The 220,297-nt window shown below is 67.9% G+C and carries 219 protein-coding genes, 1 tRNA gene and 3 pseudogenes (1 of these 223 cut by a window edge); 115 read left to right on the forward strand and 108 right to left on the reverse strand.

What is annotated here, in order from left to right; genetic code table 11:
* Positions 1 to 168, forward strand: partial view of a PspA/IM30 family protein gene (locus ACQUQF_RS04280; RefSeq protein ID WP_435176058.1) — the 3' portion only. The gene continues 672 nt to the left of window position 1, outside the view; 168 of the gene's 840 nt are visible here — the last part of the coding sequence; the start codon falls outside the window, past its left edge; the stop codon is at positions 166 to 168.
* On the opposite strand, the gene ACQUQF_RS04285 is transcribed toward ACQUQF_RS04280, so the two are convergent.
* Complete coding sequence (locus ACQUQF_RS04285; RefSeq protein ID WP_435176060.1) at positions 146 to 1,663, reverse strand: hypothetical protein; 1,518 nt, start codon at positions 1,661 to 1,663, stop codon at positions 146 to 148. The two genes, ACQUQF_RS04280 and ACQUQF_RS04285, sit on opposite strands and share 23 nt — an antisense overlap.
* 100 nt (positions 1,664 to 1,763) lie before the next feature.
* Here ACQUQF_RS04285 and ACQUQF_RS04290 point away from each other — a divergent pair, with 100 nt between their 5' ends.
* Positions 1,764 to 2,246, forward strand: a complete 483-nt coding sequence (locus tag ACQUQF_RS04290; protein WP_435176062.1) for a desampylase — start codon at positions 1,764 to 1,766, stop codon at positions 2,244 to 2,246.
* A gap of 17 nt (positions 2,247 to 2,263) precedes the next feature.
* On the opposite strand, the gene ACQUQF_RS04295 is transcribed toward ACQUQF_RS04290, so the two are convergent.
* From ACQUQF_RS04295 to ACQUQF_RS04305, 3 genes are all read right to left on the reverse strand, one after another.
* Positions 2,264 to 2,812 carry a GNAT family N-acetyltransferase gene (locus tag ACQUQF_RS04295; protein ID WP_435176064.1) on the reverse strand — a complete coding sequence of 183 codons (549 nt, stop codon included), beginning with the start codon at positions 2,810 to 2,812 and terminating at the stop codon, positions 2,264 to 2,266.
* A gap of 61 nt (positions 2,813 to 2,873) precedes the next feature.
* Positions 2,874 to 3,197: a hypothetical protein gene (locus tag ACQUQF_RS04300; protein ID WP_435176067.1), complete on the reverse strand. Its 324-nt coding sequence runs from the start codon at positions 3,195 to 3,197 to the stop codon at positions 2,874 to 2,876.
* Positions 3,194 to 4,240: a zinc-binding dehydrogenase gene (locus ACQUQF_RS04305; protein WP_435176069.1), complete on the reverse strand. Its 1,047-nt coding sequence runs from the start codon at positions 4,238 to 4,240 to the stop codon at positions 3,194 to 3,196. The genes ACQUQF_RS04300 and ACQUQF_RS04305 overlap by 4 nt, the downstream gene beginning before the upstream one ends.
* Positions 4,241 to 4,432: 192 nt before the next feature.
* Here ACQUQF_RS04305 and ACQUQF_RS04310 point away from each other — a divergent pair, with 192 nt between their 5' ends.
* Positions 4,433 to 5,080 carry a MogA/MoaB family molybdenum cofactor biosynthesis protein gene (locus ACQUQF_RS04310; RefSeq protein WP_435176072.1) on the forward strand — a complete coding sequence of 216 codons (648 nt, stop codon included), beginning with the start codon at positions 4,433 to 4,435 and terminating at the stop codon, positions 5,078 to 5,080.
* A gap of 25 nt (positions 5,081 to 5,105) precedes the next feature.
* Here ACQUQF_RS04310 and ACQUQF_RS04315 read toward each other — a convergent pair whose 3' ends face one another.
* Positions 5,106 to 5,693 (reverse strand): NUDIX hydrolase, encoded by a 588-nt coding sequence (locus ACQUQF_RS04315; protein WP_435176074.1) that lies wholly within the window; start codon positions 5,691 to 5,693, stop codon positions 5,106 to 5,108.
* Positions 5,694 to 6,046: 353 nt separating this feature from the next.
* Between ACQUQF_RS04315 and carB the strand changes: the two genes are divergently transcribed.
* Entirely contained in the window at positions 6,047 to 9,334 is a 3,288-nt protein-coding gene (gene carB / locus ACQUQF_RS04320; protein WP_435176076.1) for a carbamoyl-phosphate synthase large subunit, read from the forward strand.
* A gap of 31 nt (positions 9,335 to 9,365) precedes the next feature.
* Here the strand turns inward: carB and ACQUQF_RS04325 are convergent, their stop codons facing one another.
* A complete protein-coding gene (locus ACQUQF_RS04325; protein ID WP_435176079.1) occupies positions 9,366 to 9,665 on the reverse strand; it encodes a hypothetical protein in 300 nt (99 codons plus the stop codon).
* 89 nt (positions 9,666 to 9,754) lie between these two features.
* Complete coding sequence (locus ACQUQF_RS04330; RefSeq protein WP_435176082.1) at positions 9,755 to 10,111, reverse strand: DUF5802 family protein; 357 nt, start codon at positions 10,109 to 10,111, stop codon at positions 9,755 to 9,757.
* A gap of 210 nt (positions 10,112 to 10,321) precedes the next feature.
* Here ACQUQF_RS04330 and ACQUQF_RS04335 point away from each other — a divergent pair, with 210 nt between their 5' ends.
* From ACQUQF_RS04335 to ACQUQF_RS04345, 3 genes are all read left to right on the forward strand, one after another.
* Complete coding sequence (locus ACQUQF_RS04335) at positions 10,322 to 10,969, forward strand: DUF1405 domain-containing protein (protein ID WP_435176084.1); 648 nt, start codon at positions 10,322 to 10,324, stop codon at positions 10,967 to 10,969.
* A gap of 115 nt (positions 10,970 to 11,084) precedes the next feature.
* Positions 11,085 to 12,161, forward strand: a complete 1,077-nt coding sequence (locus ACQUQF_RS04340) for a hypothetical protein (protein WP_435176086.1) — start codon at positions 11,085 to 11,087, stop codon at positions 12,159 to 12,161.
* A gap of 79 nt (positions 12,162 to 12,240) precedes the next feature.
* Complete coding sequence (locus ACQUQF_RS04345; RefSeq protein WP_435176088.1) at positions 12,241 to 13,059, forward strand: metalloregulator ArsR/SmtB family transcription factor; 819 nt, start codon at positions 12,241 to 12,243, stop codon at positions 13,057 to 13,059.
* Between the two features lie 6 nt (positions 13,060 to 13,065).
* On the opposite strand, the gene ACQUQF_RS04350 is transcribed toward ACQUQF_RS04345, so the two are convergent.
* On the reverse strand, positions 13,066 to 13,569 hold the full coding sequence (locus tag ACQUQF_RS04350) for a hypothetical protein (protein WP_435176091.1): 504 nt from the start codon (positions 13,567 to 13,569) through the stop codon (positions 13,066 to 13,068).
* Between the two features lie 441 nt (positions 13,570 to 14,010).
* Here ACQUQF_RS04350 and gatD point away from each other — a divergent pair, with 441 nt between their 5' ends.
* Both gatD and ACQUQF_RS04360 read left to right on the forward strand, forming a co-directional pair.
* Complete coding sequence (gatD, locus tag ACQUQF_RS04355) at positions 14,011 to 15,258, forward strand: Glu-tRNA(Gln) amidotransferase subunit GatD (RefSeq protein WP_435176094.1); 1,248 nt, start codon at positions 14,011 to 14,013, stop codon at positions 15,256 to 15,258.
* A gap of 5 nt (positions 15,259 to 15,263) precedes the next feature.
* Positions 15,264 to 16,199, forward strand: a complete 936-nt coding sequence (locus tag ACQUQF_RS04360) for a GNAT family N-acetyltransferase (protein WP_435176097.1) — start codon at positions 15,264 to 15,266, stop codon at positions 16,197 to 16,199.
* Between the two features lie 40 nt (positions 16,200 to 16,239).
* On the opposite strand, the gene ACQUQF_RS04365 is transcribed toward ACQUQF_RS04360, so the two are convergent.
* From ACQUQF_RS04365 to ACQUQF_RS04380, 4 genes are all read right to left on the reverse strand, one after another.
* A complete protein-coding gene (locus ACQUQF_RS04365) occupies positions 16,240 to 17,415 on the reverse strand; it encodes a hypothetical protein (protein WP_435176099.1) in 1,176 nt (391 codons plus the stop codon).
* Between the two features lie 113 nt (positions 17,416 to 17,528).
* Positions 17,529 to 17,804, reverse strand: a complete 276-nt coding sequence (locus ACQUQF_RS04370; RefSeq protein WP_435176102.1) for a ubiquitin-like small modifier protein 1 — start codon at positions 17,802 to 17,804, stop codon at positions 17,529 to 17,531.
* 167 nt (positions 17,805 to 17,971) lie between these two features.
* Positions 17,972 to 19,264, reverse strand: a complete 1,293-nt coding sequence (locus tag ACQUQF_RS04375) for a cation:proton antiporter regulatory subunit (protein ID WP_435176104.1) — start codon at positions 19,262 to 19,264, stop codon at positions 17,972 to 17,974.
* The gene (locus ACQUQF_RS04380; RefSeq protein ID WP_435176107.1) at positions 19,261 to 20,616 is read right to left on the reverse strand and encodes a potassium channel family protein; all 1,356 of its coding nucleotides are present in this window, start codon (positions 20,614 to 20,616) and stop codon (positions 19,261 to 19,263) included. Before ACQUQF_RS04380 ends, ACQUQF_RS04375 begins: the two co-directional genes overlap by 4 nt.
* Before the next feature lie 77 nt (positions 20,617 to 20,693).
* Between ACQUQF_RS04380 and ACQUQF_RS04385 the strand changes: the two genes are divergently transcribed.
* From ACQUQF_RS04385 to ACQUQF_RS04395, 3 genes are all read left to right on the forward strand, one after another.
* A complete protein-coding gene (locus ACQUQF_RS04385) occupies positions 20,694 to 21,863 on the forward strand; it encodes an NAD-binding protein (protein ID WP_435176110.1) in 1,170 nt (389 codons plus the stop codon).
* Positions 21,864 to 21,952: 89 nt separating this feature from the next.
* A complete protein-coding gene (locus ACQUQF_RS04390; protein WP_435176113.1) occupies positions 21,953 to 23,323 on the forward strand; it encodes a TIGR00341 family protein in 1,371 nt (456 codons plus the stop codon).
* Between the two features lie 76 nt (positions 23,324 to 23,399).
* Positions 23,400 to 24,440, forward strand: coding sequence for a ferredoxin--NADP reductase (locus tag ACQUQF_RS04395; RefSeq protein ID WP_435176115.1), 1,041 nt, complete (start codon positions 23,400 to 23,402; stop codon positions 24,438 to 24,440).
* Between the two features lie 28 nt (positions 24,441 to 24,468).
* On the opposite strand, the gene ACQUQF_RS04400 is transcribed toward ACQUQF_RS04395, so the two are convergent.
* From ACQUQF_RS04400 to ACQUQF_RS04415, 4 genes are all read right to left on the reverse strand, one after another.
* Positions 24,469 to 25,974 (reverse strand): universal stress protein, encoded by a 1,506-nt coding sequence (locus ACQUQF_RS04400; protein WP_435176117.1) that lies wholly within the window; start codon positions 25,972 to 25,974, stop codon positions 24,469 to 24,471.
* 149 nt (positions 25,975 to 26,123) lie between these two features.
* Positions 26,124 to 26,855: a nucleoside phosphorylase gene (locus ACQUQF_RS04405; RefSeq protein WP_435176119.1), complete on the reverse strand. Its 732-nt coding sequence runs from the start codon at positions 26,853 to 26,855 to the stop codon at positions 26,124 to 26,126.
* A 69-nt stretch (positions 26,856 to 26,924) separates the two neighbouring features.
* A complete protein-coding gene (locus tag ACQUQF_RS04410; protein ID WP_435176121.1) occupies positions 26,925 to 27,845 on the reverse strand; it encodes a carbohydrate kinase family protein in 921 nt (306 codons plus the stop codon).
* Between the two features lie 192 nt (positions 27,846 to 28,037).
* Positions 28,038 to 28,844, reverse strand: a complete 807-nt coding sequence (locus ACQUQF_RS04415) for a DUF63 family protein (protein ID WP_435176124.1) — start codon at positions 28,842 to 28,844, stop codon at positions 28,038 to 28,040.
* Positions 28,845 to 28,977: 133 nt separating this feature from the next.
* Between ACQUQF_RS04415 and ACQUQF_RS04420 the strand changes: the two genes are divergently transcribed.
* On the forward strand, positions 28,978 to 29,895 hold the full coding sequence (locus ACQUQF_RS04420) for a hypothetical protein (protein WP_435176126.1): 918 nt from the start codon (positions 28,978 to 28,980) through the stop codon (positions 29,893 to 29,895).
* On the opposite strand, the gene ACQUQF_RS04425 is transcribed toward ACQUQF_RS04420, so the two are convergent.
* Positions 29,862 to 30,428, reverse strand: coding sequence for a DUF7553 family protein (locus tag ACQUQF_RS04425; RefSeq protein WP_435176128.1), 567 nt, complete (start codon positions 30,426 to 30,428; stop codon positions 29,862 to 29,864). The genes ACQUQF_RS04420 and ACQUQF_RS04425 overlap by 34 nt on opposite strands.
* A gap of 132 nt (positions 30,429 to 30,560) precedes the next feature.
* Positions 30,561 to 30,965, reverse strand: a complete 405-nt coding sequence (locus ACQUQF_RS04430) for an SPW repeat domain-containing protein (protein ID WP_435176130.1) — start codon at positions 30,963 to 30,965, stop codon at positions 30,561 to 30,563.
* A gap of 111 nt (positions 30,966 to 31,076) precedes the next feature.
* On the opposite strand from ACQUQF_RS04430, the gene ACQUQF_RS04435 reads away from it, so the two are divergent.
* Together ACQUQF_RS04435 and ACQUQF_RS04440 are read left to right on the forward strand one after the other, a co-directional pair.
* On the forward strand, positions 31,077 to 31,685 hold the full coding sequence (locus ACQUQF_RS04435; RefSeq protein WP_435176132.1) for an NUDIX hydrolase: 609 nt from the start codon (positions 31,077 to 31,079) through the stop codon (positions 31,683 to 31,685).
* Between the two features lie 299 nt (positions 31,686 to 31,984).
* Complete coding sequence (locus ACQUQF_RS04440) at positions 31,985 to 33,307, forward strand: COG1470 family protein (protein WP_435176135.1); 1,323 nt, start codon at positions 31,985 to 31,987, stop codon at positions 33,305 to 33,307.
* Positions 33,308 to 33,486: 179 nt separating this feature from the next.
* On the opposite strand, the gene ACQUQF_RS04445 is transcribed toward ACQUQF_RS04440, so the two are convergent.
* Entirely contained in the window at positions 33,487 to 33,924 is a 438-nt protein-coding gene (locus ACQUQF_RS04445; protein WP_435176138.1) for an FxLYD domain-containing protein, read from the reverse strand.
* Between the two features lie 89 nt (positions 33,925 to 34,013).
* Here ACQUQF_RS04445 and tgtA point away from each other — a divergent pair, with 89 nt between their 5' ends.
* From tgtA to arcS, 3 genes are all read left to right on the forward strand, one after another.
* On the forward strand, positions 34,014 to 35,483 hold the full coding sequence (gene tgtA, locus ACQUQF_RS04450; protein ID WP_435176140.1) for a tRNA guanosine(15) transglycosylase TgtA: 1,470 nt from the start codon (positions 34,014 to 34,016) through the stop codon (positions 35,481 to 35,483).
* A gap of 154 nt (positions 35,484 to 35,637) precedes the next feature.
* Positions 35,638 to 36,330, forward strand: a complete 693-nt coding sequence (locus ACQUQF_RS04455; RefSeq protein ID WP_435176141.1) for a bacterio-opsin activator domain-containing protein — start codon at positions 35,638 to 35,640, stop codon at positions 36,328 to 36,330.
* Between the two features lie 48 nt (positions 36,331 to 36,378).
* Entirely contained in the window at positions 36,379 to 38,175 is a 1,797-nt protein-coding gene (arcS, locus tag ACQUQF_RS04460; RefSeq protein ID WP_435176144.1) for an archaeosine synthase subunit alpha, read from the forward strand.
* A gap of 35 nt (positions 38,176 to 38,210) precedes the next feature.
* On the opposite strand, the gene ACQUQF_RS04465 is transcribed toward arcS, so the two are convergent.
* On the reverse strand, positions 38,211 to 38,672 hold the full coding sequence (locus ACQUQF_RS04465; RefSeq protein ID WP_435176146.1) for an ester cyclase: 462 nt from the start codon (positions 38,670 to 38,672) through the stop codon (positions 38,211 to 38,213).
* A gap of 336 nt (positions 38,673 to 39,008) precedes the next feature.
* Between ACQUQF_RS04465 and ACQUQF_RS04470 the strand changes: the two genes are divergently transcribed.
* On the forward strand, positions 39,009 to 39,863 hold the full coding sequence (locus tag ACQUQF_RS04470; RefSeq protein WP_435176149.1) for a GNAT family N-acetyltransferase: 855 nt from the start codon (positions 39,009 to 39,011) through the stop codon (positions 39,861 to 39,863).
* Between the two features lie 35 nt (positions 39,864 to 39,898).
* Here the strand turns inward: ACQUQF_RS04470 and ACQUQF_RS04475 are convergent, their stop codons facing one another.
* A complete protein-coding gene (locus tag ACQUQF_RS04475; RefSeq protein ID WP_435176152.1) occupies positions 39,899 to 41,107 on the reverse strand; it encodes a hypothetical protein in 1,209 nt (402 codons plus the stop codon).
* A 1-nt stretch (position 41,108) separates the two neighbouring features.
* On the reverse strand, positions 41,109 to 41,513 hold the full coding sequence (locus tag ACQUQF_RS04480) for a MoaD/ThiS family protein (protein WP_435176154.1): 405 nt from the start codon (positions 41,511 to 41,513) through the stop codon (positions 41,109 to 41,111).
* Between the two features lie 137 nt (positions 41,514 to 41,650).
* Between ACQUQF_RS04480 and ACQUQF_RS04485 the strand changes: the two genes are divergently transcribed.
* From ACQUQF_RS04485 to ACQUQF_RS04505, 5 genes are read left to right on the forward strand one after another with little or no spacing between them, the layout of a single operon-like run.
* Positions 41,651 to 42,031 (forward strand): hypothetical protein, encoded by a 381-nt coding sequence (locus ACQUQF_RS04485; RefSeq protein ID WP_435176157.1) that lies wholly within the window; start codon positions 41,651 to 41,653, stop codon positions 42,029 to 42,031.
* A gap of 21 nt (positions 42,032 to 42,052) precedes the next feature.
* Entirely contained in the window at positions 42,053 to 42,514 is a 462-nt protein-coding gene (locus ACQUQF_RS04490) for a hypothetical protein (RefSeq protein ID WP_435176159.1), read from the forward strand.
* Positions 42,515 to 42,544: 30 nt separating this feature from the next.
* A complete protein-coding gene (locus ACQUQF_RS04495; RefSeq protein WP_435176162.1) occupies positions 42,545 to 42,856 on the forward strand; it encodes a ubiquitin-like small modifier protein 1 in 312 nt (103 codons plus the stop codon).
* Positions 42,853 to 43,125 (forward strand): hypothetical protein, encoded by a 273-nt coding sequence (locus tag ACQUQF_RS04500; protein ID WP_435176164.1) that lies wholly within the window; start codon positions 42,853 to 42,855, stop codon positions 43,123 to 43,125. Before ACQUQF_RS04495 ends, ACQUQF_RS04500 begins: the two co-directional genes overlap by 4 nt.
* Positions 43,126 to 43,165: 40 nt before the next feature.
* Positions 43,166 to 43,552, forward strand: coding sequence for a hypothetical protein (locus tag ACQUQF_RS04505; RefSeq protein ID WP_435176165.1), 387 nt, complete (start codon positions 43,166 to 43,168; stop codon positions 43,550 to 43,552).
* Positions 43,553 to 43,572: 20 nt separating this feature from the next.
* Here ACQUQF_RS04505 and ACQUQF_RS04510 read toward each other — a convergent pair whose 3' ends face one another.
* The 3 genes from ACQUQF_RS04510 to ACQUQF_RS04520 form a co-directional block, all read right to left on the reverse strand.
* Positions 43,573 to 44,844, reverse strand: a complete 1,272-nt coding sequence (locus ACQUQF_RS04510) for a trans-sulfuration enzyme family protein (protein WP_435176167.1) — start codon at positions 44,842 to 44,844, stop codon at positions 43,573 to 43,575.
* Between the two features lie 214 nt (positions 44,845 to 45,058).
* Positions 45,059 to 45,604 carry a GNAT family N-acetyltransferase gene (locus ACQUQF_RS04515; RefSeq protein WP_435176169.1) on the reverse strand — a complete coding sequence of 182 codons (546 nt, stop codon included), beginning with the start codon at positions 45,602 to 45,604 and terminating at the stop codon, positions 45,059 to 45,061.
* 213 nt (positions 45,605 to 45,817) lie between these two features.
* A complete protein-coding gene (locus ACQUQF_RS04520; protein ID WP_435176171.1) occupies positions 45,818 to 47,749 on the reverse strand; it encodes an aldehyde ferredoxin oxidoreductase family protein in 1,932 nt (643 codons plus the stop codon).
* Positions 47,750 to 47,896: 147 nt separating this feature from the next.
* Here ACQUQF_RS04520 and ACQUQF_RS04525 point away from each other — a divergent pair, with 147 nt between their 5' ends.
* Together ACQUQF_RS04525 and ACQUQF_RS04530 are read left to right on the forward strand one after the other, a co-directional pair.
* Entirely contained in the window at positions 47,897 to 48,328 is a 432-nt protein-coding gene (locus ACQUQF_RS04525; RefSeq protein WP_435176173.1) for a VanZ family protein, read from the forward strand.
* A 636-nt stretch (positions 48,329 to 48,964) separates the two neighbouring features.
* The gene (locus tag ACQUQF_RS04530; RefSeq protein WP_435176175.1) at positions 48,965 to 50,050 is read left to right on the forward strand and encodes an archaeosine biosynthesis radical SAM protein RaSEA; all 1,086 of its coding nucleotides are present in this window, start codon (positions 48,965 to 48,967) and stop codon (positions 50,048 to 50,050) included.
* A 163-nt stretch (positions 50,051 to 50,213) separates the two neighbouring features.
* Here ACQUQF_RS04530 and ACQUQF_RS04535 read toward each other — a convergent pair whose 3' ends face one another.
* Complete coding sequence (locus ACQUQF_RS04535) at positions 50,214 to 50,591, reverse strand: hypothetical protein (RefSeq protein ID WP_435176178.1); 378 nt, start codon at positions 50,589 to 50,591, stop codon at positions 50,214 to 50,216.
* Between the two features lie 555 nt (positions 50,592 to 51,146).
* On the opposite strand from ACQUQF_RS04535, the gene ACQUQF_RS04540 reads away from it, so the two are divergent.
* Both ACQUQF_RS04540 and ACQUQF_RS04545 read left to right on the forward strand, forming a co-directional pair.
* Entirely contained in the window at positions 51,147 to 51,272 is a 126-nt protein-coding gene (locus ACQUQF_RS04540; RefSeq protein WP_435176180.1) for a hypothetical protein, read from the forward strand.
* Entirely contained in the window at positions 51,269 to 51,400 is a 132-nt protein-coding gene (locus tag ACQUQF_RS04545; protein ID WP_435176183.1) for a hypothetical protein, read from the forward strand. The genes ACQUQF_RS04540 and ACQUQF_RS04545 overlap by 4 nt, the downstream gene beginning before the upstream one ends.
* A 36-nt stretch (positions 51,401 to 51,436) precedes the next feature.
* Here ACQUQF_RS04545 and purQ read toward each other — a convergent pair whose 3' ends face one another.
* Positions 51,437 to 52,114, reverse strand: coding sequence for a phosphoribosylformylglycinamidine synthase I (purQ, locus tag ACQUQF_RS04550; protein WP_435176186.1), 678 nt, complete (start codon positions 52,112 to 52,114; stop codon positions 51,437 to 51,439).
* The gene (gene purS, locus ACQUQF_RS04555) at positions 52,111 to 52,365 is read right to left on the reverse strand and encodes a phosphoribosylformylglycinamidine synthase subunit PurS (protein ID WP_435176188.1); all 255 of its coding nucleotides are present in this window, start codon (positions 52,363 to 52,365) and stop codon (positions 52,111 to 52,113) included. The genes purQ and purS overlap by 4 nt, the downstream gene beginning before the upstream one ends.
* Before the next feature lie 220 nt (positions 52,366 to 52,585).
* Here purS and ACQUQF_RS04560 point away from each other — a divergent pair, with 220 nt between their 5' ends.
* Complete coding sequence (locus ACQUQF_RS04560; RefSeq protein WP_435176189.1) at positions 52,586 to 53,566, forward strand: formyltetrahydrofolate deformylase; 981 nt, start codon at positions 52,586 to 52,588, stop codon at positions 53,564 to 53,566.
* A 122-nt stretch (positions 53,567 to 53,688) separates the two neighbouring features.
* Here ACQUQF_RS04560 and ACQUQF_RS04565 read toward each other — a convergent pair whose 3' ends face one another.
* Positions 53,689 to 54,762: a phosphoribosylaminoimidazolesuccinocarboxamide synthase gene (locus tag ACQUQF_RS04565; RefSeq protein WP_435176192.1), complete on the reverse strand. Its 1,074-nt coding sequence runs from the start codon at positions 54,760 to 54,762 to the stop codon at positions 53,689 to 53,691.
* A gap of 265 nt (positions 54,763 to 55,027) precedes the next feature.
* Here ACQUQF_RS04565 and cofH point away from each other — a divergent pair, with 265 nt between their 5' ends.
* Complete coding sequence (gene cofH, locus ACQUQF_RS04570) at positions 55,028 to 56,425, forward strand: 7,8-didemethyl-8-hydroxy-5-deazariboflavin synthase subunit CofH (RefSeq protein ID WP_435176194.1); 1,398 nt, start codon at positions 55,028 to 55,030, stop codon at positions 56,423 to 56,425.
* Between the two features lie 13 nt (positions 56,426 to 56,438).
* A complete protein-coding gene (locus ACQUQF_RS04575; protein ID WP_435176196.1) occupies positions 56,439 to 56,996 on the forward strand; it encodes a metal-dependent hydrolase in 558 nt (185 codons plus the stop codon).
* A 1-nt stretch (position 56,997) separates the two neighbouring features.
* On the opposite strand, the gene cofG is transcribed toward ACQUQF_RS04575, so the two are convergent.
* The 5 genes from cofG to ACQUQF_RS04600 form a co-directional block, all read right to left on the reverse strand.
* On the reverse strand, positions 56,998 to 58,113 hold the full coding sequence (gene cofG / locus ACQUQF_RS04580; protein ID WP_435176198.1) for a 7,8-didemethyl-8-hydroxy-5-deazariboflavin synthase subunit CofG: 1,116 nt from the start codon (positions 58,111 to 58,113) through the stop codon (positions 56,998 to 57,000).
* Between the two features lie 52 nt (positions 58,114 to 58,165).
* Positions 58,166 to 58,846, reverse strand: coding sequence for a 2-phospho-L-lactate guanylyltransferase (cofC, locus tag ACQUQF_RS04585; RefSeq protein WP_435176201.1), 681 nt, complete (start codon positions 58,844 to 58,846; stop codon positions 58,166 to 58,168).
* 295 nt (positions 58,847 to 59,141) lie between these two features.
* Positions 59,142 to 59,930: a hypothetical protein gene (locus tag ACQUQF_RS04590; protein WP_435176204.1), complete on the reverse strand. Its 789-nt coding sequence runs from the start codon at positions 59,928 to 59,930 to the stop codon at positions 59,142 to 59,144.
* Entirely contained in the window at positions 59,908 to 61,086 is a 1,179-nt protein-coding gene (locus ACQUQF_RS04595; RefSeq protein ID WP_435176207.1) for a tubulin/FtsZ family protein, read from the reverse strand. The genes ACQUQF_RS04590 and ACQUQF_RS04595 overlap by 23 nt, the downstream gene beginning before the upstream one ends.
* Positions 61,087 to 61,348: 262 nt before the next feature.
* Positions 61,349 to 62,233, reverse strand: coding sequence for a complex I NDUFA9 subunit family protein (locus ACQUQF_RS04600; protein ID WP_435176210.1), 885 nt, complete (start codon positions 62,231 to 62,233; stop codon positions 61,349 to 61,351).
* 100 nt (positions 62,234 to 62,333) lie between these two features.
* On the opposite strand from ACQUQF_RS04600, the gene tmk reads away from it, so the two are divergent.
* The 3 genes from tmk (at position 62,334) to deoC (ending at position 64,207) form a co-directional block, all read left to right on the forward strand.
* On the forward strand, positions 62,334 to 62,960 hold the full coding sequence (gene tmk, locus ACQUQF_RS04605; RefSeq protein WP_435176213.1) for a dTMP kinase: 627 nt from the start codon (positions 62,334 to 62,336) through the stop codon (positions 62,958 to 62,960).
* Between the two features lie 30 nt (positions 62,961 to 62,990).
* Positions 62,991 to 63,464 (forward strand): hypothetical protein, encoded by a 474-nt coding sequence (locus tag ACQUQF_RS04610; protein WP_435176216.1) that lies wholly within the window; start codon positions 62,991 to 62,993, stop codon positions 63,462 to 63,464.
* 101 nt (positions 63,465 to 63,565) lie between these two features.
* Positions 63,566 to 64,207, forward strand: a complete 642-nt coding sequence (deoC, locus tag ACQUQF_RS04615; RefSeq protein WP_435176219.1) for a deoxyribose-phosphate aldolase — start codon at positions 63,566 to 63,568, stop codon at positions 64,205 to 64,207.
* Positions 64,208 to 64,242: 35 nt separating this feature from the next.
* On the opposite strand, the gene ACQUQF_RS04620 is transcribed toward deoC, so the two are convergent.
* Positions 64,243 to 65,010: a mechanosensitive ion channel family protein gene (locus ACQUQF_RS04620; RefSeq protein WP_435176222.1), complete on the reverse strand. Its 768-nt coding sequence runs from the start codon at positions 65,008 to 65,010 to the stop codon at positions 64,243 to 64,245.
* A gap of 567 nt (positions 65,011 to 65,577) precedes the next feature.
* On the opposite strand from ACQUQF_RS04620, the gene ACQUQF_RS04625 reads away from it, so the two are divergent.
* Positions 65,578 to 65,799 (forward strand): hypothetical protein, encoded by a 222-nt coding sequence (locus tag ACQUQF_RS04625; protein WP_435176224.1) that lies wholly within the window; start codon positions 65,578 to 65,580, stop codon positions 65,797 to 65,799.
* A gap of 80 nt (positions 65,800 to 65,879) precedes the next feature.
* Positions 65,880 to 67,130 (forward strand): tRNA (N(6)-L-threonylcarbamoyladenosine(37)-C(2))-methylthiotransferase, encoded by a 1,251-nt coding sequence (locus ACQUQF_RS04630; RefSeq protein WP_435176227.1) that lies wholly within the window; start codon positions 65,880 to 65,882, stop codon positions 67,128 to 67,130.
* A gap of 30 nt (positions 67,131 to 67,160) precedes the next feature.
* Here the strand turns inward: ACQUQF_RS04630 and ACQUQF_RS04635 are convergent, their stop codons facing one another.
* The 3 genes from ACQUQF_RS04635 to ACQUQF_RS04645 all read right to left on the reverse strand — a co-directional run bounded on the left by ACQUQF_RS04635 (position 67,161) and on the right by ACQUQF_RS04645 (position 69,643).
* The gene (locus tag ACQUQF_RS04635; RefSeq protein ID WP_435176230.1) at positions 67,161 to 67,970 is read right to left on the reverse strand and encodes a plastocyanin/azurin family copper-binding protein; all 810 of its coding nucleotides are present in this window, start codon (positions 67,968 to 67,970) and stop codon (positions 67,161 to 67,163) included.
* Between the two features lie 155 nt (positions 67,971 to 68,125).
* Positions 68,126 to 69,052: a cation diffusion facilitator family transporter gene (locus ACQUQF_RS04640; RefSeq protein WP_435176232.1), complete on the reverse strand. Its 927-nt coding sequence runs from the start codon at positions 69,050 to 69,052 to the stop codon at positions 68,126 to 68,128.
* 48 nt (positions 69,053 to 69,100) lie between these two features.
* Positions 69,101 to 69,643, reverse strand: coding sequence for an HIT family protein (locus tag ACQUQF_RS04645; protein WP_435176235.1), 543 nt, complete (start codon positions 69,641 to 69,643; stop codon positions 69,101 to 69,103).
* A gap of 826 nt (positions 69,644 to 70,469) precedes the next feature.
* On the opposite strand from ACQUQF_RS04645, the gene ACQUQF_RS04650 reads away from it, so the two are divergent.
* Positions 70,470 to 70,670, forward strand: a complete 201-nt coding sequence (locus tag ACQUQF_RS04650) for a hypothetical protein (RefSeq protein WP_435176237.1) — start codon at positions 70,470 to 70,472, stop codon at positions 70,668 to 70,670.
* A 274-nt stretch (positions 70,671 to 70,944) separates the two neighbouring features.
* Here ACQUQF_RS04650 and map read toward each other — a convergent pair whose 3' ends face one another.
* Complete coding sequence (gene map / locus ACQUQF_RS04655; RefSeq protein ID WP_435176240.1) at positions 70,945 to 71,841, reverse strand: type II methionyl aminopeptidase; 897 nt, start codon at positions 71,839 to 71,841, stop codon at positions 70,945 to 70,947.
* A 235-nt stretch (positions 71,842 to 72,076) separates the two neighbouring features.
* Between map and ACQUQF_RS04660 the strand changes: the two genes are divergently transcribed.
* Positions 72,077 to 73,753 (forward strand): hypothetical protein, encoded by a 1,677-nt coding sequence (locus tag ACQUQF_RS04660; protein ID WP_435176243.1) that lies wholly within the window; start codon positions 72,077 to 72,079, stop codon positions 73,751 to 73,753.
* 142 nt (positions 73,754 to 73,895) lie between these two features.
* On the opposite strand, the gene ACQUQF_RS04665 is transcribed toward ACQUQF_RS04660, so the two are convergent.
* Positions 73,896 to 74,840 carry an isoaspartyl peptidase/L-asparaginase gene (locus tag ACQUQF_RS04665; RefSeq protein ID WP_435176245.1) on the reverse strand — a complete coding sequence of 315 codons (945 nt, stop codon included), beginning with the start codon at positions 74,838 to 74,840 and terminating at the stop codon, positions 73,896 to 73,898.
* Between the two features lie 250 nt (positions 74,841 to 75,090).
* On the opposite strand from ACQUQF_RS04665, the gene icd reads away from it, so the two are divergent.
* The gene (gene icd / locus ACQUQF_RS04670) at positions 75,091 to 76,365 is read left to right on the forward strand and encodes an isocitrate dehydrogenase (NADP(+)) (RefSeq protein ID WP_435176248.1); all 1,275 of its coding nucleotides are present in this window, start codon (positions 75,091 to 75,093) and stop codon (positions 76,363 to 76,365) included.
* A gap of 108 nt (positions 76,366 to 76,473) precedes the next feature.
* Here the strand turns inward: icd and ACQUQF_RS04675 are convergent, their stop codons facing one another.
* The gene (locus ACQUQF_RS04675; protein ID WP_435176251.1) at positions 76,474 to 76,812 is read right to left on the reverse strand and encodes a cupin domain-containing protein; all 339 of its coding nucleotides are present in this window, start codon (positions 76,810 to 76,812) and stop codon (positions 76,474 to 76,476) included.
* A 100-nt stretch (positions 76,813 to 76,912) separates the two neighbouring features.
* On the opposite strand from ACQUQF_RS04675, the gene ACQUQF_RS04680 reads away from it, so the two are divergent.
* From ACQUQF_RS04680 to ACQUQF_RS04690, 3 genes are all read left to right on the forward strand, one after another.
* Positions 76,913 to 77,131 carry a hypothetical protein gene (locus ACQUQF_RS04680; protein WP_435176254.1) on the forward strand — a complete coding sequence of 73 codons (219 nt, stop codon included), beginning with the start codon at positions 76,913 to 76,915 and terminating at the stop codon, positions 77,129 to 77,131.
* Complete coding sequence (locus tag ACQUQF_RS04685; protein WP_435176257.1) at positions 77,128 to 77,373, forward strand: VOC family protein; 246 nt, start codon at positions 77,128 to 77,130, stop codon at positions 77,371 to 77,373. Before ACQUQF_RS04680 ends, ACQUQF_RS04685 begins: the two co-directional genes overlap by 4 nt.
* Positions 77,374 to 77,697: 324 nt before the next feature.
* The gene (locus ACQUQF_RS04690; protein ID WP_435176260.1) at positions 77,698 to 78,228 is read left to right on the forward strand and encodes a DUF5817 domain-containing protein; all 531 of its coding nucleotides are present in this window, start codon (positions 77,698 to 77,700) and stop codon (positions 78,226 to 78,228) included.
* A gap of 27 nt (positions 78,229 to 78,255) precedes the next feature.
* Here the strand turns inward: ACQUQF_RS04690 and ACQUQF_RS04695 are convergent, their stop codons facing one another.
* Complete coding sequence (locus tag ACQUQF_RS04695) at positions 78,256 to 78,390, reverse strand: hypothetical protein (RefSeq protein ID WP_435176263.1); 135 nt, start codon at positions 78,388 to 78,390, stop codon at positions 78,256 to 78,258.
* 327 nt (positions 78,391 to 78,717) lie between these two features.
* Here ACQUQF_RS04695 and hmgA point away from each other — a divergent pair, with 327 nt between their 5' ends.
* The 4 genes from hmgA to ACQUQF_RS04715 all read left to right on the forward strand — a co-directional run bounded on the left by hmgA (position 78,718) and on the right by ACQUQF_RS04715 (position 82,136).
* The gene (gene hmgA, locus ACQUQF_RS04700; protein WP_435176266.1) at positions 78,718 to 79,950 is read left to right on the forward strand and encodes a hydroxymethylglutaryl-CoA reductase (NADPH); all 1,233 of its coding nucleotides are present in this window, start codon (positions 78,718 to 78,720) and stop codon (positions 79,948 to 79,950) included.
* Positions 79,951 to 80,409: 459 nt separating this feature from the next.
* Positions 80,410 to 80,733, forward strand: coding sequence for a hypothetical protein (locus ACQUQF_RS04705; protein ID WP_435176269.1), 324 nt, complete (start codon positions 80,410 to 80,412; stop codon positions 80,731 to 80,733).
* A gap of 141 nt (positions 80,734 to 80,874) precedes the next feature.
* Entirely contained in the window at positions 80,875 to 81,855 is a 981-nt protein-coding gene (locus ACQUQF_RS04710; protein ID WP_435176271.1) for a ribose 1,5-bisphosphate isomerase, read from the forward strand.
* A gap of 92 nt (positions 81,856 to 81,947) precedes the next feature.
* Positions 81,948 to 82,136 carry a hypothetical protein gene (locus tag ACQUQF_RS04715; RefSeq protein WP_435176274.1) on the forward strand — a complete coding sequence of 63 codons (189 nt, stop codon included), beginning with the start codon at positions 81,948 to 81,950 and terminating at the stop codon, positions 82,134 to 82,136.
* Positions 82,137 to 82,232: 96 nt separating this feature from the next.
* Here ACQUQF_RS04715 and ACQUQF_RS04720 read toward each other — a convergent pair whose 3' ends face one another.
* From ACQUQF_RS04720 to ACQUQF_RS04740, 5 genes are all read right to left on the reverse strand, one after another.
* On the reverse strand, positions 82,233 to 83,018 hold the full coding sequence (locus tag ACQUQF_RS04720; protein ID WP_435176277.1) for an ABC transporter permease: 786 nt from the start codon (positions 83,016 to 83,018) through the stop codon (positions 82,233 to 82,235).
* Positions 83,015 to 84,007, reverse strand: a complete 993-nt coding sequence (locus ACQUQF_RS04725) for an ATP-binding cassette domain-containing protein (protein WP_435176280.1) — start codon at positions 84,005 to 84,007, stop codon at positions 83,015 to 83,017. The genes ACQUQF_RS04720 and ACQUQF_RS04725 overlap by 4 nt, the downstream gene beginning before the upstream one ends.
* Before the next feature lie 114 nt (positions 84,008 to 84,121).
* The gene (locus ACQUQF_RS04730) at positions 84,122 to 84,949 is read right to left on the reverse strand and encodes a DUF2270 domain-containing protein (protein ID WP_435176283.1); all 828 of its coding nucleotides are present in this window, start codon (positions 84,947 to 84,949) and stop codon (positions 84,122 to 84,124) included.
* A gap of 261 nt (positions 84,950 to 85,210) precedes the next feature.
* Entirely contained in the window at positions 85,211 to 86,026 is an 816-nt protein-coding gene (locus ACQUQF_RS04735) for an IclR family transcriptional regulator (protein WP_435176285.1), read from the reverse strand.
* 320 nt (positions 86,027 to 86,346) lie between these two features.
* Positions 86,347 to 87,597: a Zn-dependent hydrolase gene (locus ACQUQF_RS04740; RefSeq protein ID WP_435176288.1), complete on the reverse strand. Its 1,251-nt coding sequence runs from the start codon at positions 87,595 to 87,597 to the stop codon at positions 86,347 to 86,349.
* Between the two features lie 293 nt (positions 87,598 to 87,890).
* On the opposite strand from ACQUQF_RS04740, the gene ACQUQF_RS04745 reads away from it, so the two are divergent.
* The 4 genes from ACQUQF_RS04745 to ACQUQF_RS04760 are packed head-to-tail and all read left to right on the forward strand — an operon-like array spanning position 87,891 to position 93,662.
* Positions 87,891 to 89,540: an ABC transporter substrate-binding protein gene (locus tag ACQUQF_RS04745; RefSeq protein ID WP_435176291.1), complete on the forward strand. Its 1,650-nt coding sequence runs from the start codon at positions 87,891 to 87,893 to the stop codon at positions 89,538 to 89,540.
* A gap of 24 nt (positions 89,541 to 89,564) precedes the next feature.
* Entirely contained in the window at positions 89,565 to 90,524 is a 960-nt protein-coding gene (locus ACQUQF_RS04750) for an ABC transporter permease (protein WP_435176294.1), read from the forward strand.
* Positions 90,524 to 91,429, forward strand: a complete 906-nt coding sequence (locus ACQUQF_RS04755) for an ABC transporter permease (protein WP_435176297.1) — start codon at positions 90,524 to 90,526, stop codon at positions 91,427 to 91,429. Before ACQUQF_RS04750 ends, ACQUQF_RS04755 begins: the two co-directional genes overlap by 1 nt.
* Positions 91,430 to 91,484: 55 nt before the next feature.
* Positions 91,485 to 93,662 carry a dipeptide ABC transporter ATP-binding protein gene (locus ACQUQF_RS04760; protein WP_435176299.1) on the forward strand — a complete coding sequence of 726 codons (2,178 nt, stop codon included), beginning with the start codon at positions 91,485 to 91,487 and terminating at the stop codon, positions 93,660 to 93,662.
* A 50-nt stretch (positions 93,663 to 93,712) separates the two neighbouring features.
* On the opposite strand, the gene nucS is transcribed toward ACQUQF_RS04760, so the two are convergent.
* From nucS to ACQUQF_RS04775, 3 genes are all read right to left on the reverse strand, one after another.
* Positions 93,713 to 94,501, reverse strand: coding sequence for an endonuclease NucS (nucS, locus tag ACQUQF_RS04765; protein ID WP_435176301.1), 789 nt, complete (start codon positions 94,499 to 94,501; stop codon positions 93,713 to 93,715).
* A 315-nt stretch (positions 94,502 to 94,816) separates the two neighbouring features.
* On the reverse strand, positions 94,817 to 95,827 hold the full coding sequence (locus ACQUQF_RS04770; RefSeq protein WP_435176303.1) for a hypothetical protein: 1,011 nt from the start codon (positions 95,825 to 95,827) through the stop codon (positions 94,817 to 94,819).
* 129 nt (positions 95,828 to 95,956) lie between these two features.
* Positions 95,957 to 96,487, reverse strand: coding sequence for an AAA family ATPase (locus tag ACQUQF_RS04775; protein ID WP_435176305.1), 531 nt, complete (start codon positions 96,485 to 96,487; stop codon positions 95,957 to 95,959).
* Between the two features lie 213 nt (positions 96,488 to 96,700).
* On the opposite strand from ACQUQF_RS04775, the gene ACQUQF_RS04780 reads away from it, so the two are divergent.
* Together ACQUQF_RS04780 and ACQUQF_RS04785 are read left to right on the forward strand one after the other, a co-directional pair.
* Entirely contained in the window at positions 96,701 to 97,624 is a 924-nt protein-coding gene (locus ACQUQF_RS04780) for a glycosyltransferase family 2 protein (RefSeq protein WP_435176307.1), read from the forward strand.
* Between the two features lie 84 nt (positions 97,625 to 97,708).
* The gene (locus ACQUQF_RS04785; RefSeq protein WP_435176309.1) at positions 97,709 to 98,941 is read left to right on the forward strand and encodes a M20 family metallopeptidase; all 1,233 of its coding nucleotides are present in this window, start codon (positions 97,709 to 97,711) and stop codon (positions 98,939 to 98,941) included.
* Here ACQUQF_RS04785 and ACQUQF_RS04790 read toward each other — a convergent pair.
* Together ACQUQF_RS04790 and ACQUQF_RS04795 are read right to left on the reverse strand one after the other, a co-directional pair.
* Positions 98,938 to 99,657, reverse strand: coding sequence for a hypothetical protein (locus ACQUQF_RS04790; RefSeq protein ID WP_435176311.1), 720 nt, complete (start codon positions 99,655 to 99,657; stop codon positions 98,938 to 98,940). The genes ACQUQF_RS04785 and ACQUQF_RS04790 overlap by 4 nt on opposite strands.
* 71 nt (positions 99,658 to 99,728) lie before the next feature.
* The gene (locus ACQUQF_RS04795; RefSeq protein ID WP_435176313.1) at positions 99,729 to 100,523 is read right to left on the reverse strand and encodes a hypothetical protein; all 795 of its coding nucleotides are present in this window, start codon (positions 100,521 to 100,523) and stop codon (positions 99,729 to 99,731) included.
* A gap of 579 nt (positions 100,524 to 101,102) precedes the next feature.
* On the opposite strand from ACQUQF_RS04795, the gene ACQUQF_RS04800 reads away from it, so the two are divergent.
* Positions 101,103 to 102,179: a hypothetical protein gene (locus ACQUQF_RS04800; RefSeq protein ID WP_435176315.1), complete on the forward strand. Its 1,077-nt coding sequence runs from the start codon at positions 101,103 to 101,105 to the stop codon at positions 102,177 to 102,179.
* Between the two features lie 5 nt (positions 102,180 to 102,184).
* Complete coding sequence (locus ACQUQF_RS04805; RefSeq protein WP_435176317.1) at positions 102,185 to 102,820, forward strand: PH domain-containing protein; 636 nt, start codon at positions 102,185 to 102,187, stop codon at positions 102,818 to 102,820.
* A 45-nt stretch (positions 102,821 to 102,865) separates the two neighbouring features.
* Here the strand turns inward: ACQUQF_RS04805 and ACQUQF_RS04810 are convergent, their stop codons facing one another.
* Positions 102,866 to 103,504: an SDR family oxidoreductase gene (locus ACQUQF_RS04810; protein WP_435176319.1), complete on the reverse strand. Its 639-nt coding sequence runs from the start codon at positions 103,502 to 103,504 to the stop codon at positions 102,866 to 102,868.
* A 125-nt stretch (positions 103,505 to 103,629) separates the two neighbouring features.
* Complete coding sequence (locus ACQUQF_RS04815) at positions 103,630 to 104,400, reverse strand: SIMPL domain-containing protein (protein WP_435176320.1); 771 nt, start codon at positions 104,398 to 104,400, stop codon at positions 103,630 to 103,632.
* 186 nt (positions 104,401 to 104,586) lie between these two features.
* On the opposite strand from ACQUQF_RS04815, the gene ACQUQF_RS04820 reads away from it, so the two are divergent.
* The 3 genes from ACQUQF_RS04820 to ACQUQF_RS04830 all read left to right on the forward strand — a co-directional run bounded on the left by ACQUQF_RS04820 (position 104,587) and on the right by ACQUQF_RS04830 (position 107,484).
* Positions 104,587 to 106,176: a bacterio-opsin activator domain-containing protein gene (locus ACQUQF_RS04820; protein WP_435176322.1), complete on the forward strand. Its 1,590-nt coding sequence runs from the start codon at positions 104,587 to 104,589 to the stop codon at positions 106,174 to 106,176.
* A 113-nt stretch (positions 106,177 to 106,289) separates the two neighbouring features.
* Positions 106,290 to 106,436, forward strand: coding sequence for a DUF7563 family protein (locus ACQUQF_RS04825; protein ID WP_435176324.1), 147 nt, complete (start codon positions 106,290 to 106,292; stop codon positions 106,434 to 106,436).
* Between the two features lie 37 nt (positions 106,437 to 106,473).
* Positions 106,474 to 107,484, forward strand: a complete 1,011-nt coding sequence (locus ACQUQF_RS04830) for a phytoene/squalene synthase family protein (RefSeq protein WP_435176326.1) — start codon at positions 106,474 to 106,476, stop codon at positions 107,482 to 107,484.
* An 86-nt stretch (positions 107,485 to 107,570) separates the two neighbouring features.
* On the opposite strand, the gene ACQUQF_RS04835 is transcribed toward ACQUQF_RS04830, so the two are convergent.
* The 3 genes from ACQUQF_RS04835 to ACQUQF_RS04845 form a co-directional block, all read right to left on the reverse strand.
* Positions 107,571 to 107,643, reverse strand: a tRNA-Pro gene (locus tag ACQUQF_RS04835).
* 61 nt (positions 107,644 to 107,704) lie between these two features.
* Positions 107,705 to 108,010: a hypothetical protein gene (locus ACQUQF_RS04840; protein WP_435176328.1), complete on the reverse strand. Its 306-nt coding sequence runs from the start codon at positions 108,008 to 108,010 to the stop codon at positions 107,705 to 107,707.
* Positions 108,011 to 108,111: 101 nt separating this feature from the next.
* Positions 108,112 to 108,555: a TIGR00725 family protein gene (locus tag ACQUQF_RS04845; RefSeq protein ID WP_435176330.1), complete on the reverse strand. Its 444-nt coding sequence runs from the start codon at positions 108,553 to 108,555 to the stop codon at positions 108,112 to 108,114.
* A 202-nt stretch (positions 108,556 to 108,757) separates the two neighbouring features.
* Between ACQUQF_RS04845 and ACQUQF_RS04850 the strand changes: the two genes are divergently transcribed.
* Positions 108,758 to 109,270 (forward strand): hypothetical protein, encoded by a 513-nt coding sequence (locus ACQUQF_RS04850; RefSeq protein ID WP_435176332.1) that lies wholly within the window; start codon positions 108,758 to 108,760, stop codon positions 109,268 to 109,270.
* Between the two features lie 44 nt (positions 109,271 to 109,314).
* Here ACQUQF_RS04850 and trmY read toward each other — a convergent pair whose 3' ends face one another.
* Positions 109,315 to 109,911 (reverse strand): tRNA (pseudouridine(54)-N(1))-methyltransferase TrmY, encoded by a 597-nt coding sequence (gene trmY, locus ACQUQF_RS04855; protein WP_435176334.1) that lies wholly within the window; start codon positions 109,909 to 109,911, stop codon positions 109,315 to 109,317.
* A gap of 510 nt (positions 109,912 to 110,421) precedes the next feature.
* Here trmY and ACQUQF_RS04860 point away from each other — a divergent pair.
* Entirely contained in the window at positions 110,422 to 111,585 is a 1,164-nt protein-coding gene (locus ACQUQF_RS04860) for a tubulin/FtsZ family protein (RefSeq protein ID WP_435176336.1), read from the forward strand.
* A gap of 286 nt (positions 111,586 to 111,871) precedes the next feature.
* Positions 111,872 to 113,146, forward strand: a complete 1,275-nt coding sequence (locus tag ACQUQF_RS04865) for a hypothetical protein (RefSeq protein ID WP_435176338.1) — start codon at positions 111,872 to 111,874, stop codon at positions 113,144 to 113,146.
* Between the two features lie 46 nt (positions 113,147 to 113,192).
* On the opposite strand, the gene ACQUQF_RS04870 is transcribed toward ACQUQF_RS04865, so the two are convergent.
* The 3 genes from ACQUQF_RS04870 to ACQUQF_RS04880 form a co-directional block, all read right to left on the reverse strand.
* Complete coding sequence (locus ACQUQF_RS04870; protein WP_435176340.1) at positions 113,193 to 113,351, reverse strand: HVO_A0556 family zinc finger protein; 159 nt, start codon at positions 113,349 to 113,351, stop codon at positions 113,193 to 113,195.
* 404 nt (positions 113,352 to 113,755) lie between these two features.
* Positions 113,756 to 113,986 (reverse strand): hypothetical protein, encoded by a 231-nt coding sequence (locus ACQUQF_RS04875; protein ID WP_435176342.1) that lies wholly within the window; start codon positions 113,984 to 113,986, stop codon positions 113,756 to 113,758.
* Positions 113,983 to 115,497, reverse strand: a complete 1,515-nt coding sequence (locus tag ACQUQF_RS04880; RefSeq protein WP_435176344.1) for a sodium:solute symporter family protein — start codon at positions 115,495 to 115,497, stop codon at positions 113,983 to 113,985. Before ACQUQF_RS04880 ends, ACQUQF_RS04875 begins: the two co-directional genes overlap by 4 nt.
* 160 nt (positions 115,498 to 115,657) lie before the next feature.
* On the opposite strand from ACQUQF_RS04880, the gene ACQUQF_RS04885 reads away from it, so the two are divergent.
* Positions 115,658 to 116,290 (forward strand): cyclase family protein, encoded by a 633-nt coding sequence (locus ACQUQF_RS04885; protein WP_435176346.1) that lies wholly within the window; start codon positions 115,658 to 115,660, stop codon positions 116,288 to 116,290.
* Between the two features lie 109 nt (positions 116,291 to 116,399).
* Here ACQUQF_RS04885 and ACQUQF_RS04890 read toward each other — a convergent pair whose 3' ends face one another.
* On the reverse strand, positions 116,400 to 117,413 hold the full coding sequence (locus tag ACQUQF_RS04890) for an agmatinase family protein (protein WP_435176348.1): 1,014 nt from the start codon (positions 117,411 to 117,413) through the stop codon (positions 116,400 to 116,402).
* Complete coding sequence (locus tag ACQUQF_RS04895; RefSeq protein WP_435176349.1) at positions 117,413 to 118,726, reverse strand: aspartate aminotransferase family protein; 1,314 nt, start codon at positions 118,724 to 118,726, stop codon at positions 117,413 to 117,415. The genes ACQUQF_RS04890 and ACQUQF_RS04895 overlap by 1 nt, the downstream gene beginning before the upstream one ends.
* A 222-nt stretch (positions 118,727 to 118,948) precedes the next feature.
* On the opposite strand from ACQUQF_RS04895, the gene ACQUQF_RS04900 reads away from it, so the two are divergent.
* From ACQUQF_RS04900 to ACQUQF_RS04930, 7 genes are all read left to right on the forward strand, one after another.
* Positions 118,949 to 120,109 carry an ABC transporter substrate-binding protein gene (locus ACQUQF_RS04900; protein ID WP_435176351.1) on the forward strand — a complete coding sequence of 387 codons (1,161 nt, stop codon included), beginning with the start codon at positions 118,949 to 118,951 and terminating at the stop codon, positions 120,107 to 120,109.
* Between the two features lie 11 nt (positions 120,110 to 120,120).
* Positions 120,121 to 121,284: an ABC transporter ATP-binding protein gene (locus ACQUQF_RS04905; protein ID WP_435176353.1), complete on the forward strand. Its 1,164-nt coding sequence runs from the start codon at positions 120,121 to 120,123 to the stop codon at positions 121,282 to 121,284.
* 1 nt (position 121,285) lies between these two features.
* Positions 121,286 to 122,230: an ABC transporter permease gene (locus tag ACQUQF_RS04910; protein WP_435176355.1), complete on the forward strand. Its 945-nt coding sequence runs from the start codon at positions 121,286 to 121,288 to the stop codon at positions 122,228 to 122,230.
* On the forward strand, positions 122,223 to 123,107 hold the full coding sequence (locus tag ACQUQF_RS04915) for an ABC transporter permease (RefSeq protein WP_435176357.1): 885 nt from the start codon (positions 122,223 to 122,225) through the stop codon (positions 123,105 to 123,107). Before ACQUQF_RS04910 ends, ACQUQF_RS04915 begins: the two co-directional genes overlap by 8 nt.
* A gap of 151 nt (positions 123,108 to 123,258) precedes the next feature.
* Entirely contained in the window at positions 123,259 to 124,683 is a 1,425-nt protein-coding gene (locus ACQUQF_RS04920) for an aspartate aminotransferase family protein (RefSeq protein WP_435176359.1), read from the forward strand.
* Positions 124,680 to 126,116, forward strand: a complete 1,437-nt coding sequence (locus ACQUQF_RS04925) for an amidase (RefSeq protein ID WP_435176361.1) — start codon at positions 124,680 to 124,682, stop codon at positions 126,114 to 126,116. Before ACQUQF_RS04920 ends, ACQUQF_RS04925 begins: the two co-directional genes overlap by 4 nt.
* Positions 126,113 to 126,739 (forward strand): urea carboxylase-associated family protein, encoded by a 627-nt coding sequence (locus ACQUQF_RS04930; RefSeq protein ID WP_435176363.1) that lies wholly within the window; start codon positions 126,113 to 126,115, stop codon positions 126,737 to 126,739. Before ACQUQF_RS04925 ends, ACQUQF_RS04930 begins: the two co-directional genes overlap by 4 nt.
* 34 nt (positions 126,740 to 126,773) lie before the next feature.
* Here the strand turns inward: ACQUQF_RS04930 and ACQUQF_RS04935 are convergent, their stop codons facing one another.
* Positions 126,774 to 127,634: an EamA family transporter gene (locus ACQUQF_RS04935; RefSeq protein WP_435176365.1), complete on the reverse strand. Its 861-nt coding sequence runs from the start codon at positions 127,632 to 127,634 to the stop codon at positions 126,774 to 126,776.
* Between the two features lie 151 nt (positions 127,635 to 127,785).
* Here ACQUQF_RS04935 and ACQUQF_RS04940 point away from each other — a divergent pair, with 151 nt between their 5' ends.
* The 3 genes from ACQUQF_RS04940 to ACQUQF_RS04950 all read left to right on the forward strand — a co-directional run bounded on the left by ACQUQF_RS04940 (position 127,786) and on the right by ACQUQF_RS04950 (position 130,841).
* Entirely contained in the window at positions 127,786 to 128,913 is a 1,128-nt protein-coding gene (locus ACQUQF_RS04940) for an NrpR regulatory domain-containing protein (protein WP_435176367.1), read from the forward strand.
* A 120-nt stretch (positions 128,914 to 129,033) separates the two neighbouring features.
* A complete protein-coding gene (locus ACQUQF_RS04945; RefSeq protein ID WP_435176369.1) occupies positions 129,034 to 130,212 on the forward strand; it encodes a nitrilase-related carbon-nitrogen hydrolase in 1,179 nt (392 codons plus the stop codon).
* Positions 130,209 to 130,841 (forward strand): MBL fold metallo-hydrolase, encoded by a 633-nt coding sequence (locus ACQUQF_RS04950; RefSeq protein WP_435176371.1) that lies wholly within the window; start codon positions 130,209 to 130,211, stop codon positions 130,839 to 130,841. The genes ACQUQF_RS04945 and ACQUQF_RS04950 overlap by 4 nt, the downstream gene beginning before the upstream one ends.
* Before the next feature lie 30 nt (positions 130,842 to 130,871).
* Here ACQUQF_RS04950 and ACQUQF_RS04955 read toward each other — a convergent pair whose 3' ends face one another.
* Entirely contained in the window at positions 130,872 to 131,243 is a 372-nt protein-coding gene (locus ACQUQF_RS04955; protein WP_435176373.1) for a cyclophilin-like family protein, read from the reverse strand.
* Positions 131,244 to 131,489: 246 nt separating this feature from the next.
* Between ACQUQF_RS04955 and ACQUQF_RS04960 the strand changes: the two genes are divergently transcribed.
* Together ACQUQF_RS04960 and ACQUQF_RS04965 are read left to right on the forward strand one after the other, a co-directional pair.
* Positions 131,490 to 132,857: an amidase gene (locus ACQUQF_RS04960; protein WP_435176375.1), complete on the forward strand. Its 1,368-nt coding sequence runs from the start codon at positions 131,490 to 131,492 to the stop codon at positions 132,855 to 132,857.
* A 101-nt stretch (positions 132,858 to 132,958) separates the two neighbouring features.
* Entirely contained in the window at positions 132,959 to 134,311 is a 1,353-nt protein-coding gene (locus ACQUQF_RS04965) for an MFS transporter (RefSeq protein ID WP_435176377.1), read from the forward strand.
* Positions 134,312 to 134,330: 19 nt separating this feature from the next.
* Here ACQUQF_RS04965 and ACQUQF_RS04970 read toward each other — a convergent pair whose 3' ends face one another.
* Positions 134,331 to 134,621 (reverse strand): DUF7526 family protein, encoded by a 291-nt coding sequence (locus ACQUQF_RS04970; RefSeq protein ID WP_435176379.1) that lies wholly within the window; start codon positions 134,619 to 134,621, stop codon positions 134,331 to 134,333.
* Positions 134,622 to 134,685: 64 nt separating this feature from the next.
* Complete coding sequence (locus ACQUQF_RS04975; RefSeq protein ID WP_435176381.1) at positions 134,686 to 135,906, reverse strand: MFS transporter; 1,221 nt, start codon at positions 135,904 to 135,906, stop codon at positions 134,686 to 134,688.
* A 181-nt stretch (positions 135,907 to 136,087) separates the two neighbouring features.
* Here ACQUQF_RS04975 and ACQUQF_RS04980 point away from each other — a divergent pair, with 181 nt between their 5' ends.
* Complete coding sequence (locus ACQUQF_RS04980; RefSeq protein WP_435176383.1) at positions 136,088 to 136,849, forward strand: LamB/YcsF family protein; 762 nt, start codon at positions 136,088 to 136,090, stop codon at positions 136,847 to 136,849.
* Positions 136,850 to 136,954: 105 nt separating this feature from the next.
* Here the strand turns inward: ACQUQF_RS04980 and ACQUQF_RS04985 are convergent, their stop codons facing one another.
* Together ACQUQF_RS04985 and ACQUQF_RS04990 are read right to left on the reverse strand one after the other, a co-directional pair.
* On the reverse strand, positions 136,955 to 138,298 hold the full coding sequence (locus ACQUQF_RS04985) for an acetyl-CoA carboxylase biotin carboxylase subunit (protein ID WP_435176385.1): 1,344 nt from the start codon (positions 138,296 to 138,298) through the stop codon (positions 136,955 to 136,957).
* Positions 138,299 to 138,380: 82 nt separating this feature from the next.
* Positions 138,381 to 139,892 carry an amidase gene (locus ACQUQF_RS04990; protein ID WP_435176387.1) on the reverse strand — a complete coding sequence of 504 codons (1,512 nt, stop codon included), beginning with the start codon at positions 139,890 to 139,892 and terminating at the stop codon, positions 138,381 to 138,383.
* Positions 139,893 to 140,181: 289 nt separating this feature from the next.
* Here ACQUQF_RS04990 and ACQUQF_RS04995 point away from each other — a divergent pair, with 289 nt between their 5' ends.
* From ACQUQF_RS04995 to ACQUQF_RS05010, 4 genes are all read left to right on the forward strand, one after another.
* Positions 140,182 to 141,084 (forward strand): 5-oxoprolinase subunit B family protein, encoded by a 903-nt coding sequence (locus tag ACQUQF_RS04995; protein ID WP_435176389.1) that lies wholly within the window; start codon positions 140,182 to 140,184, stop codon positions 141,082 to 141,084.
* Positions 141,084 to 142,058: a biotin-dependent carboxyltransferase family protein gene (locus tag ACQUQF_RS05000; RefSeq protein WP_435176391.1), complete on the forward strand. Its 975-nt coding sequence runs from the start codon at positions 141,084 to 141,086 to the stop codon at positions 142,056 to 142,058. Before ACQUQF_RS04995 ends, ACQUQF_RS05000 begins: the two co-directional genes overlap by 1 nt.
* Before the next feature lie 99 nt (positions 142,059 to 142,157).
* Positions 142,158 to 142,406 (forward strand): acetyl-CoA carboxylase, encoded by a 249-nt coding sequence (locus ACQUQF_RS05005; RefSeq protein WP_435176393.1) that lies wholly within the window; start codon positions 142,158 to 142,160, stop codon positions 142,404 to 142,406.
* 114 nt (positions 142,407 to 142,520) lie between these two features.
* Positions 142,521 to 143,465 (forward strand): 3-hydroxyacyl-CoA dehydrogenase family protein, encoded by a 945-nt coding sequence (locus ACQUQF_RS05010; RefSeq protein WP_435176395.1) that lies wholly within the window; start codon positions 142,521 to 142,523, stop codon positions 143,463 to 143,465.
* 63 nt (positions 143,466 to 143,528) lie between these two features.
* Here ACQUQF_RS05010 and ACQUQF_RS05015 read toward each other — a convergent pair whose 3' ends face one another.
* From ACQUQF_RS05015 to mntA, 3 genes are all read right to left on the reverse strand, one after another.
* A complete protein-coding gene (locus ACQUQF_RS05015) occupies positions 143,529 to 144,182 on the reverse strand; it encodes a ribonuclease HI family protein (RefSeq protein WP_435176397.1) in 654 nt (217 codons plus the stop codon).
* Between the two features lie 166 nt (positions 144,183 to 144,348).
* Positions 144,349 to 144,723 carry a VOC family protein gene (locus tag ACQUQF_RS05020; protein ID WP_435176399.1) on the reverse strand — a complete coding sequence of 125 codons (375 nt, stop codon included), beginning with the start codon at positions 144,721 to 144,723 and terminating at the stop codon, positions 144,349 to 144,351.
* Between the two features lie 99 nt (positions 144,724 to 144,822).
* Positions 144,823 to 145,254, reverse strand: a complete 432-nt coding sequence (mntA, locus tag ACQUQF_RS05025; protein ID WP_435176401.1) for a type VII toxin-antitoxin system MntA family adenylyltransferase antitoxin — start codon at positions 145,252 to 145,254, stop codon at positions 144,823 to 144,825.
* Between the two features lie 174 nt (positions 145,255 to 145,428).
* On the opposite strand from mntA, the gene ACQUQF_RS05030 reads away from it, so the two are divergent.
* Entirely contained in the window at positions 145,429 to 146,538 is a 1,110-nt protein-coding gene (locus tag ACQUQF_RS05030; protein ID WP_435176403.1) for a LeuA family protein, read from the forward strand.
* 127 nt (positions 146,539 to 146,665) lie between these two features.
* On the forward strand, positions 146,666 to 147,073 hold the full coding sequence (locus tag ACQUQF_RS05035) for a glutaredoxin family protein (protein WP_435177599.1): 408 nt from the start codon (positions 146,666 to 146,668) through the stop codon (positions 147,071 to 147,073).
* 12 nt (positions 147,074 to 147,085) lie between these two features.
* On the opposite strand, the gene ACQUQF_RS05040 is transcribed toward ACQUQF_RS05035, so the two are convergent.
* The 3 genes from ACQUQF_RS05040 to ACQUQF_RS05050 all read right to left on the reverse strand — a co-directional run bounded on the left by ACQUQF_RS05040 (position 147,086) and on the right by ACQUQF_RS05050 (position 150,094).
* A complete protein-coding gene (locus tag ACQUQF_RS05040; RefSeq protein ID WP_435176405.1) occupies positions 147,086 to 147,454 on the reverse strand; it encodes a VOC family protein in 369 nt (122 codons plus the stop codon).
* Positions 147,455 to 147,580: 126 nt separating this feature from the next.
* Positions 147,581 to 148,789, reverse strand: a complete 1,209-nt coding sequence (locus ACQUQF_RS05045; protein ID WP_435176407.1) for a CaiB/BaiF CoA transferase family protein — start codon at positions 148,787 to 148,789, stop codon at positions 147,581 to 147,583.
* Between the two features lie 93 nt (positions 148,790 to 148,882).
* A complete protein-coding gene (locus ACQUQF_RS05050) occupies positions 148,883 to 150,094 on the reverse strand; it encodes an MFS transporter (RefSeq protein ID WP_435176409.1) in 1,212 nt (403 codons plus the stop codon).
* Positions 150,095 to 150,244: 150 nt separating this feature from the next.
* Between ACQUQF_RS05050 and ACQUQF_RS05055 the strand changes: the two genes are divergently transcribed.
* From ACQUQF_RS05055 to ACQUQF_RS05070, 4 genes are all read left to right on the forward strand, one after another.
* Entirely contained in the window at positions 150,245 to 150,532 is a 288-nt protein-coding gene (locus tag ACQUQF_RS05055; protein WP_435176411.1) for a hypothetical protein, read from the forward strand.
* A 74-nt stretch (positions 150,533 to 150,606) separates the two neighbouring features.
* Positions 150,607 to 151,020 carry a cupin domain-containing protein gene (locus tag ACQUQF_RS05060; RefSeq protein WP_435176413.1) on the forward strand — a complete coding sequence of 138 codons (414 nt, stop codon included), beginning with the start codon at positions 150,607 to 150,609 and terminating at the stop codon, positions 151,018 to 151,020.
* A gap of 222 nt (positions 151,021 to 151,242) precedes the next feature.
* Positions 151,243 to 151,677 carry a VOC family protein gene (locus tag ACQUQF_RS05065; protein ID WP_435176415.1) on the forward strand — a complete coding sequence of 145 codons (435 nt, stop codon included), beginning with the start codon at positions 151,243 to 151,245 and terminating at the stop codon, positions 151,675 to 151,677.
* A gap of 47 nt (positions 151,678 to 151,724) precedes the next feature.
* A complete protein-coding gene (locus ACQUQF_RS05070; protein WP_435176417.1) occupies positions 151,725 to 152,018 on the forward strand; it encodes a ubiquitin-like small modifier protein 1 in 294 nt (97 codons plus the stop codon).
* Here ACQUQF_RS05070 and ACQUQF_RS05075 read toward each other — a convergent pair.
* From ACQUQF_RS05075 to ACQUQF_RS05125, 11 genes are all read right to left on the reverse strand, one after another.
* On the reverse strand, positions 152,015 to 153,322 hold the full coding sequence (locus ACQUQF_RS05075; RefSeq protein WP_435176419.1) for an acetamidase/formamidase family protein: 1,308 nt from the start codon (positions 153,320 to 153,322) through the stop codon (positions 152,015 to 152,017). The two genes, ACQUQF_RS05070 and ACQUQF_RS05075, sit on opposite strands and share 4 nt — an antisense overlap.
* A gap of 98 nt (positions 153,323 to 153,420) precedes the next feature.
* Positions 153,421 to 154,179: a 2-oxo acid dehydrogenase subunit E2 gene (locus ACQUQF_RS05080; RefSeq protein ID WP_435176421.1), complete on the reverse strand. Its 759-nt coding sequence runs from the start codon at positions 154,177 to 154,179 to the stop codon at positions 153,421 to 153,423.
* Positions 154,180 to 154,227: 48 nt separating this feature from the next.
* Positions 154,228 to 154,491, reverse strand: coding sequence for a lipoyl domain-containing protein (locus tag ACQUQF_RS05085; RefSeq protein ID WP_435176423.1), 264 nt, complete (start codon positions 154,489 to 154,491; stop codon positions 154,228 to 154,230).
* Between the two features lie 36 nt (positions 154,492 to 154,527).
* Positions 154,528 to 155,571 (reverse strand): alpha-ketoacid dehydrogenase subunit beta, encoded by a 1,044-nt coding sequence (locus tag ACQUQF_RS05090; RefSeq protein WP_435176425.1) that lies wholly within the window; start codon positions 155,569 to 155,571, stop codon positions 154,528 to 154,530.
* A complete protein-coding gene (locus ACQUQF_RS05095; protein ID WP_435177601.1) occupies positions 155,571 to 156,584 on the reverse strand; it encodes a thiamine pyrophosphate-dependent dehydrogenase E1 component subunit alpha in 1,014 nt (337 codons plus the stop codon). Before ACQUQF_RS05095 ends, ACQUQF_RS05090 begins: the two co-directional genes overlap by 1 nt.
* Before the next feature lie 116 nt (positions 156,585 to 156,700).
* Positions 156,701 to 157,420, reverse strand: a complete 720-nt coding sequence (locus tag ACQUQF_RS05100; RefSeq protein ID WP_435176427.1) for an ABC transporter ATP-binding protein — start codon at positions 157,418 to 157,420, stop codon at positions 156,701 to 156,703.
* The gene (locus tag ACQUQF_RS05105) at positions 157,417 to 158,148 is read right to left on the reverse strand and encodes an ABC transporter ATP-binding protein (protein ID WP_435176429.1); all 732 of its coding nucleotides are present in this window, start codon (positions 158,146 to 158,148) and stop codon (positions 157,417 to 157,419) included. Before ACQUQF_RS05105 ends, ACQUQF_RS05100 begins: the two co-directional genes overlap by 4 nt.
* Before the next feature lie 16 nt (positions 158,149 to 158,164).
* Entirely contained in the window at positions 158,165 to 159,247 is a 1,083-nt protein-coding gene (locus tag ACQUQF_RS05110) for a branched-chain amino acid ABC transporter permease (protein WP_435176431.1), read from the reverse strand.
* Positions 159,244 to 160,140 carry a branched-chain amino acid ABC transporter permease gene (locus ACQUQF_RS05115; RefSeq protein ID WP_435176433.1) on the reverse strand — a complete coding sequence of 299 codons (897 nt, stop codon included), beginning with the start codon at positions 160,138 to 160,140 and terminating at the stop codon, positions 159,244 to 159,246. The genes ACQUQF_RS05110 and ACQUQF_RS05115 overlap by 4 nt, the downstream gene beginning before the upstream one ends.
* Before the next feature lie 4 nt (positions 160,141 to 160,144).
* A complete protein-coding gene (locus ACQUQF_RS05120) occupies positions 160,145 to 161,443 on the reverse strand; it encodes an amino acid ABC transporter substrate-binding protein (protein ID WP_435176435.1) in 1,299 nt (432 codons plus the stop codon).
* 118 nt (positions 161,444 to 161,561) lie between these two features.
* Complete coding sequence (locus ACQUQF_RS05125) at positions 161,562 to 162,929, reverse strand: aspartate aminotransferase family protein (protein WP_435176437.1); 1,368 nt, start codon at positions 162,927 to 162,929, stop codon at positions 161,562 to 161,564.
* A 253-nt stretch (positions 162,930 to 163,182) separates the two neighbouring features.
* Between ACQUQF_RS05125 and ACQUQF_RS05130 the strand changes: the two genes are divergently transcribed.
* Positions 163,183 to 163,401: a hypothetical protein gene (locus tag ACQUQF_RS05130; RefSeq protein WP_435176439.1), complete on the forward strand. Its 219-nt coding sequence runs from the start codon at positions 163,183 to 163,185 to the stop codon at positions 163,399 to 163,401.
* A 22-nt stretch (positions 163,402 to 163,423) separates the two neighbouring features.
* Here the strand turns inward: ACQUQF_RS05130 and aglM are convergent, their stop codons facing one another.
* Positions 163,424 to 164,716 (reverse strand): UDP-glucose 6-dehydrogenase AglM, encoded by a 1,293-nt coding sequence (gene aglM / locus ACQUQF_RS05135; protein WP_435176441.1) that lies wholly within the window; start codon positions 164,714 to 164,716, stop codon positions 163,424 to 163,426.
* An 88-nt stretch (positions 164,717 to 164,804) separates the two neighbouring features.
* On the opposite strand from aglM, the gene aglF reads away from it, so the two are divergent.
* The 3 genes and pseudogenes from aglF to ACQUQF_RS05150 all read left to right on the forward strand — a co-directional run bounded on the left by aglF (position 164,805) and on the right by ACQUQF_RS05150 (position 166,447).
* Positions 164,805 to 165,551, forward strand: coding sequence for a UTP--glucose-1-phosphate uridylyltransferase AglF (gene aglF / locus ACQUQF_RS05140; protein WP_435176443.1), 747 nt, complete (start codon positions 164,805 to 164,807; stop codon positions 165,549 to 165,551).
* A 173-nt stretch (positions 165,552 to 165,724) separates the two neighbouring features.
* Positions 165,725 to 166,096 (forward strand): MarR family transcriptional regulator, encoded by a 372-nt coding sequence (locus tag ACQUQF_RS05145; RefSeq protein ID WP_435176445.1) that lies wholly within the window; start codon positions 165,725 to 165,727, stop codon positions 166,094 to 166,096.
* Positions 166,093 to 166,447: pseudogene (locus ACQUQF_RS05150) on the forward strand (type II toxin-antitoxin system PemK/MazF family toxin). Before ACQUQF_RS05145 ends, ACQUQF_RS05150 begins: the two are co-directional and overlap by 4 nt.
* A 14-nt stretch (positions 166,448 to 166,461) precedes the next feature.
* On the opposite strand, the gene ACQUQF_RS05155 reads toward ACQUQF_RS05150, so the two are convergent.
* Together ACQUQF_RS05155 and ACQUQF_RS05160 are read right to left on the reverse strand one after the other, a co-directional pair.
* Positions 166,462 to 167,001, reverse strand: coding sequence for a DUF7342 family protein (locus tag ACQUQF_RS05155; protein ID WP_435177603.1), 540 nt, complete (start codon positions 166,999 to 167,001; stop codon positions 166,462 to 166,464).
* 211 nt (positions 167,002 to 167,212) lie between these two features.
* Positions 167,213 to 167,632 carry a VOC family protein gene (locus tag ACQUQF_RS05160; RefSeq protein ID WP_435176447.1) on the reverse strand — a complete coding sequence of 140 codons (420 nt, stop codon included), beginning with the start codon at positions 167,630 to 167,632 and terminating at the stop codon, positions 167,213 to 167,215.
* Between the two features lie 213 nt (positions 167,633 to 167,845).
* Here ACQUQF_RS05160 and ACQUQF_RS05165 point away from each other — a divergent pair, with 213 nt between their 5' ends.
* Entirely contained in the window at positions 167,846 to 168,247 is a 402-nt protein-coding gene (locus ACQUQF_RS05165) for a hypothetical protein (protein ID WP_435176449.1), read from the forward strand.
* 161 nt (positions 168,248 to 168,408) lie between these two features.
* Here the strand turns inward: ACQUQF_RS05165 and ACQUQF_RS05170 are convergent, their stop codons facing one another.
* Positions 168,409 to 169,818, reverse strand: coding sequence for an ATP-binding protein (locus tag ACQUQF_RS05170; RefSeq protein ID WP_435176451.1), 1,410 nt, complete (start codon positions 169,816 to 169,818; stop codon positions 168,409 to 168,411).
* Positions 169,819 to 170,148: 330 nt separating this feature from the next.
* Here ACQUQF_RS05170 and ACQUQF_RS05175 point away from each other — a divergent pair, with 330 nt between their 5' ends.
* Entirely contained in the window at positions 170,149 to 170,451 is a 303-nt protein-coding gene (locus ACQUQF_RS05175) for a VanZ family protein (RefSeq protein WP_435177605.1), read from the forward strand.
* Positions 170,452 to 170,642: 191 nt separating this feature from the next.
* Here ACQUQF_RS05175 and ACQUQF_RS05180 read toward each other — a convergent pair whose 3' ends face one another.
* Positions 170,643 to 172,223: an aldehyde dehydrogenase family protein gene (locus ACQUQF_RS05180; protein ID WP_435176453.1), complete on the reverse strand. Its 1,581-nt coding sequence runs from the start codon at positions 172,221 to 172,223 to the stop codon at positions 170,643 to 170,645.
* A gap of 374 nt (positions 172,224 to 172,597) precedes the next feature.
* Between ACQUQF_RS05180 and ACQUQF_RS05185 the strand changes: the two genes are divergently transcribed.
* The 4 genes from ACQUQF_RS05185 (at position 172,598) to ACQUQF_RS05200 (ending at position 178,788) form a co-directional block, all read left to right on the forward strand.
* Positions 172,598 to 174,019 (forward strand): sugar transferase, encoded by a 1,422-nt coding sequence (locus ACQUQF_RS05185; protein ID WP_435176455.1) that lies wholly within the window; start codon positions 172,598 to 172,600, stop codon positions 174,017 to 174,019.
* Positions 174,020 to 174,084: 65 nt separating this feature from the next.
* Positions 174,085 to 176,454, forward strand: a complete 2,370-nt coding sequence (locus ACQUQF_RS05190; RefSeq protein WP_435176457.1) for an STT3 domain-containing protein — start codon at positions 174,085 to 174,087, stop codon at positions 176,452 to 176,454.
* Between the two features lie 130 nt (positions 176,455 to 176,584).
* Positions 176,585 to 177,571 carry an SDR family NAD(P)-dependent oxidoreductase gene (locus ACQUQF_RS05195; RefSeq protein ID WP_435176459.1) on the forward strand — a complete coding sequence of 329 codons (987 nt, stop codon included), beginning with the start codon at positions 176,585 to 176,587 and terminating at the stop codon, positions 177,569 to 177,571.
* Positions 177,572 to 177,675: 104 nt separating this feature from the next.
* On the forward strand, positions 177,676 to 178,788 hold the full coding sequence (locus ACQUQF_RS05200; RefSeq protein WP_435176461.1) for a glycosyltransferase family 4 protein: 1,113 nt from the start codon (positions 177,676 to 177,678) through the stop codon (positions 178,786 to 178,788).
* On the opposite strand, the gene asnB is transcribed toward ACQUQF_RS05200, so the two are convergent.
* Positions 178,785 to 180,674 (reverse strand): asparagine synthase (glutamine-hydrolyzing), encoded by a 1,890-nt coding sequence (asnB, locus tag ACQUQF_RS05205; protein ID WP_435176463.1) that lies wholly within the window; start codon positions 180,672 to 180,674, stop codon positions 178,785 to 178,787. The genes ACQUQF_RS05200 and asnB overlap by 4 nt on opposite strands.
* Before the next feature lie 144 nt (positions 180,675 to 180,818).
* On the opposite strand from asnB, the gene ACQUQF_RS05210 reads away from it, so the two are divergent.
* Genes ACQUQF_RS05210 through ACQUQF_RS05225 form a run of 4 tightly spaced genes read left to right on the forward strand, consistent with a single transcriptional unit; the run spans position 180,819 to position 185,358 of the window.
* On the forward strand, positions 180,819 to 182,042 hold the full coding sequence (locus tag ACQUQF_RS05210; RefSeq protein WP_435176465.1) for a glycosyltransferase: 1,224 nt from the start codon (positions 180,819 to 180,821) through the stop codon (positions 182,040 to 182,042).
* Positions 182,043 to 182,084: 42 nt separating this feature from the next.
* On the forward strand, positions 182,085 to 183,488 hold the full coding sequence (locus tag ACQUQF_RS05215; RefSeq protein ID WP_435176466.1) for a sulfatase-like hydrolase/transferase: 1,404 nt from the start codon (positions 182,085 to 182,087) through the stop codon (positions 183,486 to 183,488).
* A 44-nt stretch (positions 183,489 to 183,532) separates the two neighbouring features.
* Positions 183,533 to 184,603 carry a hypothetical protein gene (locus tag ACQUQF_RS05220; protein WP_435176468.1) on the forward strand — a complete coding sequence of 357 codons (1,071 nt, stop codon included), beginning with the start codon at positions 183,533 to 183,535 and terminating at the stop codon, positions 184,601 to 184,603.
* Positions 184,604 to 184,635: 32 nt separating this feature from the next.
* A complete protein-coding gene (locus ACQUQF_RS05225) occupies positions 184,636 to 185,358 on the forward strand; it encodes a CatB-related O-acetyltransferase (protein ID WP_435176470.1) in 723 nt (240 codons plus the stop codon).
* Between the two features lie 371 nt (positions 185,359 to 185,729).
* Here the strand turns inward: ACQUQF_RS05225 and ACQUQF_RS05230 are convergent, their stop codons facing one another.
* The 3 genes from ACQUQF_RS05230 to ACQUQF_RS05240 all read right to left on the reverse strand — a co-directional run bounded on the left by ACQUQF_RS05230 (position 185,730) and on the right by ACQUQF_RS05240 (position 190,116).
* Entirely contained in the window at positions 185,730 to 185,972 is a 243-nt protein-coding gene (locus ACQUQF_RS05230; RefSeq protein WP_435176472.1) for a hypothetical protein, read from the reverse strand.
* 1,570 nt (positions 185,973 to 187,542) lie between these two features.
* Positions 187,543 to 188,454: a sulfatase-like hydrolase/transferase gene (locus ACQUQF_RS05235; RefSeq protein WP_435176474.1), complete on the reverse strand. Its 912-nt coding sequence runs from the start codon at positions 188,452 to 188,454 to the stop codon at positions 187,543 to 187,545.
* Between the two features lie 297 nt (positions 188,455 to 188,751).
* On the reverse strand, positions 188,752 to 190,116 hold the full coding sequence (locus ACQUQF_RS05240; protein ID WP_435176476.1) for a flippase: 1,365 nt from the start codon (positions 190,114 to 190,116) through the stop codon (positions 188,752 to 188,754).
* 162 nt (positions 190,117 to 190,278) lie between these two features.
* Here ACQUQF_RS05240 and ACQUQF_RS05245 point away from each other — a divergent pair, with 162 nt between their 5' ends.
* From ACQUQF_RS05245 to ACQUQF_RS05260, 4 genes are all read left to right on the forward strand, one after another.
* Positions 190,279 to 191,670: a sulfatase gene (locus ACQUQF_RS05245; protein ID WP_435176478.1), complete on the forward strand. Its 1,392-nt coding sequence runs from the start codon at positions 190,279 to 190,281 to the stop codon at positions 191,668 to 191,670.
* A gap of 56 nt (positions 191,671 to 191,726) precedes the next feature.
* Complete coding sequence (locus ACQUQF_RS05250) at positions 191,727 to 192,899, forward strand: glycosyltransferase family 4 protein (protein WP_435176480.1); 1,173 nt, start codon at positions 191,727 to 191,729, stop codon at positions 192,897 to 192,899.
* A gap of 610 nt (positions 192,900 to 193,509) precedes the next feature.
* Positions 193,510 to 193,839: a hypothetical protein gene (locus ACQUQF_RS05255; protein ID WP_435176482.1), complete on the forward strand. Its 330-nt coding sequence runs from the start codon at positions 193,510 to 193,512 to the stop codon at positions 193,837 to 193,839.
* A gap of 31 nt (positions 193,840 to 193,870) precedes the next feature.
* Positions 193,871 to 195,379, forward strand: coding sequence for a hypothetical protein (locus ACQUQF_RS05260; protein ID WP_435176483.1), 1,509 nt, complete (start codon positions 193,871 to 193,873; stop codon positions 195,377 to 195,379).
* A gap of 93 nt (positions 195,380 to 195,472) precedes the next feature.
* On the opposite strand, the gene ACQUQF_RS05265 is transcribed toward ACQUQF_RS05260, so the two are convergent.
* From ACQUQF_RS05265 to ACQUQF_RS05295, 7 genes and pseudogenes are all read right to left on the reverse strand, one after another.
* Complete coding sequence (locus ACQUQF_RS05265; RefSeq protein ID WP_435176485.1) at positions 195,473 to 195,748, reverse strand: hypothetical protein; 276 nt, start codon at positions 195,746 to 195,748, stop codon at positions 195,473 to 195,475.
* Between the two features lie 214 nt (positions 195,749 to 195,962).
* Positions 195,963 to 196,367: a hypothetical protein gene (locus ACQUQF_RS05270; RefSeq protein WP_435176487.1), complete on the reverse strand. Its 405-nt coding sequence runs from the start codon at positions 196,365 to 196,367 to the stop codon at positions 195,963 to 195,965.
* Positions 196,360 to 196,715 (reverse strand): annotated as a pseudogene (locus ACQUQF_RS05275) (toxin-antitoxin system TumE family protein). Before ACQUQF_RS05275 ends, ACQUQF_RS05270 begins: the two are co-directional and overlap by 8 nt.
* Before the next feature lie 66 nt (positions 196,716 to 196,781).
* On the reverse strand, positions 196,782 to 197,744 hold the full coding sequence (locus ACQUQF_RS05280; protein ID WP_435176489.1) for an acetamidase/formamidase family protein: 963 nt from the start codon (positions 197,742 to 197,744) through the stop codon (positions 196,782 to 196,784).
* A gap of 100 nt (positions 197,745 to 197,844) precedes the next feature.
* Positions 197,845 to 199,614 carry a multicopper oxidase family protein gene (locus ACQUQF_RS05285; protein ID WP_435176491.1) on the reverse strand — a complete coding sequence of 590 codons (1,770 nt, stop codon included), beginning with the start codon at positions 199,612 to 199,614 and terminating at the stop codon, positions 197,845 to 197,847.
* Positions 199,615 to 199,620: 6 nt separating this feature from the next.
* Entirely contained in the window at positions 199,621 to 200,787 is a 1,167-nt protein-coding gene (locus ACQUQF_RS05290; RefSeq protein ID WP_435176492.1) for an LVIVD repeat-containing protein, read from the reverse strand.
* Between the two features lie 300 nt (positions 200,788 to 201,087).
* On the reverse strand, positions 201,088 to 202,350 hold the full coding sequence (locus ACQUQF_RS05295; RefSeq protein WP_435176493.1) for an LVIVD repeat-containing protein: 1,263 nt from the start codon (positions 202,348 to 202,350) through the stop codon (positions 201,088 to 201,090).
* A 346-nt stretch (positions 202,351 to 202,696) separates the two neighbouring features.
* On the opposite strand from ACQUQF_RS05295, the pseudogene ACQUQF_RS05300 reads away from it, so the two are divergent.
* The 3 genes and pseudogenes from ACQUQF_RS05300 to ACQUQF_RS05310 all read left to right on the forward strand — a co-directional run bounded on the left by ACQUQF_RS05300 (position 202,697) and on the right by ACQUQF_RS05310 (position 204,980).
* A pseudogene (locus tag ACQUQF_RS05300) lies at positions 202,697 to 204,139 on the forward strand (S8 family peptidase).
* Between the two features lie 96 nt (positions 204,140 to 204,235).
* A complete protein-coding gene (locus ACQUQF_RS05305; protein ID WP_435176494.1) occupies positions 204,236 to 204,520 on the forward strand; it encodes an AbrB/MazE/SpoVT family DNA-binding domain-containing protein in 285 nt (94 codons plus the stop codon).
* Positions 204,513 to 204,980 carry a type II toxin-antitoxin system VapC family toxin gene (locus tag ACQUQF_RS05310; RefSeq protein WP_435176496.1) on the forward strand — a complete coding sequence of 156 codons (468 nt, stop codon included), beginning with the start codon at positions 204,513 to 204,515 and terminating at the stop codon, positions 204,978 to 204,980. Before ACQUQF_RS05305 ends, ACQUQF_RS05310 begins: the two co-directional genes overlap by 8 nt.
* A gap of 70 nt (positions 204,981 to 205,050) precedes the next feature.
* On the opposite strand, the gene ACQUQF_RS05315 is transcribed toward ACQUQF_RS05310, so the two are convergent.
* Both ACQUQF_RS05315 and ACQUQF_RS05320 read right to left on the reverse strand, forming a co-directional pair.
* A complete protein-coding gene (locus ACQUQF_RS05315) occupies positions 205,051 to 205,431 on the reverse strand; it encodes an amidase family protein (protein ID WP_435176498.1) in 381 nt (126 codons plus the stop codon).
* Between the two features lie 260 nt (positions 205,432 to 205,691).
* Complete coding sequence (locus ACQUQF_RS05320; protein WP_435176499.1) at positions 205,692 to 207,221, reverse strand: amidase; 1,530 nt, start codon at positions 207,219 to 207,221, stop codon at positions 205,692 to 205,694.
* A gap of 235 nt (positions 207,222 to 207,456) precedes the next feature.
* Here ACQUQF_RS05320 and ACQUQF_RS05325 point away from each other — a divergent pair, with 235 nt between their 5' ends.
* The 4 genes from ACQUQF_RS05325 to ACQUQF_RS05340 all read left to right on the forward strand — a co-directional run bounded on the left by ACQUQF_RS05325 (position 207,457) and on the right by ACQUQF_RS05340 (position 209,092).
* Positions 207,457 to 207,936, forward strand: a complete 480-nt coding sequence (locus tag ACQUQF_RS05325) for a DUF4330 domain-containing protein (protein ID WP_435176501.1) — start codon at positions 207,457 to 207,459, stop codon at positions 207,934 to 207,936.
* Positions 207,936 to 208,403: a hypothetical protein gene (locus tag ACQUQF_RS05330; protein WP_435176503.1), complete on the forward strand. Its 468-nt coding sequence runs from the start codon at positions 207,936 to 207,938 to the stop codon at positions 208,401 to 208,403. The genes ACQUQF_RS05325 and ACQUQF_RS05330 overlap by 1 nt, the downstream gene beginning before the upstream one ends.
* A gap of 63 nt (positions 208,404 to 208,466) precedes the next feature.
* Positions 208,467 to 208,700, forward strand: a complete 234-nt coding sequence (locus tag ACQUQF_RS05335; protein ID WP_435176505.1) for an antitoxin VapB family protein — start codon at positions 208,467 to 208,469, stop codon at positions 208,698 to 208,700.
* Positions 208,697 to 209,092 (forward strand): PIN domain-containing protein, encoded by a 396-nt coding sequence (locus ACQUQF_RS05340; protein ID WP_435176507.1) that lies wholly within the window; start codon positions 208,697 to 208,699, stop codon positions 209,090 to 209,092. The genes ACQUQF_RS05335 and ACQUQF_RS05340 overlap by 4 nt, the downstream gene beginning before the upstream one ends.
* Positions 209,093 to 209,171: 79 nt before the next feature.
* Here ACQUQF_RS05340 and ACQUQF_RS05345 read toward each other — a convergent pair whose 3' ends face one another.
* Both ACQUQF_RS05345 and ACQUQF_RS05350 read right to left on the reverse strand, forming a co-directional pair.
* The gene (locus ACQUQF_RS05345; protein WP_435176509.1) at positions 209,172 to 209,753 is read right to left on the reverse strand and encodes a carboxymuconolactone decarboxylase family protein; all 582 of its coding nucleotides are present in this window, start codon (positions 209,751 to 209,753) and stop codon (positions 209,172 to 209,174) included.
* 62 nt (positions 209,754 to 209,815) lie between these two features.
* The gene (locus ACQUQF_RS05350) at positions 209,816 to 210,943 is read right to left on the reverse strand and encodes a mandelate racemase/muconate lactonizing enzyme family protein (protein WP_435176510.1); all 1,128 of its coding nucleotides are present in this window, start codon (positions 210,941 to 210,943) and stop codon (positions 209,816 to 209,818) included.
* A 188-nt stretch (positions 210,944 to 211,131) separates the two neighbouring features.
* Here ACQUQF_RS05350 and ACQUQF_RS05355 point away from each other — a divergent pair, with 188 nt between their 5' ends.
* From ACQUQF_RS05355 to ACQUQF_RS05370, 4 genes are all read left to right on the forward strand, one after another.
* Positions 211,132 to 212,643 (forward strand): amidase, encoded by a 1,512-nt coding sequence (locus ACQUQF_RS05355; RefSeq protein WP_435176512.1) that lies wholly within the window; start codon positions 211,132 to 211,134, stop codon positions 212,641 to 212,643.
* Positions 212,644 to 212,733: 90 nt separating this feature from the next.
* Positions 212,734 to 213,519: an enoyl-CoA hydratase/isomerase family protein gene (locus ACQUQF_RS05360; protein WP_435176514.1), complete on the forward strand. Its 786-nt coding sequence runs from the start codon at positions 212,734 to 212,736 to the stop codon at positions 213,517 to 213,519.
* Position 213,520: 1 nt separating this feature from the next.
* Positions 213,521 to 214,711 (forward strand): CaiB/BaiF CoA transferase family protein, encoded by a 1,191-nt coding sequence (locus ACQUQF_RS05365; protein WP_435176516.1) that lies wholly within the window; start codon positions 213,521 to 213,523, stop codon positions 214,709 to 214,711.
* Between the two features lie 291 nt (positions 214,712 to 215,002).
* Positions 215,003 to 216,373, forward strand: a complete 1,371-nt coding sequence (locus ACQUQF_RS05370; RefSeq protein ID WP_435176518.1) for an extracellular solute-binding protein — start codon at positions 215,003 to 215,005, stop codon at positions 216,371 to 216,373.
* Between the two features lie 86 nt (positions 216,374 to 216,459).
* Here the strand turns inward: ACQUQF_RS05370 and ACQUQF_RS05375 are convergent, their stop codons facing one another.
* Positions 216,460 to 217,257 carry an SDR family oxidoreductase gene (locus ACQUQF_RS05375; RefSeq protein WP_435176520.1) on the reverse strand — a complete coding sequence of 266 codons (798 nt, stop codon included), beginning with the start codon at positions 217,255 to 217,257 and terminating at the stop codon, positions 216,460 to 216,462.
* Positions 217,258 to 217,352: 95 nt separating this feature from the next.
* Here ACQUQF_RS05375 and ACQUQF_RS05380 point away from each other — a divergent pair, with 95 nt between their 5' ends.
* A complete protein-coding gene (locus ACQUQF_RS05380) occupies positions 217,353 to 218,621 on the forward strand; it encodes an amidohydrolase (protein WP_435176522.1) in 1,269 nt (422 codons plus the stop codon).
* Between the two features lie 30 nt (positions 218,622 to 218,651).
* Here ACQUQF_RS05380 and ACQUQF_RS05385 read toward each other — a convergent pair whose 3' ends face one another.
* On the reverse strand, positions 218,652 to 219,584 hold the full coding sequence (locus ACQUQF_RS05385) for a TatD family hydrolase (protein WP_435176524.1): 933 nt from the start codon (positions 219,582 to 219,584) through the stop codon (positions 218,652 to 218,654).
* A gap of 368 nt (positions 219,585 to 219,952) precedes the next feature.
* Between ACQUQF_RS05385 and ACQUQF_RS05390 the strand changes: the two genes are divergently transcribed.
* Positions 219,953 to 220,258, forward strand: a complete 306-nt coding sequence (locus ACQUQF_RS05390; RefSeq protein WP_435176526.1) for a hypothetical protein — start codon at positions 219,953 to 219,955, stop codon at positions 220,256 to 220,258.
* Positions 220,259 to 220,297: the final 39 nt, after the last annotated feature.

Raw genomic sequence — 220,297 nt, forward strand, 5'->3', positions numbered from 1 at the left:
ACGCTGAAGGCCGAGATGGGCAAGGGCTCGACCGAGACCGACGAGGCGGACGCCGAGGCCGACCTGGAGGACCTGGAGACCGAGTCCGAGACCGAGTCCGAGAGCGAGCCCGTCGACGAGGACGTCGAGGCCGAGCTCGAGGAGCTCAAGGACGAGGAGGACAGCTGAGCGTCGCGGTCGCGTTCGCTCCGCCGCCCGGGCGGACTTCACCGTCCGAATCGACCTCGTCGGCCGAACCAGCTTCCGACGCCGCGCCCTGCGCGACCGCCTCCGCGAGTCGCTCGACCGTGTCGGCCCGCTCGGCCGCCGTGATGCGGACCGTCGCCCCGTCGCGCTCTATCGCGTAGTGCATCCCCGGCGCCTGGTCGCTCGCCGGGACGGAGAGGGTCTCGACGCCGTTCTCACCGGTCCCGTCCGCGTCGTACTCACCGGTCCCGTCCGCGTCGTACTCACCGGTCCCGTCCGCGCCGTTCGCCGCCAGCATCGCCCGCCAGGCGGCGGCGAACTCCCGGGCCTCGCTCGGCGACGCCCAGACCGTCTCCCAGTGGGTCGCCGGCCCCGCCGCGCCCGGGCCGGCGTAGTAGGACATCCGGTCGGCGGCCCACCCGTCGGCGGCCGCCGCGGCGCGCCCGAACGACAGCCCGTTCAGCCGGAGCGCGTGGCGGACGACCAGTTCGCCCACGGTGTCGGTGTGGGTCCGCGGGAACTCGGCGGACTCGGGGAGTTCCGGAACCGGGGGCGTCGGCGCCGACGCGACCCGCTCGCCGGGGTGGAGGAGTTCGGCGGTCGAGCCCGGCGGGTCCCGGATCGCGCCCGTGCGCTCGGCCGGCGCGCCGCCGGTCCGCTCGTAGTACGCGTAGCCGTAGTAGTAGGGCGTGCCGGCGACGCTGTGGGTCCAGGCCGCCCGGGTCAGCGTCCGGTTGTACTCGGCGACCGAGTAGTCGCCCCGGCCGTACCGCCGGAGGTACTGCTCGGTGACCCACATGGCGTCGCCCTCGACCAGCGCGGTGGTGACCAGCCTGGCGTCGGTCGTCCAGCGCGGGAACTCCGACCGCAGCCCCGCCCGCGAGGGCGACAGCAGCCCGTGCTGGAACTGGAGCGCGTGGACGAACTCGTGGGCCAGCACCGCCTGCTGGGAGACGTCGTGCGCCGCGAGCGCGGAGTCGTTCAGCAGGTAGATGTGGACGGCGGCCTGGCGCTCGACCGTGTAGCCGAGCGGCGTCCGGCGCTCGGTCGAGGCGTTCGAGTACAGCTGGAGGGCCTTGGCCCCGGCCGGCCGGATCGCCCCGAACGAGTCGCGGGCGTCGTACGTCTCGTCGGCCGGCGGCTCGTACTCGTGGAGCGTGATGCCCTGGCGCGCCGAGAGGCCCCGGAGGCGCTCGACCCGGTCGAGCACCGCCGCGGGGTCGTAGTCGGGGTCGAACCCCTCGGTCTCGATCTCGACCGCGCCGTCGCTCGACTGGTCGGCGGTCCCGGTCGCCGTTTCCGCGGCGGTCGTCTCGCCCGGCGTCCCGGCCTCTCGGATCGTCTCGGTCACCGTGGGCCGACCGTCCGCCCCCGTCGGGTCGCCCGCCGCCGGGGCCGCGCCCGCGAGCGCGAGCACGACCGCCAGCACGAGGGCGAGCCGCGCGCCGCCTGCCGTTGCCCCGCGTCCCCCTGCCATGGCCCCACGCACGCCCCGGAGCGCCAAAAGGCCCGCGGGTGGTCCCGCCGCGGGCCAGCACTTATCCCGTCGCCCCGCGAAGGGGACGGCCAGAACGCCCGTGCCGACAGACACCCCTGATTCCCCGACCGTCGTCGTGCCCGAGTCGGTCCGCAACGACGTCGTGGCCCACGCCCGCGAAGGGTCACCCCGGGAGGTCTGCGGCGTCCTCGCGGGGGTCCGAGAGGGAGGAGACGGCACACCGGTCCACCGCGTCGAGCGCCGCTACCCGGCCGAGAACGCCGCCGACCGACCCCGGACGCGCTACGAGATCGACCCCCGCGAGCAGCTCGAGCTGATGGAGGAGATCGAGGACGCGGGCCGGGAGGTGGTCGGCTTCTACCACTCGCACCCGCGGGGGCCGCCGGGACCGAGCGCCACCGACGCCGCGCAGGCGACGTGGCCCGGTCGGTCGTACCTCGTCGTCTCGCTCGGCGGCGGGGGTGGAGAAGGAGGCGGCGAACCTTCGATCGGGTCGTGGCGCTGGACCGGCGCGGAGTTCGTCGCGGAGCAGTTGCGGTTCCCGGCCGACGGGCCGGGGTGACGGGCCACCGAACGACCTCAGTCGTGCCACTCCTCGCGGAGCAGGCCGTACACGATGGAATCGACGTGCTCGCCGTCGACGAACCGGCGCTTGCGCAGGCGACCCTCTTCCTCGAACCCCAGCGACTCCAGCAGGCCGCGCGAGGCGTCGTTGAACGCGTAGGCGCCCGCCTCGACGGCGGGGGCGTCGTACGTCCGGAACACGTAGTCGAGAACGAGCGCGACCGCCTCCCTGCCGTACCCCTCGCCGTGGACCTCCGGGACGAGCCAGTAGACGAGTTCGGGGCGCTTCCAGTCGACGTCCTGCACGGCGACGAACCCGATGCGCTCGACCGCGTCGTCGGCCGGGGTACCCGGTCCCGCGTCATCGCCGTCGAGGCAGACGAGGAACTGGTCCTCGCCGTCGTCGAGGACGACCTCTTCGACCTGCTCGCGGTTCAGCAGCCGCGAGCCCAGCGGGTAGCGGAGTTCGGCGTTGGCGCTGCCGCGCTGGAGGAACTCGACGTCCTCGGCCTCGGCGGTCCGGAGGGCGACTCGGTCGCCGCGGGCGATGCGTGCGCCGGGCATGAGTGAGAGCAGCACCAGGTCCGGTAAATGCTTTCCGTGGCTGCGGGACCCGCTCGCAGGGTCAGTCGCTGCGCTGGGCCGACCAGACCGCTGTCGCGCCGAGCAGGATCGCCGGGATCATCGGCAGGACGAGGTAGGCGAACCGGTAGGGCCGGACCGGCGGGAGGTAGAGGATGGTCGCCGGGATCACCAGGAAGCAGACGACGATGACGCCGACCAGCACCCAGCCGCGCCAGTCCCACTCCTCGCGGCCGCGCTCGACCGGCGCGGCGGGGTCGAACTCCTCGGCGGGGTCGACGTCGTCCTCGTCGGGGCCGCTTCCCCGACCGGCCGGGCTCCCGTCGCCGACCTCGCCCGGCCGGTGGGTGTAGGTGTCCTCGGTCATCCGTCGTACCTGCTGTCGGGCACGACGACGACCTTGCCGAAGCCCTCGCGTTCTTCGAGCAGCTCGTGGGCGCGGGCCGTCTCGCTCATCGGGAAGACCTCCCGGATGCGGGGCTCGAAGGTGCCGTCCCACACCAGTTCGAGCACGTCGTCGACCTCGCCGGGGTCGGCCATGGTCGAGCCGATGACGGAGAGCTGGTTCCAGAAGATGCGGTTGAGCCCGGCGCCGGGGTTCGGGCCGGTGGTCGCGCCGCAGGTGACGACCCGGCCGCCCTTCGCGAGGCTCTTGAGCGAGTCGGGGTAGGTCGCCTCGCCGACGTGGTCGACCACCACGTCGACGCCGCGCTTGTCCGTGAGGTCGCGGACGGCGTCGGCGAAGTCCTCGTCCTCGTAGTTGATGGTGTGGTCGGCGCCGATTTCGGCGGCGTACTCCAGCTTCTCGTCCGAGGAGGCGGTCGCGAACACCTCCGCGCCGGCGTAGTCGGCGATCTGGACCGCGGCGTGGCCCACGCCGCCGGAGGCGCCGAGCACCAGCACCGACTCGCCCGCGGTGAGGTCGCCGCGGTTGAGCAGCATCCGCCACGCGGTCTGGAACACGAGCGGCGCGGCGGCCGCCGTCTCCCACTCGACGCCGGAGGGGACCTCGACGAGGTTGTCCTCGGGCACCGCGGCGCGCTCGCTGTGGACGCCCCGGACGTGCTCGCCGATGATGTGGTAGTTGACGCACATCGAGTACTCGCCGTGGCGGCAGTACTCGCACTTCCCGCAGTAGACGCCCGCGGAGACCGCGACCCGGTCGCCCGGCTCGAACCGCGTGACGTCCTCGCCGACTTCGAGGACGACGCCCGCGGCGTCGCTGCCGGGGATGTGGGGCATGTCGAGGTCGATGCCCGGGAGCCCTCGCCGGGTCCAGACGTCGAGGTGGTTGAGCGCGCCCGCCTTCACGTCGACCAGCACCTCGTCGCGGTCCGGCGTCGGGTCCTGGAAGTCGCCGTACTCGATGACGCTCCGGTCCCCGTGCTCGCTGAACTGGACGGCTTTCATACTTGCCACGTGGTCCTCGCCCGGTAAAACTGTACCTCAAGCGACCGTGTTCGAAGAAGGACCGGTGTCGCGGTCGGCGGTCGGCGCCGACCGGCAGACGGCGGCGATGAGCCGCCGTCACACGGGTTGATCCGATGACAGAACCGCCGGGCGTGGCCTTGATTTAAGGTCCCGTCTGTCAAATACTCACGCATGGTCGATTTCCAATCGCGCGACACGCGCCGCGACGGCGACGACGGGGACGAGGAGTCGGAGCCGACGGCGGCGGCCGACGACGGCGCCGGATCGCCGGACAGCGACGCCGCCGACGGTCACGACCACGGGCAGGCTGACGACGCCCACGACCACCACGCCCACGACGTCGAGTCGCTCGGCGCGGCGGTCGTGACGGTCTCGTCCTCGCGGAGCCTCTCGGACGACCCCTCGGGCGACGCCGTGGTCGCGGGCCTGGAGGACGCGGGCCACAGGGTGGTGAGCCGCGACCTCATCGCCGACAGCTACGACGGCGTCCAGAGCTCCATCGACGGGCTGGTCTCCCGCGACGACGTGGACGTCGTGGTCACGACGGGCGGCACCGGCGTGACCCCCGACGACGTGACCATCGAGGCGATCCAACAGCTGTTCGACAAGGAGCTGCCCGGGTTCGGCGAGCTGTTCCGGCTGCTCTCCCACGACGAGATCGGCACCAGAGTCGTCGGCACCCGCGCGACCGCCGGCGTGGTCGACGGCGTGGTCGTCTTCTGCCTGCCGGGCAGCGAGAGCGCCGCGCGGCTCGGCGTCGAGGAGATCATCGTCGAGGAGGCCGGCCACCTCGCCGGGCTCGCCTCGCGCGGAGAGTAGCGAGAGGACTCGGAGTCGCGCAGTTCTACTCGAAGTCCCGGCGCATCGCGATCTCGAACCACGGGCAGAGCCGGAGCTGGCGGTACCACTCGGGGTGCTCGTGGAGCCGCTCGTAGGGCACCCACATCAGGCCCGCGACCTCCTCCTCGTTGGGGTCGACGCTGGTGTCGTCGAGGGTCAGCTTCAGGACGGCGCAGACCTCGTGCTCGACGCCCGCGTTCTCGAAGTAGCGCTTGTACTCGAACCGGTCGGTGACCCGGAGGTCGTCGTACTGGTCGGGCGTGACGCCCAGCTCCTCGTCGAGGCGCTGGCGGGTCGCCTCCTCCTGACTCTGGCCCTCGACCGGGTGGGAGGCGACGGTGCCGTCCCACCACGTGCCCCACAGGCGCTTGCCCGGGGCGCGCTGGGCCAGCAGGATGTTGCCCTCGCCGTCGAACACCAGCGACGTGAACGCCCGGTGGCGGATGCCGTCGCCGGTGTGGGCGTCGAGGCGGTTGACGATCTCCTGCTCCTCGTCGTCGGCGTCGACGGCGACGACGTGCTGGCGGGCGTTCTTGTGGCGGTCCTCTCCGGCGGGACTGGCCGCGTCGGCGGCCGTGTCGTCGGCGCTCATTGGCCTGTGCTTGTCGGTGATTGGTAAAACCGTCTTCGATAGTTCGCGGCGACGGAGACGAGCGGGACGGGACGGAAGTGGTTCTACTCCCTCGAACTCCGTCAGGTGGACTCGGACTCGAAAGCCCCGCCCGGTCGCGGGCGGCCCCGTTCGTCCACCGAACTGTCGGCTGCGTCACCGAGCGTCGTCCGGTGGTTCGCGCCACCGAGTGCACGTACACTGCCGTAGCCGAACTAGCACGGGCCGAACCGCGACTTCGCGAACCTCCGGAATACGAATTTCGAAATCACGTTCCGGAACTCGTAATCTATCGCCGGATTTATTACGATGAGCGAACTCCCTCCTACCAACAGATGACCGAGGAGACCACGGCCGGCGACGGACGCACAATCCTGCTCATCGGTAGCGGACCGATCCAGATCGGACAGGCCGCCGAGTTCGACTACTCGGGCGCGCAGGCCTGCCGGGCGCTGCAGGAGGAGGGCGCGCGAGTCGTGCTGGTCAACTCCAACCCGGCGACCATCATGACCGACCCGGAGATGGCCGACGAGGTGTACATCGAGCCCATCACCACCGAGGCCATCGCCGAGATCATCCGGAAGGAGAACCCCGACGGCGTCATCGCGGGCCTGGGCGGCCAGACCGGGCTGAACGTCACCGCCGAGCTCTCCGAGGAGGGCGTGCTCGAGGAGTACGACGTCGACATCATGGGCACGCCGCTGGACACCATCTACGCCACCGAGGACCGCGACCTGTTCCGCCAGCGGATGCGCGACCTGGGCCAGCCGGTCGCGCAGTCGACCACCATCACGCTGGACGACGACGAGGAGCTCTCGGGCATCACCGAGGACGACCTCCGGGACCGCGTCGAGGCCGCGGTCGAGGAGGTCGGCGGGCTGCCGGTCATCGCCCGCACCACCTACACACTCGGCGGGTCGGGGTCGGGCGTGGTCGAGGAGATGGACGAGCTCGTCGAGCGCGTCCGGAAGGGCCTGCGGCTCTCGCGCAACGGCGAGGTGCTCATCACCGAGTCCATCGCCGGCTGGGTCGAGCTCGAGTACGAGGTGATGCGGGACGCCGGCGACTCCTGTATCATCATCTGCAACATGGAGAACATCGACCCGATGGGCATCCACACCGGCGAGTCGACGGTCGTGACGCCCAGCCAGGTCATCCCCGACGACGGCCACCAGGAGATGCGCGACGCCGCGCTCGAAGTGATCCGGGACCTGGGCATCCAAGGCGGCTGTAACATCCAGTTCGCGTGGCGCGACGACGGCACCCCCGGCGGCGAGTACCGCGTCGTCGAGGTCAACCCCCGCGTCTCGCGCTCGTCGGCACTGGCGTCGAAGGCGACCGGCTACCCCATCGCCCGGGTGACCGCCAAGGTCGCGCTCGGCAAGCGCCTCCACGAGATCGAGAACGAGATCACCGGCCAGACCACCGCCGCCTTCGAGCCGGCCATCGACTACGTGGTCACGAAGGTGCCGCGCTGGCCCAAGGACAAGTTCCCGGACGTCGACTTCGAGCTGGGCACCGCGATGAAGTCGACGGGGGAGGCGATGGCCATCGGCCGGACGTTCGAGGAGAGCCTGCTGAAGGCGCTGCGCTCCTCGGAGTACGACCCCGCCGTCGACTGGGCGGAGGTCGACGACGACACCCTCGAGACCGACTACCTCGAGGCGCCGACGCCCGACCGCCCGTACGCCATGTTCGAGGCGTTCGACCGCGGCTACACCGTCGAGGAGGTCGTGGAGCTGACGGGCATCTACGAGTGGTACGTCGAGCGCTACAAGAACGTCGCCGACGCCGCGGTCGCGGCACAGGACGGCGAGTTCGGCGAGGCCGCCGAGATCGGCTTCACCGACCACGAGATCACCGCGATCGCCGGCGGCGAGTTCGACGACACCCACTCCTCGTGGATTCCGGCCGACACCGACGCGGCGAGCGGAGAGGACGAGAAGCTCGCCGACGGCGCGGGCGTCACGGTCGACGACGTCGAGGCGGGCTCGCCCGACCGCGACTTCAAGCAGGTCGACACCTGCGCCGGCGAGTTCGCGGCCTCGACGCCGTACTACTACTCCTCGCGCCAGCCCGGCGCGGGACTCGGCCGCGACGAGGTCCAGGTCGACCGCGACGTCGAGAGCGTGGTCGTGGTCGGCGGCGGCCCCATCCGCATCGGGCAGGGCGTCGAGTTCGACTACTGCTCGGTCCACGCGGTCCGCGCGCTGCGCGAGCAGGGCATCGACGCCCACGTCGTCAACAACAACCCCGAGACCGTCTCGACCGACTACGACACCTCCGACGGGCTGTTCTTCGAGCCCATCACCGCCGAGGAGGTCGCCGACGTGGTCGAGGCGACCAACGCCGACGGCGTGATGGTCCAGTTCGGCGGCCAGACCTCGGTCGACATCGGCGACCCCCTCGAGGCCGAGCTCGACCGCCGGGGCCTCGACTGCGACGTCCTCGGGACGTCGGTCGAGGCGATGGACCTCGCGGAGGACCGCGACCGGTTCAACCGCCTGATGGACGACCTCGGCATCGCCCAGCCCGAGGGCGGCTCCGCGACCAGCGAGGCGGAGGCGCTCGACCTCGCCCACGACATCGGCTACCCGGTGCTCGTCCGGCCCTCCTACGTGCTCGGCGGCCGCGCGATGGACGTCGTGCACGACGACGAGGAGCTCAAGGAGTACATCGAGGAGGCGGTCCGGGTCAGTCCCGACAAGCCGATCCTCGTCGACGAGTTCCTCGCCGACGCGGTGGAGCTCGACGTCGACGCCGTGGCGGACGGCGAGGACGTGCTCGTCGGCGGCATCATGGAGCACGTCGAGACCGCCGGCGTCCACTCGGGCGACTCGGCCTGCATGATCCCGCCGCGGGCGCTCGACGACGACACCCTCGCGCGGGTCCGGGAGGTCGTCGAGGACATCGCGGCCGCGCTCGACACCGTCGGGCTGCTGAACGTCCAGCTCGCCGTGCAGGACGGCGAGGTGTACGTGCTGGAGGCCAACCCCCGCTCCTCGCGGACGGTCCCGTTCGTCTCGAAGGCCACCGGCGTCCCCATCGCGAAGCTGGCGGCGAAGGTGATGGCCGGCGAGTCGCTGGCCGACCTCGACGTCGACGAGCAGGTGCCCGAGCAGGTCAGCGTCAAGGAGGTCGTGCTCCCGTTCGACCGCCTGCCGGGCAGCGACCCCCGGCTCGGCCCGGAGATGAAGTCGACCGGCGAGGTCATGGGCACCGCCGACACGTTCGGCAAGGCCTACGACAAGGCCCAGGACTCGACCGGCAAGCCCGTCCCGTCGGGCGGCACCGCGCTGGTCGACCTCACCGACGACTTCGGGGAGTACTTCAGCACCGAGGAGTTCGGCACGTACTTCGAGGTCGTCACGCCCGACGAGTTCGGCGACGACGAGGCGGAGTGGACCGAGCGCGCGAAGCGGGCGGTGCTCGACGGCGACATCGACCTCATCGTCTCGCGGAACCGCGACCTGCTGGAGACCGCGGTCGAGGAGGAGATTACCTACTTCTCGACCGAGGCCAGCGCCGCGGCCGCGCTGGAGGCGCTCGACGCCCGGGACGAACCCATCGACGTCCAGCCGGTCGGCGACCGCCCCAAGACGGTTCGCGAGTGGGGCAAGTAACGGCGCGGAACTGAGAGCTTCGACCGTTTTCTCACACCGCTACCGCGGTGCCGCCGCCCAGTAGGGCCACGACGGCGACGCCGCCGACCAGCAGGGCGACGAGCGCGTACCACGGCTCCCGGCGGATCGTCGTCCGGGCCTTCGACAGTCTGCCGGCGACTCCGAGGCCCAGCGCCGCGGCGACGAACGCCGCGGTGAGCCAGGTCGCCAGTTCGGTCCGACCGATGACGTGGCCGTAGCCCGCCAGGACGCCGACGACGGCGCCCAGAACGAGCGCGTGGATCTCCGTGTACGTGAGAGGGTTGTCCGAGCCGAGAACCGGTTTCGCCATGGTCGCCACTACGCACCACGGCTGTTAAATTTGTTTTCCACGGGGAGAAATTATTGCAGGTCCGGAGCCACGGGGCAGGTGCTGCGGGGTCAGGTGCCGACGCCCGGGGTCGCCTCCTGGTACCGGAGCAGCTGGCCGGCCCGGTCGGCCTTCGCCAGCAGCACCTCCTTGAGCGTCGGCGGGTTCCGGATGCGGGTGTCGTCGAGGAGCGCCTCGGGGAGCGCGAGCGTCCCCTCCGGGACGCTCTCGTCGCCGTGGACCGCGACGTGGCGCTGGTCTACCTTCATCACGAGCGGGTTGTCGAGTCGCTCGAGGCCCTCACCGGTGGCGTACAGCTGCTCGTTGATGCGCCGGTGGTCGTCGCGGCGCATGACCGCGTGTTCCCCGTCGGACGGTTCGACGTAGAGCCGCCCGAGGTAGTAGCCGCTCGAAAACTCCTCGAACATGGGTCGTGTTGTCGTATAACACTGGCCAGCAATAAACCTTACGTAAACCTTTATATAGTAGGGCAACCCCACTACTTAATGAGTTTCGACTTGTGTCTGTCGGCGCGCGGGGTCCGGTCCGGAGACGCCCCGACCCGGCGCTCCGCCGACCGGCCGGGACGCCGTCGCGTTCCGGGAAGACCTTTGTCGCTGGCGGCCCCGGTCACCCCCATGGCGACGCTGGAGCGGTACGCGCGGCGGTACCTCGAGGACGGGCCGAACCTCGCGTGGCTGGTGGCCGTGAACGCGCTGGCGATCCTGATCGGGGTCGAGTTCTACGTCGGGACGCTGCCCGAGGTGCCGATCTACCTCTGGCCGCTCTACGCCGACTCGCCCGCCGCGCTGTTCCTGGTGACGCTGTCGCTGGTCACGCTGCTGCCGAACCTGGGCCGGCCGCTCGCCGAGGCGCCCCGGAACCGCTACCTGGCGTACCTCCACACGTTCGCGTTCGCGTGGCTGGTCAAGTACGGCGTCTGGACGTTCGTCGCGCTCAACCTCGGCTTCGGGGCGTACTTCGGGCCGCCGTGGAACGCCGACGCGTTCTGGTCGTACTGGTTCATCGTGGTCACCCACCTCGCGTTCGTGGCCGAGGCCGGCCTGCTGCCGTACGTCGGCGCGACCACCCGCGGGGCGCTGGCGACCGCGCTCGGGGCCCTGCTGGTCAACGACGCGGTCGACTACCTGCTGGGCTACCACCCGCCGCTCCGGTACGACCCGGGGCTGGCGCTGCCCGCCGCGACCGTCGCGCTCTCGGTGGTGGCGGTCGCGGCGGCCGCGAGCGCGTTCGACCGGCTCCCGGCCGACGGCGGAAGCCCGTAGGACGCTTCTAATCCGATTTTAAACTCTAAAAACCGACGTGCGGCTGCGATCAGGACACGTGAACGGAACGAACGAATCTCGGCCTTTTTAAGCCGGGGAGGTTTAGGGAGTACCGATGAGCCTCTACCGAGCCCTCCTGCTGGCGCTGTTCGTCGTCGGCGGCGCGGTGACCGCCGGCGTCGCAGCGGGCGCGACGGTTCACGACGCGGAGCGCGTCGCGGGCGCCCTCGCCGACCGGGACGCCGAGCCCACCGGCGGCGCGACCGCTGCGACCGCCGCGAACGCCGATGGCACGGACGTCCAGTCCGCCGTCCAGAACTCGGGGAACAACTCCACCGGCGGCTCGGCGCTGGGCGCGGACATCTCGGCGTTCATGCAGTCGAGCGCCGCGGAGGTCGACGGCGCGGTCGAGACTGGCATGTGGAGCGCGGCGTTCAACGCCACCGAGAACCGCTCGGAGCGCGTCCGGCTCGTCGAGCGCCGGACCGAGGAGCTCCGCTCGACGCTGGTCGAGCTCCGGGAGCGGAAGGCCGAACTCGTCGCCGAGCGCGCGGCCGGCAACGTGAGCGGGGCCGCGTACAAGGCCAAGCTGAGCGGCCTGATCGGCCGGATAAACGCGCTCGAGTCGGCCGTCAACACCACCTCGGCCCGCGCCGAGTCGGTCGGCGCCGACGTCGAGGCGCTCGGCAGGCTCCGGGCGGCCACCGCGAACCTGACCGGTCCCCAGCTCGCCTCGGTCGCGCGCAACGTGACCGGCGTCGCCACCACCCCGGTCGCGCCCGGGAACGGCCGACCGGGTCGGCCCGGCGGCGAGCAGCGCGGCGCCAACGGGACCGACACCGGGAACGGGCTCGGCGTCGGCAACGGGACCGACGGCGACACCGGGGCGGTCGGCGCCGGAACCGGCGCGGGCAACGCCACCGGAGCGAACGGCGGCGGTGCCGGGAACGCCGGCGGCGACGGCGCGAACGCCGGGAACGGCAACTCGACCGCCGGCGGGAACGGCAACCCCGACGCGCCGACCGGCGGCGACGGCGACGCGAACGCCAGCAGCGGGGCGGCCGGCGGCTCGCTCGGCGTCGCGGTCGGCAGCGTCGAGAGCCCGGCCACCGTCCCGGTCGAGGGTCCGATCGCGACGGGGCTCGCGACTGCGCTCGACGTCTCCGCCGTCGAGTCGGTCGGTCTGCGGTAAGGCGCGCCGGCCGGCGACGACGCCGGGACGCGACCGAGAGACACGCTTTTGGGCGCGCGATTCCTACCCCCGGTAGCGAATGGACTCCGCCGAGCTACTCGACATCCTCGGGAACGAGAACCGGAGGCGCATCCTCCGGCTGCTCGCCCGGCGACCCTGTTACGTCACCGAGATCAGCGAGTACCTCGGCGTCAGCCCGAAGGCCGTCATCGACCACCTCCGGAAGCTCGAGGACGCCGGCCTGGTCGAGAGCCGGACCGACGACCAGCGCCGGAAGTACTTCTCCATCTCGCGCAACCTCCGGCTGGAGGTCAGCGTCTCGCCCTACGAGTTCGGGATGAAGAGCGCCTACCCCGCGAGCGCGAACCTCGACGCCAGCCGGTGGCGGTACGTCTCGCTCAACGTCCAGCTCGACGCCGCCGAGACCGACGAGGGCGCGGACGAGTCGGACGCGGACGCCGAAACCGAGTCGGCGGAGCCCGAGAGCCAACCGGACGACGCCGCCGAGCCGGTCGACGAGTCCGAACGCGAGCGCACCGCGGACGCCGGTGCCGAGAGCGACACCGGCGACGCCGGGGCGGTCGCGACGGCCACCGACCTCGCGTCGGAGCTCGACCAGCTCAAGCAGCTCCAGCGCGAGCTGTCGCTGGCCCAGCGGTGGGTCCACGGCCGCATCGCCGACGTGCAGGACCGCCTCGGCGACGCGGTCGACGGCGACGGGGAGGCCCGGCTCCGGGCCGACGCGCTGGCGGCGGTCGCGGGCGGCGCGACCACCGTCGAGGAGGTGAGCCGGGCGGTCGAGGCGCCCGAGCACGTCGTCGAGGCGTCGCTGGCCGAGCTCGCCGACCGGGGGTTCGTCGACCGGACCGACGACGGGGAGTGGACGCTCGCGGAGTGACCGACGCTAGATGTCTGCGGTCAGGCCCTTCCGGAGGTCGCCGCCGAAGTACGCGCCGAGCGCGCCCGCCAGCAGCCCGGTCCCCGCGCCGAACGCCGCGATGGGGACGCCCAGCCCGCCGGCGGCCGCGAGCGCGAGGTGGCCGAGCAGCGCGGTCACGCCGGCCGCGACCGCGCCCGCCGCGGCCGACTCGAGGACGGTCGAGCGCTCGACCGCGAGGCCGAGGACGAACGCGCCGGCGAACACGCCGACGAGCCCGGTGAGGTTCTCGAGGAACGGGATCGGGACGAACGCGGTGCCGGCGACCATGCCGGCGCCCGCCAGCAGCAGGGCGTAGAGGAACGCGCGGGGCGAGAAGATGCTGGCGGCGCGGTGCCGGAGGCGCCCGGCGAACGACGTGGAGGACGACGCGGAGGACTGGGGCTCGGCGTCCGCGGAGTCGTCACCGAGGACGTCGGTGAGGTCGTCCGCGACCGAGTCGCGGGTGCGCTGGTCTGAGCGCTGGGGCATGGGTGAGTGTGTGTCTGCCGACGTAATGGGTCTTTCCGTGGGGGACCTGTCTCGCTGCGTGTTCAGTCGACCTGTGTCGATTGGTAAATCGGTCCGAGTACTGCATCCCGACGCTCGCTCTACGAGGCAGGCGCAATAGTGGTCGTGACGACCGCCTCGAAAGCCCCCGCGCTCCGGACGAACCCCGGCGAAGTAAGCACTGCAGGGAGCGAACGAAGTGAGCAACTGAAGCGCGCAACGAGCCGCGGGAGTCCGGAGCGCGGCCCCTTTCAGTCCCGCCCCGTCGGTCGGTCCGCCGGGCGCTTCCCGGTTGTTTGTCTCACCGAGCGCGTCCGGCGGCTATCGCCTGACTTCGTCCTCGATTCTCCTGTCGCGTCGCCCCACACCACACGTTCCGCCCGAAAAGATGGTTTCAAGTCCGGCGCGCCGGTACCCCGTGGTATGAATCCCGGCGACCGCGTCCGCGTCGAGCGGGCCGACCAGACCTACGAGGGCGTACTGCTCCCCTCCACGACGGGCGAGAACCTCGTCGTCAAGCTGGAGGGCGGCTACAACGTCGGCATCGACCGCGACGACGCCGACGTCGACGTGCTCGAGACCGACGTCTACGACATCGACGCCGGCGAGACCGACGAGGAGTCGGCGGTGGAGTTCGACCCCGACCTCCCCACGATCTCGCTCATCTCGACCGGCGGCACCATCGCCTCGACGGTCGACTACCGGACCGGCGCCGTGACCGCCCAGTTCGACGCCGAGGACGTGCTCCGGGCGGTGCCGGACCTCGCGGGCCGGGCCAACTACCGGGGCCGCGTGGTGGCCAACATCCTCAGCGAGAACATGACCCCCGACGTGTGGCAGGAGCTCGCCCGGGCGGTCTACGAGGAGATCGAGGAGGGCGCCGACGGCGTGGTCGTGATGCACGGCACCGACACGATGCAGTTCACCGCGAGCGCCCTCTCGTTCATGCTCGAGACCCCCGTCCCGGTCGTGTTCACCGGGAGCCAGCGGTCGGCCGACCGGCCCTCCTCCGACAACGTGATGAACGCGGTCTGCGCGGTCGAGGCCGCCAAGGCCGACGCCGCCGAGGTGCTGGTCTGCATGCACGCCACCGAGAGCGACGACGTCTGCGCGCTCCACCGCGGGACCCGCGTCCGGAAGAACCACACCTCCCGTCGCGACGCCTTCGAGACCGTGGGTCGCAAGCCGCTCGGCGAGGCCGCGTACGGCGGCGGCGACGTCGAGATCAGCTTCCGGCGCGACCACGCCGAGCGCGGCGAGAGCGACCTCGACCTCTCGCCCGACCTCGACCCCGACGTGGAGCTGCTCAAGTTCACGCCCGGGACGGACGCGTCGGTGCTCGACCTGGCCGCCGGCGAGGACGGGCTCGTGCTGGAGGGCACCGGCCTGGGCCACGTCCACACCGACTGGATCCCCCGCATCGAGGAGCTGGTCGACGACGGGACGACCGTGGTCATGACCAGCCAGTGCATCTGGGGCCGGGTCTGCGACCGGGTGTACGACACCGGCCGGGACCTGCTCGACGCCGGCGTGGTGGAGGCCGGCGACACGCTGCCCGGCACCGCCAAGGTGAAGCTGATGTGGGCGCTGGAGAACAGCGCCGACCCCGCCGAGACGATGCGCGAGCCGCTCGCCGGCGAACTGACCGAGCGCTCGGTGCCCTGGGAGTGAGTCGCGTGAGCGGCACGCACGTCAGCGTCGACGTCAGAGCGGCGCGTCACGACGACTACGACGACATCGAGTCGTTCACCAGCAACACCTGGCCCGAGCGCGACGGCGGCGACTACATCCCGGACGTCTACCACGACTGGATCGAGGGCGACCGCCGGCGGACCGCGGTCGCCGAGGTCGGCGGCGAGGTGGCCGGCCTGGCCCAGGCCGTCATGCTCTCGGACTGGGAGGCGTGGTGCCAGGGGATGCGCGTGAACCCCGAGTTCCGGGGCCGGGGCGTCAGCGTCGCGGTCACCGAGGACCTGTTCGACTGGGCCCGCGAGCGAGGGGCGACCGTCGCCCGGAACATGGTGTTCTCGTGGAACGTCGCCGGCCTCGGCCAGTCGCGGGCCATGGGCTTCGAGCCCGCGACCGAGTTCCGGTGGGCCCACCCGGAGCCCCGCGCCGACGCCGGGCGGGGCGCGACCGCCGGGAGCGACGCCGAGATAACGGCGGACCCGGACGCTGCGTGGCGGTTCTGGACCGACAGCGACGCCCGGGACCGACTCGGCGGCCTCGCGCTCGACCCCGAGGAGACGTGGGCGGTCTCCCAGCTCACCCGCGAGCACCTCCGGGACGCGGCCGACGACGGCGGCCTGTTCGTCGTCCAGGACGGCGGGACCCGCGGGTTCGCCCACCGCGTCCGGGAGTACGAGCGTCCGGCCGATGACAGCGCCGACGGGACCGAACGATGGGTCGAGTACGGGGTCGGCGCGTGGGCCGACGCCAAGAGCGCACAGGTTGTCCTCGACGCGGTCGCCCGCGACGCCGCCGACCGCGGGGCCGACCGGACCCGGGTCCTGATCCCCGAGTCGGTCCGGCACGTCAGCGACGTCGCGTTCTGCCGGGTCGACGTCTCGGACGAGCCCGACTTCGTGCTCGGCGCCGACCTGACGCGGTAGGTCGCGCCGCCCGCGGTCGTCGGCCGAGGTCGCCGGGGCCCTAATCGTCGTCCGCGGCCGGCTTCTCGTCGGTCGGCTGGCCTCCGCCCTCGCCGTCGTCGGACGACGGTACCCTGTGGCCGATCACCTGGATGTCGTCGTCGTTCCAGTCGAACTCGTCGAGTTCGTCGCTCTGTCGCAGGACGAACGGCCCGGACGCCAGCGTCTGGAGGGTGACCGTCATCGCTCTGAGGACGTACGACGTGAGGACGACGTACGGCGCGAGCGCGATGGTGTACGAGAACGTGGTGAACAGCGCGAGCGGGCGGATCCGGAACGGGCTGAACAGCAGCCAGATCTCCGGGAAGAGGCTCGTGTCGAGGACGAGCATCACGTACGAGATGTACACGATGGTCGGCAGCGAGACGTACAGGAGCCGGGCCGATAGCCTGGAGAACTCCCGCTTGTAGTACAGCGACTTGAAGTACTCCCGGCCGGTCGCGAACACCTTCAGGGTCTCGACGAGGTTGTCGATGGTCTCCTGCTGGTCGTCGCTCAGGCAGTGGCCGTACTTGCGCTTGAACCGGCGGGCGACGTGGATCTGCCACGAGTAGTCGTAGTCGAGCCCGGCGAGCAGGACCTTGAACGAGCCGAACTTCGCCCCCGAGAGCGTGTCGCCGGCGCGTTCGGCCTCCTTGGTCACCTCCTCGGAGAACGTCTTCGCCTCCTCCGCGAACTCCTCGCTGTCGCCCTCGTGGGCGATCCGTTGGATGTCGTTGGCCTGCTTGTCGATGACCTTGAGGATGGTCCGGAGGAACTCCGCGGGGCGGGCCGGGCTCACGTCGGACTCGATGAACTCCTCGATCTGGCCGCGGTACCGGATGGAGGCGTCGATGCGCTCGCGCTGGCTCTCGATGTCGGTTATCTCCTCGGACAGCACGATGGAGTTGATCGAGACCACGATGGAGACCAGCAGGATGGAGCCGCTCAGCAGCGCGCTGAACAGCGTCTGGACCGTGTTGGTGTTCTGGAGGAGCTGCTGGAGGTCCAGGGGCCGGACGATGGAGGTGAGCAACAGCACGCCGAACACGCTGGCCAGCAGCGCCGCCGCGACCCACATCCGCCTGCCGCGGAGGAGGATCCACAGCCGCACTCGCGTGAACGGCGAACTCGGCGGCTCGCGATCCCCCGGTATCAGCGAGTCCAGCGACCGGCGCTCGGTGTCCCCGTCCCCCATTCTCAGAGGGTGTAACGTCGCCCGACGTTAAGCGCTTCCGGCTGGCTCGGGGCGCGACCGCTATCGCCGCGGCGGCGCCTCCGAACGGACGGTCGCTCGACGAACCCGGGCGCTCACCCGCCGCTGACCGGCGGGAACAGCGCGAGCTCGTCGCCGTCGTCGAGTTCGGTGTCGAGGCCGTCCTCGGCGTGGACGTTCGTCCCGTTCCGTAGCACGTTGATGTGGTCGCGCAGGTCGCCGTCCTCGTCGTAGATGCGGTCCTCCAGGCCGGGGTGATCGGCGACCAGCGCCGCGAGCGCGGCGCCGACCGTGTCGCCGGGGGCGGCGTCGACCTCGACCCGCTTCCCGCCGGCGATCTCGGCGAGGTCCGCGAACAGCTTCCACTCCATGTCCGGTGGTTGGTGGTCGTCGGCCTTTGTTCCATCGCTCGCAGAAAAACGCGACGTCCTCGTTCGACCGACATGCGACGTCCTCGACCGACCGACACGTGACGCCCTCGTTCGACCGACACGTGACGCCCTCGTTCGACCGATGCGAGGGCGGCGGTGCGCTCGCCTCAGTCCCGCCGGAAGGTCGGCGTCTCGTCGCCGGACGGCGTCTCGGTCGCCCCGACGGCCGAGGCCGCGCCGCCCGACGTCCCGCCGTCGCCGACCGCCCCGTCCCCCGCGGCCGCGGCCTCGACCTTCCGGAGCAGGTCGGGCCGGGCGACCACGTAGAGGGTGTCGCCGGCCCTGAGCGGGCGGTCGGCGGGCGGGATGGTCTCGACGCCGTCGGCGTCCCGGACCGCGACCACCGTCGCGTCGACGCTCCCGACCGGCGCGCCGACCAGCGGGCTGTCGGCCGAGAGCTCGACCGCGCCGACCGTCTCGTCGGCCGCCCGGAGCCGCGCGGAGAACTCCCGGTCGGCCCGGGGCTGGGTCGGCAGCGTCACCAGCCGGTACTCCGCCTCCGGGTCGAGCCGGGCGGCGTCGGCGGCGTCGAGCGCCAGCGTCGCCACGTCGCCGACCGTCGCCCGGAGCTCGGCCGTGGCGACCCGCTCGGGCTCCGCGCCCTCCGAGTCGGCGGGTTCCGGGTCGTCACCCGCGGACTCGTCGCTACCGGCCGCCGCACCGCCGTCGGTCGACGAGGGGTCGCGCCACACCTGCACCACGTCGCCCGCGCCGGCGCCGAACGGCGGGTCCGCCCGGACCGCGACCGCGACCGTCCCCGGCGCGAGCGTCGGGCCGATGCCGGCCGCGCGCCCGCCGGCCGCGAGGTACTCGACCGTCCCGTCGTCGGCGAGTTCGACGTCGACGTGGGCCGCGCCGTAGTCGTCGCGGAGCCGCGCGACAAGTCGCTCGCGCAGTTCCTCGACCGTCAGCCCGCGCGGGAACCGGAGCGTCTCGCCCGCGAGCGCATCGGCGGCCCCGGCGTCGAGCGGCTCGTACCCCTCCATCTCCTCGATCTCGTCCGGGAGCTCGACCGCGACGAACCGGCCGACCGCGCCGACGAACCGGCTCACGTCGGCGTCGACGCCGACCGCGCCCGCGAGGAGGCGGGCGCCCGACCGGGCGCCGACCGAGGCCGCGCCCGCGCCGAGGACGAACGCCGCGACGGTGACCGCAACGGTGCCGGTCGACGGGACGACCTGCCCGGCGCTGAGGAACTGCCGGAGCGCCGTGGTGGTGTTGAGCCACGCGCCGACGACCCCGAGGCCGACCAGCACGGCCAGCCCCTCCGGCATCTCCTCGCGGGCGTACGACCGGTAGACCAGGCTCGCCAGGGTGGCCGCGCCGCCGGCGAGCAGCGTGAGGCCGACCACGCGCACGACCGCCACCGCCGGGCGTTCGAGCGCCGCGAGGAGGTTCATCGGTCCGCCTCCCGGTCGTCGGTCTCCGGAGCGGCTCGCCGGTCGGACGCCGTCGCGGCTGGGTCGGCGTCCTCGGCCGCGTCGTCCCCGCCGGCCGACCGCCCGACCGCCTCCTCGAACCGGTCGAGCGCCGCGCGCGACCCCACGACGTAGAGCAGGTCGCCGGCCGCGAGGTCGGTCGCGCCGCGCGGTGCGACCGTCCACGACCCGTCGCGCCGGACCGCCAGCACCGCGACGCCGTACGCCTCGCGGGGCGCGGCCGCCCCGAGGCTCGCGCCGTCGAGCGGGCTCCCCGCGGGGAGTTCGATCCGGCGGACCCGCTTGCCGTCCCGCCGGAGCAGGGAGAGCAGCTCGAACTCCCGGCGGGTGCCCCTGGCGCGGACCCGGACCGCGGCCGACGCCGCCCGGAGCAGGGTCGCGGCGTCGCGGCGCGCCACCGCGACCGTCGCCCGGCCGTCCCCGCCGGTCGCGCCGGTCGCGGTCGAGGGCCGCCGCACCGGTGGCTCGGGGTCGGTCGCCGCGCCCTCGCCAGTTGCGTCCGCGTCGGCGGGCGCGGTCGGCGTCGCCGCGGGCGACTCGCCGGCCGGCCCCGACCGGGCGCTCAGGACGGTCCCCTCGACCTCGCCGGCGGGCGTCGCGACCGTCACCTCGTCGGCGCGGGCCAGCCCGGTCGGCACCAGCGCGTCGACCGAGACCGCCCGCCGGCCCTGGGGAACGCGCCGGGAGAGCGCGCCGGCCGGCGGGGCCGCGCTCACGGTCGCCCGGCCCTTCGGGTCGATGCTCGCGGTCACCTCCTCGAGGTCGTGCTCGGTCCGGAGCCGCTCCTCCAGCCGGCGCTCGAGCTCCGACAGCGGGAGGTCGGCCGGGAACGTCCACTCGCCCTCCCGGATCGTCGCCCGGAGCTCCGGCGAGAGCGACGGGTAGCCCTCGACGTCGCCGACCTCGCCGGTCACCCGGACCCGGACCCGGCCGAACCGGCCCACGCGCTCGACGGCGTCGGCCGACAGCCCGCGCTCGCGGAGCCCCCGGAACGTGAACCGGCGGGGGAGCTCGGCGCCCATCCGGTCGCCCTGGGCGTGGGCGTAGAGGGTCGCCATCATCACGACCAGCGCCGACACCAGCGCGGTGGGCGAGGTGACGAACTGGGGGTCGAGCAGGCCGAGCAGCCCGCCCTGGATGCCGGCGAGCGCGACGCCGAACACCAGGACACCGAAGCCGGGGATCGTGACGCCGGTGAAGTACTTGAACGTGAACCCGAGCGACCACGCGACCAGCGCGGGCACGACGGCGGTCAGCACCCCGAGGTAGAGGCCGAGCAGCAGATCGACGACGAGGTCGGGACCGAGAGGCATGCGTTACGTTCCGGACAGACAGACCACCCCCAAAGAACTACCGACCTTTTTTAATCGGGACCGAGAGAACCACCGGTATGGAGGCGGGAACTCGTCGCGGCTGGGTCGGCGTCCGGCTCGCCGTGACGCTGACGTTCGCGGTGGCGGTCCTCTCGATAGCCACCGGCGTCTCCAGCATCGGGTTCACCGCGGCGTCGACCCGGAACCTCTTCGGCGGCGGGATCCCCCAGTGGGCCCAGGAGACCGCCGGGTTCACCGGGACGCTGACCGGCTTCCTGATGCTGGCCAGCGCGCTCGGCATGCGCCGCGGTCTGCGGGTGGCGTGGTACTCGACCGCGCTGCTGCTCCCGCTGACCGCGGTCCAGGGGCTGGTCCAGTCGAGCCCGTACTCGCTGCCGCTCGTGGTGGTGTCGCTCGCGTCGCTGCCGGTGGTCGCGCTGGCGCGCCACCGGTTCGACCGCGAGCTCGACCTGTCGACGACCCAGCTCGCGGCGCTGGCCGCGCTCGCTGGCGTGCAGGTGTACGGCACCACGGGCACGTACGCCCTCGCCGACCACTTCCAGAACGTCGAGACGCCGCTGGACGCCTTCTACTACACGCTGGTCACCGCCAGCACCGTGGGGTACGGCGACCTCACGCCGACGACCCAGACCGGCCGGCTGTTCGGCATGACGGTCGTGGTCCTCGGCACCGCGAGCTTCGCCATCGCGCTGGCCTCGCTGCTGGGGCCCGCCATCGAGGCCCGCCTCGCCACTGCACTCGGAAGAATGACAGAATCACAGCTCGAACTCCTCGAAGACCACGTCATCGTCCTCGGCTACGGCGACCTGACCGAACCCATCCTGGCCGAACTCGACGGCCAGACCGAGTTCGTGGTCGTCACGCCGGAACCGCAGCGCGCGACCGAACTCGGCGACAGGGGGTTCAAGGTCCTCAGGGCCGACCCGAGCGACCAGGAGCCGCTGCGCCGGGTCGGCATCGACGAGGCCCGCGCCGTCGTCGCCGCCACCAACAACGACGCCGAGGACGCGCTGGCGGTGCTGACCGCCCGGCAGTTGAACCCCGACATCCGCATCGTGGCGGCCGCCACCGACCGCGAGAACGTCGACAAGCTCCGGCGCGCCGGGGCCGACTCGGTCATCAGCCCGACGACCATCGGCGGCCACCTGCTGGTGCGGTCGGCGCTCGGCAGCGACGGGATGGAGGGCGTCGCCGACCGGCTCTCCGGCGAGTCGGCGAAGCGGTGAGTCCGTCGAGGCCGCCGCTCGGCGAGGTCGAGCGGCGGTCCCGCGCCGCGTTCCCCAAGGTTATTTGAGCCGGCGCGGGACTCCCGGACATGCGGCTCCTCCAGATCGCCGTGCCGGTCGGCAAGCGCGACGGCGTCGAGCGAGTGCTGTCGGACAAGGAGGTCGACTACTTCCTCACCGACGAGACCTCGGGGCGCGACTACGCGGCGCTCGTGTTCGTCCCGGCGGGGCCCGAGGACGTGGAGGCCCTGGTGGACGAGCTTCGAGCGATAGGCATCGAGCGGGAGGGGTACGTGACCGTCGGCAGGCTCGAGACGGTCCTGTCCGACCGGTTCGAGCGCCAGCAGCACGACGGACCCACCGCCGAGAGCACCGTCGAGGAGACCGAGGGTCGGATCGCACGAGAGGAACTCCGCGCTCGGGCCGCGGCGGTCGCGCCGATAACGCCGAACTACGTCGTCTTCACTGTCGTGAGCACGATCATCGCCACGGCCGGGCTGCTGATGAACAGCGCCGCGGTGGTCGTCGGCTCCATGGTGATCGCCCCGCTCATCGGCCCGCCCATAGCCGCGAGCGTCGGGAGCATCCTCGACGACGACGCCCTCTTCCGCACGAGCGTGAAGGCGCAGTTCCTCGGCCTGCTCGTCGCGGTCGCGAGCGCCGCCGCGTTCGCCGGCCTCATCCGGGCGACGGTGATGCCCCACGCCGACCTGCTCCTCGTCGAGCAGGTCGCCGAACGCATCAATCCTGGCGCGCTCGCCCTCGTGGTCGCGCTCGGCGCCGGCGTGGCGGGTGCGATGTCGCTCACGTCCACGACGAGCGTCGCGCTGGTCGGGGTCGCCATCGCCGTCGCCCTCATCCCGCCGGCGGCGACCGTCGGTCTCGGGATCGCCTACGGCGACCCGACCGCCGCCGTGAGCGCCGGGGTCCTCGTCCTCATCAACGTCCTGTCGATCAACGTCGCGAGCCTCGGGACGCTCTGGGTCCAGGGCTACCGGCCGGAACACTGGTTCGCCGAGCGGGCCGCCCGGCGAGCGGTCGTCCGGCGCGCGGCCCTGCTCCTCGCGGCCGTCCTCGTGCTCTCGTCGGCGCTCGTCGTCACGACCATCAACGTCGCGGAGAACGCGGAGTTCGAACGGACGGTCTCCGAGGTAGCGTCCGAGACGGACGCCCGCGTCCTCTCGACCGACGTGTCGTATCGGACGGAGCTCTTCCTCCGCCACCCCACCGCGGTGACGATCCGGACCGTGGGCGGTCCGACGGGCACGGCGGCCGCCCTCCGGGAGCGGGTCCGGACCCGGACGCGGCAGGACGTGACGGTCGTCGTGATCCGGGAGAGCGGGGAGGTCTCGACGGCGCGACCGACCCGCCCGTCGTCGTCGGCCGAACGCGGGGGCGTCTCGCCGGCGTTGGCGACTCCCGGTCCCGACAACCGCGCCAGGGTTTCGGCGGTCGCGTAGCGCAGCGCGGCGCCGACGCGACTCGGGCGCCTCCGGCTATCGCCACGTATTTCCTGTCCCGGGGCCCGCTTTCGGTATGGTCGCACCGGTACGGGACCACGAGTCCCAGCACGACGCCATCGACGACCTCCCGCTGGTCACCAGGTCGGCCCGCGTCACGGACGTCACCCGGATGGACCGCGACCGGCGAGCGGAGGCCACCGCCGCGGTCGCGCGCTGGCTCGAGGACCGCGGGGTCGCCGACGAGTACGGTCCGGTCGAGGGGGCCGACGACTGCAGGCGGCTGTCGGCCCGGCTCGGTCGCGACGGCCGTCCGGCGCTCGCCCGCCGGGTCGCGACGCTCGCCGAGCGGTTCGAGCGGTCCGGACCCATGCTCGCGGCCGTCCGGTTCCGGACGGAGGCGGACGTCGACTTCCTCGCCGGGCAGTACGTCGGTGTCCGATACCGCGGCACGTCGCGGGCGTACTCGCTGGCGAGTTCGCCCACGGAGGAGGAGCTGGAGATCTGCGTCCGGCGGGTCCCGGACGGGCGGCTCTCGCCGCGGCTCTGCACCGACCTGGCCGTCGGCGACGAGCTGACGATACGCGGCCCGTACGGCGAACTGGTCCTCCAGGACCCCTCCCCGCGGGACGCGGTGTTCCTCGCCACCGGGACGGGGGTCGCGCCGTTCAAGAGCATGATAGACTACCTCTTCGAGACCGGCCTGGACGAACACGCGGGGACCAGACGGGACGTCTGGCTGTTCCTCGGGGCGGCCTGGGAGGACGACCTCCCGTACCGGGAGGCGTTCCGCGAACTCCACCGGACCCGCGAGAACTTCCACTTCGTCCCGTGTCTGACCCGCGAGCCCGTCCTCTCGGAGTGGGACGGCGAGACCGACTACGTCCAGCACGCGCTGCTCAAGCACACCGACCGGACGGCGGTGACCGCCGGCCTGGGCGAGCACTGCGAGCGCTGGCTCCGGGAGCCGCCGCGATCCGGCGTCGACGCCCGCATCGACCCGGCGAACGCCGAGGTGTACGCCTGCGGCATCAACGCGATGGTCCACGACCTCGTGAGGACCGCCGAGCGACTCGGTATCCCGGAGTCCCGGATCGAATCAGAAGGGTTCGGATAGCCGGTCCCGGAGGCGGCCGCCGACCGCGTCAGCCCCGGTGGACGACCGCCACGTCGCAGTCGAGGTCGTGGATGCGCTCGAACGTCGGCGGCGAGACGAACCGCGAGGCGGCCGACCGGTCGGTGCTCGCGCCCACGATGACCAGGTCGTAGTACTCGTCGTTGGCCGCGAGGAACGACTCGATGGACGCCCGCGACACCCGGGTCTCGAACGACCCCTCGAACGTCTCGACCAGGTTCGCCAGCGTGGCCTCGGCCGACCGGCGCTCGTTCTCCCGGTCGATGCACGTGCAGACGCTGATGGACCCCGCGAGGCCGGTGAGCCGCTGGGCGAAGTCGATCATGGCGTGGGCGGTGTCGCCGGGCCGCCGGATCGGGACCATCACCCGCTTCCAGCGCTCGCGCGACCCGCCGGCCGACCGGAACGCGATGGCGTCGATGTCGCTGCGGAACAGCCCCCGGACGAACCCCGACAGGCTGCCCCTCTCCTCCTCGTAGGGGGTGACCACGAGGTCGCAGTTGGTCTCGCGGGCGGTCTTGAGCACCGTCCGCGCGGGGTCCTCGCCGTCGCCGACCACGACCACCTGGCAGGGGACCCCGACCTTGGTCTCGATGCGGTTGGCCTCGGTCTCCAGGCGCTGGGCCGACTCCTCGGCGACCTGGACCTCCTCGGTCTCGGCGCCCTCGGCCTCGGCGGCCACCGGGTCCACGAGTTCTGTGTCGGCGTCGCCGGTCGGCACCTGCATGGTCCGGGCGGCCTCCTCGATGGCCTCCCGGTCGACCACGTCGAGCAGGACGACCTTCCCGGCGTCGTGGGCCGCCGCGAGCCGCGCGCCGAACATGGCGGCCTCGTGGCTCCGCTCGCCGCGCATCGGGACCAGGACGTGGTCGTCGCCCTTCGTCGACTGGTAGAGGAAGCGCGACCGGCGCTCGTAGAACTGCTCGCGCCAGACGTGGAACGCGCCGGCCACGATGGTGCTGGCGACGAACACCGACACGACGAACTGGAGGAAGAACTCGTCGAAGCCGACCGGGTCGCTGAACGCCGGCGCGATGAGCGCCAGCAGCGCGGTCGAGAACGCCGAGGGCTCCTCGAAGTCGAGCGCCCACGTCACTCCGCCGGTGAGGAAGATGGCCAGCGCGGCCTCGACCGGCGAGACGAGCAGGCCGCTCGCGCCCAGCGGGTCCCGCATCGACGTGTGGAGCCCGACCCAGATGGCGAGGGTGCCGCAGAGCGCCCCGGCCGTGAGGCCGCCGACGAACTTGGTCGGCGAGGCGTACCTGCCCTCCGGCTCGGCGAACAGGGTGAACGTGCCCGACGCCAGCGGCGGGAACAGCACGAACGGCAGCACGTCCACGGAGTTCGCGAGGGCGGTCACGGCCGCGATGAGCAGCGGGACCAGCAGCAGCACCGAGAGGTGGATGAGGTTGGAGGTGTGCTCGATCCACCGGCGGAACTCCCGCACCTCGCGCCGCTCGAACCGGCGCAGCCGCCGGCGAGCGGCGTGATACCGCGAGCGCAGACCGTCCGACATTACCGACACGTCGGCGGTCGCGCCTCAAGTATCTGTCCGCTCGCGGACCGGCGTCTCCGACCCGGAAGCCGGCGAACGCCGGCCGTCGCCGGTGCCGCCGGCGCACCGGGCCGGGAGGTCGGTCCGGCCGCTCGGCGCGGGCCGCGCGGCTACGCCGCGAGGTCGACCACGGCGTCGAGCGAGATGCGGATGGCGCGCTCGACGTTGTCCCTGGCCTTCTCGGGGAGCTCGTCGTCCTCGGTCTCGCCCTTCTGGGTGCCCTCGACCAGGTTGCCGTCGACGGTGCAGATGGCGCCGGCCCGCATGTCCCGCCGGCGCGTCAGCGAGAAGACGGCGGCGGCCTCCATCTCGACCGAGAGGATGTTGGCGGCCTCCCAGTCGGCGACGTACTCGTCGGTCTCGGCGTAGAAGGCGTCGTCGCTCGCGATGGGGCCGACGTGGACGTCCTCGTCGTTGGCCTCCGCGGAGTCGACCAGCGCGGTCAGGACGTCGTAGTCGGGCACTGCGGGGTACTCGACCGACTCGTAGCGCTTGCTGGTGCCCTCGTTCTTCGCCGCGCCGGTCGCGACGATCATGTCGCCGATCTCGATGCCCTCCTGGAGCGCGCCGGTCGTGCCGACCCGGATGACGGTCTCGACGCCGACCTCGCAGAGCTCCTCGACCGCGATCGCCGCGGAGGGACAGCCGATGCCGGTCGAGCAGATCGTGAGGTCGGTGCCCTCGTAGGTGGCGTTGACGACCTTGTACTCGCGGTTCTCCGCGACGACCTCGGAGCTGTCACAGAGGCCGGCGATGCGGTCGACCCGGCCGGGGTCGCCCGGGATGAGCGCGATGTCGTTCACGTCGCCCTCCTCGACGAGCAGATGGGGCTGTTTCGCCATGGGGGTGGGTTCTCGCGAGCGGGAGAAAAAGCGTGCGGGTTCCGACCGGGTGGGTCGTCGAGCGGCGTTTCAGGCCTGACCGGGGAACTGCTCGTCGAGGAACGCCTCGACCTCCTCGAAGGTCGGCGCGGTCCGGGCGCCCTCCTCGGTCGCGGCCAGCGCGCCGCAGGCGTTGGCGAACTCTAGCGCGCGCTCGTAGTCGGCGCCCTCGGCCAGGACCCCGCCGTCACGGAGCAGCACTGCGAGGAAGCCGGCGGCGAAGGCGTCGCCCGCACCCGTGGTGTCGACCGCCTCGGCGTCGAAGCCCGGGTGGTCGTAGGAGGCCGCGGGCGTGTCGACCCGGGCGCCGTCCTCGCCGTACTTGATGACGACGACCCGGCCGTGGAGCTCCGAGGAGGGGTGTTCGAGGTCGCTGTCCAGCAGCGCCCGGGCCTCGCGGTCGTTGAGGAAGACGACGTCGGAGTAGGCCAGCGCCTCGGTGTAGTCCCGCTCGGCGAGCCGCCGGCCGGGGTCGAAGCTCACGCTGACGCCCGCGTCGGTCGCGACCCCGGCGAGCTCGGCGGCGGTGTCGGGCCGCTGGCTGGTCAGGTGGAGGTGGTCGGCCCCGGCGACGTACTCGGGGTCGACGTCAGTGGGTGCGACCGCCTCGTTGGCGCCCTCGTTGCCCAGCACCATCACCTCGCCCTCCTCGTCGACGATGAGGTACTTGGTGGTCGTCTCGGCGTCGGGCACCTCCAGCAGGTGCGAGCAGTCGACGCCCGCGGCCTCGAGCCCCCGGCGGGCGAACTCGCCGGTCTCGTCGTCGCCGACGCTGCCGATCAGGCCGGCGTCGAAGGCCATGCCGGCCAGCGCGACCGAGACGTTGGCGGCGCTGCCCCCGCCGGACCGGATCTGGGAGTCGATGCGGGCCTCGCCGTCGGGCGTCGGGAGGGCGTCGACCCGGAGGGTCACGTCCCAGTTGACGTGGCCTGCGGTGACTACGTCGACCATGGCTGGCGACCGTGGCGGCGATTTGCGCGCGACATACCGCCACGGTACGCACCCGGCCGTCAAAACGCTGGCGGGAACGCGAATCGAGGCCCCAGCCGGCGTCGGAAACCGCAGTGCGAGTCGAGTAGAAACGGCGCAGGGTCGACTGCCGGAGTTCGGAGAGACCGGCAGTTGCCGCGATGGAGCGGGCGGCTACCCGGTCACGACGAAGAGTAGCAGGTTGTGCGCGCCCGGGCCGAGGCCGACCGCGGCCACCGCCCCGAGCAGCAGGAACCCCTGCCGGGGGTCCTCCCGGACGAAGTCGGCGAACAGCACCACCACGACTTCGGCGATGACGAGTTTCACGAGCACGAACAGCCACCCGACGCCGATGGCCTCGGCGGTCGGCAGCGACGCCGCCACCTCGAGCACCGCCCGCGAGATCGGGGTCCGCTCGCCGAACCCGAGCAGGTCGACGCCGACCGCGGTCGACACCGCGTCGAGCGCGTGGCCGAACAGCGCCAGCGCGCCGACCGCGCCGGTCGCGGCGGTCACGCCCGGGTAGGTCCGCCGGGTCGCGGCCCAGAGCGCCGCGGCCAGCAGCGTCGCCACGACCAGCCCGACCAGCGGCCAGAACAGCCGGAGGCCGTCCGGGGCGCCCCGGGCCAGCGCGTAGCCGACGACCCCGAGCGCGGTCAGCGTCCCGACCGCGGCCAGCGGCCGCTCGGGGGCCGCGTCCGACCGAATCGCCGCGAGCCAGACGACGCCGGCGACGGCGAACGTGGAGAGGTAGACCGCGGGCGTGCCGAGCAGCGGTTCGACCGCCGCGGGCGCCCAGCCGAGGACGAACAGCGCGTGGAGGCTCGACCCGACGACCACCCACGGCGCCAGCGCCAGGACGGTCCGGTCGGAGACGGCCGGGTCGGCCCGGACCAGCGCCCCGCCGACCAGCCCCACCGCCGCCAGCAGGACCACCAGGTACGGCAGCGGCGGGAGCGCGAACCCCTCTGGAAGCACCATGGCGGAGACAGCGGAGCGCGGGGCCGAAAGGTTTGCGATACGCGGGACCGGGCGCCGCGGTCGGGTACCAGACTCCGGTCGTGGGTCCGTGTCCGACAGAAAACATTTACCGGCACCCGCGGAACCCGCGGCCATGCGACGCCGCACCCTCCTCGCCCTGACTGGATCCTCCGTCGCGGGTCTCACGGGCTGCCTCGGCGGAACGCGGACCGGTGGGACGACCGACTCGACCACTGACGCGGCGACGGGAACCACGGCCGACTCGACCGGGACGACCGACCGACGCACCACAGACGAGACCACCGTGAACGCCGACGTTTCGATCGCGGTCGACGCCCTCCAGCCGGGACTGGTGACGAGGGGCACGCCCGACTCCATCGGAGTCCACCCGACCGACGGCCAGTACCTCCTGCTCGACGTGACCGCCGAGGGTCCCGCGCCGCCGTCGGCCGACGACTTCGCGTTCCAACTCGGCGAGACGGCGCGCATGCCGGTCACGATGGAGCAGTCGCGGCGCATCTGGCGGTTCCACGGCGAGAAGAACTGGCGCTACGACGGGGACTCGGGCGAGGGGCTGCTCCTGTTCGAGCTGCCGGAGTCGGTCGAGTCCGGGGAGCCGGACGAGGCCGCGCTCGCGTGGCCCGGCGGCGAGTGGCGGCCCGACGACGAACTCCGGCGGCGGCTCGTCAGTCCGGAGCCGTCGTTATCGGTCTCGGCCGACCTCCCGGACGAGGTCGTGGCCTCCGAGAACCCGACGATCAGCGTGAGCGTGACCAACGACAGCGACGTGCCGGGCCGGTTCGTCGCCGGGCTGAACCGCGCCGGTCCGATGGTCGCCCACACGCCCGTGTCGCGGATCTCGATGCTCGTTCCCGCCGGCGAGACGAAGACCTGGAAGCTGAACGACGACTCCCTCATGGGCGGCCCTTCGGACGAGAACGTCGGCGACGGCGACCCGGACATGACCTACTACCTCGACTGGGGCGACGAACGCGTCGAGCGCAACGTCCGGTACGTTCAGCCCGCGACCTCGACGACCGAGACCCCGTAGAGGCTGGCCTCGCTCGGCACGTCGACGTCGAAGTGGATGCGCTGCTCGACGCCCGCCGGGAGGTCGAACGCCGGCCCCTCGACCGTCCCGACCTCCTCGCCGTCCTCGTCGTAGAACGCCGCGACCGGCACCACCTCGGTGTCGTCGCCGGTGTTGGCCACCGTGGCGGTCAACGTCACCTCGCCGACGGGCGGCAGTCCGGCCGGGCCGACGTCCTCGGCCTCCTCGACCCCGGAGTCGACGACCGCGAGGTCCTCGTCGGTCTGCTCGCGGCTCTCCCGGTAGATGTGGATGCGGTTGCGCGCCGACCGGAGGGCGCGAGCGGCCTCCTCGTCGTCCAGCAGCTCCTCGACCCGGAGCAGTTCGTTGTCGATCACGTCGAGGTCGCCCTCGACGTCGCCCAGGTCTTGGTCGGCGAACGCGTCGAGCCGGTCGTACACCGTCTCGAGCTCGTCGTCCAGGTCGGCGTCGGTCTCCTCGCGGGCGCGGCGCAGGTCGTCTCGGATGTCGAGTATCGGTGGTATCGAAGCCACGGTCTCTCCCGTCAGAACTCCGGCCGCGACCCGGAAGTGTGCTCCGGCCGCGGCGGCTTCGCGCCGGACGCGGACGCAGCCGTCGCTCCGAACGCGCGACGAACGCCGCGAAAAACGACCGGCTGAACTCGGCTACCGGGTCTCCGCGTCGGCGGTCGGCGTGCGACGCTCGACGCCCCGGGACCGGTACGCGTTGTAGCCGGCCAGGACCGCGACCAGCGCGCCGCTTATCACGTCGCTCCAGAACGAGGCCGCGCCGGTCGTCTCGAAGAGGAACGGCGCGACGACCATCCAGAGGCCGAGCAGCGCGACCAGCGACGCGGCGCCGGTGTTGATGCCCTCCGGGTCGTCGGCCTGGAGCGCGTTGTAGCCGGCGATGATGCCGATGGCGGCGCCGACCACGACGTCGTTCCAGAAGTTGGCCGCGGGTATCGGTGCGAAGACGAACGCCCCGACCACGATCCAGCCGCCGATCAGGGCCGTCGCCGCCGAGACGTACCCCCCGATGTCGTCGTCTCTCCGTGTCGTTTCGCTCATGCTGGGACCCCCGTTCGGAGTTGGCGCGGGACGTCGATAAATCGAACGGGCACCGGGGAGCCGCCCGGCCGAATGACACCTTTTTTCGCGTTCGCCGCGAGACGAACGGGTATGACCGACGAGAACGCCCCGGGCGAGCGCGCGCCGGACGGCCGGTCGACCGGCGAGCGCCCGTCGGACGACCCGCTGGCGTGGGAGCTGCTCGACTCGGAGGTCGCCTACTCCTGTCCGGGCTTCGACGTCCGGCGCGAGCGGGTCCGGCTCCCCGACGGCACCGAGACCGACTTCGACTACCTCGCCGAACCCGAGAGCGTCGTCGTCCTCCCGTTCACGCCGGACGGCGACGTGGTCGTGATCGAGGAGTGGCGCCAGCCCGTCCGGCGGGTCAACCGGAGCCTCCCGGTCGGCGGGACCGAGCCCGACGACGGGGACCTCGCGGCCGCGGCCCGCCGGGAGCTCCGCGAGGAGACCGGCCACGAGGCCGACGGCGTCGAGCTGCTCACCAGCGTCGAACCCGCCAACGGCGTGGCGAACTCCGTCCTGCACTTCTTCGTGGCCCGGGGCTGTACGCCGACCGCCGAGCAGCAGCTCGACGCCGACGAGTCCATCCGGGTCGACACCACGACGTTCGAGGCGCTGCGCGACCACGTCGCGAGCCGGGAGATCCGCGACGCCCGGACGACCCTCGGCGTGCTCTACTACGAGGCGTTCGGCGACTGACTCGCGGACCGCTCGGCGACCGAACGGCGGAGTCTGGCGACTGAGAGGGACAGCGCTCAGCGAGCGACGGGCCAGCGTTCGGTGGGCGGCGGGCCAGCGTTCGGCGAGCGAGCGACCGGAGAACGTCGGCGAGCCGGAATTATAGACCGTCAGAACGGTATCAGGGAGGAATTAACCGGTCGAATCATAGCTCGTAAAACATTTAAGCCTTACCTGAGTTACATCAAACGAGCAACTCCGCCACCGCGACTGCCCTCCACACTCGGGAGCCGTCCGTGAGCGCGAGTTGCGTTAGAGACATGAAACTCCGAACGCTAGCCCTCATCGTACTGGTCGTCGGGTCGGTACCCGCCGCGACGGCGCTGACCCCGTCGGCCACCGACTCGACCGCCCTGACAGACTCGACAGTATCGGCAGCACAGGACGCGAACGAGACGACCGAGACCGCCTCGGACGCGGGGTCGGACGGCAGTTCGGCGTCCGACTCGGACGACTCCGACGAGCAGTCGACGGACTACACCAAGCTCTACGTCGAGAGCGACTACGACTATCCGGAGCTCAAGCCCGGGGAGTCGACGACGTTCAACGTCACCGTCGCCAACCGCGAGGACGCCGAGGTCGAGCTCGACCCGCACGTCTACGTGCCCCCGGTCGGCGAGAACCTCCTCGAGAAGTCGTGGGTCTCCATCGAGGGCGACTCGACCGTCGCCGCGGGCGGAGAGACCACCTTCACCGTCACCGTCTCGGTCCCGAAGGACGCCCAGATGGGCCACTACAGCGGCCAGATCGCGTTCACCAACGAGACGGTGACCTACCCCGGCCGCCCCGCCCGCCCGGTCCACGCCGCGGGCATCAGCGTCGAGGTCTGGAAGAAGCCGACCGTCGAGATCGTCTCGAACACCTACCTCCGCGGGCAGGTCGAGGCCGGCGACACCGCGACCAAGCAGATCGTCATCGAGAACAACGGCGACGAGACCGTCCCGCTCAGCCCGCAGTACAAGACCGAGCGCGACCGGTACCACGGCAGCAGCTCCTCGAAGATCGACCCCTCGTGGGTCGACATCGACGCCCCGTCGAGCATCGGCGCGGGCGAGACCGCGACCGTCACCGTCACGTTCTCCCCGCCGGAGGACGCCGAGAGTAACCGCTACCGCGGCGAGCTCGACCTCGGTCTGAAGGACCCCCACCGCGACGACGACAACAACTACTGGCAGCGCGTCAGCATGAACTTCGACGTCTGGAACCAGCCCGACGAGCCGTTCGAGACGTCGTTCGACGTGAGCGAGGACGCCCAGAACATCACGCTCACCCTCTCGCCGCGGTCGGGCTACGGCACCAGCAGCGACTCCGAGCCGGCGAGCTTCGACGTGACGTTCGTCAAGCCCGACGGCACCGCGGTCGACGCCGAGCGCGTCCGCGTCTCCGACAGCGGCTACGTCGACCTGAGCGAGTCGAACGACCCCAACGCCCAGCAGCAGGGCGAGTACTCGTTCCGCAGCGGCGGCCAGCAGTTCGTCTACCGCATCGACGACCCCGAGGCCGGCAGCTGGGACCTCCGGGTCATGCCCGAGAACGTCATCGGGTTCAGCTACGAGATCACCCGGAACGAGACCGCAGAGTAAGCGATTCGCGGACTCATTTTTTGGCGGCGTCGTACCGTCGGCCGTGACGGCGGGTGTACCGTCGACCAGAACGACGCGTAGTGTATCGCGCGAATCGTAGTTTATCGCGCAGCCCCGTCGGCTCTCGGCGAGAAATATCCGCGTTTAATGGGCGAACAGCGGGACGGCGGCCGACGGCCTCAGTCGCCGGTCTCGACCGCGAGCGAGTAGTCGGCGACCGCGCGGGCGTCCTCGCCGGTGCCGGGGTAGACCAGCTCGAACGACCACGTCCGGCCGGGCGAGAGGTCCGACGCGTTCGCGGTCGCGCTGTCGAGCGGTTCACCGTCGGCGTCCTCGAACGTCGCGGTCACCGTCGCCTCCGGGACCGTCTTCTCGGAAACGTTGCGGACCGTCCCGGTCACCCGGGCCAGTTCGCTCTCGGACCCCTCGTTCGACCGGACGAGCTCGCTGCTCGCCAGTTCGAGCCGGGGCGCGGGGTCCGTCGTGGCGGTCGGCGTCGCGTCGGTCGTCTGCGATTCGGTCGGGGACTCGCTGTCCGTCGGGTCGCCGCCGAGGCGACCGCCACAGCCGGCGAGGGCGGTCGCGCCGACGACGCCGAGGAGGGCGCGGCGTCGCATGGTCTCACGTCGGACAGCTCACAGATAAACGTTCTGAGTGGCGCCGGCGAACGGAACCCTTACCCGCCCACTCCGGCAACAGCGGGGCAATGAGAGACCACTTCGAGATCCGCGACCACGACGCTAACGGTCGCATCGGGGAGCTGACGGTGCCCCGGGCCGGCGTCACCGTCGAGACGCCCGCGCTGCTGCCCGTGGTCAACCCCCACGTCCGGACGGTCGAGCCCTCGCGGCTCGGATCGGAGTTCGGCGCCGAGATACTCATCACCAACTCCTACATCTTCTACGGCAGCGAGGACTACCGCGAGGCGGCGCTCGACCGCGGCCTCCACGACGTGCTCGGCTTCGACGGCGCCATCATGACCGACTCGGGGTCGTTCCAGCTCGCGGAGTACGGCGAGATCGACGTGACCACCCCGGAGATCCTCGAGTTCCAGCGCGACATCGGTTCGGACATCGGGACGCCAGTCGACATCCCGACGCCACCGGACGTGCCCCGCGAGCGGGCCGAGGAGGAGCTGGCGACCACGCAGGAGCGGCTGGAGGTCGCCGAGGGCGTCGACGTCGGCGAGATGTTGGTGAACGCGCCGGTCCAGGGGTCGACCTACCCCGACCTCCGGGAGGAGGCGAGTCGCCACGCCGAGGCCACCGACCTCGACGTGTTCCCGGTCGGCGCGGTGGTCCCGCTGATGAACGACTACCGGTACGCCGACATGGTCGACGCGGTGGCCGCGGCCAAGCGCGGGCTCGGGGTCGACGCGCCGGTCCACCTGTTCGGCGCGGGCCACCCGATGATGTTCGCGCTGGCGGTCGCGATGGGCTGTGACCTCTTCGACTCGGCGGCCTACGCGCTGTACGCCCGCGACGACCGCTACCTCACGGTCCGGGGCACCGAACTGCTCGACGACCTCGACTACTTCCCCTGCTCGTGTCCGGTCTGCACCGACTACACCCCCGCCGAACTCCGGGGCCTCGACGACCGCGAGCGCGAGGAGCTGCTGGCCGAGCACAACCTCCACGTCACCTTCCGGGAGATGCGGACGGTCAAGCAGGCGCTCCGCGCCGGGAACCTGCTCGAACTCGTCGAGACCCGGGCCCGGGCCCACCCGGCGATGCTCGACGGCTACCGCGCGCTGGGCGACCACGCCGCCCAGCTCGAGCGCGAGGACCGGACCTCGAAGGGCGCCTTCTTCTACCTCTCGGGCGAGAGCGCCCGCCGGCCCGAGGTCGCGCGCCACCACGACCGGCTGGCGCGGCTGGACCCCGAGGGCGACGTCCTGCTGACCGAGGGCGGCCCCAGCGACCGCTACGACGAGTCCTGGCGGGTGGTCGCGCCGTTCGGCCCGTTCCCGCGGGACCTCTCGGAGACCTACCCCCTGACCGCCGAGGTGCCCGAGCGCATGGACGCCGAGGGGTACCGGTCGGCCGCCGAGGGGGTCGCCCGGCTCGCCGAGGCGAACCCCGACGCGGCGTTCACGCTGGCCCATCACGGCTGGCCAGCCCACGCGCTGGAACTGGTACCCGAACGGGTCGAGACGGTGGACCTGAGCCGGTCGTAGAACGGCCGTCCCGTCGCGCTACCGTATCTCCTGTCGCAGCGCCACCGCCGCGAGGCCGCCCCCGCCGAGCACGGAGCTGTCGACCGCGTCCGCCGCCGACGTCGCCGGACGCTCGGCTACAACGCATTTCCGTCTGAGCGTGGTAGCGGGGTGCATGAGCACCATCGCGCAGCTCGGCGTCCCGGCCGAGGCGTTCGCGCTCCGGGAGACGCTCCCCGAGGTCCCGGACGTCGAGGTCGAGGCCGAGCGGGTCGTCGCCCACGACGACGGCCGCGTGATGCCGTTCGTCTGGGCCGCCGGCGACGACCTCGACGCGTTCGAGGACGCCCTCGCCGACGACCCCTCGGTCGAGAACGAGCGGCGGCTCACCGAGCTGGCCGACGGCCGGTTCTACCAGATGGAGTGGGTCGAGTCGGTCGAGGTGCTGCTCCACTCGATGACCGAGCACGGCGCCGCGGTGCTGAAGGCCCGCGGGCGCGACGACCGGTGGCACCTCCGCATCCTGTTCCCCGACCGCGAGGCCGTCTCCCAGACCAGGGACTTCTCGGCCGACCGCGAGCTCGGCATCGACGTCGAGCAGATCCACGAGCTCGACCGGCGGGACACCCAGGGACAGTTCGGGCTGACGACCCAGCAGTACGAGGCGGTCACGACCGCGCTGGAGTCGGGCTACTACGACGTGCCCCGGGGCACCTCGGCCCGCGACCTGGCCGACGAGCTCGGCATCTCCCACCAGGCGCTGTCCGAGCGGCTCCGGCGTGGCCACGGGACGCTGGTCGGGAACGCGCTGACCGTCGGGGCGGCGGACGACGAGGCGGAGGACGAGCCCGAGCGGGTCGTCGAGTAGCCGATCCGTCTCGCAAGATAGTTGCCCGTCGGCCCCCGACCCGGAGGTATGACCGACTACTTCGAGGTCCACGACCGGGACGGCCCGGCGCGGCTCGCCGAGCTGCGGCTCGCCGACCCGGTGACCACTCCGGCCGTCGCCGACGGGTTCGTCGCGGACGCCGGCAGCCTCTGGACCGCCGACCGCGAGCTCTCGGAGGGGAGCGACGACGAGCTCACTATCCTGCCCCACCGGGGCTTCCCGAGCGGGACCGACGAGGAGGTGATGGCGTCGTTCGCGGTCGAGTACCCCGACGTCGACTACCCGAGCGCCGCTGTCGTCGCGCCCGAGACCGCCGAGGACTTCGGGACCGACGCCTACGTCCTGTCGGGCGCCCAGGGGTTCGTCGGCCACGGCGCGGGGTTCAAGGACGCCGTCATCGAGACGCGCGAGGCGATCCCGGCCGACAGCGCGCTCTACCTGCCGGGCGTCGCCACGCCCGCGAACGTCGCCACGCTGGTCTACGCCGGCGTCGACCTCGTCGACACCGACCGCGCGGTGGTCGCCGGGACGCAGGGCGAGTACCTCACCACCGAGGGCACCCACTACCTGGAGGACCTCTCGGAGCTGCCCTGCGCCTGTCCGGCCTGCCAGCAGCCGGTCTCGGAGTTCACCCGCGAGGACTGCGCCGACCACAACGTCAACGCGCTCCGCGCGGAGCTGGGCATCGTCCGCGAGCGCGTCCGGAACGGCCGGCTCCGCGACTACATCGAGGGGCAGGCCCGCCACGACCAGTGGCTCACCGCCGCGTTCCGGGAGTTCGACCAGCAGTGGAGCTACCTCGAACAGCGCACGCCCGTGCTCCGGGACGCCGAGCTCTCGGCCGCGACCGAGGACACCATCCGGCGGGTCGAGATCCAGCGGTTCGCCGAGCGGGTCACCACCCGGTACCGCAACCGGTTCGACAACCCGCTGGTGCTGGTGCCCTGCTCGGCGACCAAGCCCTACAGCGAGTCCCAGAGCCACGGCCAGTTCCACGACGCGATCCAGTTCCGGGGCCACACCGTCTCGATGACCTCGCCCATCGGCGTGGTCCCCCAGGAGCTCGAACTGACGTACCCGGCCCAGCACTACGACTCGGTGGTGACCGGCCGGTGGTCCGAGGACGAGAAGGAGTTCGTCGCCGAGGTGCTCCGGCGCTACCTCGAGCGCAACGAGTATCCCAGGGTCATCGCTCACGTCCCCGAGGAGGGGTACCGGGACGTCTGCGAGCGCGTCGAGGACGCCCTGGGCCTGGAGTTCGAGTACACCGTCGAGGACCACCCCACGACCACCGAGTCGCTGGGCAACCTGATGCGGACCCTCGACGGCGAGCTCAAGTACGGCAAGCGCGAGCGCCAGCACAACACCGTGAAGGCCATCGCCGACTACCAGTTCGGCGGCGTCGACGAGCGGGGCTCGTCGGCTCGCGGGACGTCGTCCCGCGGTGGCGCCGGCGACGCCCTGTTCGAGGACATCCGGACCCAGGCCCGCTACCCCAAGCTCCGGGTCCACGACAGCGACGGCGAGCAGCTCGCGGCGATGGTGCCCCAGTACGGCGTGCTGTCGCTCACCCTCGAAGGCGCCCGCCGGTGGGTCGACTCCGACGCCCCGACCAAGCGCGTCGAGATCGACAGCTTCGCGCCCCACGGCAGCGTCCTCGCGCCGGGCGTGGTCGACGCCGACGACGACATCCGGGTCGGCGACGAGGTCGTCGTCGAGGGACCGAAGGCGTTCGCGGTCGGCCGGGCCGAGATGTCCGGGCCGGAGATGGCCGAGAGCACCCGCGGGATCGCGACATCGGTCCGCCACGTCGAGGAGAAGTAGTCGCGGACGCCGTCGACTGACGGGCGGCCGCTCGCTCAGTCGTCGGCCGGCAGCTCGGACGAGAAGAGGTCCTCCGGGACGGCGCCGACCTGCATCAGCATCGGCAGCATGCCGACCTCCTGCCACGTCTCGGCGAGCTTGCCGTCCTCGAACCGGTCGATCTCGATGCCGGTGATCGTCACCTCCTCGTTCGTGGGCTCGATGTTCCCCATCTCGCCGACGTGGGTGCCGGTCTGCTTCCAGCGGATCACGACGTGATCGCCCGTCGAGAGGAGCTGCTCGATCTCCAGGCGCCCGTCGACGATGCCGGCGCCCATCTCGGCCATCTGTCGGTAGCCCTCGCGGCCGCCGGGCCACTCGGCGTCCTCCGGCATCGACGGGTCGTGGAGGACGTAGTCCTCGGCGACGAGTTCGTCGACGGCGTCGTAGTCGTGGTTCTGCCAGACCTCCTCGAAGAGCCGCCTGGCGGCGGCTTCGTTGTCCTCGGCTGTGGTCATGCTGTCTCCCCCGCGCTCTGACGGGTTACAGCGGCGGACGCGCCGTGATCGCTTAGTTATGAACCGCGAGTCCGGTGGAACTCGATCTTACCGAAGAGCGGCCTCGCGTCCACAACCCGTTGGCGAGCTATCACGATGGGGCTTCCCGTCGGTATCGGGCGGCTGTCGACCCAGACCGCGAGCGGTCCCGGTTCGGCGCTCGGCACTCCCTCCGAACGTCGCGGTCGTTCCGTTCAGTTTTCACTCGTCAGTCAGTAAATGCTCGGACGTATCCGGCCCATACCCGCGCGTATCCGGTGAATAACCTTGGCGCCGCGCGGCGTACCCGGGGACGACATGGGCACACCGCAACTGGAGTTCGACAGCGACGTGGCCGACCGCATCTACCGGTACGTCGAGCGCCACGGGTCGGCGACCCGCGAGGAGGTCCGCGACGCGGTCCGGGTCGAGGAGACCGCCGGCGCCAAGCCCCCGCGCTCGGGCACCGAGCCCGAGGGCCGGCTCCCGGTCGCGGAGTTCGGCGAGCACGTCGACGAGCTCCTCGACGACGGACTGCTGACCGAGCGCGACGGCCGGCTCTACGTCTCGCCCGACGCCGAGGAGCGCATCCACGAGGCCGACGGGTTCGAGTACGTGACGCGGCCGGCGCGCGAGGACGACCGCGAGGCCATCGCCGAACGCATCCGCGAGACCGCCGAGGAGGGCGCCATCGTCGTCGACGAGCGCGCGGCCGACGCCATCGAGGAGGACGGCGCGCTCATCCGGCTCAACGAGCGGGAGTCGCGGATGTTCTTCGTGGCCGAGATCCGGCGCGGGGGCGACGACGAGGGGGACGCGAGAGGGGAAAGCGACGGGGAGGACGCGAGCGACGGCGACCGCGAGGTAATCGGATGGGTCCACCTCCAGGGGTTCGAGCTGCCGGCCCGGAGCCACACCGCCGAGCTGACCGTGGGCGTCGCCCCCGAGTACCGCGAGCGGGGGGTCGGCGGCACGCTGCTCGAGCGCGGCATCGAGTGGGCCGAGGAGGAGGACTGCATCAAGGTGTACCAGAGCCTGCCCGCGACCAACGAGGACGCGCTCGAACTGCTCGACGAGCACGGCTGGGAGCGCGAGGCGACCCGGGCCGACCACTACGAGATCGACGGCGACCTCGTCGACGAGGTCCAGCTGGCGACCCGGCTGGACGAGTGAGGGGGTAGCCCGGCCCCGGACCGCCCGACCGACCGTCACCGCTCGGCGAACACGCCGAGCACCAGCCACGCGAACAGGCCGGCGCCGACCAGCGCGCTCGCGCGACCGGCGACGACGGCCCCGTCCGCCGCGGCGAGCGCGCCGCCGAGTTCCCCGAGCAGGCCGACGCCGACCAGCGCGGCCGAGACCAGCGCGGTCCGGTCCGAGGCGCCGGGGAAGGTCCCGACCGTCGGCGGGTAGAACTGGTAGGTCGCGCCGACGACGGTGAGGCCGAGGAACCCGAGGACGTTGAGCCGGAAGTGGGCCTCGACCAGCTCGAACCCCGTCCCCGAGAACGCGAAGTGCAGTCCGACGAGCACGCCGAGCGCGCCGGCGGCGACGCCGACCAGCACGGCGTAGAACCCGACCCGGCGGCGCTCGGAACGGCCGAACAAAACGGCGTAGGCCGCCCCGAAGCCGAGGACCGCGAGGGCCTCGAGCGCCGCGCCGGCGCGGAACCACGCTCCGCCGTAGAGGTGGCTCGCGAGCAGCGCCGGCCCGACCGCCCCGGCCGGCAGGACGACCCCGACCAGCGCCCGCGGCGGCGAGGCCACCAGGAACCGGGGGAACAGCCGGAACCCCACCGCGAAGACCAGCAGCGCGGCCGTCCCCGCGGCCAGCAGGTGGGCCGTCCGCGCGAACCCGAGCGAGGCGAACCCCGGGAGCCCGAGGTGCGGGGCCGCCGTGGCGTAGGCCCCGGCGAGCAGGTACGCCAGCACGACCGGCACGAAGGCGTTGGCGACCCGGTCGACCGGCCGGCGCTCCGCGTTGGCGTCGCTCGTGCCGGTCTCCCGGCCGGTCGGGTTGTCCCGGACGGTCCAGGCCAGCGCGGCGACGAAGACGGCGGCGCCGGCGGCCCAGAGGACCGCGCCGGCCGGGCCCGCGAGGTCGGGAACCCCGGGGAGCGGCCCGGCCGCGAGCCCGACCGCCCCGACCGCGGTGAGCGGGAACTGGACCGCCGGCGCGCGCTCGACCGCCAGCGTCCGGTCGAAGTACGACGGCACCAGCGAGTAGGCCTTGCCGAACACCGCGTGGAGCACGAACCCGTGGACGGCCAGCGCGACCCGGGTCTGTCGGGGGACGCCGCCCGCGCTCCCGATGCCGGAGACGGTCGCGGCCAGCGCCGCGACCTGCCAGGCGACCAGGAACAGCGCGCTCGCGGCGACGAACCGCCGCGCCCACCGAGTCACCGCGCCGGCGCTCATCTCAGCAGCAGAAGATGAACGGGTACATCAGCGAGACGCGGTCGCCGTCCCGCAGCGTCGTGTCGAGGCCGTCTAAGTGCTCGTTGAACTGGCCGTTGACCGCGACCCGGGCGTACGTCCGGGTCTGCTCGCCCTCGGGGTTCTTGGCCCACTTGCCCGGCAGTTCCTCGGGCGGGTCGGCCCACCCGCGGGTGGTCGCCTCGTCCTCGGTCTCGGCGATGAGCAGGTCGGCCACGTCGTACTCGGCGAAGAACGCGTCGAGGAGCTCCCTGAGCGTGGTCCCCTCGAAGGTGAACGCCAGCTCCGGCTCGCCGACCGCGGTCCGGACGTGGCCGGTGCACCGGACCTCGACGGTGGTCTCGGGCTCGCGAGTCGACGCCTCGGAGGCTCTCGCTTCGGTTTCCATACCGGGACGTACGCGCTCCGTCGCCGAAAAGACCGCTTCGAACATGTTCGGCGTGTCGTGACGGCCGAAGCTGCGACGCGCCCTCGCCCCTCCGCCGCGACCGTAGCTATTTGGGCCGCGACGGCCAAGGCACGGGCATGGACGAGATCTCGCTGACGGTGCCCGACCCCATCGTCGAATCGCTGCCGGCCGACGGCGAGGACGCCGCCCGCGACATGGAGCGGGCGGTCGAGGGCTGGGAGCGCCGGCTCAACCGGGTCTTCGAGGAGGGCGACGACGACGAGGCCGCGAGCGCGGTGGTCGACGCCCTGGAGCGGTTCGAGGACCGGTGGGAGCAGTACGACGACTTCGTGGCCGAGCTCCGGGCCTGGGGCCAGTCGCCCATCTACGCGATGGCCTGGCGCGACCTGATGGCGGCGCTGATGCGCCAGCTCTACGACCACGAGGACCTCGGCGAGCGCATCGACCGCGAGCGCCACGCCCGCATCGTCAGCGACGGCATCCGTCCCGGGCGGTAGCGCGGGAGGCGCGACACCCCCATGACCGACGACAGATCGGACGCGCTCGACCGGGTCCGCCGGGCGAAGGCCGGCCAGCCACGCGACCGGTGGCTCGACGGCGGCGCGGTCGCGGCGGGGCTGGTCGCCGCGCTCGGCCCGCAGACGATCCCCGCGTTCGCGGTGGCCGTCAGCCTCCCCCGAGCGGTCGCGACCGGGCTCGCGCTCGCCACGCTGCTGACCGTCCCGGTCGGGGCGTACGTCGCGGGCTACCTCGGCGGGCCCGGCGGTCGCCGCGGAGCGCGCCACGGCGGCGTCGCGGTCGCGGCCGCGGTCGTCCTGGGGGCGGCCGCGAGCGTCTGGCTCACCGGCGGCGAGGTGGCGGGAGACCTCGGCAGCACATCGTTCCCGGCCGCCGCGGTACTGGCGACCGCAGCCGGTGGTCTCGTCGGCGGCCTCGCCGGCGCGCTCGGCGGGCGGCGCCGCGGCCCCGACGCACGATAATTTATGCTCGCGGCGTCCCAAGGTCGTGACGTGACGCTCGAACTGCGCTTCTTCGCCAACTTCCGGGAGGCGGTCGGTCAGAAGACCCTCGAACGCGACTACCCCGACGGCACCACCGTCGGCGAGGTGCTGACCGACCTGGTCGAGGAGTACGACCTCGACGTCTTCGAGGACGGCGACATCAGGCCCCAGCTATCGGTGATGAAGAACGGCAAGGACGTGGTCCACATCGACGGCCGCGATACGCCCCTCGACGACGGGGACACGCTCAGCGTCTTCCCGCCGGTCGCGGGCGGCGCGGGTCCGCAGCAGTCCTCGCCGTCGGTCGACATCGAGCGATGACCCGGGTCGAGAAGTCCTACCGGGGCATCTCCGAGCGCCTGGCGCGGCGGTACCTCTCGAACCTCGGCGGCGAGATCGCGGACGGCGACGAGACGGGCGACGGCGACGTGGTCGCCGACGACTGGCGGGCGAGCCTCTCCTCGGAGAAGGTGAGCGTCGGTCCGTCGGTCACGCTGACCGAGGTCACGGTCGTCTTCGAGGGCGACGAGGCGACCCTCGACGAACTGGTCGAGGAGTTCTCCCAGAAGGCGATGCGGGCCGGCGGATGAGCCCGGCCGAACCGACCGCGACCCCGCGGCCTCCCCGACGATGACCGAGGACAACCCCATCGAGGGCCAGATACTGGTGCTGACCGCGGCGAAGGCCAGCGTGGCCGGCGACCGCGTCCCGGACCTGGTGGCCGAGGGCCGGCGGGCCGCGGAGGTCCGGGCCGACGACCTCCGGCGGCGCTACGAGTCCGTCCACGAGGACGACGTCCGGACCGTGCTGCTCGCGCCCGAGGGGTTCTGGGCCGAGGTGGGCGAGGACCTCGGCTGGTCCGAGCGCGAGCGCGAGGCGGTCGCCCGGGCGAACGCCGAACAGCTCCTCCGGGTCGGCAGGCGCGAGGACCGCCGGGAGGAGTTCGAGACCGCGCTGGAGCTCCGCGAGGCGGTCGTCGTCGGCAGCGACCGGGAGCGCGAGACACGGGAGCAGTAACGGGGTCGGAGCGGCCGCGCTCAGTCGCTGACCGCGGTCCCGGCGTCGGTCGCCGACGCCTCGCCCGCCTCTTCCATCGCCGCGAAGCCGCGTTCGAGGTCGGCGACCAGGTCCTTCGGGTGCTCGATGCCGACGGAGACCCGGAGCAGCCCGTCGGTGATGCCGAGCTCGGCGCGCTCCTCGGCCGGGAGCGGCGAGTGGGTCATGCTCGCGGGGTGCTCGATGAGGCTCTCGACGCCGCCGAGGCTGACCGCGAGCGTGAACTCCTCCAGCGCCGCGACGAACCGCTCGACCGCCGGGAGGCCGCCCTCGAGCTCGAAGGAGAGGACGCCGCCGTGGCCGTCCATCTGCTCGTTCGCGAGGTCGTGCTGGGGGTGCGAGTCCAGGCCGGGGTAGTGGACCGCCGAGACCGCCTCGTGGGCCTCCAGGTACGCGGCGACCTCCGCGGCGTTCTTCTCGTGCTGGCGCATGCGCAGCGGCAGGGTCTTCAGCCCCCGGAGCACCATGTAGGCGTCGAACGGCGCCATCACGTTGCCCAGCCCGACCTGCTGGAGGAAGCCGATCTCGGCCGCGAACTCGTCGTCCGAGGTGACCGCGACGCCGCCGAGCGAGTCGCTGTGGCCGTTGATGTACTTCGTGGTGCTGTGGACGACGACGTCGGCGCCGAGTTCGAGCGGGCGCTGGAAGTACGGGCCCATGAAGGTGTTGTCGACGCCGAGCAGCGCGCCGTGCTCGCGGGCGATGTCGGCCATCGCCTCGACGTCGCAGAGCTTGAGCAGCGGGTTCGTCGGCGTCTCCATCCAGAGCAGCGCGGTGTCGTCGGTGGTGGCGGCCCGGACCGCCGCGGGGTCGGTGGCGTCGACGAAGTCGACCGCGACGTTCAGCCTGTCGCGGAACAGCTCCTTCAGCATCGTGTTGGTGCCGCCGTAGAGGTCGTCGAAGGCGACGATCCGGTCGCCGGGCTCGACCGCGGCCATCACGGTCGCGACCACGGCGCTGGTGCCCGAGGCGAACGCCATCGCGCGGTCGCCCCCTTCGAGCGCGGCGACGCGCTGCTCGACCGCGTGGCGGGTCGGGTTCGACAGCCGCGTGTAGAGGAACTCGTCGGCGCCGGGGTCGAGGTCCTCCAGCGCGGTGTCCGTGTCGATGCCGTCGACCGCGTAGGTCGAGGCCAGGTGGATCGGCGACGTCACGTCGCCCACCCCGTTATCGAGGTCGGGCTCCTCGCCGCGGGTCACCGCGAGGGTCTCGAAGCGCCTGCCGCCGGGGCCGGTCGAGTCGTCGGAGGACATACGGAATCATCTGAACTCCGGTGCTCCCCCACATCATTCCTTCGACTGCGCGATGCATCGAAAGAATATGTATCTGCGAAAGATTACCAAAGAGAATACCGGCAGAAATTGCCGAGGGCACGGCGGAAATTTCATCGCCGCGCGGCGCCGGACGGAACTCGCGCGCGGTCCGCGACCGACGACCGCGCGGGCGAGCCGGTGACTCCGAGGCCGGTCAGTACGCCTTGGCGTAGACGTGCTCGGTCCGGGTGGTCCCGTCGAGCTGGGTCTCGGCCTCGCCGGTCTTCTCGAAGCCGCGGTCCTCGTAGAAGGCGTTGCCCATCTCGTTGTCGGCCAGCACCATCGCCTGGATGCGCTCGGCGCCCATCGCGGTCAGGCGCTCCTCCACCGCCTCCAGCAGGGCCGAGCCGATGCCCTCGCCCCACCGGTCCGGGCGGACCGACAGCCTGAGGACGTCGCCCTCGTCCTCGTCCGTCGCGCCGTGCGCGAACCCGACGACCTCGCCGGCTCGCGGTTCGCTCCGCTCTCCGCTCGCGTCCTCCGAGGCGCGTCGCGCCTCGCCGTCCTCGTCCGTGGCGACCAGGCACACCTGCTCGTCGTCGCCCAGGAGGCGCGTCATCGTCTCCTCGGCGTACCACTGCGAGACGGCGTCCTCGATGACCGACTCGGGAACGGCGTCGCCGTAGGCCTCCGTCCACGCCTCGCGGGCGAGCGATCTGATGGTCGGGATGTCGTCGTCGGTTGCGTCTCGAATCTGCATGCGGCGCGCTACCACGGGGACCGGGTTAGCGATAGCGGTCGGATTCGCCGGACGGCGTGCCAGAAGGTGGAGACGTCGTGCGAGCGAGACGTCAGTCCCCTGTACCGCGATGGACACGGATGTCGGGCGGTCGCCTGGACCGCCTCGCCGGCGGTCGCCGGCCGGTGCTGTTCGAGCGAGCGCGAAAGAAAGCGAATCGGTCGCGGGTGCGGTTCAGTCGTCGCCGGAGGCGGCCGCGCCGCCGGAGCTGACGCCGGTGCCGGGGCCGACGTCGATGCCGAGATCCTCGAGCTTCTCGTCGGGGACGACGCCGTCCTCCCAGCCGCGGACCTCGTAGTACTCGTCCTTGAGCTGGTCGAGCTCGACGAGCTGGCCCTCCGAGCCGCCCTGCCCCGGGATGGCCTTCTCGTTGCCCTCGACGAACCGGGCCGGCAGGTCGTCGTCGCTGCCGTCGAAGCCGACCAGGTTGTTGTAGTAGCGCTCGAGGTTGTAGATGCGCTCGCCGGCCTCCAGCAGCTCGTCCTCCGAGAGGTCCCGACCCGTCATGCCGTTGTACTGCATGATGTACTCCTCGATGCCCTCCGCGAAGGCGTTGAACTTGCAGATGTCGAACGAGTCGCTGATGGCGTGGAGGTCCTGGAACGTCGCGCAGAGCTCGCCCTTCCCCTCGGGCTCGTGGGGGTCGACCTTCTCCGGGATGCCCAGGATCTCGGCCGCCGGGGTGTACCCCCGGAGGTGGCAGGCGCCGCGGTTCGAGGTGGCGTAGCCGATGGCCATCCCCTTCATCGACCGCGGGTCGTACGCGGCCATGGTCTGGCCCTTCACGTCGAGGCTCATGTCGGGGTCACCGAGCTCCTCGGCGGCCCGCATCGCGCCCTCCGCGAGCAGGTCGGCCAGGTCGTCCTCGCGGTTGGCGACCCGCTCGATCATCTCGATCATGGTGTCGGCGTCGCCCCAGTCGAGGCCCTCGTCGAGGTACCCCTGCTCGGTGGCCTCCATCGCCATGGCCATCGTGTTGCCCATGTCGATGGTGTCGACGCCCATGTCGTTGCACCGGTCGATCATCATCGCGACCTTGTCGCGGTCGTCGTTCATCGAGTTCGGGCCGAGCGCCCACGCCGACTCGTACTCGTAGGACTCCATCCGGACGTTGTGGTCCTCGCCCTTGTGGCGGACGTTGACCTCGACCTCCTTCTTGCACGCCACGGGGCAGGAGTGGCAGGTCGGCTCGTCGACCAGGATGTTCTCCCGGACGTTCTCGCCCGAGACGTTCTCGGCGTCGATGTTGGGTTCGCTGGGGTCCTCCTCGGCCTCGCTGTGGGTCGAGGTGTTCCTCGCGTTCCGGGTCGGCAGCCCGTCCATCTCCTCGGTCAGGTTCATCAGGACGTTGGTGCCGTACATCGAGAGGCCGCCCTCGTTCGGGGCGGTGACGTCCGACTCCTGGATGACCTGCATCGCCTGCTTGTGGCCCTCCTGGAACGTCTCCTGGTCGGCGGGCTTGGGCATCTTGGTCGCGGACTTGACGACCACGGCCTTGAGGTTCTTCGAGCCCATGACGGCGCCGGTGCCGCCCCGGCCGGAGGCCCGGTCGTCCTCGTTCATGATGCAGGCGTACCGGACCTGGTTCTCACCGCCCGGCCCGATGGCCATCACCGAGAGGTTCTTCCCCACTTCCCCGTCGACCTCGTCGCCGAGCTCGTCGATGGTGTCGTGGACGCCCCACCCCCAGACGTGGGAGGCGTCGCGGAGTTCGACTTCGCCGTCCTCCACGACGGCGTAGACGGGGTCCTCGGCCTTCCCCTCGAAGAGGAGGCCGTCGAAGCCGGCCCACTTGAGCCGCGCCCCCGACCAGCCGCCGTGGTGGGAGTCGGTGACGGTGTTGGTGAGCGGCGACTTGGTGCAGACCGCGATCCGGCCGCTCATCACGGTCTGGGTCCCCGTCAGCGGCCCGTTCATGAACGCCAGCAGGTTGTCGGGGCCGAGCGGGTCGACGTCCGGGCCCTGGTCGAACACGTACTTCACGCCGAGGCCGCGGGCGCCGATGTACTTCTTCGCGTCTTCGTCGTCGATGCTCTCGTAGTCCACCCGGTCGTCGCTCAGGTCGATCCGCGCGACGTTGTCTTGGAATCCGCCGAGGTCGGTCATGGTAACGTTCTGTAATTGTATTCGGCCGGTATCCTGTTAGTCGTTACCGTGGCGTTGTAACCGGAACCGGTTACGTCTCCGGCAAACTTGTCCGCACCTCGACACCGACCGGCGGTTTTTACACCCCCGGGCGAGAACCCCGACGGGATGGAACTCGCCGACGTCCGACCGCCGCGGTGGCTCCGCTGGGCGACCGTCGTCGCCGTCGCGGGCGGCATCCTCTACGCCTCGCTGCTCGACTCGCCGTCGTCGGGACTGCCCGCGCTCGGCCCCCTCGGCCTCTTCGGGACGGACAAGTGGCTCCACGCGCTGGCGTACGCCGCGCTCGCCGCGTCGCTCGCGAGCGTTCTCGCCCCCGGCGGGAGGCCGGCGGTGGTGGCCGGCGTCGCGGCCCTGCTCGCGGTCGGCTACGGCGTCGGCATCGAGTTCGTCCAGGCCCCGCTTGCCGCGCGCCACTTCTCGGTCGCGGACATGGTCGCCGACGCCGTCGGGGCGGGCGCGGCGGTGGTCGCCTGGCGGGTGCTGGCGGGACTGACGGGTGGGGGTCGGACGGGGTCGCGACCGGAATCGGAGATCTGACCGGTCTCACCGCGAGATGCTCGCTGGCTGTCCCCGTCTACCGGTGATAGTATCCGGGCCCATCTGCGGTCGTATGGTGTCCGGCGCGCGAGCAACGCGTGCGAGGTCGTCGGAGCGGAGCGAACGGACGTCTCCGAAAATCTCCGATTTTCGGGACGTGGCGAATCGCCGATCCGCGACAGCTCGGCAGACGCGGTTCGTCTGCCGGTGGACGACCGAGCGACCGGAGCGAAGGGGGAGGCTGGGGAGGACGAGGTGCGGTCCAGTTGCAGTGCGGAGATTCATAGGTGACGGCAGTAGCTAGCGCGTTCTCGGTTTCGAAGGACAACTGGAAGCTAGCTACTGCCGTCACCTCTGTACCGCACGGCCCCGCAACCGCCCGCACCAACCTCGGACCTCCCACCTCCTGCGTTACTCGGTCACACCGGGAGACATCGCTTCGCTCGTCTTCCGAGCCCTGTTTCGCTCCGCTCAACAGGACACGAGGATGGCGCCAGCGCACCCTGCGATCAGTTATCCCACCTACAAGCGCAGTCAGGGACTCACTTACAGCGCCAGCCATCGCGGCCTAGAGAGACGTATCGACAGCGTATCGACCCGAAGCCGATTTACGCGCCGGGCCGCTACCCGCCGGTAATGAGCAAGCCGACGCCCGACGTCTACGAGCAGGGCCGGGGCATGGACGCCCACAACAAGGTGATGCGCGAGATACGGGCCCAGAAGGACGAGACGTACGACCCCCACGAGCCCACTCGCGTCTGGATCGACGAGGACCGGACGCCCGGCGGGGTCTACCAGAGCCTCACCATCATCCTCAACACCGGCGGCTGTCGGTGGGCCCGGGCGGGCGGCTGCACCATGTGCGGCTACGTCGCCGAGTCGGTCGAGGGCGGCTCCGTGGCACACGAGGCGCTGATGGACCAGATAGAGGCGTGCCTCGACCACGAGCGCGAGCAGATGGAATCGGGGGAAGCCGACGGGGAGTCGGGCCTGATCAAGATCTACACCTCCGGGTCGTTCCTCGACGAGCGCGAGGTCGGCGCCGAGACCCGGCGGGCCATCGCCGAGACGTTCGCCGACCGCGAGCGCATCGTGGTCGAGAGTCTCCCGGACTTCGTCGACCGCGAGAAGCTCGAGGACTTCACCGAGCAGGGGCTCGACACCGACGTCGCCATCGGCCTCGAGACCGCGACCGACCGGGTGCGCCACGACTGCGTGAACAAGTACTTCGACTTCGACGATTTCATCGCGGCCAGCGAGCACGCCGACGAGGCCGGCGCCGGCGTGAAGGCCTACCTCCTGATGAAGCCGCCGTTCCTCTCGGAGTCGGAGGCCATCGAGGACATGAAGTCGTCAGTCCGGCGGTGCGCCGAGTACGCCCACACGGTCTCGATGAACCCGACCAACGTCCAGCGCTACACCATGGTCGACGAGCTCTACTTCCGGGACGGCTACCGCCCGCCGTGGCTCTGGTCGGTCGCCGAGGTGCTCGAATCGACCGCCGACGCCGACGCCATCGTGGTCTCGGACCCCGTGGGCCACGGCTCCGACCGCGGCCCGCACAACTGCGGGGAGTGCGACGACCGGGTCCAGACCGCCATCAAGGACTTCGACCTCCGGCAGGACCCCTCGGTGTTCTCGGAGGTGTCCTGCGAGTGCGAGGCGACCTGGGAGGCGGTCGTCGAGCGCGAGACGAGCTTCAGCCTGCCGCTGGCGCGGTAATCGGGCGAATCGTATTCGGCTGCTACCTGCTTCTGCTTCTACCAGTCGGCGCGTAGGTTCAGTCTGATTGCGGTGCGGTACACAGGTGACGGCAGTAGCTAGCTCTCCGTCCGTCTTGCTGGTCTTCGAGTAGTCACACTCCACCCCGTCCCCAACGAGAAACTCAGAACAGGCCACCACCCCCACACGCCATCGCCGTCGAGATCGACCGGCTCTCGAGTCCGTCCTCGCGAATCGCCACGTCGGTCGCCGAGGCGTTGCAGTCGAACCGCGACTCCGGGACCTCGACCGTCTCCGACCGCTCGCCGACCCGGACCGCGATCGCGTAGTTCCGGGGGTCCCGGAGGTCGACGACGAGATTCGTGTCGGTGTCGAGGGTGTATTCCTCGCGGAACCACGGCTTCTCGTCGCCCTCACCGCCGATTTCGAGCGCGACGTCGCGGCGACGGTCGGTCGCGTTCCGGACGGTGACCGGATGGTTCTCCCCGCCGCGGCCGACAGCGAGCGTCGTGAGCGTCGATTCCGCCGAGAGGTCGGGCATGGCCGACGGCGCGCTACTGCCGGGCAACGGGCCCGGCACCTCCCGGACCTCGGGCGGCCCGTCGTCGGTCGACAGCGCCGACGTACACCCGGCGAGCGACGCCGCGAGCGCCGACCCGCCGAGCGCGAGCAGGCGGCGTCTGGTGGTCGTCGGCTCCGTTTGGGGTGTCGTACTCCCGGTTACGCCGGCCGTCCCGCCCGGTGATACGCCGCCAGTGCCGAGACATCCGGCGGGACCGACAGGTACCGCCGTTTCGCAAATATGGAGGAGTCTGCGTCTGGAGGGCACGTCCGGGCGAAGGGCGGCGGCCGCCAAGTGCCTCCTGTCGCGCTCCGGACCGTTCGGCCGCGAGCTGTTGGTCAGCCAACAGGGTAAGCGGCCGCGAACGCCGTTCAATCGAGCGTTCGCGCGGCTAAGGCCGACCTACGTCCGGGCTACTCACCGGATAACAAAGGCCGCACCGACCCATCGACTCTACCGGGGGTGGCACATCGAGGGCGGCGCGAGGCGACCCGGGGAGTTCGCCCGCGTCGCCGACCCGGTGTGTCGGACACAATGTCCGAGGGTTGGGGCGACTACGAAACGATCTTCTGTTCGAACGGCTGGATCGAGATCCGGAACAGCGACGAGAGCGACGACCAGTGGATCGCCAGCGACACGCCCGTCTCGATAGAGCGATGACGGTGACCGCAGGGCCGCTCTCGGCGTGGTCGGTGGTGGCGGTCGTCGGCTGGCTGGTCGTCGTGGTGCTCGTCTGGGCGCTGTTCTACGCCTACGGCCGCGAGCAGAAGCGCGGGTCGCGGTACTGAGCGAGGGACGTCCGACCGGATTCTCTTGTCGGCCCGTCAGGCCTCGAAGCCCCGGAGGATGCCCTGGCCGTCGGTCCCGCCGACGTCGGGCAGCGAGATGCGCTCCGGGTGGGGCATCAGCACCGCCACGTTCTCGGACTCGCCGGCGACGCCCGCGACGTTGTCCTTCGAGCCGTTGGGGTTGGCCTCGTCGGTGACGTTGCCGTCGGCGTCGCAGTACCGGAAGAGGACCCGGTCCGCCGCTCTCAGTTCCGCGAGCCGGTCGTCGGTGATCTCGAACCGGCCCTCGCCGTGGGCGATGGGGAGCTCGACGACCTCGCCCTCGTCGTAGCGGGCAGTCCACGGGGTGTCGGCGTTCTCGACCCGGACGCGGACGCGCTCGCACTGGAACCGGGCGGAGGCGTTGGTGGTGAACGCGCCGGGGGTCAGCCGCGACTCCGAGCCGATCTGGGCGCCGTTGCAGACCCCGAGGACCGGGGTGCCGGCCTCGGCGGCCTCCCGGACCTCGGCCATGATCGGGCTGTTGGCCGCGATGGCGCCGGCCCGGAGGTAGTCGCCGTACGAGAACCCGCCGGGCAGCATCACGCCGGTGGCGTCCTCGGGCAGGCCGTCCTCGTGCCAGACGAGCTCGGCGTCGATGCCGAGGTGGTCGAGCGCCCGCCGGGCGTCGCGGTCGCAGTTGCTCCCGCCGAATTGTACTATCGCGACCGTCATTCTCGGGGCTCGACCTCGACGTCGTAGTCGTGGATGGTCGGGTTCGCCAGCAGGCGCTCGGCCATCTCGCCGGCGCGGTCGGCGGCCGACTCGGCCGACTCGGCGTCGAGGTCGAGTTCGAACCGGTCGGCGGACCGGAGGCCCCGGAGCTCGAAGCCGAGCCGCTCCAGCGCCCGCTTGGTCGTCGCTGCCTCGGGGTCGAGGACGCCCTCCTTCAGGCGGACCGTGACCGTGGCGGTGTAGGCGGTCATCGGGTGAAGGTGGTCGTCCATGCTCAAAAGCACTTTCGGAATCCGCGTTCGTTTCACGAACGTGCACATCCAGGCGTCGATGCACTCCGGACGAGCCGGCGATGCGTTCGGAACCTGTGCCACGAACCCCCATGCGTCCGGGAATCTTGCATGGAAGCAGTAGCTTTTATCTCCGAGCGTCGTCCAGACATACGACTATGTCCTCCGAGCAGGTGAGACGATGAGCCAGCGCGAACTGACCGAGATCACCGTGGTCGGCGACGACGACACCGGACTCGTCGCCAGGGTCACGAGCCTGCTGTTCGAGCGCGGAATCAACATCGAGGACCTCGACCAGGCGGTCCGCGACGACCTGTTCCGGATGACGATGCGGGTCGACACCGCCGAGATGGAGACGACACGGGAGGCGCTCCGGGACGACCTCGACGACCTGGGCGACGACCTCGGGGTCGACGTCCGGGTCCGGTTCCCGGCCGACCGCGAGACCCGGCGGGTCGCGGTGCTGGTGACCAAGGAGAGCCACTGCCTCCGGCGGCTCTGCGAGGCCGCGGCCGCGGGCGACCTCGACGCCGAGCTGTCGGTCGTCATCGGCAACCACCCCGACCTCCAGCCGGTCGCCACCGAGTACGGCATCCCCTTCCACGACGTGGGCGACCCCGACGGCAACCCCGACGAGGACGAGCTGCTCGACCTGCTGGAGCGGTACGACGTCGACCTCGTGGCGCTGGCCCGGTACATGCGCATCCTCGGCCCGAACGTGGTGTTCCGGTACGAGGGCCGCATCATCAACGTCCACCCGAGCCTGCTGCCCGCGTTCCCCGGCGCGAAGGCCTACCGGCAGGCCAAGGAGGCGGGCGTCCGCATCGCGGGCGTCACCGCCCACTACGTCACCACCGACCTCGACCAGGGACCCATCATCGCCCAGCGGGCGTTCAACGTCCCCGACGGCGCGTCGGTCGAGACGCTCAAGGAGCGGGGCCAGCCCCTCGAGGCCGAGGTGCTGCTGGAGGCGGTCCGGCTCCACCTCGCCGACGACATCGCGGTCCACCGCGGCCGGACCGAGCTCCGGGACGACGCGGCCGAGGAGCGCGACGACCCCGACGGCGGCTACCGGCTGGGGATGGGACCGGAGCTCGACCGGGCGACCCCCGACGAGCCGACGGACGGGCCGGTCGCGAGGCCGACGTCGGGCGACGACTGAGGCGGTCGACGCTACGCAGTTCGCTCTTCTCTGGTAGTGTCGGTCAGAACAGCAGCGCCAGCATCGTACTCGGAACCGGCGGACGACCGGCGAAGTAAGAGACGGGACGGCGACCCGGCGGCTCAGAGGTCCCGGACCGCGGCCACCGCGTCCTCCAGCGAGGGCGCGTCGAACAGCTCGCGGCCGACGTAGGCGTTGGTGCCGGCGGCGTAGAGGTCGCGGGCCGCCCGGACGACCTCGTCGGCGAGCGGTTCGGGCGCCTCCTCGCACAGCGACTTCCAGTCGGCGACGTCGCGGTCCTTGGCTTCGGCTTTTGCGGCCTCGACAGCCTCGACCCACTCGGGCTGGGTGCGCTTGTGGTACTGGCGGACGAACTCCTTGCTGACCTGCTGGCCGTGGAACGTGAACCGGTTCTCGTCGAAGGTGCCGACCACGTCGGCGACCCGGACCTCGCCGTCGACGTAGAGGCACTCGATCTTGCCGTCCTCGTGGACCAGGTCGGCCTCGGCCGCCCGCTCGGTCACGACCCGGTTGACCTCGCGGGCGACGCCCTCCAGCTCGTCGATGTCGGCCAGCCCGGCGATGCGGTCGGCCTCCTCGCGGTCGAGGTAGCGGTCGCTCTCCTCGAACTTGGTGGAGAACTCCACGATGGGCTCCTCGAGCTGGACGACGCCCTCGGGCCACTCCGCGAAGTCGAGCCCGTGGTCGGCCGGGTCGGTCCGCGACCGGAGGCTCGACCCGACGGGGACGCTGTTCCGGAAGACGATCTCCAGCGGAACCAGGTAGTTGTCGCCCGCCGCGGCGTGGAACGCCTCGTAGTCGTACGCCCGGCCCTCGTGGGGGAGCTCGGGCACCTGGGTCAGGTCGATGGCCATCTCGGTCGGCGGCTCGGCGGCCTCGGCGAGCGGGACGACCTCGCCGGATTCCGGGTCGTCTCGCGGTTCCACCGCTCGACCGTCCGAGGCGCTTCGCGCCTCGCTGACCACGCCCCGGTAGTGGGTCGGGACGCCCTCGTCGGCCAGCAGCTCGAAGTTGAACGCGCCCATCGAACAGAGGCTCGCGCCCTTGTCGGGGATCTCGTCGGGCATCTTGCCCCAGTCGAACACCGAGTAGTCGTCGGTGAACACGAACGCCCCGCGGCCCAGGGTGGTCGCGGTCGGTTCGCGCTCCACGCGGAACTCCTTGACGCTCGTCACCGCGACCACCTCGGAGTCGTCGCCGCCGCGGACGCCCCGTCGCTGTCGGACATGTGCGAGGGGTGGCCGCCGCCGGACTAAGGCGTTTCCATTCCCGTGAGCACTTCCGCGAACTACCGGAGAGAAATACCCACATTCGTGCATTAAAAGCTCCCCGAATCGGCGCAGTGATGCCCGATACTGCGCATCCGGCGCTCCCCGCCGCGGGACGGCCGCCCTGCCGTAACCCGTCGGTTTTTACCGCTGCCGGTCCACGTAGCGGGTGATGGAAGACGCGGCCCGGACGAACGTCCCGCGGGGGCGGTTCGACTTCGAGTGCGTGCCCGAGACCGACCAGTCGTTCGAGACGGCGTTAGCGAAGGCCAGGGACGGCGAGCGGCTCACCGTCGCCGACGGGGTCGAGCTCATGACCACCGGCACCGACCGCGAGGGCATCGACCTCGCCCGGAAGGAGCGGGTGCTGGAGGCCGCCGACCGCAGGCGCGAGGAGGTGGTCGGCGACGACGTCACCTTCGTCGCGAACCTCAACAACAACGTCACCACCGCGTGCAACACGGGCTGCCTGTTCTGCAACTTCAAGGACACCGCACAGCACTTCGAGGAGGAGAGCGACGAGGACCACGCCGGGTTCACCAAGACCCCCGAGGAGTCCCGCGAGATCGTCGCGGCGGCCCGCGAGACGGGCATCTACGAGGTCACGTCGGTCAGCGGGCTCCACCCCGCGCTGGCGCTCGACGACGAGCACGTCGAGATCCTGGAGGCCAGCGACCGCGGCGACCTCAACTACAAGCCGGCCGACGCCTACGAGACCGACCCCGGCACCTACGTCGACCAGATGGAGGCGATGGACGTCGACGGCGTCCACCTCCACTCGATGACCCCCGAGGAGGCGTACCACGCCCGCCGGGGCACCGACTGGTCCTACGAGGAGGTGTACGGCCGCCTGAAGGACGCCGGCCTCGACAGCGCGCCCGGCACCGCGGCCGAGATCCTGGTCGACGAGGTCCGGGCGGTCATCTGCCCGGGCAAGATCGGCACCGACGAGTGGATCGAGGCGATGGAGGCCGCGGCCGCGGTCGGCCTCGACACCACCGCGACCATCATGTACGGCCACGTCGAGAACGAGGCCCACCGCGTGCGGCACCTGAAGCGCGTCCGCGACCTCCAGGACCGCACGGGCAACATCACCGAGTTCGTCCCCCTCTCGTTCGTCCACCCCAACACCCCGCTGGCCGAGCGCGGGATGATCGACGCCGGCGCGACGACCCACGAGGACGAGCTGATGATCGCGGTCTCGCGCCTGTTCCTCGACAACATCGAGAACATCCAGTCGTCGTGGGTCAAGTACGGCGACGAGCAGGGGCTCAAGATGCTCTCCTGCGGCGCGAACGACTTCATGGGCACCATCCTGAGCGAGGAGATCACCAAGCGCGCCGGCGGCGAGTTCGGCGAGGCCCGGTCGTTCGCGGAGTACGTCGAGATGATCACCGCCATCGGCCGGACGCCGGTCGAGCGCTCGACCGACTACCGCGAGACCCGCGAGATCGACCCCGACGACCCGCCGTTCGGTCCGGAGCTCGGCCCCGCGGCCGACGGGACGCCGCTGGTCGACAGCGCCGCCGGGTCGACCGCCGCCGGGGACGCCTCGCCGGCCGACGACTGAGGACGTCCCGGCCATGATGAACACCACCCACGCCGCGATGGGGGTCGCCCTGGCGACGCCGCTGGCGTTCGCCGCGCCGGAACTCGCCCCCACTGCCGCGCTCGCCGGGTTCGCCGGCGGCGCATTCCCCGACCTCGACCTGCTCGGCGGCCAGCACCGACGGACGCTCCACTTCCCGGTGTACTACTCGGTCGCGGCGATCCCGGCGGGGGTCCTGGCGGCCCTGTTCCCGACGGCCGCGACCGTCGCCGCGGCGTTCTTCCTGCTGTCGGCCGGCCTCCACTGCGTCGCCGACGCGGCCGGCGGCGGCCTCGAACTCCGGCCCTGGGAGGCCACCGACGACCGCGGGGTGTACGTCCACCCGAAGGGCGCGTGGGTGCCGCCGCGGCGGTGGATCCGGTACGACGGCGCGCCCGAGGACCTCCTGCTCGCAGGGGTGCTGTCGCTGCCGGGCCTGCTGGTGTTCGACGGTGCGGTCCGGGCGCTGACGGTCGTCGGCCTCCTGGTGTCGGTGGTGTACGTCGCGGTCCGGAAGCGGCTCCCCGAGGTCGAGACGCGGTACCTGCGGTGAGTTACCGGGCGTCGAGGACCTGCCGGTAGCGCTCGCCGGGCTGCTCGTCGGGCCCGAGAGCACCTCGGATCGTCTCGGAGACCCACTCGTCGCCGTCCCCGGTGCCGCCCAGTTCCTCGGGGAGATACCGCCGGTACACCGGCAGGCGCTCGCGCAGCGGCACGCCCGCCTCGTCGGCGATGTCCTCCAGTTCCTGCAGCGCGGGCCACTTGTACTCTGGATTGATGTGATCGTCGGTGACCGGCGAGACCCCGCCGAGGTCGTCGACGCCGCAGTCCAGCAGCTCGCGGGTCGGCGAGAGGTTCGGCGGGACCTGCACCGACACCTCCTCCGGGAGGCAGTACCGGGCCATCGCGACGACCCGGCGCATGGTCTCGACCGAGGGGCGCTCGAACGACGACCGCTCGTTGGGGACGACGTTCTGGACGATGACCTCCTGGACGTGGCCGTACCGCTCGTGGAGTTCGCGGATGGCCAGCAGGCTCTCGGCCCGGTCGCGCCAGTCCTCGCCGATGCCGACCAGGATGCCCGTGGTGAACGGGACGCCGAGCTCGCCGGCGTTCCGGATGGTGTTGAGCCGCTGGCCGGGCGACTTCCGGCGAGGGCCGGCGTGGGCGTCGACGTCCGCCGTGGTCTCGAGCATCACGCCCATCGAGGCGTTGACGTCCGCGACCAGCTCCATCTGCTCGCGGGTCTGGTCGCCGGGGTTGCTGTGGGGCAGCAGCCCCTCGTCGAGCGCGAGCTCGCAGACCTCCCGGAGGTAGGAGTGAATCGAGTCGTGGCCCCACTCCTCTAACTGGTCGTGGATGCGGGTGTACCGGTCGTCGGGGTCGTCGCCGAAGGTGAACAGCGCCTCGGTGCAGCCGGCGTCGACGCCGGTCCGGACGATATCGCGGACCTCCTCGGGCGAGAGCAGCGACGCCTGTCCGGGCGCGTCGAAGTAGGTGCAGTAGGTGCAGGTGTACCGGCAGGCGGTCGTCAGCGGCACGAACACGTTCTTCGCGAAGGTGAGCTCGTCGGCCGGGTCGACGTCCGCGGGCTCGACCTCGAGCAGTCGCTCGACCTCGCCCTCGTCGACGGTGACGTCCACGCCGTACTCGTCGGCCCCCGGAATCATCGTCTCGTCCTTCCCGCGCGGGGCGGAAAACGGTTGCTACTCCGGAACCGGGTCACTCCGTCCGGACGACGCCGACCCGGCTGTCGTCACCCGCCAGCTCGAACCCCGCCTCCCGCAGCCATACGTAGGACGCCCCCACCGCCGGCGACTCCGCCGCTCGCTGGTCTGATCGCCCCGACTCCGCGGCGCGCTGCACCTCGCGGCCGCCGTGGATCAGCACCTCCGCCAGGTCCGCGCGCTCGTCGACGTCGGTCGCGAGGCGGTGGGAGTCGATCACCTCGACCGACGCGCCGATTTCGCGGGCGGCGGCGAGGTGGTCCAGGAACGACGTCCCGTGGTAGTCGACCCGGAACTCGGGGTGGCGGACCACCAGGGCGTTCGTGCCGCCGCCGCGTCCGGGCGCCACGACGACGTCGCCGCCGGCGTCGAACAGCCGGTCGAGCGCGTCGGGGGTCGCCAGCGCGAGATCGGCCATCACGACCGCGACCGGCCCGTCGGTCGACGCGAGCACCGCGTTCACCGCCTCGGTGAGCGGGCGGTCGTCGACCGTGACCGGGGCGTCCGCGTCGACCGGCGCGGTGGCGAGCACCTCCGGCTCGCGGCCGGTCGCCCGCACCGCCGCCAGCACGTCGCCCAGCATCGCCTCGGCGAACGCGGTCCGCTCGTCGGCCGACAGCGCGTCGGCCAGTCGCGTCTTGGGCTCGGTCGCGGCGTACGGGACGACGACTCGCATACCTGCGTACCCTCGCGCGGCGCGGCTAAAGGCCCTGTGGAATCAGGTCCGCCCGCCGCCCGCGAGAGTTTAAACCGGAGGAGGCGACGAACCCGGCCCGTGACCTGAGTCACGCCGCGAGGGCGTCGAGGCGGGAGCGCGGCGCGCCCCTCGCGGTCGGCGTCGGCGCCGCCTGCTCGCCGCGTTCGGAGCCGCAGCTCCGCGGCGTCAGAAAGCGATGCCCGGACCGATACTCGGTCCGGTAGAACGTCGGAGAAACCCCACCCGGAATCCGGTCCGGAAAGACGGGACTCCGTCAGCGGAGCTTGTCGTAGCTGTCCTGCCGGGAGCGGTACCAGAGCGCGCCCCCGACGACCGCGACCAGCGCGAGCAGGCCGGCGCCGCCGTAGAGCAGCATCCGGGTCTGCTGGCTCGACTGCTGGGACGAGTTGGCGCTCTCGGCGGCCTTGCCGGCGAGGTCGCTCGCCAGACCGAAGTTCTCGCCGTCGAACGCCGAGATCGCGTCGGCGAGCGTGCTCTTGGCCTCGGTGACCTTCGCGCCGCTGTCCTCGGCGTCCTGGATGGCCGCCTCGGCGTCCTCGATCGCCGCGCGGGCGTCGGCGCTCTCCTGGGTGTACGGCCGGAACGTCCACGGGTCGGCGATGGCCTCGCTGCTCCCGCCCTCACGGACCTGGTGGAGCTCGGCGAGCGTCAGCGTCTGGGCCGGGTCGTAGGTGAAGTTCTCGACCTCGGGGACCGTCCCCTCGATCTTCACCTCGACCTCGTAGGCGTCGGTCTTCTTCAGCGCGTGGTCGAACGACTGACCGTCGTAGGACTTCTGGCCGATCTTGTCGCCGGCCTGGTCGTAGAGCTTCACCGTCCACGTCACGTCGGTCAGCGCGGTCGTCCCGTTCAGCGTCCAGGAGTCGTACTCGCTGAACGGCTTCTCGATGGTGAACGTCGCCGTCACGTCCGAGCCGACCTTCGCCTCGTCGGGCGCGCCGCTCGCAGACGCCGAGATGGCCGCGGCGGGACCGACCGCCGAGACGACCAGCGCGGCAGCGAACAGCAGCGTCAGTAGCTTAGAACAGTGGTTCGAGTTCATCGTCCTCGTCCTCCACGAGTTCTTCCAGATTCTCCTCGCTCTCCTCCTGGATCTCGTCGATGTTGTCCTGGGCCTCGATGGCGACCTCCTGGAGCTCCTTGATGCGCGGGACGTTGTTCACGCCCGACAGCAGCACGACGCTGGCGACGTACTGGGAGTCGACCACGGGGTAGTCGCCGCCGCGGACCTCCATCGAGCCGGTCTGCTCTTCGAGCCACTTCCGGCCGCGCTCTATTCCCTTCCGGTTGAGGTGCTGGGGCGGACCGCTCAGCACCAGCAGCGCCCGCTCGGTACCCTCGATCTCGCAGGGCAGGGTGAGCCGGCCCAGCGCCGCCTTCCGGACCAGGCTGGTGATCCGGTTCGTGGTGTTGGCGGTGTCGGTCTGGCTCTCCTCGCCGCCGGTGAACCGCGAGAGCAGGCCGCTGGAGGAGGCGTTGTTCTCGACCTCCTCGGCGGCGTAGCCGATGGTCGACACGCCGCCCCCGGCGAGCGTGTTGATGATCTCGCTGGAGTCGACCACGCTCTCGGCGACCTCGTCGTCGCCGCCGACCTCGCCGGCGCCGAACAGGATGCCGAACCGCCGGACGATCTCCTCGTTGATCTCGGCGTAGCCGCCCTCGATGGACTCGCCGGACTGCCGCCAGGCGTCGTTGTCGAACACCATTAGGTTGTCGACCTCGCGGACGAACGTCTGGAACGACCGGGCGGCGTTCAGCGTGTAGATGCCGCCCTCGTCGCTACCGGGCAGGATGCCGAGCCCGTAGACGGGTTCGGTGTAGATGCGCTTGAGGTGCTTCGCGAGGACGGGGGCGCCACCGGAACCGGTACCACCGCCCATCCCGGCGACGATGAGGAACGCGTCGACCTCGTGCACCGGGATGTTGTCGATGGCCCCCTGGATCTCGTCGATGTCCTCCTCGGCGATTTCCGCGCCGAGTTCGTTGTCCGCGCCGACGCCGTGCCCCTTCACTCGGGACTGGCCGATGAGGACCCGATTGTCCTGCGGGACGTTGTCGAGTCCCATGAGGTCGGCCTTCGCGGAGTTCACCGCGACCGCCGACCGCACTATTGCGCTCCCAGTTCGCTGGTCGTACTCCAGGAACTGGTCCACGATCTTCCCACCGGCCTGCCCGAAACCAATCATTGCGAGCTTCATTTTCCGGACCGTACTCCGTTGGGAGAAATACATCCACGTAGGGGTGATAATCCTTTTGGTCCATTCCACGACCACCGGAAACGTCTCGTTACGGAAAACCGCAGGACGGTAAGCCGACGTTTATCGTGAGCTCGAAAACAACACCAGAAGACGAACATGTCCCTTTAAGTTTATCGGTCGGTAGAGGTGTCGGATATCGGACGGCGTGCGGGCGCGTCCGACGGCCGTCTGACGGACGTTTCCGTCGGTCCGGCGGTTGCGATTACTCGACGAGTCCGAGATACGATCGGAGCGTGGTGAGGTCGGTCTCGTCGACGCCGAACGCGTCGACGTCGTTGCGGGAGACGACGTTGTCGAGCCGGAGCGACCGGAACTGGTCGCTGCCGAAGGGGACGAACGGGACCGCGTCGGCCGCCGTCAGCCCGAGTTTCACCAGCGCCATCGGAATCGGGACCACGTTCACGGGGCGGCCCTCGGCGCGGTAGGCGAGTCGCGCGACGTCGGCCATCGTCAGCACCTCCGGACCGCCGATCTCGTAGGTCTCCCCGTCGTGGTCCGGTTCGACGGCGTCGGCCAGCATCGGCACGATGTCGCCGACCCAGATGGGCTGGAACCGGTTCCTCCCGCCGCCCGGCAGCGGGGTGAGGTAGGGCGTACTCAGCTTCTTCGTGAACGGGACGAACTCCCCGCCGTCGCCGAAAATGACCGAGGGCCGGAAGATGGTGAACGCCAGCCCCGAGTCGCGGACGACCTGCTCGGCCCGGCCCTTCGCGCGGAGGTACTCGGTCGGCGCGTCCGGGTCGGCGTCGAGCGCGCTCATCTGGACGAGTTTGCGCACGCCGTGGTCCTCGGCCGCCGCGACGACGTTCTCGGTGCCGCCGAGGTGGACGCTCGCGTGGGTCTTCCCCCGGGGCGGCTTGAAGAGCGGCGAGAGCGCGACGAGGTTTATCGCGACGTCCTGGCCCTCGAAGGCGGCGTCGATGGAGTCGCGGGCGGTCACGTCGCCCCGGACGCGCTCGACGCTCGCTGGGAGGTCTGCCTCGTCGGGGTCGCGGGCGACGACGGTGACGTCGTGACCGCGGTCGTCCAGTTCGCGCACCAGTGGCGTCCCGATGAAGCCGGTTCCGCCGGCGACGAGCACGTTCATGGCTCGGATTCAGGACGGACGGACAGTAAAGGTACGTGTTGCGCCGGGGGTCCGGCGCGGACTCGCAGGACTTTATACTGCGCCGAGACCACCTCCGAACATGCTCATCACCCTGGAGGGGCTCGACGGGAGCGGCAAGACGACCGTCTGGGAGGTGCTCCGCGAGGAGTTCCCGGAGTTCGTCTACACCCGCGAGCCGACCGAGACGTGGTACGGCGAGGCGGTCGAGCGCTCCATCTCGGACGACGACGCCGACCCGGTGGCCGAGCTGTTCCTCTACACCGCCGACCACGCCGCCCACCTCGCCGAGACGGTCCGGCCCGCGCTGGCCGACGGCGAGGTCGTCGTCTCGGACCGCTACTCCGACTCCCGGTACGCCTACCAGGCGGTGAGCATCGAGGACCGGGTCAAGCGACCGCTGGAGTACATCCGCGGCGTTCACGCCCCGTGGACCCGGCCGCCCGACGCCACGCTCTACTTCGACGTCGACCCCGAGACGGGCGCGGCCCGGAGCGGCGCGACCAACAAGTTCGAGCAGGCCGCGTTCCTGAGCCGGGTGCGGCAGAACTACGAGCGACTCGTCGAGGCCGAGCCCGAGCGCTTCGTCCGGATCGACGCCACCCGGTCGCCCGAGGCGGTCATCGAGTCGGCGGTCGGGGCGGTCGAGCGACTGCTCGACGACCGCGACGACGGGTCGGCCGCGGACGGTCAGGAGCGCGACGAATAGCCTTTGGCGGTCGCCGACCTACGGTGAGCCATGGCAGACGAGGACGCCGGTCGGCCCCGACGGCGGGACCGCAACGAGCCCCGTGACAGGACCGGGCCCCGCGAGCGCGACCCCGCCGACCGGGACGACGCCTCCGGGTTCAGCTTCGCGCTCCCGCCGATCTCGCTCCCGGAGATGCGGCTGCCCGAGCGCGTCCGCCTGGTGTTTCCGATTCCGGAGCCCCCGGAGAAGGTCTCCAGGCCGACCCGCGTGCGGGTCACGTGGGTCCTGCTGGTCGTGGTCCTCGTCGACGCGCTGGACGCGCTCGCGGTGCTCTGGGCCGGCCCCGAGACGCTGGCCTGGACCCGGGCGGCGGTGGGGACGCTCGTCGGGGTCGTCCTCGTCGGCGGGCCGGGACTGCTCTACGCCTGGGAACTGCTCGCGGCTCTCGGCGGATTCGGCGGGCTGTCGCTTGCCCCCACGCTGACGGCGCTGGTGCTCGCGAGACTCGTCCTGTCGGAGTAGCGCGACGCGGTCCCGCGGAACTGTCCCGCCCTACGCCCGGACACCCGCCGTGACGCCGCAGACAGCCGGTTTTTTACCCCCGCGACGTCTCAGGTCCGGGCATGGACGAGGCAACGCTCGCCGCGAAGATCGACCACACCGTCCTCGGCCCCGAGACGACGATGGCCGACGTCGAGCGCGTCCTCGACGAGGCCGCCGAGTACGGCATGAACGCCTGCATCCCGCCGTGCTACGTGGCGGAGGCCGACGAGTACGCGCCCGAGGTGACGCTGGCCACCGTCGTCGGCTTCCCCCACGGCCAGCACGCCACCGCGGCCAAGCGGGAGGAGGCGATCATCGCCGACGAGGACGGCGCCGACGAGCTCGACGTGGTCATCAACGTCGGCCGCCTGCAGGCCGGCGAGGACGAGGCCGTCCGGGAGGACATCGAGGAGGTCGTCGCCGCGGTGCCGATCCCGGTCAAGGTCATCATCGAGACCGCGCTGCTCACCGACGAGGAGAAGCGCCGCGCGTGCGAGGCCGCCGCGGACGCGGACGCCGCGTTCGTCAAGACGTCCACGGGGTTCGCCGACGGGGGCGCGACGGTCGCGGACGTCGAACTGATGAGCGAGTACCTGCCGGTGAAGGCCAGCGGCGGCGTCGGCGACTACGAGACGGCGAGGGCCATGCTCGAGGCCGGCGCCGAGCGCATCGGCGCGAGTTCGGGCGCGGCTATCGTCGAGGACTTCCGGCGGAACTACTGACGCGAAAAAGGTCTCTCGCGGACGGAACCGGGTCGTCAGTCGTCGCCGCCCGAGGGCGAGCCCTGTCCCTGCTGGGGCGACATGCTCGACGCGCTGCTGCGGGCGGTGCCTGCCCAGCGGTTCATGTTGTTGGCGATGTAGTCCTTGCTCCCCCAGCCGAAGCCGATGCCGATGGCCAGCGCGACGCCCGCCGCGAGGCCCCACGCCATCGCCCGCGCGAACAGGTAGAGGATCTGGACGTCGATCCCCATCGTGTCGAGGCCGATGACGACGGCGGTGAAGTACAGGAACATCCGGACGCCGGTGGCGAAGTACTGGGTGTACTGGGTCTGGCTCGCCGCCCGAGTGTTGGCGATGAGGTCGCCGATGATGTCGGCGACGATGAAGCCCCCGACCACGACGACCAGGCCCGCGATGAACGCCGGCAGGTACGCGACCGCCGTCGCGATCCACTCCGAGAGGACGGCGATGGCGAGCGCGTCCGCCGCGGCCAGGATGGCCAGCGCGTACACGAACCACGAGGTCACCTTCCCGAGGAACTTCGACATCGCGTTCTCCGAACCGCCCATCATCCGCCCGAGCGGCGTGTCGCGCACGCTCTGGTCGACGCCGATTCGGTCGACGATTCTGGTGACGGCGCCGCCGAGGACCGCGCCGACGGCCCAGCCGATCAGCAGGATGACGATAGCCCCCAGCAGCCGCGGGAGCGCGGCCACGATGTCCGAGAGCGCGCTGGTCAACCACTCTGCGCCGCCGAACAGTCCGCCGTCGTCCGCCTGAAGCAGGACGTCTGTTGCTGTCATGAGTCTCTCCGAGTCGGTCTCGGTGCTGCACGTAGTTTGTTGTTGGTCGCATACCGACTTGGACCGAACAGCCCCGTTTGCGCTGCTTTCAGGGCCTGTCGGCGGAGAACTCGGCTAACACATCATTCACGGCTCAGTTCGTGCAGTCGGTCCCCGGCCGCGGTGAAACCCTCCGAAACGGACGCGCGGGCGAGAGGTCGACGGAACAAACACGGGGAACCAGACACCGCCACGCCGAAACGCCGGCAGGACGGCGACCTCCGACTCGCTGTCGACCGGTGGTCGACGTCTCGGATATTGGAGACGTGTCGCAGTCATGTCGCACCGCGCCGGGGGGCGTCGCGAACCCGCGACGAACGTGTCCGTGCGGCGCGAGGCGAAACGCTCGCTTTCTCCACCCGAGCACCTCCGGAGGGAAACGTCCGGTGCGGCGTCACGGCCGCGGGTTGCTCGCTCCGACAGCCTCGGCCGGCAGTCGGCGGACCGAGCGCAGACCGGCAGAGCGGTGGCGAAGTCGCTGCCGACGTCACGGAAAACACTAAGTACGCTGCACGTCAGAAATCCGGTATGTCCGACACGTCTCTCACCGCGGTCGTCGAGTCGGTCCGGGGCGCGGACGAGGTCCGGGGCGTGCTGGTGGTCGCCGGCGCGCTCGCGGCCCTCGCCGTCGGGTACGCCGGCGGGAGTGTGCTCGCCGGCGAACCGGTCGAATCCCAGGCGTGGCTGGTCCCGGCCGTCGGGACGGGCGTGATGGTAGTGCTGCTGTCCGAGTACGGCGGCGAGGCGTAGCCGGCGGGCGGTGAGTCCGTCTCCGACGCGGTGAATCCGTCGCGCTTTTGGCCGCGTGCCCGAAAGGAACACCACAGCGAATGGCCCGCTACCACATCGAGACCTACGGTTGCACGTCGAACCGGGGCGAGAGCCGCGAGATCGAGCGGCGGCTCCGCGACGCCGGCCACCGCCGGGTCGAGGGGCCCGAGGAGGCCGACGTGGCCATCCTCAACACCTGCACCGTGGTCGAGAAGACCGAACGCAACATGCTCCGGCGGGCCGAGGAGCTCGAGGGCGAGACGGCCGACCTCATCGTGACCGGCTGCATGGCGCTCGCGCAGGGCGAGGAGTTCCGCGACGCCGGCGTCGACGCCGACGTGCTCCACTGGGACGAGGTGCCCGAGGCGGTCACCAACGGCGAGTGCCCGACGACCACGCCCGACGCCGAGCCGGTGCTCGACGGCGTCATCGGCATCCTCCCCATCGCGCGGGGCTGCATGTCCGACTGCTCGTACTGCATCACCAAGCGCGCGACCGGCAAGATCGACTCCCCGTCGGTCGAGGAGAACGTCGAGAAGGCCCGCGCGCTGGTCCACGCCGGCGCGAAGGAGATCCGCATCACGGGCCAGGACACCGGCGTCTACGGCTGGGACACCGGCGAGCGCAAGCTCCACGAACTGCTCGACCGCATCTGCGACATCGAGGGCGACTTCCGGGTCCGGGTCGGGATGGCCAACCCGAAGGGCGTCCACGGCATCCGCGAAGAGCTCGCGCGGGTGTTCGCCGAGAACGACGAGCTCTACAACTTCATCCACGCGCCGGTCCAGTCCGGCAGCGACGACGTACTGGGCGACATGCGCCGCCAGCACCAGGTCGAAGAGTACGTTGAGATCGTCGAGACGTTCGACGAGTACCTCGACTACTGGACGCTCTCGACCGACTTCATCGTCGGCTTCCCCACCGAGACCGAGGCGGACCACGAGCAGAGCCTCGCGCTGCTCCGGGAGACCCGCCCGGAGAAGATCAACGTCACCCGGTTCTCGAAGCGGCCCGGCACCGACGCCGCCGAGATGAAGGGGCTGGGCGGCACGCTCAAGAAGGAGCGCTCGAAGGAGATGACCGACCTCAAGATGGACGTGGTGGCCGAGGCCTACGACGCGATGGTCGGCGAGACCCACGAGGTGCTGGTCGTCGAGGAGGGCACCGGCGACTCCGTGAAGTGCTACGACGAGGCCTACCGACAGGTCATCGTCCAGAACGCCTCGGAGCGCGGCGTCGAGCCCGGCGACTTCCTCGAGGTCGAGATCACCGGCCACAGCACGGTGTACGCGTTCGGCGAGCCGGTCTGAAGCGACGGGGTCGGCCGGAGAACTGCTTCGCTACTCCGCTTCGACCACTATCGTCCCCGTCATGCCGACCGTCTCGTGGGGGTGGCAGTGGAACCGGTAGACGCCGGGCACGTCGAACGTGTGGTTGTACTCGTACCCCTCGTCGTAGACCGCCGAGGAGCGACCGGGCGTGCCCCTCCAGTTCGCACCCTGCGGTCGGTCGTCCACGACGACGTTGTGGGAGTCCGACTCCCAGACGAACCGGACCTCCGTGCCCGCCGATACCTTCAGCGGCCGGTCGGTGCCCGGAGAGAACCGCAGTTCGCCGTCCGGTCCGACCCTCACCGGGAGGTCGTCCTCGGAGGCGAACTCGGGACTCGGGACCTCCTCGCGGACCTCGACGGTGCCTTTCATCCCGGCCGCCGCGTGGGCCTCGCAGTGGAACTCGTACGTGCCCCGCTTCTCGAACGTGTGGCTGTACTCGTAGCCCTCGTCGTAGAACGTCTCGGCGTCGCCGGGCGTCCCCGCCCAGTCGGCGTCGTCGGGCTGGTCGTCGACCACGACGTTGTGGTTGTCGGATCGCCAGACGAACGGGACTTCGGTGTCCGGTTCGATGACGAGCGGCCTGTCGCCGGACGGCTCGAACGCGAGTCGACCGTCGGGGCCCACCTCTATCGGGAGGTAGAGGGCGGTCGCGATATCGGTCTCCCGCCCGGTCGTCGTCCGCTCGGTGCCGGTCGTCGCGGCTCCGCCGGGGCCGTCGCGTCCGTCCGCAGTACAGCCCGCGAGCGCGCCGGTGACGAGGGCGGCACCGCCGGCTTTCAGCATCGCGCGTCGGTCGGAGCGGAAGTCGCGTGACATGGGGACCACGGTCGAACCTGTTCGCCGAGACGTATAAAGGCACCAACCGGTTCCCGGCGACTGAAAACCGTGCCGAGCACCCAAACTCCCGGGGAAGGCCGGCAGTGCGTCGGCGGCGGTCGCCGTAGTGGAGAACCGCGACCACCGTCGTCGGATCACTGCGCGGGCGGGTCCTCGCCGACCAGTTCGTCGACCGACTCGTCGACCTTCCACTCGCCGAGCTCCTTCGGGTCGACGTGGACGAACACGTCGTCGACCTCGTCGAGCTCCCGGATGGACTGCACGACGTCGGTCTCGATGTCGTGGGCCTCGAACAGGGTGCGGTCGCCCTCGACCTCGATGTGGAGGCTCACGTCGATCTCCGGGCCGACGTAGTGGGCGATGACGTCGTGGGCGCCCTCGACGTCGGGGTGGTCGAGCGCGCGCCGGACGATCTCGGCCCGGAGGTCGTCCGGCGGGGCGCTCCCGACGAGGTAGTCGACGTTGTCCTCGACGATCTCGTAGCCCGTGTAGAGGATGCCGACCGAGACCACGCCCGCGGCGATCGGGTCGAGCACCGGCAGGCCCACGCCCGACCCGAGGACGCCGACCAGCGCCGCGGCCGCGGTCAGGATGTCGTTGCGGTTGTCGAGCGCGGTCGCGGTCAGCGCCGGCGAGAGCGTTCGGTCGGCCGCCCGCATGCAGTACCGGTAGAGCCCGTACTTCGCGCCCGCGGTCCCGACCAGCACCGCGACCGCTGTCGGCGAGACGCCGGCGGCCGCGACCTCGCCCGAGAGCACCGAGGTGGTCGCCCGCCAGAGCACCGCCGCGCCCGCCGCGAACACGCCCACGGCGATGAACAGCGAGACGAACGGCTCGATGCGCTCGTGGCCGTGCGGGTGGCCGAAGTCGGGCGGCTGGGTCGTCAGGTAGAGGCCCGCGAGGATGACGACGCTGTAGCCGACGTCGGCGAGGCTGTTGACCGCCTCGGAGCCGACCGCGAGGCTCCCGGTCGACCACCAGACCAGGCCCTTGGCGACCACCAGCAGCACGTTGACCGCCAGGACGACCGCGCCGACCCGGCGGACCGCGCGCTTGCTCATCGGAGCACCGTTGGGCCTGCGGGGTGAAGGCAGTGTCGCTTGCGCCGCTCAGAACCGGAAGCGGATCGCGCCGTCCTCGTCGTCCGGGACCTCCGCGTCCTCCTGCTCGGCCAACGCGTCGCGCACCCGGTCGTACGTCTCCGCCACGGCCTCGACGATGACCTTCGTGTCCGAGATGACCGGCATGAAGTTGGTGTCGCCCTGCCACCGCGGGACGACGTGGGTGTGGAGGTGGTCGTCGATGGAGCCGCCGGCGCCCCGGCCGAGGTTGAGGCCGGCGTTGAAGCCGTCGGGCGAGAGCGCGGCCTCCAGCGCGTCGAAGGTCCGCTGCTTGAGCAGCGCGTGGTCGAGCAGCGTCTCCTCGGGGAGGTCGCGGTAGTCGCCGGTGTGCTCGCGGGGGATGACCATCGCGTGGCCGGGGTTGTAGGGGTAGTTGTTGAACATGACGAAGGCCCGGTCGCTGCGCGCGACCACGAGGTTCTCCCGGTCGTCGTCGCGCTCCGGCAGTTCGCAGAAGACGCATCCGTCGACGTCGTCGTCCCCGTCGCGTTCGACCCACTCGATGCGCCACGGTGCGAAGACCTGGTCCATGTGTCGTCGTTGGGAGAGCGCGGGTTTATACTGTCGGCTGGGGCCGGCGGTTCGCGTCCGCCGCGGCGCGGGGGCCGACCGGGAGTGCGGACCGGAACCTGCGGTGTCCGACTTCCGACCGTTCCTCGACCCGGCGAAACGGCACACGGCCGGAGTAACTCGCAGAACCGGGTCGTTACCGTCGGCCGGCGGCGGGAAACGAACCGTTGACGGGCTGACGCCGCGGTCACCGGCGACCCGACGGCACTCGTCGACCGACTCCACCGCGGACCGAATCGCCGCGTCGCAGTCCGTCTTGCAGTGAATCCGCCGGCTCCGACCGAACGAGCGACCGCTTCCGACTGCGAGCGGAGGATTCAGCCGTTCGTTTCGCGACTAGTGTTGGATGGGGTACAGTACACCATCGTGTGACACCACCGGCAGGGCCGCGACGCGAGGGCACGGCGCCGTCGCCGAGAACCGTCGATGGAGCGGGCGCCGATGCCGGGACGGCGGCGGGTCACATCGGTTGCGCGGGCGGTACGACCGCGATAGGCGCAGCGCGGTCGAGTCGGCGCGCCGCTGGGCATGCAGTCCCGTCCGGTGCCGGACCGTCGGCGCTCGCGGTTTCGGACCGGCGGAAGTATTATTTAAACGTTCCGGCCGTTGCGACCAGTTTTCGTTTCATTACTCCCGCAAACGAGTCTATGAACTGTTTCGGGGAATTTCCGTCTCGTATTCGGTAGAATCGCAGGACGGCAGTGGAATGAACGGTTCGAACGCCCCCCAACGGATTGGGGTTTTTATGCTCCTATCAGCGCAAGGAGAAAGCGAGAGGAAGGTCACGATGGCTACACAAAACCAGAGCTTCCAGGCGATCACGGAATCGTGCGAGGAATGCGGACGCGAGACGCCACACGACGTCTCCGTCCAGATCCGGACCGAGAGCCAGAAGCGGGAGAACGCCGAGTTCTCGCGGGAGCCGTACCGCGTCACCGAGTGCCAGATCTGCGGCACTGAGTCCAGCCAGCGGATGAACAACGCGTAACGCCGCCGCCTCCCCGCGACGAACGGGGGTGGGATCGGCGACCGACGCGACTCGTCTGCAGTACCGTCTCGTCTTGCGTTCGGGACGGGGGTGGGACGCCCGGCTCGATTTCGGGGCGAAGCAGCGTTCGGGTGCGAGCCGGGCCGAGACACAGTTCTTGCTCGTCGTTCGGCGTCGCGTCTCACTCGTCAGAGGCGTTCGGCGTCGCGCAGAGAAGTAGTGTCCGTTCGTCGACGACCCTGCGGTCGGCGAGACTACCGGGTCGTTCGCGGCGTCACTCGGTCGTGACTTCGCACCCGTCCTCGGTGACGATGACGGTGTGCTCCTTCTGGCTGACGAGGTTGCCGTCGTCCTCCTTGAGCACCGGGTAGCCGTGGACGAGGTTGTTCATCTTCAGGCGGCGCAGCGCCATCTCGGCCCGGGAGGCGTCGAGCCACCGGGTGGCGAACGGGAGCGTCCTGAACTCCTCGGTGATCTGGTCGAGCACCTGGCGGGCCTGCCGGTCGCGGACCGACCCCTCCCGCTCCAGGGCGAAGATCTCCTCGTCGTTGCCCTCGTGGACCTTGCCGGTGCCGTCGGTGGCGAACGGCTCGATTGCGACCACGTCGCCGACCTCGAGTTCGACGCCCTGGGAGACCTCGCGGTTCGGGATGTTCGGTTCGACGTGCTGCTGGTACTGGTCGAGGCCGTGGCCGGTGAGGTTGACCACGGGGTTGAAGCCGTAGCCGTCGATGACCGACTCGATCTCGGCGCCGATGTCGCCGGTCTCGACGCCGGGCTCGATCACGTCGATCGCCGCGTCGAGCGCCTCCGCGCTGGCCTCCTGAAGCTCGGGGTTGCCCGAGAGGTCCACCGTGATGGCGGTGTCGGCGATCCAGCCGTCGACGTGGACGCCGATGTCGAGGTTGACCATCTCCTCGCCGAACTCGGTGTCGTCGTCGGCCGCGGGCGTGGCGTGGGCGGCCTCCTCGTCGACGCTGATGTTGACCGGGAAGGCGGGCTCGCCGCCGAGCTCCCGGATGCGGTCCTCGGCGTACTCGGCGACCTCGAGCTGGGACGCGCCGACCTCGACCCGGTCGGCCGCCTCCTCGCGGACCTGGGCGAGGATCTCGCCGGCCTCGCGGTGCTTCTCGTACTTCTCGGCGTCGAGGTCGACATCGGTACTGCTCATGCCCCCACGTTGGCCTGAGCACCGGAAAGAGTTTGCGTCTCAGTGGCCGGCCCGCGGCCGCTCGCGATCGGGGGTCGAACGCGTCTCTATTTCGTCACGTAACCCACCTCGATTAGGGGTGTCGTACTCGCGAGACAACTCCGCGGTAACGGCGGTAATAGCCCGTCAAAACCCCAAACGATGCGAAACGGTTGGTCCCGTTTATTGGCGGCTCCGGCGATATGATGGGCTGCCTATGCAACGAGAAACCGGCGCAGTGCTGATCATGACAGCCCTCGTCCTCGCCAGCGTCCCGCTGGCGACGCTCGGGGGGACGTCGGCATCCGCGCCCGACGCAAAGACGACCGACGGCGTAACGCTACAGGACGTGCAGGTCGACCAGCTGGAGGTGGGTAACGTCACGGTCCGGAACGCCGTGATCAAGTCGGTGCACGCCAGCAGCATCCGGGTCGTAGCTCAGAACCGGACGCTGGAGAACGTGACGCTCCAGGACGTCAGGTTCGAGCGCCTCGCGCTCGAGAACCTCTCGGTCGCGGGGCTGGAGACCGACGACCAGGCGCTCGCCCAGGCGCTGAGCGGGAACGCGTCGGTCGGGAACGTCACGCTCCAGGACCTGACCATCCAGCAGATGAACGTCTCGCAGCTGGTCGTCCAGAACTACCGCGTCCAGACCGCCGGCGGTCAGCAGACGACGACCGCAGCGGCCGCGGAGACCACGACGACCGAAGAGACCACTACCACCACCGCCGCCGAGGAGACGACGGTGGCGGCCGAGGAGGAAGAGACGACCGTCGCGGCCGAGGAGACCACCGTCGCAGCTGAGGAGACCACCACGCAGGAGGCCGCACTGAAGCAGGAGACCACCACCGTCGCCGCCGGCGGGGAGGAGACCACTGCTGCGGCCGAGCAGGAGACCACGACCACCGTCGCCGAGCAGACCCAGGTCGGCGACGTCAGCGTCGACAGCGCGACCATCCAGCGGGTCAACGTCCAGGAGCTCGAGATCGGGACGCTCGTCGTGCTCGGCGTGAACGCCGGCGATATCTCGACGCCGACTCCGACGACCACTGCTGCCGCCGAGGAGACCACCACTCCGGCCGCCGAGGAGACGACGGTGGCGGCCGAGGAGGAAACGACGACAGTCGCGGCCGAGGAGACCACCGTGGCCGCTGAGGAGACCACCGTCGCGGCTGAGCAGACCACCACGCAGGAGGCCGCACTGAAGCAGGAGACCACCACCGTCGCCGCCGGCGGGGAGGAGACGACCGTTGCGGCCGAGGAGGGTGCCCAGGAGACCACGACTACCGCGGAAGCGGCTCAGGAGACCACGACCGCCGCCGCGCAGGCCGGCGGACAGACGACCATCAGCAGCGTCTCCGTCGAGAGCGCGACCGTCGGGCGCGCCACCGTCGGCAGCCCGGCCATCGGCTCCATCCAGGTCGGCGAGGGCCAGCTCTCCATCGTGGCCATCCAGAACCTGGAGGCGCCCTCGCAGGTCCAGCAGGGCCAGCAGTACAACGTGAGCGCGACGCTCGTCAACCTCGGGAACGCGGGCGCCACCAAGCAGGTGTCGTACCGCATCGCCGGGAACGTCATCGAGGCCGACCTCGTGGAGGTGCCCGCGCGGGGCGCGACCACCGTGACCTTCGAGGTCAGCTTCGGGCAGTTCCCCGAGGGGACCTACACCCACGGCGTCTACACCGACGGCGCGCGGGCCACGGGGAACCTGACCATCGCCGCGGGCGGACAGAACGAGACCGGTCAGATGAACATCGAGGAGACGACGACCGCGGCCGGCCAGCAGAACACGACCGCCGCCGCTGAGGAGACCACGACCGAGCAGGAGGAAGTCGGCGCCCAGGAGACCACGACCGTCGCGGGCGAAGAGACGACCACGACGTCGGAAGCGTAACGCTGTCCCCGGTTCCGACGCTTTTTTCGAGCGCGACCGCAGGCCGCCGTCGTCCCGGCCCGGTAGCCGCGGGACCCGTCGCTGCCGGGACAGCGCTCGTCCGGGGTCCGACGCCGTCCACTCGCCCGGCGGTCGACGCCGCTCACTCGCCGGGAACCTGTCCGTCGACCGCGGTCTGCATCGCGTCGCTGTTGAACGCGCTCCCGGCGGTCCCGTCGCGGTCGAGCACGATGACCCCCGCCGACGAGCCCGTGAGCTCGGCGAACTCCTCGATGGCCAGGTCGGCGGCGGTCTGGGCGTCCCGGCCCGATTCGAGGTGGCGGACCGCCCGCCGGGTCAGCGTCGTCTTCGCGATGTCCTCGCCCGCGCCGGTCGCGCTGGCGGCGCCGGCCGGGGCGGCGTAGAAGCCGCTGCCGATCTGGGGGACGTCGCCGACCCGGCCCGCCAGCGCGAGCCACCGGCCGCCGGTCGAGGTGGCGGTCGCGAACGACTCGCCGTCCGACGCGACCGCGCCGACCGTGTCGTGGTCCTTCGGGTCGCGGTCGGTGGCGGCCGTCCCGGGTGCGTCCTCGCCCCCTGACGCTTCTTCGGCGCTGTCGGGGTCGCCGCCGAACCGGTCCCGGAGCCAGTCGAGGTGCTCGCGGGGCGACCCCTCCGGAACGGCGTCGAGGTCGGCCCACTTCTCGCGGGTCTGCTCCGACCAGAGGTCGACGCCGGTCTCGACCCCGAAGTCGGCCGCGAGGTCGACGGCGTGGCGGCCCGAGACCAGGACGTGGGGCGTCTCCTCCAGCACGACCCTGGCGGCGCTCACGGCGTGCTCGACGCCCGGCATCGAACACGCCGCGCCCGCCTCGCGGTCGCCGGTCATGATTCCGGCGTCGGTCCGGATCTCGCCGTCGCTCTGGACCGCGCCGCCGACCCCGGCGTTGAACCGGGGCGAGGACTCCAGCACGCGGACCGCCGCCTCGACCGCGTCGAGCACCGTCGACTCCGCCGCGCCGGTCGCGGCCGCCTCGTCGAGCACCGCCTGCCTGGGTTCGGGTTCGTCGGGGGCGCCGCCGGCCCCGCCGTGGACGATGACCTTCATGCCAGGGCGTGGTCCGCGCGGGTTCTTAACTTCCGGCCACTCGGCGCGGGCCCGTCGGCGGCACCTGGCGCGGGGCTCGGCGGCATGTGGCGCGACGGCCCGTCGGCGTCGCGACGCTCCGGCCGAACCCGGCGCCGGCATCAGCGTTCACCGTGGGACTCACCCGCAAATGAGGGATATTAGGGGATTTATAGCATGCCGCGGGGAAACGGCAGGCCTTTTATCCCTCTCGCTCGCAAGTTCGGGTGTTATGAGCTACGACAAGGTGGAAGTTCCCGAAGGCGGGGAGAAGGTCACCGTGGCCGACTCCGAGGACGGACTCGACGTGCCCGACAACCCGATCATCCCCATCATCCACGGGGACGGCATCGGTCAGGACGTCGGTCCGGCCGCCCAGAAGGTGCTGGAGACGGCCGCCGAGGCCACCGGCCGCGACGTCCACTGGATGCGGGTCTACGCCGGCGAGAGCGCCCGCCAGAAGTACGGCGAGGACGTCAACCTCCCCGACGAGACGGTCGAGGCCATCCGCGAGCACCGCGTCGCCATCAAGGGCCCGCTCACGACGCCCGTCGGCGCCGGCTACCGGTCGCTCAACGTCGCGCTCCGCCAGACGCTCGACCTCTACGCGAACGTCCGGCCCACCTACTACCTCGACGGCGTCCCGTCCCCGATGAAGGCGCCCGAGGAGATGGACATGGTCACGTTCCGGGAGAACACCGAGGACGTGTACGCCGGCATCGAGTGGGAGGCCGGCACCGAGGAGGTCGAGAAGGTCCGGAACTTCGTCGAGGACGAGATGGGCTTCGACGAGACGATGCACGAGGGCCCCATCGGCCTCGGTCTCAAGCCCATCTCCGAGAAGGGCAGCAAGCGCCTGGTCCGGGAGGCCATCGACTACGCGCTCGAGAACGACCGCGACAAGGTCACGCTGGTCCACAAGGGCAACATCATGAAGTTCACCGAGGGCCAGTTCGGCGAGTGGGGCATGGAGGTCGCCGACGAGGAGTACCCCGACGACGAGGTCTTCGCCGCGCCCGACTCGCTCTGGGAGGAGCAGGACGAGGTCGACATCCCGGAGGACGCCGTCATGGTCGAGGAGCGACTCGCCGACGCGATGCTCCAGTGGATGCAACTCCGCACCGACGAGTTCGACGTGCTCGCGATGCCGAACCTCAACGGCGACTACCTCTCGGACGCCGCGGGCGCCCAGATCGGCGGCCTCGGCATCGCACCCGGCGCCAACTTCGGTGACAACCGCTGTCTCGCAGAGCCGGTCCACGGCTCCGCCCCGAAGCGCGCGGGCCAGGACAAGGCCAACCCGACCGCGCTCATCCTCTCGGGCCGCCTGCTCTTCGAGTACCTCGGCTGGGACGACACCGGCGCGCTCATCCGCGACGCCGTCGAGGAGACCATCTCCTCGGGCACGGTCACCTACGACCTCGCCCGCCAGCGCGAGGACGCCGAGAAGGTCGGCACGACCGAGTACGCCGAGGCCATCTGCGAGAACATCGAGGACCTCGCGTAGCGCCGCTCGACTCCGCCGTATTTCTTTCGCGGACTCTCCCGACAGCCGAATCTGCAAAACCCGATCTCCCGTTCTCTCCGCCGTCTGCTCTCCGGCGAGAACGCCCCGTCAGTCCTGCCAGTCGGGGTTCGTCCGGGGCGGACTGAAGATGTCGACGCCCTCGACGGGCACGTCGCCGCGGTTCTCGGCGGCGTGGGGCTCGTCGCCGGGGATGGCGTACGAGTCGCCCGCGCTGGCCTCGATCTCCTCGCCGTCGACGACGAACGTCAGGGTTCCCTGGGTGATGTAGCCGGTCTGCTCGTGCTCGTGGCTGTGCTCGGGCACCTCCGCGCCGGGTTCGATGAAGAAGTGCTGGACGTTCATCTTCTCCTCGCCGGCCAGTATCGAGAGGTGGACGCCCTCGACCGCCTCGGTGGATTCCTCCGCGTCTTTGGGTACGACTTCCATGACCGGTCGTACCGATGCGGCCGGGGCACCTAAAGGTTCGACCGGCGGACGTTCTTACCGGCGCGGACGGGCGGACGTTTTACACCTGCGAGTCGACGGTATGGACGGGGACGCCCAAAGGGTGGGTGGCGAGGAGTCGTCCGCGAATCTGCGCGACGACGACGCCTCCGCCGGACTGCTCCACCACGTCGAACTGTACGCCGCCGACTTCGAGGCGGCCGCGCGTTCTGGAAGTGGTTCCTCGGCGAACTCGGTTACGAGCGCCACCAGGACTGGGCTGACGGCCGGTCGTGGAAGCTGGGCCCGACGTACCTCGTGATTGTGCGCGCTCCGGACGAGTACGCCGACGAGGAGTTCCACCGCCGCCACCCGGGACTGAACCACCTCGCGTTCCACGCCGAATCGCGGTCGCACGTCGACGGGATGACCGAGCAGTTGCGAGAGCGCGGAGTTGCGATTCTCTCCGAGGACGACCACCCCTTCGCGGGCGGCCCGGACCACTACGCGGTCTACTTCGAGGCGCCCGAGCGCGTCAAGGTCGAACTGGTCGCGCCGACTTGAAATGACGTTGAGGAGTAAATCCCGAGAGTACCGGCAGAGAAAACGAGACGTCGAAGCTAGCTACTGCCGTCACCTGTGTCCCGCACGGCACCGCGACCGCAACAGCCTCACGCCTCCCCAGCCTCCTGCGGTCCTCGGTCACATCCGTTCCCTCCGGTCCTCGTCCCTCGCACGCTCGGCGCGACACGAGGTCGCGCCGTGGGAGCAAAGTTCCCACGAGCCTGCGCTCGCTTCGCTCGCGCAGACGCCGGCACGCGCCGATTCGGAAAGACGAGACTGCGACCGAACCGAACATTCACGTACGAACGAGCCCGACCCGGGAGTATGTACGCCGTCGTGGGGTGTAGTGACTGCCAGGCGCTCAAGATCGTCGAGGGCCGGCCGGAGACCACCCAGTGTCCCCGGTGCGGCAAGCGCCGGAAGTTCGAGAAGCTCAAGAAGTTCGTGGAGACCGACGACGAGGACCACGCTCGGGAGGTCCGGTCGTCGATGCTCGCCAACCGGCAGGGCGAGGGCGAGGCGTTCGCGGAGCTCGACTCCTTCTCGGAGATGGAGGCGCGGGTCGACGACGCCGGCGTCTCCGACGAGGAGTACCTGGAGGCGTCGGGCATCGACACCGAGGAAGTCGAAGCGGCGGCCGAGCGCGTCGAGAACCGGTCGGCCAGCACGCGCGGCGGGTCGCGCAAGGACACCGTGCTGGCGGCGCTGCGCGAGCTCGACCGGCCGACCGAGGACGAGGTGGTCGAGTACGCCGACGAGCGCGGGGTGCCGGCCGACTACGCGCGGAACGCGCTGGAGAAGCTGGCTCGCCGGGGCGAGGTCAGCGAGAGCCGCGGCCGGTATCGGCTGCTCTGAGGGCCGGGCCGCCTCGGTCGCCGGCGCTCAGGCCAGTCCGAGCGCCTTCAGCAGCGAGACGGCGAGCGTCAGGACGGTCAGCAGGAGCTTCAGCAGGCGCAGCGAGCGGGCGAGCCGCGAGTCGGCGAGCGGCTCCTCGCTCTCGGAAGCTGTCGCGGTCATGGCGGACGGCCCCCGGGCGCCGCGGCGCGGCGTCGGGTAGGGGTGACAGGCGCCGCGAGTCCGGGCTGGAGACCGAATCGAACTCGCCGCCGCGCCGGAACGGAGGCGGACGGTCGGGGCAGGAGTCATCCACCGGCTCCGTCGGCAGCTCGGGGGCCGATTACGGCTACGGGCGAGACCGCAATAAACCTCAGCCAGGTGCGCAGTGAAAGTAAAAGTGGTCGCGGCGTGGCGGAACGGAACGGCCGCGACTCGCGTCCGGACCGCCGGCGCGCCGGACCGGCCCGAATGGGAACTGTTAGGGGCCGCCCGGCGAACCGTTCGGACATGAGCGACGATGCCGGCTCCGCCGACCCGGCCGCCCTCGCCGACGCGGTCCGGGCGGGCGAACTGCGACTGCACGAACTGGACGAGCGCGCCGACGCCGAGACCGCAGCGGCGGCCCGGCGCCGCCTGCTGGAAGCTGAGACGGGCGCCGACCTCGACGCCGTGGGCGACCACGCGATCGACGCCGAGCAGGCCGCCGACGCCAACGTCGAGAACATGGTCGGGGCGGCCCAGATTCCTATGGGGGTCGCCGGCCCCGTCGAGGTCTCGGGCGGCGCCGCGGACGGCGAGTACTACCTCCCGCTGGCGACGACCGAGGGCGCGCTGGTCGCGAGCGTCAACCGCGGGCTGTCGGTAATTACCTCCGCGGGGGGCGCGGACGCCCGGGTCACCAAGTCGGGGATGACCCGCGCGCCGGTGTTCCGGGTGGCGGGCATCGCCGAGGCCGAGGAGGTCGTCTCGTGGGTGAACGGCCACACCGACGATCTCCGCGAGGCCGCCGAATCCACGACCAGCCACGGCGAACTCCTCGACGTCGAGCCCTACGTCGTCGGCGACTCGGTCTACCTCCGGTTCGTCTACGACACCAAGGACGCGATGGGGATGAACATGGCCACCATCGCGACCCGCGAGGCGGCCGACCTGGTCGAGGCCGAGACCCCCGCGTCGCTGGTGGCGCTGTCGGGCAACCTCTGCACCGACAAGAAGCCCGCCGCCATCAACGCCGTGGAGGGCCGGGGCCGCAGCGTCACCGCGGACGTGACGATCCCCGCCGAGATGGTCCGGGACCGCCTCCACACCACGCCGGCGGCCATCGAGGAGGCAAACACCCGCAAGAACCTCGTCGGGAGCGCGAAGGCCGGCAGCCTCGGGTTCAACGCCCACGCCGCGAACGTGGTCGCCGCGGCCTTCCTCGCGACCGGTCAGGACGCCGCGCAGGTCGTCGAGGGCGCCAACGCCATCACGACCGTCGAGGCCCGGGAAGACGAGCTCTACGCCAGCGTCAGCCTCGCCAGCCTGGAGGTCGGCACGGTCGGCGGCGGCACGAAGCTCCAGACCCAGGCGGAGGCGCTGGACGTGCTGGGCCTCCGGGGCGGCGGCGACCCCGCCGGCAGCAACGCCGACGCGCTCGCCGAGATCATCGCCGCGGGCGCGCTCGCCGGCGAGCTCTCGCTGCTCGCGGCGCTGGCCTCCCGGCATCTGTCGAGCGCCCACGAAGACCTGGGTCGGTAACGCTCGGGGAATCAGACCGCTCCGGCGCGCGCTGGCGTCTGCACGAGCGGAGCGAGTGCAGGCTCGTGGGAGCGAAGCTCCCACGGCGGCCCCTCGTAGGCCCCCAAGCGTGCGAGGGACGGCTGAGTGAGCGAAGCGAACGATGGAGGAGGCTGGGGAGGGGTGAGGCTCTCGCGGTGCGGTGCTGCGGGGTGGACGAAAGGGGCCGCCCGGTCGTGTTTGTTGTAGTCGTCTGGCCGACCTCTATCGGCGCGGGCTGTGCGGAGAGCGCCGATATGTCGGCCAGCGACCGCGACCGGGCGGGGGCTTTCGGGGCGATCTCCGCTCCGTTGCTGCTCGCGAACCGGACGGGGCTTTCCGGGCGTTCTTCACCACTTCGCCGCCGTCGATCAACACCGAACCACCGATTCCACACATCCGGTAGCCACAAGAGCGCCGAGTCCCAACCTCCGGGTAGCAATGGCCTCAGTCGCGACGGTCTTCGGGTTCCTGCTCATCATGGTCGTCAACACCGTGCTGGCGGCGGTCGCCATCCGCTTTTTCCGGCTCCGGCTCTCGACGACGTGGGGCGCGGTGGTGTACACCGCGGTGCTCATCCCGCTGCTGTACCTCGCCACCACCATCCTGCTCTCGGGGTTCATCGGCTTCGGGGGCAGCGGCGTCGAGGACAAGGGGACCGCCCTCATCCTGGTCTGGGTGCTGCCGTTCACGCTGGCGGTGTCGCTGGACGTCTTCTGGATGCCCTCGCCCGAGGAGGTCGACCTGCCCGACCGGGCGAGCTGACGCCCGCGTAGCCGGGCTCGGTCGACCCGTCTCGGTCGACCCGTCTCGGTCGACCCGTCTCGGCGAGCGACGGGGCGCGTCGGCCGACGACCGTCGCGGGGACCCGTTCGCTTTTGCCGCCCTGGCCCGTACGTCGCGGCAATGAGCCGGACCGACCCCGACCTGCACGAGAGCGTCGAGGAGGCGGCCGCCGACATCGCCAGCATGGAGATCCGGGGCGCGGCGACCATCGCCGACGCCGCGGCCGCGGCCCTCGCCGCCCAGGCCGAGGACAGCGCCGCCGCCGACCCCGAGGCGTTCCGGGCGCAGATGCGGGCGGCCGCCCGCCGCCTCCGGGAGACCAGACCGACCGCCGTCAGCCTGCCGAACGCGCTGCGGTACGTCCTCCGCGGGATGGAAGGGACCACGGTCGACGAGCTCCGCGAGAGCGTCGTCGAGAGCGCCGCGGAGTTCCGCCGGGAGCTCGACCAGGCCCAGGCCAACCTCGGGCGCATCGGCGCGAACCGCCTGCGGGACGGCGACACCGTGATGACCCACTGCCACTCGACCGACGCGCTCTCCTGCGTCGAGCAGGCCCTCGACCAGGGCAAGGAGATCTCGGCCATCGTCAAGGAGACCCGGCCGCGCAAGCAGGGCCACATCACCGCCCGCCAGCTCCGGGAGTGGGACGTGCCCGTGACGCTGGTCGTGGACAACGCGGCCCGGCGGTACCTCGACGACGCCGACCACGTGCTGGTCGGGGCCGACTCCATCGCGGCCGACGGCTCGGTCATCAACAAGGTCGGCACCTCGGGGATGGCCGTCAACGCCCGCGAGCGCGGCGTCCCAATCATGGTCGCGGCCCAGACCCTGAAGCTCCACCCCGACACGATGACCGGCCACACCGTCGAGATCGAGATGCGCGACGAGCGCGAGGTGCTGACCGCCGAGGAGGAGGCCGAGATCAACGGCGACGCCGACGCCGACGGGCTGACCGTCGAGAACCCCGCGTTCGACGTCACCCCGCCGCGGTACGTCGACGCCATCGTGACCGAGCGCGGCCAGTTCCCGCCCGAGAGCATCGTGACGCTGATGCGCGAGCTGTTCGGCGACCAGCAGGGCGGCGAGCCCTGGGAGGAGTAGCCCCTCCACGCGTTCACACACCCCACCAATCCGCCCGCCGTCCCCGACATTCGGCCGTTCCATTCTTCGGTGTCAGTCGGCTAGGTGACCACGTGCTCGGACAAGACACCTCTGAGAAGCGGTCGCACGTCGGACGGAACTCGATCGTCGACGACCTCCTGCAGAACGAGAACAGCACCACCACCGACGCCGAGTGCGAACTGTGCGAGTCGACGACGGTAACGCAGAGGGAGTACGGCATCCGGGTCTGTCAGTCCTGCAAGCGGACCTACCTCCCCTGACCGCGCGGCGCCTCCGAACCGGCCGCCCGGACCGATCTGGGCCCAGGAGAAGTTGAGACGTCTCCCGGCAGCCCTCCTCTAAATCGCTGCCTACCGTCAGTCGGTCAGCCCGTAGCCGCGCTTGAACAGCGCGACGTCGAGCGCGAGGATCGCCGCGGTCAGCGCCGAGAGCACCGCCAGCGACCACTCGGGGTCGACCTCCGAGACGCCGAGGAAGCCGTACCGGACGCCGTTGACCATGTACACCATCGGGTTCAGCATCGACAGCTCCTGGTACGGCGAGGGGAGCTCGCGGACCGCGTAGAACACCCCGCCGAAGAACACCAGCGGGCGGACGATGAACTGGTTCATCATCGTGAGGTTGTCCCAGTCGTCGGCCCACAGCCCGCCGACCACGCCGAAGCTCGAGAACAGCAGCGTGATGACCAGCGCGAACGCGACCAGGTAGAGGGGTCTGGCGACCCCGACAGGGGTGAAGAACGCGCCGATGACCGCGATGAGGCTCCCGACGAGCACGCCCCGGGTCGCGCCCGCGACGATGTAGGCGACGACCATCCGGGAGTAGGACATCGGCGAGGTCAGCGTCTCCTCGATGTAGTCGTTCCAGCGCCCGTGGAAGATGGAGAACGAGGCGTTCTCGAAGGCGTTGGAGATGGCGCCCAGCACGACCAGGCCGGGCAGGATGAACAGGATGTACGGGATGGGGTCGCCGCCCAGCGACACGCCGCCCACGCGGTCGCCGAGGATGACCCCGAACACCGAGAAGTACAGCACGTTGGTGACGAACGGCGGGACGAAGGTGTTGCGGGGCCGCCGGAGGAACCGCAGGATCTCGCGCCGGACGAGGGTCTTGAAGCCGGTGAGACCGGAGGCGAGGCTCACTGTCGCTCACCCCCGTCGGTCGCCGGCACCGCCTCGGTCGACTGCCCGCTGCCGCCCTCGCGGGTCATGTCGACGAACACCTCCTCGAGCGAGGTCCGGGAGATGTCGAAGTCGACGATCTCGTGGCCGGCGCGGTCGAGCGCCCGCACCAGGTCGGGCGCGACCAGCCCGCCCTGCGTGGCGGTGACGACCAGCTGGTCGCCGTCGAGCTCGACGCGCTCGACCCGGCCCTCGCGCTCGCCGGCCGACAGCGTCGGCAGGTCGGGCACGGTCGCGGGCGCGTCCCGGAGCGTGACCCGGATCTTGTCCGGCCCGCGGTCCATCAGCTCCTCGGGGGTCGCCACCGTGAGCAGGTCGCCCGAGTCGAGGATGGCCACCTCGTCGCAGAGCCGCTCGGCCTCCTCGATGTAGTGGGTGGTGAGCAGGATGGTGGTGCCCGACTCGTTGAGCTCGGTGATGAGGTCCCAGAGGTCGTGGCGGAGCTGGACGTCGACGCCCGCGGTGGGCTCGTCGAGGATGAGGAGGTCGGGGTCGGTGATGAGCGCCCGCGCCAGCATGAACCGGCGCTTCATCCCGCCCGACAGCCAGTTGAACCGGGTGTCGCGCTTCTCGTAGATGCCGACCTTCCGCAGCACCTCGTCGGCGTGCTCGCGGGCCTCGTCGGCCGGGATGCCGTGGTAGCCGGCCTTGTGCTCCAGCACCTCCCGGATGGGGAAGAAGTGGTCGACGTTGAACTCCTGGGGCGCGAGCCCGATGGCGTCGCGGGCCTCGCGGTAGTCGGCCTCGACGTCGTGGCCGAACACCTCGGCCCGGCCGCCGGTCCGCCGGACCAGCCCCACGAGGATGTTGATGAACGTGGTCTTGCCGGCCCCGTTCGGCCCCAGCAGCCCGAAGAAGCTCCCCTCGGGCACCGACAGCGACACTCCGTCCAGCGCCTGGACCCCGTCGTAGCGCTTCCGGAGGTCCTCGACTTCGATGGCGGCGGTCATCGGCGAATCGTAGGGAAGTCGGAGCGAAAAGGGCGTTGATGCGCGGTAGCCGCTGCCGGTACTGGGCCGGGCGTCGACCCGGCGGGCCGAACGACCGCGACCGCCGGCCGGAGGTCACCGCGACCGCCGGAGGTCCTCGGTCCGGAGCTCGTCGCGGGCGTGCCAGGTCCGGGGCCGGAGCGCGACCGCGAGCGCGACGAGGTACCCCGCGACCACCACCGCGGTCACCGCGACGCCCGGGATCTCGCCGATGGCGGCGCTCGCCGGCCACGCCAGCGGGTCGAACGCGAGGACCCGGATGACCCACGCCGCGAGCAGCACCGTGAACAGCGGGAGGTACACCCGGCGGAGCCGGTGGGCCAGCGCCTCCTCGGCGGTGATCTTGATGGTGGGCGTCCGGTAGTCGTCGGCGAGGTCGGCCCGCCAGTCCCCGTCGACCGGCCCCGTCGAGGGGTCGAGCCCGTAGGCCCAGACGTTCTCCTGGAGCGTCCGGACCCGCGAGCGCCACACGTCGTAGGCCCGGTAGCGCCGGGCCTCGACGACGAGGAAGAGGCAGACCGCGGCCGCGCCGACCAGCAGGACGTAGTGGGGGTTGCCCGCGCTGGAGAACGCCCACGTCAGCACGCCGGCCATCACGAGGACCGCCCAGTTGGTGGTCCGGTCGAGCCGCTCGCGCCAGAGCTTCATCCGGTGGATCTCGCCCCGGTAGAGGTGGGCCAGCGCCGAGCTCGGCCCCATCTCGGCGTCGAGCAGGCCGCGGCCGACCTCGGGGTCGGCCGGCGGGTCGTCGCCGGCCGCCCGGTTCGGCGCCTCCGCGTTCGCCGGCGAATCCGTGGCCGGCGAATCTGCGGCCGCCGCCGAGTCGTCGGACGCCTCCACGTCCGGGTCCAGGGGGTTCGTCGATTCGAGTGTCGCAGCGCCGTCTGAATCGTCGTCGCTCATCCTGCCGACCCTCCGCGGCGCAGATAGTCTTGTGCATTCATCCCTATACTACACTAACAACTCGCCGTTGAAGTATTTCACTACGCGTGCTCGTCCGGTGCTGGCTCGCATTTGACGCGATCGAACTGCGAGTGACTTGGGGAGTCCGCGTACGCAAGCCGGACGTCGACACGCCGTACGAGAAGCGAGTCAGGCGAAATCTAGAGGAACGAGCAAGACGAGGTTCGGGCAAACAGGCCAGTGCGAGTCCGGGAAGACGGGTCAGGCGAAGTCCGGGAGGTCGTCGTCGGTCTCGGCCATGTTGATGTTGACCTCGATGACGTTGGCGGCGTTGGTCACCTTCTCGACGATGGTGTCGTGGTAGTCGGGGTCGTTCATCCGCCGGAGCGGGCCGGAGACGCTGAGCGCGCCCAGGACGTCGCCCTCCCGGTCGCGGATGGGCGCGCCGATGGCCTGCAGCCCCTCGATCTCCTCCTCGTCGTTGTACGCGTAGCCCCGCTCCCGGACGTCGTCGAGTTCCGCGAACAGCGCCTCGCGGTCGGTGATGGTGTTTTCGGTCTTCCGGGCGAGCCCGTAGCGGTCGATGATCTCCTCGACGCGCTCGCGGGGCATGAACGCCAGCATCGACTTACCGGTCGCCGAGAAGTGGAGGTAGTCGGGCTTCTGGAGCTTGCTCGTCTGGTAGTCGCTCCCGACCGCCTTCTCGCCCTTCACCTTGTAGAGGTTGACGCTGAGCCCGTGCTGGACGGTCGCGAGGTGGGCGTACTCGCCGGTCTCCTCGGCGAGCCGCTCGATCTCGGCCTTGCCGGTCTCGTAGAGGGTGTTCTGGTTGCGCACGTACTCGCCGAGCATCAGGAACTGGAGCGACAGCGAGTAGGTGTTGCCCTCCTTGACCACGAGCCGCTGGTCCTCGAGGGTCATGAGGTAGTTGTACGCCGCGCTCTTGGAGACGTCGAGGTGGTCCGCGACCTCCGTGACGGTGGCCCCGTCGAGCTCCTCCAGCGCGCGGACGACCTGGAGCGCGCGCGAGACCGTCTGCAGGATGCGCGGCGACTCCCCCGAACTCTCCTCGGTCATGGCTGTCCGTATCCGCTGGAAGTTCATAGGTGTTCTCGTATCGTGAACCCGCCGAACGACGGCGTGAGCCCGATGGCCGGCGGTCCGCCGGTATCCGAGTTCCCCATTGAGGGAGGGGGCGTTTCGACGATTTCCAGTAATTCGGCCGGAAGGACAACTATCGCGTCCGGCTGCGACGCGATTCCGGAGAGGTGTCGAGCGACGGCCGTTGCGTTTCCATTTCCTGCAACCGCCCGGTCGCGATGGGCCGGGGCCGACCGTCCGAACGAGAGTCGCGAGGTCGTCCAGCTACGCACCCCGGTTCGCGGCGCGGAGTCGACCTACTCGGTGGCCAGCCGCGCCATCGCGCCGGCGAGCACCCGGGTCGCGGCCGCGCAGTCCTCCCAGTCGGTCCACTCCCGGGGGTTGTGCGAGATGCCGTCCTCGGAGGGCGCGAACAGCAGCGCGGCGTCGGTGACGTTCGCGACGTGCATCGTGTCGTGGGCCGCCCCGGAGTGGAGGTCGAGCGTCTCGATGCCCGCCGCCGCGCCCGCCTCGTGGAGCGCGTCGCGGCAGCGCTCGCTCATCGGCGCGGGTTCGCGGTCCCACGGCCGGTCGAGGCTCGTCTCGACGCCGCGCTCGGCCTCGAGCCGGGCGAGGCTGTCGCGGGCCTCGTCGACGATGCGGTCGACCGACGCGTGGCGCACGTCCCGCACGTCGACGGTCAGTTCGACCGCGTCGGCGATGACGTTGGGCGCGTTCGGCCGGACGTCGAGCTTGCCGACGGTGGCGACCGCGGTGTCGCTCTCCTCGGCGACGACGTCGTTCGCGGCCGACTCCACGTCGAGCACGAACTCGCTGGCGGCCGCCAGCGAGTCGCAGCGCTCGTCCATCGCGGTCGACCCGGCGTGGTTGGCCTCGCCCCGGATCTCGACGTCGCACCGCGAGAGGCCGGTGATGGTGGTCACGACGCCCGCCGGCGCCCCCGCCCGTTCGAGTCGCTCGGCCTGCTCGACGTGGAGCTCGAACCAGGCGCGCCAGTCGCCGGCGTCGACCCGGCCCTCGCCCCGGGCGTCGATGCCGTCGAGCGCGGTCTCGAGGGTGACGCCGTCGTCGTCCTCGATGGCGAGCGCCTCCTCGACGGCCAGGTCGCCCGCCGCCACGCTCGACCCGACGAGGCCGCCGTCGAACCGCTGGCCCTCCTCCTCGGTGAACGAGACGACCTCGACCGGCCGGGCGGGCTCGACGCCCGCGTCCCGCATGGCCCGGACCGCTTCGAGGGCGGCGTAGACGCCGAGCGGACCGTCGAAGATGCCGCCCTCGGGCACCGAGTCGAGGTGGCTGCCGGCCGCGACCGGCGCGGCGTCCGGGTCGGCGCTCGCGGGCGTCCACCGGCCGACGACGTTGCCCACCGCGTCGACCCGCACGTCGAGCCCCGCGTCGCGGAGCCGCTCCGTCAGGTACTCGCGGGCCCGGCGGTCGGCCTCGGTGCCCGTCAGCACGGTCCGTCCCCTGCCCTCCTCGACCGGTACCGCTCCGAACTCGGCGTTGGCCTCGATGTCGTCGCGGAGCCGCGTCGTCCGTACGTCCATGGTTGACGCGCCTCAGTTTCACCGACCGCTACTTGATTGTTTCTCACTACCGGGGTTTCCATTCTCGACGAACGCCCGAGACCCCCGAATTCGGGGGGTTCGATCAACTCGGGTCGCTCGTTTATATACTGCGACGGAGATCGTGGTCGGATTCCGGCGTCGGCCGGCCGAGCTCCCGTTCACATTTCGACAAATGTTTGCTAGAGATAGGGTATCAGGAAAAGACGAAGGATTAACTGGAGAATAAGTTGAGTTCCAGAAGTTTTATGACGCACAACCCTGAACCACTGTCTATGCCAAGAGATAGCAATGAAAGCGACGGGAGCGACTCCGGGGTGCCGCTCGGTCGGCGGCAGTTCGTCGGCGCGGTCGGGGCGTCGGTGCCGCTGGCGCTCGCCGGGTGTACGAGCGGCGGCGACTCGGAGGGGAGCAAGAACAGTTCCACCGCCGCGAGCGGGGGCGACGCGAGCTCCCAGTCCGACGGCAGCGGCGGGTCGCCCAAGTCCGGCGGGACGCTCCAGTGGGGCGGGGCGGTCCCGGTCCAGGGCCTCGACCCGCACCTCGACAGCTCGGCGGCGTCCAAGCGGGTCCTCGAGAACATCTACGAGGAGCTGGTCCAGCTCCAGCCCGACTACTCGCTGAAGCCCCACCTCGCGAAGACGCTGAAGAAGCAGGAGAACAACACGCTGCTGTCGATGGAGCTCCACCAGGGCGTGAAGTTCCACGACGGCACCGAGATGACCGCCGAAGACGTGATGGCGAGCTACCAGCGCGTCGCGAACGGCGACTACCTCGCCAGCGGGTTCTTCAAGTTCGTCGAGAACATGACGGCGCCCGGCAAGTACAAGTTCGAGATCAAGCTCAAGGAGCCGTTCGCGCCGTTCATCGCCAAGATGGCGACCGCTGAGCTCGCCATCATGCCGAAGAAGGAGGCCCAGAAGAAGAAGATCGGCGAGCCCGTCGGCACCGGTCCGTACCGGTTCGAGAGCCGCGAGATCGAGTCGTCGTTCACGATGACGAAGTTCGAGGACTACTGGGACGCCGGCGACGGCGGCCCCTACCTCGACAAGATCGTCAAGAGCGAGATCACCGACCCGAGCGTCCGGCTCCAGTCGTTCCAGGCGGGCGACTACGACTTCATCAACGGCGTCGCGCCCAAGGACGTCAACACGGTCAAGAACATGCCGAACGCTCGGTTCGAGAAGCAGTTCCCGAAGTCGCTGGTCTACCTCGGGATGAACTGCAACCGGAAGCCGTTCGACGACAAGCACGCCCGGCTGGCGCTCGACTTCGCGCTCGACAAGCAGAAGATCATGCAGGCGGCGCTGTACGGCACCGGCCAGACCACGGCGACGCCCGCGACCCCCGGCAGTCCGTGGGTCAACAAGGACGTCCAGCCCCGGCCGCGGAACAAGCAGAAGGCCAAGCAGCACCTGAAGAAGGCCGGCAAGCCGGACGGCTACAAGGCGACGTTCAAGATCCCCCAGTCGTACCCGGCGCAGGTCCAGGCCGCGAAGGTCATCTCCGACCAGGCCAGCGACGTGGGCATCCAGCTCGACATCCAGAAGATCACCTGGAACAGCTGGCTCTCGGACGTCTACTCCAAGCAGAACTTCCAGGCGACCACGAGCTCGTACCTCGCGCTGTGGTACCCGGACGTCTCGTTCTACAAGTTCCTCCACCCGGAGGGCGCGTTCTTCTTCACGGGCTGGACGAACGACGAGTACAACAAGCTGGTCGAGGAGGCCCGCCACATGTACGACCAGCAGAAGCGCGCCGAGAAGTACCACAAGGCGACCGAGATCCTCCACCGCGAGCGGGCCGGCCACCTCTTCCTCTGGTGGCAGGCCAACCTCTTCGGCGCCAAGAACCAGTACAAGGGCGACATCGGCGCGCCCGACGGCTCGACGCTGCGCTTCCAGAACAACTGGCTCGAGAACTGACGGCCGCCGGTCTCTCTCCTACCAATGTCGATGTACAACTACGTGGCTCGGCGGGTGGCGTTCATGGCGGTGACGCTGTTCCTCGTGACGGTCATCGCGTTCGGGGTCACCAACATCCTCCCCGGGAACGTCGCGCTGCTCATCCTCGGACCGAACGCCTCCCCCGAGTCGATACAGGCGCTGAAAGCACAGATGGGTCTCAATCAACCGCTCTACCTCCAGTACGTCGACTGGGTCCTCGGACTGCTCCAGGGCGACATGGGCACGTCGCTCCGGTACGAGGAGCCGGTCGTCTCGCTCATCATGGAGAAGCTCCCCCGGTCGCTGCTGCTGGCGTTCGCCGCCACGTTCGTCGCGGTCTCGCTGTCGATCCCGCTCGGGGTCTACTCGGCGGTCCACCAGAACGAGCCCGCGGACGTGGCCACCTCGCTGTTCGCGTTCGTCGGCATCTCGCTGCCCATCTTCCTCTGGGGGCTGGTGTCGATCCTGGTGTTCGCGGTCTGGCTCGACCTCCTGCCGACCGGCGGCTACGTCTCGCCGATAAAGTCGCCGGTCGGCGCGCTGAAGCACCTCGTACTGCCGGCGGCGTCGATGGGGTTCGCGCTGACGGCGTACATCATGCGGATGACCCGGTCGTCGATGCTCGAGGTGCTCAGCGAGGAGTACGTCAAGCTGGCCCGCGCGAAGGGGATGACCCAGCGGGTCGTGGTGCTGCGCCACGCGCTGCGCAACGCCATCATCCCGGTCATCACGGTCGTCGCGTTCCAGTTCAGCTACGCCTTCGGCGGGGTCGTCGTCCTCGAGAAGGTGTTCTACTGGCCGGGCATCGGCCAGCTCACGCTGACCGCCATCCAGAGCCGCGACATCCCCCTGATACAGGGGTGCATCATCGTCGTCGCGCTGATATACATGGCCTCGAACTTCGCCGCCGACCTGCTGTACGCCTACTTCGACCCGCGCATCCGCTACGGGGGTGAGGAGTGATGTCGGCCGAACCCGGGAACGCGCTCCGCGCCCGGCTGTCGATCTCCGACGCCCGGCGCGAGCGCATCTCGACGTTCGTCCGGAAGTTCCGGAACAACACCAAGGCGATGGTCGGGCTCGTCATCGTGGTGACGCTGGTGCTGGTCGCGATCTTCGCCCCGGTCATCGCGCCGTACTCCATCTCGACGACCGACATCAGCGAGCGGACCGAGGCGCCGTCGCTCGAACACCCGTTCGGGACCGACGAGCTCGGCCGCGACATCTTCAGCCGGGTCGTGATGGGGAGCCGCATCTCGCTGTACGTCGGCTTCGGCGCCATCGGGGCGGCGCTGGCGGTCGGGACGCTCATCGGGGTGGTCGCGGGCTACTTCGGCGGCCTCACCGACGAGGTCCTGATGCGCGTGATGGACGCCGCGATGGCGTTCCCGCCGGTGCTGCTGGCGCTGACCCTGATGGTGGTGCTCGGCCCGGAGCTCCGGAACGTCATCCTGGCGCTGGCGTTCGTCTACACGCCGTACATCGCCAGGGTCGCCCGGAGCGCGGCGCTGACCGAGCGCAACGAGGCGTACGTCGAGGCCGCGGTCGCCCGCGGCGAGTCCGACACCCGGATCGTCTTCGGCGAGGTGCTGCCCAACTGCGCCGCGCCGCTGCTGGTCCAGGGGTCGCTCAACATCTCGTTCGCCATCCTGGCCGAGGCGAGCCTCTCGTTCCTCGGGCTGGGCGCACAGCCACCGACGCCGTCGTGGGGGCTCATCATCGACACGGGCCGCGGGTTCATCGAGACCGCCCCGTGGATGATCGTCTTTCCCGGCCTGGCCATCGGCATCACCGTCATCGGGTTCAACATGCTCGGCGACGGCCTGCGGGACGTCCTCGACCCGAAGGTCGACACGGAGGAACGATGAACGGAAACGCGACGAGAGCAAGTAGACTGACGAGCGAATCGCGGAGGGCGAACTCATGAGCACGCACACGCCGACCGACCGGGACGCACCGACCGACCAGGACTCGGCCGCGGTCGCCTCGGCCGCCGACGGGGACGACCGCCTGCTCGACGTCCGGAACCTCCGCACGGAGTTCCGGACCGGCGAGGGGACGGTCGTCGCCGCGAACGACGTCTCGTTCGCGCTCGACCGCGGCGAGACGATGGGCATCGTCGGCGAGTCGGGGGCCGGCAAGAGCGTCACCGCCCGCTCCATCATGCGGCTCATCGACTCGCCCGGCGAGATCACCGGCGGGCGGGTGCTGTTCGAGGGCCGGGACCTGCTGGAGCTGACCGAGGCCGAGATGCAGGGCGTCCGGGGCAAGGACATCGCGCTCATCCCCCAGGACCCGATGTCCTCGCTCAACCCCGTGCTGACGGTGGGTTCCCAGATCGTCGAGACCATCCAGCACCACCAGGGGCTCGGTGAGGAGCAGGCCCGGAAGCGGGCCATCGAGGCGATGCGGGAGGTCGGCATCCCCGACGCCGAGTCGCGCATCGACGACTACCCCCACGAGTTCTCGGGCGGGATGCGCCAGCGCGTGCTGCTTGCCATCGGGCTGTCGTGCGAGCCCGACCTCATCATCGCCGACGAGCCCACCACCGCGCTCGACGTGACGACCCAGGCCAAGATCCTCGACCTCCTGAACGAGCTCCAGGAGGAGATGGGGATGGCGGTGCTGATCATCACCCACAACCTCGGCGTGGTGGCCCAGACCTGCGACCACGTCGGCGTGATGTACGCGGGCAACCTGGTCGAGACCGCCGAGCTCGACGACCTGTTCGCCGACCCCCAGCACCCCTACACCCGGGCGCTCATCGACTCGATCCCGGAGGTCGACGCCGACTACGACGAGCTGCCGACCCTCGACGGTGCGATGCCCGACCTGACCGACCTCCCCGAGGGCTGTAACTTCGCGCCGCGGTGTCCCCACGCGACCGAGGCGTGTCGCACCGGCGGGGACCCGGAGCTCGAACCGGTCCCCGGGACGAACTCGCGGGCCGCGTGCGTCCACGCCGCGGAGCTCGACCTCTCGGAGAGCGACGTCCGCGAGGCCGGCGAGGGCCGGGCGGACGTCGACCGCAGCGGCGAGCCCCTCTTCGAGGTCCGGGACCTGAAGAAGCACTTCAGCGCGGGCGACGGGGTGCTCGGCAACCTCAGCCTCTCGTTCGACGGCGGGCTGCCGTCGGTCGAGCGCGAGTACGTCAGGGCGGTCGACGGCGTGAGCTTCGACATCTACGAGGGCGAGACGCTCGGGCTGGTCGGCGAGTCCGGCTGCGGGAAATCGACGGTCGCCCGGACCGCGCTCAACCTGCTCGAACCCACCGACGGCGAGGTCTACTTCGAGGGCGAGCCGGTCCACGAGATGGGGAGCTCGGACGTCCGGAGCCTCCGCCGGGAGATGCAGATGGTGTTCCAGGACCCCCAGAGCTCGCTCAACCCCCGCAAGACCGTCGGCCAGATCGTCGGCCGGGCGATGGAGAAGCACGGCATCGCCACCGGCGAGGAGAAGGACGAGCGGGTGCGGGACCTGCTGGAGCGGGTCGGCCTCTCCCGGGACGCGGCCCAGCGGTACCCCCACGAGTTCTCGGGCGGCCAGCAGCAGCGGGTCGCCATCGCCCACGCGCTGGCGGTCGAGCCGAAGCTCATCGTCTGCGACGAGCCGGTCTCCGCGCTCGACGTCTCGGTCCAGGCCCAGATCCTCAACCTGCTCAACGACATCCAGGCCGAGCGGGGCATCTCGTTCCTGTTCATCTCGCACAACATCGGCGTGGTCCGCCACATCTGCGACCGCGTGGCGGTGATGTACCTGGGCACCATCGCCGAGATCGGCACGGTCGAGCAGGTGTTCGGCCCGCCGTACCACCCCTACACCGAGAGCCTGCTGTCGGCGGTGCCCCACGCCGACCCCGACCGGGAGACCGACCGCATCCTGCTGGAGGGGTCGGTGCCGAGCCCCATCGACCCGCCGTCGGGCTGTCGGTTCCACACCCGCTGCCCGAAGAAGATCGGCGAGGTGTGCGAGCGGGAGGTCCCGGCGCTGGAGGAGAAACAGGCCGGGACCGGCCACGAGATCTCGTGTCACCTCTCGGTCGAGGAGATGAGCGAGCGCGACTTCGAGGCCGAGTCCGAAACCGCGGCCCGCGGCGACTGACCCGGGCGGCTCCCGACCGACTCACGGCCGGTATTTCGGGCGGCTGACCCTCAGAAGTCGGTCAGCTTCGCCTCGGTCGCGCCCTTCGCGTCGGTGTCGAACTGCGCGAGCTCCACGAACTCCAGCCCGTTGTCCCGGAGCGCCCGCTCGACGCGCTCGGAGGCCGAGGGCGCGACGAGCATCCCCCGCACCTCGTCGTTCCCGGCGGTTACACCGCCTTCCCGAGGCGAAGCCTCGCGCTCTTCGTACAGCGAGACGTACCGCTGGAGCTGGTCGAAGTGGTTCAGGGTCGCCTGGATGCGCTTGACCTCCACGACGACCGGGGTTCCCTCGGCGTCGCGCGCGAAGAAGTCGATGAACCCGTACTTGCTCTCGCGCTCGTGCTCGACGATGCGCAGCCCCTCCTCTAACACCTCGGGGTTGGCCTCGATGTACTCGTGCATCTCGGCCTCCGTACCGGATTCCTCGTAGGTCGCGCCGTCGGTGGCGTCGAAGCGGGTGAGGCCGTAGGCGTCCAGAATCCGCGCCTCGACGCGCTCGCTGGGGTTGGTCCGGCGGGCGAGCAGGACCGCCTCGCCGTCGCTGGTGCGGGCGGAGACGCTGCCGCCGCCGGGCATCCAGTTGACGGGCCTGTGGCCGGTCGGCTGGTGGACCAGGAACGTCCCGTCGGGCTTGGCGACCAGCACGCGGTCGCCCGGGCCGAGGTAGCCCGAGGTCCGGCCGTCGTACTCCACCTCGCAGCGGGCCTGCACGGTCAGCATCGCGCCGTCCCGAAACGCCGCCTTTGCCTCGGCGACGAGGGCGTCGGGGTCGGGCGCGTCGAGTTGCTCGGCGACCATCGGTCGTTGCGGGGTGGTCAGCACCGGAGCAAAAAGGTAGCGGATTCGGGGACGGGGTTTCGTGGTCGGAGCGAGAGTCGGAACGAAGGGCGAAATCGGCTGAGAGAACGGGAGTGTAAGGGAGACGTAGCAGTTAGCTGCCGTCACATATGTACCGCACTGCGAGGGCCTCACGCCTCCCCAGCCGCCTGCGCGTCTCGGTCGCTTCGCTCCTCCCTGCGATGCTCGTCCATCGCACGCCTGGCACGGTCACGAGGACCGCGCCAGCGCGCGCCGGGTAGATTATCGGGGGACGCCGACGAGTCGAGAACTCGCCTACCCGTCGGTGACGAACGGACTCAGGAGGGGCATCCGGCTGACGATGGTCGAGACCCGGATGACGTACGACAGCAGCAGGGCGATGGGGGCGAACGCGACGGCGCCGACCGCGCCGTAGAGGACCGGCATCGCGCCCGCGGCGACGGTCACGCCCTGGCCCACCGTGTAGACCAGCATCGCCGCGGAGGTCACCGCCAGCGAGGGGACCCCGACGTAGAGCAGCAGCCGCGAGAGCTCGGCGAGCTCCTTCTGCATGTAGAGGGTCTGGATGTACTGGCGGGCGATGTTGAACCCCCGCAGCAGCTCCTCGATGTCGTCGAGCGCCCGGACGGTCTCGTCGGAGAGCGTCGCGGCGTACTGGTTGCGCAGCCGGCGGGTCGCGTTGAGCTGCCACGCCGAGCGGTAGAACAGCATCGCGACGAGCACGTCGAAGTCGCCCATCTGTGACTCCGCGAGCGCCGCGTCCACCGACTCGGTCTCCTCGTCCACGGACCGCGCGAACTGTGCGAGTTCCCGCCGGAGGGCCCGGTCGTCCGTGTGGTCCACCGCCTCCTCGACGGCGGTCGCGCGGTCGTCGATGGTCTGGACGACCACCCGGAGGAGCTCGAGCGGGTCCGAGGGGCCGACGCGCACGCCGACCATCGACTCGAGGTCGCGCCGGAACTGCTTGATGCCCTCGTTGCGCTCGCGGAGCGTGTGGGGCTTGCCGAACTCCCGGGAGAGCACCAGCTGGTTGATGGTGATGACGATGGAGATGAGGGTGAAGTTACCGGCGACGAAGACGCTCAACAGCAGGACCGAGGAGTCCTCGTTGGTGACGACGATGACCCCGGCCCGGGCGAGCCCGACGAACCAGACGAAGACCCCGGCGACGACCAGCGAGGCCAGCACCAGCCTGTCGGCGTCGAACACGACCCAGCGACCGAGCGAGGACTCGGCGGGGAGCCGGAACTCGTACTCGTCGTCGGGGACGTCCTCGGACGGTAGCTCGGTCCCGGCCTGTCGCATACCGGAGTCTCGGTCGAATCCGACTTAAGCGACGGGGCGGATCGACGTCCGCCGGGGTTCCGACCCACTCCCGGGGTTGCGACGCTCGGCCGGGCCTCGATCGCCCGTTGGGAATCCGGACGCCCCGGCTCACTCGAAGGCGGCGTCGACCTGCCTGGCGGTCGCCTCCCGCCCCTCGGAGTTGTCGACCGTCACGTGGTCGGTCGCGACGGCGTCGAACTGCTCGCGGTACAGCCGGTGGACCTCGTAGTCGGCGTCGCTCTCGTCGCCCTCGCGGCGGGCGATGCGCTCGCGGACCACGTCCTCGGCGCACTCGACCTTGACCAGCCGGAACGCCGCGCCCAGCGCCTCCGAGAGCGCCGCGGCCCGCTCGCGGTCGACGGCGTCCTTGAACGTCCCGTCGAGCACGACGCTGCGGCCCGCCTCGACGGTCTCGCGCGCGCGGTCGAACAGCTCCCGGTAGACCATCCGGGACTCCTCCTCGGTGTAGTCGGGGTCGGTCAGGATCTCCTTGCGGACCACGTCGGTCCGGAGCAGCCGACCGTCGAGCCGGTCGGCGACGTCCTCGGCGACGGTGGTCTTGCCGACGCCTGGCAGCCCGCAGACCACGACCAGCCGGGGCGTCTCGCCCCGCCGGTCGAGGGCGTCGGTCTCAGCCACGGTGACCACCGACCGCCACTGGATGCGGTGTCGCGCGGGTCATCTCAGTTACTGTACTCCACGAAGTCGACTCTTTATCAAAGTGTGGAAACGGCGTCGGTCGGCCCCGGCCCGACCGCCCGGACCGGGCCGCCCGCGGTCGGATCGGCGCCACCGACTCCCGGGCGCCGCCACCGCGACTTTCCGGTCCGGCGCCGTACGGAGGCGTCACCCATGGCGCCCCACTCCGACTCGGACGGCCTCGTCTCGGTCGTCGTCCCGACCCACTACCGCAACGACCGGCTCCGCCAGGCGCTCGACAGCGTCACCGCCCAGGAGTACGACCCGATAGAGGTGCTCGTCGTCGACGGCTCGGACGACGAGCACGCCCGACCGGTCGTCGCCGAGTACGACGAGGCCCGGTACGTCCGCCAGCGCCGCGACGAGGGGCCCCAGGCCGCCCGCAGCATCGGCGCGGAGGCGTCCGACGGGGAGTACGTCCAGTTCCTGGACGACGACGACCGGCTCGCCCCGACCAAGATCGCCAAGCAGGTGGCCCTGCTCGAGGACGCGGAGCGGGTCGGCGTCGCCTACTGCGGCATGCGCGACGAGGCCCGCGGCGAGATCCTCCCGAACCCGGTCGTCCGCGGCGACGTCATCCGGCGCGCGCTGGAGATGCGGACGTTCCCGTGCATCAACTCCACGATGCTGATCGACCGCGAGGTGCTCGCGCGGGCCCTCCCGCTCCGGCACCGCCACGGCGCCGACGACACGGGGCTGAAGGTCGACCTCGCGCTCCAGACCGCGTTCGACTTCGTGGCCGAGCCGCTGGTGGTCCGGGGACGGCCCGGCGACTCGCTGTCGGAGTCGTGGGGCTACCTCGATGGGCGAATGGAGGTGATCGCCACGTACGACCGGCTCTACCGACAGTTCCCCGACAGCGTCAGGCGGCGCGCGCTCCGGGAGACCCACTACCAGGCCGGCCGGAAGCTGCTGGCCGAGCGGGGCTGGTCGCCCCGCGCCACCGCGCAGTTCGCCCGCTCGGCGCGCCGGACGCCCGACGACCGCGCCTACCACCTCGCGGCCGCGCTCGGGTCGCTGGCGGGGCGGCCGGGCCTGGCGGCGGTCGACCGGCTGTTCGGCCGCGACGGGGTCTGAGCCGAGGGGTCGAGCTACCAGGTGGCCGGGGCGACACCACCGGGAGTACTATCGCACTGGGGTCCGAAGCGCCGCCTGTTACCGATGACCGCTACACGCGACGAACTCGCCGACCTCGCGGCCGACCTGGTCGCCGTCCCGACAGAGAACCCGCCAGGCGACGAGCGGGCCGGCGCCGAGTTCGTCGTCGACTGGTTCGACGAGCGCGGCGTCGAGGCCCGGCTGGTCGAGGAGCCCGACCCGGACCGCGCCCAGGCGGTCGCCTGGGTCGGGGAGGACCCGAAGAGCGCAGCGTCCGACCCCGACGCCACCACCCTGGTCCTCAACGGCCACCTCGACGTGGTGCCGGCGGGCGACCGCGCGGAGTGGACCTACGGCCCGTTCGCGGGGACCGTCGAGGACGGCCGGCTCTACGGCCGGGGCAGCGCCGACATGAAGACCAACCTCGCGGCCGCGATGCTGACGCTCCGGGACCTCGCGCCCGCGTTCGAGGCCGGCGACCTCGACGGGTCGCTGGTCTTCCACGCCGCGATGGGCGAGGAGACCGGCGACCCCGGCACCCGGACGCTTGTCGAGGCGGGCTACGGCGGCGACTGCGCGGTGGTGCTGGAGCCGACCGACTTCCGGGTCGGGACTAGCGCGAAGGGCGTGGTCACCTACCGGGTCGGCGTCTCCGGGGCGTCCTCCCACGCGAGTCGGCCCGACCAGGGCACCAACGCCATCGACGCCGCCCGCCCCATTCTCGACGCCGTCGACGACTACGACGCACAGCTCCGCAAGCGCGAGGACCCGCTGGTCGGCCGGGCCTACGCGACCGTGACCGAGTTCGAGGCCGGCACCGACTCCAACATGGCGGTGGTGCCCGGCCGAGCCGAGTTCCTGCTCGACCGGCGCATCCTGCCCGACGAGGACATCGACGCGGTCCGAGAGGAGGTCGAGGACCTGCTCGCGGCCGCGGAGCGCGAGGCGGACGTCGAGACCGACCTGACCCGAGTCATGCACTACGCCTCGGCCGGCATCCCGGCCGACCACCCGCTGGCCGAGCGGTTCCGGACCCTCTCCGCGGCGCGGGCCGACGCGCCGGCCGAGCCGTGGGGGCTGGAGGCCGCGACCGACGCCCGGGAGTTCGTCGCGGCCGGCACTCCGGCGATCATCTGGGGCCCCGGCGAGCTCGCGCAGGCCCACACCGCCGACGAGCACGTCGACCTCGGCGACGCCGCGCTCGGCCTGGAGATCCTCCAGGAGGCGGCCAGCGAGATTCTGTCCGGGGAATCCGAGGACGTGCCCGAGAAGGAACCGTTGCCGGACGACGCCTAGAGCGAGACGCCGTCGAGGCTCGCGTCGAGGTCGTCGACGTACTCGTTGAACGCCTCCACGAACGCCGGGACGTGCTCGGCGAGGTTCCGCACGTCGGGGGCCGAGGGCGGCTGGTACTGCGAGAGCAGGTAGATGCCGCCCTCGCCGCCGACCCGGAGGTACGACGCCTCGCCGCCCTCCCACTTGAGCTCCCACCGGTCGCCCGCGACCCGCGCCGCGAACGACCCGTAGTCGCCGCCCTCGTAGCGGTACAGCTGGTGGGACATCTCGTTGGCGACGTCCCGAATCCGGCCGAGGATGCGCTCGCGCTGGGCCACGACCGACTCGGTCGAGGCGACGTCGGGGAACTCGGTCGGCGCGTCGTCGAGCACGCCGTCGAGCGACCGGACGTGGCGGTTGAACGCCGCGACGAACGCGTCGTAGTCCTCGAGGGCCGCGTCGAGCGCCTCGGGGTCCGGCGGCTGCTTGGTCGAGACGACGTAGGTGTCGGTCCGGCCGCCGTCGAACCGGAGGTACTGGAGGTCGCCGGCCTCGTACTTGACCGTCCACTCGCCGTCGTCCGTCTCGAAGGTGCGCTCGCCGTAGTCGCCGCCCTGGAGGAGCGCGAGCTCCCGGGCGATCTCCCCGGCGTGCTCGCGGACCTGCGCGACCACCTCGTCGCGGCGCGCGGCGGGGTCCGCGGCCGACGCGACCGGGAAGTCGAACTGCTCGGTCATTGTCGTCGGGAGGGACGCAGGGGGTAAAAGGGGTGCGACATCCCGGTTCGGCGGCGGTCGGCGCGGCCGGCTCACCGATCCAACGTGGCCGGGTCCACCCGCGAGAGCCGCCTGACGAACCGCTCCTCGCCGGGGAACGCGAAGACGGTCGCGTCCACGTCGGGCTCGACGAGGCGGAAGCGGGCCGTCAGGTACAGGCCGACGTCGGCGTCCGAGAAGATGCGGTGCAGCAGCGTCAGCTCCGGGTTCTGGACCGCCGTCGGCGCGCCGGTGTCGAAGGGCGTGTCGAACACGGTCGCCCACTCGTCGACGAAGCCGTTGGCGACCACGTTGCAGAGCTCGGTCAGCGCGTCCCGACCCATGGGCGTCGAGACCGCCGCCGCGGCGTCGTCGACGGCGCGTTCGAGCATGAGCGACGCCGCGCGGTTGGCGCTCTTGACCGGGAACAGCACCAGCACGTCGCCGGCGAAGGGGGACCGGACGGGGACGCGCGCCCCGGCGCGGTCGGCCGCGCCGAACCGCGAGAGCACAGTCGCGGCGCCGGCGTAGTCGACCTTGACCTGCTCGGTCTCGACCGTCACGTCGTCCGCGGAGACCCGGTCCAGGCGGGCCTCGACGCCCTCGACGCCGACGTCGCCGAGCCAGTTGAGGACCGCCAGCGTCTCGACCGGGATCAGGAGCCGCCCGTCGTCGGTCACGCGGCGGTCGGGGTCGACCGGCGCCGCGGGCTCGAACCCGTCGTCGGCAGCGCGGGAGTCGACGTCGTCGGGGTCGGCGTCGTCGGTGTTGGCAGCGTCGGCATCGGCGTCGTCGGCATCGGCACCGGGGTCCGCGTCGGGGCCGAACGGACCGTCGCCCCGGATCATGGTGCGGCCGCGAGACCGCGGGCGTCCGTCCGGCGTGCGCGCCGTCCGGGGAAGCGCGGGGTCGGTGGCCGGCACGGCGACGCCAATTTCCGACGCGGCGGTCGGCGATGCGGAGAGACCAGGTCGTTCGCGGACGGTCGGCGGCGCGCGGAGAGTCGGTGACGTCGGGGGAGTACGCCCGTGGCAGTCGCCATTGGTGTTCGTTCGAGGATGCTACTGATGGCATAAAACGTTGTTCGCCGACCTGCCCGCTCGCCAACACGTCGGCGCCGGCTGTCCGGGTTCCGCGGGCGGGCCGACCGTCGGCGAACGCTCCCGGCCGGCGGACGGGGCGACCCCCATACCAGACGGGCGCAGGTCGCCCGTCCCTGGCGGACAGGGCATCCGCGTCCGTCCTGTCGGTACCTGCTCCGCCCCAGACGGAACACCGGGTTCAGAGGTCGGAAGCGCGCCCGGGAGACCCGATGACGGTTCGTAGCCGAGCCGCCGGGAGTTCCAGTAAGTTTTGCAACCTATCCGCCTTTCCGATAGATATTTATGGCGATTCTGATACCATCGGGACAGTATTGGTCAGAACGCATGAATCACAAGCGACGTGAAATCTGCCGAACGGTCGGAGTCGGACTGGGAACGGGCGCGCTGACCGCCTCGGCGTCGGGCGCCGCGGCCGTCGACCTGCGGCGGGGCGACGACTCGGCGGCCGCTCGGGACGCGGGCGCGCTCTCGGCGGGCGCGGACCTCCGGATAAAGTCGGCCACTCTCCCGGACGAGATCGTGCTCGGCGAGACGTTCTCGGCGGGCGCTGTCATCGAGAACGTCGGCGACGAGTCGGTGACGACGGAGGTCAGCTACACCTTCGACCGCGGAACGATAGCGAGCGTCGAGAAGACGTTCGAACCGGGGTCGGAGGTCATGGCTCAACTGCCGCACATGAAGTCGGAGTGGCTCGAACGCGAGGCCGACGTCGAGGCCGGCACCTACAAGAACGGCATCGGGGTGGCGGCCGGGCCTCGCGAGTCCGCACAGGTGACGGTGGTCGAGCCGTCGGACACGACCACCGCGTCCTCGGGCGACGACGGGCCGCTCGAGATAACGTCGGTCGACCTCCCCGACACCATCCGACCGGGGGTCTCGTACAATCCCGCGGTGCAGATCCGGAACACGGGCGAGGAGTCGGTGAGCCTGCGGGGCTCGTACAAGTTCGACGGCGAGATGGTGATGGAGTCGATGTCCGAGACCGTCGGTCCGGGCGGGACCGAGACGTTCAGCTTCCCGGACCTCACCCTCGAGATGATCGAGACGAGCGTCGGGTCCGTCGAGGACGGCGAACACACCCACAGCATGGGCAAGACCGGCGGGCCGCGGGCGTCCGAGACGGTCGTCGTCGGGGCGGACGCGACCGCGACCGCCGATTCCGGGTCCGACCAGTCGACCGGCGGGACGGACTCCCGGACGGAGCGGTCGACCGCGACGCCCGCGGAGTCGGCCGGGCTGAGCGCCGAGGGGAGCAGCTCGGGGGACTCGCGGCGGCGGTCGCGCGGGTTCTTCTCGAACGACGGGGACGCGCCGGCGTTCCTCGGGGACGTGTTCAACCTCACGTTCGCGGGGTTCCTGCTGTCGGTCGGCGGAATCGTCCACCAGATGCTCAAGGGGTGACAGTCATGGCACGAGGACTACCGGCCGTCTGGAGCACGCTCGTCGGACTCCCGTTCGTCGCGACCGGCGCGTACGTCGCACTCGGGAACACGAACGTCCCGTCGAACGTCGGGATTCCGACCGCGGTGTTCGGGCTGTTCATCGTCGTCGTCGGAATCTACATCCACGTCGTCGCGACCCCGGACCCGCCCACGATGCGGGAGGGCGAGGAGGTCGTCGACAGCCGCCACCCCGCCCAGCGGGCCGCGCTCGCCAAGATACTCGTCGGGTTCGCCGGCCTCGCGGTCACGGGGTACCTGCTGTTCTTCACCTTCGTCCCGTACGTCTACCCGACAGTCGCGTTCGCCGTCGGCCTCTACCTGTTCTCCACCGGGCTGTACACCTACTGGACGAACACGCTGACGACCTACTACGTGACGACCGACCGGCTCATCAAGGAGTACCGGTTCGTCTCGCTGGTGCGCCAGGAGCTCCCGTTCGAGAAGGTCCGCGGCGTCGAGGAGCGCCGCTCCATCTGGGAGGCGCTGGTCGGCCTCGGCAACGTCCGGGTCGCGTCCGGCGGCGGCGGGACGCTCGAGATCGTCGTCCGGAACGTCTACTCGCCGACGCGGTTCTCCGACGAGATCAGGGACCTGCTCTGACCCGGCGGGGACCGCGACGGCGGTCTCGCTTCTCGCTCACCTGATTCACCCTTGGTTCAGCGGGTCGGCCAGCGCGTCCTCGATGGGCTCGTCGCCCGAGAGGACCTCGAACGTGAGTCCGTAGGTGGGCTCCATCTCCAGGGCGGCGACGAGCACCTCGGCGACGTCCTCGCGCGGGATGTCGTCGCTCTTCCGGTCGAGGTCCGCCCCGGTGCGGACGCGGCCGGTGCCGGGCTCGTCGGTCAGCGCGCCCGGCCGGACGATGGTGTCGGTCAGGCTGCTCTCGCGGAGCCGCTCGTCGGCCGCCGCCTTCGCCTCAAGGTACGGCCGGAGCTCCGCGGGGCTGTCCCCGGGCGAGTCGGCGTTGATGGAACTGAGCATCACGAACCGGTCGGCGCCCTCGCGTTCTGCGGTCTCGATGATGTTGACGGCGCCGTCGCGGTCGACGCCCTCCACGTCCTCGCCGCCCGAGCCCGCGGCGAACACGACGGCGTCACAGCCCTCCACTGCGTGCGTGACGTCCTCGGTCAGGTCGGCCAGGACCGGCTCGGCGCCCAGCTCCTCGACGTCGGTGGTCTGTGCCTCGTCGCGGACCATCCCGCGGACCTCGTGGTCGGTCTGGGCCAGCATCGCGGTGACGTGCTGGCCGACCTGCCCGTGGGAACCGGCTACGAGTACGTGCATGCAGTACGCGAAGGGCTCGCGGTCGCAAGAGGCTTGTGACCGGACGGACGGCGGTGCCGCGGGACCAACTTCTCGATACGGGAGGGTTCGAAAAAGCGCGAACGAGCTCCGGTGCGGTGCGCCGGTCAGGCGCTGGTGGCGTTGTAGACGACCACCGCGTCGGCGGTGACGGTCACCGACCCGCTCTCGAAGGAGGTGGGCGCGCCGTTCCCGCCGGCGCTGGCGGCCGCGTAGTCGAGCGCCTGCCGGGTCACCGGGGAGGTCGAGACGTCCACCGTCTTGACGGTGTGGACGCCCGCGAGTTCGAGCCCGGTCCCGTTCGCGGCCACGGCCGCCTTGCCCCGGGCGTTCTCGACGGCCCGGGCCAGCGCCCGCTCGCGCAGGTCGTTCCGGGTCTCCTGCGTGATGGTGAACTGTACGTTCTCGACGCGGGTCGCGCCGTTCTCGACCGCGGTGACGACGATCTCGCCGGCGCGGTCGGTCTCGTTGACCGTCACGACGAACGCGTGCTGGCCCCGGAACCTGGGTTCGGCCGAGTTCTCCTCGTGGCGGTAGTTCTGGCCGATGTCGTACCGGGCCGACGTGACCTGGTCGGCGCCGAGCCCCGCCTGTTCGAGGGCGCTCCGGAGCCGCGAGGCGTTCTCGGCGAGGCGCCGCCGGACGGTCTCGACCGAGTCGGCCCGGGCCGTGACCGCGACCCGGACGACCGCCCGGTCGGGCGCGGTCTGGACCTGGCCGGTGGCCGCGACCTGGATCGTCTTGCCGGCGCCGGCGTCGCCCGCCGGCCGGTCGCCGCCCGACTGCGGGGAGGCGTTCGTACTGAGCGAGCCGAATCCCGCGCAGCCTGCCGTCACGGTCAGCAGTGCGAGCGCGAGCGCGGCGAGTTTCCGTTGCATACGCGCTGTCTTTGTTCCGGTCGGAAGAAAGCTGTACCGTAGAGTGAAAGAAGCGTTTGAGCAACCGCCCTCGGGCGCGACCGGTCGAACGGCGCCGCGCGGGCGACTCCGGGACGAGGGTTTCCGCGCACGCTCCGGCGGCGCCGTCGGGGAGCACTTACAACTCGGCGGTCCCTCGGTCCGGACATGGCCGGGACTGAGGGAGAGCCCGAGGTCGACTTCGAGCTCAAGGAGCGCGCGATGGACGAGGCCCCGGTCGGGATCACCATCTCCGACCCCGACCGCGAGGACAACCCGCTCATCTACGCCAACGAGGCGTTCGAGCGGCTGACCGGCTACCCCCGCGAGGAGATCGTGGGCCGGAACTGCCGGTTCCTCCAGGGCGAGGAGTCGGACCCCGAGGCCGTCGCGGCGATGGCCGAGGCGGTCGCCGCCGAGGAGGCGGTGACGGTCGAACTGGTGAACTACCGGGCCGACGGCGAGGCGTTCTGGAACGAGGTCACCGTCGCGCCGGTCCGGGACGAGGACGGGGCGGTCACCAACTTCGTCGGGTTCCAGAACGACGTCACGGCCCGCAAGGAGGCGGAGTTCGAGGTCGAGCGCCGCAAGCGGGACCTCGAACACCTCGTGGGTCGCATCAACGGACTGCTGAAGGACGTCACCGAGACGCTGATGCGCTCGACCTCGCGGGCGGAGGACGCTCGGGGCGTGACCGAGCGCGTGGCCGCGGCCGACCCGTACGTCTTCGCCTGGTTCGGCGAGCTCGACCTGGTCGAGGAGACCCTCGTCCCGTCGGCGTGGGCCGGCGAGGGCGACTCGCTCGACGGCATCGTGATCGACGTCGACGCCGACGACCCCACGGCCGAGGCCTTCGACGCCCGGTCGCTCCGCACCGGCCGCGTCGACGGGACCGCCTGCGCCGACCGCGTCCCGGACGCCCGGTCGATGGCCGCGGTCCCGGTCGCGTACCGGGACGCGGTCTACGGCGTGCTGACCGTCTACTCGGACGACCCGGAGGCGTTCGACGAGCGCGAGACCGTCGTGCTCGAGGCGCTGGGCCGGACGGTCGGGACCGCCGCCAACGCCCGGGAGAGCCGCCGGGCGCTCACGGCCGACAACCCGGTCGAGCTCGAGTTCGAGGCGACCGACCGCGGGCTGTTCGCCGTCGACCTCTCGGCGCGAGCCGACTGCCGGCTCGAGTATCGAGGGTCCGTCAACCGGGAGGGCGAGGCGCTCTCGCTGTTCTTCACGACCGACGCCGCGCCCGACCGGATCGCCGAGCTTGCCGCCGACGTCCCCGAGATCGAGGCGGCGGTGCGGGTCAGCGGCGACGACGAGTCGAACCTCTTCGAGTTCCGGCTCGCCGCGGGCTCGGTGGTGGCCGACCTGGCCCAGCGGGGTGCGAAGACGCGGGCACTGGTGGCCGAGCGCGGGACCGGCCGACTCACCCTCCGGTTGCCGCCGGCGGCCGACGCTCGCGAGATCGCGGACCTGGTGCGGGAGCGGCTGCCGGACAGCGATCTCGTCGCCCACCGGGAGCGCGACCGCCCGGCGGCCACGCGCGGCGAGTTCGTCGCCGAACTGACCGACCGCCTCACCGACCGGCAGGTCGCGGCGCTCCAGAAGGCGTACTTCGGCGGCTACTACGACTCCACCCGCTCGACCACGGGCGACGAGCTGGCCGCGTCGATGGGCATCTCCCGGGCGACGTTCCACCAGCACCTCCGGGCGGCCGAGCGGAAGCTGATCGGAGCGGTCCTCGACGCGGGTGGCTGACTGGTAAGGTATCCAGCTTTTCCGGATCGCCCTCCTCCGTCCATCCGAGCGGGGAATCGCCGCGCCGACGCGACGCCGCGGACCGGCGGACGGCGCCTCCCCGGGAGAGACCCATGCCGAACTGTGATCACTGCGGGAGCTACGTTTCGAACTCGTTCGCGCGCGTCTTCGCCGACGAGCGCGGACGAATCAGCGCCTGTCCGGAGTGCTCCGCGAACGCGGGCATCGCCGAGGTGTCGAAGAGCAGGATCGAGTCGTGACGGTCGGCGCCCCGACCCCCGAACCGAGGCGAGAGCCATGGTAACGGACGAGCAACTCCGGACGAGCAGGGCGGTACAGCGTCGGACCGGCCGGACGTTCCACGTCGCGACCCGGTTCCTCCCCGAGCGGGCGCGCTACCCGACGTACGTCCTCTACGCGTTCTTCCGGACCGCCGACGAGGTCGTCGACGACCCCGACCCGGACGCGCCGGCCGAGCAGCGGGCCGAACTCGCCCGACTCCGTGAGGCCGCGCTGGGCGAGGGCGAGCCCGACGACCCGGTGCTCGCGGCGTTCGCCGACGTGCGGGAGCGACGCGGCGTCCCCGACCGGGAGGTCCGCGAGTTCGTCGACGCCATGGAAGCCGACGTCGAACCCGAGGGCTACGACACCTACGAGGACCTGACGGGCTACCTCCGCGGGTCGTCGGTCGCGGTCGCCTACATGATGCTGGCCGTGATGGACCCCGACGACCCGGCGGCGGCGAGGCCCCACGCGCGGGCGCTGGCCGAGGCGTTCCAGCTGACGAACTTCCTCCGGGACGTCCGGGAGGACGCGACCGAGTACGGCCGGGTGTACCTCCCCCGGGCGACCCTCGCGGAGCACGGCGTCTCGGCCGGGGACGTCCGGGACCTGCGCGCCTCGGAAGGGGTCGCCGACGCGGTCCGCGCCGAACTCCGCCGGACCGAGGAGCGCTACCGCGAGGGCGTCGCCGGCATCGAGCACCTGCCCGACGACTGCCAGTTCCCGGTGCTGCTGTCGGCGGTGCTGTACGCCGAGCACCACCGGCTCATCCGCGAGCGCGACTGCGACGTGCTCTCGGCGACGCCGAGCCTGGGCTACCGCGACTACCTCCGCGTCGTCGCGCGGACCTGGTGGCACTGGCGGCGCGAGCGCGACCCCGAGGCGGTCTTCTACCGGGCGAGCGCGATCGCGGCGGAGGACGGGATGGAGCCGGAGGAGGGGACGGGGCTGTCCGGGGCGACGGGGCGGAGGGACTCGGGCTGTCGGGTCGTAGATCGGCTTCGGTCGTGGTGGCCGGTGGGGTGAGGGGAACGAGCGCGAGCCGGCGTGTTTCCCGTCTTTCCCGCTCGACACGCTACTAAGTACTCGGAGAATCGAATTGCGGGCAGAAATGGGCCGGCGCAGATTCGAACTGCGGTTACGGCCACCCGAAGGCCGAAGGATACCAAGCTACCCCACCGGCCCGCAGGTAGAACAAGAGGCGTCCGAACTTTAACCCTTCCGGATTCTGCCGACCGCCCGCGGGCTACGCGGCCCGGTAGTACTCGACCTTCTCGCCGCCGTCGAACACGACGCGCTTCTCCAGCTCGCCGGCGTGGACGAGATACTCGAACGCCCACCGGTACTCGTCCTCGGCCGACTCCCCGCCGAGGAACGCGCCGACGTCCTCCCACGTCGACTCCGAGTCGCGCTGGGCGTTGGCCTCGGCACGCTCGAAGATCTCCGCGATGGAGTAGGCGGTCGGCTTCTCGTCCGCGAGGAAGCCGTGGATGAGCGCGATGACGCTGTCGTCCGGTTCGGCCTGCTCCCACTGTGATTCCGAGAGTGGCATCACGCCACGTAGCGGACGGACGTCCTTGAGGGTTGTCGCGGGCCGGCGGTGGCTGCCGCGGCCCCGGACGCGTCGCGGCCGCTCCGCGCCGGGCCAGGCGGCTACTCGACCGCCGACTCCACGTACTCCACCGCGGCGCGCGGGGAGTCGACCGCCTCGACGCCCGGCGCGTCGTGGGTGTCGAGGCCGGCGATCGGGCGGTCGTACACGCCCGCGAAGCCGACCTCCGAGAGCGTGCCGACGCCGCCGTCGACCGCGACGACCGCGTCGCCGTTCATCACCACGAGCGCGTTCCGGGCGTGGCCCAGCCCCGTGGCGATGGCGGTGTCGACGTGGGGATTGGCCGCACCGCGGTCCTCGCCGGGGAGGATGCCGACGGTCCGCCCGCCGGCCTCGCTCGCGCCGCGGCACGCCGCCTCCATCACGCCGCCGAGGCCGCCGCAGACGACGGTGTGGTCGCGCTCCGCGAGGAGTCGACCGACCGCCTCGGCGTCCGCGGCCCGCTCGTCGGTGACGGTGCTCCCGCCGATGACGCTGACTCGCATGCGTGGAGGTGCTGCTCGCGGGACCGTGAGCGTGTCGCTCCGGGGCGCCGACCGAGCGCGACAGACCTGAGTCAGCCGGGCACGGCAGTTGAGTCAGCCGGGCACGGCAGACGTGAACCGGCCGAGCGCGGCGGACGCGACGGCCCGCGAGCGAGCGGGTCGCTGCTGAAGACTTATCACGGTCCGGTAGGACACCCCTGGTATGCCCGCCTCGACGGCCAGCCGGCGCGCTCTCCTCGCGGTCGCCGTCGTCTCCCTGGCGATTCTGGGCGGCTGCCTCGGTCAGTCCGGTGGGCAGCCGAGCGAGACAGCAGAACGGAGCGACTGTCCCGACGACCGGATAACGCCGGTCCCGTACCCCGACCCGCCCGCGGAGCTGACGAACGAGTCGGTCCGGGCCTTCGTCGCGGACCTCGAACGGGCCTACGTCTACACCCACGAGACGGGCGAGAACGTGACGCGGCTCGCCTTCGACCCCGAGCCGGACGCCGTGACCCGGCTGGCGGACGGGTGGTCGGTCCGCGTCGAGACCGGGCTCTCGCGGTACAGCTGCGCCGACGGGACCTTCGCCGTTGGCGACGGCTACTACACCGCGCGCTACTTCCTCAACGAGAGCGTCGTCTACCGGATTCGAGAGGGCGGGGCCGGGCCGGTCGCGGACCCGCGGGAGCACGGGACCCGGCTCCGCGTCGGGAACGCGACCGGCGACCGGTAGATTGCGCGGCGAGCATCGGCTCGAAGCCGGGACGTAGTCCGACTCTAGTACTCCGAGAACCCCTCGGTGTCGAGGTAGTTGTGCGCGACCGTGATCGCGTGGTCGGCGTGGAGCAGCTCCGGACCGAGGCGGACGCGCTCGTCGGCGGCCGCCGCCAGCAGTTCCGCCTCCGCGTCTGCGAAGTCGCGGTGGTCCGACAGCACGAAGACGGGGTCGGCGGGCGGTTCGACGTCCACCACGGGGTCGCCGTCCTCGTGGAGCTGGACCACGGTCCCGTCGCGGGCCGCCTCCTCCAGGACCGGCTCGAACCCCCGCTTCGAGAGGTGGACGCCCGGCGAGCTCTCGGTCTCCATGTGGCCGATGGCCTCGTCCTTCGCGTCGAGCGCGTTGCGGACCAGGGCGGCCGTGCTGCGCTCGTCGGGGTTGAGCCGCCGGAGCTGCGACCCCTCGAAGCGGACGGTCACCTCGTCGGCAAGCACGAGGTGGACCCGCACGTCCTCCCGGATGGCGTGCGAGAGGAAGAACGCGGAGTTGACGCACCGGCACAGCACGTCGAGCCGGCCCGCCCCGCCCGCGAGGTCGTCCAGCGAGAAGTCGGGGGTCGTCGGGGCGTCGTGGCCGAGGACGATGAACTGGCGCATGGGGTCGGCTACTCCCGCCGGCGTAATACGCGCGTCGAAGCCGGGAGGCGGTCGGGAGTCGTAGTCGGGAAGCGGCGTCGCGATTGCGAGCCGAAGCCGAGAAGTGGAGGCACAATCACGAACCGGAGTCGGGAGGCGAAGTCGCGATACCGATGGGGTCGCGATAGGGGACACGAGACGGAACCACAGCTCCGAGAGTAGTTGGGAACGATACACACCCCGTGGTAAGCGGTCTTTACCGTCCGTAACCGCCCGACGACGACGAGGTGTTCCGCGGAGGTCGGCGGGCAGACGGAGCGCCGTCGACCGCAGAACAGACCGCCTGACGCCGCGCCGCGCCGGTCGGTCGGCCGAGCGGGAGCTCGTGTGGGACCGCCTGAAACCCCGTGTGCCGCCGTATAACTATGGGTACGACCGCCCTCGTGAGGAGGTACAGCCGATAGGCCCGGCCCGACGCGCGGTCAGTGACCGGGTAACGTTCGCACATCGGCGTTAGGGAGGCACCAAAACATGAAGCTCGCAATGATCGGCTTCGGGCAGGCAGGCGGCAAGATCGTGGACAAGTTCGTGGAGTACGACCGGGGGACTGGCAGCGACGTCGTCCGGTCGGCCATCGCAGTCAACACCGCGAAGGCGGACCTCGCCGGGCTCGAGTACGTTCCCGAGCGGAACCGCGTGCTCATCGGCCAGGCCCGCGTGAAGGGCCACGGCGTGGGCGCGGACAACGAACTCGGCGCGGAGATCGCCGAGGAGGACATCGACGAGATCCAGGGCGCGGTCGACCAGGTACCGGTCCACGAGATCGACGCGTTCCTCGTGGTCGCGGGCATGGGCGGCGGCACCGGGTCGGGCGGCGCGCCCGTCCTCGCCAGCCACCTCAAGCGCATCTACACCGAACCGGTGTACGGCCTGGGCGTGCTGCCCGCCGAGGACGAGGGCGGCATCTACACGCTGAACGCCGCCCGGTCGTTCAAGACCTTCGTCGACGAGGTCGACAACCTGCTCGTCTTCGACAACGACGCGTGGCGCGAGACCGGCGAGTCGGTCCGGGGCGGCTACGACCGCATCAACGACGAGATCGTCCGGCGGTTCGGCATGCTGTTCTCGGCCGGCGAGGTCGGGCAGGGCGAGGAGGTCGCCGAGAGCGTGGTCGACTCCAGCGAGATCATCAACACGCTCTCGTGCGGCGGGGTCTCGACCGTCGGCTACGCGACCGAGCAGGTCGACACCGCCGGCGGCGGGCTGCTCGGCCGGTTCTCCGACGAGGAGCTCGACGCCACCGAGACCACGAACCGCATCACCAGCCTCGTCCGGAAGGCCGCGCTCGGCCGGCTCACCCTCCCGTGCGAGGTCCGGAGCACCGACCGGTCGCTGGTGGTCGTCGGCGGCCCGAAGGACCACCTCAACCGGAAGGGCATCGAGCGCGGCCGGAAGTGGCTGGAGAACGAGACCGCGAGCATGGAGGTCCGGGGCGGCGACTACCCGATGGCCGACACCGACCGCGTCGCGGCGGTGACGCTGCTGTCGGGGGTCACCGACGTCCCGCGGATCAAGGACCTCCAGGGCGTCGCGGTCGAGACCCAGGACAACATCGAGGCCATCGAGGAGGAGAGCGAGCAGAACCTCGAGAGCCTCGTCCGCGACGACGGCGACGAACTGGAGGCGCTGTTCTGACTCCGGGCTGACCCCCGGCGGCGTCACCGCCGCGAACCCCGGCGGCCGCGGCGATGGATTCTGGTTTGGTTGGGTCGACGCGGCCGCCCGGTGCCGTCTTTGCGGTGTCGATTTTCTTCGACGGATTTATCGCGGTCTGCGATCGCAGCGCCTCGAAGTCGTACTTATTTCTGTCGAGTCCCCGCGGATTTCGCGCACCGAATCGGATGGTATAAATAAAACCGGAAAAATTTGAATGGTTACAATATTTTTACGTCGGTGGGGTGGCCTGGCCCAGTATATCGCCATGACCGCTCCCCACGCGCTCCGAGATCTCGCGGCGCTCATCGAGAACCTGGACGACGCCACCCTCTCGATCGACGGCGTCCAGACGCCGGAGGGGTCGCTCGTCGACGGGCGGACCCTCACCGCTGAACTGACCGCGCGACTCGACTGGGGCGACCTCGACGACGTCGGAAGCGCGGTCTCGGTCGGACTCCCGGACGGCAGCGAGACCGAGGCCGACGAATCGGGCGTCACGTTCCCGCTGGCCGTGGAACTCGACGTCGGCGACGGTGCGGCGGAGACCGAGCCGGTCGCCGAGACCGCCGAGACCGCGAAGACGCAGGTCACCGACGGCGGAGTCGCGATGACGCGGGCGTCGGACGACAAAACGGAATCCCCTGACGAGGTACAAGAGCCCGCAGCGACCGATGACCGGGACGGTGAACAAGGAGAGGAGAGCGACAGCAGCGAGACGAGAGACCGAGGTGACGAGGGAGTCGAAACCGAAGACGAGGCGGTACGGAAAGACGAAGCGGCACGGAACGACGAAGAAGCACGGGAGGGCGACGAGCCGACCGACGGCGACGACGCGGCGGCGGACGCGACACCGGAGCCCCACCGCGACCCGGAGCGGCTCCGCGAGGCCTACGAGTCCTGCGAGACGTTCCCGGAGATGGCCGAGGCGCTCGGGGCCAGCGTGACGCCCCAGACGGTCCGCTACCACGCCATCGAGCTCGGCATCCACAGACCGAACGAGCGGCCCAAATCGGCCGAGCGGTCGGACGCGGCGCCCGACAGCGAGGACGCGACAGCCGCGGACGAGAAGTCGGGAGACGCAGACGAACCGTCAGAGGAGGACAGCACGGAAGACGGCGACGCGTCGAGCGACGCCGGAACCGGCGGACCGGAGACTAGCAAATCCGAGACCGGCGACCAGCCGACTGCGGCGGAAGGCGGGCCGGCCGACAGCGTGAGGCTCGAACAGTCCGACGACGGCGCGACCGAGGAGTCGGACGGCGAGGCCGAATCCCGCCCGCCGGCGCTCCGGACCGAGGACCTGCCGGCCGACGTCGACCTCCCCTCGCACGTCGCGCTGGCGGACCTGCGCGACGCGGTCCGGGACGCGACGACCCTCTACGAGGTCCAGCGCGACCTCCGGGTCGACCGGAGCGCGGCGCGGCGCCTCCTCCGGGACCTGAACCTGCTCGACCTGGTGACCGGCCGCGCGGCCACCGCCGACGAGCGGACCGTCTCGGCGGCGAGCATCGACGAGCGCATCCGGCGGGCCTGTACGTGAGGATTCCCGAGCGGCGGTCGGGAAGTTCGATCCCGTAGCGGAGCCGCTACCAGACGCGGGCCGCGGGCGTGCCGCAGTGCTCGCAGACTACTGCGTCGTCGCCCTTGAAGGGCTCGCGCGTCAGGACGCCGGTCGCGCACCACGCGCAGTCGTCGCCGACGAGCGGCGCGAGGAGGGTGTCGGAGTCAGAGGATACCGATTGCATCGTGTGGAAGCGCACGGCACCGAGTTATGAAAGTGTCGGAATTGAAACCACAACTGACATGTCGTCGGCGGGGCACGGACGGGAATCGAACTGTCGCAGTACTTTAATCAATCTGCCGGTGCGGAACTATAATGTGGATTTATTATCCAGCGAGCGGACATAACTACCGTGTCGATCTACACGAGGGTGTGCGACTGCTGCGGGAACGCAGTGGAGAGAGGCAAGGGCGACCTCTGTCGGCGGTGCAGGGCGGCGGACTGCACCGCGGACCGGGCGAACTGCGCGTGAGTCCGGCGGTCGCGGACGGGGTCGAAACCCCGAAACGGGTGGCCCGACGGGACGCCGGAGGAGAGACGACCCAGCAAGCGACGCACCGTGTCGCGGGAGACGGTCGGAACCGAGCGTCAGGCGCCGATGATGATACCCAGCACCAAGAGCGCGAAGAACCCGCCCCACATCGCCAGCGAGCGGAGCGTCGTCGCCCGGTCTTCGAGCGGCACGTCGCCCGGTTCGGCGGTCGCGCCGCCGCTGTCGAACCCCTGGGTGACGAACCAGTAGACGACGAGCGCTCCGAACGCCGCCTCCGCGAGCCAGAACAGCGCCACCATCCCGGTGAACATGCCCTTCCCCATCATTCGCGGTCACCTCCGGAGGCCCGCCGACCGCCGTCGGTGGCCATCGCCGAGCCCTCCTGCGCGATGGACTCGAACCGGAAGTCGTCGGGCGAGACGGCGCTGATGCCCGCGGTCAGCCCCGTCGAGACCAGGTGACCGACGGCCATGATCTCCCACAGCTTCAGGTCCGGACTGGTGACGACGACGTCGTAGCTGGCCGCCAGCAGGAACGCCGTCACCAGCTGCGAGACGACCACGCCGGCGACGAACGCGGTGCCGGCCGTCTTCCGCCAGAACAGCGAGAGCGCGAACGGCCCGACCAGCGCGGAGGCGCCAATGCCGCCGATGAGTAGGAGCTGGACGAAGCTGATGGAGCCGAGCGCGAACACCGTCGCGGCGAAGATGATCACCGCGAAGCCGACGGACGCCCCGCGGGCGACCCGCAGCTGCTGGTCGTCGGACGCCTCGGTGTCGACGTGCCGGTAGTAGATGTCGCGGGAGGTGAGGCTGGCGATGGCCGTCAAGTACGAGTCGACCGACGACCCCAGCACCATGAGCGCGACCAGCAGGAAGACGACGGCCGCCCAGTCGGGCAGGAGCCCGAGGGCCTCGATCGAGAGGTTCCCGGGCGAGACGTCGGTGAAGGCGGCGAGGCCGACGAACCCGATGATCGAGTACATCGCGATGGTGGTGAACACGCCGATACCCCCGATGGTGAGGAACCGGGACGTCCGGTCGCGGCGGACCGCGAACACCCGCTGCCACGTGGCCAGCGACACGACGCCCCACACGCCCAGGCCGAGCGCGTACGGGAGGAACAGCCCCTCGATGGCGTCGAAGTTCGCCAGCGAGAGGAACGCCGACGACTTCGACCCGAGGTTGGCGACCATCTGGTCGTAGACCGCGCCCGGCCCGCCGACCTCGAACAGCAGCAGCGGGACGAACACCAGCGTCAGCACGAGCGCGCTGACGAACTGGACGAAGTCGGTCGTCATCGAGCCCCACAGCCCGCCGAGCAAAATGTACACGCCGATGACGCCCATCAGGATGGCCATCACGACGTTAGGGTCGATGCCGGTCAGGCCGCCGATGACCGCACCGCCGACGAACAGCTGGATGACCCCGCCAAGCACCATCGTGTACAGGATGACGAGCACGACCACGAGGTGGGCACGCTTGTCGAACCGTTCGATGAAGTACTCGCTGTACGTCAGCCCCTGCGGGAACAGCCTCCGCATCCGCAGCGCGAAGGGGATGACGACGAACGACGACAGCACCGCCGGGGCGGCGTACATCCAGATGCCGGCGACCCCGGTGATGCCGACGTACTGGGGGACGCCGAGGATGTCGCCCGCCCACATCCAGGTGACCGCGAACGAGGCGGTCGTCAGTCCCACCTGCGCCCGCCCGCCGGCGGTGATGAACTCCTCGGTGTCGTCGACGCCCTGCCGGCGGAAGACGTAGTAGGAGAGCGCGATCATCGCGACACCCCACGCGGCGAGCAGCCCGAAGCCGCCGAGGCGACTAACCATCGCCCGGCCCCTCCCGCCGCGCCGGGTCACTCGCACCGTCGATGCACTGGGTGGTAATGTATTGCCACATCAGTACGGACGATAACCAAGAGCTGTGATAAATATTGTGATAGTTCATATCATGCACGTCACTTTTTGCGGGGCGGTGCGAACGGCCGGTATGCACGTCGACCTGAGCCACCGGATCGAGACCGGCATGCAGACGTACCCGGGCGACCCCGACGTGACGGTGCGGGACCACGCGACCCACGCCGAGGACGGCTACCGAGTCGACGCGCTCGAACTCGGGAGCCACGCGGGGACCCACGTCGACGCGCCGGCCCACACCGAGCCCGGTGGCGCGACCATCGACGAGTACCCGCTCGACCGGTTCGCGATGGACGCCGTCCGGGTGGACTGCCGGGACCTCGGCGCGCGCGACCCGATACCCGCCGAGCGCGTCCCCGACGCCGACGCGGACTGCCTGGTCCTCTGGACCGGGTGGGACGAACACTGGGGGACCGAGCGGTACCTGAACCACCCGTACCTGACGCCGACGGCGGCCGAGCGCTGCGCGGACCGCGGGTTCGCGGTCGCGTCGGACACGCTCAATCCCGACCCGACCCCCACCGACGAGGCCGACGCCGGCGAACCGGAGGGGTTCGGCGCCCACCACGCCCTCCTGGGAGCCGACTGCCTCGTCGTCGAGAACCTCGCGAACCTCGACCGCGCCGCCGACAGGTTCGAACTGCGGGTCTACCCGCTCGCGCTCGGCGGCGACGGGGCCCCGGTCCGGGCGGTCGGCGTCGTCTGATTCGCTCGGTCAGGTTGGCAAACCATTGCCACCCGAGTCCGGGTACGAAAGCCGCGACCGCGGTGAAGCGGGACGGGGAGAAGGCGAGGCGGACCGCGTCGCGGACGCGTTACTCGGCGAACTGCCGTTCGAGGAGCGTGATGAGCAGGTAGGCGGCGAGCCGGCTCGTGCCCTCGGTGCCGTCGTAGCGCGGGGCGACCTCCATCAGGTCGACCGCGCCGACCGCGTCGTGGCCGCCCAGCACCTCCATGGTGGCGAGCGCCTGGTCGGCCGTGAGGCCGCCGGGGATCGGCGTCCCGGTTCCCGGGGCGACGCTCGGGTCGACGCCGTCGATGTCGAAGGTCACGTAGACCGCGTCGGCGTCCTCGGCGGCGGCCTCGACCGCCTCCGAGACCACGTCGCGGACGCCCCGCTCCCGGATGTCGTGGGCGGTGAAGAGGTTGAGCCCGGTCTCGTCGGCGAACTCGAAGAACTCGGGCGACTCGTACCCCCGGATGCCGACCTGGCTGACGTGCTCGAAGTCGGTGTGGGGCGACTCGGCGATGAGGTTCGTCGACGACCCGTGGAAGTGCTCGCCGAAGAGCGCGCTCTCCTGGACGGTGTCGGTGTGGGCGTCGACCTGGACGAGGCCGATAGTGTCGTGGTCGGTCCCCTCGGCGAAGCCGCGGAACGCGGGGAACGTGCAGTAGTGGTCCCCGCCGAGCACGACCGGGAACGCCTGGTCGGCGATCGTGGCGACGTACGCCGAGATGCTCTCGGCGGTCTTCTCCCGGTCCATGGGGAAGAGGGGGACGTCGCCGCAGTCGGCGATGGAGAGCCGGTTGAAGTCGACCTGCCGGCCGGTCCGCATGTTCGTGAGCCCGCCCTTGTACCCCGAGATGTAGGCCCACCACGCGCTGGCGCGCCGGATGGCCTCCGGCCCGTAGCGGGCGCCGGGACGGTTGCTCACGGCGCCGTCGTAGGGGACGCCGACGACGCCGGCGTCGACGTCGGCCAGGTCCTCGACCTCGCGCTGCTCGGACTTGAGGAACGTGTTGATGCCGGCGTACGCGAGCTCGATGTCGGCGCCGGCGTAGCGCTCGCGGAACGCCTCGGCCGTCCGCGGGCGGTCGAACTGCGACATTACGCCTCCACCTCGATTGCGGTTTCGAGCGCCTCGACGGCCGATTCGAGCTGCTCGCGCTCGATGGTGAGCGGCGGCTGGAACCGCATCACGTTCTTGTAGTAGCCGCCGACGCCCATCACGATGCCCTCCTCGCGGAGGCGCTCGCTGACGGACTTCGCGAGGTCGGCGTCGGGCGCGGGGGCGACCCCCTCGGGGCCGGTCGCGTCGGGGTCGACGAGTTCGACCCCCTGCATCAGGCCGAGCCCGCGGGCCTCGCCGACCGCGTCGAACCGGGACTCGAGGTCGGCGAGCCTGTCGGACAGCCACGCGCCCTGCTCGCGGGCGTTGGCGACGATGCCGTCCCGGAGCTCGTCGATGGTCGCGAGCGCGGCGGCGCTGGCCACCGGGTTGCCGCCGAACGTCGAGAGGTGGTCGCCCGACTCGAAGGCGTCGGCGACCTCGGCCGAGGCGGTGAACGCCCCGAGCGGCAGGCCGCTGGCGATGCCCTTCGCCTGCGTGAGGATGTCCGGGACGACGTCGAAGTGGTCGCTGGCCCACAGCTCGCCGGTCCGGCCGTACCCCGCCTGGACCTCGTCGACGATCAGGAGCGCGCCGTGGTCGTGGGCGATCTCCTTGACGCGCTCCAGCCACCCCTCGGGCGGGACGATGATGCCGCCCTCGCCCATCACGGGCTCGACCACGACAGCGGCGACGTCGTCGGAGGTGTGCGTCCCGATGACCCGTTCGATGTGGTCCGCGCAGTCGGCGGTGCAGTCGCCCTCGCACCGCGGACACCGGTAGGAGTAGGGCGGCTCGGCGTGGGTGACGTCGTTGATGGTCGGCGCCATGCCGTCCTTGTACGCGGCGTTGCCGGTCAGCGCGAGGCTGCCGAGGGTCCGGCCGTGGAACGACTTCTCGAGGGCGACGACCTCCGTGCTCCCGGTGTACTTCCGGGCGAGCTTGATCGCGCCCTCGACCGCCTCGGTGCCGGAGTTACAGAAGAACGACTTCCGGAGGTCGCCGGGCGTGATCTCGGCGAGGCGCTCGGCGAGCTCGGCGACGGGCCGGTTCGGATGGACGTACGAACAGCTGTGGACGAGGTCGTCGAGCTGGTCCTTCGCGGCCTCGACCACCGCCTCGTTCCGGTGACCCGTGTTGGTCACCGCGATACCGGAGAACACGTCGAGGTACTCGTTGCCCTCGAAGTCCTCCACCGTGCAGCCGGAGGCCCGCTTGACGGGGACGTCCAGTTCCTTCCAGATCGGCATCACGTGTTCGTCGTACTGCGACCGGAGTCGGTCGTTCGACGGGGGGATTACTTCGTTTGACATAGTTCTGGTCCAGTGCCGGCAGCGCGCCGGCAACTACTTGCCACCACGTAGACGGTATTTGACCTGGTAGAAAAAACTACCGGCGCACACATCGGGCGTTTCACTCGGATCGTGCGACCAGAGCCGTCTCACACATTAAAATATGACGGGCGTGCGGCGGAATCGGACGCAAATTATTTAACCCGTTGCCGTCTTGTTGACAGCCAGCACGGTGGAAATTGTATGCCATCCCCCTCAGACCGCGACGGCTCGAACCGAGGCGAATCGACCACGAATCGACGGCGGTTCCTCCGGGCGACCGGCGCCACGGGGGCGCTCGCGACGACAGCGCTGGCGGGCTGTACCTCGCGGTTCGTCGGCGGCGGCGGGAGCAGCTCGCCGACGGAGGACAAGCCGCTCAAGATAGGCGTCTACGGCGGCGTGTTCAAGGAGGTGCTCGACGAGGCGCTGGTCAAGCCGTTCACGGAGAACACCGACGTCCCCGCGACCAGCAAGCCTCAGTCGGTCGGCGACGCGATGGTCAAACTCAAGCAGTCGGTCGACGCCGACAAGGCGCCGGTCGACGTCCTCGTCGTCGCCCCGGACGCGCGAATCCACGGCCAGCGGATGGGCACGTGGCTCAACTACAGCCCGGACGAGATTTCGCGGCTCGACGGCGTCATCGACGATCAGGTCACGCGGAACGACGACGGCGACATCGTCGGCGTCGGGGCGTTCGGCTGGTTCCTCAACCTCACGTCCAACACCAACGTCCTCGACAGCCCGCTGACGAGCTGGAGGGACCTCTGGAACAGCAAGTACAAGGACCAGCTCGCGGCCAACCGGCTGGTGGGCGACGGGTTCCTGCTGGACATCGCGGCCCACACCTTCGACGAGTTCGACGGCCGGAAGTCGCTCCAGACGAAGGCCGACATCAAGAAGGTGATGCAGAAGGTCGCCGAGATTAATCCGCAAATATCGCTCTGGTGGGCCCAGGAGGCCGAGGCCCAGCAGCCGCTCAAGGAGGGCAACATCGGCGCGACCCAGATGTACAACGACGTCTCGCTGGTGATGAAGGACAAGGGCGCGCCGGTCGAGACCCGGTTCCCGAAGGAGGGCGGGCTGCTCAACTTCGGGTCGTGGTGCATCGTCAAGAGCACCGACTACCCCGACGCGGCCAAGCAGTTCGTCGACTACGCGGTCCGTCCCGACGTCCAGACCAAGATCACGAAGAAGCTCTACAGCGCGCCCACCATCGAGCAGAGCAAGCTCGACATCTCCGACGAGCTCTACGAGAAGGTGTACGGTCCCGGTCCCGACGCGGCCATCCGGCCGTACAACGAACTGTACGTCGAGCGCGAGAAGTGGATAACCGAGCAGTGGAAACAGACGGTGCTCTCCTGACTCACCCGCCAATGTCACGAATCGAACTAGACGGACTGACGAAGGTGTACGGCAGCGACGTGGTCGCCGTCGACGACGTCGACCTGACCATCGAAGACGGCGAGTTCGTCACCCTCGTCGGCCCGTCGGGGTGCGGGAAGACCACGACCCTGCGGTGCGTCGCCGGGTTCGAGACGCCCACCGAGGGGCGGGTCCTGATGGGCGACCGCGACATCACCGACGAGCCGCCCTACCGGCGGGACGTGGGGATGGTGTTCCAGTCGTTCGCGCTGTTCCCCCACATGACCGTCAAGGAGAACATCGCGTACGGGATGCGGGTCGCCGACCGGGAGTACGCCGAGCAGGAGGTCGACGAGCGCGTCGAGGAGATGCTCGAGATGATCGAGCTACCGGGGATCGAGGACCGCAAGCCCGACCAGCTCTCGGGCGGCCAGCAGCAGCGGGTCGCGCTGGCGCGCGCCCTCGCGCTCAACCCGGAGGCGCTGCTGCTCGACGAGCCGCTGGCCAGCCTGGACGAGAAGCTCCGCAAGCAGATGCAGGCCGAGCTCTCGCGCATCCAGAAGGAGCTGGGCGTGACGACGGTGTTCGTCACCCACAACCAGGAGGAGGCGATGACGATGTCCGACCGCATCGTCGTGATGAACGAGGGCGGGTTCGAGCAGATCGGTTCGCCAGACGAGGTGTACCACGAGCCGGCCTCGCTGTTCGTCGCGGACTTCATCGGGAAGGCCAACGTCTTCCAGGGCCGGGTCGTCGACGACGACGGCGAGACGGTCACGGTCGACACTGGGGAGGCGACCGTCCGGGCGACCGCGACCGAGCGCCTCGACCCCGGCACGGACGTCGGCGTCGTGGTCCGTCCGGAGGGCGTCTCGCTGAGCCGGGTCGGTAGCGAGGAGGCGGTCGGCGACGGCGACGGCCGCGAGAACGTCACGACCGGCGAGGTGAACCTGGTCCAGATGCTCGGCGGGACCGTCGAGTACCGGGTGTACACCGAGGGCGGCAACGAGCTCATCGTGACGACCCAGGCCGGCGAGCACCGCGAGGACCCGCTCCGGCGGGGCGACCGCGTCCGCGTCGGATTCGCCGCGGACCAGACCACGGTGCTCTCGACCGAGTCGGTCGTCGAGGACCTCGACGTCGAACACGCGACCGAACCGGAAGCGGAGGCGTAGCATGGCCGAGGGAACCGACGTCAGATTCTCGAGGGACGACGGCGACTCCCCGGGTCGGATCCGCCGGTGGCTCGCCGACCGCTCGGAGTCCATCGTGCTGGGGTACCCCCTCGTCATGCTCGCGGTGTTCTTCGTGATCCCGCTCCTGCTGCTGATAGCGACCAGCTTCTACCCGAAGCCGTCCGGCGAATACTACGAGGTCGGATTCACGCTGGAGCACTACGTCCGGCTGTTCACGGTCCCGCTGTACCTCGAACGACTGGCGTTCACCATCGCGCTCTCGATGGGCACCGCGTTCGCGTGCCTCGCCATCGGCTACCCCGTCGCCTACACGCTCGCGCGGATGGACTCGAAGCTGAAGCGGCAGGTGTACATCACGACCATCGTGTCGACGATGTGGCTCACCTACATCATCCGGTCGTACGCCTGGACGGTCATCCTCTCGAAGAACGGGGTGCTCAACAGCTTCCTGCTCACCGTCGGCGTCGTCGACGAGGCGCTGTCGCTCACGCCCGGCATCTGGGCGCTGTCGATCGGGATGACCTACGTGTTCCTCCCGTTCGCCATCCTGACGCTGTACTCGAGCATCAACAACATCAACCTCGAGCTCGAGGAGGCCTCGAAGAACCTGGGCGCCGACCGGCTCCAGACGTTCCGGCGGGTCACCCTCCCGCTGTCGAAGAACGGCATCTACTCGGCCTGGATGCTGGTGTTCATCCTGGCGCTGGGCGCGTACATCGTGCCCCGTATCCTCGGGACGCCCGCCCAGTGGACGCTGCCGGTCATCATCGGAAACCAGTCGCTCAACCAGCTCAACGTCCCGTTCGGCGCGGCGCTGTCGCTGGTGATGATGGTCGTCGTGGTCGCGATACTCGCGGCCGGCTACAAGTTCCTCGGGCTGACCTCCGGCGACGTGGCCGGCGCGGGAGGTGGGTCGAATGAGTGACCCCGACACCCGAGCCGACGGCGGGACGGTCTCGGACGGGGAGTTCCGCCGCGAGGACGAGGCGAACGGACTGCTCCGGGCGGTCACCGGCGGCGTCGTCGACCTGCCGGGGTACGTCGCGCGGCTCTACCTGGGGGCGTGCATCGCGTTCATCGTCGCGCCGATCCTCATCATCGTCGCCATCAGCTTCACGCCCGAGCAGTTCCTCACGTTCCCGCCGGGCGGCTTCTCGCTCAGGTGGTTCGACGAGGTGCTGACCAGCCCCGAGTGGCAGCTCGCGATCGTCAACTCGCTGGTCATCGCCACCGGCGCGAGCGTCATCGCCACCAGCATCGGGCTGTCGCTGGCGTTCGCGCTCGACCGCTACGACGTCCGGTACACCTCCCTGCTACGGGGTATCGGCGTGCTGCCGATCCTCATCCCGCCGGTCATCATCGGCGTGGCGTTCATGAGCTACTTCTTCCTCATCGGCATCTCGGGCACGATCCTCAACCTGATCGTCGCCCACGGCGTGTTCTACGCGCCGTTCTCGCTGGTGCTCATCAGCACCGGGCTCGACGAGATGGACCGCGAGGTCGAGGAGGCCGCGATGAACCTCGGGGCGACCAGGTGGCAGACGCTGCGCACGGTCACCTTCCCCATCATCCGGTCGAACGTGTTCAGCGGCGTGCTGTTCGCGTTCATCCTCTCGCTCAACGAGTACATCATCGCGTTCCTCGTCAGCGGGTTCACGGTCACCACCGTCCCAATCAAGATCTTCTCGAGCCTGCGGTACTCCTACTCGCCGACCATCGCCGCGATCAGCGTGCTGTACGTCGTGCTCACGACGGTCGTGGTCGCGGTCGTCGAGTACTACACGGGAGGGATCTGGGACTGATGACCCGGTCGCGCTACGGGGCGCTCCGGCGGACGCTGCGGACCGCCTGCAGGCCCCTGGTCCGGCGCCGACGGTAGCCCGCTTCCGTCGCGTCGAACCGGCCGCCGACCGACTCCCGCGGTCCCACCGGACCGCCGACCCAGCATCACAGATGACCTCACACCAGTCCGAACCAGCACAGTCGAGCACCGACGTCGAGACAGCCAGCGACCTGCTCGCCCGCGAGCACGACCGCTACCGGGAGCAGACGCCCGAATCGGCCGAGCTGGCCGCCGACCTGCGCCGCCACGTCCCTGCGGGCGTCTGCAGCACGTTCCGGGCCTACGACCCGTACCCGATGCACGCCGACCGGGCCGAGGGCGCCCGCGTCTACGACGTGGACGGGAACGCGTACCTCGACTTCGCGATGAACAACGGCACCCAGCTCGTCGGCCACGCCCACCCCGAGCTCGTCGAGCGGGTCGGCGACCAGCTCGAGCGCGGGACGCTGTACACCCGGCCGAACGAGCTCATCGGCGAGGCCGCCCGCGCGGTCAAGCGCCGGTGGGACTGCGTCGAGAAGGTCCGGTTCACCAACAGCGGCACCGAGGCGGTGATGCACGCGACCCGGCTCGCCCGCGCCTACACCGGCCGCGAGAAGCTCGTCCGGATGGAGGGCGCCTACCACGGCGCCCACGACCAGGCGCTGGTGAGCAAGATGCCGCCGGTCGAGCAGACCGGCCATCCCGACGACCCCAACCCGGTCGTCGAGTCCCAGGGCGTGCCCGAACACGTGGCCGACGAACTGCTGCTGGCCCAGTACAACGACGCCGACAGCGTCGAGCGGCTCCTCCGGGAGCACGGCGACGAGGTGGCCGCCATCCTGGTCGAGCCCGCCTGCTTCAACCTCGGCGTCGTCGAGCCCGAGCCGAGGTTCCTCGAACGGTTGCGCGAACTCGCCGACGAGTACAACGTCCTGCTGGTGTTCGACGAGGTCAAGACCGGCGCCAAGATCGCGCCGGGCGGCGGGGTCGAGCGCTACGGCGTCCAGCCGGACCTCGTGGCGCTCGCGAAGGCCATCGGCGGGGGCTACCCCGTCGGCGCGTTCGGCGGCCGGGCCGACGTGATGGACCGCATCGAGCGGGACCTCCTGCCCGGCGTCGCGACCGGATCGGCCCACTACGGCACCTACAACGGCAACCCGCTCTCGCTGAAGGCCGTGTCGGTGACCCTCGACGACGTCCTGACCGACGACGCCTACGAGCACGTCTCGCGGCTCGCCGAGCGCCTGGAAGCGGGCTACGAGGACGTCATCGAGGACACCGGCCTCGACGCCCACGTCGTCACGGTCGGCTCCCAGGGGATGGTGTACCTCACCGACGAGCCGATAACGACGTTCCGCGACTGGGAGCACGTCGACGAGGAGCTCCACGAGGCCTACTGGTTCGGGATGCTCAACCGCGGGGTGATTCCGCATCCGCACGACGCCTCCCAGCAGTGGACGGTGAGCGTCCAGCACACCGAAGAGCACGTCGACGAGCACGTCGAGGCGTTCGCCGAGATCGCGCCCGACCTCGCCGCGGCCCAGGACGGATGACCCCGCCCGACGACGACGCCGACGTCGACTTCGGACCGGCGCCCGACGGACTCGGCGACGAGGACGTCGCGGAGTACGCCGCGGCGGTCCGGGACCTCCCCGAGTACGAGCCCGAGACCCGGTTCGGGCCGGCGACGCCGACCGACCGCGAGGACCCGTACAACGCCTACGTCACGCCGTTCGCGGCCGAGAGCGCCGACGAGGGGCCGCTCTCCCACCTCGACGTCGCCGTCAAGGACAACCTCGCGGTGCGGGGCGTCCCGATGACCGCGGGCACGGACGAGATCGCCTTCCGCCCGGACGAGGACGCGACCGCCGTCGCGCGGCTCTGGGCCGCCGGGGCGACCCTGACCGGCACGACCAACATGGACGCGCTGGCGTTCGGGACGACCGGCGAGACCAGCGCCCACGGCCGGACCGAGAACCCGACCGCGGCGGGCCGCGTCCCCGGCGGCTCGTCCAGCGGGAGCGCGGCCGCGGTCGCCGGCGGGCTGGTCGACGCCGCGCTCGGGACCGACACCGGGGGCAGCGTCCGCATCCCGGCGTCGTTCTGCGGCGTCGTCGGGTTCAAGCCGACGTACGGCCTGGTCTCCCGGCACGGCCTCGCCCCGCTCGCACCGTCGCTCGACCACGTCGGCGCGATCGCCGGGGACGTGGCCACGGCGACGCGGGTCGTCGAAGCCGTCGCGGGGGCCGACCCCGCCGACCACTCGACGCTGCGGGCGCCCGCCCCGGACGCGGTCGATCTCACGTCCGACCTGGCGACCCCGCCCGCGGACCTCGCGCTCGGCGTCGTCGAGGAGTCCGTCGACGCGGCGACCGGGGACGTCGCCGCGGCGGTCGAGGACGCGGTCGTCGAGGTCGCGGCGGCCCGCGACTGGACGGTCGAGACGGTGTCGCTGCCCGACTTCGACGCCGCGACGCTGGTGAACGACGCCCTCACCGTGATGGAGTTCGCGGGGCTGGTGTCGTCCGACGGCCACCTCCCCGGCGCCGGCGGCTGGTACGACGGCGCGTGGGCCGACGCGGTCCGCGAGTTCCGCGAGCGGGGGCTCCCCGCCAACGACCGGGTCCGCCGGGCGCTCCACCTCGGCCGCCGACTGCGCCGAGAGGACGGGTCGTACGTGCGCGCGAGCGAGGCCCGCCGACGGTTCGCCGAGCGGGTCGCGGCCGCGTTCGGACAAGTCGACGCGCTCGTCGCGCCGACGACGCCCATGGTCGCCCCCGAGCTCGGCGACGTGCCCGAGTCGGTCGACGTGCTCGACACGCTCCGGAACACGGCGCCGTTCGACAACTCCGGCCAGCCCAGCGTCAGCGTGCCGTGCGGTCGCGCTGACGGCTGTCCGGTCGGGCTCCAGGTCACGACCCTGGCGGGCGCGGACGCCCTCGCGGCCCGGGTGGCCCGGGCGGTCGAGGAGGCGACCGGGACGTGAGGACCGTCCGCATCCCGCCGAAGCGGGCGGTCTCGTTCCCGGTCGACGCCGGAACCGAGTTCGCGGTCGTCAACCCCGAGGGCGCGCAGGTCGCCGACCTCGCGGCGGTGACCCGCGAGGGAGACGTCCCGCTCTCGCAGGCCCACACCCGCGACCTCGCGGGGACGGTCCGGGCCGGGGTCGGCGACTCGCTGTACGCCCGCGACGGGACCGCGCTGCTGACGGTGGTCGCCGACGACTGCGGCGCGAACGACCTGCTGTACGCGCCGTGCACCGGCTGGCTGCTCGAACCGCCCGCGTTCGAGCCCGAGCCGTCGGGGTGCGAGGAGCACCTCGGCGCGGCGCTGGCGGCTGCCGGCGCCGCGGTGCCGGACGCCGTCGACACGGTGAACCTGTTCCAGGCGGTCGCCGTCTCCGACGCCGGCGACCTCTCGGTCCGGCCGAGCCCGGCCGAACCGGGCGACGCGGTCCGACTCCGCGCCGAGGCGCCGGCGGTCGTCGCGGTGTCGGCCTGCGCGGCGCGCAACCCCGACTCGGGCATCAACGGCGAGACGCTAACGCCGATCGACGTCCGGGTTCCGCCTGGCGTCGAGGTCCGGGGACCGGTGCCGGCGGCGCCGTAGCTTTCGCTCTCGAACGTTTCTTCGATCCGTGCGCTCAGACGCCGGCGAGCAGCGGCACGCCGAGCAGGACGAGGCCGATGCCGACCCGCTGGGTCGCGGTGAGCGACTCCTTCAGGAACAGCCAGGCCAGCACCACGGTGACCACGGCGAACAGGCTGGAGGCCGGCCCGACGACCGCGACCCGGCCGGCCCGCAGCCCGAGGACGAAGCAGACGAACGCGGCCGCGTCGACGACCCCGATGGCGACGAGCTGCGCGAGCAGTCGCGGGGAGACCGCCGCCTCCGACCGGACCACCAGGGGCAGGGAGGCGAGCCCGCCGACCGCGCGGATGGCCAGCACGAGCGCGAGCAGGCTCACCGCGTCGCCGAACAGTTCGAGGGCGAACATCACGCTCCCGAGCGCGAGCGACGCGGCGACGGCCAGCGCGGCGCCGGGGAGGACGGTCGCCTCGCCGCGGACCGCCCGTCGGAGGTCGGCGACGTCCACGGAGGACCCGACGACGCCGAGCGTGACCAGCGCCAGGCCGACGGCGCCGGCGTCGCCGAGCGGTTCGCGCAGCACGACGACGCCCAGCACGGCCGCGACCGCCCCGTTGGTGGCCGCGATGGGCGAGGCGACCGCCACCGGGCCGACCTGGAGCGACCCGTACAGCAGGAGGTAGGCGGCGGCGCCGACGACGCCGAGCCCGCCGAGCGCGAGCCACAGGTCCGGCGGGAGGTCGGTCGGCGCGCCGACGACCGCCACGGCGCCCGCGAGGACGAGGGCGCCGCTCAGCTGGGCGTAGGCGAACGTCGCGACGGTCCCGAGCCGGTCGCCGACGCGGGCGACCAGGAAGTCCGCGACTCCCCAGCCGACGGCGGCGGCGAGCCCGAGCGCGAGCGAGCCGACCTGCACGGTGGCGTTCGTCTGCTCGCGGAGACGGGAAAGAACTGACGGTGGGGCCCCACGGCGTCGTTCCGCGCGGTCGGTCGTCGAGCGTCGGGACCCGGCGGCGCCGCGGCGAACGATGAGGGCTAAGTGACAGGGGGGAGAAACGGGGAGGTGCATGGCCGTCGACCTGACCCGTCGCACCTACGACCTCCTCCGGCTGATCGACAGCGAGGAGCCGATCGGGAGCATCCGGCTCGTCGAACTGATGAAAGAGCGGGGCTACTCCATCAAGGGCCGGACCATCCGGGTCACCCTCTCGGAGCTCGACGAGGCGGGACTCACCGAGAAGGTCCCGGGACGGGGCCGGCGGCTCACGGCCGAGGGACGGGCCGAACTCGCCCGGGGGAACGTGAGCAGTCGGCTCGAGCGGATCCGCGAGCGCATCGCCACGCTCACGAGCCAGGTCACCTACGACCCCCTCGAAGACGTCGGGGAGGTCGTCGCCGCGAGCGCCGCGGTCGACGAGGCCGACCTCGGGGACGCGCTCGACGCGCTCGAACGGCTCGACGACTCGCCGCTGGGTCCGGTGCTCGTCTCGACGACCGAGCGCGACGACGGGCGGTACCGGCTGGAGTTCCCGTCGAGCATCACGCTCGACGGCGTGCTGCTCACCCACGGCATCGCGGTGGAGCTCACGACCGCCGGGCTGGTCGAGTACACGACCGACGCGACCGAGGACGACCGGCGCGCGACCGGGGACGACAAGGGAGCGACTACGAACGACCGGCGGGCGACCGGAGCCGACGAGGCGGCCGACCCGCCGGACGTCGCGGGCGGGACGCCCGACCCGACGGGGACCGAGACCGCGGAGTACGGCGGCGGCATCGTGCGCTACGTCGACGCCATCAGCGGGGAGGGCTCGACCATGGACGTGGTGAGCCTCCTCATCGAGGCCGGGCGGACCAGCGTCACCGACGCGGTCGAGTCGGGGAGCGGACTGGTCATCGTCGACAACCGGGAGCTGCCGCTGACCCGGTACCAGGAGGCCCAGGACCTCTCGGTGGCGACCCGCGACCGGCTCGGGGGCGTGCTCGACCTCCGTCGCCCCCGCGAGTCGGGACCCTTCCCGGCCGGCGACCCCGGCTGGGACTTCGCGTCGGTGACCTACAGCGGGATGGGCGAGGTGGCCATCGCGCTGCTCGCGGAGGCCGGCGTCACCGACGAGTGGGAGACGCTCCAGGGCGTCGCGCCGCGGTCAGAGTTCTCGACCGTGCAGGGCGCGCGGACCGACGTCGGGCGCTGAGCCCGGACCTCCGGCGCCCCGCAGACGTAGCGGCCAGGGCTGAAGCTGACCCCCGCGACGGAGGCGGTACAGACGGGAGCGAGGAACGGACTTATCTACCGGCGGTGCGGTGTCGGCAGTATGCGTAACACTGACGGGCACGTCCGCGTCGCCGCCGTCCAGCAGCCGCCGGTGTTCTTGGACCGCGCGGCGACCGTCGAGCGGGCCCGCGAGCTGATACGAGAGGCCGGCGAGAACGGCGCCGACCTGATCGCGTTCCCCGAGACGTACCTGCCGGGGTACCCCGGCTACTACACGCCCGGCGTCGAGGCGGACGCCGGCGAGCAGGCGGAGTACCTCCTCGCGCTCCGGGAGAACGCCGTCCGGGTCCCGGAGGACGTCGGGGGACTGGCCGACGCGGCGGCCGAGGCCGGAGCGGTCGTCGTCATCGGGTGCAACGAGGTCGACGACCGGCCGGGCAGCGACACGCTGTACAACACGAACCTCGTGTTCGACGCCGACGGCCGGCTCGTCGGCCGCCACCGCAAGCTCGTGCCGACGTTCACCGAGCGCGTCTACTGGGGCCGGGGCGACGACGCCGACCTCGTGTTCGAGACGGCGGTCGGCCGCGTCGGGACGCTCGTCTGCTGGGAGAACCACATGCCGCTGGCCCGCGCCGCGGCCGTCCGGCGGGGCGAGCGGTTCCACGTCTGCAACTGGCCCGGGAGCTGGGGGTCGGGCGAGCGCCACCTCGAGCCCGAGCGCTCGACCGACTCCGACGTGTTCCCGGCGGTCCGCGAGCAGGCGTTCGCCGCCAACGCGTTCGCGGTCTCGGCCCACGCCGTGCTGGACCCCGCGGAGGTGCCCGACGAGTGGCGCCACCTGTTCGAGTCCGACCGCGCGAACGCCGACTGGGCCTGCGGCGGGTCCTGCGTGGTCGACCCGTTCGGGAGCGTCGTCGCGGGCCCGGTCTTCGACGACCGGACGGTACTCTACCACGACTGCGACCTCGACAAGCGCCGGCTGGCGGCGTTCGAGTTCGACCAGCCGGGCCACTACGCCCGCGACGACGTGTTCGACCTGTCGGTCCGGGACGCCGACGGCCCGTCCGGAAGCGCCGGAGTCGGTGGGGCGACTGAAGTCCCCGGGGCCGGCGGACCGGGCGGCGTCACCGACGAGCAGGTGGCCGCGGTCGCGGAGCGACTCGGCGAAGACCCGGCGCGCGTCCGGGAGATCGCGGCCGCGCTCCGGGAGTCCACCGGAAAGGACGGGACGGGCGACGGTACCGGCAGTGCGGACGGGGGAGAGACCGGACAGTGACGGTGCGCGAACTCCGCCCCGGCGTCTACGACCTCACGTGCCGGGACGACGACCGGGGACGCTACCGGGCGTTCCTGTTCGACGCCGACGTGCCGACCCTCGTGGATACCGGGATTCCGGAGGGCAGGGACGCGCTGCTCGACGGTCTCGCGGAGACGGGCCTCGACCCAGGTCGGGTGGTCCTCACGCACGCCGACTGGGACCACGTCGGCGGCGTCGCGGCCGTCGTCGACGCGTACGACCCGGAGGTGTGGGTCCCGGAACAGAGCGACGTCTCGTTCGCGCCGGACCGGCGGTACGGCGACGGCGACGCCGTCGGGCCGTTCGAGGCGGTCCACGCGCCGGGCCACACGGCCGACAGTCACGCGCTCGTCGACGAGGACCGCGGGGTCGCGGTGCTGGGCGACGCCGCCATCGGGTCGGACCGCCGGGGCCTCCCCGCCGGCTACCTCGTGCTCCCGGAGGGCGAGTACTCCGACGACCTCGTCCGGGCCGAGGAGAGCCTGGCGAGGCTGCTCGCCCACGAGTTCGACGCCGCGCTCGTCTACCACGGCTCGTCGGTGCTGGCGGACGCGGGCGAGAAACTCGACGCCTTCGTCAACTTCCCCGGGAAGGAGTCGGAGCGATGAGGACGGGACCGACCGAGCGAGCAGGCGCGGTCACCGGCGCTCGACCCCGACGCGGGCGCCGCCGTCGACGTCGGCCAGCGGGCCGGTGTCGTCGATCTCGGCCACGACGGCCACCGGCGAGGCGGCCCGCGGCTCGTCGTCGGTGCTGGCCGGCGTCGGCCCCCAGAACAGGCAGAGCGCGTCGCCCCGCGGCCAGTACGCGACCGCGCCGACCGGCACCGCCTCGCGGGTGTTCTCCGGCGGGACGTCCACCGGGACCGAGAAGTACAGTTCGTCGCCCCAGCGCGCGGCGTCGCCCTCGACCGGGAGCGCCGCGGCGAGGGCGTCGCGGGTCTCGGGGTTCTCGTCGGTCCACGAGGCCGCGAGTTCCGCGTCCCCGACGGCGATTCGGAGGTCGGCCATATCGCGGGAGACGCGGCCTACCGCCGTAAAATTTGAGGTCGGGACGGGAGCGGCAGTCGGTCGGGCCGGTCGCCGCGAACGCGGTCCGTTCGGGTGCGGAGGAACGAGTCGCGCGCCGGGAACAGCATAGCTCCACGGCCCGCGCAGTGACGCCGAGTGCGGACAGTTGTACGGGTACCGCGGCCGGACCGGTCGTGCTAGCCAGTAGCACAACACTGAAGCGGCGGGTGGGCGTCGTTCCACCAAATGACTGGCCAACGCGACGCAACCGACGAGACGGACCTCGTCGACGCCGACGCCGCGACGGTCCCCGAAACAGCGGCAACGCTCCGAAACGGGCGGCGCGACGTCGCCGAGGAGGTCGAGCGCCGCCTCGAGCGAATCGAATCGGTGGAGCCGGACGTGCACGCGCTGGTGGCCGAACCGGGTCGCGCCGACCGGCTCCGGGCGGCCGCCGCCGCGCTCCGCGACCGGTACCCCGAGCCCCGGGACCGGCCGCCGCTCTACGGCGTGCCCGTGGGCGTCAAGGACATCTTCCACGTCGACGGGCTCCCCACGCGCGCCGGGTCGGACCTCCCCGTCGAGGAGCTGACCGGTGCGGAGGGGTCGGCGGTCGCCGCGCTCCGCGAGGCCGGCGCGGTGGTGCTCGGGAAGACGGTCACGACCGAGTTTGCCTACTTCGAGCCGGGCCCGACGCGGAACCCGCACGACCCCGACCGCACGCCCGGCGGCTCCAGCAGCGGCTCCGCGGCCGCGGTCGCCGCGGGGGAGACGCCGCTCGCGCTCGGCTCCCAGACCATCGGCTCGGTCCTCCGGCCCGCGTCGTTCTGCGGCGTCGTCGGATTCAAACCGAGCTACGGCCGCATCCCGATGGACGGCGTCCTCCCGCTGGCGGCGTCGGTCGACCACGTCGGCGTCTTCACCCGGACCGTGGCCGGCGCTCGCACCGCCGCGTCGGTGCTGTGCGACGGCTGGGACGGCGACGACGCCGGGACGGCCGACCGGCCCGTGCTCGGCGTGCCGGAGGGGCCGTACCTCTCGCAGGCGTCGGCGGCGGGCCGCGAGCAGTTCGCGGCGCAGGTCGAGGCGCTGGGCGACGCCGGCTACGAGGTCCGGCGCGTCGACCCGTTCGACGACGTCGAGGCGCTCAACGACCGGCACAACCGGTTGGTCGCCGCGGAGGCCGCGCTCGCGCACGCCGACTGGTTCGACGAGTACGGGGACCGGTACGCCGAGAGCACGGCCGACCTCGTCCGCGAGGGCCGCGACGTCTCCGTCGGGGAACTGGCCGACGCCCGCGAGAGCCGCGGTGCGCTCCGGGACCGACTGGCGTCCGCGGCGGCCGCCGAGGGCGTCGACCTGTGGGTCAGCCCGGCCGCGCCGGGGCCGGCGCCCGAGGGCATCGGCGACACCGGCGACCCGGTGATGAACCTGCCGTGGACCCACGCCGGACTCCCCGCCGTCTCGCTACCCGGCGGGCGCGTCGACGGGCTCCCGGTCGGCCTCCAGTGCGTCGCCGGGTTCGGGGCCGACGAGCGCCTGCTCGCGTGGGCCGGGCCGATGGCGGCCGCCCTCGACGACGCGTTCGGGCGCCGGCCACCGGAGCAATCCTGAAGATGGGGACGCCCGAACCCTCGAATCTGGCACCGATGCGCGAGAGATCACCCGGAGCGACTCGGGAACCGCAGGCGGCGACCCGAGCGCGGGGCTGACCCGTGCCGGGGGCGCTCCGCGGCGACGAGCGGGCGTTCGCGCTGCTCATCAGCGGCGTCCACGGGATGGACCACTTCCTCAAGCGGGTGTTCCCGCCGCTGATCCCGGTGTGGGGCGTCGCCTTCGGCTACCCGCTGTGGAAGCTCGGGTTGCTCATGGGCGTGCGGAGCTTCGGGTCGGCGGTGGGACAGGCGCCGATGGGCGAGCTCTCCGACCGGTACGACCGGCGCCTGCTGCTGCCCGCCGGCATCGCGCTCGCCGGCCTCGGCATCCTCCTGTTCGCGGTGCTGCCAGGGATGGGGTCGGGCGTCGCGGTGGCGACGGTGGCGGGGGTCGCGCTCGACAGCCGGTTCCTGCTGATGCTCGGGGCGATGTTCGCCGTCGGACTCGGCTCCAGCGCGGTCCACCCCACCGGCTACCCGCTCATCTCCGCGAACGTCGACGAGTCCCGGAAGGGGACGGTGCTGGGCATGTGGGGCAGCGCCTCGAAGTTCGGCGACGGGCTCGCGCCCGCGGCGGTCGGCGGCCTGCTGCTCGCGCTGGCGTGGGACCGGATCCTGGTGCTGTTCGGGGTCGCGGGCGTGGCCTACGCCGCCCTCCTGTTCGTCGCGCTCGGCTCGTTCGAGATCCGGCCCGCCGGACGGCGTGCGGCGACCGACGACGGGGGCGCCGCGGACGGGACCGCCGGCGGCCTGCGGTCGCTCTGGCGGCGCGACCGGCGGGCGTACGCCTACCCGCTGCTCGCCGTGGCCGCACACTTCGTCGTCCAGATCATGGCAGCCACGGCCGTGACCGTGTTCCTCCCCGAGTTCATCACCAGCGTCTACGGGTACTCGGTTTCGGTGTTTGGCGTCGAGCTGACGCCGGAGTCGACCGCGAGCTTCTACTTCTCGGCGCTGCTGCTCGTCGCCGGCGTCGGCCAGCTCGGCACCGGCCGGCTGGTCGACGCCCGCGACAGCCGGAAGGTGCTGGTGGCGTACCTCGCGGTCGCGGCGGCGGTGCTGGCCGCGCTCGCAGTCGGGGCGTTCTCCCCGCTCGCGCTGCTCGCCGTGCTCGTCCTGCTCGGGCTCAGCCTCTACGGGATGAACCCGGCGCGCGACTCGCTGGTCAGCGAGATCGCCCCGCCGGAGCTGGAGGGCCGGGCGTTCGGCTACGTCTGGACCGGGGCACTGCTCGCGTCGTCGGCCGCGCCGGCGCTCGTGGGCTACCTCGGCGACGTCGCCGGCCTCCGGACCGTCTTCCTCGCGCTCGCGGCCGCCGTGGTGCTCTCCGGGGTGCCGGTGGCGCTGCTGCTGAGCGACTGCGTCTACGGCGGCGAGGCGACTCCGGACGGGAAGGCGGCGAGCGTGGACTGAGGCGAACGCTGCGGCGCGATCACTCCAGGTCGACCGCCTCGTACACGCCCGGAATCGCCGTCTCCTCGACGGTCGCGGTCACCTCCTCGCCCTCGCTGGCGGCCGTCTCGGTGACGAGCGTCGCGGGCTCGATGGGCCGGCGCGTCAGGAACGCCAGCACGCGCTCGACCCACGACGGGGCGCCGCCCTTCCGGCAGACCAGCACGTACCGCGACTCCGCCAGCGTCTGCAGTTCCTCGTCGAGGTCGTACTCGTCCAGTTCCTCCGGCGTGACGACGTGGAGCACCTCGCCCCGCAGCGTTTCCGCCATACCGGTACGAACCGCTCGACGGGGATGTGTCTTGCTCGTCGGAGTGCGGGCATCCTGTCGGGCGTCACCCCAGTTCCGGGAGGAAGGCGAAGATGACCGCGACGACGGCGAGCAGCCCGCCCAGCACCAGCATCGCCCCGTCGAAGTGACCGGCGTCCGCGAGCAGGCCGACGAACGCCGAGCCGGTCGACGCGACGAGGAAGTAGCTGGTCCGGAGGAACCCCCACGCCCCGTTGCGGTCCTCGGGCGGGAGCGCGTTGATGATGTAGGTGTTGGTCACCGGCGCGATGCCGAGCTGGACGCCGGCGAGCGCGACGACGGCGGCGAGGGGGACCACGCCCGAGACGTACGGGAGCGCGAGCAGCGGCGGGACCCCGGCGGCGGCGAGCGCCACCAGGACGGTCCGGTTCCCGAAGCCGGTGACCGCGCGGCCGCCGGCGACCTGGGTGACGGCGCCGCTCACGAACAGCAGCGAGAACAGCGCGCCGGCGGTCACCCCGTCGAGCCCCTTGACCGTGATGAGGTACGTCGGGAGGAACGCGGTGAGCCCCTGGAAGACGAACACGCGGACGGTCTTCCCGCCGACGCCGAGCCCGACGGGACGGCTGCCGACCGCCGACGCCAGGCCCCGGAGCCGACCGCGGACGGACGTCCCCGCGGCGTCGGCGGGGGTCGTCGACGGGACGACGCGCCAGGCCAGCACCGTGGTGCCGAGGAGCAGCGGCGCCGCGCCCGCGATGGTCGCGCGCCACCCGAGCCTGGTCGTGGCCGCCCCGGCGACCACGGGCAGCGCCGCGGCCCCCAGACTGCCGACCGCGAGCGTGACCCCGATGGCCGTGCTGTCGTTGTCGGGGTACAGCGAGGAGAGCAGCGTCCCGCGGGTGGGACCGTACAGGCCGTTGCCCACCCCGACGAGCGCCGCCGTCGCGAGGAAGACCGCGAACAGCGGCGCCGCCGCGAGCGCGGCGAGGCTCACCGTCATGACCGCCAGGCTGGCGACCAGCACCGCCCGGTCGCCCACGCGGTCGCTCAGCAGGCCGGCCGGGAACTGCGACAGCCCGTACACCGCCCAGATCACCGTGACGGTGAACCCGGCGGTCGCGTTGTCGATGCCGAACGTCGCCTTGATGCCGGGCAGGAGGACGGGGATCGTAATCCGCGTCCCGAGGATCAGCAGCCACCCGACCGCGATGGCGACCAGCGCCCACCCGCGGCCGTCGCCCTGTAGGGGCGCGACAACTCGTTCGACCCGGTCTCGCAGCGTCGCCGTGATCGTCCCGACCATTCGGTGTGGTGCGTTACCATCACTCTGACGACTCCATTATGCGTTCCGGCTCCGGCAAGCGGTGAGACGACTCGACTTCGGGAACACGGGTACGGTACGGCTGTGGACGCGCCCGCTAGCCGCTACGCTTTCGCTGATTCTCCATAACCTATAATCAGGCTCGCCAACGTTACCTACGTGCATGGTACAGATTGACATCAACTGCGACATGGGGGAGAGTTTCGGGAACTGGACCATGGGTCGCGACGACGAGGTGATGCCCTACATCACCTCGGCCAACATCGCTGGCGGCTTCCACGCGGGCGACCCGCACGTGATGGGCGAGACGGTGGCGCTCGCGGCGGAGCACGACGTCGGGGTCGGTATCCACCCGGGGCTGCCGGACAAGATGGGCTTCGGTCGCCGGAAGATGGACGCGTCGCCAGAGGAGATCAAAGAGTACGTCGTCTACCAGCTGGGGGCGCTGAGCGCGTTCGCGGACCAGCACGGCGTCGACCTTCAGCACGTGAAACCCCACGGGGCGATGTACTCGATGCTGTCGGAGAGCCCCGACCACGCACGGGCGGTCATGGAGGGGATCCTCGAAGTCGACGACGACCTCATCTACCTCGCGACGGACGGGAACATCTACGACGTCGCCAGGGAGTTCGACGACCTCCGGTCCGTGTTCGAGGGATACGTGGACCTCGATTACCGGCCGGACCGGAGCCTCATCGTCGAGAAGGAGAAGGCCGCGCCGGACCCCGAGCTCGTCGCCGACCGGTTCGTCAGCATCGCGACCGAGGGTCGGGTCGAGGCGGTCAACGGCGAGATGATAGACGTCCCGGCCGACAGCATCTGCATCCACGGCGACAACCCCAACGCGGTCGAACTCCTGGAGGCCATCCACGCACGCGTCGAGGAGCGGGACATCGAACTCGCGCCGCTCGACGACGTCGCATAACTCCGCCGGGGTCGAACGGGAGTCGGGACGTCGTTCTCGGTCGGCCGGTACGGGAGTCCACTCGATCGCGTGGACCGGCCGTCACCCCGAGAGACGCGAGCGCGGCTATTCGACCGTGAGTTCCTCGTCGACGAACTTGGTCGTGTGTTCGGCCTCGACGAACCGCTCGTCGTTCAGTACCTGTTCGTGGAACGGAATCGTGGTGGGCACTCCCTCGATAGAGGCCTCTTCGAGGGCGCGGCGACCGCGGTCGAGGGCCTCCCGGCGGTCCTCGGCGTGGACCACGAACTTCGCGAACATCGAGTCGTAGAAGGGCGCGATGCTGTCCCCCTCGTCGACGCCGTCGTCGATGCGGACGCCGATACCGCGCGGCGGCCGATAGGTGGACACCTCTCCGGGCATCGGCGAGAAGTCCTCGCTGGGGTCCTCCGCGTTGACGCGGAACTCCATGGCCGCCCCGTGGGGCTCGACCGCCTCCTGAGAGAACGACAGCTCCTCGCCCGCGGCGACGCGGAGCTGCCACTTGACGAGGTCGATGTCCGTGACGATCTCGGTGATGGTGTGCTCGACCTGGATGCGGGCGTTGACCTCGAGGAAGTAGAACTCCCCGTCCTCGTAGAGGAACTCCACCGTGCCGGCGTTGACGTACCCGGCCTCCGCGGCGCCTCGCTTGGCCGCGGCGCACACCTCCTCCCGGGTCCCGTCGGTCAGCACGGGGCTCGGCGTCTCCTCGATGAGCTTCTGCTGGCGGCGCTGGACCGAGCAGTCCCGCTCGCCGAGGTGGCGGACGTTCCCGTGGTGGTCGCCGAGTACCTGGACCTCGATGTGGCGGGGGTTCTCGAGGAAGCGCTCCACGTAGACGCTGTCGTTGTCGAAGTACGCCTCGCCCTCCTGCTTGGCGTTCCGGAACGCCTCCTCGATTCCGTCCTCTCCTCGGACGACCTTGAGGCCGCGACCGCCGCCGCCCCCGTCGGCCTTGATGGCGACCGGGTAGCCGTGTTCGTCGGCGAAGGCCCGGACCTCGTCGGCGGTCTCGACGGGGTCGGTGGTGCCCGGCACGATGGGGACGTCGGCCCGGCGCATGATCGTTCGCGCCTTCGTCTTCTCGCCGAAGTCGGCCATGACGTCGCTCGGCGGGCCGATCCACGCGAAGTCGCTGTCCTCGACGTTGGCGGCGAACCCGGCGCTCTCGGCGAGGAACCCGTAGCCGGGGTGAATCGCGTCGGCGTCGGCCTCGCGGGCGGCGTCCAGGATCGCCTCCTGGTCGAGGTAGCTCTTCCGGGCGACGGACTCGCCGATCCGGTGGGCCTCGTCGGCGAGTCGGACGTGCTTGGCGTCCTCGTCGGTGTCGCTGTACACCGCGACCGGTGTGACGCCCAGTTCCCGACAGGCCTGAATGATCCGGACCGCGATTTCACCGCGGTTAGCGATGAGTACTCTGTCGAACACAGTTGCGGTAATGGCCCAGTCCGACCAATACTCTTGTGGGCGGCGAAGCGGGGCCCCGGCGGTGACGGCCGCGGGCGAGCGGCTACTCCGACTCGTCGAGCGGCGGCGCGGTGTCTGGCGACCGTCGAGGGTCCGCGACATCCTCGTACGCGTAGGCCAGCGAGAGCAACGTCGCTTCGGCGTGGGGCTTGCCGATCAGTTCGACGCCGACCGGGAGGCCGTCGTCGGTGAACCCGGCCGGGACGGAGACGGCACAGAGGCCGGACTGCGACGCGACGACCGTGTTCGTCGGGAACGAGAGCGTGTCGAGTTCGCCCGCTTCGATGGCGGCCGCTTTCGGCGGGACGACCTGGCAGTCGGGACAGAGCAGGACGTCCAAGTCGTGGTCGGCGTAGACGCTCAGCGCGTCGCGCTGGAACTCGAGCTGGGCCGCGACGGCCCTCCAGTAGTCGGGGTCGTCCTCCGGGTCCTCGGGGCCGTCTTCGGCGATGCCGATCAACAGGTCGAGGAGTTCGTGGTACTGGCCCGACTCGTACAGTTCCGCCACCGAGTCGATCGGCGCGTCCGGTCGCGATTCGAAGAAGTCGTTCAGGTCCCGCTTCGACTGGAGGATGTAGAGCGAGGTGGCGTCGAGGTGGTAGTCCAGGTCGGGGATACTGACGGGGTCGACGATGTCGGCCCCGGCGTCCGCCATGGTCTCGACGGCCTCGTTGACCGTGCGCGTGACCGGCCCGGCGTCGGGGTCGTCCTCGTCGCCGAACGCGTCCCGGAGGACGCCGATGCGGGCGCCGTCGAGCGCGCCGTCGTCCAGCTGGTCGGCGTACGAGCCCGCGTCCTCCGTCAGTTCGGTCGCGACCGTGTACTCGTCCGCCGGGTCGTACCCGACCGTCACGTCGAGCACGGTCGCGAGCTCCTCGGCGGACCGGGCCATCGGACCCGGCGTGTCCTGGGACACCACGAGCGGCGACATGCCGGTCCGACTGAGCAGGCCGGGCGTGACCCGGATACCGAAGAGGTTGTTGTAGGCGGCGGGGAGACGGATCGACCCGCCGGTGTCCTCCCCGATGCCGACGGCCGCGAGGTTGGCGGCGACCGCCGCCCCGGTCCCGCTGCTCGACCCGCCGGGGTCGCGGTCGAGCGCGTAGGGGTTCTTCGTGCGACCGGCGACCGACGAGTAGCCGAACCACGACGTCGCCCAGTCCGGGAGGTTCGTCTTCGCGAGGACGACCGCGCCGGCGTCGCGGAGCTTCCGGACGAGCGTGGCGTCCTCCTCCGGGGTGTACTCCGCGAACGCCTCGGAACCGAAGGTGGTCCGGACGTCGGCGGTCTCGACCTGGTCCTTCACGACGAACGGAATCCCGTGGAGCGGCCCGACGAACCCGTCGGACTCGAACGCCCCGTCGAGGTCGGCCGCGCGGTCCGTCGCGTTCGGGTTGACGGTGATGACCGAGTTGAGTTCGGGCCCGTTCTCGTCGTAGGCTTCGATTCGGTCGAGGTACCGCTCGACGAGACGCTGGCACGTGATGGTGTCGTTCCGGTAAGCGTCGTGGATTTCGTCGATGGTCGTATCGAGTACGTCGAAAGTGGCTGGCATCGCTACTCTTTCTGGAACGTCAGTGGTCGCAATAACAGTGGGGTGCTAGAGGGATGGCAGTCGCACGAAGCGGAGTCGTGTCTGTACTACTACGGCTCGGACCCGCAACCGACCGGCAGCGGTCAGCCCGGCCGGTGACGGTCGCCCTCTCGCGTGGATCTCCGCCCGTCGGAGGGTCGATTTCGGGAGCGATCGGAGCGCGGCACAGCGCTCCCGGCTCTCGATCGTCGCGTCTCCGTTCGGGCCCGGTATCTATACGGTCGTGAGTACAGAAGTGGAACCACAGAACATGGGTACGGCCACCATAGAGCGGAAGGAGCTAGCGGACCCGAGATACGAGTACGGCGGTGACGACTACGTCTTCGTCGAACTCGCCGAGGACATGAGCTTCGACGCCAACTTCAAGGCCCAGACGATCACGCAGGAGCTCGCCCGGCGAGACCTCCCGGGCGTCGTCGAGATCGCGCCGGCCAACGCGTCGTACCTGGTGCACTTCGACCCCGCCGAGCTCCGGCCCGACGACCTCATCGGGGAGCTGAAGGCCATCGAGGAGGACGTCGACCTCTCGGAGTACGCGTGGGAGGCGCGGGTCATCGACGTGCCGGTGCTCTACGACGATCCGTGGACCCGCGAGACGCTCATGGAGTTCCGGGACCGCCACCAGGACCCCGACTCGACCGACCTCGAGTACTCCGCGCGCATCAACGGGTACGACAGCGTCGAGGCCTTCACCGATGCGCACGCCGGCGCGCCCCACATGGTCACGATGGTCGGATTCGTCCCCGGCCTCCCGTGGACGTTCCAGATGGTTCCCCGGGACGAACAGATCGAGGTCCCGAAGTACGTCCAGCCGCGGACCTCGACGCCGAGCCGCGCGGTCGGGTACGGCGGCGCCTTCACCGCCATCTATCCCGTCGAAGGGGCGGGCGGCTACCAGCTGTTCGGGCGGACCCCGGTCGAGGTGCTTGACGTCGACCAGCGGCTCTCGGACTTCGCCGACTCGATGGTCCTGCCCAACCCCGGCGACATCCTGAACTACCGGAAGATCGACCGCGAGGAGTACGACGCGATACGGTCGGAGGTCGAGGACGGGACGTACGAGTACGACATCGGGCGGGTCGAGTTCGAGCCCCAGGAGTTCTTCGACGACCCCGAAAGGTACAACGAGGAGATCCTGGAGGTGCTAGACTGATGATCGAGGTGCTCGAAACCGGCCTCTCGACGACGGTCCAGGACACCGGCCGCTACGGCCACTACCATATCGGGATGCCGCCCGCGGGCGCGATGGATCAGTACGCCCACAAGGTCGCGAACTACCTCGTCGGGAACGGCGAGGACGCGGCGACCCTCGAGATGACCTACGCCGGGCCCGATCTGGAGTTCACCGAGGACGCCGTCGTCTCGGTGACCGGTGCGGACATGTCGCCGAAGCTGAACAGCGAGCCCGTCGACGCGTGGAGCGCGTTCCGGGTGGAGGGCGGCGACACGCTCTCGTTCGAGTTCGCCACCGAGGGCGTGCGGACGTACCTCGCCGTGGCGGGCGGCATCGACGTCCCGGAGGTGATGGAGAGCCGGTCGACGTACACGCTGATCGGGATCGGCGGGCACGAGGGTCGCGAACTCGAGGAGGGCGATAGGCTACCGATCGGCGACGCCGCCGGCGGGTCGGAGCTCGTCGGGTCCGAGATCGACGACGAGTACGTTCCGGACTACGCGGGCAACGACACCATCCGGGTGGTGATGGGGCTCTGCGACTACCGGCTGACCGACGAGGGAAGGGACCGCTTCCTCGGGACGGAGTGGACGGTGAGCGACGAGGCCGACCGCGTCGGCTACCGGCTCGAGGGCGAGGACATCGAGTCGATGTTCGAGGAGCGCGACCAGCCGTTCGGCGCGGGCCCTGACCCGACGAACGTGGTCGACCTCGGGTACCCGGTCGGGTCGATACAGATGGCCGGCCAGCCCATCGTGCTCATGCGGGACGCGGTCACCGGCGGCGGGTACGCGACGGTGGGGACGGTCGTGAGCACCGACCGCGGGATGCTCGCGCAGGTGCGGACTCACCGCGACATCACGTTCGAACCGGTCGACGTCGAGGAAGCGCTCGCGGCCAGAACCGAGCAGGACCGGAAGCTCGAGGCGGTTCGGACGGCGCTCCCGGAGTGACGGGCTCGCCGCGGGAGCGCGGCTCTCCGCTCCGGGCGTCGCCGGTTCGAGGCGGGTGAAAAGCTATTTGCGAGTCGGCGTCCCAATCGGTAGGCACACATGGCAGATACGGTCACCATCGAGGCCCCGATGCCCGGCGTCTTCTACCGCCGCCCGGACCCGGACGAACCGGTGTACGCGGAGGAGGGCGACCGCGTCGAGGCGGGCGACGTGGTGGCGATCATCGGCGTGATGAAGAACTTCCACGACGTCGAGGCCGACCAGGACGGCGTCGTCTCCGAGTTCTTCGTCGAGAACGAGCAGGAAGTCGAAGCGGGCGACGAACTCGTCGAAATCGAGACCGAATAGCGCTCGCCGCCGTCGATGGGTTCCCGACGAGGAAAGGCCGAGAGAGGAGCGAGTCCCCGGAGTCGGCCTGACGACCGCCCCTAGAGTGATACCGCCGTGCGGTGAGACGACGGTATGAGCGACCCAGAAAACGTCGCCGTGGTCGGCGCCGGCGCGATGGGCCACGGACTGGCCGTCCAGTGCGCGGTGTGCGACCGGGACGTGACGCTCGTCGACCACCGGCGGGAGAACCTCGACCGCGCCCGCGAGCAGATCCGGGACGCAGTCACGTTTCTGACCGAAGAAGGCCTCACCGACCGGGACCCGGACGGGGTACTCGAACACGTCGAGTTCACGCTCGACACGGCCGCGGGCGTCGACTCGGCCGACGTGGTCCTGGAGACGATATCCGAGGACCTGGCCGCGAAGCGCGAGCTCTTCGCGGACCTCGCCGAGGCGGCGCCTCCGGACGCGGTGCTGGCCTCCAACACGTCGAGCATCCCCGTCACCGACATCGCCGAGGGCGCGCCCGACCACGCCGACCGAATCGCCGGGTGCCACTGGTGGTACCCGCCGTACCTCCTCTCGCCGGTCGAGGTCGTCAGGGGCGAGGCGACCGCCGACGGGACCGTCGAGCGGCTCCGGGCGTTCGTCGAGGCGGTCGACCGCGATCCGATTCTCGTGGAGCGCGACGTCCCGGGGTTCGTGTGGAACCGCGTCCAGTTCGCGGTCGTCAGGGAGTGCCTCCACATCGTCGAGGCCGGCATCGCCTCGGTCGACGACGTCAACCGGGCGATCCGGGACGGGTACGCGACCCGGACCGCCGCCATCGGCCCCTTCGAGACGATGGACATCGCGGGGCTGGACCTGTTCGAGACCATCGCTGACGACCTCTTTCCCGAACTCGCGAACGACGAGGAGCCCCAGGCTGCGCTCCGCGACCGCGTCGCCGAGGGCCGGACCGGCATCGGCGCGGGCGCCGGGTTCTTCGACTACGACGAGGCGCCCGCGGACGTTACTCGTCGGCGCGACGAGACGGTGGCGGCGATCCGGCGGGCGCTCGAGGAACGCACGGACTGACCGCCGAATCGCCGGCCGGGCGACCGACTCGATCACCAGACGTTGAGACCCGTGCTGCTTCCCCTACCCCGGTCCGAAGGCCGCGATGTCGGCACCCACCGTCGCCAGCGCGTCGGCGGGGTTCGGGTCGCTGTCGGCCAGGTGCGTGTACTCGTGGGCCGGGACGCTCGACAGCGCCGCCGCGACGGCCTCGCTGTACGCCTCGACGCCCGGTTCCGTCGGGTCGTCGCCGCCCCAGACGTCGCGGATGACCGTCATCGAGTCGATGCGCACTTCCAGTCTGCGCGGCTCGTAGCGGGCCAGCAGTTCCGAGAGCCCGAGCCGGAGGGCGACGTACTCGGCGGTGTTGTTCCCCGTCCGGGAGCCGACGGGGCGGCCGAGTCGGGCGAGTTCCTCGTCCGCAGCGTCCGCGATGACGGCGCCCGCACCCGCGGGGCCGGGGTTGCCGCGCGAACTGCCGTCGACGTAGAGGACGAAGCTATCCCCGGCCGGTTCGGGGACGGGCGGCCGGTCGAGTCCCGACGCCAGCAGGCTCTCGAGCGCGCGACGCAACTCGGTCGGGGTGGTCGTGGGGTCGAACAGTCCGCCGTGGCCGGGGACGGCGTCGTCGATGGCGTCGGTGGCGGCCGCCACCTCGTAGCCGACGTCCGCCAGCACCTCGTCGACGAGCGCGGCGAGCGGCGAGAGGTGTTCGGCCGGGAGGGATTCGTCGGTCACGCCGGGTCCCCCGTCGGGCTCCGGTTCCGGACCCTCACACCTTCGCTCCCGGCTGATCGCGTTGGCTGGTCGCACCACTGCATACAGGTTCTCGGTGGTCGAGCGGGATAACCCCTTCAGGTGGACCGGTGCCGGGCCGTATCGACAGGGAGTCCGTTCGGCAGGTTCACCCGAGGTCCTCGACCAGTTCGAGGACGTAGCCGTCGGGCCCTTCCAGGAACGCGACCCGAGCGTCGGCGGCGTCGACGGTCATCGGCCCCTCGACGACGTCGCACCCGGTCTCCTCGACGATGCGTTCGCACTCGGCGTCCGCGTCGTCGACCGAGACCGCGACGTGGTCGACCGTCGACCGGTCGGGCTCGGGTGCCGGCCGGTCCGGGTCGTGGCGGAGCTGGATCTCGCCGTGCTCGCCGCCGACGTAGACGTTCTCGACGCCGTCGAGGGTGAACGACCAGTTCTCCGAGAGGCCGACCGCGTCGACGAAGAACGCGCGGGCCTCGTCCATGTCCGATACCCAGATGGCAGTGTGGATGACGTCCATGGGCAGAGGACAGGCCGAGGGATAGTAAATCTCCGTTTTCGGTCGGGTCCGCGGATTCAACCTCAGGTACAGAACCGCTTCCTCCAGACAGTCCGCCCGTCAGCCATGCAGACCGTCCTCGGCGATGCGGTCGATTACGCTCCGCTGGTGGTGGCGGAGGTCGTCACGTCGCTCCGCGAATTTTGTCCCGATTTCCGCCTTGAACTGGCGGAACGCCTGCTCGTCCCCGCAAAGTAGCTTGCCGGTGACAGCGTCGCGGGCCACGTCGACAGGGAGCGCTTCGATGTCCGAGACGTCGACGAACGGGGCGTCCTCTCGCTGGAGGTCGCCCGAGAGGAAACATCGCTTCCGGAAGCGCTCGCGGGAGGAGAGACCGTCGGCGAACTTGACGGCGAGGTCGAGGTCAGACGACGGGTGCGAGTCGCCCGTGACCTGCGAACCGAACGCCACCGCGAAGTCGACGTCCGCATCGCGGCATAGCGACTCTCCGATGTCGGCGAGCACTTGCGATCGCCCACCGATCGCGTCCATATGTAGAAGGATGGCGTTTCGGAACAAAAGAATTCCGCCCTTCCGATGCGGAGATGCGCGAGGCAGCACAGATTTCCGAGCGAAGGTGCCGGAGAGGTTTCCGGTACCGAAGGGTCACAGATTCCGTCGCCGATCGGGGAAAGTCCTAACAGGAGTATCGCCGATTGGTAACGTATGACTGTCGAGTTCAAGGACCTCACGCTGCGGGAAGGGTCGCAGGTCCCCGGCCTCGAAATCACCGACGACGTCGGCGAGCGCGTACTGGACGAAGTGGCGCGGATGGGCGTCGACCGGGTCGAGGTGTCGTTCCCCCGGGCCGCCCCGCGCGAGGAGCTGTACCGCCACGCCGACTCGCTCGGCCTCCAGACCGCCGCGCTCGCCCGGGCCGTCCCGGCCGACGTCGACGCGGCCCTCGACGTCGACCCCGACGAGATCGAGGTCATCGTCAACAGCTCGGACGTCCAGCTCGAACACGCGCTCGGCAAGAGCCGCGAGGAGTCCCTGCGGCTCCTCCGGGAGAACGTCGAGCGAGCGGTCGACGGCGGCGTCGCGGCCGGCGCGACCCTGATGGACGCGATACGCGCGGACAACGACCACCTCCGGGACGGAGCACGGGTCGTCCGGGACGCCGGCGGGCGCCACGTCACGCTCGCGGACACGACGGGTGCAGGCGACCCCGACGCGGTCCGCGAGACGGTCGCCGCGGTGGTCGACGAGGTCGGCGACGACCTCGCGGTGACGATCCACCCCCACGACGACATGGGCGTGGCGACGGCAAACGCCATCGCGGGGGTGGACGCGGGCGCCGACAGCATCGACGCCACGGTCGGCGGCGTCGGCGAGCGCGCCGGCAACGCCCCGCTGGAGGAGGTCGCAGTGCTCGCCGGCGAACGCGGCGACGACGTGGCGCTCGACCTGCCGGAGCTCGTGCCGGCGTGTCGCGCGGTCCTCGACGCGCTCGGCGTCGACTACGAGGGCAAGCCGGTACTGGGTCGGGAGGGGTACCGCCACGAGAGCGGCCTCCACACGGCGGCGATGCTCCGCGAGCCCAGCACCTACGAGCCGTTCGACCCCGGGAAGTACGGCGCCGAGCGCGAACTCCTGTTCGGCCGCGGCACCGGCCGTGGCGGGGTCCGCGCGCTGCTGGAGGCGGCCGGCCTGGAGGCGACCGACGAGCGCGTCGCTGCCGGTCGGGAGGCGCTCCGGAACGCCGCCGAGCGCCGCGGCGAACCGCTGGACCGCGAGGAGGCCGGGCGAGTGGTCGCGGACGCGGTCGGTTCGTGACCGCCGCGTCCGTCGGGAGCGTCGAACCCCGGAACCGACCGCACCGCGAAACGCCGGACGCCGAACCGTGCCGGCGCCGACCGACCCCAAGCCGTATCCCGCTCGACGCGAAACGATGACCAGTACCATGACCTTCGACCCGACCGAACAGGGACTGGACGCCGACGAGGTGCGCGACCGCGTCGACGAGGCCATCGCGGAGAACGAGGTCGTCCTCTTCATGAAGGGGGACGCGCGGATGCCGCAGTGCGGCTACTCGAAGCGCGCGCTCGGTCTCGTCCGGGCGTACCGGGACGACGTCGAGACGGTCGACACGCTTCAGAATCTCGACGCCTTCCGCGAGGCGCTCGAAGCCCACAGCGGGTGGGAGACCATCCCGCAGACGTTCGTCGACGGCGAGTTCGTCGGCGGCAGCGACGTCCTGGCGGAGCTCGACGAGCGCGGCGAGCTCGCGGAGACGCTCGACGCCGACCCCGCCGAGGGCGTCGCGGAGCGAGGCGGCGGGGACGACGCCGGCGTCGACGCCCCGTTCTGACACGCCGGGGAGTCACTCCAGTGACTCGACGAGTTCGACCCGTCGCCCGTCGGGGTCGCGGACGAAGGCCACGCGGGCGCCCGCCTCGGGGTGGTCAGTCGGCTCCTCGTCGACGCCGTAGTGGTCGATCTCCGCGAACACCCGGTCGACGTCGTCGACGCCGATGGCGAGGTGGTCCCAGGCGGAGCCGGGTTCGAAGTCGGTCTCGCCGTCCGTGTCGGAGAGCTGGAGTTCGACGCCGTTGTCGTCGGCGATGTACCGGTTGCGGGTGTCGCCGTCGGCGGTCTCGAACTCCCAGGTCTCCTCGAAGCCGAACTGCTCGTAGAAGGCGATCGTCTCCTCGGCGTCCGCCACGTTGACGTTCACGTGGATGAGCTCCATGATCGCGAATCGCTCGCGGGCCGGATAACTGCCGCGGCCGTGACAAAACGTGTCTTCGCCGCGGCAACTCGTTCGCTCAGCTCCGGGCGCCCGACCCGTGCACACGGTCTCTCACCTTCGACCCGATCATTCGCCCCCGAACGCGCCCCGCCGCCGGAGTGCGGCGATCGCGTCCTCGTCGAGGCCGGCGTCGCGAAGGACGTCTTCGGTGTGTTCGCCGAGTTCGGGCGGGTCGCGCCGCTGGACCGGCGCCATCCCGTCGCCGCGGATCGGCGTCATCACCGTCCGGAGTCGCCGGTCGTCCTCGGCGGACTCGAACTCGGCCAGCAGGTCGACGGCGGCGAGGTGATCGTCGTCGACCAGGTCGGAGGGGTCGTTGACCGGCGCGGCCGGAACGTCCTCGGCCAGCAGGGCCGCGAGCACGGTCTCGCGGTCGCGATCCCGGAGCTCCTCGGCGACCACCTCGGTCAGTTCCGCCTTGCGGTCGAGCCGCGCCTCCGCGGTCTCGAACCGCTCGTCGGCCAGCAGGTCCTCGCGGTCGATGGCGCGGCAGAGCGCCGGCCAGTGGCGCTCGGACGTCACGCCGACGAACAGCCACTCGTCCTCGCCGCCGACCCGGAACACGTCGTAGAGCGCCCACGTGGGGTGGGAGGCGCCGAGCGCGGGGTGGTCGCGGCCGTACCGGTCGGCGTACGTCGCCCAGTAGCCCATCCAGGAGGCCGCCGCCTCGAACAGCGGGCCGTCGACCTTGCGGCCCTCGCCGGTGCGTTCCCGCTCTCGCAGGGCGACGAGCACGCCCATCGCGCCGTACATCGCCGCGCCCATGTCCGCGATGGACGTGCCGACCCGGACCGGCTTGCGCCCGGGTTCGCCGGTCATGCTCATCAGGCCCGACATGGCCTCGGCGACCACGTCCATGCCGGTTCGGTCGCCGTAGGGTCCCTCCAGGAAGCCCTTGATGGAGAGGTAGACGAGGCCCGGATTGCGCTCGCGGAGGTCGTCGTAGCCGATGCCCAGTCGGTCCGCGACGCCCGGCCCGAGGTTCTCGACGACGACGTCCGCGCGCTCCGCGAGGTCCAGGAACGCCTCCCGTCCGGCGTCGCTCTTGAGGTCGAGTTCGATGGAGCGCTTGTTCCGGTTGAGCGCGTCGAACATCGGCGGCCCCGCCTCGCCCGCGCTCCGGAGCACGTCGCCGCTACCGGGCCGTTCGACCTTCGCGACCTCCGCGCCGAGGTCCGCGAGCATCACGCTCGCGAACGGCCCGGCGACGATGTTCCCCAGTTCCAGCACGGTGACGTCGTCCAGCGGTTGACCGCGGTCGCTGTCGGTACCCATCGGACTCGAATTGTCCGGCAGCCCGCATAAGTGCTCGTCACGATTATTCAAACACTCTCCCGGCGGCGAGGAGGCGGACGCGAGACCGCGTCCTCACCCCTGCGGAGACGACTCGGCCATCGCGGGGTCGTCGACCGTCGACTCGGTCCTGACGACGACCACGAGGAGACCGGCGGCGACGACGCAGGCCGCGGCGAGCAGCCACCACGACGCGCGGTAGCCGACGGTGTCCGCCAGGTAGCCGAAGGCCGGGGGCGCGACCAGCGCGCCGGCGGTGAGCGCGAGCTGTCCGCCGGCGGTCGCGCCGCCCATCTCGCCGGCGCGCACCAGCGTCGCCATGCAGGAGTAGTAGACGCCGGTGAACCCGAGGACGAAGAACCCGAGCGCCGAGAAGGCGACGGCGGCGCTCCACGGCGCCGAGACGTTTGCGACGGCGACGAACAGGCCGGCCCCCGCGAGCGCCTGGACGACGAGAATCGCGCCGGTCCGGCGCTTTGGGTCGGCGGGGAGCGCGTCGCTCAGCCACCCCGTGACCACGCGCCCGACGCTGCCGAACAGCTGGACGAGCGCGAGCACGACGCCGCCGAAGGCGACCGAGGCCCCGAACTCCTCTGTGACGTACAGCACGGTGTACCCCGTCGTCGTGAACAGCGCCGCGCCGAGGAAGAAGCCCGCGGTCACCAGTCGCCGGTACGCGCGGTTGCGGGACAGCGCCCGGAAGTCCGGGAACTCGGCGTCCGAGACGTCGCTCGCACCGGGGTAGAGGACGTAGAACAGCGCCGCGACGACGACGCCGGCGCCCGCGGCGACGAGGAACCCCGCCTCCCAGAAGAGGACGCCGGCCAGCCCCGTCACCACCAGCGCGCTGACGCCGCTCCCGCCGGTGACGCCGACCTGCTTGATGCCCAGCGCGAGGTTCTGCCGGCCGGCGGCGATGTTGTCGTAGATGGCCTTGTTCGTCCCGGGGATGGCGGTGCCGTACACCGTCCCGAGGAGGAACGCGGCGACGAGGACGAGCGGGAAGGAGGGCGCGCCCGCGACGAGGACGCTGCCGACCGAGAGGCCGAGGAGGCCGAGCGTGAGCGTGCGGCGCTCGCCGAAGCGGTCGGTGAGCGCCCCGAGCGGGAGGAGGAACACCGCGTAGCCCAGCGTGAGCGCGGTGACGACGAGTCCGACCCGGAACCGCGAGAGGCCGAACTCCGCGCGGACGAACGGGGTCGCCGCGAAGACGGCGTAGTAGCAGACGCTCGCGGCGACCTGCCACAGCGTCACGAGCGACACGGTCCGCCAGTACGACCGGTCCATCCGCCCGGTGCTTTCCGGAGGACGGGCTTTACGGTGTCGGACTCCGACGCCGTCCCGGAGTCCGCAGGACGCCCGCCGGGACCTCGCAGAGCCAGTCCGCGTCCGCCGATCGCAGGAAACGCCTTTGCCGGAAACGGTGTTACCGACAGTATGGACAGAGACTCCGACGCGGTTCGCGACCGACTCCAGGTCGTCCACCTCGACAACGAGCTCTCGCTGGGGGAGGGCGCGGTCGTGTACGCGGAGGACCCGGAGACGGGGTGCATCGGACTCGGCGAGGTCGAGGCCGAGGCGGTCGGCAACGCCGTCTCGGTCGTCGCCAAATACGAGGAGGGGTCCGGCGGCGCGCCGTACGTCAAGGCGCCCGGCCGAGTAGTCGAGAAGAAGTGGGAAGACGACGGGTCGGGGCTGCTCGACGCGGTCTACGACCGGTTGTGAGTAGTGAAGAACACGGGGCGCGTCGAGTCCAGCGCCGCGAGTATACTTATTGGCTATCCGCTGGTGGGTCCACTATGAGTTCCGGGTACGACCACCGGTCGCTCGACGAACTCGACGACAATCCCCACAAACCGACGCCGCGGTACGAGATCTCGAAGGCGTTCGACATCGGGGACTACAACCTCAACATCGCCGTCCTCGAACCCGGCAAACCGCTGTCCCAGACGCACTACCACGCTCACGACGACCAGGAGGAGTTCTACTACGTGTTCGACGGGAAGTGTCGCATCGAGGTCGAGGAGGAGTCGTTCGATCTGGTCGAAGACGACGTCATCGTGGTCCGCGAGGGGACGCCGCACCTGCTCCACAACCCCTACGACGAACCGTGTCGGCTGATCGCCATCGGCAGTCCGCCGGAGGGGCGCTATCCGGTGACGATGTACGACAACTACGAGAACGTGTTAGACGACCGCTACGGGGGCGAGTAGGTCACACGCCCGGATTCGGAGCGCAGCAGCGGGCGACGACAGGATGGCGAGACGGTGCCGGGCCGACCTCGGGCTCGAATCACTGCCGGGACGCCCCTGGGCCCGGTCGGTCGGCGGGCGGACGGTGCCGTCGCCGCACGAGCAGTCGCGTGACAGGCTGCGAGAACCGCAGGTCGGCGCGGAAGCTTATGAGAACCGAGCGCGTGGTACGTCGTAGCAACCATGCAGGAGCTCCAGACCCACCACGTCGGAATCGTCGTGAGCGACCTCGACGAAGCGGTCTCGTTCTACCGGGACGCGCTCGGCCTGTCGGTGGCCGACGAGTTCACGCTCACCGAGGACGGCATCGGAACCGCCATCGGCGTCGACGGCGCGACCGGCGAGTTCGTCCACCTCGAAGCCTGCGGTGACGACGGCGACGACACCCGCATCGAGCTGATCGAGTACGACCCCGCCGGCGACGACTGCACTGCCGGCGCAATCAACCAGGTCGGCGCGAAGCACGTGGGGTTCGCGGTCGAGGATATCGAGGAGTTCTACGAGAACCTCCCGGACGAGGTCGAGCCCGTCAGCGAGCCCCAGGCGATCGAGATCGACACCTCGATCCTGTTCTTCCGCGACCCCGAGGGGAACTTCGTCGAGGTCGTCGAGGCGTAGCGGAAGTGGACCGAGCGTTTTTCGAGCACACCGTCGTAGCGTGACCTGTGCAGGTCACCGTATACGGGCCGCTGCGGAGCGCGACGGGCGAGAAGACGGTCGAACTGGCGTTCGGTGGCGGGACGGTCCGTGACGCGCTCGCCGTCTTCGTCGAAGAGTACCCGCGGGCGCGGTCGCAGCTCTACGACGACGATGACCGGGTTCGCAGTAGCGTCCGCGTCTCCGTGAACGGCGAGCGCGCCGACCTCGACGACGGGTGCCCCGCCGACGCCGAACTGACGGTGTTTCCGGCAGTGCAGGGCGGAGACGGACGGCGCGGAAGAGAGTGCAGCCGCCGCTAGAGCCCGTACTGTTCGCGGACGAGGTGGTCGAGACCGCGCTCCTCCAGGCGGTCCATCGGCGCCAGCATCGAGAGCTGGACGACGCCCGGGAGCCGGCCGATCTCGACGCCGCCGGTGAAGGTGCACCGGGCGCGGACCTCGCCCTCGGTCATGTCGAGGAGTTTGCCTGCGCGGTCGAAGGCGTTCTCGGTCGCGTCGTTGATCGTCGCGCCGCTCCCGATGACCTGGAGCGGGCCGAGGTCGTCGACGCCGTCGACGTCGTACTCCGCGGCGAGCTGTTCGCCGCGCTCGCGCTCCTCGTCGGTGTGCGGCGTCGCGATGTGCGGGAGGTCCTCCTCGTTCGGCAGCAGCAGCGGGCCGTCGATGTCGAGGTCCTCGATGACCTCCACGTCGAGTTCGGCGCGCCCGCTCACGTCGGTGGTGTGCAGCGAGAGCTCGCCGTCGCCCTGGTTGGCGTGCATGTCGCCGACGTAGACGCCGCCGCCGTCGACCTTGACCGGGCAGACCAGCACCGCGCCCTCGCGGACCGCGTTGATGTCCATGTGGCCGTCGGTGCGCTCGGCGAGTTCCTCCTCGCTTTCGAGGCCCCAGTCGTGCTCGGCGCCGATGAGGAACTGCCCGAAGTCGCCGGCGTTGTGCGAGTCGGGCAGCTCGACCGGCGGCGTCGTCCCGACGTTGCCGATGAACGGCCGGAGGTGGCCGAGCGTGCCGGGCATCTCCGAGGGCTTGTACAGCAGGATGGGGTGCTGGCGGGAGTTCTCGGGCAGCGCCATCGCCTCGTCGGCGCGGTTCGCCAGGTCGTCGGCGCCCTCCTCGCCGACGGTCAGCCCGACGGTCCGGTCGTCGTCGAAGGCGACCGTGTAGCCGTACTCGAAGCCGAACGAGGAGGCGTTCGCGCCGCACTCGGCGCACTTGACCGACTCCTCGCCGGTCCCCTCGACGACGCTCTCGGGCCACTCGGTGCCGCACTCCGGGCACCGGTGGTCGACGAAGGGGTCGTCGCCGAACGCCCCCTCGCGCTCGGCCATGCTCCCGGTGCTGGTCGCGACGCTCGTCACCTCGATGTCCCTGATCTTCAGCGCGATGGCGTCGCCGACCTCGGCGTTCTCGACGCGGATTGGTCGCGTGACCTCGTGGCCGCCCCTGAACTCGGGCGTGATCATCGGACCCCAGCACGCCGGCGGGGTGTGGGTCCTGATGGTGCCGCCGTCGGCGACGGTGCCGGCCCACTCCTGGTCCGGACCGACGAGGCCGAGCGTGTACTGGTCGACCGAGAGCTCCTGCTGGACTTCTTTCTGTGCCATGGTCCCGTCTCGACGGTACGGGCGATAACCGTATAAACAATCGTTGAAAATTGCGGTGGGGAACGGAGCGAATCGAATCGAGGGGCGCTCTCGCCGACCTACTCGTCGGGAACGAACGCCTCGGCGTCCGTAACTTCGTCCGCGAGCGTGTCGAGGAACCGCGCGGCGTCCGCGCCGTCGACGACGCGGTGGTCGAAGCTCAGGTCGAAGTTCGTCCGGCGGCGGAACTCGACGCCGTCGTCCCCGCGCTCGGCGCGTTCCCGGATGCGATTCACGCCGAGGATCGCGACCTCCGGCGGGTTGATGACCGGCGTGAACGAGTCGACGCCCAGCACGCCGAGGTTGGTGACGGTGACCGTCCCGCCGCGGAGGTCGCTCATCGAGTAGTCGCCGGCCCGCACGCTCTCGGTCAGCTCGCGGCGCTCGGTCGCGATATCGCCGAGCGACTTCGACCCGACGTCGCGCAGCACCGGCGTCACCAGTCCCGCCTCGATGTCGACGGCGACGCCGACGTTGTGCTGTTCGTAGAGGCAGTGGGTCCCCTCCTCGAACGTCGCGTTGAACGCGGGGTGTTCGTCGAGCGTCGCCGAGAGCGCGCACAGCACGAGGTCGATGATCGAGACGTCGGCGTCGAGGCGGTCGTCTGCGGTATCGGCTGCGCGGACCAGCGCCTCCGCGTCGACCTCGCGACTCGCGGTGACGTGGACCGCGTTCCGGTAGCTCTCCTGCAGGCGGTCGGCGATGGTCCGGCGCATGGGGGAGAGCGTCCGTTCTTCGCGGACGGTCCGGCCCTGCTCGTCGGTGTTCTCGGGTTCCTGTTCGTCGTCTCCGTCGGCCTCGGTGTCTGTCGGTGGCATGCTCTGTAGCGTGAAATCGTTCAAAATACGGTGAGGTGAGGAAGGTGCTCAGTCGGGCCGGATCCAGGCGAGCGTGGCGCCGCGCTCGAACTCGTCGTCCTCGTCGAGGACAATCTCGTCGAGGGTGCCGGCCACGGGAGCCGGCACGTCGACGCTCACCTTCTCGACCTGGAACTCGCAGAGGTCGTCGCCCTCCTCGACGCGGCTCCCCTCGCCGACGAACCAGTTGACCACGACGCCCTCCTCCGCGTCGGCGTCCTCGGGCCAGACGTCGTCGGTCGAGACGGCGACGCGGTCGCCGTCCTCCCTCATGCTCGCGACCTCCGACTCATGCGTGGCGCTCCCGATTCATTCCTGGTGCGCGTTCTGGACGGCCTGGCTGATGTCCTCGACCCCCGGGATGACCTCGTCCTCCATCGGTCGCGCGTAGGGAATCGGCACGTCCGGCACCGCGACGCGCTCGACGGCTTCCAGGTCGGAGAGTCCGTCCTCGGCCACGCGCGCGACGATCTCGCCCGTGACGCCGAACGACCGGTAGTCCTCGTCGACCACGACTAGGCGCCCGGTCTTGGCCACCGACTCCCGGACGGTGTCCACGTCGAGCGGGACCAGCGTCCGGAGGTCGATGACCTCGGCGTCGATGCCGTCGTCGGCCAGCGACTCGGCGGCCTCCATCGCCCGGTGGACGTGGAGGCCGAGCGTGACGACCGTGACGTCCTCGCCCTCGCGCTTGACGTCGGCGCTGCCGAAGGGGATGGTGTAGTCGTCCTCGGGGACGCCGGTCTTCGGGCCGTCGGGCGCCGGCAGCCAGCCGATGCCCATCAGGCGCTTGTGGAACAGGTAGACCACCGGGTCGTCGTCCCGGATGGCGTTGTGCAGCAGGCCCTTCGCGTCGTAGGCGGTCGACGGGACGACCACCTTCATGCCGGGCAGGTGGGCGAAGGTGCCGTAGAGCGTCTGGGAGTGCTGGGCGGCGTCGTTGTAGGTGCCCCCGACCGCCGCCGTGAGCACCATCGGGACGCTCACGTTCCCGCCGCTCATGTAGGTGTTCTTCGCCATCTGGTTGTAGATCTGGTCCATCCCGACGCCGAAGAAGTCGACGAACATCAGTTCGGCGATCGGTCGCATCCCCTGCTGGGCCGCCCCGACTGCCGCGCCGATGTACGCCGTCTCGCTGATGGGGACGTCCATGATGCGGTCGTGGCCGAACTCCTCGAGCAGGCCCTGGGTGCTGTCGAAGATGCCGCCGTAGTCGGCGACGTCCTCGCCCATGTAGAAGACCTCCTCGTTCTCGCGCATCTCGTTGGCGATGGCCTCGACCATGGCCCGGCTCATCGTCAGCGACCGGTCGGTCTGGCGCGCTTCCGCCTGCCCCTCCTCCTGCTGGGCCATCAGTCGTCACCTCCCGCGACCTCGGTCGACGGCTCGCTGTCGGTGACCCCCGAGGGCGGATTCACGAAGACGTCCTCGTAGGCGTCCTCGGGGTCGGGTTCGGGCTGGTCCTTGGCCCACTCGATGGCCTCCTCGACTCGCTCCTCCGCGCGTTCGCGGATCTCGTCGAGCCGGTCGTCCTCCACACCGTGCGCTCTGAGGTCCTCGGCGAGGCGCTCGATGGAGTCGCGCTGCTCGGCCGCGGTCTTGTCCGCGTCGGGCCGGTAGGTCTCGGGGTCGCCCATGAAATGGCCCATCCGCCGGTGGACCTGGACTTCGAGGAGCGTGGGGCCGTTGTTGTCGCGGGCGCGGCCCACGGCCTCCTTGGCGGCCCGGTAGATCTCGACCGCGTCGTCGACGTCCACGCGCTGTCCGGGGAGGTCGAACCCGCCGGCGCGCTGGGCGCCGTTCTCGACGTCGGTGACCCGCTCTTTGGGCATGCTGATGGCCCAGTCGTTGTCCTCGATGACGAAGACGACCGGGAGGTCCCGTACCGCCGCCAGGTTGAGCGACTCGAGGAAGGCGCCCTGGTCGATGGCGCCCTCGCCGATGTAGGCGACCGCGACGCTGTCGGTGTTGCGCTTCTTGGCGGCCATGCCGGCGCCGACCGCGGGCGGGCAGCCCTCGGCGATGATGCCGCTGCACGCGAAGTTGACGTCCGGGTCGAACAGGTGCATGTGGCCGCCCTTCCCCTCGCTGAGCCCGGTCTCGCGGCCGAATATCTCGGCGGTCATCCGCTCGAGGTCGACGCCCTTCGCGATGGCGACGTGGTGGGGCCGGTGGGGCGCGGTGACGGTGTCGTCGTCCCGGAGGTGCTGGCAGACCCCGGCACCCGCGGCCTCGTGGCCGGCGGCGAGGTGGAGTTCGCCCGGGATGGGACCGGCCGAGATGTCGAACGCCGGCTGTTTCCCCTCGAGGTACTCCTCCTGGAGGCGCTCCTCGTAGTGACGCGCCGTCACCATGTCCTCGTACATCTCTTGCAGTTCGGTAACTGGTGGCATGCTGGCTCAGGGAAGTGACGCCGGCCATCGACAAATAGCTATGCCAACCCGCCCGGTCGGAGCCCCGCACCGACTCGGAGGTCGACCCCTTACCCGATGCCGAGGTACAGCTCCATCAGTTCGTCCTCGTCCGAGAGGTCGGCCGGCGGGCCGTCGAACTGGAGGTCGCCCTCCGCGAGGATGTAGACGTGGTCGGCGAGCCGGAGCGCCGCGGTGACGTTCTGCTCGATGAGGAGGACCTGGGCGCCCTGGTCGACCAGCCGGGAGACGAGCTCGAAGGCGTCGTCGACGAGCGCCGGGGCGAGCCCCGCGCTGGGTTCGTCCAGGAGGTAGGTGTCGGCCCCCGTCATCATCGCCCGACCGAGGCTGACCATCATCTGCTGGCCGCCCGACAGCGACTTCGCCTTGGCGTCGAGTTTCTCCCGGAGGTCGGGGAAGACGTCGAGGACGTCCGCTATCCGTTCGTCGAGGACGTCCGGGTCGTCGACGGTGAAGCCGCCGACCCGCAGGTTCTCCTCGACCGTCAGGGTCCCGAACACGCCGCCGCCCTGCGGGAGCGACGCGATGCCCGACTTCACGATGTCCTCCGGGGACGCGTCCGTGAGGTCGCGGTCGCCGTACCTGATGGCCCCCGACCACACGGGGACGACGCCGTTCATCGTCTTGAGCAGCGTCGACTTGCCGCTACCGTTCGGCCCGAAGATGCAGGTGACGCCGTCGTGCGAGCGGACCGAGACGCTGTGGATCACCTCGTGCTGGTCGTAGCCGGTGACGACGTCCTCGGCGACGAGGACGGGCGGGTCGCTCATATCGGCACCTCCTCGTCGCTCGCCGAGCCGAGGTACGCCTTCCGGACGCGCTCGTCCCGCTGTATCTCGTCGAACGGCCCCTCGGCGATGTACTCGCCGCGGTCGAACACCGAGACGGAGTCGGCGACCTCCCGCATCACGCTCATGTCGTGCTCGACGACCACGAACGTCATCCCGTCGTCGTTGAGTTGCCGGACGTGTTCGAGGACGCGCTTCTCCAGGGCCGGGTTGACGCCCGCCGTCGGCTCGTCCAGCAGCACGCAGTCCGGGTCGAGCATCAGCACCCGGCCTAGTTCCAGCAGCTTCTGCTGGCCGCCGCTGATCTCCCCGGCGTCGTTCTCGGCGATGTGGTCGATGTCGAGGAACTCGAGGATCTCGTCGACCCGGGCCTGCTTGTCCACGCGGTCGGGGACGCGGCCCGCGAGCAGGTTCTGGCGGACGGTCATGTTCTTGAACGGCGAGACGATCTGGAACGTCCGGACCATGCCGCGCCGCGCGATGCGGTGGGGGTCCCAGCCGGTCACGTCGGTCCCGTCGAACTCGACGCTGCCCTCGTCGGGGTCGAGAAACCCCGTGACGCAGTTGAAGAACGTCGTCTTCCCGCTGCCGTTCGGGCCGATGATGCCGCGTATCTCGCCGCGCTCGACGGACAGCGAGATGCCGTCGTTGGCGGTCAGTGCGCCGAATCGCTTCGTCAGGCCATCGGTGCGGAGTATCGTGTCGGTCATCGGATTTTCGTATCGGTCATCGGAAGTCGAAGCGGTCCGCGAGTTCGGAGAGGTTGGCTTTCACGTCTGTCGCGGTCGTCTCGCCGCGCAGCAGGCCGACGATGCCGCTCGGCGCGAACAGGACGGTCACCATGATGAGCACGCCGATCAGCGGGAGGTAGAAGGTCGACTGCCCGAGGAACAGCGACGACAGGCGCTGGAGCAGGAACACGGCGACGCCGCCGAGGACGGGCCCGGTGATCGTGCCGAGTCCGCCGAGCAGCACCATGATGACCATCCGGTCGGTGACGATGGCGGCCAGCACGTCGTTGGGGTGGATGAACGTGATGAAGAACGCGTGGACGCTGCCGAACAGCGCCGCGATGACGCAGGACAGGACGTACACCTGGCGCTTGACCCGCGTCGTGTCGATGCCCAGCGCCTCGGCGGCGTCCTGGTTGTCCCGGAGCGCCTTCACGCGGAAGCCGAACTCGCGGCGCTCGAAGAGCACGTACGCGAGCGCGACGGTGCCGACCGCGAGGGCGAGCATCGCGTAGTAGAAGAACGTCTCGGACGGGCCGCCGGGAATCGGCAGGCCGATGGTCCCCTCGCCGGTCGGGAGGCTCATCCCGAACGTGCCGCCGGTGATCTCGAGCACCAGCGCGAGCTGCTTGATCGCCTCGGCGAACGCCCAGGTCGCGATGGCGAAGTACGCGCCCCGGAGGCGGAGCGTCGGCACGGCGATGACGTACGCCAGCACCGCGCCCGCCACGCCCGCGAGGACGAACCCGCCGACGAACGGGTAGCCGAGCGTGTTCATCCCGATGCCGGTGACGATGGCGCCCACGCCGAAGTACGCGCCGTGGCCGAAGTCGAGGTAGCCGGCGTAGCCGCCGATCATGTTCCACGACTGGGCCAGCCCGATCCACATCAGCGTGCCGAGCGCGATGCGGGTCCAGAACGGGCCGAGCCAGACCGGGAGCAGGACCAGCGCGACCAGCAGCAGGCCGACCGCCCAGCGGGGCGGTCGGTCGAGGCCGCGGATCCGCTCGAGGTAGGTGCCGTGGCTCCCTCCCTCCTCGTAGGTGGCCTGGCTGCCGCTCTCCTCGTCGGTGCTCACGACGCGTGCTCACCCCCTTTGCCGAGGATGCCGGACGGCGAGACCAGCAGCACGACGTAGATGAGTCCGAAGAGGACGAACAGCACGAGCTCGCTGCCCAGGTAGACGGCGGTGAGCGACTGGGCGAGTCCGAGGACGATGCCGCTCACGATGACCCCCGGCAGGTAGCCCAGCCCGGCCAGCACCACCATGAAGAACGCGAAGGCGGTGTACTGGAGCCCCATCCCCGGGTTGGCCGAGAATATCAGCCCGATGAAGACCCCGGCGGTCGCCGTGAGTCCGGCGTACGCGCCGTAGGCGATCGACTGGTAGCGGTTGACGTTGATCCCCATCAGCCGTGCGTTCGTGCGGTCCTCGGCGATGGCCCTGATCGCCATGCCGCCCTTGGTGTTGTACAGGTAGTACATGAAGGCGGCGAGCGCGCTAACGCCGAAGACGGCCGTGACGACCCGCACCGTCGGGAAGATGCCGATGCCCCGGATCGTCACGCCGCCGACGAGCAGCTCGGTCGGCACGTTGCGGGTGTTCGGCCCGAACAGCGTCAGGACCGAGCCGCGGGCGAACAGCGCGAGCCCGAACGTGAACACCAGCCCCATCAGGACGGGCATCGGGCGGTCGCCCGACGTGACGTGGTGGACGAGCGGCTGTATCAGGAACCCCACGACGAAGAACGCGGCGAAGACGAGCGGGATGACGAACACGCCCTCGGAGCCGAGGCTCGGTGCGAGCAGCGCCCCCGCGAACGCGCCGAGCATCACGTACTCGCCGACCGCGAAGTCGATGACCTCCAGCACCCCGAACACGAGCGAGAAGCCGACCCCGATGGTGACGTAGATGCCGCCGAGCAGCAGCCCGTTGATCAGCGTCTGGGTGAGCAGCCCCGGGTCGACCATCGATTTACCGTTCGCTCCACTGCGGGACGGGGTAGGTCGGCTGCCCGCCGCCCTCGGAGCCGACGATGACCGGCGAGCCGTCCTGGTCGAGCTGGATGGCCAGCGGCTTGGTCTTGGCGTTGTTGTGGTAGTACTGGCCCTGGGTCTCGAAGTTGACGGTCCCGTAGAACGTGTTGACCTCGATCCCCTCCAGGATCGACACCAGCTCGTCCTTCTGCTGCTGGTTCAGCGGCGGGCTCGCGCCGAGCTGTTTGAACGCCTCGCCGAAGACGATGCCGGCCGCGGTCGAGCCGGCCTGCGTGTAGTCGGGCGTGCCGCCGAAGGCGTCCTCGGCCGCCTTCACGTAGTCGCCGGGCGTGTCGAACAGGACGCCGCCCGTGCGCTCGACCTGCGGGAGCCAGACGGTCGCACCGAAGGCGTACATCGCGCCCTTGGACCCGGCGCCCTCCTTGAAGCTGTCCGTGTTCACCCCGTAGTGGAACATGAACCCGTTCGGGTTGTAGTCGAGCTGGCGGGCGGCGTTGACGAGGCTGACGTGGCTGCCGATGTGGCCGCCGTGGAAGTGGAAGTCCGGCCCGGCGTTCTTCGCCTGCGTGACGACGTTCGTGTAGTCGGTGCCCCGCGGGAACAGCTCGAACCCGAGGACCTCGACGCCGGCGTTCTTCGCCGCCTTGCGCATCGCCTGGGCCGTGCTCTTCGAGAACGGCTCGTTGACGCCGGTGATGTACACCGACTTCGCCTTCGGTTCGAGGTTGAGGATGTCGGTGGTCGCCCTGTCGGCGATGATGGAGACCGTCGGGATGGTCCCGAACGTGTACTTGGGCTTCTGTTTCCATATCTGGGGCGACTCCGCGCTCCCGGTGATGTGGGGCATCCGGTTCTTCTCCATGATCGGCACGACGGCGAGCGTGACGTTGCTGGAGTACGGACCGAGTACCGCGTCGACGTTCTGCTGGGAGATCATCCGAGAGGCGGCGTCGGCCCCGGTGCTGGGGTTGGACTTCGCGTCGGCGTAGACAAGCTTCACGTTGTGGCTGCTCCCGCCGACCTGGATGCCGCCCTGCTCGTTGACCGTGCGTTTCCAGAGCTCGTACCCGCGCCGGGTCACCTGGCCGCCGAACCGGAGGTCGCCGGACAGCGACGTGACGACGCCGAGTTTGAAGTTGTCCCGTCCCTGTCGGGCCGCGACCGTGCCGACCGCTCCCGTCGCGACGCCGACGCCGCCGACCGCCCGCAGGAAGTCTCGCCGTCTGGTCGCGCTGTTCGTCTCGCTGCTCCGTGTCGTTTCCCCGTTCCCCCTCATCTCGCACATTGGTAACACTGACCAATATAAATAGCTACTCGAATATTTCACAGGCCGGAAACGGGCTCACAACGCTCCCGCGAACCGTTCGCCGCCTTTGGGACAACAAGCTGACTGGTTAGCTGCCAGTCGCGGCCGCGATCGCGTCCGTGACGACGTCCATCCCGGTCTCGGCCTGCTCCTGAGTGAGCACGAGCGGCGGAATGATACGCAGCACGTTGCCGTGGCGACCCGCTGTCCAGACCAGCACACCGTTCTCGTAACACTGCGTCTGCACGTCGAGAACCGCCTCCTTCCAGGGGTCGCCGTCCGCGTCGACGAACTCCGCGCCGACGAACAGTCCCTTCCCGCGGACGTCGGCGAGGTGGGGGGTGGCCTCCGCGACCTCCCGGAGGCGCGTCCGGATGTACTCGCCGACTTCGCGAGCGTGTTCGAGCAGGTCCTGCCGGTCGATGTACTCGATGGCGCGCACCCCGGCCCGCATCGCGGGCAGATTCCCTCGGTACGTGCCGACGTGGCCGCCGGCCTCCCAGGTGTCGAACTCCTCGCGGTACATCGTCGCCGAGAGCGGCAGCCCGATACCGCCGATCGCCTTCGCCATCGGCATGACGTCGGGCGTGACGTCCTCCCAGTCGCTGGCGAACCACTGCCCCGTCCGGCCGAACCCCGTCTGGATCTCGTCGACGATGAGCGGGACGTCGTTGTCCTCGGCGATCTCTTTCAGTCGCGGGAGGAAGCCCTCCGGGGGCGTGACGACGCCGCCCTCCCCCTGGATCGGCTCGACCCAGATGCCCGCCGGATTCGCAAGTCCACCGTACGGGTCTTCGAGGATGGAGCGGACGTCCGCGAGCGACCGCTCCATCGCCTCCTCCTCGGTCACGTCGTGCTTGAAGGAGTAGGGGTACTGCGCGTACTGGACGTCGCTCAAGAGCGGCGTGTACTCGCGCTTGAACTTCTTGGCGCCGGTCAGGCTGAGCGCGCCCGAGGTCGCGCCGTGGTACGAGCCCCGGAACGCGATGAGCCCGTCGCCGTCGGTGTTGTACTTCGCGAGCTTGATGGTGGCCTCGATGGCGTCGCTCCCGGTCGGACCGCCGAAGACGACCTTGTTGTTCCCGGGGAGCCCGCCCGGCGCGATGGCGTCGAGCTTCTCGATGAGGTCGAGGCGGGGCTCGGTCGGGAAGTCGATGGAGTGGACGAGCCGTTCGGTCTGGTCGTTCACCGCCTCGACCACGTACGGGTTGGCGTGGCCGACGTTGAGGACGCCGATGCCCGCGAAGAAGTCGAGGTAGGTGTTCCCGTCGACGTCGCGGAGGGTCGCTCCGCGACCTTCGTCGAACGCAATCGGGACGCGGTCGGGATAGGCGACCGCGCTGCTGTCGAGTTCGCGCTGGCGCTCGAGCAGTTGGCGGGAGTTCGGCCCGGGAACCGTGTCGACGCTCGGTGCCTCGTCGAAGTGGAGCTCGTGGATCGGTGGTGCTTCCCCCATACGACACTGTGAGGCAATCCCACGCATATATGTTCGCTAATGTAGTATTTCAGAGACTCCGGATATTACGGCGCAACGCGTCGCACTTCGACCAGGTCCGGACCAGAAAGTATTCAAGGACTACCGAGAGCTTATTACGCATGTCTCCGGTGGGTGACCAAGGGAGAGAACCGCAACCGAAAAGCGTGCGTGCGTCCGCCGGTCGCGACGTGTACCGAGCAGGCGAGTCGACCGCACGAAGGGGGCGACGACCGTGAACCTCGACGGTGATATCCTCCACCAGCTCGGCGGGGTGACCGGCATCGGCTGGACGGCGTCGGTGCTCGGGTACGCGACAACCGTCGTCGGGTACGGCAGCGGCTACGTCACGCGACTCGTCAGCGATCCGCAGTCGTTCCTCTACGCCGGCGGCGTCCTGTTCCTGGCGACGCTCGGCCTCGACAGGCTGGCGAAATCGGGCAGCGAGGAGTAGCCGTCCCACTCCCCCGCTGCGGTTACCACGTCAGGCCTTCGTAGGTCAGGCCGTCGCGGCGCTCGATCACCCTGCGACCGTCCACCACGACCGGGTCGGCCATCGCGTCGAACTCGTCGTCGAGCGCGGCGAACTCGTCCCAGTCGGTGACGACCAGCGCGGCGTGGGCATCCTCGAGTGCTCCCGCAGCAGAGTCGGCGTACTCGACGTCCGGAAAACGTTCGCGCATGTTCTCGGTGGCGACGGGGTCGTACGTGACGACCTCCGCGTCACGGTCTTGGAGGCCCTCGATGACAGGAATGGCACGAGAGTTGCGGGTGTCGTCGGTGCCGGGCTTGAACGCGAGGCCGAGGACTGCGACGCGCTTGCCGGCGGGGTCGACGTGGCGTTCGAGCAGGTCGAGCATGCGCTCGGGCTGCCTGTCGTTGACCTCGACCGCGGCGTCGAGCAGGGTCGGCTCGTAGTCGGCGTCGCGGGCGGCCGCGATGAGCGCGGCGGTGTCCTTCGGGAAGCAGCTGCCGCCCCAGCCGACGCCCGACCGGAGGAAGCGCTCGCCGATGCGGTCGTCGAGGCCGATGGCCTCCGTGACCTCGTAGGCGTCGACGCCGTACTCCTTGCAGACGTTCCCGAGTTCGTTGACCAGGCTGACCTTCGTCGCGAGGAAGGCGTTGTTGGCGTACTTGATCATCTCGGCCTCCCGGAGGCCTGTCTCGACGAGCGCGGCGTCCGAGTCGGCGAGCAGCGGGTCAAAGACGGCCCGGAGGCGTTCGGTCGCGAGGTCGGTCCGGGTGCCGAAGACCACCTTGTCCGGGTGCTGGAAGTCCTCGACCGCGCTCCCCTCGCGGAGGAACTCGGGATTCATCGCGACGTGGAGGTCCTCGTCGAGGGTCTTGCCCGAGGTTTCGGCCAGAATCGGGGCGATCGTGTCCTCGGTCGTGCCCGGGACGACCGTGGACTTCACGACGACGACGTGCGGGTCGTCCTTCGCGGCGAGCGCCTCGCCGAGCGAGCGAGCGCCGGCTTCCATGATGTCGAGGTCGATGCTGCCGTCGTCTCGGGAGGGCGTCGGGAGCGCGAGTAACGTAATGTCTGTATCGCGGACTGCGGCGTAGTCGGTGGTCGCGCGGAGGCTCTCTCCGCCGTACTCGGCCACGAGGTCGTCGAGGCCCGGTTCGTGGATGGGGGCTTCGCCCGCGTTGATTGAGTCGACGATCGACTCGTCGATGTCGACGTTCGTCACCTCGTGGCCGTAGTCGGCGAGGCAGGCGGCGACCGTCGTCCCGACGTAGCCGCTGCCGACGATGCTGACGTTCATTGTTTCCTTGATTGCTCTGCCGTCCCTTGAGGATTCGGAAACTGGCGAGTCTAAAGCTATTTAACACTCCGTCGGCGTTCCAACGTACATGAAAGCCGTCGTGCTCGCTGCCGGTGAAGGAACTCGCCTGCGGCCACTGACCGAAGACAAACCGAAGGGAATGGTCGAAGTCGACGGGAAACCGATTCTGACCCACTGCTTCGAGCAGTTGGCCGAGCTGGGCGCCGACGAGTTCGTCGTGGTGGTCGGCTATCGCAAGCAGGACATCATCAGCCACTACGGCGACGAGTTCGAGGGCGTTCCGATCACGTACGCCCACCAGCGCGAGCAGAAGGGGCTGGCCCACGCCCTGCTGACCGTCGAAGAACACATCGACGACGACTTCATGCTGATTCTCGGCGACAACATCTTCGATGCGAACCTGGGTGACGTGGTGAAGCGACAGCAGGAAGACCGGGCCGACGCCGCGTTCCTCACCGAAGAAGTGCCCTGGGAGGAGGCGAGTCGGTACGGCGTCTGCGACACGAACGATTACGGCGAGATCACCGACGTGGTCGAGAAGCCCGAGGACCCGCCGTCGAACCTGGTGATGACCGGCTTCTACACGTTCACGCCCGCGATCTTCCATGCGTGTCACCTCGTCCAGCCGTCGAACCGGGGCGAGTACGAGATCAGCGAGGCGATCGACCTGCTCATCCAGAGCGGCCGGACGATAGATGCGATTCGAATGGACGGCTGGCGGGTCGACGTCGGCTATCCCGAGGACCGCGACCGGGCCGAGCGTCTCCTGCGCGGCGAGGACGTTGAGCCGGAGTCCGAGGCGGCGGAAGTTTGAGATTGGTATTTGCCCACCTACTACTGCTTCCCCCGCTATATCAATAATTATCTACCAGTCAGTTTCTGCTTTGGAAGGGAGAAAGGCCGCTCACTATTAGTCCGCGATAACAGCGTTTTCAGTACTTTCATCACTAACGTTCTTATCGCTGGAACTGGTAGCTACTCTTAACGATGTCCATCGACAGGGAGACGTTCGAGAATTCGAGTGAGGACGAACTGAAGGGACTCTCCGTTCCAGACCAGGTGCTCGGGTTTTTAGCCGCACATGACGACCGTGCGTTCGAAGCTCGTGAAATCGCCTCCCAGACTGGACTTGATGAAGGCGCGGTCAGTACGGCGCTTTCGCGGTTGAAGAACCGAAATCTCGTCGAGCACAAGGCGACGTACTGGGCCGTGACCGACGACGACGAGCGGCTAGCCGGGTACAGTGGATATAAGCGGGCGACGGCATTGTTCAACGACCAACTCGATTCGGAGGACAAAGACGAGTGGCAGGAACACTCGCCTGACGAACCACATCCGAGCGTGAAGGACGAACAGTGACGGACGAAGAGGAGACGCCAATCTTCGAACGGGGTGACGTCGTCTATGGTGAGGACCCATTCAAAAGGTAAGGAGGCTGCCCGCCCGTGGCTCATCCTTTCGAACCACAGAAATCGGCCGTTCCACGGGGAGCAGTACATCGCGCTCACGCTCACGACGAAAACGTGGATGGAGGGACTGATCGAAATTCCAGAGGCGAGTTGGATTCGTGGCGGGACGCCGGCCGACAGTCGTATCGTTCCGTGGGGCGTTCAATCGCTGAATCGCGAGGACATCGACTTCTGGCAAGGCCGTCTCGATAGCGAACTCGTCGAAAACGCAGTAACTCTCCTCGTTGATGAACTACAGTAGTCCGTACCGCGGTATCAATCGGTAACAGTCTCATCTCGGCGTGCCACATCCAACAATGCCGCCCGCTGTTCTAGCGTCTTCCATTCGGAGAGAGTTTCCCAGACCTCCTCAACCTGTCCCTCACGGTTTACCAATGACACCCTCCCTGGACTGTCTGCGTCGAACTGCTTCCGATATTCCTGGGCGGCCTCCAACGTTTTCGAGACTTCTTCAACGATCTCTCCCTCCGAATACTGATTCCGAATCTGCTCGATTCTACGCCACCGCAGATACGAGTTGTTCCGCACGTATCTCACGGGCCGTCCAGTAATCTCTCGAACCATCCCCATCGACACGAACCACTCCAGGTAATCCCGTGCCGCCTCCGTATCGCAGTCGGCGCTATCTGCTATCGTCGAAACCTTGGTCGGTTCGCGCAACTGCAATACGACGTCGAGCATTCGCTCTCGCGTCGAACCGCTTTTCAGCACCTCTTCCGGGTCGGCCCACTCGTCGAAGTCAGGCGGTTCCTCAGCTGTATCGCGAACACCATCGGGAGTATCAGTCAAATCTATCCCCTTGTCCCTTAACGAGTACCAACAAATAGAACAGTAAATATCTACTGTCGATTGGATTGTTCCAGCGTGGCTGCCGTGGCGGTAGCGACAAATATGCTGATACGGTGTAACGACAATACGAGTGCCGAACTACTGGCCACTGAGCAAAAGGGAGTACTAGCTGAAGGCGAAAAGAGGTGCTCACAGGCGAGCGTAAGCTTGGGTCGTCCTATGCTTCGAGAACTTCGACCAGATTGCCCTCAGGGTCCCGGAGGAAGAGAATCCGCGTCCCGCTCGCGGTCGTCTGCGGTTCGCTCAGCGTCTCGACGTCCGACGGCAGCTTCTCGTAGAAACCGTCGAGGTCGTCGACCGCGATCCCGAGATGCTTCGCGCCGGGCTGGTTGACGCGTTCGGTGTCGCGATTCTCGCCCGCCGGGTCGTATTCGACAAGTTCGACGCGGGCCGAGCCAGCGTCGAGATGCGCGAAATTCCCGATTGCTCCCTCGACGTCGACGCCCGTCGAGAAGGCCTCGCCGGACACCGAGAAACGGTTGAGCACGTCGAGGCCGAGGACGTCTCGGTAGAACTCGACCGCGCGGTCGAGGTCGGTCACGGTCACGCCGAAGTGGTGCGCAGATAGCTCCGTCATAGGTTACATTGAGAGCAGTACTGAGAAATTTCTGTCTCTCTTCGACAAGTAGGCGGTGACGGCCCAGACTGCTCAATGTTAGTCGACAAGGGAGATGGCCAAGTCAGACACAAGATAGAATAGCAGGAGAGAAAAGGAACAGACAGGGCCGAGCGAGAGGAGTTGCCAAGGCAGCGATACAAACTAATTCTTTGAATCTCGATTAGAGGAATCATGGGACTGTACGATTGGGTGAAAATCGAAGACGGTCTGGACATCGACCTTCCGGGTTTCGATGGCGATCCGACACCGGTTGAGTGGCAGACAAAGACATTTAGCCGCCCGCAGCTTGCCGTGTACAAGATAACGCAGGATCGGCGACTCTACAAAGAAGATGCCGAATACGACGTCCGTCCTGAGGAGGAACGGCCGAGGTACGATGAGGAGATCAGCGGCTTCGAAAACGAGTGGAAGAAAGCAGCGGGGATGCTCGAAAAAACGCGTGAAGGCTGGAGCGATACGAACTATCACGGAATTTTGGAGTTCCACAGATCCATCAACGGAGAGGCTCTCGCTTACGAAGCAAAATTCACCGATGGTGAACTGGTGGAACTTGAGCGCGTCAACCGATGGTGAACTGAACGAGTTTGTTGACGTCGCTGGCATCGTATTCGAATATACAGAGGTCGTCCCCAAACTCCGCCGACTCTGCTTGGTCAACTACCTACGGCGTTCACCGTGGTTTTCTCCTGCATGTCGTATAGTTCGTCACGGCGATAGCACACTTGAAATTGAAGTTAGGACGACGCTGCTTCTCGATTGGCTTCCACAATGTCGGTCGGCGTGAACAACGAGACATCGTCTCGCTCGGCGGCGGTCTGTTCGAGTCCGTCCGAGAAGCCTGACCGGCAGAAACAGCAGTAGTGGTAGTCGGGCGATCCGCCGTTCGGTGGCGTCCACTGGACGTGTGTTGCACTCCGTTCGAGGTCAGCTAAATCACCCTCAGTCATTTCTCGGGTCATGTACTTGCACTCGCCAGCGACGAGCGTCCCATCGCTCGCCAGTCCGACGACGTCGAGTTCGTGGTCTTTGTGCCACCAGTAGCCGATTCCCTGATACGTGTTTGGAACCAACGACGGAAGCCTGTTCTGACAGACGATCTCGAACATGGACCCCATGTACTCCGAGAACGTCGGCTCGACGAGCTGTTCGTAGGCGTCGTCACCGAGTTGTGCTAGTTTCCCTGTTTGCCCGTAGACGTAGCGAAACCAGAAGCGGAACAGTGGTTCTTTCAGCCGGTACCTGCTCTTCCGCGTTGCATTCGGGTTTGCTGTTACCGGAATATCTCGTTCGACCAACCGGAGACGCCGGAGTTTCGAGAGGTACGACCCGAGCGCGTTCGAATCGAGACCAGCGAAGTCAGCAATCTCGTTCGCCTCGCGCTTGCCCGTGGCGATCGCTCGGAGGATCGTGTAGTACGTCTGTGGCTCACGGATTCCGAACTCCGTCCGTAACAGGAATTCTGGCTCGTTATGAAGTACGCCATGTTCGGAGAGTACGTGTGATTGGATATTCTCAGAAAGCGATGCGGACGAAGTGAGCGCCTGGAGGTAGTACGGGGTCCCACCGAAGACGCCCCACGTTTGGATGATCGAATCCGCGTCGTCTTCCGGATAGAAGCGTCGCGCATCGTCAAGCGCGAGCGGTGGAAGATCGATCGTGGCCGTCCGTCGACCGTAGAGTGGACTCCCTCCACCGAGAACCTTCTCTTCCATGATACTGATCGAGGAGCCGACGAGGACGAGCGTCATCGCCGTCTCTTCGAGATGCATGTCCCAAACGCGCTGCATCTTCGAGGGAACCGCATCATCTGATTCGATAAGATACGGGAACTCGTCGAGGACGACAACCGCATCTTGGCGACCGAGTGCCCGGAGGAGTGCCTCCCAGTCTCGCTTGATGTCTTCGACGAGCGGGAACGTCTCGCGTGCAGTCTCAACGAAGTTCGTCAATTGCACTTCGGACGTCTCCTCGGTCGCTTGCCAGTAGATCGCGTCATCTCGACCCCGAACTGCTTCACGAACGAGTGTACTCTTCCCCAACCGACGACGTCCATATACGACGAGTAGTTCCGCGGTGTCGCTCTCGAACTGTGAGCGCAGCATCTCGAGTTCGTCTTTCCGATTGACGAAGCGCGGATGAGCCATACTCCACCTTCGGGCCGAACGAAGGTAATACTGGCGATTATCTAAATCACGATTTTACTAATCACGATTTTACTATTTGTCGGTCAGGGCCACGGATAGCACGCCGGAACACCTATAGTCGTTACTATCGACTGATTTACTGAACTGCTATGATAAGTGAAAACTACTTGAGGTAGATTTATATCTAGCGGTCGAAGGGCTTTGTCTATGTCGCGACTTCCGGTTCCGTTGCTTCCTCGATGGCTTCGCTGGACCAGCGTGGTGGCAGTTGCGAGCCTGATCGTCTACTTCTCCGTGTTCCGGACTGTCCCTGCGCCGCCAGGTGGTCCAATGGATCTGGCCCAGCTCTGGGACAAGAAACTCCATTTTACGGGGTATGCCGGCTTTGCGTACTCGCTCGCATATGCCACTGTCGAGTCTCGGCACCGTCCGCGAAGTCGTATTGGCGGTGTTCTCGCCACTGCGTTACTGTTCGGGCTAGCGATTGAATTGATACAGGGAACGCTTCCGATGCGGTATTACAGTGTCGTCGACTTGCTGGCGAACGTTATCGGTGCAAGTCTCGTCCTGCCCTGGTTCCTCGTAGAATCACAGGTCCGGTATTGTAATCCGCGACGGGCGTTCGAAGCGTAGATGCCAGCCACGAGTAGACGTGAAAGTGGCAGTACGTTGACCAAACTAGTTGCTCGGACTATCAGACGGTTATCCTGACTCAGTCAGGGGAAAATCGGTCGGGGATAGCGATACACCCTCGTTTCTCCGGAACGTGAACTCGTCCGCCGAGTGAGGGGCGATCAGCGTTTCGAGACGAGTCGCTTTAGCACCTACTCGACACGAGTTCTGCTCTGCTCGCGCATGAACTGCTGGAGATACCAGTATCCGCCTGCGAACTTCCCGGTCGTCCCGGAGAACTTCCAGCCGCCGAAGGGTTGTGCCTGGACCAGCGCGCCCGTAGTCGCACTCTGAGAACGGTTTACGTAGCACATCCCGGACTCGATCTCGTCGAACCAGCGGTCGATCTCCTCGTCGTCCTCCGAGAACAGCCCTGCACAGAGGCCGTAGTCGCTGTCGTTGGACTTTGCGATGCCTTCCTCGAAGCCCGAGACGGGGTGAATCGTCACGAACGGGAGGAAGTGTTCCTCTCGAGCGAGCTCGTGTTCGTGTGGGATGTCGGTGACGACGGTTGGTTCGACGTACCGCCCTTCGGGAAGTTCGTCGTCGACGACGGCCCCGCCCGTCCGGACCGTGCCGTCGGTCCGCGCCCGCTCGGTGATTGTCCGGTAGCGGTCGAGCGCACTGTCGTCGATCACGGGGTTGACGACGGTCTCGAGGTCTTCGCCGGGCCCGATCCCCAGCTGTTCGGTCGCGTCCACTACTCGGTCGGTGAACTCGTCGTAGAAGTCCTCGTAGACGTACACGCGGGACGTCGCGGAACACTTCTGGCCGCTGTACGAGAACGCCCCCATCGTGACGCCGTCGACAGCGCCGTCGAGGTCGGCCGCGTCGCTGACGATGACCGGGTTCTTCCCGCCGAGCTCGGCGATGACGGGCCCGCGTTTGCCCTGCTCTCTGAACGTCCGCTCGATATCGAGACCGACTTCGCGCGAGCCCGTGAACGCGACGCCAGCGACATCCTCGTGCTCGGTGAGGGGTTGGCCGACTGCGCTGCCGCCGCCCGTGACCAGATTGAACACGCCGTCGGGCAGCCCCGCGTCGGCGAGGATGTCGGCGTACTTGTGGGCGATCAGGGGCGTCGCGCTCGCGGGCTTGGCGACAACGGTGTTGCCGGTGACCATCGCGCCGGTGGTCATCCCCGTGAGGATGGCCAACGGGAAGTTGAACGGGGCGACGACCGCGAAGACGCCGTACGGTCGCAGCAGGTTCGTGGTGTGCTGGTGTGGCGTCGGCTGGCCGGTGTCGAACTGGTAGCTGTCCGAGCGTTCGAGTTCGAGACTGTAGAACCGGAGGAAGTCGATGGCCTCGTCGACGTCGGCCATCGCCTCGGTCCGGTTCTTCCCGTTCTCGAGCGAGAGCGTCGCCGCCAGCTTGAACTTGCGGTCTCGCATCTGGTCGGCGACCGTCCGGAAGATGTCGGTGCGCGAATCGACGTCGCGGTGCTCCCACTCCGGGAACGCGTCGGCGGCGGCACTCACCGCGGCGTCGACTTCTGTGTTGCCACCCGCAGCGAACTCACCGATTTCGAGGTCAAAGTCGCCAGGGCTGGTCACTGCGAATCGGTCCTCGGTGTCGACGTCAGCACCGTCGATGCGGAGGGCGTGGTACTCCCCCAGGTCGGCCTTGACGGACTCCACTGCCGCCTCGTAGGTCTCGTGGAACTCGTCTTCGTCGCCGTCTTGCTGGTAGGTGAGAAGCGTCAATTCGTTCTCGAACTCGACTGGCTGCATGGGTCTAGAAGGCCGTTGAAGCGTTTATACCTTCGTCTCAGCGTCGTGGGTGGTTGCTCAGTCACTAGCGGACTCGCTATCGGCGCGTTCTGCTCTTTGTGGCGAACACTTCGTCACGTGACAAATGGATTAGTGCAGTCGACGATGTCGGACGCGAGAATAGTTCCGGTAGTGAGCCCTGAATTCAGTCAGTACTAGTAGTTAGAAGCCAGGCTTCCGGTTATAGCCCCGTGGGAAGTAGGTGCACCGGTGGGGTGACGATGACGCATACCCGTGGACGTTTCCCCCATACCGTAGTTTCCGGTGGGATTGCGCAGCTAGTCTGCGGAGCAAGTTCATAGGTTTTAAGCTATCCTGCTTTGGGGGATTGAGTGATGGTCTCCGGGTTGCGGTATCGCGTGCTAAGTGTCGTCGGCACTGTTCTCATTACTGCTCTCGCGGTGTTGATTGCGAATCTGCCCGCCGTACAGTGGTTCCTCTCGACGGTCGTTCCGGTGTTTCGGCGCTTGCCTGCGACCGTGCTCACCGGGCCGAAACTCACCGTCGCTGTGGCGACGGCCGTGGTCGTCGTCGTGTTGAATCTCATTCCGTTGTTCAAGCCGCGGCCGCGCCGGATACTCGATACAGTGTTGGTGACCCAACGGCGCGTGGTCATCGCCGGGCTTGCGTTAGCGACGATCGGCTACTTCGACTACTCCTATCGGCTTCCACGCACGACGCTCATCCTGACGACGGTCGGGCTCCTCGTCTACCTGCCGCTGTGGTTCGTGACGATTCGGCGTCGCCCGTCCGAGCGAGAGCGAGCGATCATCGTCGGTGACGACCCTGAGGAGATCGCCGACGTGTTGGAGGAGATCGACATTCCAGTCCTCGGGTACGTCTCGCCGCCGAGTCCGTACTACACCGACCGCGAGTCGGTCGCAGGTGGGCCTGCCGTTGCCGACGGCAGCGGCGAGGCGTTACTCGACGATCTCGACTGTCTCAGCGGGCTGTCGCGGCTCGACGAGGTACTCGTCAACTACAACATCGATACGGTCGTGCTGGCATTCGCCCATCCCGACCGTGCGGAGTTCTTCGGGGCGCTCGACACCTGCTACGAGCATGGCGTCGACGCGAAGGTGCATCGGGAGCATGGTGACGATGTGTTAACGACGACGGCCTCTGGGGACGAGATCCTCGTCGACATCGAACTTGAGCCGTGGGACTGGCAGGACTACGTGTTCAAACGGGCGTTTGATGTGGTATTCGCTTCAATTGGCTTGTTGTCGTTCACACCCTTCATGGCGGTCATCGCAATTGCGATCAAACTCGACAGTCCAGGGCCGGTGTTCTACACCCAGCAACGGACTGCCGAATTCGGTGAGACGTTCGAGGTGTACAAGTTCCGGAGCATGGTGACCGATGCCGAGGCCGAGTCCGGAGCAACGATTAGCAAGGAGGACAATGGTGGTGTCGATCCGCGCGTGACGCGGGTCGGCCGCGTGCTTCGTCAAACACACCTTGATGAAATCCCGCAACTCTGGTCGATTCTAGTGGGCGAGATGAGCGTCGTCGGCCCGCGTCCCGAACGTCCCGAGTTGGATGACGACATCCGGTCGGGCGTCGTGGAGTGGCGCAAGCGCTGGTTCATCAAACCCGGACTGACCGGCTTGGCACAGATTAACGACGTGACGGGCCACCAGCCAGGTAAGAAACTGCAATATGATATGAAGTACATCCGGAACCAGTCGTTCTGGTTCGACGTGAAAATCGTAATTCGGCAAGTATGGAAAGTGCTGACGGAACTCGTCGGATAACTCAGTGCTAGTTTTCGCTAACGAGTGTCGCAGGCTTTAAGCGACCGTCACGTTATTCGACCACCATGACTGACGTACGCGAGGCGATTGACAACCTCCTCACGGAGAAACCGGATTTCGAATCGGATCTCCGTGAACTCCTCGCAGTAGACGAACGCCAAGACGGGTGGTCTTTCGACGAGGTCCCCCTCGACTCGGGGACGTTCGGCGAGCTCGTCTCCCGGAATATCGTAGCCAAGGACGGCGACGAGTACGAGATTGCTGACCCGAATGCGGTCCGTGCCAGCCTTGACGGTGAGTCTTCAATCGACGGGGATATCAGGCAGTCGTGGAACCCGTCCGCCTTGCTCTCGTCGCTGTCGTTCCCCTCCGTGTCGCGAACCGAAGCGGGCGCACTCGCGGGCGCGCTGGCCTTCGTCGTCCTGATGCGGACTTATATCTTCCCGAGCGTCTTCCGCGGCAAATACGTTGTACTCTCCTCGAACGACCCCTATTATTACCGATACTGGGTCGAGCGACTCGCCGTAGAGGCGACCGGCGTGTTCGACCTGAGTGTCCTTTCGGGCCTGCCAGGTCCCGTGGCAAAGGGCGAACCGCTGATGGTGGCGACACTTTGGTGGATTACGAACCTGTTCGGTGGTGCCGGCGCCTCCGGGTGGGTGCTGGCATGGTATCCCGTGATCTCGGCGGTCGTCGTCGCGGTGCTGGTGTACGCGATGGCAGTCCGCGTGACGGGCGATCGTAGAGTGGGGCTTGCTTCAGTTGCGTTTCTCGCAGTGATTCCCGCATTTGCCTACCGGACGGGTCTCGGATTCGCCGACCACCACGCCTTCGACTATCCGTGGCTTGCGCTGACGGCTTTGGCACTGGTGTGGCTTGCGGATGTAGACCGCGACGACCTTTCGGACGTCCGCACCTGGGTCGCCGCAGTTGTACTCGGTGTCGCCGTCTGGGGCCAAGCCATGGCCTGGGAAGCCGGACCACTTCTCATTAGTGCGGTTGGTCTTTACGTGGCAGTTCAGGCAATCGCGGACGTGCGGGCAGACCGCTCGCCACTTCCACGCACTGCTCCCATCCTCGTTGGACTGGCACTTGCGTCCGTATTGTCTTATCTAACACACACTGGTTTCGGTTGGCACACCGATATCGTGACCTATGCTCCTGTATTGTTGCTGGTCGGGATAGTCGGCGTGACGTTCATCGCCGAGGCGATTCGCCGTGCGGGCATGCCTGCGTCGGTCCTCGGTGTGACGGAGGTTGCAGGAGCGCTGAGCGGACTCGTTCTTTTGCAAATTTTTCTGCCCGGGTACTGGAGGAAGTTGACCCGGCGGACGAGTTACCTCCTCTTCAGAGCCGGCCCGGCAGAGACCAGATCGCTATTCGCGGGCGGCCCGAGCGGTTTCTTCCTCGGACCGATTCTCGAGCTCGGGTTCGCGTGGGTCATCGCACTTCCGGTGCTGGCGCTGCTGAGTTGGCGGGCGTATCGGCGGAATCAGCAGGGGTGGCTCATCGTAACGACCTACGGGTGGTATTTCCTCGTGCTGGCAACATTCCAGCGCCGGTTCGTCGGCGAACTCGCACCCTTCGTCGCAGTGCTGGCGGGGTGGGGCTTCGTCGTGCTTGCAGCTAAACTTGATGTGACTCACATGCCAACGGTTGACCGGGAGCGAACGATACGAGCCACCGATGGTGGGCGTTCGATCGGTTTGCCCAGCCGGGAGGCGATTACGGCCCTCGCCATCCTACTCCTGTTCGTCACGAGTGCTGGCGCTGCCCAGACCGCGGTTCGACATGAACAGGTGAAGATAGGCGGCGATAAGTTTGAGGCTGCGGTGTGGATGGACAGCTACGCTGAGGAACGAGGGTGGGAGTACCCCGAGAATTACGTGTTGAGCAAGTGGGGTCGTAACCGGATGTACAACTACTTCGTGAACGGTGAGGCGAGAACGTATGGATATGCTAGCCGTCACTACGAAGCATTCCTCTCATCCACGAATCCGAAATCGAAGTATCGGGAACTCCATGAACGGGTCGGCTTTGTCGTTACGAAGCAACTCTCACAGAACCGGATACCCCCAGAGACCAACTACGCACGCCTTCACCAGCGATTCGGGAGCGTCGGTCCGAACGGAGCGAGCGGCGCAGGTCACTACCGGGCAGTGTACGCCAGCAAGGATGGCTCGGTGAAGGTGTTTACGCTCGTTCCAGGAGCGAACATCACGGGAACGGCACCTGCCAACGCAACGCTAACGGTCTCCACGTCGGTCGATATTGAGGGCGCATCCTTCAAGTACAGTCGGAAAGTGGAAGCCAAGCCTGATGATAATTTTTCAGTGACCGTTCCGTATCCAGGCACCTATTCGGTCGAAAATCAGACGGTTCAGGTTCCAGAAAGTGCAGTACAAAACGGGAGTGATGTCAGCGTTGAGGCGTAGTTTCTAGGAGTATCTCAAGAACTAGGAAAAGGCCGAACACCTATTTAGAGGAGATTGTGACTAAATCCGCCACGGCATCGTCCAACTGAAACAGAGGATTTTTATTGTCTTCGTTCAGCACCCGTAGACAATGCAGATACTCGTCACGGGTGGCGCGGGTTTCATCGGCAGCCACCTCATTGAGCATTTTGTGCGTGGCGGTCACGATGTTATTGCACTTGACAACTTCGTTGCATTTTACAACCCCGGTATAAAGGAACACAACGTTGAGGTAGGGAGAGCCGCAGCCGAGGAGGGCCATGGAAGTTACGAGCTAATTCGAGGCGATGTCCGCGACGAAGAACAGGTTTCCGATTTAATTAAGTCAGTTGACGTGGTTTTCCATCAGGCTGCACAGGCCGGCGTCCGGACCAGCGTCGAACAACCCCAGAAGGTCAACGATATCAATGTCTCTGGCACCCTCAACGTCTTGGAGGCGGCACGTAATGCCGACGTTGAGCGCGTGGTTGTGGCGAGTTCCTCGTCAGTGTATGGCAAGCCCGAGTACCTCCCGTACGACGAGGACCATCCGACGACTCCCGTAAGTCCCTACGGTGCGTCGAAACTGGCTGAGGAACACTACACACGCGTATATCACGAAGTATATGGCCTTCCGACCGTTTCGCTCCGGTACTTTACCGTCTACGGTCCTCGGATGCGTCCTAACATGGCAATCTCGAACTTCGTCTCACGGTGTCTTAACGGTGAGTCGCCGGTTATTTACGGCGATGGAACCCAGACACGGGACTTTACGTACATTGATGACGTCGTAATGGCGAACACGAAGTTGCTACGTAACGATGCTGCTGATGGCGAGATAATGAACATCGGGAGCACCGACAACATCGCGATTCAAACGCTCGCCGAGGAAATTCGCGACCAACTTTCACCGGACTTGGAACTAGAATACGCCGACCGCCACGATGCCGACGCCGAACACACCCACGCCGACATCTCGAAGGCCAGCGAACTCATTGGCTACGAGCCGACGACAACCATCCGTGCCGGCGTCGAAAAATTCACCGAATGGTATCGTCAGAACCGTGACTGGTACGAGCCGTTGGTTCGGAACTCATAAGATATTGACTACGGGACTAAATATAGTCTGGCGATTTTCGTGGTTATGAGTAACTCTGGCAGATAATCGGCGGTTTTACGTCTTTTAGGAGAAGGTGAGCCAACATGGACATCCTCCGCGTCGCACAGAACGTCTATCCAGAGGTTCCAGGCGGTGGCACGTACCACGTCCACGCAATGAGTCGTGATCAGGCCGCAATGGGCCACGACGTGACCGTCCTGACAGTGACGGACGACGATTCGAAGCCTCGACGAGAGCGACGCAACGGGTACACCGTTGTTCGGCGGTCACCGACTGTGGAACTCCTCGGTAACGAAATCTCGGCTGGCGTGGCAAAGTATTTAATGGGTGCCGACGATTACGATGTAGTCCACGCTCACTCGCATCTATACTTTTCGACTAATTTGGCGGCGGTACGACAGCACCTTGATGATGTCCCATTAGCGATAACGAATCATGGGCTCTACTCGCAGAACGCGTCGAAGTGGCTGTTTGACATATACCTCCAAACCTTCGGTCGATGGACATTCAATAGTGCTGATGTTGTGTTCTGTTACACGGAGGAAGATAAAAATCGCGTTCGAGGGTTCGGTGTAAGGACCGAGATTGAGGTCATTCCGAATGGGATTGACCAGACCCGATTTACGCCGGACGGTCCGAAAAGCGAGTTAGTTGGAAGTAACGGACCGGTGGTGCTATTCGTAGGACGGCTCGTCGAAGGGAAGCGGCCGGGCGATGCTGTTGAGGCATTCGCGGGTGTAAAAGACGAGTACTCGGACGCAGAGTTGTACTTCTGTGGCGACGGTCCACTTCGAGACGATCTTCGAACGCGAGCAGAAAGTCTCGGTATCTCAGACGCTGTGTCGTTCCTAGGTCATGTTAAGTACGATGAGATGCCGAAGGTGTATCGGTCCGCGGATGTGCTAGTTCTACCGAGTCGTGCAGAGGGTTTGCCTCGGACTGTCTTGGAGGCGTTTGCTTCGGAGATACCAGTCATCGCAAGCGATTTGAAGCAGGTTGCTCCCATCGTAGAGCAAGCCGGCAAGACGGTCCCAGTAGGTGGCGTAGAAGGATTTGAACGTGAACTCTTGGACCTGCTTGGTGACGCAGAGAGACGGCGGGAACTCGGTAGGGCCGGTCGAGAGGTCGTGGACGAACAGTTCCGGTGGGAAGAGACGGTCGAAGAGACGACTACGGCAATCGAGTGCCGTCTTTAGAGGATTTCTTCTGTTCGCATCCTGTCAAGCCACGTCAGGAAGACGTATACACTCCAAAGAAACTTCCCGTGTTCACGCCGACCGGAACAATGTTCTTCAAAGATAGTAAGGACCATATCAGCGTCTAAGAGGTCAGTTTCGACATTCATAACCGTGGTTCGGAACTCGCCAGCGAGTTCGGATTTGAACCACTCGCCAATCGGCATGTCGAAACCCTGTTTGTCGCGTTCAAGTATCGACTGCGGGAGGCGATCCTCAAATGCCCGGGTAAGTATTCGCTTTTGCATGCGTGGTGTGATTTTGTAAGATGTAGGAAGCGACATCGCATATTCGACTACATCAGTATCGAGGAACGGGACACGGACTTCGAGAGAGTTGTACATGCTCGCGGTATCGACTTTGCGGAGCATCTGATTCGGGAGACTGAACCGTGTGTCGACCGCCTGCATCCGACCTAGCGCATCACTACGGCTAGACGGTAACCACGAATCTACTTTGCGGTGTTGGATCGCAAGCGTCTCAGAACCAGCCTCAGCCGGGGTTCCATCGGGGAATGTAGCGAGCGCCCGGCAATCCGGGATGCGAAGCCACCCGAAGTGCCGAGCCGTGAGGTCTGGTTCGCCGCCGCAAAGGAACTTCTTGGCTTTCCGCGAAAACTCGCCGACGACATTTGTCCGCGAGGCTGGGAGCGCATTGACCGTGGGTTTGACTACTTTCCGGCGGAGCGAGCGTGGGATTGTCCGATAGTACCGAGAGTAGAACTCCCCGCGATATTTACTGTAACCGGCGAACAGTTCGTCGGCCCCATCGCCGGAGAGGGCCACCTTTACGTTCTGACTCGTCTCGCGGGAGACGACGTACGTCGGTAGAAGTGATTGGTCGGCAAACGGTTCCCCAAGTCGGCCGACCACGTCTGGAATCAACTCGCGCACGTCGTTGGGCGAGACTGTGAATTCATGGTGGTCGGTGCCGTGGTAATCAGCGACTTCACGGGCAGCCCAAGACTCGTCGAACAGCGCCTCGTCAAACCCTACGGTAAACGTCTGGACTGGGTTGTCTGAAAGATGGGCCATTGTTCCCACAACGATGCTGGAGTCGATGCCGCCGCTCAGGAAAGCACCGAGCGGCACGTCGCTCTGGAGTCGTTTCGCGACAGATCGCTCAATGCGCGTTCGAAGTTCGGTCCCCGCGACATCTAACCCAGGTTTGCGTGACTCGACCGAAGGTGAATAGAACGATTCTCGGTGGACCTCATCTCCGGAGATGATTGCGAGTTCGCCTGGTCGAAGTTTTGTAATATTCTGAAATGCGGTCTGGGTTGCTGGCACGAATCCGAGTGCGAAGTATTGGGCGATGGCCGATCGATCGAGTCCACCGTGGTTGACGTCGGCTTCGAGGAGAGCGGGAAGTTCTGAAGCGAATGCGACTGTTTCGCCGTCCGATGCAAGTAAAAGCGGTTTGATACCTATTCGGTCACGGGCAATTACGAGGCGCTCATTCTCGCTGTCCCAGAGGGCGAACGCGAACATGCCCTCTAGTTTTTTGACGAAGGATGGGCCGTGTTCCTCGTAGAGATGGACGAGTACTTCGGTGTCAGTCTCCGTACTGAAGCGGTGGCCAGCAGTCGAAAGGGATTCCCGAAGTGTCGTGTAGTTATATATCTCACCATTGAATACCACTGCTATCGTTTCGTCCTCATTGAAAATCGGCTGGTGGCCCGTCGAGAGGTCGATTATGCTGAGACGTCGGTGAGCGAGGCCGACGTAGTCGTCGATATAGACACCCTCGTCGTCGGGACCGCGATGGGTGAGACACTCGTTCATTCGGTCGAGTATCTGCTCTCTCGGCGTACCGTCTCTACGAAAGACTCCTGCTATTCCGCACATTTTCTTATAGTCCCCTCGTCGCCCGCATCGGACGAAAACCGAATGAAGAGGTCCGCCAAGGGCGAGCGTATCTCGCGATAGCGAGGAGAGGACTATTAATCAAACGATTAAAATCGGCCGGGGACAACTCCACAGATAGGATCAATGACGAAGGTTCTCGTCCTATGCTCGCAGTGCCCTTATCCGCCGACCGACGGCGCGAAACTCCGGCTCTACAACACCGCCAAGATACTCTCACAGCGATACACCATTGACCTCCTCGTCATCAACTCTGAGGCCGACGAAGACGCGCTCTCTCATCTACAATCCGAGTTCAATCGCGTGATTCCATTTTCTCACTCGAAGGCGAAGTTGTACCGTAACATAGCAGAGGGGGTCGTTTCACGTCAACCAATTCGAACCAACTACTACTCTTTCGCCGACGTAACTCAGTGGTTAGACAAGCATCAGGACGAGTACGACCTCCTATACGCGAACTACTTGAACACGACAGAGTACGTTCGCAAGCGTGACACCCCTAAGGTCGTAGATCTCGTCGATTCGATGTCGGAGAACTACCTCCAGCGTGCCGAACCCGCGAACGACGAGAACTACCTGAAACGGAAACTGTACGAACTTGAAGGATGGCAACTTCGCCGATACGAACAGACTGTTCTTCGATCGTTTGACCACAGTTTCATCACGACGGCGGCTGATGCTCGGACAATAACCGGGCAAACGCTCCCACGCAACTTGACGGTCATTCCGAACGGTGTGCGAGATGAACTGCTGTCTGCACCGTACAATAAGAGCGAAGACACCGCCGACGATGAGAACCCTCAAATTGTCTTTCTAGGACGGATGGACTACTTCCCAAACGAAGATGCGGTTAAGTATTTTGCAACCAACGTATTTCCACACGTCCGAGAGCGTCACCCCGAGGCCGAGTTTCTCATCGTCGGGGGACATCCATCAGAACGCGTTCAATCATTGGAAAGTCACCAGAACGTGACCGTCACGGGGTTCGTCGAGAGTCTCGTTGAGTACCTATCCGAGGCAGATGTGGTCGTTGCACCGATGCGGTTCGGGACTGGTATTCAGAACAAGATACTCGAAGCGATGGCACTCGGCAAGGCAGTCGTGACGACACCACTTGGGAACGAGGGAATCGATGGTGATGACGGGACTCACTTCATCGTCGTCGACAGTGCGTCTCCGTTCGCTGACGCTGTTTCGTCACTGTTGGACGACCCTGACGATCGGATGAGAATCGGAAAGAACGCTCGCGACTTAATCCACGATCGCTACTCATGGAGCAAAATCGGCCCAACGCTAATAGAAGCTATCGAGAAAGTGCTGGCCGATGCCGACAAGAGGAGTCGCGTTTGAAAGCCTTTATAAAACGGTATTCGAGTAGAGAACGTAGAGCACATGGCACGAACGGTCGTTTTCGTCGTTCTCGATTCAGTTCGCTTCGACATTTTCCAGACGTTTATCTCCGAGTACGACGACACCTTCGTCCACTCGCTTCTCGAAGACGGAACCGAATTTCGGGGGGCGACGGCTACTGCCCCATGGAGTCTTCCCTCCCATGCGAGCATGTTCACGGGCCAGTATCCCCGCGAACACGGGGCTCTTAGAGCAAATACTCGAATTACGGAAGATACAGAGACGCTCCTTGACGTACTTTCGGATGAGGAATTCCACACGGGGTGTTTCACCGGCAATCCGTTCGTCCACCCCGATTACGGGTTCGACGGATGGGACGAGCATCGGAACCACTACAGTCAAACGGTGTATCCCGACGCAACTGCACCGAAGTCGGACAAGTCGGGTCTCAGTGAACTGCTTGACGGAATGCGTCAGGTACTCAATGCGGACCAACGGGCGAAGACATTCGCCAACGCGGCTTATCGCAAACTTCGCACGACACCCCCGCTTGTGGATGATGGCGGAAGGCGGATGACGCGAGATGCTATCAACTGGCTTGATGATAATGCAGGGGAGGATCTGTTCCTCTTCTTGAATTACATGGAGACCCACGACTATCACAAGCGGTTGACAAAGCGTGGTCGACTTCGGAATTTGGTGGATTGTGACCGAATTACGGCTATTAACCACAAACTCGGCGGGGCTGGTATCAGCCACTACGCTACTCCTACTGAGATAACGGAACGGGATCGGCAGTTTGTCACGGAACTCATAATAGACGAAATTCGATATGTAGATATACTACTTCAGAGACTCTGGAGCAAGCTCGAAACGATGGACAGGAGCGACGATTGCCTGTTCATCCTCTGTTCAGATCACGGAGACGCATTCGGCGAACGAGGGTTCGTCTACCATCTGGCCGGCGTGACCGAGCCACTTGTTCGGGCCCCTCTCCTCGTCAAGTCGCCAAACGGCCAACAGGACGTAGTGGACGAGCGCGTCTCACTCGGGTGGCTCTTTGACACCATTGTGGACTACGCAGCAGAATCGGGAAACATGGATCTCTTCGACCCGGAGACGTATCCTGAGTACGTCGGTGCAGAGAACACCAATCGACTGACAGACCTAATCAATGGATTGGACAAACGACCGCCCGAACGATACTTCCGCAAACGCGTTGCTGTGTACGAGAGTAGCCACCCCAAACGAAAGTATGTCCGTATAGGAGACGAATACGGTGTTCGAGAACTCGACGAACGAACGCTGACCGAACGAGACACGGACGACGAAGGTGAGCCTATTGTTCAAGCGTTCGAGGACTCCCTACGACGAAGTACGACGAAGTTGAGTGATATCGGCGAAGAGACCGAAAGTAGACTTCGAGAACTGGGTTATCTGAACTGACTATATTATCAATGAATCAACGTACGATCTGGAAACCAGCCAGCGTGTTCTTACTCGCACTTTTTGTTCGGGTGTTAGCGATTCCCCTTTCTATTATAGAGATAAACCCGTACTCAAAAGGGGACGCAAATGGATTTGAGGCGTCTGCCATCTTCATAGCGAACCAGTTGCAGAATGGAGTTGTCCCAGTGGTGAGGATACGGTACATCTACGAGGTATGGGGGTTTCTATTATCGCCATTCTGGCTCTTGCCTGGACCAAGTGCGATATACGCCCGACTACTTATAGCTATCCTCGGCGCGATAGCAGTCTACAATATCTATGTAACTGCCTGCTGGTATCAGTCGTCAAGAGCAGGGGTACTCGCTGCACTTCCAGTGGCGTTCTTCCCAAGTTTCGTCCTCGTCCACGCTACGCTCCTCCGCGAAGCGGTCGTTATCTTCGGGCTTACGACGACGGTTCGGTTGATATTCGTTCCGTCACGGCTGAAACGCTTCGAAAAGTTCACGGTGGTCGCAGTGGCGTTAGGGCTCGCGACGGTCGTTCGACTCGACAATCTACCGGTGTACCTCATCACCATCTTCGTCGGAATTCTCGCAGTCTACGTTAAAAACCGGGGGCGTAGATGGGCTCTCAATATGACGTTTTTAGCGAGCTTAGTCTCGATTCCGTACTTGATAGAAGTACTCCAGCGCATCGTCGGATTTCTGGTAATGGTTCACGGAAACCGGGCACGTGGCCGAACGGCATACTTCAAACACGTCGTTCCGGAAACCGTCGCGCAGTTTGTCGCCTTCAGTTGGATCGGTGCGATGTACTTCTACCTCACACCGTTTCCGTGGATGGTGTCCCAACCCTCGGACTTAATCGTCTTCGTCGAAGCTGTCTGTAACGCAATTTACGGTCTCGCTGCAATCAAGGGCGTCAGACTGTTCTTGCGGCGGAATGCTTCAGGTACGTTCGCGCTCCTCGTCGGGTTCGGCTTGATAAGTGTTTTCTACGGTGTCGCGACGGCGAACGTTGGAACTGCCGTGCGACATCGCCAGATGTTCGTCTGGATTCTCTACCTGTTCGGCGGAGTGTATCTCGCTCATCGGGTTGAGATTCGATACTGAATTATACTGATTCTGTATAGGTTATCGTACGAATGGTCTCGGCCAACGACGCGAAATCAGTTCTAAAGAAAGTGGTATCTCTATCGGGATATTCGTCGCCAGTCCAGGAGTTGATAAACAAGGCCCCTATTTCGACTACGATACAGACGGGGGCAGGTGTCGAAATCAATTTGGGATGTGAATTGAGTGGCAATATTCGACTCGCAGACCACGTTCACGTGGGCAGTCACTCAATCCTTAACGGAGATATCGAAGTCGGAAAGCGGTCGAACCTAAACGGACACAATGAGTTACATGGCGATATCGACATAGGGAGGTACTGTGCAATCGCCCCCCGCGTGATGTTCCGGCAACACGACCACATGATGTTCAAGCCGAGCCTTCAGGGGGCACTCTATCGGGACGTACTTGATGACCACCTCGAAAGCGTAGCCAAAGGCCCTATTGAAGTAGGTAACGATGTCTGGCTAGGCTCGCGTTCTACCGTGCTGTCAGGGGTTACGATTGGCGATGGAGCCGTCGTCGGTGCGGGTGCTATCGTGACGGATGATGTCGAACCCTATTCGATAGTCGCTGGCGTCCCAGCAACGCACAGAAAATGGCGGTTTGACGAGAGCATCCGCAGGGAATTGGCTGAACTTGAGTGGTGGAACTGGTCCGAAGAGGAGATACAAGCCAACAAGGAATTCTTCCAGTGTGACCTCAGGGACGCAGATAGCGTGTACGATGAGGTCAAAAGTATTGAAAATCCGTGATTGTATACATCTCCAAAGTTTATATTTTTATAGGCCTCGTTTAGGTAGTTATAATAAGATCATTGATATTTGAAAGAAGAGAACCTTCAACAGCATTTCTGGCGTCAGCCAGTTGCTATCGATGGACTTGCTTACCTCAGCCCTCCCCTGCTTAATTCCAGTATCAAATTAAGCGTAGATGTTCTTAAAGACGAACTTAAACCCGACTTCAAGAAAAGGCACAAGCGCCGAGACTTGATGCTCGTAGTCTGCACACCACTAATCAGTATAACCTCGCAGCATATTTGTTACAGAGAGAACTCAACCACTACTTCATGAGCTCCCCAATACAAGACTGTCTTTGAGCGATGCTAATCCTCCATGAACTGAACTCAGATGACGTGCGCTCGAGATGGAATTTGCACAACCAGCACGCCGGCCAACAATGCCATGCTAAGGACGATTGCCACATACTCCTGCCACGATGCCGTTGCCGAACGGTTATCGCCAAGGAAGGTATCAGTAACAACAACCGCAATAACACCGATGAGCAGATAATTCAAAACGTACCGGACTGCCTGCCAGTAGTACATGTCAAGCGTGTATCCGAGAACGAGTGCCGGTGTTGCCGCCACAATTGCAGCACCTATAACCTCTGCTCCCGACCGCGTACGATATGTCCGCCAGCAGACACCAGTGCCGGCCAATAACACAACCGGCACCGCGAGACGTCGATGATATAGTGTCGCAGTAACTAGCTCAAGAACGTCCGCTCTGGACCGCAGAGTGAGTTTCGGGCCAGACATTTTCGCATAGAACCTTTGTGCGTCTCGTGATGTGAACGTAAGCAGAGACGCAAACAGCGAACCAGCTACGCCAGCACTAATCCATTGCTGGAAGGTTCGTCGCCAAATGCAGAGAATCGAGATAGTGAGTGCAACATAAGCGCCGAGTACGAACTGAGTTAAGCCAACGAGACCAATTCCGATGCCAGTTGTGACGGCCAGCCGCCACGATGTCGTTCCAGGTCGGGTTGCGCGGTCGGCGATCGCTACGTACAGAGTAGGAGTGGAACTGTCTACGTGTACTGAAAGCGGCCGAGAAAGTAATGCCAGCCCGCCAGTGGTGCAAGCGGAACAACTGGCGCAATTAGGGGGACTACAGATGCGATTACACCGTCTCGACGAGTCCCGAATTGGCTGTATAGTAGACCAAGAGCGACAGGTGTGAAAACGAACGCCGTGAGCGTCGTTGTAAATACAACGGTTTTTTCAGCGATTGCCAAATTCGGTGTGACGATGCGGAAGACAACTGCGAGGGGAACGTACCGGAACGGAGGGTCAATAGTGGCAAAGGGGTTCAATGTCGCGGCGACACGGAGACTCCAAATTGCGAACCAGTGTGGATCACTGCGGGACGTCGCTGGTTGTTCCCACCCTAATAGTAGGGAAACATATAGCCCGACAGCAGCTACAGCCACGACAACGAACGCGTGAACGCTTCGATATCTCTTGATGTCCAGCCAGTGCCGGTGAATTATTTTCCCCAAGTTCATTGATACTGGTAGCGAGGTATCTGTGGGACCGGAAATAGATTCCGTCTGTGTAGCACGGTTTAGATAAGATCTAAAAAACGAGGTAGTTGGGATTCTAGGGAAAATTTGACCGCCTTTGCGGGAATAGTGACGGGATTGATTAGAGTTTCCGGAGCAAGAAGTGACACCGGCTTCGCTGATGAAGTTTAGTATCCACCTGCACGCGACTGGATTATTACTCTCAGATACTGTTTCTATCTGGGGAAGTTTGGTATTGACCGGTGTCGCTTAACCATTCATAACCTGATACAGAAAGCTGATCTACTGCCGACTGACGGCAAGAACCCCAGTTACGTTGCGGTCAAACAAACCGTGATTCCTGCTGAGAATTGGTGACAAACTACCACCTTAGCGTAGGATCAGCTAATCTAAACAATGCTAAGGGACAGTGACCCCACATTCCAGTGGATAGTAAGGAATCAAGCTAGCACGGAGGTATTAGTCGTTCTTTTTCCACATAATTTGACTGATACCAATATTTATATTACCTACCTTTACTGTGTTTAATACATAAAAATTTTATTTATGACTGCTTTTTATAGAACGGATTATTGTTCCCGAATGCTTCGTCGTACTGTCTATACCGGTACAGTTAGCTGTAAAGCTAGCCCTTATTCGAGATAGCCCAGACTCCTGAGACGCTCTCGGTCGGTTTCGTTCTTAACTCGGTTGGGTGCTCGCTCAAACGGGGGAAGAACTTGGCGTGCTTCATCGGCGTTGAAGTTAGGTGTTCCATATTCAAGCGTCGCTGGTAGATGGGCGTGAAGGAGACGATAGTAGTTCTTCGGCGAGAGGGTTCGTGCGAGAGGCGCGTGTGGACCCTTGGCAAGGTGGACACCAAGCGAATAGACTAGTCGGTGGAGTCGAGATTCGCGGTGACAGACGTAACCGCCGTCCTGGTCCCAGACGCTCCCGGCAACGTACGACTGGAGGTACTCGTACTGCGTTTGCTTCCAAACCTCCGAGCGAACGAGACGATCCTCATCAGGTCGTTCATTCCAGAGGTCCGTGCCGTCCGCCTCGTTTGGAATCGTCTGCTCCAGAGCACCGAGTACGGTGGGTGCGAGGTCTATTCCGGACAGCAGTGCATCGTACTGTTTATCCCTCGGAAGTCCCGCTCCCGTGAACACCATTGGTATCTCAACTAGTTCCGGAACCATCGGAACAGCGTGGGTGAAAAGATTACCGTACTCTCCGAGGAGTTCGCCGTGATCGCTGACGTAGACGACAAGAGTATCTTCAAGTTTGCCTCGGTCGCGAAGTTCGTCAAGAAGTTCGACGAATCGGCGACCCGAGTCCCCGACGCTCTGTTCGTACATTCGCCTAAGTGACCTCCGGTCGCGGTGGGTGTCGAAAAATGCCCGCATATCCTCGTAATCTTCAAACGGGCAGTCGTAGGGAAGGTGACCACCGCGATCGTGATAGACGTAGATGAACGGCGAATCAAGTTCTGAGAGGGATTTTCGGTCCGGATGACGGAGGGTCCGGGGTTGAAGGTAGAACTCGTCGTCGTAGTCAAACACGGCATCTTCTGTCCCGGCGAACAGCGTCGGAAGGTCGGAGAGTTCGTCGTCAAAAGACCATACTTGATGATTAGATGGATACTGTCCTGTCAGCAGTGCAGGGATGCTTGATGCCGTAAACGTACTTGGCGCGATCGCACGTACTTGGACACCGGTCTGAGAAACGTGGTCGGGAACAGCGTCGTAACGGACGGAGTCTGCGACGAAGACGACAACGTTCTTGACAGAAGTGCGAGAACAGAGGTCTGAAAGCGGAGTACATACGGACATCGTGTAACCAACCCTCAGTTCTTTGGGTTATATTAAAGTACCTACTCGTGCGAGAATCTGACCACCTTTCGCAAACAGTATGACGAGTATAGTCGCCACGGCAAGAGCTATATAGCGTTTCGAAAACGGATGAACGTCTGTCTTGCGGTACAATTGGTAAGAGTACGCAGTGTTGAGGAAGACGTATGAAATTGTTGTTGCTACTGCGGCACCGAGATAGGAGTATCGAGGGATGAGAATTAGATTTAACGCCACGTTTACGACCGCTGAGAGTGCATCGTCTATCATGACGAGTCGGGGTTCGTTCACCGCCTTCAGGACTTCAGCGTTCGGCCCGATAACAGAGTGGAAAAAGAAGCCAAACGCAAGTACTGAAAGAGCAATCCGTCCAGAAACGTATTCTGCACCGAACAGGAGTTTGATTACCGTTCCAGGGAATAGAAGGAATAATGCAAACGGTGGGAGCGTTCCGAGGAAAATCCACGACGAAACTGACTGATAGTATGACTGCATCTCACTGACATCGTCTTTCGAGTACAATTCCGAAAAGGTAGGTAAAACGATGTATCCGAGGCTTATTAGCAATATAGAAACATGGTTGGAGAGTGAATAGACGACTTTATAAATACCGACTGCCGCAGTCTCGGAAAAGTATGCGAGGATGAATGTATCGAACCCCGAGTATATGATACTCATCCCGGCCGATATCCAAAGCGGAAGGCTATAGGAAAGAAGTTCGGTACGCATCGTTAATGTCTCCACAGGAGGGAACAACGAGGTGTGCCGGACGAGATAGTGTATCCCGATGGCGGCCGAGATAAGAAAGGATAGTGGATACGCGCTCGCGATCGCTAATGCCCCGGCACCGAATGTGATGAAAACTAACACCAACAACGCACGTGAGCCGAGTAAAGCTATATCGTCGATAATTACCTTGGGGAGTGTCTGTTTCTTTCCTCTGACGACGCTTATCGCCAACTGAGCCAAGTTCGCTGCGGGAATACCAAGTGCACACACCTGAATAATCGGCACGAGCGATTTGTCGTCAAAGACATGGGTCGCTAGTGGCTCTGCGAGCAGAGCGATGCCGACACCGACAGTAATCGAAAGCGGCATAACGATGGAGAATGCCGACATCAGAATCCCACGTCGTTTGTTAGTGGCCTCGTATCGAGGGAGGAAGCCACCAATCCCCTGTCCGAGTCCGAGCATCGTCAATGTCGAAACGGCAGTAAGAATAGTTGTCCCCACTGAGACGGCCCCGTAGCTCGCTTTTCCGAGATAGCGAGCCGCAAACAAAGTAACGACGAAAGAAAGTCCAAGGCGAAGTGCCATCCCGGCAAAATTAACACCGCCGCTCCGTAAAAGCCGACGTATCCCTGTCTCGCTCATCTCCTTAGCCTTCTCAAGAACGCCGATAAAGGACTTTGGAAGTTGTCCGGAGGAATCTCGGGGCAGCCCCGAACGTGACCGGGGACCGGATTACTCGTGTAATCCGTGAGTAAATCAATCGAAGCTTAGAAACCCAATGAACGTCCTCCTTGGAGATAGAAAATGGAGTCGCCCCCAAATATTGTATGGATAACCCTTGATAGCGTCCGCGCGGATCACACTTCGATGGCTAGCTACGAGCGGGATACAACTCCTAACCTGCGACGGATAGCCGACCGAGCCGACGGCCAGTGGTTCTCGCAGTGTATCTCCCACGGAATAAACACCCGCGTTTCGAGTGCATCCATCCTAACGGGAACGTATCCCTCGCATCACTCGGTTTGGGACCACGCCGTTCCACGCCAACTTGCGACAGTTCCGGAACTCCTCTCCGACTGTGGCTATCACACGGCTTGTATCTCTCGCAACTCAAACATCAGTTCGGCAGTCGGTCTCGACAGAGGGTTTGATGATTTCACACTCCTGATGCCGTCGAACCTCCATAAAGCGACCGACATCGATACGGTCGCGAGGTTCCTCCTAAACCTGCGGAAACACTCCGCAGGGTTCGCGCTCGACAAGATGAAACATTCGACGCCCTTCATCGTGAACGACGTCGCGAAGAAGACACTTAGGTCATACGTGGGCGCCCAAGAGCCATTTTTCCTCTACCTTCATTACAACGAACCTCACCGTCCGTACTACCCGCCACTCCCGTATCTTGACAAGTACACTGACGACATAGACATGACGGGCCGAGAGGCCGGTGAATTCTCGCTGGAAGTACACCGGAACGTCCACGAAGAGATTGCCAGAGGGTGTTCGTTCTCCGAAGACGAGTGGAAGGCCATCGAGGCGATGTACGACGCCGAAGTAGCATACACTGACGAGTGCATTGGACGACTGTTCGACTTCATTCACTCACTGGAGCTGGACGACACCATCTTCGTCGTCACGGCCGACCACGGGGAGTTGCTGGGCGAACACAACCTGCTCGGCCACGTTCTCGTTCCGGACGACGCGGCCATCAACGTCCCGTTAGTCGTCCACGGTCTCAAAGGGACTGACCATAAACAGAATGAACTGGTTCAACATTCGGACCTGATGAAGACACTCATCGCCAAGGTCGGCGGTGATATCGACCAAATCCACGGTTCCGATCTCCGGACTGAAACTCGGGAACATGCCGTCGTCCAGAGGCGTGAAGCTACATTCGACTTTTATACGAAGTACAACACTGACTTCGACACGTCTCAATTTCATGAACCGGTCCTTACAACGCTCCGAACTAGCGAGTTCAAACTCCACCATAGCGAGGACCGAACCGAACTTTACCAACTTCCCGACGAGGAGACCGTCGTGAACGACCGGTATCCCGACATCCTTGAGACGCTCAAATCAGAAACGACTTGCTTACTAAAGAACGAAGGCGAGCCAATCGAAAACGACACGAGAGCTAACTATTCTGACGCAATGAAAGAACATCTTGCAGATATGGGATACCTCGAACCGTAATCCACTCATTACTGAGAAATATCAACAAATATGTTGAATCAACGAGGGTGCCAACTATGGCAGAAGTAGCGGTCGTCCACCACGACCTGATGATAAAAGGAGGCGGTGAGTCCGTTTGCATGAACGTATTGGAGGCGTTACAAGACGACCATGACGTTACACTCGTCACGCTCACCCACCCCGATATCAATGAACTCAACAACTACTTCAAAACGAATGTGAACGAGCTGACCGTAGAGATTCCGCCGATAGCTGGGCGAGTACTCGACCGGATGAAAGCCATCACCAACTTTGAGTTCGACCTATTGAAAACGGCATTACTGAACCGCTATCTCAAACGCCACGAGCAGAAGTACGACATCGTCGTCAGTACGACTAACGAGTTGGCCCTCAATGGCGATTCGGTCCAGTATATTCATTTACCCCAGTTCGACCGTGCGGCACTACCGGACACCATCGGTAGTATGCAGAAATCTAACCCTATTTACGACGTATATGACCAAGTCTGTACGATGCTTGCTGGCTTCAACAAAGAATTGATAGGCTCAGGACGAGATAGACTTCTGACAAACTCTCACTGGACTGCCGAGATAGTCGAAGAGATATACGATGAGATGCCGGACGTGGTGTATCCGCCAGTAGACACCGAAACGTTCGCCCAATTCGGGGACGTTCCGTGGTCGGAGAAAGAAGATGGTTTCGTGACTATCGGTCGAATAATGCCACTTAAGAAAATTCTGCGCGTCGTCGATATCATCGCAGGAGTACACGAACTTGGCCACGATGTCTCGTTAAAGATATACGGCCCGCCATCTGACGAAGGGTACTATGCAAAGGTCGAAGAACGTGTTGCCGAATATGACTTCGTTCACCTAGAGGGCGAACTAAGGCATAGTGACGAAGCGCAGATGCGTTCTATCTGTAGACAGAAGTATTATCTCAATGGGACGGACTACGAGGCATTCGGAATCTCGATAGCTGAGATGGTGGCAGCGGGAGCGATTCCGTTCGTTCCCAATAACGGGGGACAGACCGAGATTGTGAATGGACGTGAGGAACTTGTGTATGAATCAGTCGAGGATGCGGTAGATAAGATCGACCGGGTGCTTACAGACGAGACACTCGCATCCAAACTCAAAACCGAATTGGCTGATGAAAAATCAGAGTTCACCTACGAAACGTTCCAATGGAATGTGCGCACGGCGGTAAACGAGACTCTATCCCGTTAACTTAAACAAGTTGATACGTAGTTCAAACTAAGATCCTCGATTCGGAGTGACTAGCAACCTTGTACCGTCGGTGTCTGAATTGATGTAGGTATAACAACCCCGTGTACCACTGCACGTATCCGATATCTGATAGAGGTACACGGTGAGGGTGTACCTTCGTGGAGTGCCTGGCGCAGGATTGACAGACTACTTCCCATTAAGGAAGCGAGTGCCCGCTCCTCCGCGTCGTGCGTAACCACCTCCTCGCACTCGGCCAGCGGATCAAGCATCCCTTTATCGGCGAACACACTGTCGGTCGCGGCCACCTTGCCGAATAAATCGTGATCAGTCATGGGGTCTGGAAGGTTAGTTATGGCAATCGGCAGGATCCGTGGGGTCAGCCTATTGATCGCATTCCAGCGGAACTATGAGTATTTACGTCTGTCTCAAATAAAGGATTCGTCACCGAGTTGCTGTTCAGAACCCTTGGGAATACGGGGATAAAACGTCCTGCGTCTGAACACCTCCGTATCCGCCACGATAGATAGTGAACCTACTCGGACACACGTTAGGAGCGACCGAACCGCACGACGGAGATACCTTTTTGGATAGTGATACCGTTTCTCAAACTATGGGGGAGCACACGGGCAACCAGACCACAGATACGCTCGACGCGGCGGTCGCGGCGTACGGCCCCGCCGATGCGGTGCTGTTCGAGACCTTCGACGCACGCCTCACGGACCTCGAGTTCTACACCGCGTCCGACGGGACGCTATTCGGCACGACACCGGACGACCAGCGATGGGTCCGCTTGACCGTAACTGATCGCGGTCTCGCCGCCACCGAGATGGTCGAACCAGACCACAAGGAGGACTTCGACCAACTCGACCAGATCGACCCGGCGCCGGAGCCGGACGTCGGGTCGACCAACGACCTCAGCACGCGATTGCGTGGCGATTGACGATCACCGCTCTCCTGTCTAATCCGGCCCCGTGACCGACGACACGTCGATCGAAACGGCTCGCCAACACCTGTTCGCCACCATCGAGGAGGCACTCGTAGCTATCGGCCGGCGCCACTACGAACAGCAGTCGGTCCCACGCCGGCTTCGCACCTGCCTCGGGCACTGGTTCGAAGGGCCGGCCAGACTCACCATCGAGTCCGACCGACTCGCGTTCGAGTACGACCCCTACCGCGACACAGTTAGCGAGGTCCGATTCGACGGGGTGACGTTCGACCTCCACCAGCCCGCCGACAGCGAGCTAGCACTCCTAGCCGACTACCCACAAGCGCTCGACGGCATCGCGACCGCCATCACCGCCTGCTGGGAAGACGTCACCGACACAGACTGCCCACATACGACGGAGCTCGACCAGGCGACAGCGACGTTCGTCGACACCATCACCGAGGCCCGAACAACAGCAACCCTCGAGACGGTCGTCCAAGCTCTCCGCGACGACCAAGACGAAGTCGTCGAACTGCTCTTCGACGTCGACCAACCGGTCGCCGACCAGGAGGACACCGAACTCGCCACCCTCGCCGACCACCCGATCGAGACCGTCCTCTACCGAGACGAGGACCTCGCGTTGCTCCTGCCGGAGCGCCAGCTCACCACGACCTGGCGGGGTGGCATCGTCTCGATGCGACACGGCCCCCGAGAGGCGTTCATCGTCGGGCATGACGACACTCCCGCGGGCTTCTTCGTCCACGCCGTCGACGCCACCAACCTCACAGCGACGTCGACCGTCACCCGCGACGCCATCCACGACGCGATGGGATTCGACCGGTCGCTCACACCCGACACAAACACCGTCGACCCCGATCCGAACGAGTGCATCCGCGTGCAGGGCGATCTGTGTCTTGAACGAACGCGCACGACCCGCGAACTCCGGAAGCGGTTGAAGTCCCGGTATCGAGACGAGATCGAACACGCGGTCACGGCGGAGTTCGGCGAGCGCTTCCTCCGCAAGCGGAACCTCGCCGACTACCGCGGCCAGCTCGAACTCACCGGTCAGGGCTCGGACGTCGGCGTCAACATCGAGCAATCGATTCGCGGCGCCGAGGCCGTCACAGTGATCGAACGGCGGTTCACCAAGACCCGCCACTGGGAACCCCGACAGCGCTCGCGACACGCCGCGCGATACCGGCGGGCGGCCGAACGACTGGAGCGGCGGCTCGCCAACTATGTCGCGGCCAACGATGCCGAGTACACCGAGACCGTCGAGCAACGCCTAAAAAATCGCGTCGACGACGCCCTCACCGCGTGTGGACAACTGAACCTGCCGATCGATAACCACCTGGTGGTGCTCGGGAATGCCCGGCTCCATCCCGACGAGACCGCCGACCGGGAACCGGTCCGTGTCGTGGTGCCCGACCGAACGACGCTCCACGTTGTCCACGACGAACATCCCCAGGTCGATATCCGACTCGACGCCGGCGAGTACGTCTTCCGGTTGCTCGACCGGGGGCTCCAACCCGAGTCCGAACGGCCTACGTGGTAGTGTGTCCGGAGCCTATCGACCAGACAGAATAGGCGGCCAGTTGCTGTCTTGGTTAACTGTCATCCGAGGAAATCCCCGTATCGACAAGAAGACTCATCGGTAGAGGACGTCGTCGATGTCCGACTCTGACACGTCGATACCTGACGCGATCATGCCGTCGTGGAACGCCTCTCGTTCGTCGGCATCGACTGGCTCCATCTCATCGCGAAACGAGTCGATCATGTCCGATTTCGAACGCAGGGCCCGGTCGACGATTCGAGCGAGGATTTCCTGTTGAGTAATCTCTCTGCCCGTCTTCATCTGAATCTCCGCCTGTAACTCTTCGAGGTCGGACTTCGTGTCCTCGTCCATCTTCACTAAAGTGGTCATATCGGTAGAAGACGCTACTCGGTGTTAAGTGCGACTCCGTCTACATCTTCACTGAACCCCCTTTCGCGGACGATCACACCTCTGCTTGCGTTAACCGGTCGATGAACGCACGTTGGTCGCATCCACGGAGTGTAACGGCGAAATCTACGACAGGGAGACCGAGACAAGCGCTGTCGATGACGAACCCAAGTCAGGCCACGACGAATGAAAGTGGTCACGGAGCGGAGGCCGCAGTGTCGCCGTTGTCGCGTGCAAAGGGGCTGATGATAAGATCGTCGTAGGGGAAGACCGGGCGCTTCGACTGGCCGTCCTCGTCGAAGCGGATGATACCGAGCGCTTCGAGCGTCGTCAGTTCCTGGTGGACGTTCTTCATGTCGCGGCCGACCAGCCGCGCAGTCTCACGGATGCTGTCGGGTTGTTCAGTCCGAATGACGCGGAGCAACGTGTACGTCCGCTCGTTGAAGACGTCGCTCAACTGCTGGGCGTTCGCGAACGTCACCGTTGCTGGCTGGTCGATGGACTCACCGTCGCGGAGCGTCCGAATTGCCTCAAGCCCCTCCTCGTACAGACCCTCGTCATCGCCGATCGTAACGAAAAGGACGTTCGTGGTATCAGTCATAGGTATCACCGGTGGTATCGGATGGTCCAAATCGTGGTTTCGGAATCGCATCCCAGAAACGCTCATAGAGTTCCTCCATCCCGGGAAACTCGACTGCCTGCGGTTCTGGGTCCGGAGCGACGTGAAGTTCGTGACCCTTCGTCTCCTCGTGGGCGTTGTCGTAGCGCCTGATGGTGCCGTCGTCCAGCGTTTCTGGGCCAGACGTGAGCGCCCTGAAGTGCAGCGGTACCGCCACCCCGACGGGTACGCGTCGTCGTCCGTCCGGCGAATCGACACGCGAACGACTGTCCCGTCGTCGTAGACCCTCGTCCGGTCGTACCCGTCGAGGTCGTCGGCCGTCGGTGCCATCCTCGTTCCGTTGGTTTGCTAGCCAACGGAATATACCTGTTGGTTTGTCAGCCAACGATGGCGGAATCACTCAGGGAAGATCCCTTGCGGGATGTACGCGGACACGACCCAGTTCGGTTTGTTGACGACCTCGTTGATTTTGAGGTCGACGATCGCAGAACACAGCAGGTACGCCTCTGCGCGGGTGAGGTCGCGGTGCTCGTGGAGATACGTGATCATGTGTCGGACCGCCAGTTTCGTCGCCTCCATGAGATCGTCGCTGATGCCAGTCGTCGCATAGACCGACTGGTCGTGACCGGGGGCCGAGAACGGGCCGGTGGTCTCGAACTGTGGTTGGTCGATATCCATCTCGGATTCCAGACTGAAGCGAGCAGTGACTGACCTCGGGGCTTCGATTCCGGTAACGCAGACTTCGCCATCGCCTTGCGCCGCGTGACAGTCACCGATGCTGAACAGCGCCTCGTCCACTTCGACCGGGAGATACAGCGTCGCCCCCGCGGTCAGATGCTTCACGTCGAGGTTGCCACCGACGCGTCGCGGTGGCGTTGTGCTGTGCGTGTCGTCGGCCGCAGGTGCAACGCCTAGATTCCCAGAGAAGGGTGCGAGCGGGACTTCGATGCCGTCGACGAACTCGCCGACGTCGTCTTCGAGATTCCAGACGTGGAGTCCAGGGTCGGCGAACTCCTCCGGGAGCAGTCCCCATCCCTCATCACCGGGGTAGAAGTAGGTGAAGCCGATGCCTTCGTGCTGGAAGTCGAGCAGCTCAACGACGAGGACGTCTCCCGGGCGTGCATCGCGGACGGCTATCGGTCCGGTGAGCGGGTGACCGGTCGAGTCGTTCGCCAGCGCGTAGATGTCGTCTATCGTCGACGTCGCGTCGAGTTGGCCGTTCGTTGCGTCACGACAGTCGAATCGCACGACGTCACCGGAGTCGATCGTTTGGACGGGATCGTGCTGGCGACTCCACGTCGTGTGAATCGTCTCCTCGGTCGCAGGAATACGGTGATCTGGAGTCTCAGAACCGGTCATGGTGTTCCTCTACTGTTGTCTGCGATTTCCTATAAATGATACTTGGAACGGCACGACTACCGTCTGAAGCCAACAGAAAACGAATGGAGCGAGGAAACACCTACACTCCGGTGCTGGGTTCGCCTCGCGTTCCGTCTCCGCCCCCAACCTCACTCCCTTCGTCTCGGTTTCGCCCGTCGGCGTTACCGGCGACCACCTCGAAGGGTCGCATCATCGACTGATCCTCGTGTTCGAGGATGTGGCAATGCCAGGGATACGTGCCGGTGAAGTCCCCGAACTGGACGGCGATGCGGACGGTCTCGCCGGGGTTGACCCGGACCACGTCCTTCGGACCGCGCTCGTTCGGATGCGGCGCAGCCATCCCGCCCGGCCCGCGGCCGATGACCCGGAAGGTCACGAGATGCAGATGGATGGGATGGGTGTGCATGCTGTTGTTCTCGAGCTCCCACACCTCGGTCGTCCCCAGCTGGGGCTTTGCGTCGACGCCCTCGGCGTCGAAGGTCTTGCCGTTCAGGACGTGGGTTCGGAGGCCGTTCTGCATCCGCATGCCCAGCGTCATGTGGCGCGTCTCCTTCGCGGCCCGCGGGTTGGGACCCGGCTGGGTCGGCAGCTCGAGTGTCCGCGGGTGGGCGCTGTCGTCGGTGACCTCGTAGCCCGGTTCGGTGACGCGGAACTGCATGATCTCGCCGAGGTGGGTGTCGGACTCCGTATCCGAGTCGTGTCCGCCGTGGCCGCCGTCCACGTCCCGACCGCCGGTGAACGGGAACTCCGCACTGTTGGTGACGGTGAACGTCTCGCCGGCGTGCCCGGCGAAGTCGACGACGACCTCGGCTCGCTCGAACGGGGCGAGAACGAGCGAGTCGAGGTCGCTGCCCGGGCCGATCGAGACGATATCCTCCAAGAACCCCTGGTCGGGAGCGAACTGGTACAGCAAGGGGACGTCCGCCTCGTGGTCCTCGTGTCCGTCACCGTAGTCGCTCGCGAGTGCAAGGTCGAACGTCCGGCCGTTCGACTGGTTGACCAGCCGGAACCGGTACCGGCGCGGTTCGACCTCCATGTACGGCCACACCGCGCCGTTGACGAAGGCGGTGTCGCCCGCGAAGTTCGCCACGAACTCGTCGGGGTAGTGCAGCGACCCGTCCGCCTCGAACGTCTTGTCCTGGAGCAGCAGCGGGACGTCGTACTCGCCGCTGGGCAGGTTCAGTCGCTTCTCTCGCGGGCTCTCGATGATGTAGAATCCGCTCAGTCCAGCGTAGTTGTTCAGCCGGCTGATGCCGAGCGCGTGGTCGTGGTAGGTCGCGGTCATCCGGGACTGGCGGTTCGGGAGGTCGTGGACGTGCTTCTCGAACCGCGGGCCGGTGACCCCGTCAGGCGACGTCCACGCCGCGGCCTGCCCGTCGCTCTGCCACTCGACGTTGAGTCCGTGCTGGTGGACGACCGTCCGGACCTCCGGCACGGGACCGTCGTAGTCGTCGTAGTCCTCCGGCGAGGTGCCGCCGACCCGCTCGTCGACCTCGAAGAGGTGGTCCGAGGGGAGCTCGGAGTTGTCGAACCGGAGCTTGATGCGCTCGTTGCGCCGGGCCTTGATGATGGGCCCCGGCACGGTCCCGTCGAACCCCCAGAACGTGGTCGGCGGAAGGTCCGGATGGACCTGCTGCTCGAACTCTCGGAGCGGAATCTCGTAGTACGCCGCACCCTTGCGTCGGCCGTCCGGTTCGCGGACCGACGGAATCGGCAGCGGCTGGACGAACTTCTTCAGGTCCGGCGACGACGCCGAGGCTGTCCCGGTTCCCCAGGGGAGGGAACCGGCGAGGCCGAGCGCGGCGGACGTCTGGAGCAGTCGTCGTCTTGACAACCGGATATCGGTCATCCGTTGTCACCGGTCTCGTCGTCGTTTGCGGTCGTGGTACGGCACGGCGTCGGTGCCCTCGAAGCCGGGCGCACCAAGGCGCCCATGGTCCTCGTGGAGGAACGCGAGACCGCCGCCGATGTCGCTCACGACGGTGAACCCGCGCGCCCTGACCGCGGTCCAGAACGACGACCCGTCGGGGTCGTACTCGTAGGTCTGCTCGGGGTTCGCCGGGTCCGTGATGTCGTAGACGCGAGCGCCGGCATCGTACCACGAGGTGTAGAGGCGGTTCGCCGTGACGTCGAAGTTGTGCGCAGTGTCCGGGAAGATGCCGGGGTTGCGGTCCTCGGCCTCGATCTCGGCGACCTGTCGCGGGTCGTCGAAGTCCGACACGTCGAAGACTCGGATACCGCCGGATTGCACCGCGTACGTCTCGGCGCCGACGTAGACGTGGTCGCCGTCTGGCGACGGCTGGACGTAGTGAGCGTTGCCGGGATAGGCGAAGACTCGGTCCCAGTGGGTCCCGTCGTCGCCGCGGTCGGCGCCGGGGGCCTGCCCGAACGCGCTGACCTCGACGGGGTCGGTCGGGTCGCTCACGTCGAGGACGCGACAGCCGGCGTCCCAGTACGCCAGGTAGGCGTAGTCGCCCTGGGCGTAGACGTCGTGGACGAAGTTCGTCACCGAGTCGAGCTCGGGGTGGACGTCTTCGAGGACCCACCGCGAGAGCTCCGCGGGGTTCGCGGGGTCGCTCACGTCGACGATGATGAGCGCGCTCTCGTCGAACGGCGCCTCCTTCGCGATGTAGAGGGTGTCGCCGACGAGGTGGGCGTTGTGGACGCCCTCGGGCAGTACCTGGAACGTGCTCAGGTACCGGGGGTCGGTCGGGTCGCGCACGTCGTAGAGGTGGGTGCCGATCTGGGCGTCCGGGTCGACGTCGGGGTCCTCGCCCGGCCCGTGGTCGTGTTCGCCGCCCTGCGTGCTGACCGCCAGCAGGTCGCCGTCGACCTTCACGTCGGCGATGCCGGTGCCGGGCGCGTCCCACGTCCCGACGAGTTCGGGCCGATTCGGGTTGCGCCAGTCCACGACCGCGAACCCGTCGCCGGTCGCGACGTACGCCCACGTGTCCCGGGTGACGACCTCGGCGGCGCCGTCGACCGCCACCTCGCCGAAGAGGCGGAGCGTATCGTCCTTCACGTCGTCGTTTCCGCGGTCGCGGGCACTTGCGACGCCACTGAGTCCGGCCGCCGCAAGCAGTCCTGTCGTCTTGAGTGCTGTTCGTCGACTGAAGTGAGAAGTTTCGTTCATAATGATGGAAAGGGGGATGGTTACCGTGTGATGCCGTTCTAGCGACTCGGTCAGCGCCTGCCGGGTGAGTTGGGGCAATCGGTACCGTCGAAGCCGGGCGCGTCCATCCGGGCGCGGTCCGCGTGGAGGACGGCGAGCCCGAGGACGCCGGTTGCCGTCAGTCCGTCACGCCTCGGTTCCTGGGCACGATCAGTTCCCCTGCTTGGAGGCGCCGGGGGTGACTTTGAAGACGTAGACGCCGGTGACCATGTCGGACACGACGGTGAGGTCACGTTTCGCGTTGTAGTTGGCGCCCCACGCCATCGGAGCCTCGCCGAGCCACCCGGGGCCCTGGGCCTGGTCGGCCTGGTCGTCGGTCGCGTACCGGTCGGTGAACGCGGGGTCGGTCGGGTCGCTGATGTCCCAGACGACCGCGCCCTCGTGGTATGCACCGTCGACGAGCAGCGAGTTGCTCCCCTTCGAGATGATGTCGTGGTTGTGCGTCGTCCAGTCGTAGAGTTCGAGGGGGTCGTCGCCCTGGTACTCGGCGTTCGGCGACGGCGTGTAGCCGATGGGCTTCGGGTCCGAGACCGAGCCGTCGCCCCAGCCGATGTCGAAGATGTGCTTGCCGCCGGGCTTGCCGTGGCCGATCTCGTCGCCGACGACCGCGATGTCGCGGGCGGGGTCGTAGTTGGCGTAGTGACAGTTCTGGAACCCTTCCTCGCCGAGTGGGACGTCCTCGTAGGACGGCAGCCCCTCGTAGCTGAACTGGCCCGCCACCTCCGGGCTGGCGGGGTCGCTGACATCTATGATGACGTAGCCGTCGAAGCCGCCGCCGATGAACGCCAGGTGCGCGAGGTCGTTCTCGGGGTCGACGACGATGTCGTGCAGGTCTGCCTCCGGGCCGAACGTGCCCACGAACGAAGTGTCGGTGGGGTCGCTCACGTCGAAGACGCCCATGCCGTCGTGTTCGGTGGTGTAGACGTACGGCTCGGTGGGGTGCGGGAACAGGTTGTGGGTCGACCCCGCGTCGAGCGTCCCCAGGATGGTGGGGTCCTCGGGCGTGCCGTCGGCGTAGCCGTAGTCGATGATCTCGACGCCGTCGAACTCTGCGTCGTCGGTGTTCGGTTCCTGGGTCCGGTAGTAGAGCCCGTCGCGCCGGCCGAACTTCACGTCCGCGTTCCGCACGTCCGCGGACGAGGGGAGCCGGTGGACCTGGGAGGGGTCCGTGGGGTTGCTGATGTCGACGAGGAAGCTCCCGCCGGTCCCGAAGAAGCTCCCCGTGAGCGCGTACTGGCCGTCGGCCCGGACGTCGCCCTCGGTGTACCCGCCCTCCGGGTCCTCGAGGAGCGAGTGACCCAGCTTCCTGAGTCGACCCTTCGTCGGCTTCCCGCGCGCCGATACAGTGCCTGTGCAACCGATCGCGGCCGTGCCGCCCAGTAGTTTGAGCAGCGTTCTCCGTGTTGATTTCATTGAGCGATCCACATTGGTAACTGTGACCCTACCCCGTAGTTAATTGCAAATTACGTTCCAGGTAATCCAAAAACAATCAAAACTTTATTCTCATTCTACCCATATTACTTGATAACTGTAACTGAATTAGGCGTATTAGATACTAAATTTGTCTTATGTAATGGATATCTTACAATTGTTGTAACTGAACGCCAAACCCGCTTCTATGCGGAGAAGACCGGTCAACACCGGACAGAGACGAGTAGTCGCCCGGGGTGAAGAATCACAGATAACTTCGCCTGAAAAACTCAAAATCACTTTTCCCACCGCATCCTTAATTAGTGATGTCGTAGTATTGGTTTATGTCATGCCGGGGTTCACCAGGCGGACGTTCCTCACAGTAAGCGGGTCACTCCTCGGCGGAATCGCGGCCGGCGGCACGGTGACCGCCGCGACGGTCGACGGGCGGTACATCGTGGACACTCAGAACCTCTCGCAGGGCGCATTCAAACAGAGCGACCTGACGGTCGTACACGACCTGTCAGAGGTCGACCTCGCGGTTGTCAAGGGCGCGGAGGCCGACGTCGAGGCGCTGGACGTCGACTACGGCGCGGACACCAGCTACGAACTCGACCTCCCGGTCGACGAAGCACCCGTCAAGGCGGCCGAGAGCGCCACCGACGAACCGTACTACGGCATCCAGTGGGACAAGCAGGTCCAGGGCGTCCCCGAGGTCCACGAGCGAACGCGCGGCGAGAACACCCGCGTAACGATCATCGACAGCGGCGTCGGCGCGGGCCACTCCGACCTCCAGCACGCCGTGAACGCCGACCTCTCGCGCAACTTCACCGCCGACGACCTCGGGGCACCGGGCCCGTGGGGCGGCTACCACGGCACGCACGTCGCTGGCATCGTGGCCGCGAACGACCGGAACGAGGCGGGTGTCGTCGGGACGGCGCCCGGCACCGAGCTCGTCGACTGCCGGGTGTTCTCGCCGAGCGCGCCGGCGACGTTCGGCGGCATCGTCGCGGCGATGGTGTACAGCGCCCGGATCGAAGCCGACGCCGCGAATCTCTCGCTCGGCGCGTATCCGGTCGAGCGGAAGGCCCTGGGGAGTTTCTACGGCAAGGTGCTCAACCGCACCACGACATACGTCAACTCGCAGGGCACGGTCCTGGTGGTCGCGGCGGGCAACGACGCCGCGGACCTCCAGCACGACGGTGGCGGGGTCACCTACTACGATACCGACGGCGACGGGGACACCGAGAAGGTCGTCCACAGCGCGTTCGTCAGCCTGCCGAACGAGTCCGCCGGCGTGATGAGCGTCAGCGCGACGGGGCCGATCGGGTTCAACTGGGGCGCAGAGGGCCTCGAAGCGCCCCCGGAGAGCCCCGCGTTCTACACGAACTACGGGACCAACGCCATCGACATCGGCGCCCCCGGCGGCGACGCCGACCTGTCGGCCATCGGGACCGACGCCGCCTAGTACTACGACCTCGTGTTCAACACCATCGCCGAAGTCTCGACCGGGACCTCCAACAATGGCAATGGGAACGGGAAGGGCGAGGGGAAGGACGGCGAGACGTCGACCGACATCGAGTACGGATACGGATGGCTGGCCGGGACGAGCATGGCGGCCCCGCAGGTCGCCGGCGCGGTCGCGCTCCTGCGCAGCGTCGATTCCGAACTGAACGCGAACCAGGTGAAGAAGACGCTCCAGCGGACGGCGTCGGTGCCCACCGACTACGAGAAGACCTACTACGGGCACGGCTTCATCGACCTGCCCACCGCCGTGAACGACGCGGAGTAGCACGCCGGTCGTCGTTCACGGGATTCTCCCGGATCAAAGAACGGAATCGGCGTCCTGACCAACACACCTACATTGTTTCCCACCGTAAGTGGGAACATGACCAAGGTGGATTCGAAGGGTCGAATCGTTCTCCCCCAAGAGGTACGCGAACGCCTCGGTATTACCCCAGGTACCGAGGTAGAAATCCACGAAGAAGACGGGAAGGCAGTCGTCGAACCCGAAGACGACCCCGAGAAGATTATCGAACGTATGGAACAACTTGTCGCGGAAACGTCTTCGAAGCGTGGAGAAACGACTCCGCTTGACGAAGGGGTCGACCCAGCTGCCCGGAAGCATAGAGATGCCGTTCGGAGAGGAGCGGAGAAAAACAGCGATGAGTGACGCTGGTGGCCCGTATCTGTTCGACGTCGGAGTAATTGCACTCGCACACACAGAAGCCCCTGTTCGCGATTCGGCACTGTCATACGTCCGAGATGCCATCACTGGCGACATTGATGCCGTTGTTCCGTATCCTGCGCTGTTCGGAGCACACACTGTCCTGACGACGTACTACGGGCGTTCAAACGCGGACGCATCCCGACTACTACAGAATTTCATGGACGCAAAGCAGATTCATTGGTACGACGGAATGTCCGAAGACGTCGTTCGAGATGGATTTTCCCAGGCCAGTGAAACAAACGTTGGTGGCTGGGACGGGTACTACGCTCAGGTAGCAATTGACGAAGGGGTGAACACGGTGTTGACCATCGACGATGACTTCGAACGATTTGATGCCTTCGACACCGAGATTATCCTTTCTCCCCGTGAATTTGGGGAACTGAACGAGTACCTCGAGGACTGATTCAGCTCACGTCCTCAACAAGAGAAGCAAGTTCGTTCGAGTTCGGTGAAAGAGTAATGGGTCGTCGCACTTACCGTGGCGGGTAGGCGTCGTGCCACGGCCGCACCCGCTCGAAGGCGCCGCTCGCCGCGAGCACGTCCGTGTCCGTAAACCGGTCGCCGACGAGTTGCAGGCCGACCGGGAGCCCGTCGGCGGTCAGGCCGGCCGGAATCGACGCCGCGGGATGGCCGGTGAAGTTGATGGGATACGTGAGACACCACCCGATGAGCGGGTCGACCGACTCGCCGTCGATCTCGGTCGGGCCGACCGTCTGGGTCTCGGGGTGGTCCTCGTTCTCCACGGGCGGGACGGCGAGCGTCGGCGTCGCGAGGAGGTCGTAGTCGACGAAGACGTCCTGGATGGCGTCGTAGACCGCCGTCCGGACGTGCTCGTCTCGCTTATAGTCGAGCATGCTCATGTCCGGTCTTGAACCCGCTCAAGGCACTCGTCCACGGGGTCCACCGGCGAAAGATTGCCGCGTCGGATTCGGGCCGCTAGCTCGGTTGCAGAACGGTAGACGGTATCAGATGGCATGGCACTAGAAGTATAAGAACCTCAATAATCAAGCCAGGTGTCAAGACGGACGAGAACGCCGAGACGGGTATCGCGACATTACCGGAGTGCTACCGTTCAACTGAATTTCGGGGGCGAACTACGGAACGTTCGGCCCAGTCACTCCAACTCCCAGCCGACGTTCTGTTCGTAGGCGTAGCCCGCATCGAGGACCGTGTCGTCTTCGAACTCCCGGCCGACGAACATGAGTCCGACCGGCAGACCGTCGGCTTCCCCTGCGGGCACCGAAATCGCGGGATGACCGGAGACGTCGAACGGTGCCGTGTTGGTGAGCATGTTCAGCGCCCGGTCGATCACCTCCAGCCGGCTCAGGTCGTCGTTGACCTTGTGGGCCGTCTGGGGCGTCGTGGGCATCGCGAGCACGTCGACGTCCGAGAGCGCCTCATCGTACGCTTCTGCGAGCTTCCGTCGCAGGTTCATGGCCTTCGCGTAGTAGTGGCCGCGGTACTCGTCGGCCATGTACTGCCCCAGAATCAGGGTCAGCTTCACCGTCATGAGGTAGTCGTCGGCGCGGGTCCGGCGTGCTTTGCCGAACGTGTCGGCGAACTGCGTGTCGTAGAACCCCTTCCCGTAGTGGCCCACGCCTTCGTCGCGGACGAGCGCGGTCGTCTCCTCCATCACGATCGCGTTCCAGATGGGCATGCCGTCGAGGTGCATCGGAATCGACACCTCCTGGACCTCCGCCCCGGCCGCCGCCAGTTCGTCGAGCGCGTCGCGGACGGTCTCGTCGACACCGGGGTCGCTCTGTTCGTGACCGAACCCCTCCTCGACGACGCCGATCGTGAGTTCGTCGGCGTTCCCGGACAGCGCCTGCGCGTACTCCGTCGTCTTGACCACTCCTTGCCGCGGGTCGAGCGGGTCCTTGCCCGCGATGACGTCCATGACCCGGGCGGCGTCCTCCACGTTCGTCGTCATCGGACCCACGTGGTCGAACGAGTGGCCCAGCCCGACGACACCCGTGTACGGGACGAGCCCGTGGGTGGGTTTGTGGCCGACCCCACCGCTCCACGCCGACGGGATCCGGATGGACCCGCCCTGGTCACCGCCGATGGCGACGTCGACGTCGCCGCTGACGACCGCGGCGGCCGACCCGCTCGACGATCCGCCCGCGATGTGATCCGCGTCCCGCGGGTTGAGCACGGGACCGGTCGCGGACAGCTCCCCGCTTCCGGAGAACGCCATGTCCTCCATGTTGAGCTTGCCGGTGATGGTCGCTCCGGCGTCCAGCAGCCGGGTGACGATGGTGGCGTCCGTCGACGGGACGTAGTCCTGGAACAGCTTCGAGCCGGCGGTCATCCGGACGCCCGCGAGCGCGATGTTGTCCTTGAGGCCGACGGTGTACCCGTCGAGTTCGCCGGAGTCCGCGCCCTTCACCTCGCACTTCGTCACGAACGCGTTGAGCGGGTCCTCTTCGGGGCCGGGCGTGTAGCCGGGGTCGCGTTCGGTGTACTCGGTCCGGCGCTGCGGTTCGGAGAGTTCGTCCAACCGCTCGTACCCGTCCAGCGTTTCCTCGATCGCCGCCGCGAAGTCTTCGACCTCATCGTCGGAGAGGTCGACGTGGTGGTCGGCCGCCTTCTCTCGAATCTCCGCGGGTGTCGGCGGTTGGATGTTCGGTGGAATCTCCGACATAGAGCGGGATAGGACACGATAGATGATGATAAAAGTCTATTCTCACAGGCGTGTCATTGGGCCGTTCAAGCTGGTTCTCGAACAGCGGGTGGACGGAAAGTCAGCGGATCTCTCGAAGTCGAGTCTCGAAGTGCTCCCTCGTATCTCCGCAAACGAAGCTGTAGCAACCTGAAAGCACAACAGTTTAGCACCGCGCCCGACCACCGACCGTCACACGACGACGGAGCCACAATCTATGGATCTCATCGACGACAAGGGCCGCCTCTTCGGCACCGTCAACATCATCGACGCACTCGCCGTCCTGCTTGTCCTCGCAGTTGCCGCCGCAGGGACTGCGTTCGTTCTCGGCGCCGACGACACCGAATCGGCAGCCACCCAACACCAGACCACAGTCACGCTCCGGATTACTGACGTCCAACCGTACGTCGCCGACGCCATCCCCGAGGGACCGGTCGACACGGACCGAATCGGCGCCGTCACGAACAAGTCGGTCCGCCCGACCGAGGTCGTCGTCGCCGACCAGAACGGGACGCTGCACGTGCGCGACCACCCGCAGAAGCGAACCGTGACGCTCGACGTCGCCCTGAATACGACTGTCGAGAACGGCGAACCGACCTTCGCGGGCGAGCAGCTCGAAGTCGGCCGGCAGCTCACGCTCGACTTCGGACGGGTCACCGTGACCGGCAACGTCACGAGAGTCGCTGATAGCAACTGATGGCGGCCGAAAATCAGTCCCGAGATTACCTCGACGATTCCGCGCTCGCCAGACTCTGTCGGCAGATACGGGCGTACCTGGCAACCACGTGGTTCGTTCGAACGGGCGTTGCTCTCTCGAACGGACTCGCGGCCGCCGTCGACACGTCCGCGCTAGCGAAGGGTGGCCGGGCAGTCATGGGCTGGCTTCGACAGTCATTCCTCTACCGCTGGCTCACGAAGGAACCCGAACCCGACGTCATCGTCATCGACCTCCGCGAGACCTACACGGTCGGCCCCTTGATCGCGCTCCTCGACCGACTCGTGCCGACCGTCGACCGGATGTGGCGAGGGTCGCTCGCTGCCAGGGCGACGAGTCGCCTTCAGACAACTCCGATCTGGGCCTGGCTATCGGAGTCCCGAACAGTTCAGTTGCTCCGGGCGGCGTTAGAACCGCCTGAACCACCGGATAGCGAACGCCACGACTGACGCATTATTCTCGGGGGATATCAGGGGGAACATTCATACTTTTCTGTATACAACTGTATACACATGGGGACCGACTACAAGAGCGTCCGCCTCACCGAAGAGGCGTACGAGACGCTCGAAAAGCGGAAGCGAGAGGACGAGACGTTCTCGGAGACGGTCGAACGACTGGCGAGAGAACGGCCAATCAGTGATCTCGCCGGCCTCTTCGCGGACGACGATATCGAGGCGATTCGGACTGCCCGAACGCGGAGTTACGAGACCTACACCGAGCGTCGCGAACAGGAGTGGGACGAGTGATACTCGACACCTCCTTCGTGGAGGACGTGACTCGCCAAGATCCGGACGCACTCGCCAAAGCAGACGCCCTGAGTCGAGAGGGCATCCCCGAACGGCTCTCAGTAATGACACTGTACGAGCTCTATTGGGGAGTTGAATACGTCGACAGTCCCCAACAAGAGAAAGATACCATCGACGCTGTCTTCGCGTCGAAAGAAATCTACGACATCACCCCGGAGATCGCTCGCAAAGCGGGGCGAATCGCCGGGCAACTTGCCAGCGACGGCCAACTACTCAACGATCCCGGTGACGAGCTCATCGGTGCAACCGGCGTCGTACACGACGAACCGGTCCTCACGAAGAACGTCGACCACTTCGAGCGAGTCCCTGGCCTCGAGGTCGAAACGTACTGACAGGAAAGGTTCCGGTTGTTTCGACAAGACGGGAACACTAGAACGCGCCGGATGGGACACCACCGATCGAAACAGCAACTCAGAGGTTTTCGAGGTCCCACCCGACGAAGTCGACCTCGGTCTCGACGTCCAGCGCATCGAGCACCCGCGCGAGGCCGAGATACGTCCCCGCGAGCATCCCGATGCCGAGCACGACGTCGTCCGCGTAGTGCTCGCTGATCCGTTCGTGCGCCGCATCGTCGACCGACCCCTGGACGAAGTCGCGCACGTACTCGACGATGGCCGCGAGTTCCGGGTCCAACTGGTCCCACTCCTCGCTGGAGACGGCTCGAATCTCATCGGGCGACAGCCCCTCGTCGAGCGCGACGCGGACGTGCTGGTGCCACTCGTAGCGCGAGTCGGTGTGGTACGCGACCGACAGGATCGCGACCTCCCGCTCGTGGGGGGTCAACCCGCTCTCGTCCCACACGGCCGTCCCGTACGTCTGGAACGCCTCCAGGAGGTCGACGTCGTTCGCCATCGCGCGGTACACGTTCAGGGTCCCGCCCCGCAACGAGTGGGCGCTGTCCTCGTCCGGTTCGGTCTCGTCCGAGAGCGTGTCGAGCAGCGACTGCTTGTCCGGGGGCAGGTCCTCCTGGTCGACGTACGGAATCCGTGCCATGCTATGACATTCCTTCGCTGGTGAATAAGTGTGCGGGTGCGGTGAACCGGTGCGTTCCGGGTTCAGTCGAGCCGGTAGGCTTCGAGGGCGTCCTCGTCGAGTTCGACGCCGAGCCCTGGCTTCTCGGGGGCCGGAATGCGGCCGCCGTCGCGGACGTAGATTGCTTCGGGATTTGCGATGTACGGGCCGGCGACGTACTCGCCGGGGTCCTCGGCGTCCTCGTCGAGGACCGCGAACTCGATCAGCGAGCAGGCCCGACTCGCCGCGGCGACGTGGAGGCTGGCCGCGTAGTTGACGGCCGGGCCGAGCGCGTGGGGGACGAGGCGCTTGTTGAACGCCTCCACGAGTCCCGCGACCCGCGTCGCGCCGGTGATGCCGCCGACGTAGTCGAGGGACGGCTGGTAGATCTCCAGCGCGTTCGCGCGGAGGTGGTCGACCGCGGGGTAGTGGGGCGTGTGGGTCTGGTAGCCCGAAATCGGGACGGGGACCCGGCGATTCAGCTCCGTCTGTCCCTCGATGTCGTTGTGAGAGATCGGCTCCTCGAACCACTCGAGTTCGCGTTCACTCGCCGTCTCCGCGACGGCGAGCGCGTCGTCGAAGCTGTAGGACGTGTTCGCGTCGATGGCGAGGCCGAAGTCCTCCGGGATGTCGTCCATCACCGTGTTGATGCGCTCGCGGTCCTCAGTGACGCCGAACCCGGCGCCGATCTTCATCGCCCGAAAGCCCTTTTCGGCGAGCCACCGCGCCGACTCCACCAGCTCGTCGGGCGATTTCTCGACTGGGAAGGTGGCGTACGCCTCGACCGCACTCGCCTCGCCGCCGAGGAGTTGATAGACGGGTTTGCCGGCGTCCTTCCCCTTGATGTCCCACATCGCCTCGTCGAGCGCGCTCAGGGCGCCCCACGCGCCGGCGCGCTTGACGTGGACGTGGAGGTCGTGCCACCGCGCGGTCACGTCGCGCGGGTCCTCGCCGACGACGTGGTCGGCCATGGCCTCGATGCTCTCGGCGAGGAACCGGTTGTGCTCCGCCGACCGATAGAACGACTCGCCGAGGCCGGTGATGCCCGCGTCGGTCTCGACCTGGACGACGACGGAGCTGATCTCGAGCGACCGCTCGTCGACCTCTGCGGGAAGCGACGCCGCGTCCACCGCGCTGCCAAGGACGATGGTCTCTACGCCTGTGATTTCCATGTTATTTGTTCACTATATCCGAGGAACGCCCTTCGGAAAGCGGAATTTATTACCGCAACCGACCACCCTCAGACGGGTGACATCGACGTCCAAAAGAATCCCCGCAGGGCCACAGAATGGAAATATAAGTAGTGCGTGAGACGGTAACAGCACGCAAAACTATTCACTGTTGACGGGGAATCAGTCCCATGCGAATCCCATCGGAGTCCGAACTCCGGGAGTTGGGGCGTCGCTTCGACGTCGAAGTCGACGACGAGGAGTTAGCGGAGGTCCAGGCACAGGTCGCACGGAACCTGGAGGGGCTCGACGCCGTCGCGGAGGCACCCCTGGGTGACGGAGACGCGTCCGACGTCGGTGCCCGGTCCTGGCGGGAACCGACCGACGACCCCTACAACGCGGTCGCCGTCGAATGCGAGGTCGGCCCGAAACCGGACCACTCGGGAGCGCTGTCGGGCGTCGAGGTGGGCGTCAAGGACATCATCGCCGTCGCCGGCGTCCCAATGCAGTGCGGGTCGGCGGCGATGCGAGGGAACGTGCCTGCCACCGACGCGACCGTCGTCGAGCGGCTCCGGGCGGCCGGGTCGACCATCACCGCCAAGACGAACCTCGACGAGTTCGCGGGCGGCTCGCGCGCCGTCTCCGCCGACGGCCAGATGCGCAACCCCCACAACGAGGACCACGTCCCCGGGGGCTCCTCGGGCGGAAGCGCGATCGCCGTCGCCACCGGACGTGTAGACGTCGCCCTCGGGACCGACACCGGCGGCAGCGTCCGGATGCCCTCCTCGCACTGCGGTATCGTCGGCCTCAAGCCGACCTACGGCCTCGTCCCCCTCGATGGTGTGGTCGAGAACACCTACACACTCGACCACGTCGGTCCGATGGCGACCTCCGTCTCGGACGCGGCCGGGGTACTCGACGCGATAGCCGGCAAGGATCGCACCGACCCCGCGAGCATGCAGGCGGCCGGTCGTGACGACTACGGGGTCGGCGGCTACCGCGAGGCCGCAGAGTCACCGCCGGACCTCACGGACGTTACACTCGCCGTGGTCGAGGAGGGACTCGGCGAAGGCGCCGCCGAACAGCCCGTCGAGGAGGGGGTCGCGGAACGAACCGAGACCGCCCTCGATCACCTCGCTGACGCGGGGGCCGACGTGCGACGCGTCTCCATCGACGCGTTCGAACTCGCCGGTCCCGTGAAGCACGTTCGGAGTTACGCGGAACTCGCGGCCCACTGGCGCGACGGCGGGGCGCCCTATCGGCGCGGCGGCCACGTCGACCCCTATACTCAGGCGTCGTTCGCCCGCGCCACGCGCGCCGCGAGCGCCGAGGTGAACGGCTACTATCGGTCGCGCCTCCTCGCCGGTGCGCAGCTCATCGAGGCGCACGGCGGCCGCCATTACACCCGTGCGCTGGCCGCGAGCCGCGAGCTCAAGGCCGCGTTCGACGAGGCGGCAGATGCCGCGGACGCGCTGGTGACGCCGACGATGCCCTCGACCGCACCGACCGTCGAGGACGCCAGACAGCCCGGGTTCGACTACGCACGGAACGTCATCCCGGCCAACGTGACCGAGCGGCCGGCGATCAGCCTCCCGAACGGAACGCTCGACGGATTACCCGTGGGTCTCCAGTTGATCGGCAATCCGTTCGACGAACGACGACTGCTCGGGGTCGCCGCGGTGACGGCGGACGTCGTCGGGTAGCCTATCGGGACCCGACCACGACCAGCCAAGGTTCGTGCAACGAGTTACCGTCCCCCAAAATCTTTTTGACGAGCCCATGGTCGCTGCAGTATGGTTTCCTACGACGCGTACGAGAGCATCACCGTAGATGTCGACGACGGCGTTGCCGCCGTCGAGCTCCACCGCCCCGAGAAGCACAACGCGCTGTCGACCGAAGTGCTCCTCGACCTCCAGCGGGCGTTCAGCGAACTCGACCTCGACCGAGATATCGACGCGGTCGTCATCGCGGGCGAGGGCGACGAGGCGTTCTCGGCAGGGGCGGACATCGAACAGTACGCCGGCCCCGCTGAAGAGCACGACCCGCTCCAGAAGGACCGGCAGGCGCTCTTCTACGACATCTATCAGCAGGCCCGCGAGATCCACCCCGTCACCGTCGCGAAGATCGACGGCTACTGCGTCGGCGGGGGACTCATCCTCGCGATGTACTGCGACCTGCGCGTCGCCACCGAGGACGCGCAGTTCGGCGTCCCGACGACAGACATCGGCCAGATACCCGGCGGCGGTGCGACCCACCGCGCCGTACAACTAGTCGGAGAGGCCAAGGCGAAGGAACTCGTCTTCACCGCCGGACTGGTCGACGGGAGGGAGGCCCACCGCATCGGCCTCGTGAACCGGCTGGCCGAGGACGCCGACGGACTCGACGAGGAGGTCGAAGGGATCGTCGGCGCCATCCAGGACACGGGCCGCCTGGCCGTCAAGAACTCGAAGAAGTCCCTGAATCGGGCGGCGGACGCGACCGACCCCGAGGCGGCGCGGGCGTACGAGGCGGAACTCTGGTGGGAGCAGTTCGCCAGCGAGGAGCGACGGCGCCTGGTCGACGAGTTCGTGGGGGAGTGAGATGCTGCTGGACGACCTCACCGTCGTCGAGATGACGGCGCACCGAGCGGGGCCGTTCTGCGGCGCCCTCCTCGCGGACATGGGCGCGGACGTCGTGAAGATCGAACGACCCGGTGCGGGCGACCCGGCCCGCGACCAGGGGCCCGGGCCGGCGGGCAAGTCGGGCTACTTCATGGCGAACAACCGCAACAAGCGCTCGGTCACGCTCGACCTGAAATCGGAGGCAGGGGTCGAAGCGGCGCGTGACCTGCTGGCCGACGCCGACGTGTTCATCGAGAACTTCGGGTACGGCGTCACCGACAAGCTCGGCATCGGCTACGACGACGTCCGGGAGTTCAACGAGGACATCGTCTACGCGTCCATCAAGGGGTACGGCAAGACCGGCCCACTGAAGGAGAAACCCGGGCTCGATCTCATCCTCCAGGCCGAGGGCGGCATCATGAGCGTGACCGGCCCGGAGGGCGGCGAGCCAGTCAAGGTCGGGCAAGCCATCGGCGACCTCACGACCGGAATGTTCGCCGCCATCGGCGTCCTCACACGTCTGCACGAACGCGGGCGTGACGACGCCGACGCCCGCGGCGGCGAGTTCGACGTGGGCCTGTTCGACGCCATCGCGACGCTGCTGAACGAATACCCCACGAACTACTCGATGACCGGTGAGGTGCCCGGCCCGCAGGGGACGAGCCACCAGACGGTCGTCCCCTACCAGCTGTTCGAGACCGCGGACGGCCAGGTCGTGACCGGCGTGCCGAGCGACGACCGGTGGGACGACTTCGTGGATATGCTGGGGCGCGAGGAGCTCCGCCAATACCGGACCAACGACCAGCGCCGCGAGCACGAGGAGGAGGTAATCGACGCGGTCCAGGCGGAGTTCGAGCAGCACCCGACCGAGCACTGGCTGGAGCGGCTCACCGAACACGGCTTCCCGAACGGGCCGGTCAACGACGTGGCCGACGTGGTCGAACACGATCAGGCCCGGGCCAGGGACCTGGTCGTCGAACACGAGGACCCCGAGTGGGGCGAATGCGTCCTCCCGGGATTCCCTATCCGGTTCCCCGACCACGACCGAGTAGGAATCCGCGACCCGGCCCCGACTCTCGGGCAACACACTGACGAGGTGTTCCGGGAGGTGAGCGGCGACCAGACCACCCTCGACGAGTGGCGCGAGGACGGCGCCTTCGGCGAGCACTGAGCGATGACCACCGCTCGACACCGATCGCCGACGCGAGATACCGAAGACCGTTCGCCGAAGTCCGATGGGTAATGCCGAGCGCCAATGAACTTGTTTCAGCCACAATTCCTAGTCTTAACATGCGATTCGGCGGACAGTATAGATATATAACACTTCTGAGTGACTATCCCTCACTGTGTTCCCGAGATATTTTTCCAATGTAGTCAACGTATACGACGGGAATTTTTAATGCAGGTAGCGGTGTGCATCGGTATCATGGTAGAGAATGCCAAAGACGGGGGGAGGAGGCACGTGAACCGACGGAACGTCCTGAGAACTGCGGGGGCGGTGACGCTTGGCGGTCTCGCCGGATACACCGAACGCGCTCAGCCGACCCAGCTCGAGATGTGGCTGGGGTACATCACGGAGAGCGAGACCCAGCGAGAGTACACCATGAACCTCGTGAAGCGGGCAGAGGAGGAGTTCGACCTCTCGATCAACGTCACCGGCGTGGCGTACAGCGATTTCGCGAAGCAGTTCCAGGCGGCGAGCGCGGCTGGTGACCTGCCGCACCTCGTGGATTTGCAGACGAACCCGGAGGTCCTCAGCGGGGTGGGACGACCAATCGAAAGCTTGTTCAAGGGTAGCAAGACGGACGAGAAGGTCTCGGACAAGATTCTCGAACCGATGCGGGTGTGGGGGAACCAACTGACCGGCAACCGGAAGATAATGGGGTGGCCGCTCGGTATCCGACCGCACTTCCCGATCTGGCGGATGGACTGGCTCGAACAGGCCGGGATTGCGCGCGAGGAGGTCGATTATACCAGCGGAAGCAAGCACTACCGGAACGACCTTCCGGGGATCTACGACCGGCTGAAGCAGACCGACCTCGGCGGGCAGAAGGGTTACTTCCCGTCCGCTACCGGGATGAAGCAGAGCGACGCCGAGTACGCCGAGATGTACATCTCGCAGTTCGGCGGGTCGCTCACCGGCGTCGTGAGCGAAGACGGGACGGAAGCGACGGTGAACTCCAAGGCGGCCCGCGACGCCATCCAGATGCAGGTCGACTTCATCGACCAGGGGTACTTCCACAACAACGCCGTCAACCAGGGCGACGAAGAGGTGACGTCGCTCCAGTTCGCCGGGAAGGTCGGGGAGAACCAGTTGCAGGACATCGCGGACATCTGGTCGAGTTACCGCGAGCAGCAGCCTCAGGCCATGAAGAACGGGGAGTACGTGGTCTCCGTGCCGCACAACGGCGGCACGAAGTCGACGCTCTCGTGGTACGTCTCCATCGGGTTCATCGACGACGCCTTCTCGAACCAGCAGGAACTCGACGCTGCCGCCGAGTTCGTGGACTGGTGGGCGACCCAGGAGCAGAACGTCCTCGGCAACGCCCAGAAGCTCGGCATCATTCCGGCGAACCCCGAAGTAATCAGGAACAACGACTGGTTCGGAAAGACCGACCTCCACAAGAGCATCTGGCGCGGCGCCGGCCTGAAGACGCTGAACGAGTTCGAGCAGGCCACGGTGCCCGCTGTTCCCGGCGGAACCGCGATCACCTACGACATTCCCGCCCAGATGTACCAGCGCATCATGACCCAGGACTGGAGCGTCGACCGGGCGACCGACTGGGCCGCCCAAGAGATCAACTCGGTGCTGGCCGAACACGGGCGTCGCTGACGCCCATCGGCGGCAGTTCACCGCGTCACCGCGAGTCGAGAGTGTTTATCGCGTCACTGCGGACATTCGTCTTCCTGGATCTAGCATCAGAAGGCGCTCCGCGTCCACCCGCCGTCGACGAGCAGCGACTCGCCGGTCGTGAAACTCGCGGCGTCGGACGCAAGGAACGCGACCGCCCGGCCGAACTCCGCCGGGTCGCCGGGACGGTCCATCGCGAGTTCCTCCACGCGACGTTGCTGGGCCTCTTCCACCGAGATGCCGTCGCGTTCGGCCTCGGTTCGATTGAGGTTCTCGATGCGCTCGGTCATCACCGCCCGCGGACAGACGCAGTTGACCCGAATCCCGTCGTCAGCGTACTCCCGGGAGAGGGTCTTCGAAAGCCCGTAGATACCCGGGCGAATGGTGTTCGACAACAGGTGGTTCTTCGGTGGTTCGCGCGCCGAGGCAGACACGACGTTCGTGATACTCCCGCCGCCGTCGCGGAGCGCGGGAAGCGCGGTCTGAATCACCTGGAACGTGCTCCGCAGGACTGAATGATACGTCTCGTCGAGGTCCGAGAGCGTCGCGGACTCGAAGTCGCTCTGGGGCGGTCCGCCGTGGTTGGTCACGAGCGCGTCCAGCCCACCGAGTTCGTCGACGGCGGCGGACACTCCTTCGTCGATCGAGTCCTCGTCCGTCAGGTCACACTCCCGGACGATGACGGAATCGCTATCGGCACCCGCGTTCGACACGATCTCCTCGCGGGCCTCTTCGAGATTCTCCCGACTTCGAGACGTGATGGCGACGGTCGCGCCTTCTGCGGCCAACCGCTCCGCCGAGGCCCGTCCGAGACCCTGGCTCGCTGCCGTGACGAGTGCACGCGTTCCGTCGAGTTCCAACTCCATGCCGGCATGTCCACACGTACCGGCAAATACCTTGGTAACATCTCGCAAATGAAATACGTGCGAATAATTTTGCGGTGCCAGCGTGAAATCCGGTCATGGCGCGGACGAACGAGATGACGATACGCGAGGTACGTCGGGACCTCCACCGCCGCCCCGAAACGGGATGGTGCGAGTTCCGGACGACCGCACTCGTTGCGGCCGAACTCGACGACCGGGGCTACGAAGTCCACCTCGGTCCGAACGCGCTCGACGTCGGATCCCGCCTCGGAGTACCCGAAGACCGCGACCTACGCGCCGCCGCTGACCGAGCACGGGACCAGGGCGCGACCGAGGCGTACCTCGACGCGATGGACGGGGTTACGGGGGGCGTGGCGGAGAAAACGTTCGACCCGGCCGGACCGGTCGTGGGCGTCAGGGTCGACATGGACGCGTTGGAGATCACCGAGGCAACAAGCGACGAACACAGGCCCGCCCGGGAGGGATTCGCCAGCGAGTATCCGGGGACGATGCACGCCTGCGGGCACGACGGACACACGGCGATAGGCCTCGGCGTCGCCCGCGCGTTCGAGGAGACCGACGACTTCGACGGGACACTCAGACTGTTCTTCCAGCCGGCCGAAGAGGGAAGCCGCGGCGGCCTCGCGATGAGCCGGACCGACCACCTCGCAGACGTCGATTACCTGTTCGCGCTCCACCTCGGCTTCGGACGCGAGACCGGAACCGTGATCGCCGGCTTCGACCGACCGCTCGCGAACGGTCGCTTCGACGTGACGTACGAGGGGACCCCCAGCCACGCCGGACACGCGCCGCAAGACGGGAATAACGCGTTGCTGGCGGCAGTAACGGCGATACAGGGCCTCTACGCCGTCCCTCGTCACGGCGACGGCGCGACGCGTGTGAACGTCGGACGGGTGCGTTCGCCGAACCCGCAGAACGTCGTGGCCGACCGCGCCGAGATGCGCGTCGAGGTGCGCGGGGAGACAACCGAAATACGGGACTGGATGGTCGACCGGGCGAAGCGAGTCGTCGACGCCGCCGCAACGATGTACGGAACCGAGTACGACGTCGACAGGTGCGGCTGGGCCGATTCGTTCGAGGCCGACGAGCGGCCGGTAGACGCCGTCGCGAAGGCCGCGCGACAGCATCCCGACGTCGACGCGGCGGTTCGTCGCGACCGGATGGGCGCGAGCGACGACGCCGCCAACCTCATCAGGCGAGTCCAGCAGAACGGCGGTGAGGGGACCTACGTTCTCGTCGGCGCCAGCAACCCCGACGGTCATCACACCGCGAAGTTCGACATTGACGAGGACGCGCTCGACCTCGGTGTAGAGGTACTCACCGAAGCAATTCGAAACGTGGCGTGACGTCCCTCAAGGAATCATTGGATATCGGAATCAGAGACCCAGGACTTCGCGGGGGTTATCGTAGACGATCGTGCGAATGGTTTCCTCGCTCAGTCCGAGGTTGTGAAGGTCGATGACGGTCTCTGGGATGCAGAAGACGTCGCTGTACCGATATCCCATCATGTCGCTGTCGACGATCACGCGCTCGGGGCCGTACTCCTGCACGACGTCGGCGATGTCCTCGGCGGTGACTCCTTTGAGCGGCGAACTCACACTGAATCCGAGATAGGCGTCGGTGCTCTCCATCACCAACTCCACGATGTCGGACGTAGCGTGATCGATGACGAGTTGCTCGTGGGGGAGACCGGCCCGGTCTGCGAGCTGAATGTCGATCTCGACGCACTCCGGTTTCGGCTCGGAGTAGTCGACCGAGGTGTCGGGTTCAGTGAGGTCGAGCCCGCTCCAGCCCTCCGTACCGGTCTCGGCGCCCGCCTTCTTCGAAGGGGTATGGGTCACGACTGGAAGGCCGGTCTCGGCGGCCAGTTCCATCTGCGCACCGACGACCGTCTTCTGGTCCTCGATGGGCCACCGGGACGTGTACTGGACCGGCTCGATACCGGTCTCCCCCACGGCCACCACCTTGTCCAGCTCGAGGTACGCCGGCAGGACGTCGATGAGTTCGTCCCAGCCGTCGACGCGGGCGAGGGTGTGAATCCCGATCGCGACGTAGGTGTCGAAGACGTGCTTCCGGTCGAGGTAATCGGCCCACTTCAGCGCCGAATCCCAGAGAAAGCGGACATCGTCGGCCGAAACGGGGCGGTACGGACTCCAATGGGGGTTGTGGGCTATCATCACGACCGCCTCGCATCCGGTCAGGTCGTACTTGTGCTGTTCGTTCCACGAGAGCGTCTGCGTGTGCTGATGGATGTCGACCCACGGCGTACTCGTCACACCGGTGGACTGCTCGTCGTCGTGGTCGTTCAAGTCGATTCCTAGCGATCGCTGTGTGGGCCCCCTTGACATAGTCGTACAAGCGGCCCGTCTCGATTTGTACTTGTGGGGCGGTTTCCGCCTTCGGCGGAGTCCGGGACACCCATCGGACTAGTCAACGCTCGGTGCTAGAAGAGTTGCAATTAAGTTATCAGCCTACACGCATTCCATGGGCCGCTTTTCATCCATGGCGTCCGATTTCGTCCGAATCGACCCTACGATATCGGTATATTCGATCTCGGTCATGCAGCCAAACTAGATTCGGGAATCGGATAGTTACATAACGAAATCACGGTACGACAGCGAGGCCCCGGCCAGATAACAACACCCCTAAAAGCGACTAGGACCAGTTACCCCATGCCATGATCGACCGACTGGAGGAAGAAGTCGATATGCTGGAACGGCACCTGGAGGTGCTGCAGATGGTCATCGAGAACGAGCCGATCGGCATCGTGAAGATGTCCAACGAGACCGGCTACCCCCACCACAAGGTCCGGTACTCGCTGCGCGTCCTCGAGGAGGAGAGCCTCATCGACCCGACGAGCCAGGGCGCCATCACCACCGAGCAGACGGAGGAGTTCGTCGACGAGCTCGACGACAAGATCGACGAGATCGGCCGGACGCTCGACGAGATGAAGGTCAGCGAAGCGCAGTCGGCCGAGAGCTAACGGCCTGTCCGACACAGCTCCCCGAGCAGCAGCCGATAG

Source organism: Halorussus sp. AFM4 (assembly GCF_051194995.1).
Lineage (GTDB): Archaea > Halobacteriota > Halobacteria > Halobacteriales > Haladaptataceae > Halorussus.

Excerpts from the sequence above, each read along its gene's own strand:
- ACQUQF_RS04890 (WP_435176348.1), bottom strand. The coding sequence starts at position 117,413 with ATGTCGCAGTTCGACCGCCCGCGGACGGCCGAGGCGTTCCGCGAGCGC.
- ACQUQF_RS05225 (WP_435176470.1), top strand. The coding sequence starts at position 184,636 with ATGGTCTCGGCCAACGACGCGAAATCAGTTCTAAAGAAAGTGGTATCT.
- ACQUQF_RS05210 (WP_435176465.1), top strand. The coding sequence starts at position 180,819 with ATGACGAAGGTTCTCGTCCTATGCTCGCAGTGCCCTTATCCGCCGACC.
- ACQUQF_RS04995 (WP_435176389.1), top strand. The coding sequence starts at position 140,182 with ATGGGTACGGCCACCATAGAGCGGAAGGAGCTAGCGGACCCGAGATAC.
- ACQUQF_RS05265 (WP_435176485.1), bottom strand. The coding sequence starts at position 195,748 with ATGACCACTTTAGTGAAGATGGACGAGGACACGAAGTCCGACCTCGAA.
- carB (WP_435176076.1), top strand. The coding sequence starts at position 6,047 with ATGACCGAGGAGACCACGGCCGGCGACGGACGCACAATCCTGCTCATC.
- ACQUQF_RS05345 (WP_435176509.1), bottom strand. The coding sequence starts at position 209,753 with ATGGCACGGATTCCGTACGTCGACCAGGAGGACCTGCCCCCGGACAAG.
- ACQUQF_RS04295 (WP_435176064.1), bottom strand. The coding sequence starts at position 2,812 with ATGCCCGGCGCACGCATCGCCCGCGGCGACCGAGTCGCCCTCCGGACC.
- ACQUQF_RS04710 (WP_435176271.1), top strand. The coding sequence starts at position 80,875 with ATGAGCCGGACCGACCCCGACCTGCACGAGAGCGTCGAGGAGGCGGCC.
- ACQUQF_RS04925 (WP_435176361.1), top strand. The coding sequence starts at position 124,680 with ATGACCCCGCCCGACGACGACGCCGACGTCGACTTCGGACCGGCGCCC.
- ACQUQF_RS04870 (WP_435176340.1), bottom strand. The coding sequence starts at position 113,351 with ATGCAATCGGTATCCTCTGACTCCGACACCCTCCTCGCGCCGCTCGTC.
- tmk (WP_435176213.1), top strand. The coding sequence starts at position 62,334 with ATGCTCATCACCCTGGAGGGGCTCGACGGGAGCGGCAAGACGACCGTC.
- ACQUQF_RS04820 (WP_435176322.1), top strand. The coding sequence starts at position 104,587 with ATGGCCGGGACTGAGGGAGAGCCCGAGGTCGACTTCGAGCTCAAGGAG.
- ACQUQF_RS04795 (WP_435176313.1), bottom strand. The coding sequence starts at position 100,523 with ATGATCCGGGGCGACGGTCCGTTCGGCCCCGACGCGGACCCCGGTGCC.
- ACQUQF_RS04845 (WP_435176330.1), bottom strand. The coding sequence starts at position 108,555 with ATGCGAGTCAGCGTCATCGGCGGGAGCACCGTCACCGACGAGCGGGCC.
- ACQUQF_RS04390 (WP_435176113.1), top strand. The coding sequence starts at position 21,953 with ATGCGGCTCCTCCAGATCGCCGTGCCGGTCGGCAAGCGCGACGGCGTC.
- ACQUQF_RS04690 (WP_435176260.1), top strand. The coding sequence starts at position 77,698 with ATGTACGCCGTCGTGGGGTGTAGTGACTGCCAGGCGCTCAAGATCGTC.
- trmY (WP_435176334.1), bottom strand. The coding sequence starts at position 109,911 with ATGCGCCAGTTCATCGTCCTCGGCCACGACGCCCCGACGACCCCCGAC.
- ACQUQF_RS04745 (WP_435176291.1), top strand. The coding sequence starts at position 87,891 with ATGCCAAGAGATAGCAATGAAAGCGACGGGAGCGACTCCGGGGTGCCG.
- ACQUQF_RS04335 (WP_435176084.1), top strand. The coding sequence starts at position 10,322 with ATGGCGACGCTGGAGCGGTACGCGCGGCGGTACCTCGAGGACGGGCCG.
- ACQUQF_RS04660 (WP_435176243.1), top strand. The coding sequence starts at position 72,077 with ATGCAACGAGAAACCGGCGCAGTGCTGATCATGACAGCCCTCGTCCTC.
- aglF (WP_435176443.1), top strand. The coding sequence starts at position 164,805 with ATGAAAGCCGTCGTGCTCGCTGCCGGTGAAGGAACTCGCCTGCGGCCA.
- ACQUQF_RS05045 (WP_435176407.1), bottom strand. The coding sequence starts at position 148,789 with ATGGGTACCGACAGCGACCGCGGTCAACCGCTGGACGACGTCACCGTG.
- ACQUQF_RS04370 (WP_435176102.1), bottom strand. The coding sequence starts at position 17,804 with ATGGAGTGGAAGCTGTTCGCGGACCTCGCCGAGATCGCCGGCGGGAAG.
- ACQUQF_RS04990 (WP_435176387.1), bottom strand. The coding sequence starts at position 139,892 with ATGCCAGCCACTTTCGACGTACTCGATACGACCATCGACGAAATCCAC.
- ACQUQF_RS04915 (WP_435176357.1), top strand. The coding sequence starts at position 122,223 with ATGAGTGACCCCGACACCCGAGCCGACGGCGGGACGGTCTCGGACGGG.
- ACQUQF_RS04400 (WP_435176117.1), bottom strand. The coding sequence starts at position 25,974 with ATGTCGGACGGTCTGCGCTCGCGGTATCACGCCGCTCGCCGGCGGCTG.
- ACQUQF_RS04620 (WP_435176222.1), bottom strand. The coding sequence starts at position 65,010 with ATGACAGCAACAGACGTCCTGCTTCAGGCGGACGACGGCGGACTGTTC.
- ACQUQF_RS04435 (WP_435176132.1), top strand. The coding sequence starts at position 31,077 with ATGACCGACGAGAACGCCCCGGGCGAGCGCGCGCCGGACGGCCGGTCG.
- ACQUQF_RS04590 (WP_435176204.1), bottom strand. The coding sequence starts at position 59,930 with ATGAACTCGAACCACTGTTCTAAGCTACTGACGCTGCTGTTCGCTGCC.
- ACQUQF_RS05295 (WP_435176493.1), bottom strand. The coding sequence starts at position 202,350 with ATGAAATCAACACGGAGAACGCTGCTCAAACTACTGGGCGGCACGGCC.
- ACQUQF_RS05020 (WP_435176399.1), bottom strand. The coding sequence starts at position 144,723 with ATGGACGTCATCCACACTGCCATCTGGGTATCGGACATGGACGAGGCC.
- ACQUQF_RS05175 (WP_435177605.1), top strand. The coding sequence starts at position 170,149 with ATGGATCTGGCCCAGCTCTGGGACAAGAAACTCCATTTTACGGGGTAT.
- ACQUQF_RS04365 (WP_435176099.1), bottom strand. The coding sequence starts at position 17,415 with ATGGGGGACGGGGACACCGAGCGCCGGTCGCTGGACTCGCTGATACCG.
- ACQUQF_RS04545 (WP_435176183.1), top strand. The coding sequence starts at position 51,269 with ATGACGGTGACCGCAGGGCCGCTCTCGGCGTGGTCGGTGGTGGCGGTC.
- ACQUQF_RS04350 (WP_435176091.1), bottom strand. The coding sequence starts at position 13,569 with ATGCCCCAGCGCTCAGACCAGCGCACCCGCGACTCGGTCGCGGACGAC.
- ACQUQF_RS04455 (WP_435176141.1), top strand. The coding sequence starts at position 35,638 with ATGAGCACCATCGCGCAGCTCGGCGTCCCGGCCGAGGCGTTCGCGCTC.
- ACQUQF_RS04445 (WP_435176138.1), bottom strand. The coding sequence starts at position 33,924 with ATGCGACGCCGCGCCCTCCTCGGCGTCGTCGGCGCGACCGCCCTCGCC.
- ACQUQF_RS05000 (WP_435176391.1), top strand. The coding sequence starts at position 141,084 with ATGATCGAGGTGCTCGAAACCGGCCTCTCGACGACGGTCCAGGACACC.
- ACQUQF_RS04560 (WP_435176189.1), top strand. The coding sequence starts at position 52,586 with ATGAGCCAGCGCGAACTGACCGAGATCACCGTGGTCGGCGACGACGAC.
- ACQUQF_RS04860 (WP_435176336.1), top strand. The coding sequence starts at position 110,422 with ATGAAGCTCGCAATGATCGGCTTCGGGCAGGCAGGCGGCAAGATCGTG.
- purS (WP_435176188.1), bottom strand. The coding sequence starts at position 52,365 with ATGACCGCCTACACCGCCACGGTCACGGTCCGCCTGAAGGAGGGCGTC.
- ACQUQF_RS04415 (WP_435176124.1), bottom strand. The coding sequence starts at position 28,844 with ATGGTGCTTCCAGAGGGGTTCGCGCTCCCGCCGCTGCCGTACCTGGTG.
- ACQUQF_RS04650 (WP_435176237.1), top strand. The coding sequence starts at position 70,470 with ATGGCTACACAAAACCAGAGCTTCCAGGCGATCACGGAATCGTGCGAG.
- ACQUQF_RS04410 (WP_435176121.1), bottom strand. The coding sequence starts at position 27,845 with ATGGTCGACGTAGTCACCGCAGGCCACGTCAACTGGGACGTGACCCTC.
- cofH (WP_435176194.1), top strand. The coding sequence starts at position 55,028 with ATGGAAGACGCGGCCCGGACGAACGTCCCGCGGGGGCGGTTCGACTTC.
- tgtA (WP_435176140.1), top strand. The coding sequence starts at position 34,014 with ATGAGAGACCACTTCGAGATCCGCGACCACGACGCTAACGGTCGCATC.
- ACQUQF_RS05360 (WP_435176514.1), top strand. The coding sequence starts at position 212,734 with ATGGTTTCCTACGACGCGTACGAGAGCATCACCGTAGATGTCGACGAC.
- ACQUQF_RS05010 (WP_435176395.1), top strand. The coding sequence starts at position 142,521 with ATGAGCGACCCAGAAAACGTCGCCGTGGTCGGCGCCGGCGCGATGGGC.
- asnB (WP_435176463.1), bottom strand. The coding sequence starts at position 180,674 with ATGTGCGGAATAGCAGGAGTCTTTCGTAGAGACGGTACGCCGAGAGAG.
- ACQUQF_RS05085 (WP_435176423.1), bottom strand. The coding sequence starts at position 154,491 with ATGAGGGAGGACGGCGACCGCGTCGCCGTCTCGACCGACGACGTCTGG.
- ACQUQF_RS05040 (WP_435176405.1), bottom strand. The coding sequence starts at position 147,454 with ATGGAGCTCATCCACGTGAACGTCAACGTGGCGGACGCCGAGGAGACG.
- ACQUQF_RS05245 (WP_435176478.1), top strand. The coding sequence starts at position 190,279 with ATGGAGTCGCCCCCAAATATTGTATGGATAACCCTTGATAGCGTCCGC.
- ACQUQF_RS05375 (WP_435176520.1), bottom strand. The coding sequence starts at position 217,257 with ATGGAGTTGGAACTCGACGGAACGCGTGCACTCGTCACGGCAGCGAGC.
- ACQUQF_RS04300 (WP_435176067.1), bottom strand. The coding sequence starts at position 3,197 with ATGACCGAGGACACCTACACCCACCGGCCGGGCGAGGTCGGCGACGGG.
- hmgA (WP_435176266.1), top strand. The coding sequence starts at position 78,718 with ATGAGCGACGATGCCGGCTCCGCCGACCCGGCCGCCCTCGCCGACGCG.
- ACQUQF_RS04600 (WP_435176210.1), bottom strand. The coding sequence starts at position 62,233 with ATGAACGTGCTCGTCGCCGGCGGAACCGGCTTCATCGGGACGCCACTG.
- ACQUQF_RS04885 (WP_435176346.1), top strand. The coding sequence starts at position 115,658 with ATGCACGTCGACCTGAGCCACCGGATCGAGACCGGCATGCAGACGTAC.
- ACQUQF_RS04770 (WP_435176303.1), bottom strand. The coding sequence starts at position 95,827 with ATGCGACAGGCCGGGACCGAGCTACCGTCCGAGGACGTCCCCGACGAC.
- arcS (WP_435176144.1), top strand. The coding sequence starts at position 36,379 with ATGACCGACTACTTCGAGGTCCACGACCGGGACGGCCCGGCGCGGCTC.
- ACQUQF_RS04880 (WP_435176344.1), bottom strand. The coding sequence starts at position 115,497 with ATGGTTAGTCGCCTCGGCGGCTTCGGGCTGCTCGCCGCGTGGGGTGTC.
- cofG (WP_435176198.1), bottom strand. The coding sequence starts at position 58,113 with ATGATTCCGGGGGCCGACGAGTACGGCGTGGACGTCACCGTCGACGAG.
- ACQUQF_RS05365 (WP_435176516.1), top strand. The coding sequence starts at position 213,521 with ATGCTGCTGGACGACCTCACCGTCGTCGAGATGACGGCGCACCGAGCG.
- ACQUQF_RS04535 (WP_435176178.1), bottom strand. The coding sequence starts at position 50,591 with ATGCCCGACCTCTCGGCGGAATCGACGCTCACGACGCTCGCTGTCGGC.
- ACQUQF_RS04440 (WP_435176135.1), top strand. The coding sequence starts at position 31,985 with ATGAAACTCCGAACGCTAGCCCTCATCGTACTGGTCGTCGGGTCGGTA.
- ACQUQF_RS04395 (WP_435176115.1), top strand. The coding sequence starts at position 23,400 with ATGGTCGCACCGGTACGGGACCACGAGTCCCAGCACGACGCCATCGAC.
- ACQUQF_RS05255 (WP_435176482.1), top strand. The coding sequence starts at position 193,510 with ATGGGGGAGCACACGGGCAACCAGACCACAGATACGCTCGACGCGGCG.
- map (WP_435176240.1), bottom strand. The coding sequence starts at position 71,841 with ATGAGCAGTACCGATGTCGACCTCGACGCCGAGAAGTACGAGAAGCAC.
- ACQUQF_RS04475 (WP_435176152.1), bottom strand. The coding sequence starts at position 41,107 with ATGAGCGCCGGCGCGGTGACTCGGTGGGCGCGGCGGTTCGTCGCCGCG.
- ACQUQF_RS04875 (WP_435176342.1), bottom strand. The coding sequence starts at position 113,986 with ATGATGGGGAAGGGCATGTTCACCGGGATGGTGGCGCTGTTCTGGCTC.
- ACQUQF_RS04345 (WP_435176088.1), top strand. The coding sequence starts at position 12,241 with ATGGACTCCGCCGAGCTACTCGACATCCTCGGGAACGAGAACCGGAGG.
- ACQUQF_RS05055 (WP_435176411.1), top strand. The coding sequence starts at position 150,245 with ATGGACAGAGACTCCGACGCGGTTCGCGACCGACTCCAGGTCGTCCAC.
- ACQUQF_RS05310 (WP_435176496.1), top strand. The coding sequence starts at position 204,513 with ATGAGTGACGCTGGTGGCCCGTATCTGTTCGACGTCGGAGTAATTGCA.
- ACQUQF_RS04980 (WP_435176383.1), top strand. The coding sequence starts at position 136,088 with ATGGTACAGATTGACATCAACTGCGACATGGGGGAGAGTTTCGGGAAC.
- ACQUQF_RS05330 (WP_435176503.1), top strand. The coding sequence starts at position 207,936 with ATGGCGGCCGAAAATCAGTCCCGAGATTACCTCGACGATTCCGCGCTC.
- ACQUQF_RS04815 (WP_435176320.1), bottom strand. The coding sequence starts at position 104,400 with ATGCAACGGAAACTCGCCGCGCTCGCGCTCGCACTGCTGACCGTGACG.
- ACQUQF_RS04735 (WP_435176285.1), bottom strand. The coding sequence starts at position 86,026 with ATGACCGAGGAGAGTTCGGGGGAGTCGCCGCGCATCCTGCAGACGGTC.
- ACQUQF_RS04970 (WP_435176379.1), bottom strand. The coding sequence starts at position 134,621 with ATGGCGGAAACGCTGCGGGGCGAGGTGCTCCACGTCGTCACGCCGGAG.
- ACQUQF_RS05280 (WP_435176489.1), bottom strand. The coding sequence starts at position 197,744 with ATGACCGGTTCTGAGACTCCAGATCACCGTATTCCTGCGACCGAGGAG.
- ACQUQF_RS04285 (WP_435176060.1), bottom strand. The coding sequence starts at position 1,663 with ATGGCAGGGGGACGCGGGGCAACGGCAGGCGGCGCGCGGCTCGCCCTC.
- ACQUQF_RS04465 (WP_435176146.1), bottom strand. The coding sequence starts at position 38,672 with ATGACCACAGCCGAGGACAACGAAGCCGCCGCCAGGCGGCTCTTCGAG.
- ACQUQF_RS04900 (WP_435176351.1), top strand. The coding sequence starts at position 118,949 with ATGCCATCCCCCTCAGACCGCGACGGCTCGAACCGAGGCGAATCGACC.
- ACQUQF_RS04530 (WP_435176175.1), top strand. The coding sequence starts at position 48,965 with ATGAGCAAGCCGACGCCCGACGTCTACGAGCAGGGCCGGGGCATGGAC.
- ACQUQF_RS05090 (WP_435176425.1), bottom strand. The coding sequence starts at position 155,571 with ATGGCCCAGCAGGAGGAGGGGCAGGCGGAAGCGCGCCAGACCGACCGG.
- ACQUQF_RS05250 (WP_435176480.1), top strand. The coding sequence starts at position 191,727 with ATGGCAGAAGTAGCGGTCGTCCACCACGACCTGATGATAAAAGGAGGC.
- purQ (WP_435176186.1), bottom strand. The coding sequence starts at position 52,114 with ATGACGGTCGCGATAGTACAATTCGGCGGGAGCAACTGCGACCGCGAC.
- ACQUQF_RS05165 (WP_435176449.1), top strand. The coding sequence starts at position 167,846 with ATGGGACTGTACGATTGGGTGAAAATCGAAGACGGTCTGGACATCGAC.
- ACQUQF_RS04960 (WP_435176375.1), top strand. The coding sequence starts at position 131,490 with ATGACTGGCCAACGCGACGCAACCGACGAGACGGACCTCGTCGACGCC.
- ACQUQF_RS04760 (WP_435176299.1), top strand. The coding sequence starts at position 91,485 with ATGAGCACGCACACGCCGACCGACCGGGACGCACCGACCGACCAGGAC.
- ACQUQF_RS05100 (WP_435176427.1), bottom strand. The coding sequence starts at position 157,420 with ATGAGCGACCCGCCCGTCCTCGTCGCCGAGGACGTCGTCACCGGCTAC.
- ACQUQF_RS04625 (WP_435176224.1), top strand. The coding sequence starts at position 65,578 with ATGTCCGACACGTCTCTCACCGCGGTCGTCGAGTCGGTCCGGGGCGCG.
- icd (WP_435176248.1), top strand. The coding sequence starts at position 75,091 with ATGAGCTACGACAAGGTGGAAGTTCCCGAAGGCGGGGAGAAGGTCACC.
- ACQUQF_RS04665 (WP_435176245.1), bottom strand. The coding sequence starts at position 74,840 with ATGAAGGTCATCGTCCACGGCGGGGCCGGCGGCGCCCCCGACGAACCC.
- ACQUQF_RS04325 (WP_435176079.1), bottom strand. The coding sequence starts at position 9,665 with ATGGCGAAACCGGTTCTCGGCTCGGACAACCCTCTCACGTACACGGAG.
- ACQUQF_RS05195 (WP_435176459.1), top strand. The coding sequence starts at position 176,585 with ATGCAGATACTCGTCACGGGTGGCGCGGGTTTCATCGGCAGCCACCTC.
- ACQUQF_RS04805 (WP_435176317.1), top strand. The coding sequence starts at position 102,185 with ATGGCACGAGGACTACCGGCCGTCTGGAGCACGCTCGTCGGACTCCCG.
- ACQUQF_RS04680 (WP_435176254.1), top strand. The coding sequence starts at position 76,913 with ATGGACGGGGACGCCCAAAGGGTGGGTGGCGAGGAGTCGTCCGCGAAT.
- ACQUQF_RS05105 (WP_435176429.1), bottom strand. The coding sequence starts at position 158,148 with ATGACCGACACGATACTCCGCACCGATGGCCTGACGAAGCGATTCGGC.
- ACQUQF_RS05080 (WP_435176421.1), bottom strand. The coding sequence starts at position 154,179 with ATGCCACCGACAGACACCGAGGCCGACGGAGACGACGAACAGGAACCC.
- ACQUQF_RS05215 (WP_435176466.1), top strand. The coding sequence starts at position 182,085 with ATGGCACGAACGGTCGTTTTCGTCGTTCTCGATTCAGTTCGCTTCGAC.
- ACQUQF_RS04780 (WP_435176307.1), top strand. The coding sequence starts at position 96,701 with ATGGCGCCCCACTCCGACTCGGACGGCCTCGTCTCGGTCGTCGTCCCG.
- ACQUQF_RS04945 (WP_435176369.1), top strand. The coding sequence starts at position 129,034 with ATGCGTAACACTGACGGGCACGTCCGCGTCGCCGCCGTCCAGCAGCCG.
- ACQUQF_RS04515 (WP_435176169.1), bottom strand. The coding sequence starts at position 45,604 with ATGCAGATTCGAGACGCAACCGACGACGACATCCCGACCATCAGATCG.
- ACQUQF_RS04485 (WP_435176157.1), top strand. The coding sequence starts at position 41,651 with ATGGACGAGATCTCGCTGACGGTGCCCGACCCCATCGTCGAATCGCTG.
- ACQUQF_RS04635 (WP_435176230.1), bottom strand. The coding sequence starts at position 67,970 with ATGTCACGCGACTTCCGCTCCGACCGACGCGCGATGCTGAAAGCCGGC.
- ACQUQF_RS04750 (WP_435176294.1), top strand. The coding sequence starts at position 89,565 with ATGTCGATGTACAACTACGTGGCTCGGCGGGTGGCGTTCATGGCGGTG.
- mntA (WP_435176401.1), bottom strand. The coding sequence starts at position 145,254 with ATGGACGCGATCGGTGGGCGATCGCAAGTGCTCGCCGACATCGGAGAG.
- ACQUQF_RS05120 (WP_435176435.1), bottom strand. The coding sequence starts at position 161,443 with ATGAGGGGGAACGGGGAAACGACACGGAGCAGCGAGACGAACAGCGCG.
- ACQUQF_RS04310 (WP_435176072.1), top strand. The coding sequence starts at position 4,433 with ATGGTCGATTTCCAATCGCGCGACACGCGCCGCGACGGCGACGACGGG.
- ACQUQF_RS04645 (WP_435176235.1), bottom strand. The coding sequence starts at position 69,643 with ATGGACCAGGTCTTCGCACCGTGGCGCATCGAGTGGGTCGAACGCGAC.
- ACQUQF_RS04315 (WP_435176074.1), bottom strand. The coding sequence starts at position 5,693 with ATGAGCGCCGACGACACGGCCGCCGACGCGGCCAGTCCCGCCGGAGAG.
- ACQUQF_RS05390 (WP_435176526.1), top strand. The coding sequence starts at position 219,953 with ATGATCGACCGACTGGAGGAAGAAGTCGATATGCTGGAACGGCACCTG.
- ACQUQF_RS04305 (WP_435176069.1), bottom strand. The coding sequence starts at position 4,240 with ATGAAAGCCGTCCAGTTCAGCGAGCACGGGGACCGGAGCGTCATCGAG.
- cofC (WP_435176201.1), bottom strand. The coding sequence starts at position 58,846 with ATGCGAGTCGTCGTCCCGTACGCCGCGACCGAGCCCAAGACGCGACTG.
- ACQUQF_RS04830 (WP_435176326.1), top strand. The coding sequence starts at position 106,474 with ATGGTAACGGACGAGCAACTCCGGACGAGCAGGGCGGTACAGCGTCGG.
- ACQUQF_RS04520 (WP_435176171.1), bottom strand. The coding sequence starts at position 47,749 with ATGACCGACCTCGGCGGATTCCAAGACAACGTCGCGCGGATCGACCTG.
- ACQUQF_RS04610 (WP_435176216.1), top strand. The coding sequence starts at position 62,991 with ATGGCAGACGAGGACGCCGGTCGGCCCCGACGGCGGGACCGCAACGAG.
- ACQUQF_RS05305 (WP_435176494.1), top strand. The coding sequence starts at position 204,236 with ATGACCAAGGTGGATTCGAAGGGTCGAATCGTTCTCCCCCAAGAGGTA.
- ACQUQF_RS04480 (WP_435176154.1), bottom strand. The coding sequence starts at position 41,513 with ATGGAAACCGAAGCGAGAGCCTCCGAGGCGTCGACTCGCGAGCCCGAG.
- ACQUQF_RS04800 (WP_435176315.1), top strand. The coding sequence starts at position 101,103 with ATGAATCACAAGCGACGTGAAATCTGCCGAACGGTCGGAGTCGGACTG.
- ACQUQF_RS04375 (WP_435176104.1), bottom strand. The coding sequence starts at position 19,264 with ATGAACCTCCTCGCGGCGCTCGAACGCCCGGCGGTGGCGGTCGTGCGC.
- deoC (WP_435176219.1), top strand. The coding sequence starts at position 63,566 with ATGGACGAGGCAACGCTCGCCGCGAAGATCGACCACACCGTCCTCGGC.
- ACQUQF_RS04940 (WP_435176367.1), top strand. The coding sequence starts at position 127,786 with ATGGCCGTCGACCTGACCCGTCGCACCTACGACCTCCTCCGGCTGATC.
- ACQUQF_RS04380 (WP_435176107.1), bottom strand. The coding sequence starts at position 20,616 with ATGCCTCTCGGTCCCGACCTCGTCGTCGATCTGCTGCTCGGCCTCTAC.
- ACQUQF_RS05350 (WP_435176510.1), bottom strand. The coding sequence starts at position 210,943 with ATGGAAATCACAGGCGTAGAGACCATCGTCCTTGGCAGCGCGGTGGAC.
- ACQUQF_RS04730 (WP_435176283.1), bottom strand. The coding sequence starts at position 84,949 with ATGAGCGACGACGATTCAGACGGCGCTGCGACACTCGAATCGACGAAC.
- ACQUQF_RS04505 (WP_435176165.1), top strand. The coding sequence starts at position 43,166 with ATGACCGAGGACAACCCCATCGAGGGCCAGATACTGGTGCTGACCGCG.
- ACQUQF_RS04340 (WP_435176086.1), top strand. The coding sequence starts at position 11,085 with ATGAGCCTCTACCGAGCCCTCCTGCTGGCGCTGTTCGTCGTCGGCGGC.
- ACQUQF_RS04675 (WP_435176251.1), bottom strand. The coding sequence starts at position 76,812 with ATGGAAGTCGTACCCAAAGACGCGGAGGAATCCACCGAGGCGGTCGAG.
- ACQUQF_RS05190 (WP_435176457.1), top strand. The coding sequence starts at position 174,085 with ATGACTGACGTACGCGAGGCGATTGACAACCTCCTCACGGAGAAACCG.
- ACQUQF_RS05285 (WP_435176491.1), bottom strand. The coding sequence starts at position 199,614 with ATGACCGATATCCGGTTGTCAAGACGACGACTGCTCCAGACGTCCGCC.
- ACQUQF_RS05075 (WP_435176419.1), bottom strand. The coding sequence starts at position 153,322 with ATGGCACAGAAAGAAGTCCAGCAGGAGCTCTCGGTCGACCAGTACACG.
- ACQUQF_RS04490 (WP_435176159.1), top strand. The coding sequence starts at position 42,053 with ATGACCGACGACAGATCGGACGCGCTCGACCGGGTCCGCCGGGCGAAG.
- ACQUQF_RS04640 (WP_435176232.1), bottom strand. The coding sequence starts at position 69,052 with ATGAGCAAGCGCGCGGTCCGCCGGGTCGGCGCGGTCGTCCTGGCGGTC.
- ACQUQF_RS04740 (WP_435176288.1), bottom strand. The coding sequence starts at position 87,597 with ATGGACGTACGGACGACGCGGCTCCGCGACGACATCGAGGCCAACGCC.
- ACQUQF_RS05270 (WP_435176487.1), bottom strand. The coding sequence starts at position 196,367 with ATGACTGATACCACGAACGTCCTTTTCGTTACGATCGGCGATGACGAG.
- ACQUQF_RS05185 (WP_435176455.1), top strand. The coding sequence starts at position 172,598 with ATGGTCTCCGGGTTGCGGTATCGCGTGCTAAGTGTCGTCGGCACTGTT.
- aglM (WP_435176441.1), bottom strand. The coding sequence starts at position 164,716 with ATGAACGTCAGCATCGTCGGCAGCGGCTACGTCGGGACGACGGTCGCC.
- ACQUQF_RS05170 (WP_435176451.1), bottom strand. The coding sequence starts at position 169,818 with ATGGCTCATCCGCGCTTCGTCAATCGGAAAGACGAACTCGAGATGCTG.
- ACQUQF_RS05200 (WP_435176461.1), top strand. The coding sequence starts at position 177,676 with ATGGACATCCTCCGCGTCGCACAGAACGTCTATCCAGAGGTTCCAGGC.
- gatD (WP_435176094.1), top strand. The coding sequence starts at position 14,011 with ATGAATCCCGGCGACCGCGTCCGCGTCGAGCGGGCCGACCAGACCTAC.
- ACQUQF_RS04895 (WP_435176349.1), bottom strand. The coding sequence starts at position 118,726 with ATGTCAAACGAAGTAATCCCCCCGTCGAACGACCGACTCCGGTCGCAG.
- ACQUQF_RS04905 (WP_435176353.1), top strand. The coding sequence starts at position 120,121 with ATGTCACGAATCGAACTAGACGGACTGACGAAGGTGTACGGCAGCGAC.
- ACQUQF_RS04955 (WP_435176373.1), bottom strand. The coding sequence starts at position 131,243 with ATGGCCGACCTCCGAATCGCCGTCGGGGACGCGGAACTCGCGGCCTCG.
- ACQUQF_RS04405 (WP_435176119.1), bottom strand. The coding sequence starts at position 26,855 with ATGGCGAAACAGCCCCATCTGCTCGTCGAGGAGGGCGACGTGAACGAC.
- ACQUQF_RS04825 (WP_435176324.1), top strand. The coding sequence starts at position 106,290 with ATGCCGAACTGTGATCACTGCGGGAGCTACGTTTCGAACTCGTTCGCG.
- ACQUQF_RS04630 (WP_435176227.1), top strand. The coding sequence starts at position 65,880 with ATGGCCCGCTACCACATCGAGACCTACGGTTGCACGTCGAACCGGGGC.
- ACQUQF_RS04540 (WP_435176180.1), top strand. The coding sequence starts at position 51,147 with ATGTCCGAGGGTTGGGGCGACTACGAAACGATCTTCTGTTCGAACGGC.
- ACQUQF_RS04840 (WP_435176328.1), bottom strand. The coding sequence starts at position 108,010 with ATGCCACTCTCGGAATCACAGTGGGAGCAGGCCGAACCGGACGACAGC.
- ACQUQF_RS04920 (WP_435176359.1), top strand. The coding sequence starts at position 123,259 with ATGACCTCACACCAGTCCGAACCAGCACAGTCGAGCACCGACGTCGAG.
- ACQUQF_RS04595 (WP_435176207.1), bottom strand. The coding sequence starts at position 61,086 with ATGAAGCTCGCAATGATTGGTTTCGGGCAGGCCGGTGGGAAGATCGTG.
- ACQUQF_RS04330 (WP_435176082.1), bottom strand. The coding sequence starts at position 10,111 with ATGTTCGAGGAGTTTTCGAGCGGCTACTACCTCGGGCGGCTCTACGTC.
- ACQUQF_RS04725 (WP_435176280.1), bottom strand. The coding sequence starts at position 84,007 with ATGACCGCCGCCATCGAAGTCGAGGACCTCCGGAAGCGCTACGACGGG.
- ACQUQF_RS05320 (WP_435176499.1), bottom strand. The coding sequence starts at position 207,221 with ATGTCGGAGATTCCACCGAACATCCAACCGCCGACACCCGCGGAGATT.
- ACQUQF_RS05095 (WP_435177601.1), bottom strand. The coding sequence starts at position 156,584 with ATGTACGAGGACATGGTGACGGCGCGTCACTACGAGGAGCGCCTCCAG.
- ACQUQF_RS04385 (WP_435176110.1), top strand. The coding sequence starts at position 20,694 with ATGGAGGCGGGAACTCGTCGCGGCTGGGTCGGCGTCCGGCTCGCCGTG.
- ACQUQF_RS05380 (WP_435176522.1), top strand. The coding sequence starts at position 217,353 with ATGGCGCGGACGAACGAGATGACGATACGCGAGGTACGTCGGGACCTC.
- ACQUQF_RS04500 (WP_435176164.1), top strand. The coding sequence starts at position 42,853 with ATGACCCGGGTCGAGAAGTCCTACCGGGGCATCTCCGAGCGCCTGGCG.
- ACQUQF_RS05355 (WP_435176512.1), top strand. The coding sequence starts at position 211,132 with ATGCGAATCCCATCGGAGTCCGAACTCCGGGAGTTGGGGCGTCGCTTC.
- ACQUQF_RS04525 (WP_435176173.1), top strand. The coding sequence starts at position 47,897 with ATGGAACTCGCCGACGTCCGACCGCCGCGGTGGCTCCGCTGGGCGACC.
- ACQUQF_RS04785 (WP_435176309.1), top strand. The coding sequence starts at position 97,709 with ATGACCGCTACACGCGACGAACTCGCCGACCTCGCGGCCGACCTGGTC.
- ACQUQF_RS05315 (WP_435176498.1), bottom strand. The coding sequence starts at position 205,431 with ATGCTCGACTATAAGCGAGACGAGCACGTCCGGACGGCGGTCTACGAC.
- ACQUQF_RS04470 (WP_435176149.1), top strand. The coding sequence starts at position 39,009 with ATGGGCACACCGCAACTGGAGTTCGACAGCGACGTGGCCGACCGCATC.
- ACQUQF_RS04810 (WP_435176319.1), bottom strand. The coding sequence starts at position 103,504 with ATGCACGTACTCGTAGCCGGTTCCCACGGGCAGGTCGGCCAGCACGTC.
- ACQUQF_RS04420 (WP_435176126.1), top strand. The coding sequence starts at position 28,978 with ATGCGACGCCGCACCCTCCTCGCCCTGACTGGATCCTCCGTCGCGGGT.
- ACQUQF_RS04850 (WP_435176332.1), top strand. The coding sequence starts at position 108,758 with ATGCCCGCCTCGACGGCCAGCCGGCGCGCTCTCCTCGCGGTCGCCGTC.
- ACQUQF_RS05060 (WP_435176413.1), top strand. The coding sequence starts at position 150,607 with ATGAGTTCCGGGTACGACCACCGGTCGCTCGACGAACTCGACGACAAT.
- ACQUQF_RS04510 (WP_435176167.1), bottom strand. The coding sequence starts at position 44,844 with ATGTCCTCCGACGACTCGACCGGCCCCGGCGGCAGGCGCTTCGAGACC.
- ACQUQF_RS05240 (WP_435176476.1), bottom strand. The coding sequence starts at position 190,116 with ATGAGCGAGACAGGGATACGTCGGCTTTTACGGAGCGGCGGTGTTAAT.
- ACQUQF_RS04430 (WP_435176130.1), bottom strand. The coding sequence starts at position 30,965 with ATGAGCGAAACGACACGGAGAGACGACGACATCGGGGGGTACGTCTCG.
- ACQUQF_RS05325 (WP_435176501.1), top strand. The coding sequence starts at position 207,457 with ATGGATCTCATCGACGACAAGGGCCGCCTCTTCGGCACCGTCAACATC.
- nucS (WP_435176301.1), bottom strand. The coding sequence starts at position 94,501 with ATGGTCGCCGAGCAACTCGACGCGCCCGACCCCGACGCCCTCGTCGCC.
- ACQUQF_RS05125 (WP_435176437.1), bottom strand. The coding sequence starts at position 162,929 with ATGGGGGAAGCACCACCGATCCACGAGCTCCACTTCGACGAGGCACCG.
- ACQUQF_RS05145 (WP_435176445.1), top strand. The coding sequence starts at position 165,725 with ATGTCCATCGACAGGGAGACGTTCGAGAATTCGAGTGAGGACGAACTG.
- ACQUQF_RS05160 (WP_435176447.1), bottom strand. The coding sequence starts at position 167,632 with ATGACGGAGCTATCTGCGCACCACTTCGGCGTGACCGTGACCGACCTC.
- ACQUQF_RS04865 (WP_435176338.1), top strand. The coding sequence starts at position 111,872 with ATGACCGCTCCCCACGCGCTCCGAGATCTCGCGGCGCTCATCGAGAAC.
- ACQUQF_RS04755 (WP_435176297.1), top strand. The coding sequence starts at position 90,524 with ATGTCGGCCGAACCCGGGAACGCGCTCCGCGCCCGGCTGTCGATCTCC.
- ACQUQF_RS04575 (WP_435176196.1), top strand. The coding sequence starts at position 56,439 with ATGATGAACACCACCCACGCCGCGATGGGGGTCGCCCTGGCGACGCCG.
- ACQUQF_RS05030 (WP_435176403.1), top strand. The coding sequence starts at position 145,429 with ATGACTGTCGAGTTCAAGGACCTCACGCTGCGGGAAGGGTCGCAGGTC.
- ACQUQF_RS04695 (WP_435176263.1), bottom strand. The coding sequence starts at position 78,390 with ATGACCGCGACAGCTTCCGAGAGCGAGGAGCCGCTCGCCGACTCGCGG.
- ACQUQF_RS04975 (WP_435176381.1), bottom strand. The coding sequence starts at position 135,906 with ATGGTCGGGACGATCACGGCGACGCTGCGAGACCGGGTCGAACGAGTT.
- ACQUQF_RS05115 (WP_435176433.1), bottom strand. The coding sequence starts at position 160,140 with ATGGTCGACCCGGGGCTGCTCACCCAGACGCTGATCAACGGGCTGCTG.
- ACQUQF_RS05035 (WP_435177599.1), top strand. The coding sequence starts at position 146,666 with ATGACCTTCGACCCGACCGAACAGGGACTGGACGCCGACGAGGTGCGC.
- ACQUQF_RS04790 (WP_435176311.1), bottom strand. The coding sequence starts at position 99,657 with ATGACCGAGCAGTTCGACTTCCCGGTCGCGTCGGCCGCGGACCCCGCC.
- ACQUQF_RS05335 (WP_435176505.1), top strand. The coding sequence starts at position 208,467 with ATGGGGACCGACTACAAGAGCGTCCGCCTCACCGAAGAGGCGTACGAG.
- ACQUQF_RS04705 (WP_435176269.1), top strand. The coding sequence starts at position 80,410 with ATGGCCTCAGTCGCGACGGTCTTCGGGTTCCTGCTCATCATGGTCGTC.
- ACQUQF_RS04910 (WP_435176355.1), top strand. The coding sequence starts at position 121,286 with ATGGCCGAGGGAACCGACGTCAGATTCTCGAGGGACGACGGCGACTCC.
- ACQUQF_RS05050 (WP_435176409.1), bottom strand. The coding sequence starts at position 150,094 with ATGGACCGGTCGTACTGGCGGACCGTGTCGCTCGTGACGCTGTGGCAG.
- ACQUQF_RS05065 (WP_435176415.1), top strand. The coding sequence starts at position 151,243 with ATGCAGGAGCTCCAGACCCACCACGTCGGAATCGTCGTGAGCGACCTC.
- ACQUQF_RS05180 (WP_435176453.1), bottom strand. The coding sequence starts at position 172,223 with ATGCAGCCAGTCGAGTTCGAGAACGAATTGACGCTTCTCACCTACCAG.
- ACQUQF_RS05005 (WP_435176393.1), top strand. The coding sequence starts at position 142,158 with ATGGCAGATACGGTCACCATCGAGGCCCCGATGCCCGGCGTCTTCTAC.